The sequence below is a fragment of the Variovorax ureilyticus genome, from assembly GCF_050632185.1.
Lineage (GTDB): Bacteria > Pseudomonadota > Gammaproteobacteria > Burkholderiales > Burkholderiaceae_C > Variovorax > Variovorax ureilyticus_A.
This window is the reverse complement of sequence record NZ_CP192579.1, coordinates 2,313,798-2,540,869: the sequence shown is the minus strand read 5'-3', so window position 1 is coordinate 2,540,869 and position 227,072 is coordinate 2,313,798. Positions and strand designations below refer to the sequence as shown.

Genomic DNA, 227,072 nt, shown 5'->3' with positions numbered 1-227,072 from the left:
CAGCGTGTGAAGCTGGGCCTGCGTTCGGGCGGCCAGAGCGAAGTGCTGGAGGGATTGCAGGCCGGCGATCTGGTGGTGCCGGTATCGACGCCGGGCATCGCCGAGGGCTCGCGCCTGCAGCCGCTCGTGCGGACCGGTTCCGCCTCCTGACGGTTCGTCCGCCATGAAGCTGAAGCGCGGCCTTCCCTTCGAATGGATCATCGCAGCGCGTTTCCTGCGAGAAGGACGCATGCAGACGGCATTGATCATCACCGGCATCGCCATCGGAGTGGCGGTGATCGTCTTCATGTCGGCGCTGCTGGTCGCCTTGCAGGCGAACTTCATTCGCCGGGTGCTGACGGCGCAGGCGCACATCCAGCTGCTGCCGCCAAAAGAGGTCGCGCGCGTGATCGAGCGGGGCGTCGGCGCGGCGGGCGTTCATGACGATGCCATCGTCCAGGCGCCGCTGCAGCGGATCAAGTCGATCGACCAGTGGCAGTCGATCGCGGCGCAGATCCAGGCGATGCCGGGCGTCGTGCTGGTCTCGCCGTCTGCCAGCGGCTCCGCCCTGGTGGTGCGTGGCGACGCGAGCCGGGCGATCACGCTGATCGGCATTGACCCGCAGGTGTACTTCCGCATCGTGACCATTCCCGAGAAGATCGTGCACGGCACGCCCCGCCTGACGAACACCGACATCCTGATCGGCATCGACCTTGCCAGCGACCTCGGCGTCACCGTGGGCGACAAGCTGCGCGTCTCCACCGCCGCCGGCAGCGACAACACGCTCACGGTGACGGGGCTGTTCGACCTCGGCAACAAGGGCGCCAACCAGCGCACCACCTACGTGGCGCTGCGCACCGCGCAGAGCCTGCTGGGCCTCGTCGGCGGTGTCTCGAGCATCGACGTGACCGTGCGGGACGTGTACGCGGCGGAGGACATCGCGCGACACATCACGGCCGGCACCGGGGTGGAGGCGGACAGCTGGATCGCGACCAATGCGCAGTTCTTCACCGCCGTGCAGGCGCAGAAGACCTCCAACACCACGATCCGCTTCTTCGTGGGGCTGTCGGTGGCTTTCGGCATCGCCAGCGTGCTGGTGGTGTCGGTGGTGCAGAAGTCGCGCGAGATCGGCATCCTGCGGGCGATGGGCATCTCGCGCGGGCAGGTGCTGCGGGTGTTCCTGGTGCAGGGGGGCTGCTCGGGCTCATGGGCTCCCTCGGCGGCTCGTGCCTGGCGCTGGTGGCGCTGTGGTTGTGGCAGCGCTATGCACGCAATCCCGATGGCACGCCCTTCTTCCCGATGGAGATCGAGCCGGGCCTGTTCCTCCTCTCGATGCTGCTTGCGACCCTCACCGGCCTGGTGGCGGCCTTTGCGCCCGCGTTGCGAGCGGCGCGCCTTGATCCGGTGGTGGCGATCCGTGGCTGAACCGGTGGTTCGCATGCGTGGTGTGCGCAAGGCCTTTCACGTCGGTCTGCCGATCGAGACCGAGGTGCTGCACGGAATCGACCTGGATCTGGTGCCCGGCGAGTTCTGCGCCGTGATGGGGCCCTCCGGGTCGGGCAAGAGCACGTTGCTGAACATCATCGGCCTGCTGGACCGCCCGACCGCCGGCTCGCTGCGCATCTGCGGAGAGGAAACCGTGGGCCTCGACGACCATGCGATCACCCGTCTGCGCGGGCACAGCATCGGCTTCGTGTTCCAGTATCACAACCTGCTGACGGGCTTCACGGCACTCGAAAACGTGATGATGCCGATGATCGGCAGCGCCGGCTTCATCGAGCGGAGCATGACCGAGCGAGCGGCCGGATTGCTCGACAGCGTGGGCCTGTCGAAGTGGCGCAACAACCTGGCCACCAATCTCAGCGGGGGTCAGCAGCAGCGGGTGGCGGTGGCGCGTGCGCTCGCCATGAACCCGCGTCTGCTGCTGGCTGACGAGCCGACCGGCAACCTGGATACCCAATCCGCCGATGCCGTGTTCTCGCTGCTGCGCGAGGCCAATCGGCAGGAGGGCATGGCGGTCCTGTTCGTCACCCACAACGCGACGCTGGCCGAGCGGTGCGACCGCATCGTGAGGGTCGTCGACGGCCGCCTGGCCAATCCCGCGTGAGGAGCGTGATCAGGACGACGCTGCCGGCGACCAGAGACCGCGGCTCATTCGATCGACAGCGCGGCGCTGGGCAGAGTCACGCGAACGGGCTTGCCTTCGGCCTCCGCTTCGCCCTCGGTCGCCGGCTCGGTCGCGCGCACCAGCAGGACGGGGACCGGCGCCATGCGCAGGATCTGCTCGGCGCTGCTGCCGAGGAACAATCGCTTCGCCCCGCGGCGGCCGTGGGTGCCCAGCACGATCAGCTCGGCCGGCCAGCTCGCGGCCTCCTTCGTCACGAGCTCGGTCACCGAGCCGTCGAGGTTGTCGCGCAGTACCGTGTCCACGGTGATGCCGGCGGCCTCGACCTTCTGCCGGCATTCGCTCAGCAGCTTGGTACCGTTCTCGCGCAGCAGGCCCACCCAGTCGCCGGCATAGCCGGAATAGGCGTCCATCGCGAGCGCGGCGGACAACTCGTCGACCACGTGGATCAGCCGCAGCTTGCCGTTGACGAGCCGCGCCAGATCAATGGCCTGCTCGAGGCCCTGCATCGAGGTGGCGCTGCCGTCGACGGGGACGAGGATCTGCTGGTACATGAGGGCTCCTTATGTTTTGAATCGATCCAGTATTGGCGCGCAGCCTATGGCCGCGATTGACGCAGGTCAAGCGCCGCGAATAGCATTGGCCGACCCAGGGATGGCAGGGCCGTATACGGCATCCGGACGAAACCATGAGCAGCATGACTTCGATGTTGGCGACCTTTTTGGCGGGATGGCTGTTCGCCTTCAGTGCCGGCACCGCAGCCGCTGCAGATGCCGAAGGCCCCGCATCGAGGCCGCCTGCGGCAACTGCCGCCGCCCAGACTGACGAAGCCGCAACGCTGCGCATCCTCCATCGCGACATCCTCACGATGAGGGCCCGCATCGCCGGCATCCCGCCGCAGGCGCGCGTGCGGCGTGCCCGCGAGCGGTTGGAGGCGCTGCCGGACGAGGCGGTCACTCTGCCGCTCAACACCGTGCAGTTCCAGGCCGGCGCTGACCGCGGCGTGCAGTTCCTTCTCGGCGACCTTCCTCTGTTCTCGGTGGTCGAGGGAGACGTCGACCCCGAGGCGAAGCAGGATTTCGACGCACTGGTCGCCCAGACGCGCAACCGGATGGAGGAGGTCTACGCTGCATGGGGCCAGATGCGCAGCAGGCCGCTGTTGCTGCAAGGACTGGCCCGGTCGGCTGGTGCAACCCTGCTCTTCGCTGCGCTGGTCTGGGTCGCCTACCGAGTCATGGCCCGGGTGGTGGGATGGATGGAAGAGAGGCGCGACGTGCTGGCGGCGCGCTTTTCCTATGTCGACTGGCGCGAATTCCTCGCCAGGCTGGCGGTCGTCATGCTGCACGTCCTCCAGTGGGTCGTCCTGCTCGCGCTCACCTATTCGTGGGCGCACTTCGTGCTCGGCAGCTTCGTGGCCACGGCGCCCATCGCGCGCGACCTCGGCGATTGGCTTTTGCGCAAGATCTCCTGGCTGGCCGAGGGTACCCTGGACAGTCTGCCCGGTCTTGCAACGGTCCTGATCGTCCTCGGATTCACGCGCACGGTCGTCGATCTGCTGGGCTACCTGTTCGACGCGCTGCAGAAGGGCCGCCTGCGTCTGCCGCTCTTTCATCCCGAGACCGCCAGCGCGACCCGCCGCATCTTCACGCTCTTTGCCTGGTGCGTCGGCATCGCGGTGGCCTATCCGTTCCTGCCCGGTGCGAGCAGCGACGTGTTCAAGGGACTCTCGGTCCTGTTCGGCCTGATGGTCACGCTCGGGTCCACCGGGCTGGTCACGCAACTCATGAGCGGCCTCGTCGTCGTGTACTCGCGCTCCCTGCACAAGGGCGACTTCGTCGACATCAACGGCGTGCAAGGGGTGGTGACCGAGGTGGCCTCGCTGGCGACCAAGATCGTCAACGTGCGCAATGACGAAATCACGATCCCGAATTCGGTCGTGATCTCCAGTCCCATCCACAACTACTCGAAGCTTTCGGGCACACATGGCACGCTGCTCAGCACCAAGGTCACCATCGGCTACGACGCGCCCTGGCGCCGGTGCATGCGCTGCTGATCGAAGCGGCGCGCAGGACCGCGGGCGTGCGCCCGACGCCGGAGCCCTACGTCTATCAGCGCGCGCTGTCCGACTTCTACGTGGAATACGAGCTGTTCGCCAGCATCGAGAAGCCGTCGGACCGCATCCCGATCCTTTCGGCCCTTCACGAGAGCATCCAGGATGCCTTCAACGAGCACGGTGTCCAGATCATGTCGCCGCACTTCCTGGGTCAGCCGGACCACGCGGTCGTCGTACCGAAGACGCAGTGGTACGCGAGCCCGGCCTCGCCGGGCGCTCAGGCGTCGTCCGTGCGCGGCGGCTAGGGTCGTGCCATCGCCCGTTCGCTTGATCTGCCGCAAGCCGCATGCCGGGCAGGCGATCAAGATGTCCTTGTCTCCGAGGAGTCCCGCATGAACAGCACCCTGGTTGTCTTCTACTCGTACAGCGGTACGTGCCGCCGCGCCGCGCAGTTGCTCGCATCGCACTGCGGATGGCCGCTGGCCGAGATCCGCGATGCGCGTCCGCGCGCGGGATTCATGGGCGACTTGCGCTGCGTGCTCGACTCGATGCTGCGGCGCCGACCCGCGATTCGCTATGAAGGCGCCGCGCCCGCGGACTTCGACGCCGTGGTCATCGTGTCCCCGATCTGGGCCTATCAGATGGCCGGCCCGATGCGGACCTTCCTTGCGGAGAACGCCGGGCGGCTGCGGCGTCTCGCGCAGGTCACGGTCATGAATGCCGCCGGCGCATCGAACGCCGTGGGGGAGGCGACCCGATTGCTCCAGCGCGCACCGGTTCTCACCGCGGAGTTCCTGACGCGCGAGATCCAGGACGGCAGCGGAACGACGCGCCTGCTCGCCTTCGGCGAGGCGCTGGCCTCGGCGTCCGGCACGCAGGCGCCGCCACATCGGGCGCTGACGGAAGCCGATATTTCGCAGCCCATCACGCATTGATGCGGATCGGCCCGCCGAGCGGCTTCAGGGGCCGGGCAGGAGGGGCTCGTCGTCTTCGAGTGGGTCTGCGGCTTCCTGCAGCCGCTGCATCACGACGGCATCGGCCTCGGAGGCATCGGATGTGCGAGCAGCGAGGCGCTCACGCAGGACCGCGACCGGCGCTTCGCAGGCGAGGATCTCGAACCGGACGCCGCATTGGCGTGCCAGTTCATGGGCCGCGTCGCGCTCGCCGCGACGCAGGAAGGCCGCATCGATCACCACGCTGAAGCCCGCGTCGAGGATGGCGCGCGCGAGCGCGAAGAGCCGTTCGTAGGTGCGCGCCGTCGCTTCGCGCGAATAGATGTCGAGCCCGTGCGCGCGCGAGTTTTCGAGCGCACCCAGGCCGAACAGGCGCTTGCGTTCCACGTCGGAGCGCACGCGGATCGCCCCGTGCTGCTCCAGCAGCCCTTGGGACTGGAAGGTCTTGCCGGAGCCGGGCAGGCCGTGCGTGATCACCAGGCGCGGCAACGCCGGATTCGACCATTCGAGCGCCGCGCGGACATAGGCTGCCGCTGCGTCGCAGCGCCCCCGCGCAGATGTGCGGCCTGGGCGCGCACGAGTGCGCGGTAGACGAGCGCATAGCGCAGGACGCCCGCAGCCTCCTGCTCGCCGGTGGCGTCGAGCCATGCGTTGAGGAAGCGCCGAGGCGAAGTCCGGCCGCCCGCGCGCTGCGAAGTCCATCGCCGGAAATGCCGCGTCCTCGGCGATGTCGATCCATCGCAGCGAGGGGTCGAACTCGATGGCGTCGAAGCCGGCGACCGCCCCGTCGAGCTCGACGATGTTGTCCAGGTGAAGGTCGCCGTGGCATTCGCGGACATGGCCGCTGCGGCGTCGGGAGGCCCATTGGGGCGCGAGCTTGCGGGCTCCTGCATCGAGCCAGGCTTGAAGGCCTGTGCTCTCGGCGGCGGAAAGCATCGGGCGTGCGCCCTCGAGTGCAGCCAGGGCGCGGCGCAGCGGGGGCACATGTCCGGCGGTCGCGCGGCGCTTGACGGGCGCTGCAGCGTGCGCAGCCGCCAGCATGGCGGCAAGGCCGTCCACGTCGCGCGCGGACAGCGCACCGGCGGCCAGTCGTTCGCCGAACAGGGCGCCGTCGGCGAAACGCCGCATGCGCACGGCGTAGTCGAGCATCGGACCCGTGCCGTCGATCTCGGGCGCCGACGGCTCCCCCGTGATACGTGCGACGCCCAGGTACAGCGAAGGCGCCGTCCGTCGGTTCAGGCGCACTTCCTCATGGCAGAAGTGCCGCCGCTTGCTCAGCGTGGCGTAGTCCAGGAAAGCCAGGCGCACCGGCTTCTTCACCTTGTAGGCGTAAGCCGGCGTGAGCAGGACCCACGAGATGTGGGTCTCGATCACCCGCGCACCGAGGTGCAGCGCGAGCGCCTGCACCACGGCCGCGGACTTCTCCAACCGGCTGCGCGGGACCGGACCGTTCAGCTCCGAGACTGGCACGTGCACTTGCCGGATGACGATCAGTGCGCCATCAGCACAGGCACGGTCATGTGCGCGAGGATTTCGCGCGTCATCCCGCCCAGAACCAGCTCGCGCACGCGCGAGTGGCCATAGCCGCCCATCACGAGCATGTCGATCTGGAGATCGCACAGCCGCGACAGCAGCGCGTCGGACATCGGCACGTCCCCGACCAGGCGATCGACCGTGGCTGCGATGCCGTGCCGGTCGAGCCATGCGGTGAGATGCAGTTGCAGCATCGGCCCGGGGTCTTCCGCCTCACCCTTCCCGGCGACATGGAGCAGGGTCACCTGGTCGGCACGCGAGAGCACCGGCAACGCCGCATTCAGGGCAACCGCCGATTCGCGCGAGCCGTTCCAGGCCACCAAGACGCGGCGCGGGGCGGCCTTGAACTCTCCGGCGTACGGCACCACCACCGCGGGGCGGCCAAGTCCCAGCATCACCTCGCCGACCAGCCCGCGAGCGGGTGTGTCGGTGGGGATGTCGCCGCCTTCCTGGCCGAGCACCACAAGGTCGCTGGTGCGCCCATGGTCGATCAGCGTGTCCGTGCTCAAGCCGTCGACCTGGCGCAACTCGAAGGAGACGGATCGCCAAGCTTCCATTTGCGTGCGGAATGCCTGCGCGATGCCTTCGGCGCGCTGCTTCAGGTAGGCGGCCGATTCCGCAATGAAATCGCTCGCGCCCGTGTCGATCATGCCGGCCGGAATGGAGCCTTCGTAGAGGCCCGTCGGCAGCAGGCCGACCACGTGGGCGTCGTGCTCGTGCGCCAGTGTCGCGGCGAAACCGATGCGCGCCGCGCAACGGCTGCTGTTGTCGAGGTGAACCAGGATCGTCTTGTAGCTCACGGCTGCCTCCTTCTTCATGAGTACGATGCCGCATCTTCGTGGCGTAGGCACCGGCGGCGTTTGCGCTTCGTCAAGCCCGCGCGTCGGCGTCTTCCCTACATTGACCCGCAGCGAGGGGCTTCATGCCCTGCGCCTCCCATGTGATGTGAAAGGAATACCATGAAATCCGATGTACCGACCCGCAGCGTCCCCTTGGCCGAACTCGACGGCCAGAACCTGCGCAGGCAGCTCGAGGTAATGAAGCAGCGCACGCTGGACGAGCTGTGTCGGCGCACCGAGCCGATGGACACCCTCCCGGAGCGCGTGTCGTACGAACAAGAGGTCCACGACAACGCGGACGATGCGGAGCTGGAGCGCAGCGAGGACCTGCGCTTCGCCGAGATCGACGTCGATCGCAAGCGCTTGAGCGAGATCGAGGAAGCCCTGCGGCGAATGGACGAGGGCAGCTATGGCGTTTGCGTGGCGTGCGGGGATGACATTCCGCGTGAGCGCCTACTTGCCCTTCCTACGGCACTGCGCTGCAGCGCGTGCCAGCTGGCCAGCGAAAAGCATCGCCGCGCCTGAATCGGAGGTGAGCGCGGACGGTGCCCAGCGCACCTGATGCGCCTCGCAAAGCGGCTGCCACGTTGTAGGCTGCCGGCCGGGCCATTACGATCGCCCGGTGAACACAACCACCGCCACGCATCTTGCCGTCCTCGATGACGAGACCGAAATCACGCAGATGCTGGCCGTCTACCTGACCGCCCAGGGCTATCGCGTGAGTGCGCTGCACACGGGCGCGGAGCTGCTGGCGCTGATGGCCCACGACGCGCCGGCCCTGTTGCTGCTCGACCTGGGTTTGCCGGGGGAGGACGGATTTGCAATCGCCCGGACCGTGCGCGAACACTGGCACTGTGGCCTCATCATCGTGACGGGGCGCGGCGACGCGGTGGACAAGGTGGTGGGGCTGGAGGTCGGCGCCGACGACTATGTGACCAAGCCCTTCGATCTGCGCGAGCTGCTGGCGCGCATCAAGGCCGTGCTGCGGCGCGTGGCGCCGGCTCGGCCGCCGGCTGCGCCGGCCGTGGCTTCGCCGCCGGCCCCGACCGGGCAGGTGCTGCGCTTTGCGAACTGGGAACTCGACATGGCCGCGCGACGCCTGCTCGATCCGAACGGCGCCGAGACCGTGCTGACCACCGGGGAGTTCGAGCTGCTCAGCGTGCTCGCAAGCCACCCCAACCGGGTGCTGACGCGCGATTTCCTGCTCGAATCCACGCGCGGGCGCGAGGCGGGCCCGTTCGACCGGACCATCGACGTGCAGATCGGGCGTCTGCGCCGTAAGCTCGAAGCCGATCCAGGCAATCCCCAGATCATCAAGTCGGTGCGCGGGGCAGGCTACATCCTAGTCGCGAAGGTCAACGGCGGCTGACCGATCCGCCGCGGTCCGCTTACTTCCCGGGGGATTGCGGCGCGGCGGGTGACGATCCGGGACGGCGGGCGGTCTCGACGGCCTTCGCCGCAGCGTCGCGCGCGGCCTGCGCCGCCCTGCCGGTCGCTTCGGCGGCGGCCTCGAGCGCTTCGCGCGTGGCCTGGGCCGCCTTCTCGGCCTCTTCCTGGGTCGACTGTGCGGCGATCCTGGCCGTCTCTTCGGCGCGCCGCAACGCCTCCTCCGAGGCCTTTGTCGCCTTCCTGCCTTCTTCCAGCGCCACATTCGCGGCTTCCTTGCCGGCGTCCAGTGCCATGGCCGACGATTCCGAGGCCTTGGCCTCGAAGCGCCTCGCGGCCTCCGCGGCTTTCTTCGCGGCGAGCCGGATCGCTTCCGCCAACGCCTTGGAGATCTTCCCGGCGTTGACCTTGCCTTGCTCGGCGGCGGCATTGGCTGCGTCGGCCGCCTTCTTGGCCGCGCGTTGCGCCTCTTGCGCGGCCTTGCTGGCGGCGTCCTTGGTCTTCTGGGTCGGCGTCGATGCCGGGCTCAGCTGACCTGCAGGGTCCAGGCCCGCGGCGGAAGAGGCGAAGCCGAGGGCGAGGGCAAGAAGAGCGATCAGAATCTTCTTCGGCATGGCTGGCTCCCAAAAGTCGATAGGGCGAGCTTCATGCGGGCAGGGCGCGAGGCGGTTGAGCTATCGCAAGGAATGGCGCTCTCACAACGCGAACGCCGGCGCCGTCTGCGCGCTCAGCGGACCGAGGCCGCGCAGAACGACGCCAGCTCGGCCACGACCTGTGCGGCCGCATGCTGTGCGGCGATCACGCCGCCGTAGGGATCATCGGTGGGGGCGTCGACCCGTGCATCGAATTCGCGGCTCGCGACGACCTTGCGAGTCGCGGTGTCGATCAGCGTCGCACGCAGCGTCAGGCGCACGTGGCTCGGTGTCGTCGAAAAGTCCTGCTGCAGCCGCAGGAGTTCGGTCTCCAGCCGGAACTGGCCGATCGCCAGGGTGGGGGTGCCCAGAACGGCGTGGAACGCGCCCGTGCGTCCGATCGCGCGCACCATCTTCGGGGCGAGCATGTTCGACGGCGTGTCCACCCATTGGTTGTGCGCGAAGTACTCGATCTCGTAGGGCCGCCGCACGTAGGCGATCTGCGCGGTTTCGAAGCCCGGGGCGGCGCGTGGAAGATCGACGATCAATGTCCGCGCGGTCGCGACCGGCCCCGCCGGCGCGGCGGACGCCTCGCTCTCGCCGGAAAGGGCGAACAGCGCTGGCGAAGCGGCGGGCTCCGGCAGGAGCGACTTGGCGCAGCCGCCCAGCAGGGCCGGGAACAACGCGGCGACCAGCGCTGCGCGGGCGGCGTGACGGGATAGAAACATCATGGGCGAGTCCTTTCGCCGGGGCCGGGCTTTCTCGCAGGGGCGCCCACCAGCAGGCTGTTCGGATTGCGTTCGGTCTGTTCGCTCAGGCGCTGCAGCGAAACGGCGAGCTGGTTCATCTCGCTCAGCAGACTCGCCAGCGCGGGCGCAGCGTCGGTACTGATCTGCTGGAAGCCGCCCGCCGCCGCCTCGACGCTGCTGCCGACACGATCGCTCGCAGCGTTGACCTTTTCCGCCATCCTGTCGACCGAGTCGGCGGCAGCCGCGACCCGATCGACCGCGCGAGCGAGATGCTCGCTCGCGCGGGCCGTGTTGTTGGCGGTGCGCGCCGCATCGGCGATGCCGCTCGAGAGCGCGGCCTGTTGCGCCGCCAGCGTGCGGGTCAGGGTCGCGGTGTCCGCGAGCATCTGCTTCAACGCGGCCCGCGTATCGGCGTCGAAAGTGGCGTTCAGGTTCGTGGACATGCGGTCTACGCTGGCGAGCACCGTGGAGAGCACGCTTTCGAGCCGGGTGCTCAGCGAGGGCTTGGAAGGGATATTGGGAATGTCGCCGGCATTGGCACCGCGAAGCGGCGGCGAACCGGCCGTGCCGCCGCTGAGTTCGACATAGGCGATGCCGGTGAGTCCCTGCGTCTTCAGGACCGCCTCGGTGTCCGTCTTGATCGGCGTTCCCTGCTCGATGAGGAAGCGCAGGCGTACCTGGCTCGAATCCGCAGGATCGATCGCGATCTCCTTGACTTTGCCGACGTCGACGCCGAGGTACTTGACCGGCGCATCCACGTTCAGCCCGGCCACGGACTCGCGCATGATCGACTGGTAGGTTCCGTAGTGCTTGGCGCCACTGGCGCCGGCGGCCAGCCACAGCACGCCGACCACCAGCGCGGCGCCGAGCAGGAGCATGAATGCGCCGACCAGTGTGTAATTCACCTTGTCGTCCATGGCGTTTCCTTGTTGCGGCGACTTTGTGCCGCCGATGCGGTGGCCCGCTGCTGGCGAGGGCCTTCGAAGTAGCCGCGCACGATGGGGTGCTCGTGCCGTGACAGTTCCTCCATCGAGCCGCTGGCCAGCACCCGCCCTTCGCCGAGAACCGCAACGCGGTCGCAGACTTGCCACAGCAGATCGAGGTCGTGCGAGATGATCACGATCGTCAGACCGTAGAGCGCGTGCGTGCGCAGGATCAGCTCGCTCACGCCCGCGGCGCTGTCGGGGTCCAGCCCGGAGGTCGGTTCGTCGAGGAACAGCAATTCGGGGTCGAGCGCGATCGCGCGTGCCAGCGATGCGCGCTTGAGCATGCCGCCGCTGAATTCGCCCGGCTGCTTCAGGCCGGCGTCGGGCGGCAGGCCGGTGAGGGACAGCTTCCACTCGGCGATGCGGTCGATCAGCGCGCGATCGAGCCGGCTGTGCTCGCGAAGCGGAAGCCCGATGTTCTCGCGCACGTTGAGCGCGCTGAACAATCCCCCGTGCTGGAACATGACGCCCCATCGCAGGCGCAGCGCGTGCGCCTGTGGCGACGTGAGTGTCGCAACGTCGTGGCCGAACAGATGGATCGATCCCGACGTCGGACGCTGCAGCAGGATCATCTCGCGCATGAGCACCGATTTGCCCGAGCCGCTGCCGCCCGCGATCGCGAGGATCTCGCCGCGGCGGACCTCCAGGTCGAGATCGGTGTGTACCGCGTGGCTGCCGAAGCGGGTGCAGACCTTGCTCATCGCGATCACCGTGTCGGGTGGCGGTGCCATGTGTTCGCAGGCTCTCACAGGTCGAGGATGTTGAACGCGACGGAAAACAAGGCGTCGGCCACGATCACGAGGAAGATCGACTGCACCACGCTCTTGGTCGTCTGCCGGCCCACGCTGTCGGCGCTGCCGCGGGTGCGAAAGCCCTGGAAGCAGCCGATCAGCGCGATCACGACCGCGAACACCAGCGACTTGCCGACGCCCACCAGCAGCGTGGAGCCGTGCATCTCCCGGCCGAAACGATCGATGAATTCAGGAAAGCCGATGTCCAGTTGCACGCGCGCCATCACCATGCCGCCCAGCACGCCGGTCATGTCCGCGAAGACGGTGAGCAGCGGCAGCGAGACGGCAAGCGCCAGCACCTTCGGGAGCACGAGCAGCTCGATCGGATCGATCGCGATGGTCCGCATCGCATCGACTTCCTCGGTCACGACCATCGTGCCGATCTGGGCCGCGTAGGCGGAGCCGGAACGCCCGGCGATGATGATCGCGCTGATCAGCGGCGCGAACTCGCGCAGCATGGCATAGCCGACCAGATCGACCACGAACACGTTGGCGCCGTAGTGCCTCAACTGGTCGGCGCCCTGGTACGCCACGACCACGCCGAGCAGGAACGACGTGAGCCCGATGATCGGGAGTGCATCGAAGCCGTCGATCTGGATGTTGCGCAACGCGGTGCGCCAGCGGATGCGGCGCGGGCGCATCAGCAGCGCCAGCGCGGCGATGGCGGACTGTCCCAGGAAGCGCAGCAGCCCGAGCGCCTCCTGCGCCGCGGCGTCGGCCCGGCGGCCGAGGCGCTCCAGCGCGGACCGTGCAGGCGGCTGCGGCAAGGGCCGATCGGGCTGCTCGCCGACCAGTGTCATCAGCATCTGCATGCGCGGGGACCAGTTGCGCAGCGCCGGCGCCGCGCCGTGTTGGCGCAGCCAGCGCTGAAGCACCCACACGCCCGCGCTGTCGATGGCGTCGAGCGACGCGCCATCCAGGACGACCGTACCCGGGCCGCAGGCGTGCGCGTCAAGCGCTTTCGGGATGTCGCCCAGCCCGCGCACCGTCCAGTTGCCGGCCAGCGACCATCCACCGGTGGCCAGCGGCGACATGCTGGCCTGGGAAGATTCCATCGATGTTTGCATGCCGCGCGATTAAGGCCCGTGCGCTGCGTTCAGGTCAAGTGCTTCGGCGACGGCGTCGTCGACCGTTTCGAGCGGCACGAAGCGCATGGACGCGCGCACCGTCTCGGGCACGTCCGCGAGATCCCTGAGGTTGCGGGCAGGAAGCAGCACGGCCGACAGCCCCGCGCGCTGGGCGGCGAGCACCTTTTCCTTGATCCCGCCGACGGGCAGCACCAGGCCTCGAAGGCTGATTTCCCCGGTCATGGCGACGTCGTGCCGCACCTTCCGGTCGGAGAAGAGCGACGCCAGCGCGATGAACATGGCGACACCGGCGCTGGGGCCGTCCTTGGGCACCGCGCCGGCCGGGATGTGCAGGTGCACGTCGCTCGTGTCGAACACCTCCGGCCGGATGCCCAGCGCCGCAGCGTGGGTCTTGGCCAGCGTGAACGCGGCCTGCGCGCTCTCCTTCATGACATCGCCAAGCTGCCCGGTCAGGCGCAGCTTGCCGGTGCCCTGCATGCGCGCGGCTTCGATGAAGAGGATGTCGCCGCCCACCGGCGTCCATGCCAGACCCGTGGCCACGCCGGTGAGGCTGCTGCGCAGCGCGGCCTCATGCTCGAAGCGCGCAGGGCCGAGCACCGCATCCAGTTCGGCCGCGTCGACCTTGACCGATGGCGCCGAGCCTTCCGCGACCCGCATCGCTGCGTGCCGCATGACGCGGCCGATCTCGCGTTCGAGCTGGCGCACGCCGGCCTCGCGCGTGCGATTCGCGATGATGTCCGCGATGGCCGCCTCGGTCAGGACGCACTGGTCTTCCTTCAGCCCGTTGGCTTCGCGTTGCCGGGGCACGAGGTAGCGCCGCGCGATGTTGAGTTTTTCTTCCTGCGAATAGCCGGGGAGCTCGATCACCTCCATGCGGTCGCGCACGGGCGCGGGCACGTTGTCGATCACGTTCGCGGTGGCGATGAAGACCACCCGGCTCAGGTCGAACGGGATGCCGAGGTAGTTGTCGCGGAAGGTGCCGTTCTGCTCGGGGTCCAGCACCTCCAGCAACGCGGCCGACGGGTCGCCGTGCGCGCTTGCGCTGAGCTTGTCGACTTCATCGAGCATCATCACCGCGTCGCGGGCTCCGGCACGGCGCAGGCCCTGCAGGATATTGCCCGGCAAGGCGCCGATGTAGGTGCGGCGGTGCCCGCGGATCTCCGCTTCGTCGTGCACGCCGCCGAGCGATACGCGCACGAAGGGGCGCTGGATGGCGCGCGCGATGCTCTGTCCCAATGACGTCTTGCCGACCCCGGGCGGACCTACGAAGCAGAGAATCGGCGCACGCCCCGCGGGGTTGAGCTTGCGCACGGCGAGGAACTCGAGCACGCGCTTCTTGACGCTTTCGAGGCCGAAGTGATCGGCCTCCAGCGTCGCGCGCGCCGCGCCAAGATCGATCGGCGCCACGGCCGGGCTCTTCCAGGGCAACTCGACCATCCACTCCAGATAGGTGCGCAGCATGGCGTACTCGCCGCTCGTGTCCTGCATGGAGCGCAGCCGCTGGAGTTCCTTGCGCGCGTGCGTTTCGGCATCGGCCGGCATGCCCGACTCGGCGATGGCTTCGTCGATGCGCTGGAGTTCTTCCGCGTTCGCATCGTCTTCGCCGAGTTCGTGCCGGATGGTTTCCATCTGCTGGCGCAGCAGGAATTTGCGCTGTGTGTCGCTGATCTGTTCCTTGGTGCGCTCTCCGATTTCGCGGGACAGGCGCACGACCTCCAGGCGATGCGAGAGAAGCTTGAGCAGCTTCTCGACCCGCGGCACCGTCGCGACCATTTCCAGCAGTTCCTGCTTCTCGTTCACCTCGACGTCGATCACGCCTGCCACGATGTCCGAGAGCGCCGAAGGGCCGCGCGTGGTCTGCAGCGCCTGCACGAATTCCGAAGGCACGCTGGGAAGCAGCGAAAGCAGTTCGATGGCGCGCTCGCGCAGTTGAAGTTCCAGCGCTTCGGCCTCGGGGGAGGTGTCGGCGTCCTGGTCGATCTCGGCGATCTTCGCCGCCAGGAAAGGATAGCCGTCGCAGGGCTCGACCAGGCGGAAGCGATGGATGCCCTGGCACACGGCATGGTGCTGTCCCTGCTCGGGTTCCACGTGGTGGACGATCGTGGCGAGGGTCCCGATCGCGCGGAGCGAATCGAAGGCGGGCGTTTCCTCCTGCGGGTCCTTCTGCAGGACGACGCCCACCGGAACCTGGTGCTCGAGCGCATGCCTGAGCGCGGCGATCGAAGCATCGCGTCCGACGCTGATCGCGGTCAGCGCATGCGGAAACAGGACGAAGTTCCGCATCGGGATCAACGCCACCACGCCGGGGGGCAGACCGGGCTGGTTGATCGTCATGGCCTACCTCCGGCGGGTGTCCAGCGTGCCGTCAGCCCATGCCACGCGTCTAGGCACGGCCGGCGGCGCGCGCGAGCTGGAGGCGCTCCGCGATCTCGGCCACGCTCAGGGCGGTGAAGTCATTGTTCAACTCGATGCCGATCTTCTCGCTGACCCCCTGGCTCAACTGTTGCCTGAGTTCGCCGAGGAAGGGCTTCGCGGCCAGGAGGGCCAGCGAATCGAATTCGTGGGCGGCAAGCCCCTTGTCCAGGCGGTCCGCCAATGCACGCGCGAAGCGCACATGCTCCTTCCGGCGGATGTCGTCGCGCGCCTCGAACCGATCGTCGTGGTGGTCTCGTTCGCCACCGCCCTGATCGCTCGCAGCGATTTCGCCGGGGTGCACGCGACTCTGCGCATGCGTCAAGGATTCGACCGGCTCCAGTTCGCCATTGCTGGAACCTTGGCGAAAGATGCGTGCGAGCGAGGCGTTGGCCACCACGATCCATTGGTTTTTCATGGATGTCTCCTGTTGCTGATGCTGAAGGTGCTCGCGATCACGCCGCGTTCAGCGGCGGGCGATCAGCACGCCGGCGATCAGGCCGGCGAGCGCCACCGCGGCCATGGCGGGGTAGGGGTTCCGATGCATGGTGCCATCGGCCGTCTGCATCGCCTCGAGCGCCTTGCTCTTCGCGCCGCTGCGCATTTCGTCCAGACGTTCGCTGAAGCCCTGCAATGCATGGCCCCATTTGTCCGTCGCGCGGGTCGTTGCGTCATCCATGGTGTGTGTCCTTCGTACGGTGAGTGGAGCAGGTCATGTTAGGAACCGGAGCCGCCTTCGGATTGACGCATGTCAATTGTTCGAGCGATCCCGTGCCGATGCGCAAGGAGTCGGTCTGGATTGCGATGGATCAACCCGGACCCGACCCGGTGCTCGTACGATCTCTTGTCGCGTGAGGGCAAGGAGCACCTCACGCCATCCAGCCGAGATCCAACGTATTCGGAAAGGTTCGTCATGAAGACCGACGCGCAACTCAAGAAAGACGTGGAGAGCGAACTCGAGTGGGACCCGGCGATCAACGCGGCCCACGTCGGGGTCATGGTGGAGAACGGCGTGGTCACGCTCACCGGGCACCTCGGCACGTATGGCGAAAAGTTCCTCGTGGAACGCGCCGTTCAGCGTGTGCAGGGCGTCAGGGCGCTCGCGCTCGAACTGGATGTCAAGCTTGCGCCAAGTCACCAGCGAAGCGATTCCGAGATCGCGGCCGCCGCGGAAGATGCGCTGACGTGGAGTGCACAGGTGCCTGCAGGCATCACCCTGAAGGTCGAACAGGGGTGGATCACGCTCAAGGGTGACGTGGAGTGGGAGTACCAGCGCAGTGCGGCGGCGCGCGCCGTGCGTTCGCTCAAGGGGGTGGTGGGCGTCAGCAACAGCATCGTGCTGAAGCAGCGTCCGGCGCATTCCAACGTGGTGGCAAAGATTCGCGACGCGCTGGTTCGCCAGGCCGAGCAGGAGGCGGAACACATCGATGTGCTCATCGATGGGTCCGAGGCCACATTGCGTGGCACCGTCCGCTCGTGGGCGGAGCGTTCGGCAGCGCAGGGTGCCGCATGGTCCGCCGTGGGCGTCACGAATGTCGTCAACGAACTGAAGGTCGCGACCTGAGTTCCGGTGGCCGAGTTCGAGGCCATGCCGCTCGTCATGCCACCGCCGATCGATCCCTGCCTGTGGGGGACGATTGCGACGGACGTTGCGATGGTGTCCCGCGCCGATGGGGAGGCCCTGGAGGCACGGCGCTCGCAGCGCCTGCGTCGCCTGCTGGACGTGGCCAGGGAGCGCTCGCCCTATTACCGGCGTGTGCTGCGCAACCGCGATATCGACAGGGTCCGCCTCGAAGACCTGCCGGTCGCGAGGAAGTGCGAGCTGATGAGTCACTTCGACCAGTGGGTCACGGATCCCGGCATCCGGCTCGATGGACTGCGCGGCTTCATCTCGGATGCCAGCCGCATCGCGGAACCCTACCTGGGCCGCTACCTGGCGTGGGAGAGCTCAGGCAGCAGTGGCGAGCCAGGTATCTTTGTCCAGGATGATCTCGCTCTCGCGGTGTTCGACGCACTCGACGCGGTGCGTCGGCCGATGCTTCGGCCCATGCCGCATCTGTTCGATCCCTGGGGGTGGGGCGAGCGGGTCGCGTTTGTCGGCGCGACGAATGGCCATTTCGCGAGCACGGTTTCGATCGAGCGGCTGCGGCGGCTCAATCCCGTACTTTGGCAGCGCTTGCACTGCATATCGTTCATGCAGCCGATCGAGGCCATCGTCAGGGAAATCGATGCGCTGGCGCCGACGGTCATCGCCACGTATCCGAGTGCGGCGGCGCTCCTGGCGCAGGAGCGGCTTGGCGGACGGATGCGCACGGTCCCGCGCGAGGTGTGGACCGGCGGCGAAGATCTCTCGCCCGCAAAGCGTGAGTTCATTCGCCAGGCCTTCGGCTGCCAGTTGATCAACAGCTACGGGGCCTCGGAGTTTCTGTCGCTCGCCTTCGAGTGCGATCAGGGTGCGATGCACCTGAACGCCGATTGGGCGATTCTGGAATCGGTGGATGGCCGGGGCCGCACGGTGCCTGCCGGCGAGGCCGGCGCGACGGTGCTGCTGACGAACCTTGCCAACCATGTGCAGCCGATCATCCGATACGACCTGGGCGATCGCGTCACCCTGCACGCGAACGGGTGCTCGTGCGGGTCCCATCTGCCCGTGATCGAGGTACAGGGTCGCTGCGAGGACACGCTCTGCCTGGGGAGCGAGCGCGCCGGTTCCATCCAGGTGCTCCCGCTCGCGTTGAGCACCGCTATCGAGGAAGGGGCCGGGCTCTTCGATTTCCAGGTGGTTCAGAAGGGGCGGTGCGAACTCCTGCTGTGCACGGGATCGCGGAGTGCCGATGCGGAGCGCGCTCTGCAAAGGGCCCAGCGCGTGCTGGGCGAGTTCCTGCGATCGCAGGGCGCGACCGGCGTGCGGATCGAGTGCCGCGCCGGGCAGCCCGGGCGCGTCGGCCGCAGCGGCAAGGTATCGCGGGTCATAGCCGCTCCCGCGGCGTCGCCCGGCGGGCCATGAGGACTGCCGCGCCGGTTGCGCCGGCACGCCCTAGGCGGGTTCCGTGCCGGGGTGCCGGACCAGCAGCACGGGCACCGGCGCGGCGCGCACGACCAGCTCCGCATCGCTGCCCAGCGTCAGGCGGCTGACGCCCCTGCGTCCATGCGTTCCCATCACGATCAAGTCGCATCCGTTGGCCTTTGTCTCCGCGAGCACGATGGTGGCAACGCGGGCCCCGGTCACCTCGCGCAGGGCGACTTCGGCCTTCACCCCGGACTTGGCCGCGAGCTCCTGCGCGTCGGAGAGCAGCTTCTCCCCATAATCGCGCAGCGTCTGCAGCACGTCGTCATAGGCAGCGACATCCGACAGTTCCGCGAGCATCGGAAAGTCATCGATCACATGGAGGATGTGCAGGCTGGCCTTCTGTTCTGCAGCCAGCCGAATGGCTTCCTGCAGGCCCTGAGCCGCAGTCTTGCTGCCGTCGATGGGAACGAGGATACGGTGGTACATGGCTGAGCTTTCCCTGGCGCTTTGATGGACGATCCGCCCGCCACTGGCCATGGTGGCGAACAAGGAATTCTTGGCGGGTGGTGCGGCGCGCCCCTTGCGTTCCATCAAGTTTCGTGACTTGGGAGCAATGCGATCCCCGATGCCGGCCGTCGGGCTACTGGACGGATCGCGCGCAGGCGACGCATCATCGAATCCCCTCAATCCGGGAATGCCATGCCTACCGAGGCCACCCATGTCGCGCCGCCGGCACAAACGCTTCCTCCACAGCCGATCAGCGTGGCGGTCCTGCTCGAGAAATACGCAAAGGGCGGCGAACACAGCGTCGCCGATGTGCGAGCCCGGGTCGCCCGCGCGCTCGCGCAGGCCGAGAAGCCCTCGAGTCGCGCGCAGTGGGAAGAGCGCTTTGCGCGGGCGCTCGAGGCCGGCTTTCTTCCCGGCGGTCGCATCCAGTCGTCCGCCGGCACCGACTTGTCGACGACGCTCATCAATTGCTTCGTGCAGCCCGTGGGCGATTCGATCGCGGCCGAAGAAGGCGGCCATCCCGGTATCTATGTCGCCTTGACGGAGGCCACGGAGACGATGCGCCTCGGCGGCGGGGTCGGCTACGACTTCTCGCGCATCCGCCCGGCCGGCGCCTGGGTCCGGGGCACCCAGTCCCTCGCGTCGGGTCCGGTGTCGTACATGCGCGTCTTCGATCGCTCGTGCGAAACGGTGGAATCGGCGGGTGCGAGGCGCGGTGCGCAGATGGGTGTGCTCCGGTGCGACCATCCGGACATCGAGACCTTTGTCCATGCCAAGGACGAGGGTGATCTGTCCAACTTCAACATCTCGGTGGGCGTGACCGATGCCTTCATGAGGGCGGTCGAGAACGACGCGCCATTCGAACTCGTGCACCGGGCCGAACCCGGTCCCCGTTACCGTGCCGAGGGCGCGCATCAACGCGAAGACGGCCTCTGGGTCTATCGCACGATCCCGGCGCGCGGGCTCTGGGAGCAGATCATGCGGTCGACCTACGACCATGCCGAGCCGGGCGTGCTCTTCCTGGACCGCATCAACCTCGACAACAATCTTTCCTACTGCGAGGTCATCGCGGCCACGAATCCCTGCGGCGAGCAGCCGCTGCCGCCGTACGGTTGCTGCTGTCTCGGTTCGATCGACCTCACGCGCTTCGTGCGGTCGCCATTCGAAGCGGATGCGCGTTTTGACGAAGAGGGCTTCGCGCGCCTGGCCGCGATCGCCGTGCGCATGCTCGACGACGTGCTGGATGTCTCGGCCTGGCCGCTGGCCAGGCAGCGCGACGAAGCCCGCGACAAGCGACGTATCGGGTTGGGATTCACCGGCCTGGGCGACGCACTGGTGATGCTGAATCTGCGCTACGACACGGCTGCTGCGCGAGATGCGGCCCGTCGCATCGCGCAGGTCATGCGGGACGCGGCCTATGGTGCATCGGTGGACCTTGCGGCCGAGCGCGGCGCCTTCCCGCTCTTCAACGCCGAGCTGTACCTGGGCCGCGGAACCTTCGCCTCACGATTGCCTGCACCGCTCAAGGCGCGCATCGCGGCTGTGGGTATTCGGAATTCGCACCTTCTGTCGATCGCTCCCGCGGGCACGATCAGCATTGCCTTGGCGGACAACGCGAGCAATGGGATCGAGCCCGCGTACGCCTGGACTTACAGGCGCCGCAGGCGGACGCCGGACGGCGGTTTCACGGAGCATCCGGTCGAGGACCACGCCCGGCGTCTCTACCGGCACCTCAAGGGGGAGGGCGTGCCGTTGACACCCGCCTTCGTCACCGCGCTTCAGATCAGCGCCCTGGCGCATGAGGAGATGGTTGCTGCAGTGGCTCCGATGATCGACTCCGGAATCTCCAAGACCGTGAACGTTCCCGTCGACTACCGCTACGAGGACTTTCGGGATCTGTACATGCGCGCATGGAAGTCGGACCTCAAGGGCCTGGCGACCTACCGGCCGAATCCGGTGCTGGGTGCCGTGCTCAGGAACTGCGGCTAGGCGGTGGGCTCATTCACCGTGGGACGCGCCTTCGGGCGCGCGCACCAGGAGGACCGGAACGGGCGAAGTCCGCAGAATGTTTTCGGCGCTGCTGCCGAGAAAGAGGCGCTTCGCCCCGCGGCGTCCATGGGTGCCCAACACGATCAGATCGGCGGGCCAGCTCGAGGCTTCCCTCGTTACGAGCTCATCCACCGGTCCATCGAGGTTGTCGCGCAACACCGTGTCCACGGAAATGTCGGCGGCCTCGACCTTCTGCAGGCATTCCTGCAGCAGCTTGTTGCCGTTCTCGCGCAGCACGCTCAGCCAGTCGCCGGTGTAGCCCGCATAGGCGTCCGTCGCGAGCGCGAAAGACAGCTCGTCGACGACGTGGATCAGGCGAATCCGACCGTTGGTGAGCCGGGCTATGCCGATGGCCTGCTCAAGGCCCTGCATCGACGTCGCGCTGCCGTCAACGGGAACGAGGATCTGCTGATACATGGAAGGCTCCTTGCGATGGTGTCCAGAAACATTCAGTATCCGCGCGCGCGGCGCCGGGCCAGTTGACGCCGCGCAAATCGCGAGCGTTGTCGTATGTCAAGCTTGGCGGCAAGAAGAAGGAGCCACGATGCGTATTCAATTTCTCGGTGGAACCGGCACTGTCACCGGGTCCAAGTACTTGCTGGAGCACGCGGGCCGTCGCCTGCTGGTGGATTGCGGCCTGTTCCAGGGCCTGAAGCAGTTGCGCTTGCGAAACTGGGAGCCGTTGCCGGTCGAGGCCTCCCAGATCGATGCGGTCCTCTTGACGCATGCGCATCTCGATCACAGCGGCTTTGTTCCGCGCCTGATCAACCTGGGCTTCAAAGGCCCCGTCTACACCACGCAGGCCACTCGAGATCTATGCGAGTTGCTGCTGCCCGACTCCGGCTACCTGCAGGAGGAGGAAGCCGACTACGCCAATCGGCACGGTCATTCGCGCCACAAGCCCGCACTGCCCCTGTACACGCAGGATGATGCGCGGGAGGCCCTCAAGCGCTTCGAAGTCCTGGATTTCGGCAAGGTGCATGCCCCCTGGCCGGGTTGGACCTCGGCGACTGCGCCGCGCCGGGCACATCCTGGGCGCTGCGAGCGTTCACGTCGCCTGGGAGGGCGGCAGCATCCTCTTTTCCGGAGATGTCGGCCGGGATGACGATCTGGTGATGCGCCCTCCCGAGCGGCCGGAGCCTGCCGACTACGTGGTCATCGAATCCACCTATGGCGACCGTCTGCACAACAAGGTCGACACCTTGTCGGCGATTGCAGAAGTGATCGACCGGACGGCCGCGCGGGGCGGGATCGTCGTGGTGCCGGCCTTTGCGGTCGGCCGGGCACAGACACTTCTGCACTGCATCCACCTTCTGAAGGCAGCACGCCGGATTCCCGACTTGCCGGTGTATCTCAACAGTCCGATGGCAGCGGATGCGACGCACATCCTGCGGCGTCATTCGGATCAGCATCGCCTGGATGCCAGCCAGTGTGCCGCGCTCAGCCGGGAGGTGAAGTTTGTGAACACGGTCGAGGAGTCGAAACGGCTGAACGCGTTGAAATTTCCTTCGATCATCATCTCGGCAAGCGGGATGGCGACCGGCGGGCGCGTGCTGCACCACTTGAAGGCGTACGCGCCCGATCCAAGGAGCACGATCCTCTTTACCGGCTATCAAGCCGCCGGGACCCGTGGTGCGGCGATGCTGGCCGGGGCCAGGGAAATCAAGATCCATGGCGCCTACGTGCACGTACGTGCCGAGGTGGTCGGGCTGGACATGCTCTCGGCGCATGCCGATCGCAACCAACTGCTGGACTGGCTGGAAGGGCTGCCCGCACCGAAGCGCGTGTTCGTGACGCACGGCGAGCCGGTCGCTGCCGATGCGCTGCGTCTGGCGATCGAAGAGCGGTTCAACTGGCAGGCCGGCGTGCCGGACTATCTGCAGGCGGTGACCCTCTGACGCGACGCAATCCTCGAGCTTCGTGCGATGGCGCTGAATCATTCCGCGCCATCGCACCGGTTCCCGAACGCTATTTCGCAACCTTCGACACGGCCGCGAGCAAGCTCGCCGCAGCAGGGTTGCTGACGTCCCGCTTCACGACGATGTCCGCCGGCGTGACCGGCTTGCCGTAGAAGGCGGTGTTGAGCGACTCGCGAACATCGAGAACCGAACCATCGATCGACAGGCCGGCGAATGCGCCCTTGACAGTCGAGTACGCCACGAAGTCCGCGTCGATCGTCGCGCCGGCGCCCATGCCCTTCTTCCAGATCGCGACCGACGCGTCGCCGCCGAGCTTCACCTTGCTCGTGAGCAGGGAGTCGAGGGCCTTCTGCGAGCGCACCAGGATGACCATCTCCGCAGCCGATGCTCCGGCCTGGAATCCAAAGCTGGCGGAGGCCATCGTGTAGAACGCGGGTCCGACCCAGCCGCCCTTGCCGTCGTTCGCCAGCAGCACCCCGGTTCCGCCCGAGCCGCCCAGGACGAAGCCGGCCTTCAGGACCTGCGGAAAGATCAGTACGCCCTTGGACTGGCGGAGCTCCGCGCCGAGTCCCGTGAAGTCCTTGTTGTGCGAGAAGGCGTTGATCGTTGTGTGCGCCTTCTGGACCAGCGCCTTGGCATCGTCCGCGTCGGACGCATGCGCCGGCATGGTGGCAAAACCGGCGGTGAGGCTCAGCGCCCCGACGGCCAGCATGAGATTTCTGCGTGTGTTCTGCATTCTTCACTCCTAGTGGGAAGCCGCCAGCGGCAGCGCTGTCGTTGCAAATGGGACTGAAGGCCCCGAGGAGAACTTACGCCCCGCATCAAAGCCTCATCTTGATATGAGTCAACCCGGAAAGAGCTGGCTGGCCGTGCACCGCGGCGGAGATGCTCTTGATGCGGATCAAGCACAGCGTGGGCGCGGCGGGTACAAAAGGCAGCCTCAGCCATGCGATCCTGCAGCGAAGAGGAACCCACTTGAATCCACACGTCGAGCCGAAGACCTGGCTTTCCTGCCGACTGGCTTGTGTTTTCATGCTGCTGGCGGCGCTGGCGCTCGGGGGCTGCACTGCGCTCGCACCGGTCAATCCCCGCATCGACCACGTTGACCTGGACAGCGGCTACCGCGTCGGCAACAGGCTGAAGCACACCCACCGCGCCAAGAACGACCCCGACACCCTGTTCCTGCTGACCTTCTCGGGCGGCGGAACGCGCGCGGCGGCCTTTTCCTACGGCGTGCTCGAAGAACTCCGCCGCACGAACGTGACGGTCAACGGCGAGAGCGTGAACCTCCTCGCCGAGGTCGACGCCATCGCGGGCGTCTCGGGCGGCAGCTTCACCGCGCTCGCCTATGCGCTGTACGGCGACAGGCTCTTCACCGAATACGAGCCGCGCTTCCTCAAGCGCGACGTGCAGGGCGCGCTCACGCGGCGCGCGCTGAATCCGCTCAACTGGTTCGCGCTCGGCAGCGGCCTCTACGGCCGCTCCGAACTCGCCGCCGACTATTACGACGAGATCCTGTTCGACGGCGCGACCTTTGACGACCTGATGGGCAAGCCCACGCCCATCACCGCCGTCACCGGGACCGATCTCTCGACCGGCGCGCGCTTTCAGTTTTCGCAGGATCACTTTGACCTGCTTTGTTCCGACGTCGGCAAGGTGCGCCTCGCGCGAGCGGCGGCCACGTCTTCCGCGGTACCAGCGGTGCTTTCCCCGGTCACCTACTACAACTATGGCGGCACCTGCGGCGCCGTCATGCCGCCGTGGGTGAGCGACGTCACGCGGCCCGAGAACCCCTCGCGCCCTGCCGGCCGGGCGCTGCTGCGCTACCGGGACATGGAGAGCATGCAGGACAGCAAGAATCGCCCCTATCTGCACGTGGTCGACGGCGGCGTTTCCGACAACCTCGGCTTGCGCGGACTGCTGGAGGCACTCGAAGAGCTGGAGGCCAGCCGTGCCTACCAGGCGCAGATCGGATTGGGGCAACTGCGCAGGATCGTGGTGATCGTCGTCAACTCGCGCTCTGCGCCGGATACCGACTGGGATCGCAGAGCGCGTGCGCCGTGCATCGTGTCGCAGCTCTTCCAATCCTCGAGCGTGCCCATCGATCATTTCTCCTCCGAGTCGGTCGAGCTGCTGAAGGACATCGCCGAGCGCTGGGCCGACAAGCGTCGGCTCGAAGTGGCCGAGCGCCGGCTCGCGGGCATGTCGCAGGCGCAGGCCGATGCCTCGGTGCCCAGGCTGCGCTTCGATGCCATCGACGTGAGCTTCGAATCCATTGTGGACCCCGAGGAGCGGCGCTACTTCATGAACCTGCCGACCACCTTCGCGCTGCCCGACGAGGCCGTCGACCGTCTGCGCGAATTGGGAGGGCGCCTGCTGCGCGAGGCGCCGGCGTTTCAGGCATTGCAGCAGGGCATGGCTGAAAGCGTCTCATCGTCGAAGCGCAAGGCGGAACCGAAGCCCTAGATCGCCTGGATCGTCCTTTGTCAGTCGAGGTGCACGATGAAATTCAACCGAAGAACATTGAGCACGATCATCACCGTCGTCGCGGGGTTGGTGCTGCTGGCCGCTCTTCCGTCCGCGATCGTCGACACGTTCGAGACCGGACGCATCTACCTGTTCTCCCATCAGTTCCTGGAGGAGCTTCCCCAACGGTTCACCGGCCCGGGGCGGATGCGCTTCATCCTGCAGCCGGCCGTTGCCGTCTTTCTCGGAATCCGCGGTGGCAGGCTCGACGCACAGATGGGGCGTTCACCCTACCTGTACGCGCTCCTGACGGGGGCGGACGACCGCAGGGCTCTCCTGAGAAGCGGCCTGGCCGCGGTGCGCGATCTGGTGTCGATGTCGATCGTCTTCGACGTCGTCGCGCAGTTCCTGATCTACGGTCGGGTCTATCCTGGCGCCGCCGTGGTCCTCGGGCCTGTTCTGATCTGCCTGCCCTATTCGGTGGCGCGCGCGCTCACCCTGCGGGTGATGAGGCTTCTTCGCTAGCGGACGTGCCGCGCCTCGCTTCAGGTTGTCGTACCGCCCCCGAGCCTGTCGCCCATGCGCTGGCGCAGCTTCTCGCGAATGGCTCCGACCAATTCGTCCGTTTCGAGCGGGCCCAGCTTTTCGTAGGCCTTGTCACGCATGATGAAACCCAGCATCAGCATGTCGCGCAGCTTCTTGAACGCTCTCGGGTTCTCGTGGCCGCACACCGAATCGTTGTTCTGAAGCACCGCTTCGATCACGCCCGGGTCCAGCAGCTTCACATCGCAGATCGCGGCCTCGCGCACGATCTCGTGCATGACGTCGTCGATCTGCTGAGTCCATGTCTTCAGGTCATCGAGCTTCTCGTTCATGTGGTCTCCATTCCTTGAATCAGGCGTTCAATTGCATCGCGCTTGCGGCCGAAGCCGCTTGATCAGGATCAATCGCCGACGCCCCGCGCTCCGCAGCCGTCGATTCAGGGCATGTACTTGCCGCCGTTGATCGACAGCGTGATGCCGGTGATGAAGCCGGCGTCCTCCGATGCGAGAAACACCACGGCGCGCGCGATCTCCCCGGGCGTCGCGAGGCGGCCGACGGGCACGGTCTTGAGGATTCCCGCGAGCACTTCCGGCGGCACCGCGCCGACCATCGAGGTGTCCGTGTAGCCCGGTGCGATCACGTTGACCGTGATGTTGCGCGAGGCGCTCTCCAGCGCGAGGGACTTCGTGAAGCCGATCAACCCCGCCTTGGTCGCGGCGTAGTTGCACTGGCCGGCTTGCCCCGAGAGGCCGTTGACGGAGCCCAGGTTGACGATGCGTCCGTAGCGGCGCTCGCGCATGCCTCCGATGACGGCGCGACACATGTTGAAGCAGCCCCCGAGGTTGACGTCGATCACTTCGCGCCATTGCGCGTCCGTCATCTTGTGCAGCATGGCGTCGCGGGTGATGCCGGCGTTGTTGATCAGCACGTCCACCGGGCCGAGCTCGGCTTCCACGCGCGCCACGCCCTCGCGGCATGCGACCGGGTCGGCCACGTTCCATGCGAAGGCGGGAATGCCGGTGCGCTCGGAGAAGCGGCTTGCGGCATCGCCGTGGGAGCCGTAGTTGGCGGCCACGCGATAGCCCGCCTCCTGCAACGCCTGCGCGGTGGCCGCTCCAATGCCGGCCGTCCCGCCGGTGACCAGTGCGATGCGCATGTCAGGCCTCCCTCATGGGGCTACGGAAAGTAACTTGCATGGCTTTTCCTTTCGGCGGTAGGTGTGGGTCAATGGTCGCGCCGCCGGAAGACCCTTCGCTTGACCTGGCGCAAGCCTGGCGCGGGAAAGACGGCCAATGATGCCGCCAGGAGGTCTTCAAGATGTCTGCCAAGAAACTTCTGTTTCGCGAGGAGGCTCGTGACAAGATCCGCCGCGGGGTCGACACCCTGGCCGAGGCTGTCAAGGTGACGCTCGGCCCGAGAGGCCGCACCGTGGTGCTCGACCGCGAGTTCGGTGCGCCCCAGATCGTCAATTCCGGCGTCGTCGTCGCGAAGTCCATCGAGCTCGAGGACCGCTTCGAGAACATGGGCGCCCAGCTGATGCGCGAAGTCGCCGCGCGCACCAGCGAGATGGCCGGCGACGGCACCACGACCGCCACGGTGCTGGCGCACAGGCTGGTGCAGGAAGGACTGAAGTACCTGGCCGCCGGGATGAATCCGATGGAGCTCAAGCATGGCATCGAGCAGGCCATCGAGATCGTCGTTTCCGAGCTCAAGAAGATGGCGCAGCCCTGTGCCACCTCGCAGGAGATCGCGCACGTCGCGGCGATCTCGGCGAACAACGACCGCTCCATCGGCGAGCTCGTCGCGCAGGCGATGGACAAGGTGGGTCGCGATGGCGCGGTGTCGATCGAGGACGGGTCCGGCATCACGAGCCAGCTCGAGACCGTCGAGGGCCTGCAGTTCGATCGCGGTTATCTCTCTGCCTACTTCGTCAACAATCCGGAGCGGCAGACGTGTGTGCTGGAAGACGTCGCGGTGCTGCTGTACGACCAGAAGCTCTCCGGCCTGCAGGAGCTCGTGCCCTTGCTCGAATCGGCTGCGAAGGGCGGGATGCCCTTGCTGGTCGTCGCGGAGGAGGTCGATGCCGATGCCCTGGCGACGCTCGTCGTGAACAGCATTCGCGGCGTGCTCAAGACCTGCGCCGTCAAGGCGCCGGGCTTCGGTGACCGACGCAAGGCGATGCTGGAAGACATCGCTCTGGTCACGGGTGGGCAGGTGGTCTCCGCCGAATTGGGCCTCACGCTCGAGAAGGCCCGGCTGGAGCACCTCGGCCGTGCCCGGCGCGTCGTGGTCGACAAGGAGAGCACGACCATCGTCGGCGGCGCGGGGGATGCATCCGCCATCCGCGACCGCATCGCGATGCTGAAGAAGGAGCGCGAGAAGCTCACCAGCGACTACGACCGCGAGAAGCTGGACGAGCGCATCGCCAAGCTGTCGGGCGGCGTGGCGGTGATCAAAGTCGGCGCCGCGACGGAGACCGAGCTCAAGGAGCGGAAGCTGCGCGTGGAGGACGCCTTGCACGCCACGCGCGCGGCGATCGAGGAGGGCATCGTTCCGGGTGGCGGGGTCGCCTTGCTGCGTGCACGCAAGGCGCTGCGAGGTGTGACGCTGCCGACGCTCGACGAGGACTCGGGCCTGAAGATCGTGGTGCGCGCGCTGGAGGAGCCGATGCGCCTCATTGTTCTCAATGCCGCGCAGGAACCGTCCATCGTTCTGGACCGCGTGGACGCCCATGCGCAGCCGAGCTTCGGCTACAACGCGGCCCGTCGCGAATATGGCGACATGGTTGCGATGGGCGTCATCGATCCGGCCAAGGTGACACGGCTCGCGCTGCAAAACGCCGGCTCCATCGCAAGCCTGATCCTCACTATCGACTGCATGGTGGCCGACGTGCCGAAGAAGGAACTGCCGTCGCCGGCCGGGCCTTCGCCCGAGATGTTCTGAGGCCGTCACGCTGATCGAGGCGGACATATCGCAACCCCTATCCGAGTGAGCACACGCCATGAACATGCAAGACCTCTGCCAGCGGGAGCTGGTATCCATCAATGCCGATGCATCCGTGCAGGACGCGGCGCGCGCGATGCGCGAGAACCACGTCGGGGCGCTTGCCGTCACCGACCCTTATGAACCGGGAAGGGTGATCGGCATGATCACGGACCGCGACATCGTGATCGGTCCCATCGCCGATGGCCACCCGCCGGCCGGGCAGCCGGTGGGGGCGGTGTGCGGGACCGAACTCGCCAGCGTGCCCGCGACGGCCACGGTGCCGGAGGCGCTCGCCGCGATGCGCAAGGCCGGTGTGCGCCGGCTGCTGGTCGGCAACGATGACGGGAGCATCGCCGGGCTGGTGTCCATGGATGACCTGCTCGATGCGATCGCACAGGAGTTCGAGGCGCTCGCAGGGGCTTTGCATTCCGGCATCGCCCGCGAAGCGGCGCGAGGGCAGGGGCCGCAACAGCAGCAACCGCTCTACGTGACCCGTACCGATCATTGAGCTTGGAGGGGGCCTGCTTCGCAGGCGGCCTCCGGCCGGGACGCAGTGGCTCAGTGGATGAGCCCGATCCGGCCAATGCTCTGAGCCAGGGCGATTCGCTGCGTCGGTTTAAGATTGAGCGCCTGCGCGAGATGTCGCCGGTCGATCAATGCGCGGACGACCGTCGCCAGGCCGGCGCCTGCGCAGTAGAGATAGACGTTCTCGGCGATGCACCCCGAGTCCACACCCGCGAGGAAGACTCGGTCCTCGTCTCGCACATCGTGCATGCGTTCGAAGTCGGCCACGTACACCAGGTTCAGGGGCGCCGAGCCCACATAGTCCTGCAACCCGGTGGCTGCTCGCAAGTCCTCGGCTTTCACGAGTTCCAGCCGATGAGCGTGCGCGTCATATCGCCACGTGCCTTCGGGCAGCACGGCGTACACGAGCATTTCCTGCCATCCGCGCGCGGAGGGGGCGGTACGTCCGCCGGTCTCCGGGCGGTTCACGCCGAATGCAGCCCACAGCACGCCAGACACTTCCTCGAGCGACAACGGATCCGGCAAGAAAGTGCGTGTGCTGCAGCGTCTTTGCAGCGCCTCTTCCAGCGTGGCAGGTTGGAGCCGGGGCATCGGCAGCGAGACCACGTCGGAGTCGAGATTGAGGGGCAGGGCTGACATCGGAATCTCCTCGTGAGCGGATACCGGCCGGCCCTGCGGGGCCGGCCCGGGGCGGGCACGTGCAGTTACTGGACGACGATTTTCGAAGCGGTCGCGGGCGCCTTCTTCGGGAGCTCCAGGGTGAGCACGCCATCGGCGTACTTGGCTTGCACCTTGGTGTCGTCCACGTCCTGGCCCAGGCTGAAGGTGCGCGAGATCGAGCCGTAGTAGCGCTCGCTGCGCAGGACCTTGTCGCCGTCGCCCTTGGTTTCCTTCTCGCTCTTGGCCTCGGCGTCGATGCTGACGATGTGGCCGTCGACCTTGATGCTGATGTCTTCCTTCTTCACGCCGGGGATGTCGGCCTTCACGTTGAAGGCCTTCTCGTTCTCGGTCACGTCGATGCGCATCTTCAGCGGGGCCGGTTCGCCCTCGAGGACGGCCGGGGAGAAGAAGCGGCGCAGTGCGGTTTCAAAATCGTTGCCGAACACCGGGTCCAGCAGTCTCAGATTGCTCATGGTGGTTCCTCGGATCGAAAGTGGATGATGAAGCGCGGCGACTATTGCGCACCGCGCTGGATTCAATGTAGGCTGCTGCAGGAGCGCGAGGCTTGATCTGGCTCAATCGCATGCCCGAACCCGGTTTCGACAATGCCGGCATGAAAGGATTCCGCACACCTCTCCTGGCCCTCGCGGGGGCCATATGCTTCTTCTTCTCGACGGCGAGCCTGAGCGAGGCGCCGCCGTCCCCCCAGGACTTGATCGCGCTGTACCGCAGCCGGGTGGATCGCGCGCTCGCCGTGCCCGCCGACGAAGTGGGGCGCTATCGGGGGCTTGCCGAGACCGCCTTGCGGGGCGCGCAAGCGGACTTGTCGAGTGCGCAGTACCTGCTCGTGGTCGATCGCGACCCGAAGGTGCAGGCCGCCCTGCTGTTCTGGCGCTCGGAGTCCGGGGAGTACCGCTTCATCGGCGCATCACCGGTGTCCACGGGGCGTCCCGGTACGTTCGACCACTTCGAGACGCCCGAGGGCGTGTTCGTGCATTCGCCATCCAATCCGGACTTCCGGGCCGAGGGGACCTTCAACAGCAACGGGATTCGCGGCTATGGCCGCAAAGGCATGCGGGTATACGACCTCGGCTGGCAGCGTGTGCCCAAAGGCTGGGGCGATGGCGCGACGATCGACATGCGGCTGCAGATGCACGCGACGGAGCCCGATTCGCTGGAGCATCGCCTTGGCAGCGCGCAGTCCAAGGGCTGCGTTCGCATTCCGGCCACGCTGAATACGCTGCTGGACCACTATGGCGTGCTGGATGCCGAGTACGAGCGGCTTGTGGCCGACGGCCAGGCGTTCTGGGTTCTGAAGGAGGACCGCGAGACGGTGGCGGACCCGGGCCGCTATATCGTCATCGTGGACAGCGGCCTCGCCGCGCGAGCGCCCTGGACCCTCCCGCCGAAAGCGCCGCCCGGCGCCGGGCAGAAGGGCGGTTGAAACTTGATGCACCGCAAACCCGGAAGGGCGCCGCGCAGCGACGATCGGCCGATGGATCATTCCCACGTCTGCCCCGCCGGTCACGGACCGGCCGTCATGGATCTGCCGCTCAAGCAGTGGATTGCACATCTCGCCAACGGCATCTCGCCCGCCTCCCTCGCACAGGCGCAGTCGGACTGGCTGGTGCATCTGATGGTCTCGCCGGCGAAGCAGGCCGAGCTGTCGGCGAGCGCGCTTCGCAAGTCGCTGGCGTGGTGGCTCGCCGTCGTCTCGAGTGCGCACGACGCGGAGGCTGACGCCGCCATGGCCGCGCAGGACAAGCGGTTCGGACGCGAGGATTGGGCGCAGCCCCCTTCGACGCCATGGCCCGCGCGTTCCTGTCGGCGCAGCAATGGTGGGAGGAGGCCACGCATGGGGTGCGGGGTGTCTCGAAGCACCACGAGGACCAGGTCGCCTTCGTCGCGCGCCAGTGGCTGGACATGCTGTCGCCGTCCAACTTCGTCGCGACCAATCCGGAGGTGCTGAAGCAGACGCTGGCGACGGGTGGCGCCAACCTGGCGAGCGGATTCGTCAACTGGGCGCGCGATGCGGCGGCGGTCGCGAGCAACGCCAGGCCCCGCGGTGTGGAGGACTTCCTGCCGGGCAAGGCCGTGGCGCTCACGCCGGGCAAGGTGGTCATGCGCAACGAGCTGGTGGAGCTGATCCAGTACGAGCCCGCGACCGCGACCGTTCTGCGCGAGCCCGTGTTCATCGTTCCGGCCTGGATCATGAAGTTCTACATCCTCGACCTCACGCCGCAGGATTCGCTCGTGAAGTACCTCGTCGAGAACGGCCATACGGTGTTCATCGTGTCGTGGCGCAACCCGGGCAGCGAACAGGTGGGCCTGGGCATGGAAGACTATGTCCGGCGCGGTGTGTTCGACTCGCTCGCGACCATCCGATCGCTGTACCCGAAGACCGGCATCCACGCGACCGGCTATTGCCTCGGCGGAACGCTGCTCGCCATTGCCGCGGCACTGCCGGAATGCCGGGGCGCGCTGCGGACCCTGACGCTGTTCGCGGCGCAGACCGACTTCTCCGAGCCGGGCGAGCTCGGGCTCTTCATGGACGAGAGTCAGGTGGCCTTTCTCGAGGACCTCATGACGGAAAACGGATACCTCGACGGCCGGCGAATGGCGGGGGCTTTCCAGCTCATCAATTCAAAGGACCTGGTGTGGTCCAAGCTGGTGCACGAGTACCTGATGGGCGCCACCACGCCGATGACCGCGCTGCGCGCATGGAACGCCGATGCCACGCGCATGCCCGCGCGCATGCACGCGGAGTATCTGCGGCATCTGTACCTGCGCAACGATCTGGCGGAAGGCCGCTACACCTGCACGTCGCGCGACCCGGTGGACCTGTCGCGAATCAAGGTCCCGATGTTCGCCGTCGCGACCGAAAGAGATCACGTGTCGCCGTGGAAATCGGTCTACCGGATCCATCGGCTCGTCGATTCCGATATCGATTTCGTGCTGACATCGGGTGGCCACAACGTGGGCATCGTGAATCCGCCGGACGGGCCCGCGGCACATGCGGCGGCTTCATATCGCCGGATGCACCATGCGGCGCACGGAGCGCCGGCGGAGCCCGACGACTGGCTCGCCAGTGCGCAGCGATTCCAGGGCTCGTGGTGGCCGGCGTGGACGCATTGGCTTCGCGATCACTCCACCGGAGAAACCGCGGCGAGGGCCGTCCGGAGCGTGGTGATCGACGGGCAGCGAATTCCGGCTCCGGGCTCGTACGTGCGAGAGCCGTAGACGGCGCACGCGCGCCAGGGATCACTCGTTTCCGGTCCGGCCGGAGACTTCCGATACGGACGGGCGACGCACCGCGACATAGACCAGCCGCCGGTCGCGCATGACGAGCAGCGCGACATTGCGGCCGGGGAGGATCTTCGCAACGGCACGCCGGTAGTCCTCGACATGATCCAGCCTTGTCTCGTTCAGAGCGACGATGACGTCGCCCGGCCGCAGGCCTTCGCTGCGCGCGGCACCCGCGGCTTCTCGGACCATCAGGCCGCCGTCGATGCCGAACTGGGCGCGCTGCGTGGCCGGCAGCTCGCCCAGCGTCAGGCCCAGGCCATCGGCCCACTCGTCCACGCCTTCCGGCCGCAAGGCGCTTTCGTGGGTCACGTTTTCCGAGAGAACGACCGGGATCGGAACCGGTCCGCCTTGACGCCAGACGTCCAGAACATGATGACTCCGGGGCGGCTCGGCGGCGATCCGCTGTAGAAGGTCAGTGAAGCGGGCGACCGCCACGCCGTCGAATGCGGTGACGACATCCCCGCGTTTCAGTCCGGCGGCCTCTGCCGGACCGCGGGCCTCCACGCGCACCACGAGGGCGCCTGTGGCGTCGGACCGCCCGAAGGCCTGCGCCAGCGCCGGTGTGACCTCCTGGAACTCGGCACCGATGCGCGCCCGGCGCACATGCCCGCTCGCCTTGAGTTCCGCGGCGACTTTCATCGCGACGTTGATCGGCACCGAGAAGGAAAGCCCCATGTAGCCGCCGCTGCCGCTGTAGATCAGCGAATTGATGGCGACGACCTCGCCGCGGTTGTTGAACAGCGGGCTGCCCGAGCTGCCCGGATTGATGGCCACATCGGTCTGGATGTAGGGCACGCCGGCTGCGCCGATGAATCGATCGACGGCGCTCACCACGCCCGCCGTGACGCTGCCATGGAAGCCGAAGGGTGCGCCGATGGCGGCGACCCAGTCGCCGGGCGAGAGCGTCGAGGAATCACCGACGGGCGCCGGTGTGAGGCCCTTCGCGTCGATCTTCAGCAGGCCGACGTCCGTGGGGCGGTCGATCCCGATGACGCGCGCGGCATGGATGCGTCCGTCATCCAGTCGCACACGGATTTCGTCGACATTGGCGACGACGTGCGCGGAAGTGAGGATCAGGCCGTCGCTGCTCAGGATCACGCCGGAGGCCAGGTCGCGGATCTGGCTGATGCGGGCGCTCGCCGGCAGCGGTCGCGCGAGCTGGTCGGAAAAATCCATCTCGGGCTCGAATTCGAGTTCGACGTCCTCGCTGGCCGCATTCCCGCCTTGACGCCCGATCGCCAGGGTGCTGATGTCGACCACGCTCGTGCGGCGGCTGGCCACGAGCGATGAGAACGCGGGCGCGGGCGGCACGGCGTATTCCGCCGCGGCGGGTGCGTTGGCGAACTGGGCGGTTGGACCTGGGCCCCGGGATGCGCAGGCACAAAGCAGGCAGGTCAGGGCGAGCAACGCGAGGCGGAGGCTGGAGGCGCCCATGCCGACAGAGAAGACTTTCATCGTCTTCCCATCGTCACGGGGAAGCACCCCCGCGGCATTGCGCTGAATCAAGCCGCGCAGGTGTGCGCGCCATCGCCACCCGCGCGCATGACTTGACGCGGCGCAAGGCGACCCATCGAACCGGGGCGCAGACTGGCGCCACGACAACCCCCTGGAAGGAACTGCCGTGCAGACCCCGAAGTCCATCCTGCTCCACCTCGACAGCTCTGCGCGCGCCATGGCGCGGGTTCAGCTTGCGCGAACCTTGGCCGACGCTTTCGAAGCGGACGTGACGGGCCTGCCGTGCACCCTCTCGGCCTTGATGCGCTATCCGTTCGCGTTGTCCGCGGCGCCGGATGCGATCTGCATCATGCAAGAGCTCGACAAGCAACGCCGGGACAAGGCGCTCGCGCTCTTCGTGAAGGCCGCGGCCGGCTCGCCGCGCCTGCATTGGGAAGAGCCGGCGAGCGACGACCCCGGGGCGTTTGCCCGGCGGGCGCTGTATGCCGACTTGCTGGTTCTCGGCCAGCGCAATGAAGAGGACCCCGACGCCGCGGACCTGCCGGCGGACTTCGTGTCCAGCCTGCTCGTCGAATCCGGCAAGCCTGCGTTGATCGTGCCCTACACGGGAACTGTGGCGGCGGTCGGCCAGACCGTCCTCGTCGCCTGGAAGGAAACGCGCGAATCCGCGCGTGCCGTGACGGCCGCGCTGCCGTGGCTCTCGCGTGCGCGCTCCGTGCAGGTGGTCGGTTACGGCGAGGCGGCCGAGGCTTCAATGCGCAGGCTACAGACCTATCTGCGGACGCAAGGCGTCAATGCCTCGGTGCGGGTGGGCGGGGTGGATGACAGCGAGATCGGCGAGCGCTTGTTGTCGCTCGCGGCGGATGTGGGGGCGGACCTTCTGGTGATGGGCTGCTACGGTCACGGCCGCGCGCGCGAATGGGTGCTTGGCGGCGCCACCCGTTCGATTCTCCAATCAATGACCTTGCCGGTCCTGATGGCGCATTGATCCTCCGGTGAAGCCGGCGTGAGGCTAGCGTGCGCCGCCGGAAGTTCCCGTCAGGCGTTTGCAGACGATCTCGGGCCAAAGGGCGCTTCCCTCGGGGCTGTAGCGCCAGATGATCTTCTTGACCTTGGCCTTGCCCTTGAAGACTGCGTCGACGTTGGCGTCCTCCGGAATCACGATCGTCTGCCCGACTTCCGGCAGCGGGCCAAGATAGGGGTGGTGGGAGGTACCGATCTGCAGCTCGAGTGGTGTGGCCGATCCCACATGAATCGTGAGTCGCATGATGGTGCGCCCGCAGGGTTCAGCCGTCGATCGGGACGCCACCGCCGAACCGCGCGGTCCACCGGTCCCAGGCGTCCTGGTAGAGCGCGACAAAGGCCTGCGTCATCTCTCCCATGGCATGGAGCTGCGCCTGCTGGAGTTTTTGCGCCGACTCCTGGAACAGGTGTTGCCACCCCAGAGCGGAAAGAAGAAAGGCGTCCTGAAGACGCGCCTGGGGCGATTCGGAGCTATTCATGAGGGGCCTCTTCGCTGTGGGATGAGCGTCCCATGCTAGGCGCGTCCGCGCGGGGGGCCGTTGATCTGCGTCAATCCAACCGGGCAAGCCCCGTCGGTTGACCGCGATCAAATTCGGCGACCGTGCCGCGTTGACAGGTGCCATGCATCGGCGATCATCCTGAATGCGCCCGGTGCCTTCGCACCAGGAATGGAAAGGGGCCTGCATGGCATCGACTTCATCCAACCAGCGCGGCGCGGCGGCCCGGCCGATGCGTGCTGCAATCTGCGTGCTCGCCGCGATGCTGGCCACGCCGCTGGCCGTGGCGCAGACCGAGGCGGCGTCGCCTGCGGAGCAGCCGCCTGCCGCCGCGTCGCCGAAGCCCTGTTCCACCTGCGGCAAGGTCGAATCCGTACGCGCGATCCAGAGTTCGAAGCCGGCCTCCGGCGTCGGTGCCGTGGCCGGCGGCGTGGTCGGTGGCGTGATCGGCCACCAGATCGGCAGCGGCAGGGGACGGACCGTCGCCACTGTCGCCGGCGCGGCCGGTGGCGCCTACGCGGGCAACAAGGTCGAGAAAAAGAAGAACACGAAGACGGTCTACGAGGTCAGCGTGCGGATGCAGGATGGCTCGATGCGCACGGTTCAGACGACCACCGCGCCACCGGTCGGGCAGGCGGTCACGCTGAAGGGGAACGAACTGCAGGCGGCGGGCAGCAAGAAGAAGTAGCGGCATCCCACCACTGCATCAGTGCTGCCACGCTTTCGAGCACCGACCCATCGTTCGACAGCGTGAAGTCGGCCGACACCGGCGCCGTTCGTGCCAGGCGGTGTTCGATCGCCTGCGCGTCCTCGCGCCCGCGGGCCCGCAGACGCTGTGCCAGCACCGCCGCGCTGGCGGTGATCTGGACCACACGGCAGCGTGGCGCGCTTGCGCGAATCGCCGGCAGCGCTGCGCGCGAGCCGTTGAGCAGGACGGTCCCCGTCGTCAGCGCCTGCAACTCGCGCATTCGCACACCGTAGGCCAGGCCGTTTGCGCGCCAGTGCATCGCGAAGGCGCCGCTGTCGCACGCGGCCTGCCAGTGCGCGTCGGAGAGTGCCTCGTGCGCCTCGCCCCCGGCGAGCGCGGGTCGCGTGATCGCGCGTTGGGCGATGTGCAGACGCTTGCCCAGTTCCATGGCCCGCTGGCGCCATGCAGCCATCACCGTGTCCTTGCCGGCGCCGGAAGGTCCGACGACCACCAGCAGGCGTTCGCTGTGCGGCACCTCGGTCCGCGTGCTGCTCATGCCGCGCTCCCCAACGGCAGTCGTTCGATCAGGCGAAAAGGCTCGCCCGCGCCGGCCTCGTGGAAGATGCAGAGCGCAGTGCAGTGCAACGGCTGCGCCAGGCTGCGCGAAAACCAGGCGCGCGCGTCGTGTTCGAGTTGCCTCGCGGCGTTCGAGCCCCGATCGGCAAAGCGGTCGCTCAGCGTCATGTGAAAGCGCCAGCCGTCGAACACATGCGCATAGCCCCAGCGTGCGAGCAGTGCGAGGCCGGACACGTCCCCCTCGGCGGCCTGCGCTGCGCGCCGCGCCATTTCGCCGGCCGGTTCGGGCGCGCGGAACTCGTCGAGTTCGCCGACGCAGGCGTCGGCCAGCTGCCGCAGCGGATGCGCCGCGGGCAGCGGTTCCACCGGGCGCAACGCGACGAAGTCCTGCAGCCATGCGACGTGGAGCGCGGGCATCTCGAAGACGTGGTGCCGCTTCGCCAGCGCGGCGGCGGCACGCCGCAGGTCGTCGAGCGACCGCCCGGCCGCCAGCCGGACAGGCGCTTTCAAGGTGGCATGGAAGCCGTAGCGCGCAGGCGTCGCGACATGCGGGCGCGGTGTTTCCAGCCCTGCGACGTCCGTCGCCAGCGACGGATCGCGGCCCAGCCAGCCGCATCCGGCGGCCCAGAGGGGATGCGCAGCGTCGGGCGCCCAGTAGATGGCGTAGCGTTCGTTGTCCGGTGTCATGCCTTGGAGCCTTCGTCAGGACGCACGGTCAGTTGCACGGCGTCCGCCGCAAAGAGGGTGACGCCCGACCGGATGGGCGTGCCTTGCGCATCGATATCGATGGAGCTGACCACCAGCACCGGCTGGCTCGCTGATCTCGCCAGTCGATCCGCTTCGAGCGCCGTGGGCAGGCGGGCCGACACGATGCTCTTCGCCCGCGTGTAGTCGCGCACGCCCAGCGCCTGGAGTGCCTGCGTGAGGCTTCCGAGTTCGGCCACCCGCTCGGCAAGCCCTGCGAATCGGGGCAGGGGATAGGCGCCGACGCTCAAGCCGACCGGTCTGCCGCGCACCGAAGCGCGCGTGGTGAGCACGATCACCGGGCTTCTCGCGGGCACGCGCAGGTCCTTCGCCCAGGGCGCTGCCTCTGCTTCCCGGTGCTCGAGGAGCTCGCGTGCCGCACGCTCGCCGGCATCCGCCAGGTTCTCGGTCAGTCGGGTGCGACGTTGCAGGGCGTAGTCCAGGACCAGCTCGCGCACGAAGGTGCCGGCGCCCTGGCGTACCTGCACGAAGCCTTCGCGCACCAGCGCCTGCATCGCCTGGCGCAGGGTGTGCCTGTTGACACCGAAGCGTTCGGCCAGCAGTTGTTCGTTGGGCAGGCGTTGGCCCGGCGCGAAGCGGCCCGCCGCGATGTCGGCGCGCATGGCGTCCGCGATGACTTCCCATCGGCTGCGCAGATCGGCGGTGCCGCCTGCGAGCACCGCATCGGAGGTGTCGGTCGTTGGCGTTGGTTTGGTCATTGCAAATTTCAGTGGCGATTCCTCGAGGTCAACAAACTGTCACGTCGGCCTGTCAAAGTGCGTTCCATCTTGAGTCATCTAGATGACATTGACATGACCTTCCATCACTCCGCACCCACAGCGCCGCCGGCGCGCGCCGCCTGGCTGGCCGTGCTGGCGCATGCGCCTCGCGAGCTGCTCAAGCGCCACGTCGAATCGCTGCCCGTGCTGCATTTCGAAGTATTGCGCGCCCCGGAAATCGGCCTGGCCATGCTGCGCGGGCGCATCGGCAACAAGGGCGACCGGTTCAACGTCGGCGAGGCCACCATCACACGCTGCGTCGTGCGTCACCGCGACGCCGACACGGCCAGCGTCGGCATCGGCTACGTCCTGGGTCGGGACCCCGAGCGCGTCGACTGGATCGCGCGCCTGGACGCGCTCTTGCAGCACCCGCGTTGGCACGATGCGCTGCAGGCCGACGTCATCGCGCCGCTGGCCGCCGAATCCGCCCGGCTGCGCGCCAGCGAGCAACGCGAGACGGCCACCAGCCGCGTGCACTTCTTCAATCTTCAGACGGAGGTCTCGTCGTGAGCCTTGCTCTCTCGGACCTGGGCCTGGCCTGGGAACACCCCGTGCACGGCGCACAGCAGACCTTCCGGGTGCTGCTCGATGCGATGTCGCACCCGGGGCGCGTCTATTCCCTGCCGCCGGCGGCCGTCGCGGGCGTCCAGCCACCGAGGGCGAGCGACGGGCACGCCATGTCGATCGCGGCCGCCGTCAGCCTGCTGACACTGCTCGACGCCGAAAGCAGCGTGCATTTCGCGGGGCCGCAGGATGCATCCGCCCTGGCCGGTTACTTCCGCTTCCACTGCGGCGTGCGGATGGTGCCGCTCGATCAATGCCAGTTCGCCTATGCGCGCGGCAGCGACGCCGATGCCCGGTCGTGCGAGGGCCTGCAGCAAGGCAGCGACGCCGCACCCCAGGACGGCGCCACGCTGGTGCTCGATGTCGACGGCCTCGCGACGCACGCCCAGAAGGGCGAGGTGCAGGTGCTGCGCGCACGAGGCCCCGGGGTGCAGACCCAATCCGTGCTGAGCGTGCGCGGCAGCCTGCCGGCACTCTGGCGCTGGCGCGCACAGCAGGCCGATGCCTTTCCGCGCGGCATCGACCTGCTGCTGTGCTGCGGCGACCAGGTGGCCGCCATTCCACGTTCCACCTTGCTTGCGCTGGAGACACCGCCATGTATGTAGCCGTCAAAGGAGGCGAGCGCGCCATTGCCGCTTCGCGCGCCCTCGTGGCCGCCGCGCGCCGGGGCGACCCGGCGCTGCCCCCGTTGCTCGTGGCGCAGGTGCAATCGCAGATGGGCCTCGCGGTGAGTCGCGTCATGGCCGAGGCCTCGCTCTACGATCCCGAACTGGCCGCCCTGGCGCTGGTTCAGGCGCAGGGCGATGCGGTCGAGGCTGCGTTCCTGCTGCGCGCCTACCGCACCACGCTGCCCCGCGTGGCCTGCACCGAGCCGGTCGATACCGATGCCATGCGTGCGAGACGACGGGTGTCGGCCATCTTCAAGGACCTGCCAGGTGGCCGGGTTCTCGGCCCGAGCTACGACTACACGCAGCGCCTGCTGGACTTTTCGCTGCTGCGGCCATCGAATCCGGACGCTGTCGTGTCGACGCCTTCCGGGCAGGGCGCCGGTTCCGATGTCGGCGACGGCGACGACATCCCCAACGCACTCGATACCCTTGCGGCGCAGGACCTCGTCGAACCCGCGAGCCCGTCGCCCGGCGATCCGGTGCCGCCGGACATCACGCGCGATCCGCCACGCTACCCGCTGCCGCGCGCCGGCCGGCTGCAGATGCTGGCGCGTGCCGACGAAGGCTGGGTGCTGGGCATGGCCTATTCCACCCAGCGCGGCTATGCGCACAGCCATCCCTTCGTCGGTGATGTGCGCTTCGGCGCCGTGACCGTCAGCCTGGTGCCGGACGAACTCGATTTCCCGATCGAGATCGGCGAGGTGGAATTGACCGAGTGCCAGATGGTCAACCAGTTCGCGGGCAGCGACGGCGCACCACCGCAGTTCACGCGCGGCTATGGGCTGGTGTTCGGCCACGGCGAGCGCAAGGCGATGGCGATGTCGCTGGTCGATCGCGCATTGCGCACCGACGAGTTCGACGAACTGGCCGAAGCCCCGGCGCAGGACCAGGAGTTCGTGCTGGCGCAGGGCGACAGCGTCGAAGCCTCGGGTTTCGTGCAGCACCTGAAGCTGCCGCACTACGTGACTTTCGAATCCGAACTGCAATTGATCCGGCAACTGCGCGCCGAGCGCGAAGCACGCCGCGACGGCGCCGACGCCGGGGAGACCCTCTGATGGACATGACAACCGCATCCGATCGCGTCGACGCCGCACAGGCCGACACGCCGGTCGAAGGCTACAACTACGCCTATCTCGACGAGCGGACCAAGCGCATGCTGCGCCGTGCCTTGCTCAAGGCCGTCGCCATTCCGGGCCACCAGGTGCCCTTCGGCTCGCGCGAAATGCCCCTGGCGTATGGATGGGGCACGGGCGGCATCCAGGTGACGGCCGCGGTGATCGGGCAGGGCGATGTGCTCAAGGTGATCGACCAGGGGTCGGACGACACGACCAACGCGGTCAACATCCGCGAGTTCTTCGCGCGGGTGACCAACGTGGAGACCACCACGCAGACCGCGCGCGCCACCATCATCCAGACGCGCCACCGCATTCCCGAGACGCCGCTCGCCGAAGGTCAGATCATGGTCTACCAGGTGCCGCAGCCGGAGCCGCTCTACAAGCTGGAGCCGCGACGCGCCGAGACGCTTTCGCTCCACGCGGTGGAGGAGTACGGGTTGATGAACGTCAAGCTCTATGAAGACATCGCGCAGTGGGGCCACATCGAAACCACGTCGGACTACCCCGTGCGCGTGAACGGCCGCTACATCACGTCCCCGTCGCCGATCCCGGCTTTCGACAACCCGAAGATGGACCAGATGCCCGCGTTGCAGTTGTTCGGCGCCGGACGCGAGAAGCGTCTCTACGCCATCCCGCCCTACACCTCGGTGCAGAGCCTGGACTTCGAGGACCATCCCTTCAGCGTGAAGACCCAGGGCCACGCCTGCGCCCTGTGCGGCTGCACCACGAGCTTCCTCGACGAGATCGCCAGCGAAGACGGCACTGCGCTGTGGACCTGCTCCGACACCGACTGGTGCGAGCAGCAAAGCACCCCCAAGCCGCTTCGCCGGTCCCACGCGATGGGAGCTGAAATGAACACACCGTTGTTGCGAGTCGACTCGCTGAGCTTCCGGTTTCCGAGCGACGGGCTCGGGCGCGACGCCGTGAGTCAGGCCACGCTGGAGCTGTTTCCTGGCGAAGTCCTTGCCGTGGTCGGCGAGTCCGGATCGGGAAAGACCACCCTGCTCAATTGCATGGCGGGCCGGTTGACGCCGCGCGCAGGCAGCGTCCGGTATCGGGATGCGCAGGGCGAATGGGTCGACGTGCATGCCATGTCCGAACGCCAGCGCCGCCTGCTGGCGCGCACCGAGTGGGGCTTCGTCGAGCAACAGGCGACGGCCGGCCTGCGCATGGGCGTCAGCGCGGGCGCCAACATCGGCGAGCGGCTCATGGGCCTGGGGGACCGGCACTACGGGAGGCTGCGAGAGACGGCCGCGAGCTGGATGTCGCGCGTCGAGCTCGACGCCGGGCGCATCGACGAGTCGCCGCGCCACTTTTCCGGCGGCATGCGGCAACGCCTGCAGATCGCCCGCAATCTCGTCACCCGGCCGCGACTCGTGCTGATGGACGAGCCCACCACTGGGCTCGACGTCAGCGTACAGGCCAAGCTGCTCGACCTGATCCGCCTCCTGGTCGCGCGCATGCACGTGTCCGCCGTCGTGGTCACCCACGACCTCGGCGTGGCGCGTCTCCTGGCGCATCGCACGCTCGTGATGCGCGAGGGCCACATCGTCGAGCACGGCCTGACCGACCGTGTGCTCGACGACCCCCGCCATCCCTACACCCAATTGCTCGTTTCCTCCGTCGTGACGCCATGACCCACGAATCCGATCCGGCTGACCTGCCGACACTTCGCGTGCGCGGCGTGCGCAAGCATTTCATCCTTCACCTGCGTGACGGCCGCGCGCTGCCGGTGCTGCACGGCGTCGATCTCGATGCGGCGCCCGGCGAATGCGTGGCACTCGTCGGCGCATCGGGGCAGGGCAAGTCGACGCTCATCAAGTGCCTCTACGGAAACTACGGTGTCGACGCTGGTTCCATCCGGCTGCGCACCGACGGCAGCGAGATCGACATGGCCCGCGCCACGCCGCAGCAGATCATCGGCCTGCGTCAACGCGCCATTGCCTACGTCAGCCAGTTCCTGCGCGCCGTGCCGCGCGTGCCGGCCATCGACGTGGTGGCCGAGCGGCTGCTGCAGGCGCATCCCGTCACCGCCGACCTGGGGCAAGCCGATGCCCGGCAGGCCGCACAGGAAGCAGCCCGCGAGGAAGTGGCAGCGCTCTTCGAACGCCTCAACCTGCCGCCTGCGCTGTGGCAACTGCCGCCCGCCACCTTCTCCGGTGGCGAGCAGCAGCGCGTGAACATTGCGCGCGGGTTCATCCTCCCGTCCGACCTGCTGCTGCTCGATGAGCCGACCGCGTCGCTCGATGCCGCCAATCGCCGCGTGGTGGTGCAGTTGATCCACGAAGCCAAGGCGCGCGGTGCCGCGGTGATCGGCATCTTTCACGACGAAGAAGTCCGCGACGCCGTCGCCACCCGCTGCGTGGCGCTGCCGGCGGCATCCACCGAACCGGAAACGACACGATGACCGAAACCGTGATCCACAACGCCCGCATCGTGCTCGATGACGAGGTCATCTCGGGCCACATCTGCCTCGCCGGAGGGCGCATCGCCGCCATCGGCCACGGTGCCAGCACGCAAGCCGGCGCACTCGACTGGGACGGCGACTGGCTGCTGCCCGGCCTGGTGGAGGTGCATACCGACAACCTCGAGAGGCACGTGATGCCGCGCCCCAAGGTGAGGTTCCCGATGCAGTCCGCGGTGCAGGCGCACGATGCCGAGATGGCTGCGAACGGCATCACCACGGTCCTCGATGCGATCGGTGTCGGCGACCCCTACGGCGACGGTTTCCGTTCGCACGACCAGAGCGAACTGCTGCGCGTGCTCGACACGCTGGACGAAGCCGGCACGCTGCGCGCCGACCACTTCATCCACATCCGTTGCGAACTGCCGGCCGCGAATGCGCGCGAATTGTTCGAACCGTTTTCAGCGCACCGCCGACTGCGCCTGATCTCGCTGATGGACCACACGCCGGGCCAGCGCCAATGGCGCGATCTCGACCACGCCCGTGTCTACTACACAGGAAAGAAGGGCTGGAGCGACGCCAAGTTCGACGAGGAAGTGCGCATTGCGCCCGAACGGCAGGCGCTTTACGCAGAACCCAATCGCCGCTGGTTCGCCGACTACGCGCGTGCGCAGGAGGTCTCCCTCGCGACGCACGACGACACCACCGCCGAGCACGTGGACGAGGCACATCGCCTGGGCGCGTCGATGAGCGAATTTCCGACCACGCTGGAAGCGGCGCGTCGCGCCCGGGCGCTGGGGCTGTCGACTGTCATGGGCGCGCCGAACGTGGTGCGCGGCGGGTCGCATTCGGGCAATGCGTCGGCGATGGACATGGCACGCGCAGGCCTGGTCGATAGCCTGTCGTCGGACTACGTGCCCGCGAGTCTCCTTCAGGCAGCCTGGCGCCTCGCGGAGGAGGGCGCCTGCACGCTGCCGCAGGCCGTGGCCATCGTCAGCAAGGGCCCGGCGCTCGCCAGTGGCCTGCACGATCGCGGCCGGATTGCCCAGGGCCTGCGCGCCGACGTGCTTCGCGTGCGCCCGGTCGGCAGCGCGCCGGCGGTGCGCGAGGTCTGGTCCCGCGGATCGCGCGTCGCTTGAAGGCACCCCTCTCGGCCGATACGACTGTCACGTGCCTGCCTTGGTTCGTCTTTAAAGTCAGCACAGATGAATCAGAGTGACCGCCAATGTTGACGATGTCGGGAGTCAGTTGCCGTTTCGGTGAAAAGATGGCTGTGGCAGATGTGAATCTGACCGTGGAGCCGGGCAGCTTCGTGGGTGTCATCGGGCGTTCGGGCGCGGGCAAGTCCACGCTGCTGCGCATGATCAACCGCTTGCAGGCGACGACTTCGGGCTGCATCAGCTTCGAAGGCCGTGACGTCACCGCACTCAAGGGCAAGGCCCTGCGCGGCTGGCGCTCCGAGTGCGCGATGGTGTTTCAGCAGTTCAATCTCGTGGGCCGCCTGGACGTGCTGACCAACGTGATGATGGGCCGCCTGAATCGGGCGGGCACGATGGCCACCCTGCTGGGTTTGTGGCCGGAGCGTGATCGCGCCGTCGCCTTCTCGGTGCTGGAGCAGTTCGAGATGGGCAATCTCGCCGCGCGCCGAGCCGAGAATCTGTCCGGCGGCCAGCAGCAGCGCGTGGCCATCGCCCGTGCGCTGGTACAGGAACCGCGCATCATCCTCGCCGACGAGCCGACGGCCTCGCTCGACCCGCGCAACGCGGTGGTGGTGATGGAAACGCTGCAACGCATCAACCAGCAGTACGGCATCTCCATCATCTGCAATCTGCATTCGCTCGATCTGGCCCGCACCTATTGCCACCGCCTGGTCGGCATGGCCGCCGGACGCGTCGTGTTCGATGGCACGCCGCAGCAGCTGACCCACGCCGCCGCGAGCGAGCTGTACGGCATCGAAGCCAACGAAGCCGTGAGCGTTCCCCGGCACGAGCCGGCCAGCAAGTCGATGGGCATCCTGCTGCCGCAAGCCGAACCGGCCTGAGTTCTTTCTCTTTTCCTTTCCCTCTTTCCCTTTCCTGTTCATTTGAGGAGCAACATCGTGGTTACACGTCGTACTTTCGTCGCGGGCGCGGCGGCGCTGGCAAGCGCTGCCGGAGCACCTTTCGTGTGGGCGCAGGGCACGCCCAAGGAGCTGACATTCGCGGTGATCCCGGTCGAAAACGCATCGCTGACGACCGACCGCTTCGGGCCGCTCGCCAAGTACCTGTCGGACGCCGTCGGTATCCCGGTCACCTTGCGCATCGCCAACGATTACGCGGCCGTGATCGAAGCCCAGCGCGCCGGCAATGCCCAGATCGCGTTCTACGGCCCGGCCTCGTACGCCCGCGCCGTGATGACTGGCGTCAAGACCGAACCCCTGGTCAACCAACGCCACGAAACCGGCATCAATGGCTACTACTCGGTGCTGTGGGTGCGTGCCGACAGCCCTTACAAGACCGTGCAGGACCTGAAGGGCAAGACCCTGGCGCTGGTGGACCCCAACTCCACGTCCGGCAACAACGCGCCGCGCTACTTCCTGTCGAAGAACGAGGGCATCAACAGCCTCGACGGCTTCTTCGGCAAGGTCTTCTTCGCCGGCGGCCATCAGAACGCGCTGCTGGCATTGGCGCAGGGCACGGCCGATGCGGCAGCCAACGAGTACTTCTCGCCCACCGACAACATGCCGACCCGCCTGGCCGAGAAGGGCCTGCTGAAGGACGCCAACGGCAAGGCGCTGAGCCCCAGCGACTTCCGTGTCGTGTTCAAGTCGGACCTGCTGCCCGAAGGCCCGTTCTCGGTGCTCGAATCGGTGCCGGCGGAGACGCGCCAGAAGATCAAGCAGGCCCTGCTGGATCTGCCGAAGAAGGACAAGAAGGTGTTCGATGGCCTGTCCGGCGGCAAGGACCAGGAGCTGGTGGCGGTTGATGCCAAGGCCTACGAGCCCGTCATCGGCATGCTCCAGTACAACGACGCACAGCGCAAGAAGCAGCAGTAGGACGCGCCGCCTGCGTTGGCCCGGCCGGTGTGCCGGGCCTTTTGCTATCTGCCTCTTTTCAATCACGCACCATGAGTACCTCGTCTCAGGCCGCCGCGGCCGATGACCGCGGCTGGGAACGCGCCTACGCCGTGGAGGTCGCCCGCAGACGCCGCAACATGTGGGTGGGGCTGGCGGTCTTCCTCGTCCTCGCCGCCATCGCCGGCCCGGTGGCGGAAGTCAAGCCGCAGGTTTTCTTTCAGCAGCTCGGCGGCTTCTTGAGCTACCTGCAGCGCATCGCCCCGGACATCTCCGCCGCGCACCCGCTGCAGGATGTGCGCGAGTGGTACTGGGGCCTGGGCCGCTGGCTGGTGTTGCTCGGGGAAACGCTGCTCATTGCCTATCTGGGAACGCTCTTCGGCGCGCTCGGCGGCTTCGTGTTGAGCTTCCTGGCATCGGCCAACCTGACGCCATCGCCCTGGATGCGCTTCGTGGCTCGCCGGCTCGCCGAGTTCTGCCGCACGGTGCCGGACATGGTGTTCGCTCTGCTGTTCGTCGTCGCCTTCGGCATCGGGCCGATGGCCGGTGTGCTCGCGCTGGCCGTGCATACGGCGGGTGCTCTGTGCAAGCTGTTCGCCGAAGTGGTCGAGAACATCGACATGAAGCCCGTGGATGGCATCGTGGCCGCCGGCGGCTCGTGGCGCCAGACGGTGCGCTATGCCGTGCTGCCGCAGGTGGCGCCGAACTTCGCGTCCTATGCGATGCTGCGTTTCGACATCAACGTGCGCGCCGCTTCCATCATGGGTTTCGTTGGCGCGGGCGGCATCGGCGAGCAGCTGATGGTGGCAATCCGCCAGTTCTATTACACCGACGTGAGCGCGATCCTGTTGCTCATCATCGCCACCGTGATGCTGATCGACCTCGCCAGCGAGCGCCTGCGCCACGCGCTGGCCGGCAGCCTGGCGCGCGAGCGAAACACATGAGTTCCGACATGAACGCCAACGTCAATTCCGGACGCGCCATCATCGATGTGGACATGGTGCGCCTGCGGCGCGAGCAGCCGGGACTGTTCCCCGGCTGGCTGGCCGCGCGCAAGCTGTTGGCCTGGAGCGCCGCTGCCGCACTGCTGGCGGTGGTCGCCATGTGGGTGCTGGACTTTTCGTTCGCCCGCATCTTCAGCGGCTTGGGCCGCCTGCTCGATTTCACGCAGATCATGTTCCCGCCGGCCACGGACGGCAAAGCCGTGGTGTTTCTCGAAGCCATGGCCGAGACCCTGGCCATGGCCTTTCTGGGCACCGCCACCGCCGCGCTGATCGCCTTCCCGCTCGGCTTCCTGGCGGCACGCAACGTCATCCCCAATGTGTTTGCGCACTTTGCGGTGCGGCGTTCCATCGATGTGGTGCGCGGCGTCGACATCCTGATCTGGGCACTGCTGTGGGTCAACGTCGTCGGCCTCGGACCGTTTGCCGGTGTGCTCGCCATCGCCTGCTCGGACGTCGGCTCGTTCGGCAAGCTGTTTTCCGAAGCCATCGAGAACATCGACCGCCGCCCGGTGGAGGGTGTGACTTCCGCCGGCGGCAGCGCGCTGCACGTGCAACGCTATGCCGTCCTGCCGCAGGTGCTGCCGGTCATCGGCAGCCAGGTGCTGTACTTCTTCGAGAGCAACACACGCTCCGCAAGCATCCTGGGCATCGTCGGGGCGGGCGGCATCGGCATCTACCTGACCGACAACATCCGTGTGCTCAACCTTTCCGTCGTCACCTTCATCGTCATCCTGATCCTGGCGGCAGTGGTGGTGATCGACTTCGTTTCCGAGAAGCTGCGCCTGGCGCTGATCGGCCGCACCGAGCGGCAGCGGTAGCGGTTGGCGGCGGCGCGGGCTTCAGGCTCGCCGCCGCTCGTTCAAGTTGAACCTTCCGTGGATCGCCGACCAAGCTGCGCAGAGGGGCGCATTCGTTGCGTTGGCGAAATCGTGCTACATAAGCGGACCCGGACGCAGAACTGCCCAGGGGTGCCTTCGCATCTTGCATTCACTCAAGGCGGATGCGGACAAGGGTATTGGATTGCGCCGATCAGCACGATTGGAGGTGATGTCATGAGATTCACGACCTTGTTGCGTGCCGCCACCCGACTCGCATCGGTGACCGCCCTCGCGCTGGTCTGCAGCCCCGCGCTGGCACAGTACGGGAGCGTCGATCGCATCGTCGTGTTCGGCTCGAGCCTGAGCGACACGGGCAATGCCTTCGTCTGGTTGTCCGAGCCTGCCAACCAGGCATGCGGGACGCGGCTGAACGTGCCACCGTACGACGCGCTGGACGACAACCTGACGCCTGACGGCCCGTATGCCAAGGGCGGACACCATGTCACGAACGGCGCGACCTGGATCGAGGACCTGGCCCGCCCGCTGGCCCTTGCCGGCAACGCGCGGCCGGCTTTGCGCCACGGCGGCGGCGAAGCCAGCAACTACGCCGTGTTCGGCGCGCGCGCAGTGCCCGTCCCATGCCGCTTCAGCCTGCCGGAACAGGTCGCCGCGTATCTCGCGGACTTCCCGCAGACCTCGGCGCGAACCCTGGTGGCGCTGGAGATCGGCAGCAACGACGTGCGCGATGCGCTGGTTGCGGCGGCGTTGGGCGGGCAGGACTCGAGGCCGTTGCTGCAGCAGGCGCTCGGGAGCCTGGCCTATCAGGTCGGCCTGCTGCAGGCGTACGGGGCGCGCAAGTTCCTGTTCGTCAACGTGCCCGACATCGGAAAGACGCCGGCCGTGCTCCAGCTCGACAAGCAGTTTCCTGGCCTCGCGGGTCTGGCGACGATACTGTCGCAGGCCTACAACCAGGGGCTGGCCGGCGTCGTCCAGTACACCAACGCGAGCGGAGCGCAGGCACGCGTGCTCGACGTCTACACGTTGCTGAACACGGTCGTCGCCAATCCGGGCACCTATGGCATGACCAACACCACCAGCGCCTGCGTGACACCCGGCGTGCCGCCCTTCCAGTGCAATACGCCGGACAGCTACGTGTTCTGGGACGGCATCCACCCGACGAAAGCGATGCACGCGATCGTCGGACAGCAGGCGATCGGGGTGGTGTCCGCGCCTTGAGCGTTCGCGGCGGGAATGCCGGCGTACTGCGTTCGCCCTGAGCCGCCGCGTTCAGAGTCAGCTGAGAACCGACAACGGGAAGGAAAAAAGGCGCCATCGGCGCCTTTTCCCATCGTGGCCGCGCAGGATGCGCGGCCGTCTCCTGCCCTCAGAAGCTGTCTGCGCGGGCCATCCCCGGGTCGCTCACCGACGGGCGGCCGGTTTCAACGTGGCCGGCCAGGCGGCGGTAGAAACTGGGATCGGCGTCGGTGGTGACGACGAAGTCGTACCAGAAGCCGCTGGAGTCCAGCTTCCACTTGCGGTGCTCACGCTCGCCGCCCTTGACCTTGACGCTCCATACACCCTTGCCGTGCCTGTTGCCCCGGTCATGGTCGTCGCGGTCATGTTCGTCATCGTCCCTGCCATGGCCGTTGCTCTGCACGTGGACGAAGTCATAGACCTTGTTGGACTGCAGCGTGAAGCGGCAGTCGCGGCGGCCTTCATTGACGAGTGTGACCTGCAATTCGCCTTCCCGCGCGGCGTAGGACACGAGGATTTCGGGGATGGCGATGCCGTTGGCGCGCAGCGCGTTCAGGTCGCCCTTGAAGTGGCGGTGGAAGCCGTTCGGGCCCAGCACCCACAGGTCGTACTTGCCGGCGTTCTCCGTGCCCACCGCCCATTCGTCGTCCAGCGCCTTGCCGGCCTCGACCGTGTAGCGCCTGGGGATGCGGTCGAGGTGCAGCTTGTCGTAGACATGGAACACGGCGCCCGCGCGGCCGGTGTTGGTGAATTGCAGCTTGACGGTGCCCCTGGCGGCATCCACCTTCGCATGGGCGTGCAGCTCGTAGGGAATGGCACGCGCGTAGCGCACGCCGGTTTCCTGGAACAGCGGTTGCGGCGTGGCCGGCGCGGTCGGTGCCGGCAGGGTGCGCTGCTGGGCGTCCGAGGTGGCCCAGTTGCTCTGATCGGGCAGCTTGGGGAAGACCGGGTCGTTCGGGCTGGTGAAGTCGAAGGCCGTGGTCAGGTCGCCCGAGACGGCGCGGTGCCACGGGCTGATGGCGTCCACCTTGATGCCGAAACGCTTCTCCAGGAACATGCCCACCGAGGTGTGGTCGAAGAGCTGCGAATTGACCCAGCCGCCCTTGCTCCAGGGCGACACGACGTACATCGGCACGCGCGCACTCAGGCCCCACGGACGGGTCTTGCCGCTGGTGGTGTCCTTGGCGTTCAGCCAGGTCCCCACGGAGGCGTCGAAGTATTCGCCCGCCAGCGGAAGCGTGGCCTTGCCCATCAGGTTGCCGTTGGCGTCATACGACGGCACTGCCGCCGCCGGCAGATGGTCGAAGAAGCCGTCGTTCTCGTCGAAGGTCAGGAAGAAGGCCGTCTGGCTCCAGACTTCGGGGTTGGCCGTCAGCGCGTCCAGCACCGAGGCGATGAAGTTGCCGCCGCCCGTGGGGCTGCCGCCACCACCGGGGTGCTCGGACTGGGCCGCCGTCGGCAGGATCCACGAGACCTGGGGCAGGGTGCCGTTGATCACGTCGGTCTTGAGCTTGCTCAGGAAATCGGGACCGCCGGTCAGGCCGTGCTCATAGATGGGCGAGCCCGGCTGCGCGGTGCGGAAGCTTTCGAAGGCCGGGCAGCCGTGCATGGCGCCGGTCCAGTTGTTGTTCATGTCCTGGTAGATGTGCCAGCTGACGCCGGCCTTCTGCAGAAGATCCGGCAGCGTGTCCCAGTGGAAGGAGGTGTTGACGTACTTGTACGTCGCCTGCGGCTGCGGCAGGCCGGCGACCCACTTGGAGGGATTGGGCCAGCAACGCGAGTTGTTGGGCTCGGAGTCCACGCTCGTGGAGTTGATGCCCTGCTTGCGCAGTTCCGGGTTGAAGTTGGAGCCCGACCAGAACACGATGCGGTTGGGATCGGTGCCGGTGGTGATGGAGCAGTGATACGCATCGCACAGGGTGAAGGCTTCGGCCAGCGCGAACTGGAACGGGATGTCGTTGCGCTCGTAGTAACCCATCGCGTACTGGGTCTTGTAGGGGATCCACTGATCCATCTTGCCCTGGTTCCACGCGCCCTGGCTGTCGCTGTAGGAGTGCGGCGTGCCGGGGCCGAGCAGCGCGTTGCTGATCGAGGAATCGCGGTGGTAGGGCGGGATCTCCTTGGTGCCGTCGGACTGGAACCACACCGATTTGCCGCTGGCCAATGGGAGCGGGAAGCGGTCGCCGAAGCCGCGCACGCCCCGCAGGGTGCCGAAGTAGTGGTCGAAGCTGCGGTTCTCCTGCATCAGGATCACCACGTGCTTGATGTCCTGGATGGTGCCGGTGCGCGTGGCCGCCGGGATGGCCAGTGCCTTGCGGATGCTGGGTGGAAAGACGGTCAGCGCTGCGGCGGCGGTGCCGCTGGCGGCCGCGCCCTTGAGGAATTGGCGACGAGAGTTCATAGGGTAAGGACCTTCCGTGGGTGAGGAACGTGGGTGAGGGGGCGTCGGGGGGGAAGCGGCGACCCGTGTTGCAGGAAGCCTCCCTCCCTGCAGCGCTGGAGCTTAGAAATCGACAGTGACAGGCAGATGAAATACGCTCATTTTGTTTTGTTGTTTCAATGAGCTGTATTCAATAGAATCGGCAACCCCTCTGAATCTTCCCTATGCCATCTCCTTTGCCGACGGGCTCCTGCACGGATACCGAGGAAGCCGCCGCCCTGCTGTCCCGCGCACGCCACCTGCTGCTCGACCTGGACGGCACATTGATCCTTCAGGACGAAACCATCGAAGGCGCGATCGAACTGCTGTCGCGTTTCGATGGTCGCTTCTCGATCGTTTCCAACAACTCCACGCACACCGCTTCGTCGATGGCCTCGCGTCTGCGCCGCATGGGCCTGCGGGTGCCGCCCGAACGCATCGTGCTGGCGGGCGAAGTTGCGGTGCGACGGGTCCGTCAGGAATTCCCGGGCGCCCGGGTGATGGTCATCGGAAGCCCGGCCATTCGCCGCTTCGCGCTTGCACAGGGCGTCAAGCTGGCCGACACGGCGGTGGACGTCGTGCTGCTCGCGTTGGACAAGCGATTCAGCTACCCGCGGCTCAGTGCCATCGTGGAAGCGCTGAGGCAGGGCGCCCGGCTCGTGGTGGCCAACGGCGACCTGACGCACCCCGGGCCCCACGGAACGCGCGTGCCTGAAACCGGCTCACTGCTGGCGTCCGTGCGAGCGGCCAGCGGTACCGAGCCGCTGATGGTGGTCGGCAAGCCGGCGCCCCTGCTGTTCGAGGAAGGGATGCGGCAATTGGACGCGACGCCGGACGATGTGGTGCTGGTCGGCGACAACCCGGCCACGGATGGCGAGGGGGCGGCGCGACTCGGGCTGCCCTGCATCCTGGTCGGCCCGGCGGGTGGGGCCGCGCCCACACTGGTTGCGCTGTTGGACCGGCTCGCGTTCCCAGGCACGTCGATGGGTTTGAGTCGCATGGCGGGCCGCCTTGCGGCGGAGGTTGCGGCCCAGGCCGGCTGAGTCAATAGCGCTTGAGCGACAGCACGTCGAAAGTCTGTCGCAGCGTGTGCACGGCGTTGTCGTAGTCCGATAGCGCCAGGCAGGCAATCAGCACATCGATGATCGCGAGCTGCGCGAGGCGGCTGGTCATCGCCTCGGTGCGGAAATGGGTCTCCCGCGCCATGGTGTACAGGAGCACATCGGCATACGCCTGGATCGGCGACTTGCCCAGGTTGGTGATGCAGATGGTGGAGGCGCCTGCTTCCTTTGCGAGCCGGGTCGCGGTCACGGTCTCGTGGGTGCTGCCGGAGTGGGAGATCGTGAGCACCGTCACGCGCGGCGTGGTCAGCGAAGCGCTGATCGCCTGGATGTGGGAGTCGACCACCACCTTGGCATTGAGGCCGATGCGCAGCATGCGGTAGTGGGCGTCCTCCGCGATCGTGGCCGAGCTGCCGATGCCGTAGATCTCGATTCGCTCCGCGCTGCGCAACAGATGCACGGCACGCTCCAGCGCCTCTGCATCCAGCGCCGCCTGCGTGTCGTGCAGGGTCTGCACATTGCTCTGAAAGATCTTGCGGATGACCGTCGCTGCGCGGTCGCCGGGCTCCAGGTCTTCATGGATGAACTGCACCGGCTGCACGATCTCCTGCGCCAGCGCGATCTTGATCTGCTGGAAGCCGGTCGCGCCGAGGTTCTTGCACAAACCGACGATGCTCCCTTCGCTGGAGCCCGTGCGTTCGGCCACCTCGCTGACCGACATGTGGACCACCTCGCGCGGGTTGTCCATGATGAACTTGGCGATGCGCTGCCCGACCGGACCGAGCGAGGACCACAGCGCCTGGATGCGCGCCATCACCGCGAGCGTGCGGTTTTCAGCGATCGCCGGCGACGGGCTCGCGGAGGTGGAAGGGCTTCGAGCCGGAGATGGAGTGCTGCTGCGCTTCATGGGCCGCGAGCTTAACCGGGGCGCCGGCGCAGCAGTCGCGGCGACGCCCTGGCCGGGACGCGAGTTCGTTCTTCATCTCGCAGGCGGTGCGCGCACCGCGATCGCGTGCTTCTTTGCCAGCTTGCTCAGCGAGGCGCGTTGCATGTCGCACAGACGCGCGGCTTCGCTGATGTTTCCGTTCGTCATGGCCAGGGCTTCTTCGACGAACCGGCGTTCCACATCGCAGACGGCCGACCGCTTGGCTTCGCGCAGCGAGGCAAGGTCTCGCGCCGGCTGCACTTGCGCGGACGCGTTCGCAAGCGCGGGGGCGCTGGCGAGCAGCGCGTCGACGTCGATGCACTCGTCGGTCGAGATGAGATGGGCGCGCAGCAGCGTGTGTTCGAGCTCGCGCACGTTGCCGGGCCAGTCGAAGGATCGCAGCAGTGCCAGCGCGTCGTCGCTGATGTCCTTGGGCTGGCCGGTCGTGGCGCGTGCGGCACTGAGCAGCAGGTGCGGCACCAGCAGGTCCAGATCTTCCGGTCGTTCGCGCAGAGGCGGCAAGTGCACGTGCAGAACGTCCAGTCGGAAGAACAGGTCGGACCTGAACTCGCCGCGTTGCGACAACTCGCGCAGATCGACATTGCTTGCGGCGACGATGCGCACGTCGGCGTGTTGCACATGGTCCTCGCCGAGCGAGCGGAACGACGCATCCTGAAGGAAGCGAAGCAGCGCGACCTGTCCGCGAGGGAGAGGGCCTCGATCTCGTCCAGGAACAGGGTGCCGCCGTCGGCCTTGCGCACGAGCCCGCGCCGGGCGCGGCCCGCGTCGGTGAAGGCGCCTCGGGCATGACCGAACAATTCGCTCTCGACCAGCGAATCGGGCAGGGCGCCGCAGTTCACCGGGATGAACGCCGCGTCTCGCCGAGGACCCATGTAGTGCGTCGCGCGTGCGACCAGTTCCTTCCCGGTTCCGCTCTCGCCGACGATGAGGACCGGCGCCTTGCACACCGCGTATCGAGTCATCAGGTCAATGGCAGCCTTGAAGAGCGGGGAACTGCCGACGATGCTCGAACCGAGCGGCGTGTCATGGTCTGCCGTGCTTCCGTGCATCGAGGGCCTCCTTCCCCTTCCGGGGTCGTTTTCCTTGACGCGCATTCTAGGAAGCGAAGCGCGCACGCACATCTGCCAAACGACGTATCGAGCGGGCAGTCTCTTGCCGGTTTGCCATCGTGTCATTTGCGTACGGGGCGTGTCGCCGGCGACACACCTGCGCGACGAGGGCAATCAAGAGAGGGCGTGGCACGCGACATATGCACGGCACGGCCGTGTCGGAACCGGCTCGGCCCATGCGTCACGCCGTGGGCATTGCGCAATGGAATCAATGACTTAGACGCGCCGCCGCGTTGGCACGATTCACGCACTACGTCACCTGTGAGAACCGATTCGCTGCTGACCCACGACGTCGCGGACACGATCCTGCGCTACGTCACCGCGCATCCGGATGCCTGCGATTCCATCGAGGGCATCTGCGACTGGTGGCTCGCGCGCCAGCGACGTGACGACACGCGCAATGCGGTCGCCGCCGCGCTGCGCAGTCTCGTGGCCGCGGGCCGGATGGAGGCGTCGACCGGTGCGGACGGCCTCACTGTCTATCGCTCGGCGCAACGATGAGCAACGCCGTCACGCCACGCTCACAGGCCCCTGCGTTCCGGATGGAGGGACTGTGGAGCGCTCTCGCCCGTCTCGACCGGATGCTCGAGCGCGCCACGATCGCCGCCGATGCGGCTGTCAGTGCATCCGGCGCGGGCGTGCAGACCGAGCCCTATCGTGGACTCTACGTGACATCGCAGGACGCGCAGCGGCTCCTGCGGCGTGGGGCGGGCGAGCCTTTCCTCGCGGGCGTGGATGCCGCAGGCGATGCGCCCATGCCGGACGGATCGCGCTTTCCGTGGCTGCAGGAGGTGTTCGGGCTCGATGCGATCGAGCTCGACATCGTGCTCATCGCCCTGGCGCCCGAGGTCGACCTGCGCTACGAGCGGCTCTTCGCCTATCTGCACGACGACGTGACGCGCCGGCGGCCCACGGTGGACCTGGCGCTCAACCTGCTGTGCGCCTCACGCGACGCGAAGATCGCCGCGCGTGCCCGCTTCGCGCCGGATGCGCCCCTGGTGCGGCATCGGCTCATGCATCTCGAGGCGGAGAACGCCGGACATGCGCCGCCGTTGCTGGCGCGGACGCTCCAGCTGGAAGAGCCGGTCGTGCGCTTCCTGCTCGGGCAGACCGCGCTGGATGCGCGGCTCCTTTCAGCTGCACGGATCGACATGCAGCCTGAGTCCGTTGAAGGCACGCGCGCCGAGAAGCTGGGACAGACCCTTGCCAGGGCCCTGGCCGCCGGCGAGGAACCGCAGGTGTATCTCCAAGGCGCGGACGACCGCGAGAAGGATGCCGCGGTGGCAAGCCCGGCTGCGAAGCTTCGCCAGCCGCTCATCACCGCGGATCTCGGCAAGGCTGCCGAGACGGTCGGCGGATTCGCGGACACCCTGGCCCTGTTGCTGCGGGAGGCCCGGCTGCTGCCCGGCGTGCTGCACCTGAAGGGTTTCGATGCGCTGTCGCCGCAGGATCGCGCGCTCCTCGCGGATGCCCTGCAGCCGCGCGGGTCGACGCAGGACTTCGGCCGTCTTCTGGTCCTGTCCGGAACAAGGCCGTGCGGGCCGGCCTTTGGCGGCATGGCGACGCTCGAAGTCTCGCCGCCGAGCTTTGCCGAGCGTCGTGCGTCATGGGCGTCGGCGCTTCGCGATCGCCGCCTCGACATCGCCGCACCCAGTGTCGACGAGCTCGCGGCACGCTACAGGCTCAGTGACACGCAGATCGCCGGCGCGGTCGCGCATGCCGAGCGGCAGGCTGCGCTCGACCAGGGCAAGCCCGACGGCGCCCAGTTGGCCAGCGCCGCGCGTCTGCAGGTCGCGCGCGACCCTGGCACCCTGGCGCGCAAGCTCGCGCCCTTGTATGCGTGGAGCGATCTCGTGCTGCCGGAGGATTCGCTCTCCCAGCTGAAGGAAATCTGCCGGCAGGCCCGCCATCGGCACGTGGTCTACGACGACTGGGGCTTCGGGCCGAAGCTCTCTCTCGGCAAGGGGCTGAGCGCGCTCTTCACCGGCCCGCCCGGCACCGGCAAGACGATGGCGGTCGAGGTCATCGCCAACGACCTCGGGCTGGAGCTCTACAAGATCGACCTCTCGCAGGTCGTCAGCAAGTACATCGGCGAAACCGAGAAGAGCATCGATCGCCTGTTCGCTGAAGCCCGCGCCGGCAACGCGATCCTCTTCTTCGACGAATGCGATGCGCTCTTCGGCAAGCGGACCACCGTGCAGGACGCGCACGACCGCTACGCGAACATCGAGGTGGCCTACCTGCTGCAGAAGCTCGACGAGCATGACGGCGTGTGCATCCTCGCCACCAATCTGCGGCAGAACCTCGACGTGGCCTTCACGCGCCGGCTGGGCTTCATCGTCGACTTTCCCTTCCCCGACGAGGAGAGCCGGCGACGACTGTGGCAGGCGATCTGGCCCGCGAAGCTGCCGCGCAGCAAGGACCTGGATCTCGAATTCATGGCGACGCAGTTCAAGTTGCCCGGTGGCGCGGTCAAGAACATCGCCGTTGCGGCAGCCTTCCTCGCGGCCGAGCAAGGCGGCGAAGTGAAGACCGAGCACCTGCTGTGGGCCGCCCGCCGCGAGATCGAGAAGTCCGGGCGTCGTGTCGCGGGCTCGGAATTCGGCGCCTACGCGCCGCGCGTCGAGGCCCTCGGCAACGGAGGGCTTCATGCTCAATGAAGTGACGGAAAGCCTGGAGGCCTTCTTCAAGCAGCCCGGCCTCGCGCCGCCGTTGCGCGATGCGGCGATCCGTTTCGATCGGCCGACCGACCCTTACACGCTCGACCAGACCACGGTCAACCTGTTCCTCTTCGAGGTGCGCGAGAGCCTGGAGCTGCGCAACAACGAAAGCGTCGCGCGCCGCGTGGGCGGGCAGTCCCTCGTCGAGCCGCCGCCCTTTCGCGCCACCTGCCTGTACCTCGTGACCGCCTGGCCCGTGGGCGGCACCGACCTGCCCAAGCAGGAGCATCAGCTGCTGGGCCAGGTGCTCCAGCTGATCGCCGGGTCGCCGCTGCTGCCGCATGCCTTCCTGACGCCGAACCTGCAGTTGCAGGAACCGCCGCTGCCGATGTTGATGCTGCAACCCGACGGCGTGCGCAATCCCGCGGAGTTCTGGGCCGCGATCGGCAATCGCATCAAGGCCTCGGTGCTGTTGTCGGTGACCGTCTCGCTGAAGGCCTTCGATACCGCGACCTATCCGAGCGTGATCACGAGCGAGATCGGCCTCGTGACACAGCCCGGCGGCGCGGCGCTGGATGCGCCCTTCTTCCGGATCGGCGGTGTCGTGGTGGATGCGGCCTCGGTGCCGGTGGCGAGCGCCGGGGTGCGCCTGGTCGAGCGCGGGCGCAGCACGCTCACCGATGCCGAAGGAAGGTTCTCGCTGTCGGCCGTTCCGGCCGGCAATTTCACCTTGCGCGTGACGGCGGGTGCCGTGACGCAAGACCGGGCCATCGTCGTCCCGGCACCCGCGCTCGCGGGCTACGACGTGAAGTTGACCTGAACGGTTTCAACCCCCTACACCGCAAGAAGGAGAGGGCAAGGATGGCAAACTATTTCGCACCCGGCGTCTACGTCGAAGAGGTTCCTCCGCTCGCCCGGCCGATCGCGGGCGTGGGGACCAGCACCGCGGCCTTCATCGGCGAAGCCGACCGGCTCGCGGCCGCGGACGTCGGCAAGCCGAAGAAGTTCACCAACTGGAGCGAGTTCTCGGCTTTCATCAAGGGCGCGGGTGCGACGCCGACGACGCCGATCTACACCACCGCCAATCGCACGCTGGCGCTGGCGGTGTTCGGCTTCTTCGCCAACGGCGGGACGACCTGCTACGTGGTGCCGATCGCTGCCGGCGGCATGGGCAACCTGCAGGCGCCGCTGGACACGCTCAAGCCCATCGACGATATCTCGATCGTCGCCGCGCCGGGCGCGCAGGGCACGGCGACCAAGGTCCAACTCATGGATCACTGCTTCGAACTGCAGGACCGCGTGGCCGTGCTCGACGGCGAGAAGTCCCCCGCATCCGACAGCACGCCCGACGACATCTACGGCGGCCCGATGCCCGGCGGCGGGCCCACGACGCCGGACAAGTTCAGCTTCGGCGCCATCTACTTTCCGTGGCTCAAGGTGTTCAACCCGCTGTACACCGAGGGCGGTGCCGAGCCCGAACTGCTCGATGTGCCGCCCAGCGGGTACGTCGCCGGCATCTGGGCCCGGGTGGATGCGACGCGCGGTGTGTTCAAGGCGCCTGCGAACGAGGGCGTGGTGGGCATCGTCGACCTGGAGCGGCCGATGGACAAGAACAAGCAGATCAGCCTGAACCCGCCGGGCATCAACGTGATCCGGCCCTTCGGCGGGTCGCCGACGGTCTACGGCGCACGCACGCTGGGCGGGGACCGCAACGGCGAGTACCGCTACCTCAACGTGCGCCGCTTCATGAACTTCCTGAAGGAGTCGATCGACCAGGGCACGCAGTTCGTCGTGTTCGAGCCGAACACGCCCGCGTTGTGGCAACGGATCATCCGTTCGGTCAGCGACTTTCTCTACAACCAGTGGCGCGACGGCGCGCTCTTCGGTGCGACGCCCAAGGACGCCTTCTTCGTCAAGTGCGATGCGGAAACCAACCCGGCGAGCACGCGCGAGGCGGGCCAGGTCATCACCGAGATCGGCGTGGCCGTCACCAAGCCGGCCGAGTTCGTCATCTTCCGCATCCAGCAAAACACCGGCGCTTGAGGAGCAACGTCATGGCAAGAAAAGACCCCTACAGGAATTTCCGCTTTCTGGTCGAGATCGACGGCATCGTGCAGGCCGGCTTCTCGGAGTGCAGCGGCTTCGGCTCCAACATCGAGGTGGTGGAATACCGCGAGGGCGGCGAAGCCGCGACGGTGCGCAAGCTGCCGGGAAAGATTTCCTACCCCGACATCACGCTCAAGTGGGGCGTCACCGATTCGCGCGAGCTCTACGACTGGCATCTCGCGGCGGTCAACGGCACCATCGACCGGCGCAACGGTTCGATCATCCTGCAGGACGATTCGGGCCAGGAGAAGGTGCGGTGGAACTTCTTCAGCGCCTGGCCCAGCAAGTACGACGGGCCGGACTTCAATGCCAAGGGCAACGACGTCTCGCTCGACAGCATGACCGTGAGCTGCGAGCGCGTCGAGCGCGCCTGATGCGGAGCCGCTCATGACATCGTTCCAGACCGAATACGAGTTCACGCTGCCGCTGGGCTTCGTCGATGCCGAGGGCGACCTGCACCGCGAAGGCGTGATGCGGCTCGCGACCGCCGCGGACGAGATCCTGCCGCTGAAGGACCCGCGCGTGCAGAGCAACGAGGCCTACCTCACCGTGATCCTGCTGTCGCGCGTGATCGTGCGTCTGGGTTCCCTGGCGCAGGTCACGCCCAAGGTGGTCGAGGGCTTCTACGCAGCCGACCTGGCGTATCTGCAGGAGTTCTACAACCGCATCAACCGAAGCGGCAGGGCGGTGATCGAGGCGGCCTGCCCGAAGTGCGCGCACGAGTTCGCGCTGGAGATGAACAGCCCGGGGGGATCGTAGGCTACCCCCTGTCCGCGCTGTACAGGGAAGTAGCCTTCATCGCCTATCACTTTCACTGGTCGCAAGAGGTCGTGATGTCGCTTGAACACAAGGAGCGGCAGCGGTGGATGGAAGAGATCTCTGCGATCAACGAAAGAGCCAACAGCGAAGCCCTTCAGTAGAGGAGTGGACGACGTGAACAGATGGCAAGCATGGGCACAGCGCCTGCGCACGCGGCACGGCCGCATCGACGCATGGCGCGCGCCGGGTGCGATGGTGCTGCTGCAGCGCGGGGACGGCGCGGGCGCGCAGGCACGGCACGTTCACGTGCGATCGAGCCTCCACCTGCACACGCACCTTGCCGTCTCGCCGCTCGTCACCGTGAGCCTGCGGCCGGCGATGGCACGGCCATTGATCCTGCGCAATGCGGTGCCCGCGGGCACCGCTTCGCGCAAGCCGGAGATGTTCAGCGGGCACGCGCAACGGCATGCCGCGCGACCGGATGAGCATCGCGAGGCTGCCACGCACATGGCGGCTCCGGCCTTCGTTCCCGCGTTCCGGATGATCGGACCCGCACACGCGGCGCCGGCCGGACGCGACCCCATTCGCCTGTCGGTCCGCGGCGGCGAGGATGCGTCGCCCATCGCTGCGCATGCCGGCGAAATGGCGCTGCGCCTGCGGCTCAACGCGCGCCGCGAGGAGATCAGGCCCGCCGTGCAGACAGCAGTGCTGGCCGTGCCGAGGCGAGCCAGCGTGCAGCCGGCGCCGGGCGCCGCCGGGAGCGTCGAAGCCTCGGTGCCGTCGCGCACGCGGCTCGAAGAGCCGAGGCCGCCGCATGCCGCGCCGGCCGTCGACGTCGAGGCGCTCACTGGCCTGGTGATCCAGCAGATCGATCGCCGCCTCGTCGCGTATCGCGAACGCATGGGGAGGGCCTGAACCATGGCACTCGCCAAGGCAAGCATCACGATCGAGCACACCGGGGCGCGCTTCGACGTGATGTTCAACCCCGAGGAGTACGGGCTCAACAAGGACAACAACTACGCGTCGCAGGCCATACCGGGCCTGGGCTCGCCGATCCTTCAGTTCGTGCACGGCAATCTCCGCACGCTGGAGATGGAGCTCTTCTTCGACACCACCGACACCCGCACCGACGTGCGCGCCGAGACGCAGAAGGTGGTGGACCTGCTCAAGATCGATCCCGAACTGCACGCGCCGCCCGTGCTGCGCGTGGCCTGGGGGTCTCTGCAGTTGCGTTGCGTGCTGGCGCGCGCCAACCAGAAGTTCATCAAGTTCCTCGAGGACGGACGGCCCACGCGGGCGCGCGTCACGGTGAGCTTCAGCGAATTCATCGATCCGGAGCGCGAGGCCAAGGAAGTCAGTCGCCAGACCGCGGACTTCAGCAAGGGCTACACCGTGCAGCGCGGCGACACGCTCTCGGCGATCGCCTTCCGCTTCTATGAAGACCCGGCGCTCTGGCGACCCATCGCCGCGGCCAACGACATCGACGATCCGCGCGGCATCGAGCCGGGGCAGGCGCTCAAGGTGCCGGCCTTGCCCTTTACCGATCCGGCCACCGGGGAGGTGACATCCTGATGCGCCTCGCTCCTGAATTCGCGATCAGCATCGACGGCAGCGCCATCCCGGCGGCCCTGCGTGCGTCGATCGTCTCCGTCGCCCACACCGATGGCATGGAAGGCGCCGACCGTGTCGAGCTGAGCATCGCCAACACCTCGCTGCAGTGGCTCGACCATCCGCTGCTGCAGGTCAACAACGAGTTCCGCCTGTCGATGGGCTATGCGCCGGGCCCGCTCGAAGAGGTGTTCGTGGGCGAGATCACGGGCATCGAGCCGTCCTTCCCGTCGAGCGGCATTCCGATGATCCGGCTCACCGCGCAGGACTACCTGCAGCGCCTGCAGATCGGCACCAAGGACCGCGCGTTCCGCATCAAGATCCCATCGGTCGGGAATTTCCCGCTTCCCGATTCCGCGGTGGCTGCGCTGGTGGCCGGCACCAATGCGCTGATCCCCGAACTGGACCCGGTGGGCGGCACCTTGTCGACGCTGATCGGCCTGGCCACCTTCCTGAGCTTTCCGCAGTTCGCGCAGATGGCGGTGCGCAAGCAGAGCGGCGTGGACGACTTCCAGTTCCTCACCGAAGTCGCCAAGGACAACGGCTGGCAGATGTACATCGACCATACGGCTGAGCCGCACGGGCGCGTGCTCAAGTTCCAGTTCCTGATCCAGGACTATGCGCCGAGCCTCACGCTGAAATGGGGCGCCTCGCTGATGGAGTTCACGCCGCGCCTCACGACGGTGGGCGACATCGAGGGCGTGGCCGCGCGCGTGTGGGTCGACAGCATCAAGATGGATTTCGTCATCGCCCTCAACTGGGACTACGACCGCGCGATGTTCAAGCTCTCGATCACGCCCGGGGGCGAGATCGGCGAGCTGCTCGCGCCGGGCAAGGTCACGACGCTGAAGCCGACCAGCTATGCGACCGCGCCGCGCAAGATCCTCACCGAACTGCTGCCCAAGCTCAACAACAGGCTCACGGGCTCGGGCAGCACGGTCGGCGATCCGCGCATCAAGGCAAGCCGCGTGATCAACCTCGAAGGGCTCGGCGACCAGTTCGGCGGGCTCTACCGCATCACGTCGGCCACGCACACCATCGACGGCGGCGGCTACCGCACGAGCTTCCAGGCGCGCAAGGAAGTCTGGTTCGGGTCCATTCCCTTGCCCAAGGGCCGTGGCGGACTGGTGCGGCTGCAGGGCCAGTTCACCGTATGAGCAAAGGCAGCCATCATGGATGACCAACTCTTCGAACGGCTCGACCAGCTCGGCGTCGAATCGCAGCCCGACGGCTTCGCGATCGCGCCCGGCGTGGTCACCAACAATCTCGACGCGGTCGCCGAGGGCCGGGTGCAGGTGCGCATTCCGTCGATCCCGGCGATCGAGCCGTGGTGCCGGCTGCCTTCGCTTGGCGGCGGCTCGGGCCGCGGCTTCGTGTGGGTGCCGCAGATCGACGACGAGGTGCTGGTCGCCTTCGCGCAGAACGATGCGAGCGCGGCCTATGTGCTCGGCGGCTTGTGGAGCACGGCCGACCGTCCGCCGCTCACGGTGCCCACCGACTTCCTCACCAAGCGCGTCATCAAGACCGGCATGGCGGGCGGAGTCGGCCACGAGATCGAGTTCGACGATCTCGCGCAGTCGATCACCATCACCACCAGCACCCTGCAGAAGGTCACCATCGACCCGTTGCAGATCAAGCTGGAGAACACCGCGGGCACGCTCTCCATCGCGCTCGACAACACGACGCAGACCGTCACGGTGCAGGCGGCCGTGAAGATCGAACTCAAGGCGCTGCAGATTTCGCTCGAGGGCACGCAAGTCGACATCAAGGGTGCGATGGTCAACATCCAGTCGTCCGGACCCTGCAGCGTGCTGGGCCTTCCGATCAAGCTCAACTGAGGAAGGAGACGCCATGCCTTTCGCAGCCCGCGTCGGCGACCCCACGGCCCATCCCGGCGTCATCACCGGCCCGGGTGTGCCGACGGTGCTCATCGGCGGCATGCCCGCCGCGGTGATGGGCGACATGCACGCCTGTTCGATGCCGCCGCTCGCGGGCCCGCATCCGCCGACGCCCATCGTCAAGGGCAGCCTGACGGTGCTGATCGGCGGCCGGCCGGCCGCGCGCATGGGCGACATGAGCGGCTGCGGCGCACCGATCGTGATGGGCTGTCCGCTCGTGGAAATCGGAGGCTGACGCGATGGCCCGCATCGATCTCACCTCGTCGTTCCTCGGCAGGGGTGGAGCTTCCCGGTAGGCGTGGATGCCGGGCAGACGGCCACGGCCGCCTACGACGAAGACGTGCGCCAGGCCATCCTCATCATCCTCGGCACCGACCCCGGCGAGCGCGTGATGCGGCCGGACTTCGGCGCGGGCCTGCGCGCCTTCGTCTTCGAGCCGCTCAACCCTTCCACGCTGGAGGCGCTGCGCCAGCGCGTGCTGGAGGCGCTGATCGACTGGGAGCCGCGCATCGACGTAGACAGCGTCGTGGCCACCGCCGATGTGGCGAGCGTGGGCAAGGTGCTGATCGAGATGAGCTACCGGGTGAGAGCGACCAACACGCATGCCAACCTGGTGTATCCCTTCTACCTCGAGGAAGGGTCCGCGCAGTGAACACGAAGCCTTCCGTCGAGCTGGACCGCCGGGACGCGCAGGCGCTGCTCGCGGCCATCCTCGCGCGCCGTGTCGGCTACACGCCCGAATGGCTGGCGGGCGACAAGAGCGCAGGCGCGGGCCTGGCCGCCATCGTCGCGCGCTATCTCGAAGCCGTGGCCCAACGGCTCGAACAGGTGCCGCCCAAGCTCAAGCTCGGCTTCCTGGACATCGCGGGCCTGAGCCTGGTCCCGGCGCAAGCCGCGCGCGCGCCCGTCGTTTTCAGGCTCAACGACCAGTCGGCCGGGGGTCGGCCCCGGCCCGAACGCCCGTGGGCGCCGCGCCGCCGCCCGGCGGCACCGAGCAGGTCCTCTACGAGACCGAGCGCGCCGTGGGGGTCACGGCGGGGAAGATCGTGCAGATCGTGAGCCTCTGGCCGGGTCGCGACGAATACATCGACCACACGGCGGCGTTCCTCGCCGGCGAGCCGGTCGAGCCCTTCGCGGCCCGCCTGCGCCAGCCGACGCCGCATCAGTTGGTCCTGTCGCACCCGGTGCTGCTTGCGCTGTCGGGCAAGGTGCGGCTCTCCGTCGAATTCGAACTGCAGCACGGCGCCACCTCGGGGCTCGACCTCGTCTGGGAGTACTGGGACGGCGCCACCTGGCGCGGCTTCATCGCGACCAGCACCGAATGCAGCTGGGCCGCTGCGGCGGATTTCGACAGCACGGACGGGCTCGTGCAAAGCGGCAGCTTCGTCCTCGAGACCGATTGCGCATCGGCCGCGAAGACGAAGGTCAACGGCATCGACGGCTACTGGCTGCGCGCGCGCCTCACCCAGCCGCTGCCACCCGACCCCGGCCAGTCGCTGCCCGAGGTCGACACCATTCGCCTGTCGAGCACTGTCAACGGCGCGCTGCGTGGGCGCATCGCGGTCGGCAAGGCGGTCGCAGCGCCGGTCGAGGCCGCCCGGGCAGAGCTTCTGTTGGCGTACAACGCCGCGTCACCCACCCCGACCCCGTCGAGCAGCCTCGGCGGGGTGGTGAGCAATGCGGCGGGACGGCCCGTCGAGGGCGCGGTGGTGCGACTGACCGACCCGGCCGACCCGACGCGCGCGGCGTACACCTCTGCACCGACCGGTGCGGACGGCATTTACCAGATTCCCAACGTCAATTTCAGCCGCACCTATCTGTTCGATGCCACCTTCGCCGGCATCACCTTCTCGGCGCCCGACGAATTGCGCCGGCCTCCGCAAGCCGCGTCCTCGGCGCGGCCCCAGGTCGACCTCAGGCTGTCCGTCGAAGGTCTCGCCGCCGACAAGGCCTTCGCTGATGCGACGGCGCTCGATCTCAGCAAGCCCTTCTACCCGCTCGGCCAGCAGCCGCAACCCGGGTCGGCCTTCTACTTCGCCAACGAGGAAGCCTTCGGCAAGCCGCTGGCCAAGGTGCGCATCTACATCGCGCGCACGCTGTCGCCCCAGGACGAGGGCGCCGTGTCGGGTTCCAGCGCGCTCGCGCACCAGGTGGATTGGGAGTACTGGAACAGCCGCATGTGGGCGCCGCTGGCGGTGACGTCGAACTTCGCCGATTCGAAGCTCGACCTCGACCGCACCGAGGTGGTCGACTTCACCGTGCCGATCGACATGGCGCCGGTCAAGGTCAATGAACAGGAGGCGCGCTGGGTGCGCGTGCGCCTGCAGAGCGGCTCCTACGGCTTCAAGCAGACCATCAGCTTCAACACCGACGCGGCGGGCGTCGGGACGACCAACACCTTCACCTACGTGGCCGCGCAGCCGCCGGTGCTTGCGTCCTTCGCCATCGGATACACGTGGCAATACGGCCCCTTCCATGCCGAGCGCGTGCTGGCGTACAACGACTTCGCCTACGTCGATCGGACCGCCGAGGCGATGTGGCCGGGCACCACGTTCGCGCCCTTCGAGCGCGTGCGCGATCTCACGCCGGCGCTGTACCTCGGCTTCGACAAGCAGCCGCCCTCCGACCAGCTCGGCCTCTTCTTCGACGTGGTGGAAGCGCCCGACGCACCGCAGGGGCCTGCGCTGGTGTGGGAGTACTGGGACGGGCTGGAATGGACGCGCACCCCGGCCGAGGACGAGACCGGCTACCTGCGTCGCCCGGGCATCGTGAACGTGCTCGCGCAATCGGATGACACCGAATTCGCACGCTTCGACGCGCCGCACCACTGGCTTCGCGCGCGGCTCAAGGAAGACGGCCCGCCCGGCGAGCCGGTGTTGACCTCGCTGCATCCCAACGCCGTGTGGGCCTCGGAGCGGCATACGCTGCACGACCTGCCGCTGGGCACCAGCAACGGCACGCCGAACCAGCGCTTCGCGCTCACGCAGACGCCGGTGCTCGATGGCGAGCGCATCGAGGTGCGCGAACTCGGCGGTGCGCGCGCGAACGTCGAATGGCGCATCCTCGCCATGGCGCTCTGGAGCGGCGACGGCGGCGTGCTGGCGCAGTTCGAGCAGCTGCTGGCGCGCGAGTCCACCGACACGGAGGTCGCGATCGGGCCGCTGCGGCTGGTGCGCAACCGGCAGAAGCAGGTGACCGAAGCCTGGGTCCGGTGGGAGCGGCGGGAACAGCTCTACTTTTCCGCGCCGGGCGATCGGCACTACGCGCTGGATGCGAGCAGCGGCCGCGTGGACTTCGGCGACGGCGAGAACGGCCGCGTGCCGCCGGCGGGCGCGGCCATCCTGGTGCGCGAGGTGAGCGTGGGCGGTGGTTCCAAGGGCAATGTGGCCGCAGGCGCGATCAAGCAGCTGCTGGGGGTGGTGCCGGGCATCCAGGATGTCTTCAATCCGCGCGCGGCCGAAGGCGGCGCCGACGGCGAGCCGGCGTCGGCGGTGCTCGATCGCGGCCCGCGCACGGTGCGGCATCGCGGCCGTGCGATGGCGCCGGGCGACTACGAGACGCTCGCCGTGCAGGCTTCGCCGGCGGTGAAGATGGTGCATGCCATCCCGGGCCGGAGCCCTTCCGGGCAGATGCTTGCCGGATGGGTCACGGTGCTCATCGTGCCCGGCAGCCTCGATGCGCAGCCCTATCCGTCCTTCGGCCTGCGCGAGCAGGTGCGCAAGTACATCGAAGCGCGCGCGCCGGCCGACCTGGCGGCGTTGCATCGCATCCATGTCACCGGCCCGACCTACCTGCCCGTGGGGGTCGCGGCGAGCATCACGCCGGTCGACCCAAGCCGGGCCGGCGCGGTGGAGCAGAGCGTGCGCGATGCGCTCGAACGCTTCCTGCATCCGGTCTTGGGGGGCCGGACGGAACGGGGTGGCCCCTGGGTCGCGATGTCTACATGTCCGATGTCGCCGCCGAACTCGAACGTGTGCCGGGCGTCGACTACATCGAGTCGCTCGACCTCGTGATCGGCGGCGTCCCGCAGGGCGAGTCGGTGCGCGTCGCGGACGACGAAGTGGTCGCGGCCGGGCCGATCGTGCTGCGCATCGACGAATCGGGAGCCTGAGCATCATGTCGATCGCACTGCCCAATCTCGACGATCGCCGCTGGTCCGATCTGGTGGAGCAGGGCCGCGCGCTGGTGCCGCTCCATGCGCCGGAATGGACGGACCACAACGCATCCGATCCCGGTATCACGCTGATGGAGCTCTTCGCCTGGGTGGCGGAGATGGACATCTACCGGCTCAACCGCCTGACCGACGCGCAGAAGCTGCGCCTGCTCGCGTTGATGGGTGTGCGCCCTGCGCCGCCGCGTCCGGCGACGGTAGCGAGCGCGCTGCGCATCACCGCCGGCGCGAGTCCGGTGTCCCTGCCCGCGGGGAGCGAATTCTCGGGCACACGGCTCGACGGGACGGCCGTGCTGCTGCGCTCGAAGGCCGCGATCGATGTGGTGGCTGCCGGCCTGAGCGCGGTTCAGGGCAAGGATGGGGCGGGTTTCCGCAATCTCACCGCGGCATGGACCCGGCAGGAGAGCATCGCGCTGTTCGGCGATGACCCGGCGCCCGGCGCGGAGCTCTACCTGGGCTTCGATCAGGCGCTGCCCGTGGGTGCCTGGGCGCAGCTCTACTTCTGTATCGATGGTGCGCAGGCGACCTTGGCCGAGCGGGCGCGCATCGTGGCGGATGAGCAGGCCCCGGGGCCGCTCGTGCATCACGGCGCCCGCGTGGTGTGGGAATACCTCGCGGACGTCGGCGCTTCGGGCACGTGGCTCGCGCTGGAGGCCGTGGACGACACGCGCAGCTTCAGCCTCGCCGGTTCGGTGCGACTGCGCCCCGCCCGGGGCATGAAGTCCGCGCCGCTCGGGCGCGTCGCCCGGGCGCTTTGCTGGGTCCGCTGCCGTTTCGACCAGGGTGCATTCGATGACGCACCGCGCGCCAGCCGGGTGATGTCCAACGGGGTGGAACTGGTGCAATCGGTGCCCGTGACGACGTCCTGGCCCATCGCGAAGGGCACCGTGGCCGCGGGCAGCCTGACCCCTGGCCAGTCCACCGGCCTGCGGCTGACCGTGCAGGCGGGGCAGATCGTCGCCCTGTCGGTGGACACCGCGCCCGATGCGCCGAGCTTCGTCGTGCTGGCCTACCGGGCGGCGACCGCGGCGCTGCCGGGCCTGCTCGTCATCGAAGGCTCGCTCGCCGGAACCGGCACCGGCGAGCCCGGCCAGCGCATCACCCTGGGACAGCGGCCGCTGGTCGAATCCAGCCTGCGGCTCTTCAGTGTCGAGAACGACCGCTGCCGCGCGTGGACGCAGGTGGACGACTTCGCTGCATCGACCCGGTTCGACGCGCACTTCCATCTCGATCCGACCCGAGGCGACGTGGTCGCGGGCGACGGCGAGAAGGGCCGGGTGTTTCCGCCCGGCTGCCGGTGTTCGCCTGCTACGAAGCCACGCAGCCGGCTCCCGCGCTGTCGCAACTCGCCGGCCTGGCCAATACGCCGCACAACCGCGCCTTCATCGCCGATGCGAGTGCCATCGGCCGCATCGCTGCCGACGCGCCCGTCGCGATCGAAGCCGCGGCCGATGCCGAGACGCTGACGCATGCCATCGGCCGCGCGATCGCATCACGCGAAGCCCGGCTGCGTGCCGTGACGGCCGAGGACTTCGAAGCCATTGCCAGGGAGACGCCCGGTCTGCGCGTGGCGCGCGCCATCGCCCGGCCGAACCTCTACCCCGCGCTGCAGTGCGTGAGCGCGCCGGGCATGGTCGCGGTGATCGTGCTGCCGACGCTGCCGCTGTCGCGTCCGGTGCCGAGCCCAGGCTTCGCCGAGCGCATCGCCGCGCGCATCGAGGCGAGACGAACCATCGGAACGCGGGTCGTGGTCATCGGCCCGCGTTATCTCGAAGTGGCGGTGCACGCCACGCTCAAGGCCTTCGAGGGCACGGACGCCATGCGGCTGGCCGCGCAAGTGGCGCAGGCGCTCGATGCCTTCTTCGACCCCCTGCGCGGCGGACCCGACGGCACCGGTTGGCCCCTGGGCCGCGATGTCTACCGCGCCGAGGTGATGCAGGTGATCGACCAGACGCCCGGCGTGGACCACGTCCTGTCGCTCGAACTCGTCGCCGAAGGTTGCGCGCCCACTTGCGGCAACGTCTGCCTGCGCCCGAGCTGGCTGGTCGGCGCGGGGCCGCACAACATCGAGGTGGCCTGACCATGTCGACTCCTTATCGCCGCGATCTGGAAAGGCTCCGTTATTGGCAGGGCCAGACCTTGCGCAGCCTCGACGCACGCGACCAGGACCGCTTCGATGCGCTGCGCCGCCAGTTGCACAACCGTGCGCTGCATTCGACCGGCGGCGTGGCCTTCGGGCTTGCCGTCAGGCTGGCGGCCGATGCGCAGACGGTCGAGGTGGCTTGCGGATTGGCCTACGACGCGCGGGGACGCGAGCTGATTCTTCAGCGTGCGCGTCGCATCGCGGTGCCCGCGGTGTCGAGCTGGCTGGTGCTGCGCATGAGAAATGACGGTGCGTCGCGCGCATCCACATGCTGCGTGGTGGTCGACCCCGGATGTTCGCCGGCCGATGCGCATCTGCTGGAGCAGGATGTCGAACTCGCCTGGGCACCGCGCACGTCCTTCGCGCCCGGCAATGGCGTGTTGCTGGCCCTGTTCGGCGACGGAGCGCTCGATGACACCTTCGCGCCGACGCAGGCCCGGCCGATCGCCCGGCCGCGGCTCGCGCGTGGCGAGACCGTCAGGGGCGATACGCCTTGGGAGCCCTGGGTGGTGGAGCGGCCTGACGGGAAGGGCGGCATCCTGAGCCGGGTCGTCGGGGTGCAGACGCACATCGACACCTCCGCGAGCGGCTTCACGCAGATACCCCGCTACGTTGCCAACCTGCAGGCGCAGACCTGGGACCTGGCCAGCGCCGAATTCGCACCGGCCTTCTTTCCGAGCGTGGCCGATCCGGCGGTCGACGGCTTCACCTTCCGGTTGCTGATGACGGAAATCGCGCGGCGTCGCTACAGCGCATGGTTCGGCACGGGAAGGGTCGCGTCGATCGCACGTGGCGTCGGGGACCGGCTGCTGGTCGAAGTAGATCCGCTGGCGACATTCAAGGTGGGCGACGTGGTCGCGCAGTTGCGGCCCAGGGCGGGCGCCGTCGTCCGCATCGACGCGTTCGCCGGGAACAAGCTCACGCTCGCGGCGCCGCTGGCAGTGGAGGCAGGCGTGACGATGCTCGCGGTGGCGAATCTGCCGCGCGTGGCCTCGGTGCTCGAAGTGCTGCCGGAAGACCCGGCAGTGCTGGCGGCCTTCACGGCCGTGCTGCCGGTGAAGAAGGGCGATGTGCTGCAGCGCACCGCCGACAGTGCGTTGGCCGTCGTGGATCGCGTGTCGCAAGGCAAGCTCACGGTCGGAAAGCCCTTCGCCGGCTGGAAGACGACAGACGCGCTGATGGTCGCCCGCATGGCCGGTGCCGCCGATGTGAAGACCGCGTCGGTGTCGCCCGACGGCGCCAGTCTCGTCCTGGAACTGAAGCCCGCGACACACGGCATCGAGCTCGGCATGTCCCTCGTGCTGCTGGATGGGGACAGGCTCCCGCTTCCGCTCGCGCGCACGCCGAAGGTGACCAGCCACAACGGGGCCGTCATTGAAGTGCAACCGGTGCCGGCCGCCGCTGAACTGGCGGGCCTCGCGCGCGTCGCGCCATTGGCCGCCGACATCACGATCCAGGGCCTGCAGCCGAAGAATCGCAGCACCGTGGGGCTGGACACCATCGATCCATTCGATGTGGGCGACTTCGTCGCCGCGTCGGACGATCCGGCGCACATCGCGGTCGTGGAGCAGGTCAACAAGGGCAAGAAGCAGCTGGCGCTGAGCACGGCGCTCGCCGTCGAGGCCGGCTCCGTGATCGTTGGCGTGAACTGGCAGACCGCCACCACGGTCGACGTCTTCGATGCCAAGGTGCCCGACAAGGTGACGGTCGGCCGCGCAGGGGCGGCGCGTCCCGGCGACTTTGTGGCGCTGCGTGCGGCGGGTGATTTCGCGACGCCGGTGCCGGTCGCGAGCGTCGCCGGCAAGACACTCACGCTCGACGGCTCGCTCGTCGGCGCGATGCGGCTCGACACCCTCGCGGTCGGCCGCTTTCCGCGCACCGCGACCGTCGTGTCGCAGGACACGGACCCGGCCCACGTGACCCTTGCCGAGGCCGGTGCTCTGAACGCGGGTGATTGCGTGATGCGCCTGCCCTCGGGTGGCCCCCGGCCGATCAGGGTCCGGTCGTGCAGGTGGTGAGCGTCGGCGGCACGCAGGTCGTGCTGTCCGAATCACCCGGGACGCTCGTGCCCGGCGACAGGCTGGCGATGGTGCACTGGCGCGATCTCGTGGGCGTCAAGACAGCGGCCGACGCGACGCACATCGAGGTCGACGGCGCCGTGGCGTTCCGCGAGGGCGACGTGGTCGGTGTGTTCACGCACCATGCCGACTGCTCCAATCCCGGCTATGTCGAGAAGATCGAAGGCACGCGGCTCACGCTGCTGCCGGGACTGGAGGAGGGCGACGGCATCGTGGATGAGGGCTGGATCGACGGCGGCATCGTCGGCCCCGCCGCGGTGAGCTTTCTCTCTCCCGCGCAGCTGTCGTTTCCGTCGGACTGGCAGCCGCTGGTGCGCATGGAGAAGCTCGAAGGCTTCGATGGCCGCTCGCCCGCGACGGCCTACGGCTTCGACCTGCTCAGCGGCCAGTTCCAGTCGCGCAGCGTGCTGCCGCTCGTCCTGGACGCTGGGGACGCCCGCCTGGGCTTCTTCTTCCAGGGTGCGGACCCCTACCGATTCCGTCCGGAGACGCTCTCGCTGATCACGCGCTTCAACACCGACTTCCCGCGAGCCTTCGCCACCTTCGCGCAGCAGCAGCAACTGGTGGTGCGCTGGATCGGCTGCCAGGAGGAGGAGCTTCCCGCCGCTCGCGAATGTCCGGCGCAGACACCCTATGACGCTTGCGCGTCCGCCGCGCCGACGACTTCCTCGGAGGACTCATGACCCTATCCATCCTCGGTGACACCCGCTTCGTCGAGCGAAGCACCTTCTTCAATGGCCAACGCCTGTTCGCTTCGGACCTGCAGGGCGTGGAGGAATTCAATCGCCAGATGCGGTGGCTGCACAACCAGAGCCTGCACCAGCCGGGCATCGGTGCGGGTTATGCGGTCGGCGGCGCCAAGGGCGACAGAGAGGTGTCGATCCAGCCCGGCTACGCCATCGACGCCAGCGGGCGCGAGATCGTGTTGACGGATGCGATGGTGCTGGCCGTGCCGCCGGTCGCGGGCGACGATTTCGGTGCGCCGGTGTTCTTCGACCTGACTGTGTCGTACCCGGACGAGCGCGCGCTCAGCGTGGCGGAGACGCGCGAAGGCGTCTGCGGCGCACCGACCGGGGCGATCCGCCTGCGCGAGACACCGGTGTTCTGCTGGGTGCGCCTGGGCCCGGCGCCCGACCGATTGCCCAAGGACCCGATCCTGCGCGACGCGGTGCAGGACGGCACCCAACTGCGACTGGCACGCGCGCAAGTGCTCAACTGCAAGCTCGATCAGCCGCTTTCGCTGGCGCAGCGCCGCAACGCCCGGCCCGCCGCACAGCCCTATGTCGCCAGTGGAACCAGCGGGAAGCTCGACTGGACGGTGTCGGGTGGCGGCGCCTCGGGCTTCGGGGTGCAGCTCGTCGCTGTTGTCGACACGACGCAGGCAGCCTTCCGCACCACGCCCCGCTATTCGGCGCAGGTGATGGGCAGCCGTGAATTCACATTCGACGTGAAAGGCAAGAAGGTGATGCGGCTGGTCGACGGCTTCGTGATGCTGCTGGCCGCGGACAAGTCCGGCTTCCGCTTTTCGCTGCTCGTTCCGGACTCGCTGCTGTCGACCTTGCCGCCCTCCGCGGACGACCCCGACCCCACGACCGCGTCCGATTTCGAGACGCAGTTGGCCAAGAAGGCCAGCGAGCTGTGGACCATCGACTGGATCGGCGTCGAAGGATGAATGCCGTGGCCTCGGACACACGCCCCTTCCCGCCACCTGAACGACGACGGCCTCTGGCCGCGCTTTCATTGGCAGGGACTCACGCTCGGCGCGGATGGCGCGTTGCGCCTGCAGGGGCTGCCGGCTTTCGACGGCGCAGCCCCGACGATGCCCGATGCATCGAAGGCGCAGCCGCCTGTCGCGGGCCTTGCGGTCGATGCCGACGGGTCGGTGTACATCAGCGATCCGGCAAACGACGACATCTGCCGACTCGATGGCTGCTTCGGAGGTGTCGAGCCCGCGCCCTGCATCGGCGGCCACGGAACGGGCGACACGCAGTTCGACCAGCCTTCAGGCTTGGCGATCGCGCCACGGCGGCATGCGCTGTATGTGGCGGATGCCGGCAACGGCCGCGTGCAGATCTTCGATCTGGACGCGATGGCGCTGTCGGAACTTCTGGACGGATTCGTCACGCCCGTGTCCTTGGCGCCGGACGAGGAAGGCCGCCTGTACGTGGTCGATACCGGCACGAAGCGCGTCGAGCTGTTCACCACCTCGGCCGACAGGCTGCCCGCGTTTGGCGACATGGTCGCGGCGAGCGGCCATGCGGGCGATCCGTGTGCGGTGGCTTGCGAAGGGAAGCGGGTGTACGTGCTCGATGGTTCGACGCATGCGCTGTGCGTCTTCTCGCAGGACGCCCTGGTCGAGGTCGTGGCCACCGGCATCGCGTCGGCAAGCGTCTTCACCGTGATCGATGGCGCGATCTACCTCGGCGACCCGAGCCGCCGGCGCATTGCCGTGTGGCAACGCGACCAGGCCGGGGCGTACCGGTACGCCGGCGATGCGGCCGACTATGAAGGTCCGGTGGCGGCGCTCGCGCCGGACGGTGCGGGCGGCTTGCTCGTGTCGCCCGGCGGCTGCGTCGCGCCCATCCGCTTGCGGCTCGACGCGAGTCATGCGGCCGAAGGCTGGTTGTGGAGCGACGCCATCGTCTTCGACACGCTCGCGCACGACTGGAATCGTCTGCACGCCGACATCGACCTCCCGGCCGGCACGCATGTGCACTTCTTCGCCTTCACCGGCGCTCGCGCAACGCCGCCACCACCGCCCTCGTCGGACGGCATCTTCGGCGCACCGTGGCGCGCGATCGGCAGCGATGTGACCGACTTCTTCATCGACCTTGTCGGCGGCTCGAAACAGGAAGCGCTCTGGCTCGGGGCGCGTTTCGTCAATGACTTGCGCGACACGCCGGTGCTGTCGCAGGCGCGGGTCGACTTCGACCAGACGAGCTATCTGATGGCGCTGCCCGCGATCTACCGCGAGTCCGGCGGGGGCGGCAATTTCCTGCAACGCTATCTGAGCCTCTTCGAGAGCTTCTTCGACGAATTCGAAGCGAAGGTCGACGGACTGCCGGGCCTTCTCGATCCGGCCGCCGCGCCGCCGGACGCCGTGCGCTGGCTGGCGGGCTTCCTCGCGCTGCCGCTTCCCGAAGTGCAGCCGGAAAAGACGCAGCGCGAGGCCATCGCGAATGCCTTTGCGCGCTATGCCCGGCGCGGAACGGTGGCCGGCCTGCGCGAGACCCTGCGCGAGGAGGCGGGCGTGCGCGCACTGATCGACGAGCCGCTGCAGGCCATGGGCTGGTGGGGCTTGCCCGCGCCGTCCACGTCGTGCAAGCCCGGCGAGGCCGGCACCTGGACGGACGGCGGCGATTCCATCCTCGGCTTCAACACGGTGCTCGCGGACGCCGAGCCGCAGGGCGCGGTGGTGGGCACCACGGCCACGTTCGACCGCTCGCAGCTCATTGCGCAGGACGAATTCGGCACGCCGCTCTTCGAGGCCGCGGCCTATCGCTTTCGCGTGCGGCTCTATCCGGGCGACCTGCTTTGTGCCGGCAAGCTCGACGAGGTGCGGGCCATCGTCGAGCGCGAGAAGCCGGCGCACACGCTCTACGACCTGTGCGTGATCGAGTCCGGCGTGCGCGTGGGCTACCAGGCCGGGCTGGGCATCGACACGCTGCTCGGTGGCGGTCCCGCCGAGCCGGGTCCACTTGGCGATGGCGCCCTGGTACTGGGCGGGCAGCCGCGCGCGCGGCTCGGCATGGACAGCCGCGTGGGCGAAGGCGCACAACTTTGATGGACACCAGGAGAAACCACATGCAAGACGATCCGGTCGAATGCGATGCGCTGAGAAGCTTTTCTCGTCCGCGCTACTTCTACGGGCAACTGCTCGACGTTCGTCATTTCGAGTCCGAGCAGGCCTACTTCAAGCGCAAGCAATGGCTGCGCAACCGGCTGGTCGACGGCTTCGGCGTGGTGTGCGGACTCGACGTGCAGGTGGGCGACGACGAGCACAGCGTCGTCGTGATGCCGGGCCTGGCGCTCGACAGGCAGGGCCGCGAGATCGTCGTGCCGACGCGCAGCAAGCCCGTCGCGATTCCCTCGCGCCCGGCCCCCGATGCGACGCCATCGGGGAACAACGGCGGCAGCAGCTCCAGCAACAACAACGAGGGCCATTGCGACGACGACTGGGTGCAGCTCGTCGTCTGCTACGAAGAATGCAAGACCGACCCCGAGCCCGTGATGTCCGGCGGCTGCGACACCACGACACGCTGCTCGCCCGGCGCGATCCGCGAGGGCTACTCGCTGTCGCTGCGACCGGGCAAGGCACCCGACATCCCGCTCGATTCGGTCATCCAGGGGCTCGTCAAGGGCAACAACATCAACTATCGCGCGCTGGTCGAATGGGTCAGCGCGCCCTGTGACTGCGATGGCGGACCGGGCTGCATCACGCTCGCCAACATTCATCTTCCCGCCACGGACAAGACGCTGGAGCCCTCGGACATCGACATCTCGGTGCGGCCGATCGTCTACGGCCTGGACCTCATCTGGGAACTGGTTCTGGCGCTCAGCCACGATGCCCCGAACCGGCGCACGGGCAAGAACTGAAAGGAAGCAACATGTCCACGATGACTGCAACCAGGACGACGGGCGGCTGCGGATGCGGCGGTGGATGCGGAGGAGGCTGCGGATGCACGTCGTCCTCGTCGACCGGCGGCACCATGGGCCGCACGAGCATCGAGCGGCCGCGCTTCTTTCCGCGCCAGCTCGTCACGCCCGACGACCTCACGCTCGGCCAGGAGTACTTCCGCAACAAGCTGCGTCGCATGAATCGCTACCTGCACGGCTGGGGCGTGGTGTGCGGCGCGAAGGTCGAGGCCAGCACCAAGCCGTGGATGGTGATCGTGCATCCCGGCTACATCCTCGGGCCCTACGGCGACGAGATCGTGATCGAGCAGGACATCTGCTTCGACTTGCGCACGCGCTGCACCTCGTCCGGCGGGGATGCCTGCGACGACATCGTGGTCGACCCGCTGTGCCCCGATCGCACCGTCGATACGAGCCGCACCGGAAACGCGCCGCTCTATGTCGCGCTGCGCTACAAGGAAGTGCCTGCCCGGCCGGTGCGCGTGGCGCCGGTGGGCTGCGGCTGCGACGACACGAGCTGCGAGTTCTCGCGCTGGCAGGACGGCTACGAGATCTGCGTGCTCGACGCCTGCCCCGATTCGCACGCCAACCCGCCGAGCATCGATCAGATCGGCAAGCCCACCACCATCCCCGACTGCCCGCCGTGCCCGACGGACCCCTGGGTGGTGCTCGCGATCGTCACGGTCGATGCGCAGGGCAAGGTGGGCTCGGTCGACAACTGCGGGTGCCGCCGCATGGTGCGCACGCTCGCGCCTTACTGGTGGCAGTGTTCGGATCCGGTGGTGCAGCCGCCCGCGCCGGCTCCCGCACCGGCACCGGCGCCTGCCCCGGTGCCGGGAACGAACAACACGGCCGGTCGTCCTCCCGCATGACGACAGGGCGATTCGGCGGAGCGCGACGTGCGAGTCCAAGCGGCAAGCCCACAACGCGGCCCGTCGGGCTCTGCGCCGGGCGCCCGCACGTCAGCGGTCCGCGAAGCCGTCGGTCCCGCCGACGACGCCTTTGAGCAGGAGGCAGACCGCATTGCCGAAGCCGTCCTGAACGGCAGGCGCTGGCATGGGTCGGCACCGGGAGGATGGTCGGCAGCGGCCAGCGCGCCGGATGGCGAGGGCGAGCCGATCCGCCGCGCACCCAAAGGCGGCCGCGAGGACACGGCGTTGGCCACGCCGGAGCCGGCTGCGCCCATGCAGACGCCCGAGCCCGCAGCCGCCGCCACCAGCGCGGCGCCCGCACTGCTGGTCGCGGACGATGCCCAGGTGACGCGCGGGCAGATGCGCAAGAGCGAATTCATGAGCGCCTTGCGAGCCGGCATTTGCGCCTCCGTCGATGCCGCGCTGGCCGGCACCGGACGCGACTCGCAAGGGTGTCCGTGGATCGACCATTGGCTCGGCTACTACGAGGCGCGCAGCGCCACGGACATCGAGCGGGCACTGCTGCGTTACGCGCCCGAGGCGGCCGGTGCATCGAACGCCTCGCAATACATCCGATTCGTCACCGCGCGCGTGAGCCTGAGCGCGCAGCGATGGGCCAAGACAGGAGAGGTCACCGGGCTGCCCGAGGAGAACCCGGGCGCGAGCCCGGTCGGCGGCCTGCTGGCGGGTGTCGGCGCGATGCTCTTCAAGCCGCGCTCGGGCGGCGCGCATGCCGCCGACCCCGTCTCGGTGCGCGAGGAACTCGGGCACGGCGAGGCACTCGGCAGCGGCCTGCGCGCGCGCATGGAAGACGCTTTCGGGACGAGCTTCGCGGCCGTGCGGCTGCACACGGACGCAACTGCGGCGCGACTGTCGAATCGCCTGAACGCGCGTGCCTTCGCGGTCGGGCCGCACGTGGCCTTCGGCGCGGGCGAGTTCCAGCCGGGGACGCTGACGGGCGATGCGCTCATCGCGCATGAGCTGGCGCATGTGGTGCAGCAGGGGCATGCCCCCGCCGATGCACCGGGGGCGGCTGCCTCGTCGGACGCGCTGGAGCGCGATGCCGACCGCTCGGCCGCGGGCGTGGCGGCAACGCTTTGGGGCGCGGGTTCGCTTTCCGAATGGCGGCGCGAGGCCAGGCCGCGCATGCGGTCGGGGCTCGGCCTCCAGCGATGTGGCAGCAGCCAGAAGCCCGTGGCCGGCCCGCAAGTCAAGGTCAAGAAGACAGCGGCGCAGGAGCGCCAGGATGACATCGCCGGTGCCAGCGAGCGGCTGCGCGACGTCAACAAGTGGGTCTCGCTGCAGCAGAAGGTGCAGAACGTTCGGGACGTCAAGGGCGTGAGCAAGCTCGACGGCGAACAGGCCGCCAACGTGGCGACGGCCATCGAGCTGTTGAACAAGGCGAGCGCGCTCTCCGGGGCGAAGGCCCTGGACGCCTTGCGGCCCAAGTTGAAGGAGGTGCTCGACCAGACCCAGGCCGCCAAGCATCCCAACACCGGATACGGACCGCAGGACGACGCGCTGGCGAGCCAGCACTCGCTGAACACGGCGATCACTGCATCGAACGAGCTCGACGAACTGGTCGTGAAGGCCAGCGAATCCGTCGACGTGAAGGAGATCAAGAAGGACGCCGAAGCCATTGCCGCCGCGCTGGCGGGTGCCCAGGCCAATCCCGGCACGATCGCGGACGCCAAGGACGTCATCGACAAGCATGCCAAGTCGATCGGCAAGCAGATCACGGAGATCCAGTCGCGCGACACCGAGACGCCCAAGGCCATGCAGCACGTGCTCTTCGTGTTGCACAGCTTCCTCGCTCTCAATGCGCCGGCGCGTGGAAAGCCGCCGACGGACGACGAGATGAAGGCGTTCGCGAGCGAAGCGCATGGCAACCTGGATCACGACTTCGGCGTCGTGTTCGGCGAAGGCAAGGTGGTCCATGGCTTCGACGCCTTTCTGCTGTATGCGGACCTGCTCGAGAAGCAACTCGCGGTACGCGCGAAGATGGCGCAGGCCAAGGTCGCTGCCGAGCCCATACCGACACAGGGCAACGCCGAGGACTATTTCAAGTCGCTCAAAGGCAAGAAGAACGACGAAGTGTTCGCTGCCTACACCGACTATGCAAGTGCCTTCTTCTTCCACGGACAGGTGGCGACGCTCGCCGACATGAACGTGGTCGACGTGTCGGAGCTTTACAAGACCCAGCTTTCGATCTTCGGTGTGCGAAGACTGGTCTGTACGGGTTACGCCCTGCTCGGCGCGCACCTGCTGGTGCAGGCCGGCGCTTCGCTCAGGGAGTTCGTGGTGGCCGTGCGCGCGACCGACGAGGACATTGCCGGCGGCAAGATCGATGAAGGCCACGCCTTGGCCCATTTGACCCGGCAGGGAAAGCACTTCTGGGTATCGAACCACTTGATCGTGATGAGCGAGAACGACGGCATCGGACCGGATGCCGTCGCGTGGGAAAAGAAGGACGCGCCGCTGCACAAGCGCAGCGGCCCGACGCTGCAGGCCGCGAATCAGGCCTTGGCGGATGCGCTGGCCGGCGCCGGGCGACGACGTGCCCCGCCGGGCGCGCAGAGGAGGTAGGCATGGCCACGAAGAGAGCCCCCGCGGATTCGAAGGCGGCGAGCCGCTCGACGGTGGCGCACAGCCAGCCGCGGCGCGGCTTCGTCGAGCCCGTGGGCCGCGTCGACGATCCGGCCGAAGTGGAAGCACACCGCATCGCCGATGCCGTGGGGCGCGGCGATTCCCACCGCCTGCCGGCGGAAGGCTGGTCGGTTGCTTCCGGGGCCGGCGTGCCGACGATCAGGCGCGCGCCCAAGGACGAGCCGATCCCTGCAAACGCGCCTGCGCCGCCATCCGCCGCTGCGCGGGACGTGTCGCCGGAAGCGAGGCGGAGCAAGGCGCAGGAGCCGGCGCAGCCTGTCGGCGACCGGCCTTCGCACCTGTTGGCAGAGGACGATGCGGCCGTCGCCCGCGGACAGATGCGCAAGAGCGATTTCCTGGCCCGCCTGCGCGAGACCGTCTGCGCCGCCGTCGACGAGGGGCTGAGCGGCACGGGCCGGGATTCGCAGGGGTGTCCGTGGATCGACCACTGGCTCGGCTACTACGCCGGGCGCAGCGCGTCGCAGATCGAGGTTTCGCTGCGCCGCTATGCCCCGGAGGCGCGCAACGCAGCAAGCGCCGACGCCTACATCGACATCGTCGCCGCAAGAGTGCATCGAAGCGCGGCGACGTTTGCCCGCACCGGCCAGTTGGTCGGCGTTCCGACGGACCTGCCCGCGGATGTCATGCCCGGTGGCGAGATGCTCGATGCCTTCGGCGGCATGTTCTTCAAGGCGCGTCCCGGCGGCCCGCGCGCGGCGGTGCCGCCCGGCTCGATTCACGAGGAGCTGGGCGATGGACGGCAGTTGCCGGCAGATGTGCGCGGCCGCATGGAGCCGGTGTTCGGCACGAGCTTCGCGGATGTGCGCCTGCATGCGGACGAAAAGGGCGCGCAGTTGTCGGAGCAGCTCAACGCGCATGCGTTCACGGTCGGCCGCCATGTCGCCTTCGGTGCAGGGGAATTTCGGCCCGGCACGATCGAGGGCGATGCGCTGATCGCGCACGAACTGGCCCATGTGGTCCAGCAGGGAGGCAGCAGGCCATCGAGCCCGATGACGAAGTCGAACGACGGCGCGGGCAGGCTTGAAGCGGACGCCGATCGCTCGGCTGTCGCGGCGGTCGAGTCGCTCTGGGACCGGACGCGCAGGTCGGCGGGCGATGTGCGCAGGAATGCCGTGCCGCGCATCCAGACCGGACTGCGCCTGAGTCGCTGCGGCAAGAGCGAGAGACAAAAGGAGATCGAGCGCCTGGGCAAGCTCCAGAGCGGCTACATGGAACAAGCGCAAGGCCGAGGAAGCGCGCCTCAAGAAGGAGGCGGAGGATGAAGCGAAGAAGAAGGGCTTGCCGCCGCCGGTCAAGGCGCCGAAGGTGGAGCTGCAGGATGTCGTCAAGAAGGCCGAGGAGGAGCACGGCCTCCCGGCGAGCCCGACCACGGCCTGGGACACCGCCGACCAGCCGGCTTGGAAGAAGCGTGCCGCTGCCGCATGGGCCAGCGTGGTGGCGAGTGTGAAAGGCACCGAGCTCGAGAAAGTGGCAAAGGGCGTGACGTTCAACTTCGATCCGGCGGCGGCGCTCAAGGGCGGCTTCTATGCCTCGCAGAGCGGCAACACGTTGACGGTCGGCATGTCGTGGGTTCAGATCGCCGAACAGGACCCGAAGAACGTATGGGAAAACCTGGCCCACGAGATGGCGGGGCACCTGCAATACGGCACGACCTATTCGAGCGAAATCATGGACGCCGCACTTTCGTCGCTCCCGGCCGACGAACGCAAACGAGTGATCGGCGACTCGCAGAAGTTCTTCGAAGCCTACCAATACCCGGAAACAGAAATCTACGCCTCGCTCTGGCAGCGCCGGTACCGTGTACCGCCAGGCAGCGGCAAGGAACTTCCGTCCGGCGGGATTCATCCGGATGACAACATCGTGAAGAGGCTGAAAGTCATGAAGGACGTACTGCACCCCGATGTCGCGCTGGCCGTCCTCAAGGAACTGAAGCGCCGCGTCGATGCCAACCCCGAGATCCTCCAGCGCGACAAGGACTTCTTCGTGCTGAAGGTCAAGGAAGTCATGGGGATCAGCCTATGACCGCCGAACAGGGCGAGGCGCAACTCGATCGTCTTGCGAGCGATGCCGCGCCGGTCTACGAGGATGCGTTCCGGTGGTTCCGGGCGCAGGGGCCCGCGGCTGCGCCGTTGCTGCTGCGGGGGCTGGACGATCGCGCCCTGGGGCCGACCGGCCGCTGGCGCGTCCTGCTGTTGCTGCGGGAGCTTGCCTTGCCTTCGACGCTGCCGGCGGTGCTGGGCAGCTTTCGCGAGGCCCTGGCCCAGGGTGATCCGGTCGTGCTCCCCGGCGCGATGGAAGCCCTGGCCGCCATCGACGCGGAGGACGCGATCTCCGGGCTGGTCGAGGTGCTGGATGGCGGCAACGCGGATTTCGTGAATCACGCCGCCGTGCTGCTGGGCGATCGGGTTGCCGGGCAGGGCCGTGGCGCGGCGGCTGCGCAGTCGGCGATCGTGGGCCTGCTTGAGAGTCCCTTGGCGGCGTCGCGGGCCAGCGCGGTGCGCGGGCTGCTTCGTGCCGCCACCCCGCTCGCGATCGACGCGCTGCGACGACACCGCGCGATCGAGTCCGATCCCCAGGTGCTCGAATTGCTGAAGGGTCTCCGGTGAACCGCCGACCATCGTCCGGCTGGCCGCGACCGCGCATGCGACTGCTGGGCCGCGAGTGGAGCAGCTTCCAGGTGTGCGGGATGGCGGGCCTCCTGCTGGGCGCCTCGCTGGCGATGTGGCTGGCGGGGCCGACGGGTCTGTCGCGCGCCGTGCTCTGCAGCCTGCTTGGCGTGGCGGCCATCGTGTTCCTCACGCTGGCGATGGCGACCAAGGTGCTCACCGGGAGGGAGTCGCTCGTCTACTACCACCACGAAGTGGCGATCCTTGCGTGCTGCGCCCTGGTCCTTCGTGTTCGCGGGCTGCCGGTGCTGCCGTACCTCGACCTCACGGCACTCGGCCTGGGCGTGTTCCTGGCCTGCGGGCGCCAGGGTTGCCTGATGGTGGGTTGCTGCCATGGCAAGCCGCATGCGTTCGGCGTCGCCTACAGCGAGTCTCATGCCGACGAAGGCTTTCCGCATCGCTATGTCGGCGTCCGCCTGTTTCCGGTGCAGGCCCTCGAATCGCTGCTGGTGCTGGCCATCGTCTGCGGCGGCACGCTGCTCGTGCTGCAAGGCCGGGCGCCCGGGACGGCGCTGTCGTGGTATGTCGCCACCTACTCGACCTTGCGCATCTGGCTGGAGGAACTGCGCGGCGACGCGCTGCGGCCTTACTGGCACAGGCTTTCCGAAGCGCAGTGGACTTCGATGCTCATTCTCTTGGGCGTCGTGGTCGGTGAGTGGACGGGCCGCCTGCCGATGGCGCCAGGGCATCTCGCCATGCTCGCGTTTGCCGTGCTGTCGATGGCGTGGCTCGCTATCGGCAGGTCTTCCGTCCGGTCGCTCGTGCTGGCCGGGCACGCGGGGAGATCGCCGACATCGTGCAGGCGGCGCCTTCATCGGCGCAGTGCATCGATGTCAGGCGCACTTCGTTGGCGATCTGCCTCTCCACGCAGGCGCTGGAAGACTCTCGATCCCTCCTGGTTTCCTTGTCCCGGGCCGACAGGCGGCTCACGGCGGAAGAAGCACGCACGCTCGCGCGGCTGATCGCGCGCCTGGCCTCTGCCGGAACGAACCGCCGTCGGGAGCTGCTGGACAGCCAGCGCGGCGTGTTTCATTTGATCCTGCGCGGCGAGTCGCGCTGAACGGAGGTGTGAATGGATGACCCCCTGGGCGACGGGCTTCGACGGCTCCGTCAAGGCAGAGCCGGGAGCGCAGACCGTCACTTGCCGCCGCGCACGGTCCTGCGTCTGCAGCAAACGCTGGGCAATCGAGAGGTCGTGCGCCTGCTGGCGGTCTCTCCGTCCTCGACACCGCCGGCGTCGTGCGCGCCGACCGAGGTTCCCCGCGTGCCGCTGCGCACGCGCCTGGCGATCGCCTGGGGACGAATGAAGCGCGGCAAGGCCGGGAAGGACTGACGTGGACAGACGATCTGCGGCCCCGGAATGCATCCTGGGCATCGACATCGGCTCGACCACCGTCAAGACCGTGGTCGTCGATGCGGCGACGCGCGCCATCCTCTGGTCCGACTATCACCGCCACGAGACGCGCCAGGCCGCGGCACTCGATGCGCAGTTCTGCGCCATCGAATCGCGCTTCGGCGGCGTACCGCCTGCGTCGATGCGCGCCTTCATCACCGGCTCGGGTGCGCCGCCGCTCGCCCCGCTCATCGGCGCGAAGTTCGTGCAGGAAGTGAACGCGGTGACCCTTGCGGTCGATGCCTTGCATCCGGACGTGGGCAGCGTGATCGAACTGGGCGGGCAGGACGCGAAGATCATCATCTACAAGCCGGCGCCCGAAGGCGCCCATGCCTCCGCCCGGCGCGTGATCGCCTCGATGAACGACAAGTGCGCCTCGGGCACCGGCGCGACCATCGACAAGTGCGTGATGAAAGTGGGGCTGCCGTCCGGGGCACTGGCGAGGCTCGCATGGAATGGGGACAAGCTGCATCCCGTGGCCGCCAAATGCGGCGTGTTCGCCGAGACCGACATCGTGGGCCTGGTGAAGTCGGGCATTCCCGCGCCGGAGGTCATGTGTTCGCTGGCGGATGCGATCGTGGCGCAGAACCTGTCGGTGCTCACACGCGGACATACCCTGCAGCCGCGCGTGCTCCTTCTCGGCGGGCCGAACACGTACCTCCCGTTCCTCCAGGCATGCTGGCGGCAACGCATCGTCGAACTCTGGCGGGCACGCGGCCACCCATGCGTGCGCGACATGCCGCCCGAGGAACTCGTCTTCGTCCCGGACAACGCCGAGCTGTATGCCGCCTATGGCGCGGCGGTCTACGGACTCGGCGAGCGGGCAGAGACGGGGCGCTACCTGGGCAGCGCCGCGCTGCGCGCCTCGCTGGCTGAAGGACGAGGCTCCGGCGGCAGGCACGCCGAGGGCCCCGCGCTGGTGGCGAACGATGAAGAGCGCGACGCCTTCATCGAACGCTTTCGCGTGCCGGTCTTCGTCCCTGCAACGTTCGCGCCAGGCCGCCTGGTCGAGGGCTACGTGGGGATCGATGGCGGGTCGACTTCGTCGAAGGCGGTGCTGCTCGATGCCGAGGGCGAACTGCTTTTCAAGCACTACCAGCTCTCGGAGGGCAATCCGATCGCGGATGCGAAGCGGATCCTGGCGCGGCTGCGCGAATTCGTGGCGGGGCAGGGCGCCTGCCTGCGCGTGCTCGGTCTCGGCGCGACCGGCTATGCGGCGGACATCCTCGAAGAGACGATCGGCGCGGACGCGAACATCGTCGAGACGGTGGCGCACATGATGTCGGCCACGCGCCTCTTCGATGACGTGGACGTGGTGTGCGATGTCGGCGGGCAGGACATCAAGGTGCTTTTCATGGCGCACGGGGACATCCGCAACTTCCGGCTCTCCAACCAGTGCTCGGCGGGCAACGGCATGTTGCTGCAGGCCATGGCCCGCCAGTTCGGCGTCGCGATGGAGGACTACGCCGCGACGGCGTTCAGGGCAAGGCACAGCCCGCAGTTCAACTACGGTTGCGCGGTGTTCCTCGACACCGACCGCGTGACCTTCCAGAAAGAAGGCTACGCGCGCGAAGAGCTGATGGCCGGCCTCGCGCTCGTGCTGCCAAAGAACATCTGGCAGTACGTGGTGCAGATTCCACGGCTCGCGCAGCTCGGCCGGGTCTTCGTGCTCCAGGGCGGAACGCAGAACAACCTTGCCGCGGTCAAGGCGCAGCATGACTACATCGTCCATCGGGTGCCGGGTGCCGTGGTGCGCGTGCACCCGCATTGTGGCGAGGCAGGTGCGATCGGCGCGGCGCTCGAGGCGAGGCGTGTGGTCATGCGCCGTGGCACCAGCCGGTTCGTGGGGCTCGATGCGGCGATCGGCCTCGGCTACACCACGCGCAACGACGAGAGCACCGTTTGCCACTTCTGCGCCAATGCGTGCAAGCGCACGTTCATCGACGCGGCAACGCCGGGCGGCAGGACGAGCCGCTACATCGCCGGCTTCTCCTGCGAGAACGGAACCGTGGAATCGAAAGAGGCGCTCAAGGCGCTGATCACGCAGCGAAACTCGCTGAAGTCGCGGTTCCCGAATCTGGTCGACTACGAGGCCGAACTGGCCTTCAAGTCCTTCCATCAGCCGGAGCCGTTGCCCGAGGCCGGCACGCCGGTCGGGGACGTGCGCGTTCGCAGGGCATGGAAGACTTTCTACCTCGGCGTGACGCGACGGACTTTCGAGCGAGGCTTCGAGCGATCATGCAGCGAGAGCGCGGCATACCGCGCGCGTCTGCGCATCGGCATCCCGCGCGTGCTCAACATGTACTCGACCGCGCCGCTGTTTCGAACCTATTTCGAAGCGCTCGGCGTCGCCAGTCGTGGGGTCGTGTTCTCCGACTTCACGAGCGAGGCCTTGTGGGAGGCGGGCAGCCGCTACGGCTCGATCGACCCGTGCTTTCCATCCAAGGTGGCGCTGGCGCACGTTCACGACCTGTTGCTGGTCAGGCACAGGACCCGCCCGCTCGACTTCATCTTCTTTCCCTGCCTGACCCATCTGCCGAGCTTCGTGCGGGGCATGCCCGACACGACGGCCTGTCCGATCGTCGCCGGTGTGCCCAAGGTCGTTCGTGCCGCATTCACGAAAGAGGGAGACCATTTCGCGCAGGCTGGCGTGGCATATGTCGACCCGGCGATCACCCTGAACGAGCCGCACTACATGAAGAAGCAGATGTTCGAGGCCTGGGGCGACCGGTTGCGCGTGACGCGCGACGAGAGCGATTTCGCGGTGGAGCAGGGGCTCGCGGCGATGCGGGCCTTCGACAGCGAGATGCAACGACGCGGATTGCTGCTGCTGGAGCGCCTCGAAGAGGAGAACAAGGTCGGCATCCTCATGCTGGGACGTCCCTATCACAACGACCCGGGCCTGAACCACGGCGTGCTGGACGAGTTCCAGGCGTTGGGCTATCCGGTGTTGTCGATCCGCTCGATACCGAAGGAGCCGCAATGGCTGGCGCGCTTCTTTACGGACGACGAAGCGCAGCAGAGCGATGCGCTTCGCATCGCCGACGTCTGGCCGGAGGCCTACTCGACCAACAGCGCGGAGAAGGTGTGGGCCGCGAAGTTCGCCGCGCGGCATCCGAACCTGGTCGTGCTCGATCTCTCGAGCTTCAAATGCGGCCACGATGCGCCGACGTACGGGATGATCGACGACATCGTTGGCGCGAGCGCAACGCCCTATGCCGCGTTGCACGACATCGATGCCAACAGGCCGTCCGGCTCGATCAAGATCAGGGTGCGGACCTATGCGCATGCGCTTGCGCGGCATGCGGAGCACCTGGAGGACCTGCGCAAGGCGCGCACGGAGCTTGAGCGGCGGATTGACCAGAAGCGGCGGGAACTGACGGCGGCTCGTCGCGCCGGCGCGAAATCCGCGCGGCCCGATGTCCTCGACCAGGCTTACGCCTCGTACCTCGCCGAAGAAAAGCCGCTGGTGTTCGCGCGGCCCGAACCGGTGCACGACCTCGCCTGCGGCATGTCGCCGTCTTCGAACGTGCATCCGATCACCATCCATCGGTGGCGCCCGAAATCCGCCACCGAGCCGGACCATGCGCGGAGGCTGGCATGACCAGGGCTTCGGATGCGGCGCCCCGCACGGTCGTCTGGCTGCGAGACGAAGCGGCATGCGCCGCCGGGATCGAGGAGGAACTGCGCCGCTTCGAACGCGAAGAGCGTGCCCGTCTGGGTCTTGCCGTGAAGCCGCCGGTGCATTGGCGCGATGCCGCACCGGCGCGCTTCACGCGGGCCCAGCGCGAGCACACCACCTTGCTGTGCGGCGGCCTGACGCAGGCACAGGACTTGTTGATCCAAGGCGCGCTCGCGAGCATCGGCTACCGGGTCCGTGTCCTCGATGTGCCGGACAACGAGGCGTTGCGCTTCGGTCGCGAGTTCGGCAATCGCGGCCAGTGCAATCCGACCTATTTCACCGTGGGCAATCTCGTGAAGCACCTCGTCGCGCTGCGCGACGTGCAGGGTCTGAGCACTCGCGAGATCGTCGAAGGCCATGTGTTTCTCACTGCGGGGGCATGCGGTCCATGCCGCTTCGGAACCTACGCCACCGAATACCGCAAGGCACTGCGCGATGCCGGCTTCGAGGGCTTTCGCGTGCTGCTGTTCCAGCAGCAGGGGGCTCAGGCAGGCCTGCGGCGAAGGGGATGGCCTGGCGCTCGATCGCAGGTTCTTCCTGGCGGTGCTGCGCGCGGTCGTGGCCGGCGACGTGCTGAATGCGATGGGCTATCGCATGCGCCCCTATGAATTGAATACGGGCGCAACCGACAGGGCGCTGGATCGCTGCAAGGCCTTGCTGCACGACGCGCTCGCGCGTCGAAGAAGCATGCTTGCCGCGCTGTGGAAGAGTCGCCGTCTGCTCGCGGCGGTTGCGCTCGACCGTTCGCAAATCAAGCCCATGGTCTCGGTCATCGGCGAGTTCTGGGCCATGACGACCGAGGGCGACGGCAACTACCGACTCCAGCGCTTTCTCGAAGCCGAGGGCGCCGAGGTCGATGTGCAGCCGGTCACCGCCTGGCTGCTCTACAACATCTGGCAGGTGAAGTGGGACACACGGCGCCGCATGACCCTGCCTGCGCATGACGATGCGCGCCATGGCCTGGCCGGAAAGAATCCGGTGCGCAGGATGCTTTCGATGACGGTGGCGGAGTTCGCGTTGCGTGCCGTGTTCGGGCTCTATGCGGCACTGCTGGGGCTTCGGAACGCCCATCTGTCGGACTTCGACGAGATCGCGACGCTCTCGCATCCGTACTACGACAACCATCTCCGCGGCGGTGAAGGCCACATGGAAGTCGGCAAGCTCATCCAGAGCGTGCAGCAGCGCAAGGCGCACATGGTGGTCAGCGTCAAGCCTTTCGGCTGCATGCCGTCCTCGGGCGTGTCGGACGGCGTTCAGTCGCTGGTGACGGAGAAGTATCCGCATGCGATCTTCTGCGCCATCGAGACCACGGGAGACGGCGCCGCCAACGCGTACAGCCGGGTGCTGCGGGACCTGTTCAAAGCGAAGCTCGCCATGAGCCAGGAGCCTCGGCGGCCGGACTCTTCGGACAGGCCGCGATGGCGTCGATGTCAGGATCGCTGATCCCGGTGCGCCGCAAAGACGGCATCACCGGGATATCACCACGCTCAGTTGGTCGGCCCGTTGTACGGGTAGTAGCTGTTGTTAGGGTAGTACCCAGGGTAGTAGTAGGAGTTGCGCTGGTCGACGCTTCTGCCCACCTGGTTGCCGATCAGGCCGCCGACGGCGGCACCGCCAACGGTGGCCGCCGGGTTGTGGCCGATCGCGTGCCCGATGACTGCGCCACCGGCTGCGCCGGCCGCGGTGCCGAGTTGCTCGTTCGGTCCGGCGGCACAACCGGCCAGCGTCATGACAGAGGCGGCGACAGCCGCCGCGATCCAGAGTCGTGTGATCATGGTGTTCTCCTTCAGTGCGAGCTTGATGACGCTCGGGGAGCGCCGCAGTGCGTTGGGAGCGACGATGTCTTTCCTAGGCGTGCTTGATGAGCCGGACGATGATCAGCAGCACGATCGCTCCGACGGTGGCGACGACCAGACTTCCGATGAAGCCGCCGCCGCCGGAGAGGCTCAGCGAGCTGAACAGCAAGCCCCCGAGGAACGCGCCGACCACGCCGACGACCAGGTCGCCGACGATTCCGAAGCCGCCGCCCCTGACGAGCATTCCGGCAAGCCAGCCTGCGAGCAGGCCAATGATGAGAAACCAGAGCAGACCCATACGAATCCCTTCGTGCGGCAATGCCGACAGTTGTGAAGCTTTCCGGATCAGGAGCGCGCTTCAGGGCTCAGGATCACGAGGGGCGCACCACGATCGCATTGCGCACGCCACGCACGCCCTTGACGTCTGCGGCCAGCATCTCGGCGGTCCGCCGCTCTTCAGCGCTGCGTGCGAATCCTGAGAGCATCACGGTGCCATTGAGCGTCTCGACCTTGATCGCGCCGGCATTGACCTGATCGTTCTTGACGAAGCGGCTCTTCACGACCGTGGTGATCGTGGCATCGTCGACATACGCGCCGACGGATTCCTGGCCGCGGCTTACTGCACAACCGGTGCCGGCGAGCAGGGCCGCGACGGTTGCGGCGAGCGTCAAAGTATTGCGAAGTTGCATGATCATCTCCTTGGTTGACTCGGAATCTGGCGCGGCCACGGCCCCGCCACCCAGGCTTGCGCCCTTGCGCTTGGGCTCCAGGTTGCGAGCGTGGCCGCGGCCGCTCTTTTGTTTCCCGCTGCAAGGCTTGGCGTTCTTGCTTCTCGGTATGGACTGGATGCTTTCACTATAGGAACCGGGTGCGATGACCTGCATCGGAGCAGCACCTCCGCGCCTGTAGGACAGCTGCGGATGAGGTTGACGGCATGGCGTCACGATGCCGCGTGCGGCGTCTACGAGATCGGCATTCTTCTTGTCCCCCGGGCGCACTGTCTCGATTCGCACACGGCCCTCTGTCTCGATGCAGCTTCCCGATCCAATATTGCCGTGCCTTCGTGATGCCGCTACGATGAATCCGGGGACCTGGGAGCGCTTCCATTGCAGCTCGGAGCACAAGGCAACGCCTTTCGGCTTGTTCGATGCGAGGGATTGCGCTATCGATTTGATTTAGCCAACTGCAACAGGCATGAACATCCTTCATCTCACCCGCATCGCGCTCGGCGCGTCTCTCGCACTGCTGCTCTCCCCGAGCCACGCGTTTTCCAGCGCCCCGGTGGCCGCCGAAAACGGCATGGTCGTGAGTGCGCAGCATCTGGCAAGCAATGTCGGCGTCGACGTGCTCAAGCGCGGCGGCAACGCAGTCGATGCCGCAGTCGCCGTGGGCTATGCGCTCGCGGTGGTCTATCCCGCGGCCGGCAACCTGGGCGGGGGCGGCTTCATGACCATCCAGTTGGCGGATGGCCGCAAGACGTTCCTCGACTTCCCGCGAGAAGGCCCCGCTCGCGGCAACCGCCGACATGTACCTGGACAAGGACGGGAACGTGATCAAGGGAGCCTCCACCAAGGGGCATCTGGCCGTGGGCGTGCCGGGCAGCGTCTCGGGCATGGAGTACGCGCGTGAGAAGTACGGCACCATGAAGCGCGCGCAGCTGATCTCTCCGTCCGTTCAACTGGCCGAGAAGGGATTCGTGCTTCAGCAGGGTGATGTCGACCTGCTGCGCACCGCGACGAAGGATTTCCAGGAAGACCAGGCTTCGGGCGCCATCTTTCTGAACAAGGGCGAGCCTTACAAGGCGGGCGACCGACTCGTCCAGAGAGACCTCGCGCGCACCTTGCGCGAGATCAGCAACAAGGGCACCGACGGCTTCTACAAGGGCTGGGTGGCCAAGTCGATTGCCGATTCGAGCAAGGCGGGCAAAGGCATCATCACGATGGAAGATCTGGCCCAGTACAAGACGCGCGAACTGGCGCCGGTCGAGTGCGACTACCGGGGCTATCACGTGGTGTCCGCACCGCCGCCGAGTTCGGGCGGCGTGGTCATCTGCGAGATGCTCAACATCCTCGAAGGCTATCCGCTGAAGGATCTGGGCTGGAACTCGGCCCAAGGATCTCATTACATGATCGAAGCCATGCGCCACGCCTACGTCGACCGCAACAGTTATCTCGGCGATCCGGACTTCGTGAAGAACCCGCTCGACCGCCTGCTGGACAAGGGTTACGCCGAGAAGATCCGCGGGGTGATCGATCCGAAGAAGGCCGGAGTCTCCAAGGACATCAAGCCCGGCGTGCCGCCGCATGAAGGCAGCAACACGACGCACTACTCGATCGCGGACAAGTGGGGCAACGCGGTGTCGGTCACCTACACGCTCAACGACTGGTTCGGCGCCAAGGTGACCGCGCCCAGGACGGGCGTGCTGCTCAACGACGAGATGGACGACTTCACCGCGAAGGTGGGCGTGCCCAATCTCTACGGTCTCGTGCAAGGCGAAGCGAACAAGATCGAGCCGGGCAAGCGGCCGTTGTCGTCCATGAGTCCGACCATCGTGACCAAGGACGGCAAGCCTGTGATGGTCGTGGGCACGCCGGGCGGCAGCCGGATCATCACCGCGGTTCTGCAGACCATGATCAATGCGATCGACCACGGCATGAACGTTCAGGAGGCGGTGGATGCGCCGCGCTTCCACCAGCAGTGGCTCCCTGACGTGACCAACGTCGAGACGTTCGCTTTTTCCGCGGACACGCGCAAGATCCTCGTCGACATGGGTCACAACCTCGGTGCGCCGCAGCCTGCCAACCACCTGGCCGCCATCATCGTGGGTGCGCCCTCGCTGGGCGGCAAGCCGGTGGCGAACAATCGCTTCTACGGCGCCAACGATCCGCGCCGCAATACCGGCCTCGCCGCCGGCTATTGAGGCTCTGGGCGAGCGTGCCCGCGGCCTGTCGTTGTGCCTGAGCCTCCTGCGGATGCGTGCGCGCGCCGCAGCAACTGGCGATCGGCCCCGCCTGGCCTGGCGAGACCCAAACTTTTTGCGAGGCCTCAATGCAAGATCACACGCCCTGGATGCCCGGTGACGATGGTGCGGTGCGCAAGCACGCGCCGGCCACTTTGCGCAACCGCGAGCCGATCGCAGAGATGTTGCGGGAGGAATTGCCGGTTGCCGGCAAAGTGCTCGAAGTGGCGAGCGGGTCTGGCGAGCATTGCGCTTTCTTCGCGGAGCTTTTCCCCGGCCATTTCTGGCAGCCGACCGATCCAGACCCAGGTGCGCTCGGCTCGATCGCAAGCTGGTGCGCGGGGCTCGGCAACGTCTTGCCGCCGCTCGCGCTCGATGCCGCGTCGACCCATTGGCCCATCGATACCGCCGATGCAGTGCTGTGCATCAACATGGCGCATATCAGCCCTTGGGAAGCGACACTCGGGTTGGTCGCAGGCGCCGAGCGCCTGTTGGTCAAGGGCGAGCCGTTGATCCTCTATGGCCCGTGGCGGCGCGAGGGCGTGGCGACCGCGCCCTCGAACGAAGCGTTCGATGCGTCGCTCAGGGCGCGCGATTCGCGCTGGGGACTGCGGCGGGTAGAGGATCTCGACACCGCCGCCGACGCGCGCGGTTTCGCACGCACGCGGCTGGTCGAGATGCCGGCGAACAATTTGATGCTGGTCTATCGTCGCTAGCGCAGTATGTCGATCGTCGTTTCGCGGCTGCAGTCAGCTCGCACCGCATATCTTGTTGTTGTTGCGCGAGACTGTCAGTTCCTCGCAAGCAGCCTGCGAATAATTATGAATTCAGTTTTTGGCCATTCCGAAATCTGAACATGGAGACAAGCCTCATGGACCGCTATGCAGAGTTCTATCGCCGTTCCATCGACGCGCCGGAAGCCTTCTGGGCCGAGCAGGCGAAGCTCATCGACTGGAAAACGCCACCCGGGCAGATCCTCGATGCGAGCCAGCCGCCCTTCGTCAAGTGGTTCGCCGGCGGAACGACCAATCTCTGCCACAACGCGGTGGACCGGCATCTCGCGAGCCGTGGCGACCTGCCCGCGCTGATCTTCGTCTCCACCGAGACCGGCGTCGAAAGGACCTATTCCTTCCGCGAGCTTCACGCCGAAGTCCAGCGCACCGCCGCGAGCCTGATGGAACTCGGCGTGGGCAAGGGTGACCGGGTGCTGATCTACATGCCCATGATTCCGGAGGCCGCGTTCGCGATGCTGGCGTGCGCGCGCATCGGCGCGATCCACTGCGTGGTGTTCGGTGGTTTTGCGAGCGGTTCGCTGGCGTCGCGCATCGAGGATGCGACGCCGAAGGTCGTCGTGAGCGCCGACGCCGGTTCGCGCGGAAACAGGGTGCTGGCGTACAAGCCGCTCCTGGACGAGGCGATCCGTCTGTCGGCGCACAAGCCCCAGGCCGTGCTGCTGGTGGACCGGGGCCTCGCGCCCATGGATCTGGTGGCGGGGCGCGACCATCTCGCCGCTGTGCTGCGCGACAGGCACATGGATGCGCAGGTGCCGTGCACCTGGCTGGACGCCACGGACATCAGCTACACCATCTACACGAGCGGCACCACCGGCAAGCCCAAGGGGGTGCAGCGCGACACCGGCGGCTACGCGGTGGCGTTGGCCGCGAGCATGAAGCACATCTTCGACGGCCGCGCGGGCGAAACCTACTTCTCGACCAGCGACATCGGCTGGGTTGTCGGGCACAGCTACATCGTCTACGGCCCGCTGATCGCGGGCATGGCGACCATCATGTACGAGGGACTCCCCACGCAGGGCATCGACCGGGAGCCGGACGGCGGTATCTGGTGGCGCCTCGTCGAGAAGTACAAGGTGACGGTGATGTTCAGTGCGCCGACGGCAGTGCGCGTGCTCAAGAAGCAGGATCCCGCGCTCTTGAAGAAATACGACCTTTCGAGCCTGCGCGCACTGTTCCTGGCCGGGGAGCCGCTCGACGAGCCCACCGCGCGCTGGATCAGCGACGGCCTGGGTGTGCCGATCATTGACAACTACTGGCAGACCGAATCCGGCTGGCCGATCCTCACGGTGGCCAACGGCGTCGAGCGCATGCCGAGCAAGTTCGGCAGTCCGGGCATTCCGATGTACGGGTTCAAGGTCAAGATCCTCCACGAATCGACCGGAGAGGAACTCACCGGCGCCAACGAGAAAGGCGTCGTCGTCATCGAGGGGCCCACGCCGCCGGGCTTCATGCAGACGGTGTGGCGGGACGATGCCCGTTTCGTCAACACCTACTGGAAGAGCATTCCGGGCAAGACGGTCTATTCGACCTTCGACTGGGGCATCCGGGACGAGGACGGCTATTTCTATATCCTGGGGCGCACCGATGACGTGATCAATGTCGCCGGACATCGGCTCGGCACGCGCGAGATCGAGGAAAGCATCTCCGGGCATCCGGGCGTGGCGGAAGTCGCAGTGGTTGGCGTCGCCGATGCACTGAAGGGGCAGGTGGCGCTGGCGTTCGTCGTCTCGAAGGAGGCTGCGGCGGCCACCGATGCCGATCTGGCGTTGCGGCTGGAGGGGGAAATCATGAAGCGGGTTTCCGACGACCTCGGCGCGCTGGCCCGGCCCGCGCGGGTGCGCTTCGTGACGGCGCTGCCCAAGACCCGCAGCGGCAAGCTGCTGCGCCGCGCGATCCAGGCCGTCTGCGAGCACCGCGACCCCGGGGATCTGACGACGATCGACGATCCGAGCACGCTCCAGCAGATCAAGCAGTTGCTCTGACACCACTGCATCCTCAACTGTCGCCAGGGCCGGTCGCCTCGGGTTTTCCCGATCGGTGGCACAATGCGCGATGTACTCCGGCCCTTCCCAGCCACAGTCGCATCCGCCAATCGGTTCAGCCGTGTCGCGGAAGGTTTCCTAACCAGCTCGTGCCTCCCTCAGGGAAGCGAAGGTCAGCGCAATATGAGCGATTCCTCGTCGGCTCCGTCCGTCTACTCCGCCTATCAAGGCAATACGTACCTCTTCGGTGGCAACGCGCCATATGTCGAAGAAATGTACGAGAACTACCTCTCCAATCCCGGTAGCGTCCCCGACAACTGGCGTGCCTACTTCGACGCCCTGCAAAACGTGCCTGCCACCGACGGCAGCCACACCAAGGACGTTCCCCACCTCCCGGTCATCAATGCTTTCGCCGAGCGTGCCAAGGCGGGCACCACCAAGGTGGTCCACGCCAGCGGCGCCGATTCCGAACTCGGCCGCCAGCGCACCGCCGTTCAGCAGCTGATCGCCGCCTACCGCAACGTCGGCGCCCGCTGGGCCGACCTCGATCCGCTCAAGCGCGCCGAGCGTCCCGCCATTCCGGAGCTCGAGCCCTCGTTCTACGGTTTCTCCGACGCCGACATCGAGACGGTGTTCAACACGAGCAACACCTTCTTCGGCAAGGACACGATGTCCCTGCGCGACCTGCTCAACGCGCTGCGCGAAACCTACTGCGGCACCATCGGCGCCGAGTACATGTACATGACCGACCAGGCGCAGAAGCGCTGGTGGCAGCAGAAGCTGGAAAGCGCCCGCACCAACCCCAAGCTCACCGCCGACCAGAAGAAGCGCGTGCTGGACCGCCTCACCGCTGCCGAAGGCCTCGAGCGCTTCCTCCACACCAAGTACGTCGGCCAGAAGCGCTTCTCGCTCGAAGGCGGCGAGAGCTTCATCGTCTCGATGGACGAGCTGATCAACCAGGCCGGCGCCCGTGGCGTGCAGGAAATCGTCATCGGCATGGCCCACCGCGGCCGCCTGAACGTGCTGGTCAACTCGCTGGGCAAGCTGCCCGCGGACCTGTTCGCGGAGTTCGACCACACCGCCCCCGAAGACCTGCCGAGCGGCGACGTGAAGTACCACCAGGGCTTCAGCTCGGACGTCTCGACCCCCGGCGGCCCGGTTCACCTGAGCCTCGCGTTCAACCCCTCGCACCTCGAAATCGTCAACCCGGTGGTCGAAGGATCGGTGCGCGCCCGCATGGACCGCCGCGCCGACCCGCTCGGCAAGCAGGTGCTGCCGGTCATCGTGCACGGCGACGCGGCCTTCGCCGGCCAGGGCGTCGTGATGGAAACGCTGGCGCTGGCCGAAACGCGCGGCTATTCCACCGGCGGCACGGTGCACATCGTCATCAACAACCAGATCGGCTTCACCACCAGCGATCCGCGCGACAGCCGCTCGACGCTCTATTGCAGCGACATCGTCAAGATGATCGAGGCGCCGGTGCTGCACGTGAACGGCGACGATCCCGAAGCCGTGGTGCTCGCCACCCAGCTCGCGCTCGAATTCCGCATGGAATTCCAGAAGGACGTGGTCGTGGACATCGTCTGCTTCCGCAAGCTCGGCCACAACGAGCAGGACACCCCGGCGCTCACGCAGCCGCTGATGTACAAGAAGATCGCCCAGCACCCCGGCACGCGCAAGCTGTATGCCGACAGACTGGCCGCTCAGGGCCTCGGCGACACGCTCGGCGACGACCTGGTCAAGGCGCAGCGCGCGGCCTTCGACGCGGGCAAGAACACCACCGACCCGGTCATCACCAACTTCAAGAGCAAGTACGCGGTCGACTGGGCGCCGTTCCTCAACAAGAAGTGGACCGATGCCGGCGACACCGCGATTCCGCTCGCCGAATGGAAGCGTCTTGCCGAGCGCATCACCAAGTCGCCGGACCATTTCACCGTGCACCCGCTGGTCAAGAAGGTGCTCGACGACCGCGCGGCCATGGGCCGCGGCGAAGTCAACGTTGACTGGGGCATGGGCGAGCACATGGCCTTCGCCTCGCTGGTCGCCAGCGGCTACCCGATCCGCCTGTCGGGCGAAGACTGCGGCCGTGGCACCTTCACGCACCGCCACGCCGTGCTGCACGACCAGAACCGCGAGAAGTTCGATGAAGGCACCTACGTGCCGCTGCAGAACGTGGCCGACAACCAGGCGCCGTTCGTCGTCATCGACTCGATCCTGTCCGAAGAAGCCGTGCTGGCCTTCGAATACGGCTACGCCTCGAACGACCCCAACACGCTCGTGATCTGGGAAGCGCAGTTCGGCGACTTCGCCAACGGCGCTCAGGTCGTGATCGACCAGTTCATCGCCTCGGGCGAAGTGAAGTGGGGCCGCGTCAACGGCATCACGCTGATGCTGCCGCACGGCTACGAGGGGCAGGGTCCGGAGCACAGCTCGGCCCGCCTCGAGCGCTTCATGCAGCTGTCGGCCGACACCAACATGCAGGTCGTGCAGCCGACCACCGCCAGCCAGATCTTCCACCTGCTGCGTCGCCAGATGGTGCGCAACCTGCGCAAGCCGCTGATCATCATGACGCCGAAGTCGCTGCTGCGTAACAAGGACGCGACCTCGCCGCTGTCCGAGTTCACCAAGGGTGGCTTCCAGACGGTCATCCCTGACGTCAAGGACCTCAAGGCCGAGAAGGTCAAGCGTGTCATCGCCTGCTCGGGCAAGGTGTACTACGACCTGGCCAAGAAGCGCGAAGAGAAGGGCTTCGACGACGTGGCGATCATCCGCGTCGAGCAGCTCTATCCGTTCCCGCACAAGGCTTTCGGCGCCGAACTGAAGAAGTACCCCAATCTTGCCGATGTCGTCTGGTGCCAGGACGAACCCCAGAACCAGGGTGCGTGGTTCTTCGTGCAGCACTACATCCACGAGAACATGCAGGAAGGCCAGAAGCTCGGCTACGCCGGCCGCGCCGCGTCGGCGTCGCCGGCCGTGGGCTACTCGCACCTGCACCAGGAACAGCAGAAGGCGCTCGTCGATGCGGCCTTCGCGAAACTCAAGGGCTTCGTGCTGACCAAGTAAGAAGAACTCGAACCATCTCACAAGAAACACGAAGCGGAACCAGAAATGTCCATCGTTGAAGTCAAAGTCCCCCAGTTGTCCGAGTCCGTGGCCGAAGCCACCATGCTGCAGTGGAAGAAGAAGGCCGGTGAAGCGGTCGCCGTCGATGAAATCCTGATCGAGATCGAGACCGACAAGGTCGTGCTCGAAGTGCCGGCGCCCGCCGCCGGCGTGCTGGCAGAGATCGTGGCCGGCGACGGTGCGACCGTCGTGGCCGATCAGCTCATCGCCAAGATCGACACCGAGGGCAAGGCCGGTGCTGCCGCGCCCGCCGCTGCGCCTGCGGCGGCTCCGGCTGCCGCTCCCGCAGCGGCTGCTGCCGCCGCTGGCGGCACGTCGAAGTCCGACGTCGCCATGCCTGCTGCCGCCAAGCTGCTCGCCGACAACAAGCTCGCTACCTCCGACGTGACCGGCACCGGCAAGGACGGCCGCGTCACCAAGGGCGACGTGCTGAGCGCAGTGGCCGGCGGCGCGACCGCCAAGGTCGCCGCGCCCGTCGCGATCCCGACCGGCGCCCCGAAGACCGCGCTGCCGCAGGTCGCTGCACCCGCCACCGCGCCCGACCTGGGCGAGCGTCCGGAACAGCGCGTGCCGATGAGCCGCCTGCGCGCCCGTATTGCCGAGCGTCTGCTGCAATCGCAATCGACCAACGCGATCCTGACCACGTTCAATGAAGTGAACATGGCGCCCGTCATGGAAATGCGCAAGCGCTTCCAGGAGAAGTTCGAGAAGGAACACGGCGTCAAGATCGGTTTCATGAGCTTCTTCGTGAAGGCTGCGGTGCACGCGCTGAAGAAGTACCCGGTGCTCAACGCCTCGGTGGACGGCAATGACATCGTCTACCACGGCTACTTCGACATTGGTATCGCCGTCGGCTCGCCGCGCGGCCCGGTGGTGCCGATCCTGCGCAATGCCGACCAGATGAGCTTCGCCGATATCGAGAAGAAGATCGCCGAATACGGCGCCAAGGCGCGCGACGGCAAGCTGGGCATCGAGGAGATGACTGGCGGCACGTTCTCGATTTCGAACGGCGGCGTGTTCGGCTCGATGCTGTCGACCCCGATCATCAACCCGCCGCAGTCGGCCATCCTCGGCGTGCACGCGACCAAGGACCGCGCTGTCGTCGAAAACGGCCAGATCGTGGTTCGCCCGATGAACTACCTGGCGATGAGCTACGACCACCGGATCATCGACGGCCGCGAAGCCGTGCTGGGCCTGGTCGCGATGAAGGAAGCGCTGGAAGACCCCGCGCGCCTCTTGTTCGACATCTAAGGAGCACCGGATGTCTGACAAGCAATTCGACGTCGTCGTCATTGGCGGCGGCCCCGGCGGCTACATCGCCGCGATCCGCGCGGCGCAGCTCGGCTTCAACGTGGCCTGCATCGACGAGTGGACGAACTCCAAGGGCGGCCCCGCCCTCGGCGGTACCTGCACCAACATCGGCTGCATCCCCTCGAAGGCACTGCTGCAATCGTCCGAGCACTACGAGCACGCGGGCCATGCCTTCGCGGATCACGGCATCAAGGTCGAGGGGCTCGGCATCGACGTCGCCAAGATGCTCGCGCGCAAGGACAACGTCGTGAAGCAGAACAACGACGGCATCGTCTACCTGTTCAAGAAGAACAAGGTCGCGTTCTTCCACGGCCGTGGCTCGTTCGTGAAGGCTTCCGAAGCCGGCTACGAGATCAAGGTCGCTGGCGCCTCTGAAGAGAGCATCACCGGCAAGCACGTCATCGTGGCGACCGGCTCGAACGCGCGTCCGCTGCCGGGCGCCCCGTTCGACGAGGAGAACATCCTCTCGAACGACGGCGCGCTGCGCATCGGCGCGGTGCCGAAGAAGCTCGCGTTGATCGGCTCCGGCGTGATCGGCCTCGAGATGGGCTCGGTGTGGCGCCGCCTCGGTGCCGAAGTGACCGTGCTCGAAGCGTTGCCGACCTTCCTCGGCGCAGTCGACGAGCAGATCGCCAAGGAAGCCAAGAAGGCCTTCGACAAGCAGGGACTGAAGATCCACCTGGGCGTGAACGTCGGCGAAGTCAAGTCGGGCAAGAACGGCGTGAGCGTCGCCTACACCGACGCGAAGGGCGAGGCGCAGAAGCTCGACGTGGACAAGCTGATCGTCTCGATCGGCCGCATCCCCAACACCATCGGACTGAACCCCGAGTCGGTCGGCCTCAAGCTCGACGAGCGCGGCGCGATCGTGGTGGACGACGAGTGCAGGACCAGCCTGCCGAATGTCTGGGCCATCGGCGACGTGGTGCGCGGCCCGATGCTCGCGCACAAGGCGGAAGAAGAGGGCGTTGCCGTGGCCGAGCGCATTGCCGGCCAGCATGGTCACGTCAACTTCAACACGATCCCGTGGGTGATCTACACCTCGCCGGAGATCGCGTGGGTCGGCCAGACCGAGCAGCAGCTCAAGGCCAGCGGCCGTGCGTACAAGGCCGGTACCTTCCCGTTCCTCGCGAACGGCCGTGCCCGGGCACTGGGCGACACGACCGGCATGGTGAAGTTCCTGGCCGATGCGGCCACGGACGAGATCCTCGGCGTGCACATGGTGGGCCCGATGGTCAGCGAGCTGATCTCCGAAGCCGTCGTCGCGATGGAGTTCAAGGCCAGCGCCGAAGACATCGCACGCATCTGCCACGCGCATCCTTCGCTGTCCGAGGCGACGAAGGAAGCGGCGCTTGCCGTCGACAAGCGCACGCTGAATTTCTAACCACCCCCGTTGCTTGCTCACTTCGTGTAGCCGCCTCCCCCTCCAGGGGGCGACACCTTCGGCCCGGCAAGGCCGGTTCCGAGGTGTCTCCCGTGCGGGCTTCGCCTTGCTCGCCGCGAGCGGCCGCCGTCACTTTCAATGCCTGCATCGATATGTCCGTAAAGGCCGCCTACGAGGCCGAGCTGGCGGCGCGGGGGTTCAAGAGCGACCCTGCGCAGCTGCGTGCCGTGGAAGCGCTCGATCGCTGCGCCCGCGAGTGGGCCGAGTACAAGGCGCAGCGTTCCAACGCCTTCAAGAAGCTGATCAACCGGCCGGAGATCCCGCGTGGGGTCTACATGTACGGTGGTGTCGGCCGCGGCAAGAGCTTCCTGATGGACTGCTTTTACAACGCGGTCCCGCTGCGGCGCAAGACGCGGCTGCACTTCCACGAATTCATGCGCGAGGTGCATCGCGAACTGGCCGAGCTGCAAGGCACGGTCAATCCGCTGGATGAACTCGGGCGTCGGATCGCCAAGCGGTACAAGCTCATCTGCTTCGACGAGTTCCATGTCGCGGACATCACGGACGCGATGATCCTGCATCGCGTCCTGGCGGCGCTCTTCGCGAACGACGTCGGCTTCGTCACCACGTCCAACTTCAAGCCCGACGATCTGTATCCGGGCGGGCTGCATCGCGATCGCATCCTTCCGGCGATCCGGTTGCTCAACGAGAAGCTGGAGGTCGTCAATGTCGACAATGGCACGGACTATCGCCGCCGCACGCTGGAACAGGTCCGGCTCTACCTCACACCGAATGGTGCCGAGGCCGACAGGGAGATGCGCGAGGCCTTCGAGCGGCTGGCGGAGTCCGCGGACGAAAATCCCGTGCTGCACATCGAGGCGCGCGAGATTCACGCGTGCCGCAAGGCCGGGGGTGTGGTCTGGTTCGATTTCAAGACGCTGTGCGGCGGTCCGCGTTCGCAAAACGACTATCTCGAGATAGCGACCCAGTTTCACACGGTCCTGCTCTCGGATGTGCCCCACATGCCGGTGCGAATGGCGTCGGAAGCCCGGCGCTTCACCTGGCTGGTGGACGTGTTCTACGACCGGCGTGTGAAGTTGATCATGTCGGCCGAAGTGCCGCCCGAACAGTTGTATACCGAAGGGCCTCTGGCCCACGAATTTCCGAGAACCGTTTCGAGGCTCAACGAGATGCAATCGGCCGAATTCCTGGCTCTGGAACGCCGTATCGTCGATACCCGCTTGACATGAAAGCCACGCTTGCTGCCGTCCTGATCGGGCTGTCTGCCCTGCCTCTCTGGGCGCAGACGACGGCCACAACCGCCGGTGCGGACTTCGATGCCGAGCGCGCCCGCCTCGGGGACGAACAGAAGGCGATCGACGCGCGTTACCTGACCGAGCAGCAGGCCTGCTACAAGAAGTTCGCGGTCGAGGACTGTCTCCGGGACAGCCGTCGCCGACGGCGCACCGCGACCGACGACATCAAGCGTCAGCAGGCGGCCATCAACGATTTCGAGCGCAAGCGCCGGGGTGCTGCCGAGCTCGACAAGCTCGAGCAGCAGAACTCGTCGCAGAAGGCGCAGGATGCCGATGCCCAGCGCGAGCAGTCGCTGAAGTCGCAGCAGGACCGCGAGCAGCGTGCGGCCGATCATGCCGCGAGCCGTGCCGGGGCCGCCGCCCAGGAGGCGGAGAACCGCCGGCAGTTCGAGAAGAGGCAGCACGAGCATGCCGAAGAGCAAGCCGACGTCGCCAAACGAAAGGCCCAGGCACCGGTGGCGCATGCCGAATACGAAGAGAAGCAGCGCAAGGCCGCGGAGCATCGCGCCGAGCTGGAACGTAGGAATGCGCAGAGGGACAAGCCGCGATCGGCACCGCTGTCGGAGCCTGGCGCCGCAGCTCCTGCGCCTGCGGCGCCCAAGAGCCCCTGACGCCCCTGACGCCCTTGACGTTCTTGCCGATCCTCAATCGGCGGGCGGAAGCTCCTCGAGCTTCAGCACGGCAATCGAAATGTTGTCGCCGGTGCCGCGCGCGCGCCGGCGCGCTTCGGCAACCAGCAACTCGACGGCCGAGCGCGGCGGCTGGTCGGCCAGGAGAGAGCCCATTTCTTCCGGCGTGAAGTAGTGCCAAAGCCCGTCGCTGCAGGCCATGAGCACATCGCCGGGTTGCAGGCTCGGGATCAGGTGGACATCCACCGGCGGCGGGGTCGATTTCATGCCCAGACAGCCCAGCAGGATGTTGCTCTGCGGGTGGAGGCTCGCTTCCTCTTCGTCGATCTCGCCGCGATCCACCAGGACCTGGACATATGAATGGTCCTTGGTGCGCTTCACGAGGCGGCCTCGATGGAAGTGGTAGATGCGCGAATCGCCGGCATGCACCCACGCGCAGTCGCCTTCGGGATTCAGCAGGAAGGCGGCCAGCGTGCTGTGGGGTTCCTGTTCGCTGGAGACGGCCGTGAGCTTGATGACCGTGTGCGCGTCCTCGAGCATCTGCCGGAGCACGCCGACCGGTTCGTCCCGACCCGGCTTGTAGCGCGCGAATAGCTGGCGTGCCGTCAGGAGGACCTGATCGGACGCCTTGCGCCCGCCGCTGCGTCCACCCATGCCGTCGGCGACGACGCCGAGCACGCAGCCCGGTACCCGGGGGTGGGAGAGGACCATGACCTGGTCCTGCTGATAGGGTCGATCGCCCTGGTGGAGGCCGGTGGCGGCAACGAGTCGAAAGCTTCGTGTCATGCAGGCGCAGGGGCGCCAGTGGCGCGGTCTCTCATGGATTTTTGTTGCAGCGAAACGAAGACGTATTATCGAGCGAACACAGGCAGGGGAAGCCCCCGCTGCCTGTGCCGTTCGTGAATTGCGCCCGTTGGACTCCAATCTTCATTCCCTTTCCCGTCAGCTCATCGAGCTGCGGATCGAGCACGCCGACCTCGATGCCTCGATCGATCGCCTGGCGGACGCCGTCTCGCGCGACGAACTTCTGCTGCGCCGCCTGAAAAAGAGGCGCCTCGCGTTGCGAGACGAGATTGCGCGCCTCGAACGCCTGCTCGATCCCCAAGAGCCCGCCTGATGTCGCTCGAGCAGGAAGTGCGCGAGGCGTTTGCGCAGGATGGGGTGCTTTCGCAGGCGGCGGAGCAGTTTCGCGAGCGCGAGGGGCAGACGCAGATGGCGCTTGCCGTTGCCCGCACCATCGCCCAGGGCGGTGTGCTCGTCGTCGAGGCCGGGACCGGCGTGGGGAAGACCTTCTCCTATCTCGTGCCGGCACTGCTGAGTGGTGAGCGCGTTCTGCTGTCCACCGCGACGAAGACGCTGCAGGACCAGCTCTTCGGCCGTGATCTGCCGCGGCTCGTGGCTGCCCTTGGCTTGCCGGTGCGCACCGCCTTGCTCAAGGGGCGGTCCAGCTATCTGTGCCTGCACCGGCTCGACCTCGCGCGCCATGACGCTTCGCCGGAACGCGCCTCGTTGCGCACGCTGGCGAAGATCGAGCAATGGTCCAAGGCCACGCGCACCGGCGACCTCGCTGAACTGCCGGGCCTCGACGAGCGCTCGCCGTTGATCCCGCTGGTGACTTCCACGCGGGAGAACTGCCTGGGCGCCCAGTGCCCGCAGTTCAAGCCCTGTCATGTCAATCTCGCCCGGCGCGAGGCGATGGCGGCGGACGTGGTGGTCATCAACCACCATCTGTTCTTCGCCGATCTCGCCGTGCGCGAATCGGGCATGGCGGAATTGCTGCCGACGGTGCGGGTCGTGGTGTTCGACGAAGCGCACCAGTTGAACGAAACCGGCGTCCAGTTCCTCGGCGTCCAGCTCGGCAGCGGACAGGCGCTGGACTTCGCACGCGACTTGCTCGCGGCCGGACTTCAGCACGCGCGGGGACTGGTCGACTGGCAACAACTGGCGGCCGGAATCGAACACGCGGCACGGGAACTTCGGCTGTCGGTCGGCAAACAGTACCCCGGCAGCAAGCTGCGCTGGTCGGGCGGATCGCCGGACGGGGTTTCGGTGCAGGCGTGGCAAGGTGCGCTGGAAGCGTTGGGGCAGGCCTTCGCCGAAGCGGCGCGCGGCCTCGATACGGTGAGCGAACTGACGCCGGATTTCGTCCGGCTCCACGAGCGGGCATTGCAGCTTTCCGAACGCGCGTCCCGGTTCGCCGAAGCCTGTCCCTCCGGATCGGTGCGCTGGGTGGACGTGGGCTCGCACCTGCGACTGGTCGAATCGCCGCTCGACATTGCAGAGGCAGTGCGCGCGCGCGTTCTCAAGTCGGATGCGGCCGAGGCCGACGATGACGGCCGTGCATGGGTGTTCACCTCGGCCACGCTGGGCGACGATCCGCAGCTCAAGTGGTTCACCGAACCCTGCGGACTCGACGACGCCGAAGTGCTGCGTGTCCGGAGTCCCTTCGACTATGCGCGCCAGGCCGCGCTTTACGTGCCGCGCCGATTCCCCAAGCCCAGCGATCCCGCGCACGGGCACCAGGTGGCGCAGCTCGCCGCCCATGGCGCTCGCCGCCTCGGCGGCCGCACGCTGGTGTTGACGACGACCCTGCGCGCTTTGCGCACGGTGGGCGACGCGATCCGGCAGGACTTCGAGACGCTGGAGCCGGCGGAGCGACCCGAGGTGCTGGTGCAGGGCGAACTGCCCAAACGCATGCTGATGGATCGCTTCCGCGAAGGTGCGGCGCAAGGGCGTTCCGGCTGCGTGCTGGTCGCATCGGCGTCCTTCTGGGAAGGCTTCGATGCGCCCGGCGATGCCTTGCAGCTGGTGGTGATCGACAAGCTGCCGTTTCCGCCGCCCAATGACCCGCTGGTGGAGGCGCGCTCCCAGCGCCTCGAGTCGCAAGGCCGGAGCGCGTTCAGCGACTACTCGCTGCCCGAGGCGGCTGTGGCGCTCAAGCAGGGCGCCGGCCGGCTGATCCGGCGCGAAACCGACACGGGCGTGCTCGTGATCTGCGACACCCGGCTTGTCGCGATGGGTTACGGCCGCCGCTTGCTCGCCGCGCTGCCGCCGATGCGGCGCATCGAGGACGAGGCTGGCTTCGAGGATGCGCTGGCGGCGCTCAAGAACGGCGTGGGATAAGCGAAGCCGGCGCGGCCCGGCTCAGGGCACTCTCGGAACCGGCTTTGCCGGGCCGATGAGTGCGCCCCCTTGAGGGGAGCGCCGAAGGCGCATGGGGGTGCTACCAGAGTTTCCACCAGGGATCGTCCTTGGCGCGGAAGCCGCGGGACAGGTATTCGCTCTTCGGATAGTTCTGGGTCAGCACGCGCTTGGCATCGTCGCGCAGCTCAGTCATGCCCAGCTTGTCGTACGACATGACCATGATGTAGAGCGCTTCTTCGAGTGCCGGCACTTCGCGGTAGTCCGCGAGCGCGATTTGCGCGCGGTTGACGGCCGCCAGGTACGCGCCGCGCTCGTAGTAGTAGCGCGCCACGTGCACTTCATACTGGGCCAGCGAGTTGACGATGTAGTTCATGCGCTGCCGGGCGTCCGGCGTATAGCGCGATTCGGGGAAGCGGGTCACGAGCTCCTTGAAGGACTCGAAAGACTCCTTCGCGGCTTTCTGATCGCGCTCCGAAAGGTCCTGGCGCGTCATGAACGCGAAAAGACCGAGATCGTCGTTGAAGTTGATCACGCCCTTGAGATAGAGCGCGTAATCGAACGCCGGGCTCGCCGGATGCAGCTTCATGAAGCGATCGAGCGTGGCGATGGCGCCGGGCTTGTCGCCCGCCTTGAACTGGGCATAAGCCTTGTCGAGCTGGGCCTGCTGGGCCAGCGGCGTGCCGGCAGCGCGGCCTTCGAGCTTCTCGTACAGCGGGACGGCCTTGTCGTAGGAGCCGGAGTCGGCTTCGTCCTTGGCTTCGGAGTAGATGCGGTTGGGGCTCCAGTTCGCGGTCCTGTCGACCTCGGTCGACGAGCAGCCGGCCACCAGCCATGCCGCCGCACAAAGGGCCAGCCAGCCAGGGACAACCGATAATTTGGCGCGAAACATCAAGTAAGGCTTTCGTGAAACAGGTGCCTTCAATTATATCGGCCGGGTCCTCGGGCGCCCCCTGGACGCGGCGGAGCACGACGAGGCGGGCGAGCTCTCCGATGCCAGCGAAATCCGCACTTTCCTGATCGGCGAAACCCAGCACGCGCAGCGCCTGGACCGGGCGCTTGCCGCGCTCGTGCCGGAGTTCTCCCGCAGCTATCTCCAGCAACTCATCGATGCCGGCATGGTGGAGCTCCAGGGCAGGGTGGTCAGCAAGCCCTCTGCGACGGTGCATGCCGGCGAATCGGGGCGCATCGAGCTTCGTCCGACGCCGCAAAGCCAGGCTTTCCGGCCGGAGACGATGCCCATCGAGGTGCTGCACGAGGACGAGCATCTGCGCGTCATCGACAAGCCGGCCGGACTCGTGGTGCACCCCGCGCCGGGCAATTGGAGCGGCACTCTGCTCAACGGATTGCTGGCGCTCGATCCGCGCGCGGCGCTGCTGCCGCGCGCCGGCATCGTTCATCGGCTCGACCGCGACACGAGCGGGCTGATGGTGGTGGCCCGCAGCCGCGCGGCGATGGATGCGCTGGTGGCGCTGATCGCGGCGCGCGAGGTCAAGCGGCAGTACATCGCGATGGCGCACCGGGCCCGGCAGGGCGCCGAAACGAGGCATGTGGACAGCCCGATCGGCCGAGATCCTCGCAATCGCCTGCGCATGGCGGTCGTCGACCTGGACCGTCACCCTGGGAAGCCGGCGCGGACCTTGATAGAGATGCTCGACAGCAACGATCTCGGCTGTGCGGTGCGTTGCACGCTGGAGACGGGGCGCACCCACCAGATTCGTGTGCACATGGCTTCGATCGGTCATCCGCTGGTGGGCGACGCCCTGTACGGCGGGGCCGAGGCGGCCGGGCTGGCACGGCAGGCGCTGCACGCTTTCAGGCTCGGGTTCGTGCATCCAGTGACCGGCCGGAGCATGGAGTTCCAGTCGCCGCCGCCGGCCGATCTCGTGCAAGGCATGGCACATTGGGGGCTGGATTACAATCGCGCCTGACGGTCCCGAGGGGCCGCGCCGGCGACCTGATGTCGGCTTCGCGTTGCGTATGCCGCGTGCCCGCAGCGCCTTCTTCCATCCATCTGAACAAGCGTCCTTGTGGCGCCTTTTCCCGGATAACGCGAACCATGAATACGGCGGATGCCAAGCGCATTCTCGAAACCGCCTTGATCTGTTCGACACAGCCGTTGCCGGTGCGCGAACTGCGCGTGCTGTTCGACGACGAACTGGGTGCGGACACCATCAAGTCGCTGTTGCACGAGTTGCAGGAAGACTGGTCGCAGCGCGGCCTCGAGCTCGTGAGCGTCGGGAGCGGCTGGCGTTTCCAGAGCCGCCCCGAGATGCGCGATCACCTCGATCGCATGCACCCCGAGAAGCCGCCGCGCTACACGCGCGCCGCGCTCGAAACGCTGGCGATCATTGCGTACCGCCAGCCGGTCACTCGCGGTGACATGGAGGACATCCGGGGCGTCACCATCAATTCGCAGATCCTCAAGCAACTCGAGGACCGCAACTGGATCGAAGTCATCGGTCACCGCGAGACGGTCGGACGCCCCGCGCTCTACGCGACCACCCGGCAGTTTCTGGACGACCTCGGTCTCGCCTCGCTCGATCAGTTGCCGGTGATCGAATCGCCGGCGCAGCAGGGAGCGCTGATCGATGCGCTGGACCGGGCGGCAGACGCAGAGCAATCGGCGTTGCCGATCGACGAACCGGCCGACGAGGCCCAGGCGGTGACCGCCGAGGGCGATTCCGCCGCCGCGCTTTTCATGGCCGACCCGCAGGATGTCCCGCCGGCCGAGCCCTTATTCACCCCTGTAGAAGCAGACGCCGCGCCCGAAGAGGCCGACACCACCGCTGTCACTTCCGGAACCCGATCATGAGCTCCAACGATCCGCAAGCCGCGGCGACGCTGCCGACCGAGCCTGCTTCAGAAGAACGCGGGGACCTCGCGCAGCCGCCTTCCTCCGAAACCGGCGCCGCCGTCCCGACGGCGGAAGGCGCCGCAGAGGCGCCCCGCAAGCGTCGTCCGCGCCGTCGGAAGCCTGCTGGCGATGCCGAAGCCACGCTGCAGTCCGTTGAATCGGTCGAGGCGGCCGATGCGGGGGAATCCGACGCTTCCGTCGTTGACGCACGCCAGGTGCCCGCACCGGAAGAGGCACCGGCGGTCGAAGCGCCAATCCCCACGGAAGCCGACGACAAAGACGAAGTCGAAGATGAAGAGGAGGAGCCGGACGAGGACGAAGACGATCTCGACCGCGCCCGCCGTGCCGCGGAGCGCGAGCAGCGGAACGCGCCGCCGCCCGAGCCGATCCGGTTTGCCGACGTCATTTCGGGCCAGTTCGACGCCGACGAGGAAAGCCCGGAGGTGCCGCCGCTCAAGCGCGTGCTGCTGCCGGAGGCCGATTCGCCCAAGCTGCACAAGGTTCTTGCCCAGGCCGGCCTGGGTTCGCGGCTGGAGATGGAGCAACTCATCCTCCAGGGCCGGATTTCGGTCAACAACGAGCCGGCCCACATTGGCCAGCGCATCCAGTGGGGCGACCAGGTCAAGATCAACGGCAAGCCGATCCGCTTCCGGATCGCGCCGCCGCCGGCCCGCGTCATTGCTTATCACAAGCCCGTCGGCGAAGTCGTCACGCATGACGATCCGCAGAACCGGCCCACCGTCTTCCGGAAGCTTCCGCGACTTCAGCAGGGCAAGTGGCAGTCGGTGGGGCGGCTGGACCTGAATACCGAAGGGCTGCTGCTCTTCACGAGTTCGGGCGAGCTGGCCAACCGGCTCATGCATCCGCGTTTCGGACTGGAGCGCGAGTATGCCGTCCGGGTGCTTGGCGCGCTCAGCAACGAGGAAAAGCAGCGCCTGCTCGAAGGGGTCCGCCTCGACGACGGCATGGCGCAGTTCGGGACGATCGAGGACGGCGGCGGCGAAGGCTCCAACTGCTGGTATCGCGTCACCATTTCCGAGGGTCGCAATCGCGAGGTGCGGCGCCTGTTCGAGTCGGTCGGCCATGCCGTGAGCCGCCTCATCCGCATCCGCTACGGTGCGATGGTGCTCCCGCGCGGGCTCAAGCGCGGGGCGTGGATGGAGCTCGACGAGCGCGACATCCGCGCGCTGTTCCAGGCGGCCGGCGCGTCGCCTGTCGAGCGTGCCGCGCGCTCAGGCGGAGGCGGCAAGGCCCAGGAGGGCGGCGGGCGAAACGGCCGCGGCCGGAAACGGCGCGGCAACCGCAACGGCAATGGCGATGGCTCGCAGGGAGAACGCGAGACGCCCATCCCGAATCCGTTGACGCACGGTCCGGCGGCGCGGGCCGAGCGCGGCGGGCAGGGCGCGTCCCAAGGCCGCCGCGGCCGAGGCGGCCAGGGGCAGCAGGGTCGCAACCGGCAGGGCGAGGATCGCCAGCCGGGCGGCGCCAATCAGCCCGATCCGATGAAGACCTCGCTGGGCTACATCGGCGCCGACAGCTTCTCGCGGCAGCGCAAGGAACAACGCCAGGGGGACGCCGTGGCGGTCCTTCCGGCGGCAACTTCGGCGGGCAGGGCGGCGGCGGCCGTCGCCGCGGCCGCTGATATCCGGTACGCACGGCAATGTTTCGCCCGCCCTCTTGCGGGTTGACCCTGTCGCGCCGGTTAAAATCAAAAGCTTTGTCAAGGGTCGCAGCCCCGCGTTGCGGCACTGATGGAACCTATTCATATCCAAGCACTCAGGAAAGCACTTCAATGGCTATCGAACGTACCCTCTCCATCATCAAGCCCGACGCAGTCGCCAAGAACGTCATCGGCAAGATCGTCTCCCGTTTCGAGGCCGCCGGCCTGAAGATCGTGGCCGCCAAGCTGGTCCAGCTGTCGCGCGCCGAGGCGGAGCAGTTCTACGCCGTCCACAAGGAGCGCCCCTTCTTCAAGGACCTCGTCGAGTTCATGATCTCGGGTCCGGTCTTCGTGCAAGTGCTCGAAGGCGAAGACGCCATCGCCAAGAACCGCGACCTGATGGGTGCCACCGACCCGAAGAAGGCCGCCGCCGGCACCATTCGCGCCGACTTCGCCGACAGCATCGACGCCAATGCGGTGCACGGCTCCGATGCGCCCGAGACCGCCCGGGCCGAAGTCGCCTTCTTCTTCGCCGGCCTCAACGTCTACGCGCGCTGAGGACCAGACTCCCGACGCAATGACCACGGCCAACCTGCTCGACTTCGATCTCGAGGGCTTGGCCGCGTTTTGCGAACGGCTGGGCGAAAAGCGTTTCCGCGCAACGCAGCTCTTCCGCTGGATTCATCAGCGGGGTGCCAGCGATTTCGCGCAGATGACCGATCTCGCGAAGACGCTTCGCGAGAAGCTCGCCACCACGGCGCGTGTCGAAGGACTGCCGGTGGTGACCCAGCACGAATCCGCCGACGGCACCATCAAGTGGCTGTTCGATGTCGGCGACGGCAACGCGGTCGAGGCCGTGTTCATTCCCGAGGACGACCGCGGTACCTTGTGCGTCTCCTCGCAGGCCGGCTGCGCGGTCGGGTGCCGCTTCTGCTCCACCGGCCACCAAGGCTTCAGCCGTAACCTCACCACGGGTGAAATCGTCGCGCAGCTGTGGTTCGCCGAGCACTTCCTGCGCAAGCACCTGCAGCGCGACGAGCGGATCATCTCGAACGTCGTGATGATGGGCATGGGCGAGCCGTTGCAGAACTACGCGGCGCTGGTGCCGGCGCTGCGCACCATGCTCGACGACAACGCCTATGGGCTGTCGCGCCGCCGGCTGACGGTTTCGACGTCCGGCGTCGTTCCCATGATGGACCGGTTGGGCGAGGACTGCCCGGTCGCGCTGGCGGTGTCGCTCCACGCGCCCAACGATGCGCTGCGCAATGACCTGGTGCCGCTGAACCGCAAATACCCGATCGCCGAGCTGCTCGCGGCCTGCAAGCGTTACCTCGAGCACGCGCCGCGCGACTTCATCACCTTCGAATACTGCATGCTCGACGGCGTGAACGATCAGCCGGAGCATGCGCGCCAACTGGTGGAACTGGTGCGTTCGCAGGGCGTTTCCTGCAAGTTCAATCTGATCCCGTTCAATCCGTTCCCGGCTTCCGGGCTGGTGAGATCGCCTCAGTCGCGGGTGCTTGCCTTCGCCAAGGTGTTGAGCGAGGCGGGGATCGTGACGACCGTGCGAAAGACGCGCGGCGACGACATCGATGCCGCGTGCGGCCAGCTGGCCGGCGACGTCAAGGATCGCACGCATGCGGCCGAGCGCATGGCGCAGCGGCGAACCGTTGTTTTGCATCCGGCCCTTGTGAGGGCTGCCAAATCCACTGCCCAGGAGCAATGATCCGATGAGAAAGGCTTTCCCCCTCGTGCATGACACAGTGATGCGCGCGCTTTTCGCGGTTGCGGCGGCGTTCCTGCTGGCGTCTTGCGCGACCAAGGACGGTGGTGTGTCGAGCACCTCGGGGGCACCAATGCCTCTGCCATCATGACCGAGTCGGATGAAACCAATGCCCGCAAACGCGCCAAGCTGCGCGTGGAGCTGGCCATCGGCTATTTCCAGCAGGGGCAGACCACCGTCGCGCTGGACGAGATCAAGCAGGCACTGGCGGCCGACCCGACGTTCCCCGATGCCTACATCCTGCGCGGTGTCGTCTACATGCGTCTCGATGATCCCGCCGGCGCTGAGGACAGCTTCCGCCGTGCGCTCGCCCTGAATCCGCGCGAGCCCAATGCGCTGCACAACTACGGATGGCTGCTCTGCCAGCAGAATCGCTTTGCCGATGCGCAGCAGCAGTTCAACGCGGCGCTGTCTGTTCCCAGCTATCCCGACCGCGCCAAGACGCTCATGACGCAAGGCATCTGCCAGCTCAAGGCGGGGCAGCGCGCGGAGGCGGAACGCAGCCTGACGCAGGCCTACGAGATCGACGCCGGCAATCCGGTGATCGGCTACAACCTCGCTTCGATGCTTGCGCAGCGCGAGGAGTGGTCGCGCGCCCAGTTCTACATCCGCCGCATCAACAACAGCCCGTCCGCCAGCGCCGAGACGCTCTGGCTCGGCATCAAGATCGAACGCCAACTCAACAATCGTGAGGCCGTTTCGCAACTGGGCGCCCAGTTGCAGCGTCGCTTCCCCAGTCGCGGGAGGCGCTGGCTTTCGAGCGCGGAAACTTCAATGATTGAGCGGGCAAGTGAGTTCGGGGCATCGGCTGCGGTGCCCCTGGTCGGTGGCGACAGTACGAACATGACCGCCGGCGGCATGCTGCGCGAAGCGAGGGAGGCGCATGGGCTGCACCTCGACGTGGTGGCGGCGGCGCTCAAGGTGTCTCCGCAGAAGCTCGCGGCATTGGAGGCCGACGACATCGCCTCCTTGCCAGACCCGGTCTTCGCCCGTGCGCTGGCGGCGAGCGTCTGCCGGGCCCTCCGGATCGATCCGGCGCCCGTGCTCGCCAAGCTGCCCGGGGCCCAGCGTCCCGGTTTGGCGGAAGCCGACCGCACCATCAGCAAGAGCCTGCGTTCGGCGTCGCCGCGTTCGGGCGGTGCGGGCGCCTTGCCGTCCCGGCCGCTGGTGATCGTCGTCGTCCTGCTGCTGATCGGCGCCGCGGTGCTGTTCTGGCTGCCGCAGTCGCTCTTCGATCGGGTGAGCGATTCGGTCTCTCGCCTGATGCAGCGCAGTGCATCCAGCGAGCAGGCGTCAGCTTCATCGAAGCCGGAAGGTTCGGCTCCAGGGGCCGTGACCGAGGCAGCCTCGCCTGCGCCGCTGGCCGAGCCAGCACCGCCGCCGCCCGCGGAGGCACCCCCGTCGAGCCGGCGCCGGCAACTGCCGCTCCAGCGGCGCCCAGCAGCGACCTGATCGTCTTCGTCGCACGCGACGACACCTGGATCTCCGTCGCCGAGCCCGGCGGCAAGCAGTTGCTGCATCGCACCGTCAAGGCCGGCGAGACCGTCGGATTGACCGGCACGCTTCCGTTGTCGGTGGTCGTCGGCCGCGCCGCGGGTGTCCAGGTGCAGGTTCGCGGCAAGCCCTTCGACCTCGCACCGCTCGCGCGCTCCGGAGGCGTGGCGCGGTTCGAAGTCAAACCTTGAGCGAGACATCATGACCGATAGCTCCAGCAATCTTGGCTGCCTGCCGATCGAAGCCGCCGCACCGAAGGCGCGGCGCTCGCGGCAGGCCAGCGTGACGTGGGGGCCGCGGACCGTCACGATCGGCGGCGATGCGCCGGTGCGGGTGCAGTCGATGACGAACACCGACACCGTCGATGCGATCGGCACCGCGATCCAGGTCAAGGAGCTCGCGCTCGCCGGATCGGAGCTGGTCCGCATCACGGTCAACACGCCGGAAGCGGCGGCGCAAGTGCCATACATCCGCGAGCAGCTCGATCGCATGGGCGTCGACGTTCCGCTGGTTGGAGATTTTCACTACAACGGCCACCGGTTGCTCACTGAATTTCCGGCCTGCGCCGAGGCGTTGAGCAAGTACCGCATCAACCCCGGCAATGTGGGCAAGGGCGACAAGCGCGACCGCCAGTTCGGCCAGATGATCGATGCGGCGATGCGGTGGAACAAGCCGGTTCGCATCGGCGTGAACTGGGGCAGTCTGGACCAGGAACTGCTGGCGAGCCTCATGGACACCAACAGCCGGCGTGCGGAACCCTGGGACGCCAAGCAGGTGATGTACGAGGCGCTGATCACCTCCGCCATCGAATCCGCCCGCCTTGCCGAGTCGATGGGCATGGACGGCAACCAGATCATCCTGAGCTGCAAGGTCAGCGGCGTGCAGGATCTGATTTCGGTGTATCGCGAGCTCGCGAAGCGCTGCGACTACGCCCTGCACCTCGGCCTGACCGAAGCCGGCATGGGCACCAAGGGCACGGTGGCTTCGGCGACCGCACTCTCGATCCTGTTGCAGGAGGGCATCGGCGACACGATCCGCGTGTCGCTCACGCCGCAGCCGGGTGAATCGCGCACGCAGGAAGTCGTGATTGCCAACGAGATCCTGCAGGCGCTCGGTCTGCGCGTGTTCGTGCCCAGCGTGACCGCATGCCCCGGATGCGGCCGCACCACCAGCACGACCTTCCAGGAGCTTGCCAAGCAGATCGACGACTATCTGCGGATGCAGATGCCGCTCTGGCGCACCCGATACCCGGGCGTCGAGACGATGAAGGTCGCCGTGATGGGTTGCATCGTCAACGGCCCGGGCGAAAGCAAGCACGCCGACATCGGCATCAGTCTTCCCGGCACCGGCGAAGCGCCTGCGGCGCCGGTCTTCATCGACGGCGAAAAGGCGCTCACGCTGCGCGGCGACGACATCGCGCGCGAGTTCCACAAGCTGGTCGAGAACTACGTTGAAAAACGCTTTGGCGGCGAGCATGCCGCACAAGCTGTCTGAGCACTGCAATCCATGGCTGAAAAACTCAATGCCGTCAAAGGCATGAACGACATATTGCCGCCCGAGTCGGCGCGCTGGGAATGGCTCGAAGCCACCGTGCGCGAATTGATGGCGCGCTTTGCCTATCGCAACGTCCGAACGCCGATCCTCGAGCACACGGCGTTGTTCGTGCGCGGCATCGGCGAGGTGACCGACATCGTCGAGAAGGAGATGTATTCCTTCCACGACCGCTCGGACAAGTACGGCGACAACGACCATCTGACGCTCAGGCCGGAGAACACGGCGGGCCTCGTGCGCGCGGTGGTCGAGCACAACATGCTCTACGACGGCGGCAAGCGCCTCTGGTACATCGGTCCGATGTTCCGGCGCGAGAAGCCGCAGCGGGGGCGTTTCCGCCAGTTCCACCAGATCGGCGCCGAGGCGCTGGGCTTTGCCGGCCCCGACGTCGATGCGGAACTGATCCTGCTGGCCAATGCGCTCTGGAAGGCGATCGGCCTGACGGACGTGCGCCTCGAGTTGAACAGCCTCGGGCAGCCGGCCGAGCGCGCGCAGCACCGCGCCCAGCTGATCGCCCATTTCGAAGGTCACGCCGACAAACTCGACGAAGACGCGAAACGCCGTCTGCACAGCAATCCGCTGCGGATTCTCGACACCAAGAATCCCGCGATGAAGGACATCGTGGAGTCGGCGCCCAAGCTGATCGACTTCCTGGGTGCTGAATCGCTCGCGCACTTCGACGGGCTCAAGGCCATCCTCGACGCGAACGGCATTGCCTACACGATCAATCCTCGCCTGGTCCGCGGGCTCGACTATTACAACCTCAGCGTGTTCGAGTTCGTGACGGACCGCCTGGGCTCGCAAGGAACGGTCTGCGCCGGCGGCCGCTACGACGATCTGGTCGCGCAGATCGGCGGCAAGCCCGCCCCGGCCGTGGGCTGGGCGATCGGCGTCGAGCGGATCCTCGAGCTGATGAAAGAGCAGGGCGCCGCCATCCCGGTCCCGGTGCCCGATGTCTACGCCGTCGTGCCCGACGCAGCTGCGATGCCCGTCGCTCTGCGCACCCTGCAGCAACTGCGCGAAGCTGGCGTGCGTGCGCAGATGCATGCGGCCACGGTCGATGGTCTCGGAAGTTTCAAGTCCCAGTTCAAGAAGGCCGACGCCAGCGGCGCGAACTACGCCCTGATCTTCGGGACGGACGAACTCTCTCGCGGAGAGGTCATGGTGAAGGCGCTGCGCGACGGCACCGGCGCACAGACGGCCCGCCCGCTCGCCGACGCGACCGCATGGGCCGCCACCCTACAATCCTCGGCTCCCACGGAAACGCCGGGCCGCTCCCAAGTTTCCGTGTCCCCCTCGGGGGGCGGACTCGGCGAGCCGAGTCCCGGGGGTCTTTCAACCAATTGACAGCGCATGGCCACCCATCTCGATCTCGAAGAACAGGAACAGCTCGACCAGCTCAAGCATTTCTGGAACACCTACGGCACCCTGATCACTTGGGCCGTGCTTCTCGTGGCCGGCGCCTTCGTGGCGTGGAACGGTTGGCAGTACTTCCAACGCAACAAGGCGGCGCAGGCGTCCGCGCTGTATGACGAAGTCGAGCGCAGCGCGCAGGCCGGCGACACCGCCCGCCTCGAACGCGCGCTGGCCGACATGAAGGCCAAGTTCGCCGGCACGGCCTATGCGCAGCAGGCGGGCCTGCTGGCCGCCAGGACGCTCTACGACAAGGGCAATGCGGAAGCGTCCCGCGGCGCGCTCGCTTGGGTGGCCGAGAACGCGGTCGACCCCGGCTACAAGGTGGTCGCGAAGCTGCGGCTCGCCGGCGAATTGTTGGATGCCAAGTCCTACGACGAAGCGCTCAAGCAGCTTTCCGGCGAGGTCCCCAAGGAATTCGAGGCGCTGGTGGCCGACCGCAAGGGTGACATCTACCTTGCGCAGGGCAAGCGCGAAGAGGCCAAGGCCGAATACCAGAAGGCGTGGTCCGCCTTCGACACGCACACCGACTATCGCCGTCTCGTGGAGATCAAGCTCAACGCCGTCGGCGTCGATCCGAAGAGCCTGGCGTCGCAGACCGGTGTCGCATCCCCTGCCAAGAACACACCATGAATTTCAAGCGTTATCTGCCCTCGGCGCGCGTTTTGCGCACAGGGTCCGCCGTGGTCCTGATCGCTGCGCTGGCGGCCTGCTCCGGGACGCCGCGTCCGAAGCCGGTCGAACTGCCTGCCAACGTGGCCGTCATGGGCGTGCGGCAGGCCTGGACTGTGCGCATTCCGGCGGTCAACTTCCCATTGGCGACCAACGTCGCCGGCGACAACGTCGCGCTGGCTTCGAGCGACGGCACCGTCGTGGTGATCGATGCGCGCGCGGGCCAGGAGGTCTGGCGCGCGAATGCGGGCGCACCGCTGGTCGCGGGCGTCGGCAGCGACGGCGCGCTGGTGGCCGTCATCACCACCAACAACGAACTGGTGGCGCTGCAGGGTGGCAAGGTGCTCTGGAAGCAGCGCCTGAGCGCCCAGGCCTTCACGCCGCCGCTGGTGGCGGGGCGCCGCGTCTTCGTTCAGACTGCCGATCGCACCACCAGCGCGTGGGACGGCCAGTCCGGCCGCCGCTTGTGGGCGCAGCAGCGCAATGCCGAGAACCTGGTGCTCAAGAAGCCCGGCGTGCTCCTTGCCGTGGGCGACACCCTGCTGGTCGGCGTCGGTGGCCGGCTGGTCGGCGTCAACCCGGCCAACGGCACGAGCCGGTGGGAAGCCCCCATCGCCGCGCCGCGCGGCACGAACGACGTCGAGCGGCTGGTCGACCTGACCGGCACCGTGAGCCGCGTGGGCGACAGCGTCTGCGCAAGGGCTTATTCCGCCACCGTCGGCTGCGTCGATGCTGCTCGCGGTGCGCTCGTGTGGAGCAAACCGGCGTCGGGCGCGGATGGCGTCGGCGGCGACGATCGCTTTGTCTACGGCACCGAGGACAACGGTTCCGTGGTGGCTTGGCGCCGCGCGGATGGCGAGCGCGCATGGCAGCAGGCCGATTTGCTCAAGTACCACATCCTCACCGCGCCGCTCGCCGTGGGCCGTTCGCTGATCATCGGCGACGCAACCGGCCAGGTGCATTTCCTTTCGCGTGACGATGGTGCCCCGCTGAATCGCATCACGCCGGACGGATCGCCCATCGCGGCAACGCCGGTGGTTTCCGGCAATACGGTCGTGGTCGTCACCCGCAACGGCGGCGTGTTCGGCTTGCGGCCGGAGTAATCCGATGAAAGGGCGCCTTCAATGAAGCCGGTCATCGCACTGGTCGGGCGTCCGAACGTCGGCAAGTCGACGTTGTTCAATCGCCTGACGCAAACGCGCGACGCCATCGTCGCGGACTTCGCGGGGCTCACCCGCGACCGCCACTACGGCAACGGCCGCCTGGGCAAGCACGAGTTCATCGTCATCGACACCGGTGGCTTCGAGCCTGATGCCGGCAGTGGCATCTTCAAGGAGATGGCCAAGCAGACGCGGCAGGCAGTGGCCGAGGCCGATGTCGTCATCTTCGTGGTCGATGCGCGCGAAGGACTGTCGGCGCAGGACCATGACATCGCCAACGAACTGCGGCGCCTCGGCAAGCCGTGCCTGCTCGTCGCCAACAAGGCCGAGGGGATGCACGACAGCGCGAAGCTCGTGGACTTCTACGAACTCGGGTTCGGCGAGGTGCATGGAATTTCGGCGGCACACGGGCAGGGCATCCGCGGCCTGGTCGAGCTTGCGCTCGAACCGCTCAATCTCCCCGAAGACGACGAGGACGAGGAAGAGGAAGCCAACAAGCCGGTCAAGCTGGCGGTTGCCGGCCGTCCGAACGTCGGCAAGTCGACGCTGATCAACACCTGGCTCGGCGAGGAACGCCTGGTCGCCTTCGACATGCCCGGCACGACCCGCGATGCGATCATGGTGCCCTTCGAGCGCAACGGGCAGCGCTTCGAGCTCATCGATACGGCCGGTCTGCGTCGCAAGGGCCGGGTGTTCGAGGCGATCGAGAAGTTCTCGGTGGTCAAGACGCTGCAGGCGATCGAGTCGGCCAACGTGGTCCTGCTGCTGCTCGATGCGACGCAGGGTGTCACCGACCAGGACGCCCATATCGCGGGCTACATCCTCGAAAGCGGCCGCGCCGTGGTGATCGCGGTCAACAAGTGGGACGCGGTGGACAGCTACCAGCGAGAACAGGTGCAGCGCCAGATCGAGATCCGTTTGCCGTTCCTCAAGTTCGCGGCACTGCACTTCATCTCGGCGGCCAAGCGGCAGGGGCTGGGCCCGCTCTGGCAATCGATCGTGCAGGCGCACAAATCCGCGACGCGCAAGATGTCGACGCCGGTGCTCACGCGGCTGTTGCAGGAAGCCGTGCAGTTCCAGGCGCCCAAGAAGTCGGGGATGTTCCGGCCGAAGATGCGCTATGCGCACCAGGGCGGCATGAACCCGCCGGTCATCGTGATCCACGGCAACTCGCTGGAGCACGTGACGGACGCTTACAAGCGCTTTCTCGAAGCGCGTTTTCGCAAGGAGTTCGATCTCATCGGCACACCCTTGCGGATCGAACTCAAGACCTCGCACAATCCATACGCGGACAAGGACGCCTGAGCGGCCGCGCTTCCGTCGAGAGACGCCTTTTTTCGAAGGCTTTTGGGGCTTTCTTGCTGCGGCGCGGAATCGCTGTGTTAAGGTGACCGGCTCAACAACAACTCTTGAACACGGAGAATATCGTGAGCAATAAAGGGCAACTTCTACAAGACCCATTTCTGAACACCCTGCGCCGAGAGCACGTGCCGGTTTCGATCTACCTGGTCAACGGCATCAAACTGCAAGGTCAGATCGAGTCTTTCGACCAGTACGTCGTGTTGCTTCGCAATACGGTGACCCAGATGGTCTACAAGCATGCCATCTCCACCATCGTGCCCGGGCGGGCCGTCAACTTCTCGGTCACCGAGAGCGACGACGCAGCAGCCTGAGCAGGCACGGAGCGCGGTGGACCACCCACCGCGCTTTTTCCATTTGATTCCGATTGTCTGAGCCAATCCCCCGGAAAGATGGCGCCGTCGTTCTTGTCGGCGTGGACTTTGGGCTGCCCCATTTCGACAGCGAACTCGAGGAACTGGGCCTGCTCGCGCAAACTGCCGGGCTCGAGCCCGTTGCACGCCTTGTCTGCAAGCGCAAGGCGCCCGATGCCGCACTGTTCGTGGGCAGCGGCAAGGCAGAGGAAATCCGCGAGCTCGCCGAGCTGTACCGCGCCAGCGAAGTCATCTTCGACCAGGCGCTGAGCCCCGCGCAACAGCGCAATCTCGAGCGACAGCTCGGCGTGGCGGTCTATGACCGCACTTTTCTCATCTTGGAGATCTTCGCCCAGCGTGCGCGCTCTCACGAGGGCAAGCTGCAGGTCGAGCTGGCGAGGCTGCAGTACCTGAGCACGCGGCTCGTGCGTCGTTGGTCCCACCTCGAGCGCCAGCGCGGCGGCATCGGCACGCGCGGCGGTCCCGGCGAAACGCAGATCGAACTCGACCGCCGCATGATCGGTGAGGCGATCAAGCGCACGCGCGAGCGCCTCGCCAAGGTCCAGCGCCAGCGCGGCACCCAGCGCCGGCAGCGCGAGCGGCGCGACACCTTCAACATCTCGCTGGTCGGCTACACGAACGCCGGGAAGTCATCGCTGTTCAACGCATTGGTCAAGGCTCGTGCCTACGCAGCCGACCAGTTGTTCGCCACGCTCGACACGACCACGCGCCACCTCTATCTGGGCGATGCGAGCCGCAAGGTCTCGCTGTCCGACACGGTCGGCTTCATCCGGGAGTTGCCGCACGGGCTGATCGATGCCTTCAAGGCCACCTTGCAGGAGGCGGTCGATGCCGACCTGCTGCTCCACGTGGTCGATGCCTCCAATCCGCATTTCCCCGAACAGATGGCCGAAGTGCAGGCCGTGCTCAAGGACATCGGCGCGGACGCCGTGCCGCAACTGCTGGTGTTCAACAAGCTCGATGCCATCGAGGCGAACCGGCGACCGCTCCAGTTGAGCGACGAGATCAATGTCGACGGTGTGCAGGTGCCCCGGATCTTCCTCAGTGCCCGAACGGGCGAAGGGCTGCCGGCATTGCGCGCCGAGCTGGCGCTGCGCGCCCGTCCGGAGCCCGATGAGGGCATGACCCCAGGGGCCGGCGCCGAATTGCACGATGCCGCCAGTTGAATTGGGCACAATCAGCTTCACTGACTCAAGAACACCAACCGAATGAATGCAAAGCCAGTGTGGAGAAGGTTTCACGGCATGTTCAATCTGAACGACGGCCGGTGGGGCCGTGGTGACGATTCCGACGGCGACCGTCCCAGCGCCAACCGGCCGGACGGCGAGCCTCCGGCGCCGCCGCCTTCTGGCAACAACCATCGCCCGCGCGGGCAGGGGCCCAATCAGGGGCCGCCGGACCTCGACGAGCTCTGGCGCGACTTCAACCGCAAGCTCGGCGGCCTCTTCGGCGGCCGTGGCGGTGGTGACCGCCCAAGCGGCGGCAACGGCGGCGGCCTCAAGCCCGACATGAAGAACGCGGGCTTCGGGATCGGCCTGGTGGCGGCGGTGGCTGTGCTGATCTGGCTCGGGACCGGCTTCTTCATCGTCAACGAAGGCCAGCAGGCGGTCATCACGCAGTTCGGCCGCTACAAGGCGACGGTCGGCGCCGGCTTCAACTGGCGTCTGCCTTATCCGATCCAGCGCCACGAGGTGGTGGTGGTTACGCAGATTCGTTCCGCGGACGTCGGGCGCGACACCATCGTTCGCTCCACCGGCCTGCGCGAATCGGCCATGCTGACCGAGGACGAGAACATCGTCGAGATCAAGTTCGCGGTCCAGTATCGACTGAACGACGCGCGCGCTTTCCTTTACGAAAGCAAGGCGCCCGCAGATGCGGTGGTGCAGGTCGCCGAAACCGCGGTGCGCGAAGTGGTCGGCAAGATGCGCATGGACGCGGCATTGGCGGACGAGCGCGACCAGATCGCCCCGCGCGTGCGCAACCTGATGCAGACCATCCTCGACCGCTACAAGGTCGGCGTCGAGATCGTCGGGATCAACCTTCAGCAGGGCGGTGTGCGTCCGCCCGAACAGGTGCAGGCAGCGTTCGACGACGTCTTGAAGGCCGGCCAGGAGCGCGAGCGCACCAAGAACGAGGCGCAGGCCTATGCCAACGACGTCGTGCCGCGCGCCACCGGCACCGGCTCTCGCCTGAAGGAGGAGTCGGAAGCCTACAAGGCGCGGATCATCGCCCAGGCGCAGGGCGATGCGCAGCGCTTCAGCTCGGTGCTGGCCGAATACCAGAAGGCCCCGCAGGTCACGCGCGACCGTATGTACACCGACGCGATGCAGCAGATCTACAGCAGCACCACCAAGGTGATGGTCGATTCGAAGCAGAACTCGAACCTGCTCTATCTTCCGCTCGACAAGCTGATGCAGATGTCCGCCCAGAACAACGCTGCCACCCCGTCCGATGCCGCGAGCCCCAACGTGGCTGGGACCGCGCCGCCGCAGTCGTCCGTCATTCCGGTCGCGCCGGCCGATTCCCGGGCGCGCGATGGCCGCTCACGTGACCGCGACGCGCGCTGAGGACTGACCCCATGAACAGAATCGGATTCATCGTTTCCTCGATCCTCGTCGTGCTCGCGCTGGCCAGCTCGACGCTTTTCGTGGTCGACCAGCGCCAGTTCGGCGTGGTCTACGCCCTGGGCCAGATCAAGGAAGTCATCACCGAACCGGGCTTGAACTTCAAGCTTCCGCCGCCGTTCCAGAACGTGTCGTACATCGACAAGCGTCTTCTGACGCTGTCGAGCCTCGATCCCGAACCGATGCTGACGGCCGAAAAGCAGCGCGTCGTGATCGACTGGTACGTGCGCTGGCGCATCACCAATCCCTCGGAATACATCCGCAACGTCGGCCTCGACGAGAACGCCGGTGCCGTGCAGCTCAATCGTGTGGTGCGTAACGCCTTCCAGGAAAACATCAACAAGCGCACCGTGCGCGACCTGATCTCTGTGCGCCGCGAGCAGCTGATGTCGGACGTCCAGCGCGAGGTGCTGGAAGTGGTGAAGGGCGCGAAGCCCTGGGGTGTCGACATCATCGATGTGCGGATCACCCGCGTCGACTACGTCGAGGCCATCACCGAATCCGTCTACCGCCGCATGGAGGCCGAGCGCAAGCGCGTGGCCAACGAACTGCGGTCGACCGGCGTGGCCGAAGGCGAGAAGATCCGCGCCGACGCCGACCGCCAGCGAGAGGTGATCGTCGCCAACGCCTACCGCGATGCGCAGAAGATCAAGGGCGAGGGCGATGCCCGCGCCGCGAACCTGTACGCCGAAGCCTTCGGACGCGATCCGCAGTTCGCGCTGTTCTACAGAAGCCTCGATGCCTACAAGCAGAGCTTCAACAAGAAGAGCGACGTGATGATCCTGGATCCGTCGTCCGATTTCTTCCGCTCGATGCAGAGCTCCGGCTCCACTTCGAACGCGCCGCGGCGCTGAACGCGGACCGGGGTGGCGTCGGGCTGAAGTCGGTCATGGACTCCGATACCTTCTGGAATGCCATCGCGCTGGTGCTGGTGATCGAAGGGCTGCTGCCGTTCTTCTCGCCCGGCGGATGGCGAAAGGGCTTCGGCCAGCTGATGCAGTTGCGGGACGGGCAGCTCCGGTTCTTCGGCCTTTGCAGCATTCTTCTGGGGCTGTTCCTGCTCTGGCTATTGGCCTGACGCGGTGCCGGTAGAATTCCGGTTTAACCACGCCGCCGATCCCCATGTCCGCCTGGGTCCTTCCGGATCACATTGCCGATGTGCTGCCTTCCGAGGCGCGCCACATCGAAGAACTTCGACGCCAATTGCTCGATACCGCCCGTGCCTTCGGCTACGAGCTGGTCATGCCGCCGCTGCTGGAGCATCTCGAATCCCTCCTTTCGGGTACCGGCGAGGCGCTCGATCTCCAGACCTTCAAGCTGGTGGACCAGCTTTCCGGCCGGAGCATGGGCCTGCGGGCCGATACCACGCCGCAGGTCGCCCGCATCGATGCTCATCTGCTCAACCGGGCCGGCGTCACGCGGCTTTGCTACTGCGGCCCCGTTCTCCACACCCGGCCTGACCGCCCGCATGCGACGCGCGAGCCGCTGCAGTTCGGCGCCGAGATCTACGGCCATGCCGGACTCGAAGCCGACACCGAGATCCTTCGCCTCGCGCTCGACTGTCTGAATGCAGCCGGAGTCACCGGCCGTGCGCAGGCGCCGGTGGTCGTGGACATGGCCGACGCGCGCATCGTGCGCGCGCTGTTCGCCGGCGTGCCTGTCGATGCCGCGGTGATCGGCCGGGTGCACGCCGCGCTGGCCGCCAAGGACGCCAGCGGCCTTCGCGAACTCACCGCTGGATTTCCGGCGCAGTCGCGCGAAGGCCTGCGTGCGCTCGTCCAGCTGTACGGCGACGTCGCCGTGCTCGACGAAGCGGCCAAGGTGCTGCCCGACATTGCCGGCGTGCGGGCGGCGCTGTCCGACCTGCGTCAGCTTGCCGGCCGGATCGACGGCGCGAAGGTCAGCTTCGATCTGGCCGATCTCCGTGGCTACGCCTACTACAGCGGCATGCGCTTCGGCATCTACACGACCGGCGCCAGCGACGCGCTGGTGCGTGGCGGGCGCTACGACGAAGTCGGCGCCGTGTTCGGCCGGAACCGCCCTGCGGTCGGCTTCAGCCTCGACGTGCGCGAGCTGGTGGGCGTGCTGCCCGCCCAGCCGCTGCGTTCCGCCATCCGCGCGCCATGGAGCGACGCGGAGGCCTTGAACAAGACCATCGCCGCCCTGCGCGGCAAGGGCGAGACCGTCGTGTGCGTGCTGCCCGGCCACGACAGCGAAATCGACGAATTCCATTGCGACCGAGAGCTCGTCGAGCACGGCGGCCAATGGCGCGTGCAAGCCATCTGAATCCTCTGAAGCGAAACATCATGAGCGTAACCACCGGAAGAAACGTGGTCGTCGTCGGCACCCAATGGGGCGACGAGGGCAAGGGCAAGTTGGTCGACTGGCTGACGGAGAGCGCGCAGGGCGTCGTGCGATTCCAGGGCGGCCACAACGCGGGCCATACGCTGGTCATCAACGGCGTGAAGACGGCCCTGCACCTGATCCCGAGCGGCATCATGCGTCCTGGCGTCAAGTGCTACATCGGCAACGGCGTGGTGCTCTCGGCAGCCAAGCTGTTCGAGGAGATCGAGGGTCTCGAGAAGGCCGGCGTCGAGGTGCGCTCGCGCCTTCGCATCAGCGAGGCCTGTCCGCTGATCCTGCCTTTCCATGCGGCACTCGACATCGCGCGCGAGGCGTACCGCGAAAAGGGCGGTATCGAGAAGATCGGCACCACCGGCCGCGGCATCGGCCCGGCCTATGAAGACAAGATCGCGCGCCGCGCGCTCAGGGTGCAGGACCTGAAGCATCCCGAGCGCTTCGCGAGCAAGCTCAAGATCCTGCTCGAGCTGCACAACCACGTGCTGACGCAGGTGCTGGGCGCGGCGCCGATCGGGTTCGACGACGTCTACGACGAGGCCATGCGCCACGCCGAACTTCTGAAGCCCATGATGGCCGACGTGTCGCGCGAGCTCAACGACGCGCATCGCGACGGCGCCAATCTGCTGTTCGAAGGCGCGCAGGGCACGCTGCTCGACGTCGACCATGGCACGTACCCGTACGTCACTTCGAGCAACTGCGTGGCGGGCAATGCCGCCGCCGGTTCCGGCGTCGGGCCGGGCCTGCTGCACTACATCCTCGGCATCACCAAGGCCTACTGCACGCGCGTGGGCGGCGGTCCGTTCCCGACCGAGCTCGACTGGGAAAAGCCCGGCACGGTCGGCTACCACCTGAGCACGGTGGGCGCCGAGAAGGGCGTGACCACCGGCCGCAGCCGCCGCTGCGGCTGGTTCGATGCGGCGCTACTCAAGCGCTCGGCCCAGGTCAACGGGTTGAGCGGCCTGTGCATCACGAAGCTCGACGTGCTCGACGGCCTGGAGGAACTCAAGCTGTGCACGGGCTACATGCTCGACGGCGAATACACCGACATCCTGCCGATGGGCGCGGACGAGATCGAGCGCTGCACGCCGGTCTACGAGACCCTCGAAGGCTGGAGCGAGAGCACGGTCGGCGTCACGCAATACGAGAAGCTGCCGGTCAATGCGCGGCTCTATCTGCAACGCATCGAACAGGTCACTGGCGTGCCGATCCACATGGTCTCCACGAGCCCAGATCGCGACCACACGATCATGATGCGCCATCCCTATCTCGCAGACTGACCCACCGCAGGAGACGACCCTTCATGTTGACCGAAGACGGCAAGCACCTCTACGTAAGCTACGACGAGTACCACAACCTGATCGAGAAGCTCGCGATCAAGGTGTACCAATCGGGCTGGCAGTTCGACACCATCCTGTGCCCGGCGCGCGGCGGCATGCGGCCGGGCGACGTTCTCTCGCGCATCTTCAACAAGCCCTTGGCGATCATGTCGACCAGCTCTTACCGGGCGGACGCCGGCACGGTGCAGGGGCACCTGGACATCGCGCGCTACATCACCACGCCCAAGGGCGAGATCGCGGGCAAGGTGCTGCTGGTCGACGACCTCGCGGATTCGGGTCACACGCTGCACGCGGTGGTCGAGATGCTCAAGAGCAGCTACAAGCCGATCACCGAGCTGCGCAGCGCGGTGCTCTGGACCAAGGCGCTGTCGACCTTCACGCCCGACTATTCGGTCGAGTTCCTGCCGACGAATCCGTGGATCCACCAGCCCTTCGAGGGCTACGACTCCCTGGGCGCCGAGAAGCTGATGGGAAAGTGGTCGGTGTAACAACAGCTCGCCCCCAGCCTCGCCCACTTCGTGTGGCTCGGACACCCCCTGCTGGGGGCGCCGCCCTGCGGCCCGGCAAAGCCGGTTCCGCGGCGGCCCGCGAAGGGGCTCGCTGCGCTCGGCCGATGTGGCGTATGGGTGGGCCTCGGCAAGCAGTGGGCTACATTCCAGCATGCCCACGAAGCCCATCACCGACCTGATCCACCATCCCTATGTGCCCCCGGCGAAGTTCGGCTCGCCCCAGGTGGGCGTGTACAAGGCATCGACCGTATTCTTCGCCGATGTGGCTGCAATGCGCGCGCGGGACTGGAAGACCAAGGCGGGGTACACCTACGGCCTTCACGGCACGCCGACCACCTTCACGCTCGAAGAGCGGCTCGCCACGCTCGAAGGCGGCACCGGATGCCTGCTGGTCCCCAGCGGCCTTGCCGCCATCTCGCTGGTCTCCTTCGCGCTGCTGAAGACCGGCGACGAGGTCCTGATCCCCGATAACGCCTACGGGCCGAACAAGGCGCTGGCGAGCGGCGAACTCGCCAATTTCGGCATCACCCACCGGCTGTACGACGCGATGAATCCGGCGGATCTCGCGGCCAAGATCTCCGATCGAACCAAGCTGGTCTGGGTCGAGGCGGCGGGCTCGGTCACGATGGAGTTTCCGGACCTGCCCGCGTTGGCCAAGATCTGCCGCGACCGCGGCGTCATCGTCGCGCTCGACAACACCTGGGGCGCAGGGTTGGCCTTCGCGCCGTTCGACTTCAACGGCAGCGGGCAGGGCGTCGACATCTCGATCCATGCGCTCACCAAGTACCCGAGCGGCGGCGGCGACGTGCTGATGGGCAGCGTGACCACGCGCGACGAGCGCCTGCATCGCGCGATCAAGCTCACCCACATGCGCATGGGCTACGGGGTCGGCGTGGGCGACGTGGAGACGGTGCTGCGTTCCCTCCCCAGCATTGCCCTGCGCTACGCGGCGCACGATCGCAGCGCGCGCGAGCTGGCCCTGTGGCTTCAGGACCGCGCCGAGATCGCGCAGGTGCTCCATCCCGCGCTCGAAAGCTCGCCGGGACATTCCAACTGGCTGCGCCTCTGCGGCACCGCCGACCTGGCCGCCGGACTCTTCTCGGTCGTCCTCGATGCGCGCTATAGCACCGAGCAGGTCGACCGCTTTTGCGACAGCCTGTCGCTTTTCAAGCTCGGATACTCGTGGGGCGGTCCGATCAGCCTGGTGGTGCCCTACGACATCGGCCTCATGCGCGACCCGAGCGTCGCACCCTGGCCGCATAAGGGCACGCTGGTGCGCTTGTCGATCGGTCTGGAGGACGTGGACGATCTGCGCGCCGATCTCGAGCAGGCGCTCGGGGCACTCTGAAGGCGGAGCGATATCGCGTACAGTGTGCGTCGAAGTGCAGTTACCGTGACTGCCTGCCTTTGAAGGAGCAGCCTGTGGCAACACCCAACTACGGCTATGAGAAGCGACAGAGAGAACTAGCCAAGAAGAAGAAGAAGGAAGACAAGGCCCGGGAAAAGGCACAACGCAAGCTCACGCCCAGCAGCGATGGGCTCGCGCCGGGCGATCCGGAAACCGACGTGGCTTCGCTCGAACGCGACCCGCCGACCATTCCCAGCCTGCCCACGAAGAACGGTTGAGTCGGCCCGTTTCAATCGGAAATAAAGCCGCTGCGCCGTGAGGCCGCAGCGGCTTTATTTTTGGGGGTCACTTGGGCAGCATCTTCCGCAGCGGCGGCCAGACGTTGTCGAGCATGCGTGGCTGCGCGGCCGCGGTGGGGTGGATGCGATCGGCCTGGAAAAGCATCGCTGCGTCGGGGCTGTCCGCCACGCCCTTCAGCAAGAACGGTACCACCGACGCCTTTGCCGTGCCCGCCACCTTGGGAAAGATCGCCTCGAAGCGCCGCGTGTAGTCGCTGCCGTAGTTGGGCGGCACCTGGAGGCCGACGATCAGCACCTGGGCGCCCGTGGCCTGCGCGGCCTTGGTCATCTGGAGCAGGTTGTCCTCGGTGCTCGTGAGCGACAGGCCGCGCAGCGCGTCGTTGGCGCCTAGCTCGAGCACCACATGCGTCGGCTGGTGCTGGGCGAGCAGCCCGGGCAGCCGCGAACGCCCGCCAGCGGAGGTGTCGCCGCTGATGCTCGCGTTGACCACCGTGGCCGGTATCTTCTGTTCCGCGAGGCGCTTCTCGAGCAGGGGCACCCAACCATCGCCGCGCCGGAGCCCGTATTCGGCGGACAGCGAGTCGCCAAGCACCAGGATCACTGGCGGCTTACCCGTGGCGGCCAGGCCGGAAATGGAAAACCCTGCCGCCGCGCCGCTCAAGATAAAGTGACGTCGATTCACTACGCGAAACCTTTCAATGTCCTCAATCCAACCGGGTGACTCTTCCGAAGCCATCGTTGCCGTCGAGCATGTCTTCAAGTCGGTCACCGACTCCACCGGAACGCTGGACATTCTGCGTGACATCGACTTCTCGCTGGGCGCCAAGGAGACTGTCGCCATCGTCGGGGCATCGGGGTCGGGAAAAAGCACGCTGCTGTCGATCGTCGCGGGCCTGGACACACCCACCCGCGGCACCGTGAAGCTCGCCGGGGAGGACCTGTTCGCCATCGACGAAGACGAACGTGCGGCTCTGCGCGCGCAGAAGGTCGGCTTCGTGTTCCAGAGTTTCCAGCTGCTCGGCAACCTGAGCGCGCTCGAAAACGTGATGCTGCCACTCGAACTGGCCGATCGCAAGGACGCGCGCAAGGCGGCGACCGAAATGCTCGAGCGTGTCGGGCTCGGCCAGCGCCTTGGCCATTACCCGAAGGTGCTGTCGGGCGGCGAGCAGCAGCGCGTGGCGCTCGCGCGGGCCTTCGTGGTGCAGCCGGCGCTGCTGTTGGCGGACGAGCCGACCGGCAGCCTCGACTTCGCGACCGGCGAGCAGGTGATGGAGCTGATGTTCGATCTCAACCGCGAGCTCGGCACCACGCTCGTCCTGGTCACGCACGACCGCGCCATCGCGGCGCGCTGCGACCGTCGCATCACCATCGAAGCCGGCCGCGTCGCGGCCGAGGAGCGCAGCAGCGCCTGAACGATGAGTCTGGCGCAGGCGACGCCAGGAATCCCGCGGAACCGGCTCCGCCGGGCCGCTGGGGTTGCCCCTAAAGGGGGTGGAGAGCGACACAAAGTGCGCGAGCCTGGGGGTAAGCCAAGTGCTCCCGCGGAACCGGCTCCGCCGGGCCGCCGGGATTGCCCCCTCCCGCCGAAGGCGAGAGAGGGGAGCCGCGAAGCGGCATGGGGGTGTTTGTGATAATCCCCCGGATGTCTTCCCCCAAAGTGATCTTCGGCTTCCACGCCGTGGGCGTGCGCATCAAGACCACGCCGAAATCCGTGATCGAGGTGCTCTTCGATGCCAGCCGGCGCGATGCGCGCATGCGGCAATTCATCGCACGCGCGCAGGAGGCCGGGGTCCGGCTGATCGAGGCCGATGGTGCGCGTCTGTCGAAGCTCGCGGGCAGCCACGGCCACCAGGGCGTGGCCGCCCGGGTCGAGCCGATCCCGCAGACCCATTCGCTTGACGAACTGCTCGAGGGGCTCGAAGCCGCGGGCACCATGCCCCTGCTACTGGTGCTCGACGGCGTGACCGATCCGCACAACCTCGGCGCCTGCCTGCGCGTGGCGGACGGCGCCGGTGCCCACGCGGTCATCGCGCCCAAGGACCACGCAGCCGGCATCAACGCCACCGTCGCCAAGGTGGCGAGTGGCGCGGCCGAGACGATGCCGTACTTCATGGTCACCAACCTCGCGCGCACGCTCAACGAGCTGAAGGAACGCAATATCTGGTGCGTCGGCACCAGCGACGATGCACCGGGCACGCTCTACCAGTGCGACCTCAAGCGCCCTCTGGCGCTGGTGCTGGGCGCCGAGGGCGAGGGCATGCGCCAGCTCACGCGCAAGACCTGCGACGAACTGGTGAGCATCCCGATGGCGGGGGCGGTCGAGAGCCTCAACGTCTCGGTCGCGAGCGGCGTGTGCCTCTACGAGGCCATGCGCCAGAGGATCGGCTGAGGCGCGACCGGCAATGCGGCCCGCATTGACCTTCAACCCGAACCCTTCGGCGCCGCGGCTGCGGCTGCCCGCCGGCGCATGCGATGCGCATGTCCATGTGTTCGGACCGGCTGCGCGCTTTCCCTTCGCGGAAGACCGCAGCTTCACGCCGGCCGATGCACCCAAGGAGACGCTGTTCGCGCTGCACCGCCATCTCGGCATCGGGCGATGCGTGATCGTGCAATCGCTTTGCCACGGCTTCGACAATCGTGTCGTGGAAGACGCCATCGCGGCCGGGGGCGGCTGCTACCTCGGCGTCGCGCTGCTCCCGCTGGACGTCCCCGACGAAGAGCTGCAGCGGCTGGCCCGCGTGGGCTTCCGGGGTGTTCGCTTCAACTTCGCGCGGCATTCCGGCGCGGCGTTCGATGTGGAAGGCGTCGTTGCGTTCAGCCGGCGCCTCGAACCCCTCGGCATGCACCTGCAGGTGCACTTTGAGCGAGGGCTGATCCACGAGCTGGTACAGCCTCTGGCCGGCAGCGCGGTGCCGGTCGTGATCGACCACATGGCACGCGTCGATGCCGCGGTGGGGGCGGAGCACCCCGACTTCGTGGCGCTCGGCAGGGCAATGAAAAACCCGTTGTTCCGCGTCAAGGTCAGCGGCATCGATCGCATTTCCCGCACTGCCGGCTATGCCGAGGGCGTGGCGCTTGCTCAACGGCTGGTGTGCGAATTCCCGGATCGTTGCCTGTGGGGCACCGACTGGCCGCATCCATTGCATGACCACGTGCCGGATGACGGTGTCTTGGTCGATGCGCTGGAGCAGATCGCGCCCGATGCCGAATTGCGGGAGCGCTTGCTGGTGCATAACCCCGGCGCCTTCTATCGCTTCGGCGAGCCATGAAAAAAGACCGGTTGTCGTGCAACCGGTCCTTTTGTTTGGCGGCTCAGGCGGAGTCAGCCGATACCGCCACCTTCCCTCGTCGGACGCTTACCACTGGTAGGTCGCGCCGGCGCCGACGGTGCTGCCTGCTGCGCTCATGCCCACGCCTGCCTTGATCGTGACGCGATCATTGAGGCGAGCGCTGGCGGCGACGGCCATGGCCGCGTAGTTCTTGAAGCTGCCGACGCCCACGCCCATGGCGAACTTCTTGCCCGGATCCACATTGGGGATCATCGTCAGGGCGGTGGCCGCTGCGACGCCGCTGTAGGAGTTGCGCGCCACGTCGCCAACTTGCTGCTGGACCTGGTTCACGCGCTGGTCGGTATAGGCCTTCGCGTTGTCAGCCACGCTGTCGAGCTGGCCCTTGTTGACGGCGTCGTGGGTCATGACGCCGTCTGCCACGTTGGCGATCGCACGCTCGTTGCCTGCCGACCCGACAGAGACCGTGTTCTCGCGGTCGCTGACCGAACCTGCACCCAGGGCGACGCTGTTGCTGGCCGAGGCCGTTGCACCGGCGCCGAGAGCCACGGCGTTGTCGCCGATGGCCGAAGCCGCGCGGCTTTCATCGCCGCTGGTCGCCAAGTGCGAGTTCGCCTGAATCGTGGTCTTCTCGATCACGTTCTGCTTGGCGTCGCCGACGGCGCCGATCTGGCCCGAGAGGCTGGTGAGGGCGTCACCGATGTTGGTGTACGCCGTGTTGTTCACGATGTAGCTCGGTGCGACCACGTTGCCGTTGGCATCGATGCTGGCGCCGCCGCCCATGGCGGAAGTGACACCACGCAGCTGACCGACGTTCACCGCATCCGTGTCCGCCATGCCCTGGGCAACGTTGGACAGCAGAACCGGCGGGGCGCCTGCGTTGCCGAAGGTGACCTTGCCGCGGTTGGAGCCGGCGTCATAGGTGACCGCGTCGAGCGTATTGCCGGAACCATCGACCAGGCCAGCCTTCTTGAGCTGGCTCACGTTGACTGCATCGCTGTCGTCCGTGCCGGCCGCCACGTTCTTGATCTGGGTGCCGTTCGCACCGCCGAGGGTGATCGAACCCTTGTTCGAACCCGCGTCGTAAGTGACCGCATCCAGTGTCTTGCCGTTGGCGTCGATCAGGCCCGTTGCCTTGAGTTGCGACACGTTCACCGCGTCGGTGTTCGCGACGCCGGCCGTGACGTTCTTCAGCGTGCGGGTGTTGCCGTCCTTGTCGGCGAAGTCCACCGCCACGCCGTCGGTGGCCTTGCCCACTGTCAGGTTGGCACCAGCGCCAGCCTGCTGCACCAGGCCGACTGAACCGTTGTTCAGGTTGGTGGTCAGGTTGTCGATGGCGTCCGTGTTCTGCGTGACACGGCCGTCGAGGTTGGTGAGTGCGCCACCGACGTTGTTGAAGGGCTTGCCGCCGACCGTGTAGCTCGGTGCGGAGATGGTGCCATCGGCCTTCACCGATGCGTTGCCGCCCAGCGCGTCGGCCACCTTCTGGGAAGCGCCATACAGCTGACCGCCGTTGATCGCGTCCTTGCTGTCTGCGTAGACCGCGCCGTCGGCGACGTTGCCGAGCTTGACCGGAGCCGAGGCACCGGCGCCACCCAGCGTCACGCTGGAGTGCGTGGCGTCGTCGTACTTGACCGCGTCGGCCGTGGCGTTGGCTGCGGCATCGGCCGCTGCCTTGTTCACCTGACCCACGGTGGCCGCATCGGTGCTGGCCGAACCGTCACGCAGGTTGGAGATCGCCTTGTTCCCGGCGTCGATGCCGCTGGTGGTCATGCTCGGACCGCCGACGATGGCCACGCCGTTGGTGTCCATCTTCGTGTTGCCGGCCGTCACCGAGGTGAAGGCGGCGTTGTCGGCCATCTGCAGTTGCAGCACGCCGTTGGCGTCGACCTGGGTCCTCAGGTTGCCGCCCGAGAAAGAGCCCGTGGTGCCAGCGCCCGTGATCGTCACCGTCTCGCCTAGCTTCTTGGCGACCGTACCGGTGTTGCCTGCGAACGTGATCGGGTTGTTGCCCATGGCGGTGACGGCGTCCGTGTTCTGCGTGACACGGCCGTCGAGGTTGGTGAGTGCGCCACCGACGTTGCCGAAGGGTTTGCCGCCGACCGTGTAGCTCGGTGCCGTGATGGCACCGGTGGTTGCGTTGTAGGCCGCGCCGCCGCCCAGGGCTGCCGCCGTGGCGTTGCCCATTGCGTTGGATTTCGCGGCTTCCGATTGCAGCTGGCTGACGTTGACGGCGTCCGTGGCCGCAGCACCAGCGGCGACGTTCGTCACGCGGCGTTCCTTGCCGGCCGATCCGACCGAGACTTCGCCGTTGGCGGTCGATGCGGTGCCCGACAGCGCGGCCGAGCCGGAGTTGTAGCCGTTGGCAGCCAAGTTGGACGTCGTGGTCGAACCTGCGCCAAGCGCCACCGAGTTGGCGACCGAGGCATTCGCGTTGTTGCCTAGTGAGACCGTGTTGTCACCTGCGGCTTTGCTCCAGACGCCGATGGCCAGTGAACTGGAGCCGGAAGCCAGTGCGTTGTAGCCGAACGCCGAGCTATCGTTACCGGTTGCCATCGTGCCGGAACCCACGGCCGTTGCATGGTGGGCCGCAGCGCTATAGGCGCCGAGCGCGACGCCGAAGAAACCGCTCGTCACCGCGGTGTCGCCAAATGCCGTGCCGCCCTGCGTCGCGTAGGCGGCGTTGCCGACCGCAGTGTCGTAGATTCCCTTGACCGGGTTTTGCAGGGGGTTGTTCCATCCACTCGCGGGGGTGGCCACGCTGCCTGCCGTTGCACCTCCGGCGGTATAGTTTTGTGCGTTGGCAAGCCCAGCCAGTCCGAGCGTGCCGGCCATGACCATCGCAAACCCGCCCGCGCTGGCAACCAAACGCGACTTGCTGCGCTTGCCGCGGGCCTTGGTGTTTTCTGCTCCTGCGACCCAGGCGCCCAGTGCTTCGTTCCAGATGCTGCGATACGACTTGTTCATTGTGTTCCTCTCAGTTTGGTGAATGACCCTCACTGGCGGCTGTGAAGGCGGGGTCTCGGGACGGGGGCCGCACTGTCTGACGACGGGTCTGGCAGAAACATCACTCGAGAGTGCTGCCATGTACCAAGAAAGACCTAGTTGTCCGATGCATTCAACTGTAGAGAGCGGGTCGCAGGGGGGATATGAGAATCGTCTGGATGTGTCCTGGCGAAATGGCTGTGAGCCTCATCGCGCGTGCCATTCGTGCGGTCTTTCACACAGGGGGCGCCCCGTCAGGTTCGATGCACATTCATGGTGCATACAAGGCAAACCGCCCGGCACCTCGCGGTACCGGGCGGTTCAACAACGAGGAACGCGAGCCGGGATCCTGGTGCTACACGAGCGCGAAGAAACGCATCACCACCTGCGCCGGGTGCCGCACGCCGACGCCGACGAACATGCGGTCGTTGATCCACCCCAGCGCCTTCGACGACGTCTCGAAGCGTGGATTGCAGCGGAAGTAGACCTGCGCCGGATCGACCGGCTCGCCGCGCAGCAGCTTCGCCATCACATCGGCGGGCGCCGCGCGCACGGCGTGGTTCTGCACGTAGATCAGGTCGCCGGCATCGGTCTCCAGCCCGTAGCGCGCATCGAGCTCGGAGAGCGTGTCGCTCACGATGAGCTGGAAGTCGGTGCCGCCCGGCAGCACCCGTGCGGTCCAGCCGTTGCCGCGGGCGCGGCCGCCGGTGATCGGCACCAGCCGGCGCATGCCGCGCGGGCTCTGGCCGAGCACCTGCGGTTTCCCGACCTCGACTTCGAGGTCGGCGAAATAGTCGAGGGAGGGCGGGGCGAGCGGGTCGGTGCTGCTCATGCCTTCATTCCTCCGCGCTGGCCTTGTCGAGCATCGTGACGGTGTCGGCGTCGAGCTTGAGCTGTGCTGCGGCGACCAGTTCGTCGAGCTGTTCGATCGAGGTGGCGCTGGCGATCGGCGCGGTGACGGAGGGCCGTGCGATCTGCCGGGCCAGCGCGATCTGCCCCGGCTTCGCGCCGGTCGCCTTGGCCGCCTGGTCGAGCGCATCGAGGATGCGCAGCCCGCGCGGGTTGAGGTACTTCTTCGTCGTGCTTGCACCGCGCGCGCTCTTGGCCGCGTCGGCCTCGGTGCGGTACTTGCCGGTGAGGAAGCCCGCCGCCAGTGCGTAGAAGTTGATCACGCCGACGCCGCGCGCCGGGCACAGCGGCTCCAGTTCCTTCTCGAACACCGCGCGGTCGTAGAGGTTGTAGAGGGGCTGAAGGCTTTCGTAGCGCGGCAGGCCCGCCTTCTCGGCAACGTCGAGCGCCTCGGCCAGTCGCGGCGCCGTGAAGTTCGAGGCGCCGATCGCGCGCACCTTGCCGGCCTTGATCAGCTCCGCGAAGGCGGCGGCGGTGTCCGCAAGCGACGTGTCCGGGTCGTCGTCGTGCGACTGGTAGAGATCGATGTGGTCGCACTGCAGCCGGCGCAGCGACGCTTCCACCGCCTCGCGGATGTAGGCCGGCGACAGTCCCTGCTTGCCTTCGCCCATCGGTTTGCCGAGCTTGGTGGCGAGCACCACGCGGTTGCGCTTGCCGGTCTGCCTGAGCCATTTGCCGATGAGGGTCTCGGACTCGCCGCCGCTGTGGCCCGGCACCCAGCGCGAATACACGTCGGCGGTGTCCACGAAGTTGAAGCCCGCGTCCACCCATGCATCGAGCAGGCGGAAGGACATGGCTTCATCCGCCGTCCAGCCGAAGACGTTGCCGCCGAACGCGAGCGGGGAAACCTGGAGGTCGGAGCGGCCGAGGGTGCGCAGTTGCATGGATCGATTCCTTGATGAAGGTTCAGACAAAGCCCACGGCGCCGAGCAAAGCCCCGGCGCCCAGAAGCCAGAGGAGATGAATGCGGGTGCGCCACACGATAAAGGCGGTGACGCCGGTCAGCATCCACAGATGCCAGGCGGGCGCGTTGCCCGAATGGTTACCCGATGCCAGGACCCATCCGGTCGCGATGAGCAGGCCCACCACCACGGGCGCCATGCCCTGCTTGAAGGCGCGCACGCCGCGCCGGGTGCGATTGCGGTGGCCCCAGCGCGTCGCGAAGTAGGTGAGGGTGGTGCTCGGCAGCATGATGCCGACCATCGTCACTGCGAGTCCGAGCAGGCCCGTCAGCCAGGCCTGCGGGCCGGCGCCGATGCCGCCGCCGGCGTTCAGCCCCACGTTCCATCCCATGAGCGCGACGAAGAGCACGTTCGGCCCCGGCGCCGCCTGTGCGATCGCCACTGACGAACTGAACTGCGCATCCGTGAGCCAGCCGTGCTGCGCGACCAGGTAGCGGTGCATGTCGGGCACCGTGGTGATCGCGCCGCTGATCGACAGCAGCGAGAGCAGCATGTACTGTGTGAAAAGCGCGAGCCAGTCGTGCCAGTGCATCGTGATGCTCATGCGTCGAGCCTCCACCACGTCCACACACAGGCGACGCCGCCCACGATGATCAGGACCCAGCCCAGCGGCACGCGTGCGAGGGCGATGGCCGAGAACACCAGCGCCACGATGCCCAGGCACGTCGCGAAGCCCAGCGGATGCTTTCGCAGCGCCGGGATCAGCTTGATGCCGGTCGCCGCGATCAGCCCGCCGGCCACGGCACCCATGCCGCGCAGCCCGCCTGCCACCTGGGGATTGCCGGCGTAGTGGGCGTAGAGCACCGCGAGCACGAGGATCACGCCCAGTGGCACCGTCAGCATGCCCGCCAGCGCCGCGATCGCGCCGCGAAGGCCGAAGTGGCGGTCGCCGATCATGAGCGCGAGGTTGATCACGTTCGGCCCCGGCAGCACCTGCGCGACCGCCCAGTCTTCGAGGAATTCGTCCGGGGTGAGCCAGCGCTTCTTCTCGACCATCTCGCGCTGCACGACGGCCAGCACGCCGCCGAAACCTTGCAGGGCCAGCCAGGTGAAGGAAAAGAAGAGATCGCGAACGGACTGGGGGCGCGGCCGGTCGCTCGCCGGTTCCGCCGAATGGAGGGCCTGATGCATCGCGGGCGATTATGCGCGGCGCCTTCGCGGCGCGCTGGCCGCCCAAAGGCTGCGACACTGCGCGCATGAAAGCCTTACGCGCGCTGTTCGACCTCTGCAGGCAGTCCTTCGAATCGTGGCGGGCGGACTACGCCCCGAGCATGGGGGCGGCGCTGGCCTACTACACGGTGTTCTCGCTTGCGCCGCTGATCCTGATCGTGATCTCGGTGGTGGGGCTGGTGTTCGGCCGCGACGAGGCACGGGGCGAGATCATGGAGCAGATCTCCGGCCTCATGGGGGCCGACGGCGCGCGCGCTGTGCAGGTGATGCTGGAGCACCTGAACCGGCCTGCGCAGGGCATCGTCGCGACGGTGGCCGGCATCGGGCTGCTGATCGTCGGCGCAACCACCGTGTTCGGCGAGCTGCAGGATGCCTTCGACCGCATCTGGCGTGCGCCCGCGCGCGACGACACGAACGGCTTGCTGAATCTGGTGCGCACGAGGCTGCTGTCGTTCAGCATGATCATGGGCATCGGCTTCCTGCTGATGGTTTCGCTCATCGTCAACGCCGCCCTCGCCGCGCTCGGCGAATGGTGGGCGCCGTACTTCGGCGGCTGGGCGCATCTGGCGCAGAACGTGAATTCCGCTTTCGGCTTCGCGATCGTGACCGTGGGCTTCGCGATGATCTTCAAGGTCATGCCGCGCGTGAGCGTGCAATGGCGCGACGTGTGGATCGGCGCGGCGGTCACGGCGGTGCTGTTCACCATCGGCAAGTACCTGATCGGCCTCTATATCGGGAAGACCGGCGTGGCATCGGGCTATGGCGCGGCAGGGTCGCTGGTGGTAGTGCTGGTGTGGGTGTACTACTCGGCGCAGATCTTCCTGCTCGGCGTGGAGTTCACCTGGATCTATGCGCACGAGTACGGTTCGCTCAAGGGGCGTCCGCGCCCGGGCGCCCTGCGGTCGCCCACGCGCGCCGACGGCGCCGACAGCGCCGATGGAGCGGGCGAGCCTCCCGGTCAGCCTGAGAAACCGCCGCCGTCGAGGTAGGCCTGCTCCTCGGGCGTCGCGCGCCGCCCGAGCATCGTGTTGCGATGCGGAAAGCGGCCGAAGCGCGCGATGAGGTCGCGGTGCAGCACCGCGAAGCGCTGCGTGTTGGCGTCGAGCTCGGCATTGAGCGCGACCGAGCGCTCCTGGTCCGCCAGCGACTCCGAGTGCATGAAGGGCAGGTAGAAGAATGGCCGCAACTGCAGATCGACCTGCCGGTCATGCCCGGCATCGATCGCGGCGCGCGCGATCGCCAGCGCCTTGCCATCGGTCGCGAACATGTGGCCGCTGCCGCGCCACGCATTGCGCGGGAACTGGTCAAGCAGAACCAGCAGTGCGAGCGCGCCTTCGGCATCGGCGGCCCACCCATCGAGCGCGCCGGTTGCGGCGGCATGGTGCGCGGCTTCGAAGCGGGACTTGAATTCGGCGTCGAAGGCCTCGTTCTTGTCGAACCAGCGGCCGGGGCCTGCTTCGTGCCAGAAGCGGACGACGTCCTGGGCGGTGGGGAGCTTGCTCATGGAGCACGAATCATGCCATTGCGGCATCGAATTCGGGTCGATGGCCGACAGCGCGCGCCCCGGATGCTCCCTATGCTGGCCGCTCGTCAACCCAGGAGATCGCACATGACAAGACGCTATGGCTTCCCCCTTCGCATGCTCGTGGTGACCGGCATCGCGGCCGCTGCGCTCGGGGGTGCGGGATGATGTCCCGATCCAACACGGTGGCCTTCAGCGGCACCATGAACGCGGCCAGCGAAGTGCCTCCCAACATGACGCGCGGCAGCGGCATGGCCGAGGCGACGCTGAACAAGGAGACGAATGTCCTCAAGTACAAGATCACGTACGACGGCCTGAGCGGCCCGGCCACCGCAGCCCACTTCCACGGCCCGGCCGCGGCCGGCGCGAATGCGCCCGTGGTACTGCCCTTCGGCAACGCTTCGAGTCCGATCGAGGGCACGGCGACGCTCACGCCCGCGCAGGCGGCCGACCTGATGGCCGGACGGTGGTACGCCAACGTCCACACCGCCGCGAATCCGGGCGGCGAGATTCGCGGGCAGATGCTGCCGAAGATGTAGTGCCGCGGGAGGAGGGCGGCCGCTCTGGTGTCCAATGGCGCCATGGCCACGAAGAAAAGACCCTCTTCCTCCGAATCCACCTCCGCTGCCGCCCGACTGGGTTCCAGCTTCGACTTCCCCGGTGTCAGGAAGGCACTCGTCTTTCAGGGCGGCGGCGCGCTCGGCGCCTACCAGGCCGGGGTCTACGCGGGCGTCTTCGAGCGGCAGAAGTCGCTCGACTGGGTCGCCGGCGTGTCGATCGGAGCGATCAACGCCGCCCTGATCGCCGGCAATGCGCCCGAGATGCGGGTGCAGCGGCTGCGCGAATTCTGGAACCTGGTCTCCTCCGGCCCGGCCCAGCGCGTGCCCGCGTGGTGGGGTATCGACCGGTCCTCGTTCAACCAGTGGAGCGCGACCTCGGCCGCGATGTTCGGCGTGCCGGGCTTTTTCGAGCCGCGCTGCTCGCCCTCGCTGCTGCTCGGCGGCGCTGCGCCGGTGCTCAGCTACTACGACACCGCACCGCTCAAGTCGACGCTGGAGCGACTCGTGGATTTCGACCGCATCAACCACGACGACGTGCGCTTCAGCGTCGGCGCGGTCAACGTGCGCACCGGCAACTCGATCTACTTCGACAACCGCTCGCAGCGCATCGGCCCGGAGCACATCATGGCCAGCGGCGCGCTGCCGCCGGGCTTCGCGCCGGTGCACATCGACGGCGAGGACTACTGGGACGGCGGCATCGTCTCGAACACGCCGTTGCAGTACGTACTTGACGCGCATCCGCGCAGCGAGCCGCTGATGGTGCTGCAGGTCGACCTGTTCAGCGCGCGCGGCATCATGCCGCGCACGCTCTCCGAGACCATCGAGCGGCAAAAGGACATCACCTATTCGAGTCGCACCCGGATGAACACCGACGCGCTGGCCTCGAACATGAACCTGCAGCAGGCGCTCGCGGACCTGCTCGCCAAGCTGCCGCCGGGGCTGCGCGACGACCCCAGCGTGACCTCGGTGTGCGCCGCGCTCTCGCACAAGCCGATCGAGATCGTGCACCTGATCTACCGCGACAAGCCCTACGAGCTCGAATCCAAGGACTACGAGTTCTCGCGCGCCTCGGTCGACGAGCACTGGGACGCCGGCCTGCGCGACATCTGCAACACGCTCGATCATCCGGAGTGGCTGGTCAGCGCATCGCAGACCAATGGCGTCACCACCTTCGACCTGACCGAGCCGAACGCGCGGCGCCTGCGGCATCCGATGAATCTGCCGCACATCCCTGCTGCCGAATGAGAAGCGGACGTGCGCCGTGGAACTGAGGCAGTTGCGCTACTTCATCAAGATCTGCGAACTGCGCAGCATGGGGCGGGCTGCGCTTGAACTCGGGCTCGCAACCTCCGCGCTGAGCCAGCAGATCAGCCGGCTGGAAGGCGAACTGTCGACGCGCCTGCTGAACCGCGCCTCGACCGGCGTCACGCCGACCGACGCGGGCACTGGCCTTTCTGCAGCAGGCCCACCTCACGCTGCGTCACGCCGACGAGGCGGTGCGCGCGGCCCAGCAGGCGAGGCTGTCGGGCCACGTGAGCATCGGGCTGCCACCCACCACGGCATCCGTCCTCGGGGTGCCGCTGATGCGGGCGATGGCAGAGCGGTATCCGGACGTGAGGTTGCATCTGGTCGAGGCGCTCTCGGGTCATCTGGCGGCGATGCTCAACGCCCGCCAGCTCGATCTGGCCGTGCAGTTTCAGACCGACACCGCGCGGCGCTGGAGCGTGCTGCCGCTGCTCGACGAGAAGTTGTTCGTCATCGGCCGGATCGATCTGCCGGGCCTGCCGGGCGGGCGGCAGGTGCGGCTCGCGCGACTGGGCGCGCTGCCGCTGATCATGCCCAGCGCCTCGCACGGCCTGCGCTCGACGCTTGCCGCCGCCTTCGCGCGCGCGCGGGTGGTGCCGCGCGTGGTTGCGGAGATCGATGGCCTCGGGCTGCTGATGGACGCGGTGCGCGCCGGACATGGCGCCACCATCCAGCCGGGCGCGGCGACCGCGCGCGGGACCGATGAAGGGCTGGTGCAGATCCGCATCGCGGACGCGCAGGTGGGTCGCCGCAACGTGCTCGCGAGCCTGTCGGATGACGAACTCTCACCCGCCGCGCTGGCTACCCGCGTGGTGATGGTCGACGTGGCGAGAGCCCTGGTGCGCGAAGGCCGCTGGGCCGGCGCGACCCTTCACGAAAACTGAAGACCCCTTGCCCGGGGCGTTCTTTCGCCAGGCGCCACGCGTGCCTAGAGTCGTGCTCCTCACGAGGAGACAACTGAATGATCGATGTCCTGGTCGTCGGCGGCGGCAACGCGGCGCTGTGCGCGGCGTTGATGGCACGCGAGGCCGGCGCCAGCGTCCTGCTGGTCGAGGCCTCGCCGCGCGAATGGCGCGGCGGCAATTCCCAGCACACCCGCAACCTGCGCTGCATGCACGATGCGCCGCAGGACGTGCTGGTCGACGCCTACCCTGAGGAAGAGTACTGGCAGGACCTGCTCAAGGTGACCGGCGGACTGACCGACGAGCGCCTCGCCCGCATCGCGATCCGCGCGTCGTCCTGCTGCCGCGACTGGATGCGCAGCCATGGCGTGCACTTCCAGCCGCCGCTGTCGGGCGCGCTGCATGTGGCGCGCACCAACGCCTTCTTCATGGGCGGCGGCAAGGCGCTGGTCAACGCCTATTACCGCAGCGCCGTGAAGCTGGGCGTGCAGGTCCGCTATGACACGCCGGTCGTCTCGGTCGAGCTCGACGGCGACCGCTTCGTCGCCGCGCTCACGGCAGGCGGCGAGCGGATCGAGGCGCGCAGCTGCGTGCTCGCCGCAGGCGGCTTCGAATCCAACCGCGAATGGCTCAGCGAGGCCTGGGGCGTCAATGATCGCGGCGAGCGCCCGGCCGAGAACTTCCTGATCCGCGGCACCCGCTTCAACGAGGGCGTGCTGCTCAAGGCCATGATCGACGCCGGCGCGGATTCGATCGGCGACCCGACGCAGGCGCACATGGTTGCGATCGACGCCCGCGCGCCGCTGTACGACGGTGGCATCTGCACCCGCATCGATTGCGTCTCGCTCGGTGTGGTGGTCAACCGCGAGGCCAAGCGCTTCTACGACGAGGGCGAGGACTTCTGGCCCAAGCGCTATGCGATCTGGGGCCGGCTCGTGGCGCAGCAGCCGGGGCAGATCGGCTATTCAATCATCGACCGCAAGGCGATCGGGCGCTTCATGCCGCCGGTATTTCCGGGCACCGTGGCGGACAGCCTGCCCGAGCTCGCGCGCCAGCTCGGCCTGCCGGAAGCGGATTTCGCCCGGACCATCACCGCCTACAACGCGGCTTGCCGCGTCGGCACCTGCTGATCACACCGCGCTCGACGATTGCCGCACCGAGGGCCTCACGCCCGCCAAGACGCACTGGGCACGCCCGATCGACACGCCGCCGTTCTACGGCTATCCATTGCGGCCCGGCGTGACCTTCACCTACCTCGGCCTGCGGGTGAACGACGAATCCGCCGTGCACTTCGGCGGCCGTCCGAGTCCGAACCTTTTCGTCGCGGGCGAGATGATGGCGGGCAACGTCCTGGGCAAGGGCTACACCGCGGGTGTCGGCATGGCCATCGGCACGGCTTTCGGCCGCATCGCGGGCACGCAGGCTGCCAAGGCCGCGACGGCTGTCAAGGAGGAGGCTCGACATGCGATCGCTTGATGCCCTGGCGCGCGAAGCCGCAACGCTCGCGGCCGGCGGACGCACCGTCATCCCGATCCTGAGCGAACGCGAGGCCGAGGTCGGCCGCCAGATGCAGATCTGCAATGCCTGCCGCTACTGCGAAGGCTTCTGCGCGGTCTTCCCGGCGATGACGCGGCGGCTGGAGTTCGGCCGCGCGGACATCCACTACCTTGCCAACCTCTGCCACAACTGCGGCGCCTGCCTGCACGCCTGCCAGTACGCGCCGCCCCACGAGTTCGCGGTGAACGTACCGCGCGCGATGGCCGAGGTGCGCGGGCAGACCTACGCCGACTACGCCTGGCCGCCGGCGTTGGGCCAGCTGTACCAGCGTAACGGCCTGACGCTGTCGCTTGCGCTGGCGGCGGGGCTTGCGCTGTTCCTGATGCTGGCGGTGGCGTTCAAGGGCACGCTGTGGGGCGTGCCACTGCAAGGCAACTTCTACAACCTGTTTCCGCACAACCTGCTGGTCAGCCTGTTCGGACCGGTGTTCGTGTTCGTCGTGTTCGCGCTCGGCATGGGCGTTGCGCGCTTCTGGCGCGAATTGAAGCCTGCGACCAGCGGCGCGCCGTTGAACGTGCCGGCGGCGGCCGAAGCCGCCGATGCGGTGCTGCGGCTGAAGTACCTCGACGGCGGCCACGGCCAGGGTTGCCATGACGAGGACGATGCCTACACGCTGCGTCGCCGTCGCTTCCATCACCTCACTTTCTACGGCTTTGTGCTGTGCTTTGCGGCCACCTGCGTGGCGACGCTCTATCACTACGTGTTGGGATGGCACGCGCCTTACCAGCTGCCAAGCCTGCCCAAGCTGCTCGGCGTGGCGGGCGGCGTGAGCCTGTTGGTCGGTACCGCGGGACTCTGGCGGCTCAACCGCCGCCGCCATCCGCTGCAGGCCGACGCTGCGCAGAAGCCGATGGACCTGGGCTTCATCGCCTTGCTGTTCCTCACCAGCGCGAGCGGCCTCGGGCTGTGGCTCGGGCGCGATACGCCGGCGCTCGCACTGCTGCTGTGCCTGCACCTCGGTGCGGTGATGGCGCTCTTCGCCACGCTGCCCTACGGCAAGTTCGCGCACGGCATCTTCCGCACCGCCGCGCTGCTGCGCCACGCGGTCGAGAAGCGGCTGCCGAATCCGATCGGCCTTGGCGCCGACTGACGATCTTCAACAAGTACCAACGAGACACGATGAACAAACGACGACTGAATCCCGCTTTCGCGCTTCTTGCCAGCGCGATGCTGCTGGCTGCCCCGGTGCGGGCGGAAGACTTTCCTCCGGCCAAGCCGGTCACGATGGTGGTCGGTTTCGCACCTGGCGGGGCGGCCGATGCGGCGGCCCGGCTGATCGCGAAAAAGCTCGGCGAGAACATCGGGCAGACCGTGATCGTCGACAACAAGGCCGGCGCGGGCGGCAACATCGCCCACCAGCACGTGGCGGGCGGGCCGGCCGACGGGACCATGCTGCTGTTCGGCTCGGTCGGACCGCTGACCATCGCGCCACATGTGATGAAGGTGCGCTACGACCCCTTCAAGGATCTCGCGCCCGTCTCTGGGGGCGTGAACTTTCCGAACGTGCTGGTGGTGCACAAGGCGCTCGGCGTGAAGACGCTGGCCGAGTTTGTCGCACTGGCGAAGAAGAAGCCCGGCGGCGTGGACTTCGCGTCGACGGGCGCCGGCTCCGCCTCGCACCTGGCCGGGGAGCTCTTCAACCAGCGCGCGGGCATCGACATGGTCCACGTGCCTTACAAAGGCGGAGCGCCGGCCATGCAGGACCTGATCGGCGAACGCGTGGCTTCCTACTTCTCGGCACCGCCGACGGCGATGCCGCAGGTCGAGGCCGGCCGGCTGATTCCGCTCGCCACCACCGGGCTGACGCGGCCGGCCTACATGCCGGACATCCCGACCGTGGCCGAATCGGGCTACCCGGGCTTCGAGGCACTCAACTGGTACGCCTTCGTCGCGCCCGGCAAGACGCCAGCGCCGATCCTCGACCGCTGGAACGTGGAGATCGTGAAGGTGCTCAACGATCCCGGCGTCAAGGACGCGTTGAACAAGCACGGCCTGACACCGCAACCGACAACCCGCGCCGAACTCACTGCCTTCATGCGCAAGGAAGACGCGAAGTGGGGCAGCATCGTGCGCGATCGCAAGATCACCGCCGATTGAAGCTCAGAGCCTCAGTTCCCAGGTCTCGCCGACGAGCTGCCGGCCGAAGCCCTCGTAGGGCTCGGACTTCACGAGCCTGAACCCGCGCGCCGTGTAGATGGCGCGAGCCGCGGTGAGGCAGCTGTTGGTCCACAGGACCATCTTCCTGTAGCCCTTGCTGCGCGCGAAGGCGATGCACTCGTCCGTGAGCCGACCGCCGAGGCCGAGGCCGCGCGCCTGCGGCGTCAGGATCAGCATGCGCAGCTGCGCGGTGGTCGCCGACTTGCGCACGACGAAGATCGCGCCGACGCGCTCGCCGTTCAGCTCGGCAATCCAGCAGCGCTCCCAGCCGGGCTGGAACTTGCGCAGGAACTGGCCGGCGATGTCGGCCACCAGCGCCTCGAACTCGCTGTTCCAGCCGTATTCGCGCGCATAGATCTCGCCGTGCTGCTGCACCACCCAGCCGATGTCGCCGGGGGCGGGGTCGCGCAGGAGGGCGGTCTGGGCCTTCGCCGGCGGCGCGGCGCCCGGTTCCAGCAACTGCTGCAGCGTTCCCATGGCGCCGACCAGCTGCGCGCGCTGCGCCGTCGATAGCGGCGAGAGCAGGGCGGCTGCTTCCTCGCGCGACTTCTGTTGCAGCGGCGCGAAGGCGGCATGGCCGGCCTCGGTCAGTCTCAGCAGACTTTGCCGCGCGTCGCGCGGGCTCGCCTCGCGCACCAGCCAGCCCTGCGCCTCGAAGCGGCGGAGGATGCGGCTGAGATAGCCCGCATCCAGCTGCAGGTCCTTGCCGATTTCGCTGGCGACCGGCGATTCGCGGTGCGCGAGTTCGTAGAGCACGCGGACGTCGGTGAGCGACATGTCGCTGCCCAGGTAGGGGTCGAGCACGCCGATGCGGCGCGTGTAGAAGCGGTTGAACTGGCGGACGGCCTTGACGGCCGATACGTCCGCAGTGTCGGGAAGGGGCGTGGTGACGGCGTCCATGATTGCCATTGTCAATCGATTGGTTGACTAAAGCAAGTAATTGAAGATCCGGGCCGGGCATGCGGGAATCGCCTTTAGGGCGACAGTTCCAATGGAAAACCCTAAAATCGAGGGTTGCCCACGAGGCCCCTCCGGCCGACCCCATCCCCGATGAACGCCCCCGTCGACGTCTCCTTTTTCGCGCGCGCCGCCAAGCCGCTGACCAGCTACCGCAAATACTGGGCAGCCCGTTTCGGCACGGCCAAGTTCCTGCCGACGTCGCGCGCCGAGATGGAAGCCCTCGGCTGGGACAGCTGCGACATCGTCGTCGTCACCGGCGACGCCTACGTCGACCATCCGAGCTTCGGCATGGCGGTGATCGGCCGCATGCTCGAGGCGCAGGGCTTCCGCGTGGGCATCATCGCGCAGCCCGACTGGCAGAGCGCCGATCCGTTCAAGGTGCTGGGCAAGCCGAACCTGTTCTTCGGCGTGACCGCCGGCAACATGGATTCGATGATCAACCGCTACACCGCCGACCGGAAGATCCGCAGCGACGATGCCTACACGCCGGGAGACATCGCCGGCAAGCGGCCGGATCGCGCGGCCATCGTCTACTCGCAGCGCTGCAAGGAAGCCTGGAGCGACGTGCCGATCGTGCTCGGTGGCATCGAAGGGTCGCTGCGCCGCATTGCGCATTACGACTACTGGCAGGACAAGGTGCGCCGCTCCATCGTGGTCGATTCGAAGTGCGACCTGCTGCTGTATGGCAATGCCGAGCGCGCGATCGTCGAGATCGCGCATCGCCTCGCGGCGCGCGAGCCGGTGCACCAGATCACCGATGTGCGCGGCACCGCCTTCGTGCGGCGCGAGACGCCCGAAGGCTGGTTCGAGATCGACTCCACCACGGTGGACGAACCGGGCCGGGTCGAAGCGCACATCAATCCCTACCTGATGGTCTCCGAGCAGGCCAAGGCCAATGGCGCGAGCTGCGCGCGCGAGGAAGAAGCGCAAGCCGTTGCAGAAGCGGCGGAGGCAGCCGGCTCGGCGAGCATCGCAAACGCGGCGATCAAGCCGATCCAGTTCGTGGCCAACCCTGCGCTGCAGGGCAAAGGCAAGGTCAAGGTGCCGCCGCGCGACCGCTCGGTGATTCGCCTGCCTTCGTTCGAGCAGGTGCGCGCCGATGCCGTGCTCTACGCGCATGCCAACCGCGTGCTCCACCTCGAAACCAATCCCGGCAACGCCCGCGCGCTGGTGCAGGCGCATGGCGAAGGCACCACCGCGCGCGACGTGTGGATCAACCCGCCGCCGATCCCGCTGACCACGGCCGAGATGGACCACGTGTTCGACCTGCCATACGCGCGCAGCCCGCATCCCAGCTACGCCGATGCGCAGGGAAGCCACGACGGCGCGACCAAGATTCCGGCGTGGGAGATGATCCGCTTCAGCGTGAACATCATGCGCGGCTGCTTCGGCGGCTGCACCTTCTGCTCGATCACCGAGCACGAAGGCCGCATCATCCAGAGCCGTTCCGAAGACTCGATCATCAAGGAGGTCGAGGCCATCCGCGACAGCGTCAAGGGCTTCACCGGCACCATCTCCGACCTCGGCGGGCCGACCGCCAACATGTACCGCATCGGCTGCAAGTCGCCCGAGATCGAGGCCGCCTGCCGCAAGCCGAGCTGCGTGTATCCGGGCATCTGCCAGAACCTCAACACCAACCATGATCCGCTGATCAAGATCTACCGCCGGGCGCGCGCGCTCAAGGGCATCAAGAAGATCCTGATCGGCTCGGGCCTGCGCTACGACCTCGCGGTGCAGTCGCCCGAGTACGTCAAGGAACTGGTGCAGCACCACGTCGGCGGCTATCTCAAGATCGCGCCCGAGCACACCGAGCAGGGCCCGCTCAGCAAGATGATGAAGCCCGGCATCGGCAGCTACGACAAGTTCAAGCAGATGTTCGAGAAGTACTCGGCCGAGGCGGGCAAGAAGCAGTACCTGATCCCGTACTTCATCGCGGCGCATCCCGGCACCAGCGACGAGGACATGATGAATCTCGCGCTCTGGCTCAAGCGGAACGGCTTCCGCGCCGACCAGGTGCAGACCTTCTATCCCTCGCCGATGGCCACCGCGACCGCGATGTACCACACCAACAAGAACCCGCTGCGCAAGATCACCCGCGATAGCGAGACGGTGGACATCGTGCGCGGCGACAAGCGCCGCCGGCTGCACAAGGCCTTCCTGCGCTACCACGACGCCAACAATTGGCCGCTCTTGCGCGAGGCGCTCAAGGCCATGGGGCGCGCCGATCTCATCGGCAACGGCAAGCATCACCTGATCCCGACCTGGCAGCCGCTGACCGATGGCAGCTACGAGAGCGCGCGCCGCAAGAACTCGACGCCGGTCGCGCTCAAGACGGTGACACCCGTCAAGGGACGCATCCTCACGCAGCACACCGGATTGCCGCCGCGCGAGACCGGGGCCGCGCGCGCGAAGCCGGCGCCTGCCGGGCCGATCCGCAAAGGCCGATAGATACCGGTACCGGCGGACGGACCGCGACACCCGCCTCGTTGTATGGTGTCGTGCATGAACACATCGCTGGCCGCGCTTCTCGTCCGTTTCGGTGTCTGGTTCGTTTTCGGCGTTGCGGCGCTCGGCCCGCTCGCCGCAGAGGCGAAGCTCGAGGCAGGATCCGCGCAGGCGATGCGCGACCTCGAGCGCAAGCATGCCGAGCAGTTCGCCAACGGCGCGCTGCACCGGCCGGTGGTCATCGATTCGGCGGAGACCGATGGCGGCCTGCAGGGCGACATCTATGCGATCGTCGACCACCCCGTCGATGACGTGCGCCGCGCACTCGAGCGCTCGGCGCAGTGGTGCGACATGATGGTCCTGCACATCAACAACCGGCGCTGCCGCGCGACGCGTTCGCCGGACGGCGAGAAGCTCACGCTGAGCGTGGTGCCGCGCTACGACAAGCCGATCGAGCAGGCCTTCGAGCTCACCTTTGTCCACCGTGTCGTCCATTCCACGCGCGACTACCTGCAGGTGGAGCTCTACGCCGAGGAAGGCCCGATGGGCACCAGCCAGTACCGCGTGATGCTCGAAGCGATCCCGCTCGGCGAGCGCCAGGCTTTCCTGCATTTCGCCTACGCGTACGACCACAACATGGTCGCGCGCCTCGCCACGATGGCGTACCTCGCCACCTTCGGCAGCAGCAAGGTCGGCTTCACGGTGGTGGGCAAGACTGCCGACGGCCAGCCCGACTACATCCGTGGATTGCGCGGCCTGATGGAGCGCAATGCGATGCGCTACTTCCTCACGCTCGACGCGTACCTCGACGGTTTCGCCGCGCCGCCGCCGGAGCGCGCCGACAAGCGCCTCCATACCTGGTTCCGGTCGGTCGAGCAGTACCCGACCCAGCTGCACGAGATCGACCTCGCGACCTACCTCGCGGTCAAGCGCGAAGACCGTCAGCGCGACGCGGCGTCGCGCTGAGTCTCAGCGCAGCACCAGCACCGGCGTGTGCGAGTGCGTCAGCACGTGCAGGGTCTCGCTGCCCATCAAGAGGCGCTTGATGCCGCGCCGGCCGTGCGAGGCCATCACGATCAGGTCGCAGTGATGCACGCGGGCGGCTTCGATGATCGCCTCGGAGATGAGCTCCCCCTGCATCACGATGGAGCGCGTGCTTTTCACGCCGCGGCCGTCCGCTTTCTCCTTGACGGCATCGACCACGCGCTGCGCCTCGGCGTCGGCCTGCTCGCGCAGGCGCGAAACCTCCGTCTGGCTCAGCAGCAGCGAGCCTTCGAAGTAGCTGGCGGGGTAGTGCTGCACCACCTTCACGACCATGAGTTCCGCCTGCGTCAGGAGTGCCAGATCGATGGCGCTGTTGACCGCCAGATCGGACAGCTCGGAGCCGTCGGTGGCGACGAGGATGCGTTCATACATGGCGTTGCTCCCCGGGCGGGAGACGCCCGCCCGCACGGGGAGCGTAGTACGGGCGGGCTGGCGCGGCAAGGCGCCGGCAGGCATCTAGACGGGCCTGCCTAGCGCCGCGAATTCACTGGCTGGCCCAGTGCGTGCCGAACGGGTTCGACGCGCCGATGGACGGGAAGTCCACGAAGGCCTGGCTGCAATCGAGCACCTTGTCGACGTCCACCTTCAGGCTGGCCTCGCCGTTGACCACGATGCGGTTGGCGGTCGAGGCCTGGATCGGCAGGTTCACGTTGGCGAGCGTCAGGTTCGCGTCGGACGAGATCAGCGAGATCTGCGCCGGATCGTCCGCGGCCACGTCGGTCATCGACATGACCAGCGGGTAGGCCGGCAGGTAGCCCGTCGGATAGGCCGCGGTCGGCGTGAAGTAGCCGCCCGTGTTTGCCGCGAAGCCCTGCAGCTTGACCTTGGACTCGCCGAGGATGCGCACGTTGGCGAGCGTGATGTCATGGAAGTTCGGCACTTTCGGAATGCCCCCCGACAGCGCCTTGGTGCTGTAGTAGGGCGTGAACAGCAACGCGTTCTGCGCGTTCTTGATGCAGATGTTGCGGTAGTTGATGTTGCTCACCTCGCCGCCGCGTGCGTAGTCGGACTTGACGCGCAGGCCTTCTTCGGAGTTGAGGAACGAGTTGTCGTAGACCTCGACGTTGGTCACGCCCGCGTTCGTCTCGCTGCCGACCGAGATGCCGTGGCCCCAGTAGATGTGGTTGTGCGCGATCACGATGCCGTAGGCCCGGTCGCGGCGCTTGCCGCGGTTGCCGTCGATCCCGAAGCCGACCGCGTTGGGATTGTTGCTGCCCTTGAGCGCCATGTCGTCATCGCCTGTGCTCACGTAGTTGTAGGCAAAGACGAAGTTCTTCAGGTAGCCGTCGAAGGACATCTTGGTGGGCGAGGTCGTCGTGCTGCCGGTCGTGAGCGCGTTGGACTTGGCGCTCCCCGCGGAGCCCGGATCGAAGGCGTCGGTGTTCTTCACGTTGTCGGCGTTGAAGGTCTCGCCCGTGTAGAGCGGATTGCCGTTGCCCGCCGGGTTGGCGAAAGCTGCGAGCGTCGGCGTCTGCACCTTGACGTTCCACACCGTGAGGCCATCGACGCCGCTGGGCACCACATGGAAGTTGGCGCTGTTGTTCAGCGTGATCTTGTAGAGCGTCAGGTTCTTCGCGTAGTTGAACACCATCATCCGGAAGTTCGACTGCGAGCCCGAGCCGGTCGTGCCGTTCTGCACCATGTTGCCCAGGTAGGCGAGGTCCCACCAGGTCATGTTGCGCACCGATGACTTGGAGTCGACGAAGGTGCCGCCGTTGTCGCAGGCGGTGCCGTCCGGCGCCTGCGTGCTGGTCGCATAGGCGGCGTAGGTGTTCGAGCAGCTCAGGTCCACCTTCATGAGCGGGTAGAGCGCATTGGTGGTGACGATCTCCGCATAGGCGCGGCTGTCGATGCTGCCTTCGCCGACCACGGCCGAGTTGACGAGGTAGTCGCCATTGATCAGCGCCTTGCAATTGCCCGAGCTGCCGGCCTGCGTCGCGCTCACCGCCGTATTGCCGCAGTACTTGCCCGTCCCGTTCAGGTAGGCCATCACGTCGCGCGTGGCGTAGAGCGTGGCGCCCTTGTCGATCCACAGCGTCACGCCCGAGGGCAGCGTGAGCGGACCCGAGATGAAGCCGTTGCCGGGGCCGCTGCTGCTGACCACCAGGCGCACCGCGAACTTGCTCGCCTTGTACTGCGGCTTGGCCAGCTCTTCGCCGCTGACGCCTGCGATGTTGATGTTGGGCAGGGCTGCGGCCTTCTGATCGGCGGTGGCCGAGGCGTCCGCCGCCAGGATGGCTGCGCCGACTTCCGCGTTGACCGCCGCCCCGCAGGCGTCGAGCGCCGCCTGGATGCGCGCCTGGTCCGGGTTGGCGGTGGTGGTGCTGACGGCCTTGCCGACGCCGGCGATCGAAGGGTCCGCTTCGGGCGGCAGCGCGCCGTCCGGGCGTCGAACGAGGTTGTTGCTGGCTTCGAGCGTCGCGCAGACCTGGGCATCGCTCGGCAGCGTGGGCTCGGGCGGAAGCGCCGGATCGAAGGTGGTGGTGCCGACCTGGAAGGCGTTCTTCCGGGCAGCCGATGAATCGGAGGACGTCGCCGGCGCGGTGACCGGCGCCTGCGTGCCGGACGACCCCGAAGTGGCCAGCAGCGCCGCGCTGCCGCCGCTGCTCCCGCCGCCGCAGGCCGAGAGCGAGGCGACCGCGACCAGTGTCGCGACAAGGGCCGCGAGCGGCAGGAGCCGGCGGGCAGGATGGGGAGAGCGGGTCGACGTCGTCATCGGAGGTGGGGGCGGGAGGTCTTGTCTCATGTGCGTGTGTTTTGCGAGTTAGTCAACGGTTGTCGTACAACTGTCGGGATTTCATCAGAGCGAATTTCGCCTGTCAATGGGACGTTGCTTTGGAGAAAAACCGCGCATGCGAGCGATCTTGATGGGCCGGCTCGATGCCCTCGCAGGTTTTTTGTTGTAGGACATCCTATGATTAAGGGCGTGATTTCGAGACATGGAGACGCCCGTCCAGGTGCTCTGGCCAAAAAGCCTAGACCGTTATTTAAGGTTTCCTGAGGGGTTCGTTAAGCAATTCTTAGCGGCGGGCGAGGGGCCCGATTCCTAGACTTTCTTCCCAGCAGGAGAGCGCACGGTGCGCCCGCCGCTGAACAGGAAAAGAAGGACTCCCATGAACATCGATCCGCGCGAAATGCGCCAAGTCGCGGCGGCCTCCGCCCCCCGTGTCGACATGTATGCCGGCATCCACAAGGCCCTGCGTGCGCTGATGGCCGACACCCTGATGGCCGTGGGGCGCATGGACCACGACGATGCGCTCGAGCTCGCACAGACCACCCAGCGCGTGCTGGAACTGCTTGATTTCTGCCGCTCGCACCTGCAGCACGAAAACGACTTCCTGCACGCCGCGATGGAGTCACGCGCCGCCGGCTCCAGCAGCCGGATCGCGCACGAGCATGAAGAGCACGCCGAGGCGATCGAGGCGCTGGCCAACCAGACGACCGCGCTGCTGCAGTGCGACGCCGCTTCGCGGGCCGAACGCTCGCTGGCGCTGTACCGCGCGCTGTCGGTCTTCATCGCGCACAACTTCGAGCACATGTACGTGGAGGAAACCGCGCACAACGCGGTGCTCTGGGCACGCTTCACCGATGCGGAACTGATGGAAATCCACGGCGCCCTGGTCGCCTCGATTCCGCCCCGGGAAATGATGTTCGTGGTGCGCTGGATGGTGCCCTTCATGAACCCGGCCGAACGCGCCGAGATGCTCGGCGACATGCGCGCCCACGCGCCCGCGCCCGCCTTCGCGGCGGCGCTCGACGTGGTGCGACCGCACCTCACCGAGCGCGAATGGGCCAAGCTTGCAGCGAGCCTGAACCTGCCGGCGGCGTCGTGAGTGGAGAGAGGGCCGACCGCCCGCCCGCTCAGCCCGCGATCTCGGTGAGGGCGACGGGCCGTTCCACCCGCAGCCTGAAGCGGCCGCGGCCGGTCTTCTCGATCCGCAGATGCGGGCTGTTTTCGGCGAGCCGCCGTTGCAGCAGCACCAGCCGCGCCTCGAGGTTGTCCGCCGAGGTCGGGCAGACGGATCGACGGGTCGAGCCGCAGCTCCCGGTTGGTGAACTCGGTGCGGCCCTGCTGCGAATACTCGCGCAGCAGCTTGCCCAGGATCGCGCCGGCAACGCCCTTGATCAGGTAGCTATCGGCGACGAACACGCTGTTGTTCGCGAGATAGTGGCGCACCGGCAGCGGCGCACCGCTGGCCGATGGCACGGCGGGTGGCGCGGGTTCTTCGGCGGCGGGCTCGTCGACCGTGCGCAGCAGTTCGAGCGCAGCGCCGAGATGGCTCGCGATAGCGACCAGCGCATCCTCGTCCTCGAAGCTGAATTGCATGTCCAGCGGGCTTTCGATGAACAGCGCGCCGAGCAGCCGCCCGCCCGACACGATCGGCACCGCGAGCTGGCTGTGCGGCTCGGCCAGGCCCGGGAACGGGATCTCGGTATCGAGCGCGATGCCCGGCTCGCTTGCCTGCAGGCTGCTGCGCACCGCGTGGCTGTAGCTTGCCGCGTTCGTGACGTGGCTGATGCGCACCGGCGTGCGCTCGCGCGCGGCGACGCCGATCACGCCGTGGCCCATCTCGATCTCCGAGCCGATGCCGGAGGTGGCATAGCCGCAGCTCGCCACCGTGTAGAGGCGCTGCGTCGCCGCGTCCAGCATGAGCACCATCGCGTGCTGCACGCCGAGGTGGTCGTTGAGCGCCGCGAGCACCGTCTGCAACAGCTCGTCGGTCGCGCCGCACGCGGCCATGCGCTCGGCGGCCCGGCGCACACCGGCCAGCAGGCCGGGCTTGGGATGCGAGACGGGAGCGAGCCGTTCGCCCTCGACGCTCTCGACGGCCTCGACCTCGTAGACGTCGGCGCCCAGCAGACGGAACACGCCCGCCATCCCCGAATGCGAGGCGATGCCCGCCAGTTGCGCTTTCATGCGCTCGAACAGCGCGCCGCCGGACTCGGTCCGCAAGTAGCGAAGCCGCAGCCGGTAGAAGGCTGCGATGACCGGGTCCATCAGCAGCACGCTCGCGTAGGGGTTGGCGAGGATGTTCGCGCGGGTCTTGTTGAAGAACTGGTACGACAGCCCGACATGCCGGTCGTCCACATAGTGCACCTGCGAGATGTAGGCCACGTTGGGCGTGCCGTCCTGGGCGCAGGTTGCCATGATGGCCGGGATCGCGCCTTCGAAGCAGGCCCGGATGTCGTTCAGTGATGGCGCGCAGGTGCTCATCGCGATCGCCGCTTCATGCGGCAGGGAGGGCGCTGCCGGCCTTGGGGCCCGGGGTCTGGTCGAAGGCTTCGGCGGGCGTGAAGCTGATCGCCACCAGATCGTCGAGGCGGAAAGCCAGCATCGCGCGGACGAAAGGCGCCTCGACGCCGACCGCGCCGACCTCGTCTTCCATCGACGCCGGTAGCGGCGCAGCATGGGCAGGTCGTCCTCGTGCGCCGGGCGAAGCTCGGCTTCGGTGGCCTTGACTTGCACCGTGCGATGGCTCAGCGGCTGGCTGAAGACCACGGCGATGCGGCCCGTGGCCGCGATGTCCTGCAAGAGCTGGCGCGACTGGCTGCGCGAGACGAAGACGGTGATTCGCGTGCCGTCCGCCGAGATCCGCGCGCCGACCGCGCGCATCAGGCTCGTCCGCAGCGCCGCGTCGCGCGAGGCCACGATGGCCGACACGCCCTTGTCGATCAACGCGATGTGCTCGGGACTCAGCAGCGGAGGAGGTGGGGTGCGGTTGGGCATGGATGGGCCGGGAAAGAGACTGGATTTTGATTCAAAAGTCCTCTTTCCCGACAGCGCCTGCGCCGTCGGCGTCAGGTGCGCCAGCGTGCGCGGCGCTTCGTCGCCGGGGGCGGCTTGAGCGCGGGCGGGTCGAGCGCCAGCCGCAGCGAGGCTTCCAACACCAGCGCGCGCTCGGTCGGCGCCATGCGCGGCCCGTCCTTCAGGAGTAGCGGGTCACCGAAGATCCTGCGCAAATGCCGCAGCGCGGTGTCGATCGCGTCTCGCGACCGGCCCAGCCGGGTCGCCGTTCGCGCGAGGCTGCGCTCGTCCATCAGCGTGCTGAAGACGCGCAGCAGTTCGACGTCGGCAGTGGCGTTGGGGCGTGGCATGGCGTTCATCGCACAGCCTTGGTGCCGCGATGCACCGGCGCCGATCGCCGATGGCCTCGCGGGCAGGGCCGGCCGTGCTCCAGCCATGGCGCAAGCGATTGGCGTGCCATGGTCTCGCGGGCATCGGATTTGCTGGGCCATCGCATGAACACCTTCCACCACCCCACGCGCCGCAGTGCGCTCCAGTTTCTGGCGGCTGGCGCCGCCTTGTTCGCACTGCCGGTGTTCGCGCAATGGCCGGACAAGCCGATCAAGATCGTCGTCACCTTCCCCCGGGCGGCGCGAGCGACATCCTCGCGCGCATCATGGCCGAGCAGCTTGGCAAGAAGCTCGGGCAGCCGGTGGTGGTCGACAACAAGCCCGGCGCGGGCGGCACCATCGGCGCTCTGCAGGTGGCCAGCGCGCCAGCGGACGGCTACACCTTCGTGCTCTCCAATACCACGCCGCTCGCGCTCGGCCCGTTCCTGCTCGACAAGCAGCCCTACGACCCGGTCACCGCCTTCACGCACGTCGCGTCTCTCGGCTCCGCGCCGCTGGTGATCATGGCGAGCAAGCCTTCGGGCATCACGAGCTTCGCCGACATCGAAGCGCGCGCCCGCAAGGACGGACGCCTCGATTTCGGCTCGGGCGGCCCGGGCTCGATCGGCCACGTCCACGGCGAACTCATCCGGAAGATCACCGGCGCCAACCTCGTGCACGTGCCTTACCGCGGCGGCGCACCGATGACGACGGACCTGATCGCCAACGTGATTCCGGTCGGCATCGACGTGATCACCGCCTACGTGCCGTACTTCAAGGGCGGGCAGCTCGTGCCGCTGGCGGTGACGGGCGCCGCGCGCTCGCCGCTGATGCCCGATGTGCCCACCATCGTCGAGCTGGGCCAGCCCAAGCTCGTGCTGGAGAACTTCTTCGGACTCAGCGGGCCGGCCGAGCTGCCGCCCGAGATGGTCGAGAAGCTCAACACCGCGTGCAACGAGGTGCTGGCGATGCCGGATGTGCAGAAGAAGCTGATCGAACTCGGCATCGTCGCCAAGCCTGAGAGCGCTGCGCGCTTCGAAGCGATCGTGAAGGAGCAGGTCGGCATCCTCGCGCCCACCGTCAAGAGCGCCGGCATCAAGCTCTGATCCAGGCTCGCCCCCGGGCTCCGCGCACTTCGTGTCGCTTGCACGGGCCGCTGCGCGGGAACATGATTCCCCCTTCGCCGAACCTGGGGGGTCCCATGCCACTCCATTTCACCCACGATCGTGTGCGCCGGGCGCTGCTCGCAGCGGGCGGCGGCTGGGCTCTGCTGGCGGCGCTCGCGCCGCGTAGCGCGGCAGCGCAGACGACGTCCGGCACGCGCATCGGCATCATCGGGGCGGGCCGCATCGGCGGCACCATCGGCGGACTGTGGGTGAAGGCCGGTCATCCGGTGATGCTGTCGTCGCGCCATCCCGAAGAACTCAAGGACCTTGTCGCGACCCTCGGCCCGCTCGCCAAGGCAGGCATGGTGGCCGAGGCGATCGCGTTCGGCGACGCGCTGTTCATCGCGGTGCCCTACGGGGCGCTGCCGCAGATCGGCAAGGACTACGGCGATGCGCTCAAGGGCAAGATCCTGCTCGACGCCTGCAATGCCGTGGCCGCGCGCGATGGTGGCGAGGTGGCTGGAGAAGTCGAGCAGGAAGGCATCGGCGTGGTGTCGCAGAAGTACCTGGGCGGCGCACGGCTGGTGCGTGCGTTCAACACCATGTCGTACATGATCTTCGCGCGCGAGGCCAACCGGCCGCCTCCGAGGCTGGCGATCCCGATCGCCGGTGACGACCCCGAAGCAGTGAAGGTCGCGGCGGCGCTGGTCACCGACGCCGGCTTCGATCCGGTGGTGGTCGGCAAACTGGCCGATGCGCGCAAGTTCCAGCGCGGCGGGCCGGGCTACGGCCAGTCGGTGAGCGCGGCCGAACTCAGGCAGAAGCTGTCGCTCGCGCCATGAGCCGTCCGGGCGAATCCCGAAGCGCTGCCGCGCGCAGGGTAGTCCAGTGACGCCCGACGAGCGCTGGCTGCGGCGGGTGGTTCCGGCCACGCCGCAGGAACTCGCGGCCGCGCTGTGGTCCTTCGGCTATTTCTTCGCGCTGCTCGCGGGCTATTACGTGCTGCGGCCGCTGCGCGACCAGATGGGCATCGCGGGCGGCACGCGGGCGTTGCCATGGCTCTTCACCGCGACCTTCGTGACGCTGCTGGCGGCGCAGCCGCTCTACGGTGCGCTGGTCGCAAGGCTGCCGCGTGCGCGCTTCATCCCCGTCGTCTATCACTTCTTCGTGGTCAATCTCGCGGTGTTCTGGGTGCTGCTCGCGCTGGGCATTGCACCGGTATTCGTTGCGCGTGTGTTCTTCGTGTGGGTCAGCGTGTTCAACCTCTTCGCGGTGGCGGTGTTCTGGTCCTTCATGGCGGACCTCTTCACGAGCGAGCAGGCCAAGCGGCTCTTCGGCTTCATCGGCGCGGGCGGGACCGCGGGCGCACTGCTCGGGCCGGCGATCACCATCGTGCTGGCGGTGCCGCTCGGGCCGCACAACCTGCTGATCGCGGCGATCGTGTTCCTGGAGATCGCGGTGTTCTGTGCGCATCGTCTCGAAAGAAGCGTCGGTGTGCGGCAGGACGGGCCGCGCGAGCCGGCGCGCGTGGGCGGGAGCGCGTTCGCGGGCATCTCGGGGCTGTTCCGTTCGCCGTACCTGCTGGGTGTGGGGGCGTGGGTCAGCCTGCTGTCGTTTGGCGCGACGATGCTGTACTTCATGCAGGCGAACGTGGTGTCCGCGACGATCAAGGGCGCAGGCGAGCAGACGCGCATCTTCGCGAGCATCGACCTCGCGGTCGGGCTGCTCACGCTCGCGACGCAGGTCTTCGCCACCGGCCGCTTCCTGCAGCGATTCGGAACGGGCATCGCGGCGGGCGCGCTGCCGGCGGTCTACATCGTCGGCTTTCTTGCGATCGCGTGGTCGCCGGGCCTGGCGGTGGTGCTCGTGTTCCAGGTGGTCCAGCGCTGGATGAACTTCGCGATCGCGAATCCCGCGCGGCAGGTGTTCTTCACGGTCGTCGACCGCGAGGACAAGTACAAGGCCAAGAACCTGATCGACGTGGTGGCCTACCGCGGGTCCGATGCGCTCTATGGCTGGGTCTACGACGCGCTGCATGCCGCGGGGCTCAAGATCGGCGCGATCGCCTTGTGCGCGCTGCCGGTCGCGATCGCGTGGCTGGTGCTTTCGGGCGCGCTGGGGCGCACGCACGAGCGCCGCGCATCGCAATCCGCCGGCGACGCGCCGGCTCGACTGGGAGAGGCGTCATGGCATCGATGACCCGGCGGCACTTTTCCGCACTGGCGGCCACGGCGCTCTGGCCGTTTTCCGGCTGGGGGCAGGCCAAGGAGGCCGCGCTCCTCACGCGCGCCATTCCGTCGAGCGGCGAGCGCATCCCGGCCGTGGGCCTGGGCACGGCCATTGTGTTCAACAACGACGACGCGAAGATCCGCGAGACCGCGACGCAGATCCTGCGCACGCTGCTCGACAACGGCGGCAGGCTCGTGGACACCGCCTCGACCTATGGTGACGCCGAACTGGTGCTGGGCCACGCGATGCCTGCCGCGGCGTCGCGCGACAGGTTCTTTGTGGCGACCAAGCTCGAGTCGCCCGATCCCGCCGAACTCGAGCGTTCGCTGACCCGGCTCGCGACGCGCCGCATCGACCTGCTGCAGCTTCACAACGTGCGCGACCCGGCGCAGTCGCTGGCGCAATTCAGGACCTGGAAGACACAGGGCGTGTGCCGCTACCTCGGTATCACCTCCACCTCCGAGCGTGCCTATGGCGCGGTCGAGGCGGTGCTGCGGCGCGAGAAGCCGGATTTCGTGCAGATCGACTACTCGCTCGACAACCGTGAGGTGGAGGAGCGCATCCTGCCGCTGGCGGCCGAGGTCCATGCCGGCGTGTTGACGGCGCTGCCTTTCGGCCGCAACCGGTTGTTCCGCGCCGTGCGCGGCAAGTCGCTGCCCGACTGGTCGGCGGACTTCGCCGAGAGCTGGGCGCAGTTCTTCCTGAAGTACCTGCTGGGCGACGAGCGGGTGACGGCCGTGATTCCGGGCACCTCCGATCCGGCGCACATGGCGGACAACCTCGGCGCGATGCGCGGCCGGTTGCCCGATGCGGCCGAGCGCAGGCGGATGGTGGAGTTTGTGCGGAGCCTCTGACGACTCAGCCGGCCAGCGTGAGCAGTGGAACGTCGCGTTCGCGCGCCATGACGTCCAGTTCGGCGCGGGTGCGGGTGGCGATCCAGCACGCGATCGCTTCATGCGTTTCGGCCGAAGCCATGTCCTTCGACGTCGCGCCCGCCGCGTCGCACAAGCGGGCGGCGAAATGCGGCTCCAGCGCCGCCACGGCCACGCGCCCATCGGCGCACGGATACACGCGATAACCCGCATGCGCACCGCCCACGGCACCGCTCGGCGTGGTGAGTCCCCAGGTGCGCGGCAGCGCGAGCCAGTCGGCGGCGGTATTGAGCGCGACTTCGAGACAGATCCCGGAAGCGGGCGACGAGGCCTTGTGCAGCACGGCCTTCAACACGGCTTCGTTCGCGAGCAGCGCACCGCCCATGTCGGCGTAGAGCGTGGGCGGTAGCTCGGTGCCGGTGACGAGGCCGCTTTCTGCGAGGTAGGTGAGATCGTGTCCGGGTTCTTCCGCGCGGTCGCCCGGTGCGCCGACGATCGCGACCTGCGAGAGCTTCGGGTGGCGTGCATGCAGCCTGTCCCAGTCCAGACCCAGCTTCGAGAGCGCCGAGGGCCGGAACGAAGTCAGCAGCACGTCGGTCGCATCGAGCAGGCGATGCAGATGCTGCTGGCCCGCCTCGGTCTTGAGGTCGGCGACTTCGATGCGCACGCCTTCATGCAGCGCTGCGTAGGCGGCACGGTTGTAGTGCCCCATCGGATCACCCGACGGCGGTTCGAGCTTGGTGCAGGTCGCGCCCATGGCGCGGCAGCGCATCAGCGCGGCGGGGCCGGGCAGGTTGAGCGCGAGGCTCAGCACGCTGACGCCGGCCAGCGGTGCGAAGGCTTCGGAGGCGGAAGAGGGTACGGACATGGATCGATCCCGGTTGAAAAACCGCCCGGAAGCTTACCGGGTTGCGGGCGCCGATCTACGATGCGCGCTGCACAGTCCGTTCAACCCGACGAACCCAAGGAGACCCGCATGTACCAATCCGATCTGATGGCCGGCCAGCGCATTCTCGTGACCGGCGGCGGCACCGGCCTCGGCCGCGCGATGGCCGAGCGCTTCCTGGGCCTGGGCGCCGACGTCGCGATCTGCGGCCGCCGCCAGAGCGTGGTCGAGCAAACCGCGAGCGAATGGCGCGCGCAGTTTCCGGGGCGGCGCGTCGACACCTTCGGCGTGGACATCCGCAACGCGCAGGCGGTGGAGGAAATGGTGGAAGGCCTCTGGCAATCCGGCGGATTGACGGGACTGATCAACAACGCGGCCGGCAACTTCGTCTCGCCGACCGAGGCGCTGTCTCCGCGCGCCTTCGACGCGATCGCGAACATCGTCTTCCACGGCACGTTCTACGTCACGCAGGCGGTGGGCAAGCGCTGGATCGCCGAGGCGAAGGCGGGCCAGTGGAAGCAGGGCGACCCGTACCGTAGCGTGATGAGCATCATCGTGACCTGGGTCGACAACGGCGGCCCCTACGTCGTGCCCTCGGCGATGAGCAAGGCCGGCATCGAGGTGATGACCAAGTCGCTGGCCACGGAGTGGGCGCGCTATGGCATCCGCCTGAATGCGGTCGGGCCGGGTGAGATCCCGACCGAGGGCATGAGCAAGCGCCTGAATCCGGGCGAGGCACCCGGCGCACGCAGCAAGGCGCTCAATCCGATGGCGCGCACCGGCGAGATGAGCGAGCTGCAGAACCTCGCGACCTTCCTGATGGCGCGCGGCCAGTGCGACTGGCTCAACGGCCAGAGCATCATGATGGACGGTGGCGGCGCGCTGGCCACCGGCGGCAACTTCTATGAGCTGCGCCGGTGGAGCGATGCCGACTGGCTCGCCGCGCGCGAGCGCATCGAGGCGCAGAACCAGAAGGACAAGGCGCAGCGCTGAACGGGCCCCGGTCGTCGTTGCCGAAGAAGGGCGGTTTACGCCCGGGCGATTCTCAAAAGCCGTGCCGCGAAGCCCTGGTTGATCATCAGCCCGAGCAGCACCGCTGCCGTCCCGATCCATTGCGCGGGGCTCGGTCGTTCGCCGAAGCACAGGGCTGCCGCCGCCGGGCCGACGACCGGCACCAGCAGCGAGAAGGGCACCACGCGGCCCGCCGGATGACGCTGCAGCAGCCGTGTCCACAAGGTGTAGGCCAGCAAGGTCGCGAGCCAGGCGAGATACAGCACTGCAAGCAACGCGCCGAGGTCGAGATTCGCGAGCTGGCGCATCACCGTCGCCGGGCCTTCCTCGGCCACCGCGAAGATCGCGAAGGGCACGATCGGCACGAGGCTGCTCCAGACGATGAAACCGAAGGGGTCGTACGCAGGCACCGTGCGCGTCGCGAACCGCACCACGATGTTCGAAATCGCCCACATGAACGCGGCTGAGAGCGTGAGCAGGAAGCCGATGAGTGTCATCTGCCCCGGTCCCTCGCCGTGCGCGGCGGCAATCAGCACGAGGCCCGCGAGCGCGACTGCGATGCCGATCCACTGCCTGGGCTGCGCGCGTTCGCCCAGCAGCGGCGCGGCGAGCAGCAGCGTGAAGAAGGCCTGCGTCTGCATCACGACCGAGGCCATGCCCGCGGTCATGCCGAGCTTCAGGCCGAGGAAGAGAAAGCCGAACTGGCCGAGTCCCTGCGCGAGTCCATAGGCCAGCAGGTAGCGCCACGGCAGCGCGGGCATGCGCACGAAGAACAGCAAGGGCAGCGATGCGGCGGCAAAGCGCAGCGCGCCGAGCAGCATCGGGCTCAGGTCACGCAGCCCGAGCTTCATCACGACGAAGTTCAGGCCCCAGATCACCACAACGGCCAGGGCACGGCCCAGATCTGCCCGGCTGAGGTGCGTCGGCGTGCTCACGCGCTCGCCTGCGCCGGCTGCTGCTCGCGCGCTTCGCGTGCCGCCTTGAAGGCGAGGAAGGCTTCGAGGCTCGTCTTGCGCGGCACATAGCCGAACTCGTCCTTCAGCCGCCTGTTCGACAGCACCGGCCGGTAGCGAAGGAAGTCGAGCTGCTCGGGCCCATAGCGGGTCAGGCCCAGTTGCGAGCCGATCGTGAGCGCGATCTTCAGCAGCGACGCAGGCAGCACCCGCATCGGCTTGTGCAGGATCGAGGCAATCTGCGGCAGCGTCAGCGCGCCATCGCCCGCGACGTTGAAGCATCCGTCGCGGCCGCTGGTGATCGCGTGGACCACGCAGCCGGTCACATCCTCGTCCCAGATGAAGACAAACGGGCTGTCGCTGCCGCGGATCGCGAGGATGCGTGGCTTCTCGAACAGCGCCGTGATCTGGTTGTGCACGTTTTCGCCGAGGATGGTGCCGATGCGCAGCACCGTCTGGCGCAGCGCCGGATGCGAGACGCGGTAGGCCGCGAGCATCTCCTCCACGAGCCGCTTGTGGTGCGAATAGGCGAAGGCCTGATTGCCGCGCAGCGCGTCGCCCTCGTCGATCCAGGCCGGGTTGTCGGCGTGGTAGCCATAGGCGGCGCCGCTGGACGACACCACGATGTGGCCGACGCCGTTGGCGATGCAGGCTTCGAGCACGTTGCGCGTGCCCAGCACGTCGACCGAGTATTCGAACTGCCGCGTGCTGCCGCGCCCGGGCGTCACGATCGAGGCGAGGTGCACCACGGTGTCGATCGCGTGCTCGCCGAGGGTGGCGCCGATCTCCGGCGTGCGCACGTCCTGGGCGACGTAGACCACACCGGGCAGGTGCCGTTCGGCCGGTACTTCGCGCACGTCGAGCGCGACCACATGCTGGATGTCGGGCAGGCGGGCGAGCGCGGCGACCACCGTGCGGCCGAGGAAACCGTCGGCGCCGGTGACGAGGACGCGGCGTGCCGCGAGGATTGGGGAAGTTTCCATGAGATCAATGATCGGTATCTACGGTGCACAAAACCCGCGCGGCCGAGGCCAGGGCGCCTGCGGAACCGGCTCTGCCGGGCCGCTAGGTGCGCCCCCTCGAGGGGAGCGCCGAAGGCGCATGGGGGTGTCTGCCCTTCTCGCCCACCGGGCGGCGAGCCCGAGGCCCGCGATGATGTCCCAGAAGCCCCACACGCCGGCGACCACCGCCATGCCGCCGAGACCGCCGAAGAAGCTGAAGATCAACACCAGCCCGAGGCCCGAGTTGCGTATGCCGACCTCGAAGCTGACCGCGCGCCGGTCGTACTCGGCGAGTCCGGTCGCGGTGGCGCAGGCGTAGCCCGTCGCGAAGGCGAGCGCGTCGTGCAGCGCAACGGCAAGCAGCACGAGCCCGACGTAGTCGAGGAAGTAACGCCAGTTGCCCGCGACTGCCGCGAGGATGAATCCGATCAGGCAGAGGAAGCTCATGATGCGCACCGGCTTGTTGACGCGATCGGTGAGCCTGGGCAGGTAGTGCGCGAAGGCGAGGCCGATCACGAAGGGAGCGCCGATGATCGCCACGATGTGCATCACCATTTCGCCCGGGTCGAGCGCGATGGTCTTCAGGAGTGGCGCCGCCGTCGGATGGATACCGCCCCAGAACGCGAAGTTCAGCGGCATCACGAAGATGGCGATCAGGTTCGACAGGGCGGTCATCGACACCGAGAGCGCCACGTTGCCGCCCGCGCGATGCGTGAGGATGTTCGACACATTGCCCGGCGGACAGCAGGCGACCAGGATCATGCCGAGCGCGATGCTCGGCGCCGGTTGCAGCAGCAGCGTCAGCACGAAGGTCACGGCCGGCAGCACGATGAACTGCGCCGCGACGCCGACCGCCATCGCGACTGGCATGCGCATCACGCGCCTGAAATCGTCGATGCGCGCGTCCAGGGCGATGCCGAACATCAGGAAGCCGAGCACTGCGTTGAGCAGCACCAGCGATGCCGGGTTGAAGTTCAGGCGCACCTCGTCGACTGGAAGCATGGACTATTCCTCGGGGTCGTTGTTGTCGGGGCGTGCTTCAGGCGAGCGCAGCGGAGGCCTCGCGCACCGCGCGGCGATAGCTGTCCTTGTGCACGTAGTAGGCCATGCGCTCCAGCTTCAGGTACCTGTAGCCGCCCGACAGATCGGGTGTCGGACCGACCTTGGCTTCCCTGAGTGCGGCAGCCTGCGGGCGGCCCTCGGACTGTGCCTTGAAATAGCGCGCGACCAGTTCGGCCTGCTCGTAGCGCCCCTGCCAGCCGATTCCGCTCGCCTCGATCATGCCGAGCACCGCGAGGTTGTCGAAGCCCGGCGCGAAGATGTTCAGATAAAGCTGCGGTGCCATGCCCTGCCAGTTGAGCCATGTGCGGTCGATGAACGGGTAGTGCAGCTTGTAGCCGGTCGCGCAGAGGATCAGGTCGTAGTCGCGCGCGCTGCCGTCCTTGAAATGCACCGTGTCGCCGTCGAGCCGCTCGATGTCGCCGCGCACCGCGATGTCGCCATGGCCGATGTGGTGCAGCACCAGCGAATTCACCACGGGGTGCGATTCGTACATGCGGTAGTCCGGCTTCGGGAAGCCGAAGCGCACCGGGTCGCCGGTGAACCACTGCAGCACCTTGGCGTCGAGCCGCTGCTTGATCCACGCCGGCAGCGGACGCTTGCCCCCCAGCGTGTCGGCTGGCTTGCCGAAGATGTACTTGGGCACGAAGTAGTAGCCCCGCCGCACCGAGATGTCGACGCTCTTGGCGTAGTGCACCGCATCGACCGCGATGTCGCAGCCGCTGTTGCCCGCGCCGACCACCAGCACGCGCTTGTTCCGGAAGAGGCTCGCGTGCTTGTACGCGGCGGTGTGCAGCAACTGGCCGTTGAAGTGGCCTTCGAAGCGCGGCATGCTCGGTTCCGACAAGGTGCCGTTGGCGATGATCACGCCCTTGTACTCGGCGGTCTCGACGCGGCCGTCGCCGGCATCCACGCTCACGCGCCAGAGCGTCGACGCGCTTTCCGTCACCGGCTCGACGCGGATCACGCGCACGCCGAAGCGGAAGTGGCGCCGCAAGTCGAAGTGGTCCGCGAAGTCGCTGAAGTAGCGGCGCAGTTCGGCGTGGCTCGGGTAGTCGGCCACGCTGTCGGCCATCGGGAATTCCGAGAACTCCGTGGTGCGCTTCGACGAGATCAGGTGCGCCGACTGGTAGACCGTGCTGCGCGGGTTGTCGATGTTCCACAGGCCGCCCACGTCGTCGTAGGCCTCGAAGCCCTGGAACGGGATGCCGAGCTTTTGCAGGTTGCGCGCGCCGGCGAGCCCCGAAGGGCCGGCGCCGATCAGGGCGATTTGCTGGTGGGTGGGCACAAGGGCGGACACAGGTTGACTCACGTGAAAGAAGCGGAGGGTGGGAGGCGCGCGCTCAGCGCGCGCGAGGTTCGGGGTCGGATGTCGCGGTTTCCGGCGAGGCCGCCGGCAGGCCCGGAATGGCTGTCGCACCCGGCTCGCCGGCGCGCGGCTTGCGCGGCTGGCGCAGCAGCAGGGCGTCGTGCCATGCATCGGGAAGCAGATCGAGCGCGCAGGCGAGCCAGCCCAGGCGGCGCGGCAGCACGAGTTCTTCGGCGCCGCGCGAGATCGCACGCAGGATCGCGGCTGCCGCATCTTCCGGCGCCATCAGTCCGGGCATGGCGAAGCGGTTGCCGGCGGTGAGCGCGGTGCGCAGATAGCCGGGATTGACCGTGCACACACAGAGGCCGCTCGGACGCAGTTCGGCGCGCAGGCTCTGCAGATAGCGGATCAGGCCGCCCTTGCTCGCGCAGTACGCGCCATTGCCCGGGAGGCCGCGCCGGCCCGCGAGGCTCGCGATGCCGACCAGCGTGCCATGTCCGCGCGCCCGCATCGGCCCGACGAAAGGCTGGAAGGTGGTGGCGACGCCGAGCAGGTTGATCTCGACGATCCGGCGGAACACCGCGAGGTCGGAGGCATCGGCCGTGTCGTAGCCACCCGCGACGCCCGCGTTGGCGATCACGGCATCGGGCACGCCGAAGCGGCCGATCCAGTCCCGCGCCATCGCCTGAATCGCGGCGCTGTCGGACACGTCCGGCGTGTAGACGGCGCAACGGCCGGGCGCCGTCGCCGCCAGCGCCTCGAGCGCCCCGGCATTCAGCCCGACCAGCGCCACCTTGGCGCCGCGCGCCAGCGCCTCCCGGGCCAGGGCGCTGCCCAAGCCGCCGCACGCGCCGGTGATCACGAGGTTGTCGGGAGAAAAAGTCATCAGAACGTTCGTTTAATCCTTGCAGCTTAGCGAAATTGCTTCAGAATCTCGAAAAATTTCTACTTTTCGTCTCGAAATACGAGATTTCCTATGGATTACCCCGATCACGCCGCTGCTGATGAGGCTGACTTGGCCGCCACGCCCGGCCTTCGTCTGCTCCAGTTGCTCGAAGTTGTCGCGGCCGAAGGCGAGCCGCAAAGCCTCAGCGACGTGGTCCGCCTGACCGGCCATCCCAAGCCTTCGGTGCACCGGATGCTCCAGCAGCTCGAACATGGCGGCCTGCTCGCGCGCGGCAGCGATGGCCGCCGCTACGCGATCACTTCGCGCCTGATGCGCTTCGCCGAAACCGTGCTGCGCGGCAGTACCGCGACCGGCGTGCGGCACACGGTTCTGCGCCAGCTCGTGGCGGAGGTCGGCGAGACCTGCAATCTCACCGCGCTGTCGGGCACGGAGGTGATCTATCTCGATCGCGTCGAGACCGCCTTTCCGCTGCGGCTCGAACTGCGGCCCGGCTCGCGCGTGCCGCTGCATTGCTCGGCCAGCGGCAAGCTGTTCCTGGCCTATCTGCCGCGCGCACAGCGCGACCGGCTGCTCGACGGCCTGACCTACGAGCGCCACACGGCGCACACGTTGCAGTCGCGAGAGGCGCTGGAGGCCGAGCTCGATCGCATCCGCCAGAAGGGCCATTCTGTCGATGCGGAGGAGTTCATCGACGGCCTCGTCTGCGTGGCCGTTCCGGTGCGCGACGACCCGCAGGGGCCGGTGCGCTGCGCGGTGGCCCTGCAGGCGCCCGCGGTCCGCATGCCGCTGACCGGTGCGCTGCAGCAGCTCGACAAGCTGCGCACCGCCGCGCAGGCGATCGCCCGCGCGATGCACTGAGTGTGCTCGGGCACGGGCGTCGCGGTCGTGGCCTGCGCCTTCGCGATGAAGGTCAGCCTGTCGATTCGGGGACGATGTCCGCGCCGCGCTCCGCGAGCAGCGCCCGCAGAAAGGACCGATGGCAGCGCGCCTCGTCTTCGCAATAGCAGCCGATCGAGAACGAGCTCTGGTGCGACAGCGCGGCGAGCAGGTCGAGGCTGCGGCTCGCATCGGGCTCGGCCATCTCGCTCTTGAACCTGCGTCCGAAGGCGTTCCATTCCGATGCGACGCCCGAGGCTTGCGCGGCCTGCGCCATCTTCATCGTTTCGGCCGACGGCGCGAGGTTGGGGTACCACACGTCGTACCAGTTCTGCGATGCGAACTCGCTCTTGGGCACGCCGCGCGGCGGGCGGCGCACGGTGCCGATGCGCAGGCCTTCGCCGGGTGCGCGGTCGCTGCCGAGTCGAACGATCCGGATGGGCATTTGTCTTTCCTCCTTCGCAGTGTGTTGTCTGGGTGACACCGGGATCATCGCCGACCGCTGATACTCGCGCGAGACCAGGAGACACCGCATGAACGACCGTATCGAATCGATCCGCCACGCCGACGGCGTGGTCGAGCTGCACCTGAACCGCGCCGACAAGATGAACGCGCTCGACCCCGCGATGTTCGACGCGCTCATCGATGCCGGCAGCCGCCTGCGCGAGGACGCCAGCGTGCGCGCCGTCGTGCTGGGCGGTCGGGGCAAGGCCTTCTGCGCGGGGCTGGACATGCAATCGTTCCAGCGCATGCAGAGCGACGCCGCGAACATCGTGGGCGACGCTTCGAGCGGCAGGGACCTGACCGATCGCACGCACGGCATCTCCAACGCGGCGCAGTACGTGGCGATGGTCTGGCGTGAAGTGCCGGTGCCGGTGATCGCCGCCGTGCACGGCGTGGCTTTCGGCGGCGGGCTGCAGGTGGCGCTCGGCGCGGATCTGCGGCTGGTCGCGGCCGACACGAAGATGTCCGTCATGGAAATTAAGTGGGGACTGGTGCCCGACATGGGCGGGATGGTGCTCATGCGCGAGCTGGCGCGCAACGACGTGGTGCGCGAGCTCACCTACACCGGTCGCATCTTTTCGGGCGCTGAAGCCGTGGCGCTCGGCCTTGCGACGCGGGTGGCGGCCGATCCGCTGGCCGAGGCGCTCGCGATGGCGCACGAGATCGCGCAGAAGAGCCCCGATGCGATCCGCGCCGGCAAGCGGCTGCTGAACGCGGCGATGGGGCACAGCGCCACCGAACTGCTGTTGGCCGAATCGGTCGAGCAGAAGGCACTGATCGGCAGCCCCAATCAGGCCGAGGCGGTGCGCGCAAACATCGAACGCCGCCCGCCGCACTTCAGCGACCCGCGGCGCTGAGGCGCCTCAGGCGCCCCTGAAGCGCAGCCATTCCTCGACAGGGGCGCGGTCGCTCACGAGGCCGTTCACCGGATGGTCCGGGTCGCGATGGCCGATCGCCATGCCGCAGAGCAGCATGCGCTCCGGCGGCAGCTCGATGGCCTTGCCGATCGTCACCGGGTAGATCGCCCAGCATTCCTGCGCGCAGCTGTCGAGCCCTTCGGCGCGCAAGAGCAGCATCACGGTCTGCAGGTACATGCCGAGGTCGGACCACTGCGGCGGTCCCATCGACCGGTCGATCGAGCAGAACAGCGCCATCGGCGCACCGAAGAAATCGAAGTTGTTCGCGAACCAGCGGCGGCGCGCGGCCTTGTCCTCGCGCGGGATGCCCAGGCGCGCGTACATCGCCTCGCCGACCTGGAAGCGCCGGTCGCGCCAGGGCGAGCGCAGGTGGGGCGGGTAGATTGCGTACTCGGCGGGCTCGGGTTCGCGGCCCTCCATGAGGTTGCTGCGCATCTGCGCGCGCAGCCCCGCAAGGGCGTCGCCGGTCACCACGTCGATGTGCCAGGGCTGGAGATTGCCCCCGGAAGGTGCGCGCGCGGCCAGGGTCAAGACCTGGCGGATGGTCTGCGGATCGACCGGCGTCGGCAGGAATGCGCGGATGGAGTGGCGGCTGGCTACGGCTTCCTGGATATGCATGGGTGGCGGGGTGGATGTCAATGGCTCGATTTAAGCAGTTTGCCGCCCGGCAGGCCGCATACTCGCGGCGTGCCAATGCATCTTCTCCACCGTCTGGCAGCTCAGCAGCTGCCCATTGCCGTCACGGGCGGCGAACAGGTTGACGCCGTCCGCGTGCTGAACCTTGCCGGCCACATCAAGGCATCGATCCCGAAGCCGGTGCGCACGCTCGACGGCTTCGAGCAACCCGCGGCCATCGTTTCCGAGATCACCTCGCTCGGGCGCAGCATGCTCAAGCGCTTTCCGCTGAAGTAGGCGGTAGCCCGCAGCGCCCCGCGAAGGGGCGTGTTTTCCCCTATGTGGGGCGTACATATCGGCTGCAAATGTCCTATTGACGGGACAAAAGAACGGAGCAACCATCGGAGCCCATGTCACAGATGCCGCTGCCGAAATACCACCAGATTTATCTGTTGTTGTGCGAGCAGTTGGCCGAAGGCCGCTTCGAGGACGGGCTGCCGGGTGAATTCGCGTTGATGGAAGAGTTCGGCGTCGCCCGCGTCACCGTGCGGCGCGCGCTCGAGAAGATGGCGGCCGAGGGCCTCATCGCGCGCGAGCCGGGCCGGGGAACGCGGCCCATCGGCAGGCCCCCGGCCTCCATCGAGCAGGGCGGACACGGCGTGCAGCGCGCCAATCTCGGCGGCCTGCTCGAGAACCTCGTCAGCATGGGCTTGCGCACCTCGGTCAAGGTGATCGACGTGCAGACCGTCACCGCGTCGGCCAGCGTCGCCGCCGCGCTGCAGTTGAAGCCCGGCGACGCGGTCCAGAAGGCCGTGCGCGTGCGTTCCACGCGCGAAGGGCCGCTGTCGCACATCACCACCTACGTGCCCGCGGAGGTTGCGCGCCGCTTCGGCCGCCGCGAACTGGCGCGCAAGCCGATCCTCGTGCTGCTCGAAGAGGCGGGCGTGCAGGTCGGGCGGGCGCACCAGACGATCACGGCCGGGCTCGCCGACGCGGCGCTGGCGCAGCACCTCGACGTCTCGGTCGGCTCGGCACTGCTGGCCGTGCGTCGGCTGGTCTACGACATCGACGAAAGGCCCGTGCAGTGGCTGCACGGCCTGTACCGGCCCGACCGCTACACCTACGAGATGCAGTTGTCCCGCGTGGGCGGCATCGATGCCAAGGTGTGGGTCAGCAAGGAGCTTTCGGCGCAGTTCACCTGAGTCGAGCGATTCAACCAATCCATCCCAGCCAGTTTCATCACGATCCACCACGAGGAGTCCCCATGGAAAACCGCCGTCGCTTCCTGTCGCAGACCGCCGCCCTCGGCACGTCGCTCGCCTTTCCGCTGATCGGGGGCGCGCAGCCCAAGCCGGTGCGGGTGGGCGTGCTGCATCCCGTGACCGGGGCGCTGGCCTATTCGGGGCAGCAATGCCGGCTCGGCGCGCAGATGGCGATCGATGACATCAACCAGGCCGGCGGCATCAAGTCGCTGGGCGGCGCGAAGATCGAGGCACTGCTCGGTGATGCGCAGTCGCAGCCGCAGGCCGGCGCGGCCGAGGTCGAGAAGATGAACGAGGCAGGCGTCTCGGCCGTCGTCGGCGCATTCGCCTCGGCGATCTGCCCGGCCACAACGCAGGCGGCGGCCAAGTACAACCTGCCGCATGTGGTCGATGTCGGCGTGGCCGACCAGATCGTCGAGCGCGGCCTGAAGAACACCTTCCGCTTCGGCCCCGGCTACAAGAAGTCCACCGAGGTCGCGATGGCCAACCTGCTGGTGCTCAACAAGGCGGCGGGCAGCCCGGCGAAGACCGTGATGATCATCCACGAGGAGTCGCTCTTCGGCACCGGCACCGCGCAGCTGCTGTCGCGCGAACTGCCGGGGTACGGCTTCGAGGTCAAGGAAGTGGTGAAGCACGCGAACCCCACGCGCGACTTCAACAACATCGTGCTGCGCATGAAGTCCGTCAATCCGGACATCGTGATCCCGGCCAACTACTACAACGAGTACGCGCTGCTGGTGCGCACCATGCAGCAGCAGAAGGTGCAGCCGAAGGCGATCTTCTCGGTGCTCGGCGGCGCGGCCTCGAGCTACAAGTTCGTCAAGGAGTTTCCGGATGCGGCCAACGGCATCATCGACTGCAACCACTGGTTCAACCCGAAGGACAAGCGCTCGCAGGAACTGCGCAAGCGGGTCGAGGCCAAGGGCCAGTTCTTCAGCTACGAGGTCTTCATGACCTACACCGCGATGATGCTGCTGGCCGATGCGCTGGAGCGCGCCAAGTCGAGCGAGCGCGCCGCGATCATCGATGCGCTGGAGAAGAGCACCTTCTCGAATCACATCATGCCGTACGGTCCGACGAAGTTCGTCAATGGCCAGAACGAAGGCGCGCAGCCGCTGATGACGCAGGTCGTAAAGAACGACATCAAGGTCATCATCCCGCGCGACTACCGCGAGGTGGAGCCGATGTTCCCCTTGCGCGCAGCCTGAGGCCGGAAGCAGGATGTTCGATTTCGGCATTCTCTTCCCGTCGGTCCTGAACGGGCTGACGACCGGCGCCGTCTATGCACTGATCGCGCTGGGGCTCACGCTGATCTACGGCGTCCTGCACATCATCAACTTCGCGCACGGCGCCTGCCTGATGCTGGCGCTGTACGCGGTGTACTTCCTCAAGGAACGGCTGGGCATCGATCCGTACCTGGCGCTGCCGATCGTGGTGCCCGGCATGTTCGCGCTCGGCTACGGCCTGCAGCGCATCGTCATCAACCGCGCGGGACATGGCAAGGACGAGAACATCCTGCTGGCGACGCTCGGCATCGCGATCGTGATGGAGAACCTCGCGCTGCTGTTCTTCAAGTCCGACACGCGCAACATCGACACCGCCTATTCGCTCGCCACCGTCGCGATCGGGCCCGCCATGATCGCGGTGCCCAAGCTGGTCGCCTTCGCGGGCGCGCTGGTGGTGTCGGCGGTGCTCTTCTGGATCATGGGCCGCACCGACCTCGGCCGCGCGATCCGCGCGGTCGCCAGGGAGAAGGAGGGCGCGAAGCTCATGGGCATCGACGTGGACCATGTCTATGCGATGAGCTTCGGCATCGGGCTCGCGTGCCTCGGTGCGGCGGCGTGCTTCCTGCTGCCGGCCTACTACGTGAATCCGCAGGTGGGCGGCGGCTTCGTGCTCGTGGCGTTCACCATCGTGGTGCTCGGCGGCATGGGCAGCTTCGTGGGGGCGCTGGTCGGCGGCTTCCTCGTGGGGGTGGTCGAGTCGCTCGGCGGGCTCTATCTGGGCGAATCGCTGGGGCAGATCGGCATCTTCGCGATCTTCATCGGCGTGGTGCTGTTCCGGCCCGAGGGCATGTTCGGAGCGCGGGCATGAGCGTGGGTTCCAACGTATCGAGCGCCGGGCTGCGGCACCTCGGCGGCATTGCGATCTTCGCGGTCGTGGTGGCCTGCCTGCCGCTCGTGACCTCATCGGGCGTTGCGCTCAACTTCGCGATGATGGCGCTCTACGCCACGCTGATCGCGCAGGCCTGGAACATCCTCGGCGGCTTCGGCGGACAGTTCTCCTTCGGTCACGCGCTCTTCTTCGGCACCGGCGCTTACATCCAGGCGATCGGGCAGCTCCAGGGCGGCATCAATGCGTGGCTGGCGCTGCCGATGGCCGTCGCGGGCAGCGCGCTCGTCGGGCTCTTCGTCGGCGCGCTGACCTTCCGCTACGGGCTCAAGGGCTCGTACTTCGCGCTGGTCACGCTGGCTTTCGCGGAGGTGTTCCGGATCGTCGCGCTGTCGGTGAATTTCACCGGCGGCGGTGTGGGCCTGATGGTGCCGCTGCGCGAGTCGGCGGGCAATCTCCAGTTCGCTTCGCGCGCCGGTTATCTGTGGGTGGTGCTGGCGTTCGTCACGGCGGCCCTGCTGGTCACCTGGTGGCTGCGCAACGGTCGCTTCGGTGCGTACCTGCAGGCGGTGCGCGACAACGAAGATGCGGCGCGCGCGGTCGGCGTCGATCCGTTCCGCGTCAAGCTCGTGGCGATCGCCATCTCGGGCGCCTTCATGGGCTCGGCGGGTGCGTTCTATGTGCAGGTGTTCCAGTACATCGATCCGGGCATCGCCTACGGTTCGACCACCTCGGTGGAAGCCCTGGTCGCAGCCATCGTCGGCGGCGTGGGCACGCTGTGGGGGCCGGTGCTCGGCGCCGCCGCGCTGCATGTGCTGTCGGATTTCACGCGCAACCTGTTCGGCGAGTTGCCGGGCATCAACATGGTGATCTACGGCGTGGTGCTGGTCTTGATCGTGATCTTCCTGCCGCGGGGCATCGCGGGTGTGGGGCTGTCGGTGCGGCAGCTCTGGATGGGGAAGGGGGGCGCCATGACTGAGCCTCTTCTGGCGCTCGATGGCATCTCGCGCTCCTTCGGGGGGTTGAGGGCCGTGCAGAACGTGAGCCTCTCGGTGCGCGAAGGCAGTCTGAGCGCGCTGATCGGGCCGAACGGCGCGGGCAAGACCACGCTGTTCGCGCTGATGTCGGGCTTCCTCAAGCCGGACACCGGCACCGTGCGTTTTGCCGGGCAGGACATCACCGGGCGCGAGCCGCATCGCAATGCGCTGCTGGGCATGACGCGCACCTTCCAGATCGTGAAGCCGTTCGCCGCGCAGACGGTGCGCGAGAACATCGCGGTCGGCGCGCATCTGCATGTGCGTGGCCGCGCCGAGGCTTTGCGGCGCGCGGAAGACGTCGCGGCGCGCGTGGGCCTTGCGCCGCAGCTTGACAAGCCGGCGTCCGACCTCACGGTGGCCGGACGCAAGCGCCTCGAACTCGCGCGGGCACTCGCGACCCAGCCGCGGCTGCTGCTGCTCGACGAAGTGCTGGCCGGACTCAACCCGCAGGAGATCGCCGAGATGATGCCGGTGGTGCGCGGTATCGCCGATGGCGGCGTGACCGTGCTGATGATCGAACACGTGATGCAGGCCGTGATGAATCTCGCCGAACATGTCTGGGTGCTGGCGCAGGGCCAGTTGATCGCCGAGGGAAGCCCGGCAGAGGTCACCTCGAACGACAAGGTGGTCGAGGCCTATCTGGGCCACGGCACCGCCGCGCGTCTGCGCAAGGCGGCGGCGAATGCACCGCAGGAGGCCACGGCATGACGACCTTGCTCGACATCCAGGGCCTGCGCGGCGGCTATGGCCGCGTCGAAGTGCTGCGCGGCGTGGACCTGCGCGTGAATGCGGGCGAGATGGTCGCGCTGCTCGGCAGCAACGGCGCGGGCAAGTCGACGCTGAACAAGATGATCTGCGGCCTGTGCCCCGCCTGGAGCGGCACCGTGCGCTTCGATGGCCAGGACCTGAGCGGCGCGCACTACCGCGAGGTGGTGAAGGCCGGGCTCATCCAGGTGCCCGAAGGGCGCAAGGTCTTCCCGAATCTCAGCGTGCTGGAGAACCTCGAGCTCGGTTCCTTCACGCGGGCGCGCGAACGGCGTGCAAGCAACCTCGACAAGGTGTTCGGCATCTTCCCGCGGCTGAAGGAGCGGATGGGCCAGCCGGCCGGCACCATGAGCGGCGGCGAGCAGCAGATGCTCGCCATCGGCCGAGGCCTGATGGCGGAGCCGGTGCTGCTGATCCTCGACGAGCCTTCGCTGGGCCTGTCGCCGCTGCTCGTCGAAGAGATGTTTTCGCTCATCCGCCAGCTTCGCGAGGACGGCCTCGCGGTGCTGCTGGTCGAGCAGAACGTCGGCCAGTCGCTCGAGATCGCCGATCGGGCCTATGTGCTCGAAAACGGAAGCGTCCGCTTCTCGGGGCTGCCGCAGGAACTGCTGGGCAGCGACGAACTTCGCCGCGCGTACCTGGGCCTCTGACGGTCCCTTGCATTGCCTGCATCGCGCGAGCCATTCATCGAACAGGAGACGAACGTGAGACGTCGAGACATTCTCGTTTCATCCGCCGCGCTGGCGCTGGCCGCCGGCGCCAATGCCCAGATCGGCGGCGTGCCGGTGCGCATCCTCGTGGGTGCGCCCGCGGGAGGCTCCACCGACACGCTGGCGCGCACGCTGGGCGCCAGCATGGGCCCCGCGCTCGGCAGGACGGTGATCGTGGAGAACCGCCCCGGCGCGGGCGGCAACATCGCGGCCGAACTCGTCGCCAAGGCGCCGCCGGACGGCAACACGCTGCTGATGAGCTTCACCAGCCACGCGATCAACGCGACGCTGTATCCCTCGCTGCCCTTCGATCCGGTCAAGGACTTCACCCCGCTCACGCTGGTGGCGACTTCGCCGTCGGTCCTCGTCGCGCATCCCTCGGTGCCGGCCAGCAACGTGAAGGAGCTCATCGCGCTCGCGAAGGCCAAACCCGGCCGGCTCAACTTCGCGATCGGCGCGGTCGGCTCGTCGCTGCACATGGCGGGCGAGGCCTTCAAGATGCAGTCGGGCGCCGATATCGTGAACATTCCATACAAGGGCACCGCGCCTGCGGTGCAGGACGTACTCGCCGGCCAGGTGCAGCTGATGTTCGCAGCCGTGGGCAATGTGCAGGCCCACATCCAGGCCGGCAAGCTCAAGGCGCTGGGCGTGACCACGGCCAGGCGGCTGCCGCAGTTCCCCGACGTGATGGCGATCGCCGAGGTGCTGCCGGGCTACGAATCCAGTGCATGGTTCGGGCTTTTCGGGCCCGGGCGCATGGCGCCCGACGTGGCACGCAAGATCAGCGACGCGGCGCGTCAGGCGATCGCCACGCCCGAGATGCAGAAACGTCTCGAAACCGAAGGCGCGATCCCGGTCGGCAGCGCGCCCGAACAGTTCGCGCCCTTCGTGCAGAGCGAGATCGAGCGCTGGGCCAAGGTCGTGAAATTCTCCGGGGCCAAGCCGGAATGAACGCCATGGCCTCCCCCAGACGCTGGCGCAGAAGCTCATCGCGCGCGCGAGCGGCCGCGACCACGTGGCTGTCGGCGAGATCGTCACCTGTGCGGTCGATCTGGCAATGTTCCACGACTCCTCCGGCCCGCGCCGGTTGCAGCCGATGCTCGAGGAAATCGGCGCGCAGATCTGGGACCAATCGCGCGTGGTCCTCGTGATGGACCACTACGTGCCCGAGCGCGACGACGATTCGCGCCGCATCGTGCGCATCGCGCGCGACTGGGCACGCGACCAGCAATTGCCGCATGTCTACGACAGCCAGGGCATCTGCCACGTGGTGGTGCCGCAGCACGGGCACATCCGTCCGGGCATGTTGTGCGTGGGCGGCGATTCGCATTCCCCGACCGGCGGTGCGTTCGGCGCCTACATGTTCGGTGTGGGCAGCACCGAGATGCTCGGCGTCGTGGTCACCGGCGAGATCTGGCTGCGCGTGCCCGAGACCATCCAGATGTGGTGGGATGGTGCATTGCCGACCGGCGTGACCGCCAAGGACATGATGCTTCACATGATCGGCCGCTTCGGCATGAACGGCGGTCGCTACCAGGCAGTGGAGTTCTGCGGCCCGGCGGTGACCGCGCTGTCGATGCAGGAACGCATGACGCTTTCCAACATGAGCGCGGAGCTTGGCGCGCAGGCCGGCTTGATCGCACCCGATGCGACCACGGCCGCCTATCTCGCCGGGGCCGGTGTGCCGCACGTCGACACCGGCCCGTGGTTCACCGATGACGAGGCGGATTTCACGCGCCACCGCTTCAACGCGAGCACGCTGGAGCCGCACATCGCCGCGCCGCACAGCCCGGCCAACTCGCATGGCGTGAGCCGCTTTGCCGGCATGCCGATCGACATCGCCTACATCGGCGCGTGCACCGGCGCGAAGCTGGACGATCTCCGTGCGGCCGCCCGGGTGCTGCGTGGTCGCAAGGTCGCTAAGGGGGTGCGATTGATGGTGGCGCCCGCCAGCGTGCGCGATCAGAAGCTCGCGCAGGAGGAGGGGTGCTGCAGGCATTGACCGATGCCGGCGCGGAGCTGTTCCCGACCGCATGCGGCGCGTGCTCCGGCTATGGCGATCCGATGGGCGACGACGTGACCGTCATCTCCACCACCGCGCGCAACTTCAAGGGCCGCATGGGTTCGCCGACCGCGCAGGTGTATCTGGGTTCGCCTTACACCGTTGCCGCTGCGGCCCTGCGCGGCAGCGTCGTCGATCCGCGGGAGGTTACCCAATGAGCTTGCCCGGCAAGCACCGCGTCTGGCGCCTCGGCGCCGACATCGACACCGACGCGCTCGCGCCCGGCCACGCGATGAAGCACGGCATCGACACCATCGCCGGGCACTGCCTGGAAGCCATCCGCCCGGATTTCGCGCGCGACGTGCGGCCGGGTGACGTGATCGTGGCCGGGCCGAACTTCGGCATCGGCTCTTCGCGCGAGCAGGCGGCGGCCGTGCTCGTGAAGCTCGGCGTCGCGGCCGTGATCGCACCGTCCTACAGCGGCCTGTACTTCCGCAATGCGTTCAACCTCGGCCTGCTGCTGCTGACCTGCCCGCAGGCCGTGGTGCTGCGCGAAGGCGATGTCGTCGAGATCGACGCCGTGGCGCCCGCGGTGGTCACGCCCGACGGCACGCGCCTCGAGTGCGAGCCGGTGCCTTCGTTCCTCATGGACATGGTCCGCGCCGGCGGACTGTTGAACCAGCTACGCCAGCACGCTGGCAAGAAAGAAAACAATGTCTGATCCTTCCCACGCCCCAGCGATCGACCCCGTCACGCTCGCCGTGCTTCGCGGCCGGCTCGAACAGGTGGCGGACGAGATGGACGCGACGCTCTACCGCAGCGCGTTCAACCCCATCATTGCCGAGGCGCACGACGCCTGCCACGGCCTCTACGACGCCACCACCGGTGACACGCTGGTGCAGGGAAAGTCGGGTCTGCCGGTATTCGTCGGCGCAATGGCCTTCGCGGTGCGCGCGACCGCGAAAGCAGCCGAATCGCGCGGCGGCATGCAGGACGGCGACATCTGGATCAGCAACGACGCCTACGACGGCGGCACGCACGCCAACGACTTCAAGCTGGTGCGCCCTTTCTTCCGCAACGGCAAGCTCTACTGCCACATGGCATCGGCCGCGCACTGGCACGACGTGGGCGGCGCGGTGCCCGGCAACTACAACCCGGCCGCCACCGAGTGCTGGCAGGAGGCGGTGCAGATTCCGCCGGTGCGCATCGTGCAGGGCGGCGTGCTCGACCGCGACGTGCTCGCGATCCTGCAGGCCAACACGCGCCTGCCCGACAGCCTCTGGGGCGACCTCAACGGCCAGCTCGCCGCGCTGGAGCTCGGTGCGAAGCGGCTCGACGGCCTGCTCGACGAGTATGGCGACGACCTCGTGCTGCAGGCGCTCGGCGAACTGCGCAGCCGTGCGCTGCGGCTGATGCGTTCGCACATCGCATCGCTGCCGGACGGGCGCTACAGCTTCGAGGACGTGCTCGACAACGACGGCATCAGCCCCGAGCCGCTGACCATCGCGCTGGACATGACGGTTTCCGGCGACCGGCTGCTGCTCGACTTCTCGCGCACCTCGCCGCAATGCGCGGGGCCGGTGAACATCTCGCGCGCGACCGCGATCGCGGCCTGCTACGTGGCGCTGAAGCACCTCTTCCTCGACGTGCCGGCGAACGCCGGCGTGCTCGATGCGGTGGACTTCGTGCTGCCGGATCGCCTCGTCATCAGCGCCGAGCGGCCACGGCCGGTGGGCGGCTACACCGAGACCATCCTGCGCATGATCGACGTGATCTTCAGCGCCGCCGCCAAAGCCGATCCGAAGCGCGCGGTGGCACAGGCCTACGGCACGATCAATGCGCTTTCGATCGCGGGCCTGCGCAGCGACGCGGGCCGCGAAGGCCAGCGCTGGGTCATGTTCAGCTTCTTCGGGGGCGGGCATGGCGCGCATGCGGGCGGCGACGGGCTGTCGCACGGCAATGCGCCGATCTCGACCGCCACGATTCCTCCCCTGGAGATCCTCGAAGCGGCCTATCCGGTGCGCTTCACCGAATGGTCGCTGCGGCCGGATTCGGGCGGCGAAGGCCAGCATCGCGGCGGACTCGGCGCGATCTATGAAATCGAACTGCTGGAGAAGGACGCCGAGGTGTTCGTCTTCGGCGAACGCGGTACCTCGCCACCCAAGGGGATCGCGGGCGGCGGCCCGGGTGCGCTCAACGTCTTCCGCTACGAGAACGGCGGCGCCTGGCACGTGCCGCCGATGGTCTCGAAGATGCGCGGCATCCGTCTCGTGCGCGGCGAGCGCGTGCGCCTCGAAACCCCTGGTGGCGGCGGCTGGGGCAGCGCCGCGGAGCGGCAGCCCGAACAGCGAGAGCGCGACCGGGCAATGGGCTACGTGACAACCGGCGCCGATGCCGGCAGGAAAGCATCCGAATGACTTCGAAACAACCCTCTCTCGTCGTCGGCGTGGACGTCGGCGGCACCTTCACCGACCTCTTTGTCCTGGATGAGGCAAGCGGCACGGCGCGCATCGTCAAGGTGCCCTCGACGCGCGGCGAGGAAGCGCGCGGCTTCATGAACGGCGTGGCGCGCGTGGCCGATTCGGCCGCCGCGATCGCGACCATCGTGCACGGCACCACTGTCGGCACCAACGCATTGCTCGAACGCAAGGTGGCGCGCACCGGCATCATCACCACGCGCGGCTTCCGCGACGTGCTGGAGATGCGCCGTCGCGATCGTCCGCAGACCTGGGGCCTGCGCGGCAGCTTCACGCCGGTGGTGCCGCGCGATCTGCGGCGCGAAGTCGACGAGCGTGTGCTGGCCGACGGCACGCTGCACACGCCGGTCGACCTCGACCAGGTGCGCGCCGAGGCGCGCGCGCTGCTCGAAGCGGGCTGCGAGGCGGTGTGCGTGTTCTTCATCAATACCTATGCCAATCCCGAAAACGAACGGCTCGCGGTGGCGGCGGTGCGCGAGATCTGGCCCAACGCCCATGTGACTTCGGCCTGCGAGGTGCTGCCCGAGATCCGCGAGTTCGAGCGCTGCTCGACCGCGACGCTCAATGCCTCGCTGCAACCGGTGGTCGGTGGCTATCTGTCGCGGCTCGAGTCCGATCTGCGCGCACAGGGTTTCGGTGGCGAATTGCTGGTGGTGCAGAGCAACGGCGGCGTGATGTCGCGCCAGACGGCGAGCGATCTGCCGGTGCGCACCGCGCTCTCCGGCCCCGCCGCGGGCGTGATCGCCTGTGCGGCCATCGCGCGCGCGGCGGGCTTCCCGAACGCGATCACCGGCGACATGGGCGGCACGTCCTTCGACGTGTCGCTGGTCGCCCAGGGTGAAGCGGCGCTTGCGGCCCAGACCGCGATCGAGTTCGGCATGGTGATCCGTTCGCCGATGATCCAGATCGAGACGATCGGTGCCGGCGGTGGCTCGATCGCGTCGGTGGATGCGAGCGGCATGCTCCAGGTCGGCCCCGAATCGGCCGGCAGCGTTCCCGGCCCGGCTTGCTATGGGCGGGGCAACATGCGCCCGACCGTGACCGATGCCAACGTGCTGCTGGGACGCATCGCCGCGGACCGGCCGCTCGGCGGTGGGCTGCTGGCCGCGCTCGATGCGGAGAAGTCGCGGCAGGCCATCGAAGAGCACGTCGCGCGGCCGCTCGGGCTCGACGTGCATGCGGCGGCGGAGGCGATCCTCACCGTGGCGAATGCGCGCATGGCGGGCGCGATCCGGCTGGTGTCGATCGAGCGCGGGCACGATCCGCGCCGGTTTGCCTACATGCCCTTCGGCGGCGGCGGTGCGCTGCATGTGTGCGCGATGATGCGCGAGGTCGGTGTGGGCACGGGCATCGTGCCGCGTTACCCGGGCGTCACGTCGGCGCTGGGTTGCGTGATTGCGGACATGCGGCATGACGCGGTGCAGACCATCAACAGGCCACTCACCGAGGTCGACGTGGCCGATCTGCAGCGGCGCATCGACGAACTGGCCGCGGCGTGCCAGCGCCGCCTCGATTCGGCGGGCGTGCGCTTCGAGGCGGTGCGCGAGGTGATCGCGCTCGACATGCTCTATGCGGGGCAGACCCACACCTTGCCGGTCGAACTGTCGGATGCGCGCGGCAAGCCGTTGACGGTCGATTCGATCCGTGCGGCTTTCGAAGCGGCCTACGCCGGGGCTTTCGGGCGCGTGCTCGACGGCATCCCGATCCGCGTGATGAACCTGCGCTATGCGCGCATCGGGGTGCGGCCCAAGTTCGACCTCGCTGTGCTTGCGCCCGAGGGTGCAGGCAGTGTGGAGCCACTCGGCACGCAGCGCGTGTTCCATGAGGGCAAGTGGCACGACGCGGTGCGCTATGCGCGACTCGAATTGCCCGTTGGAACCCGCATCGACGGACCGGCGATCCTCGAGCAGCCTGACACCACCGTGTGGCTCGAGCCCGGCTTCCACGCCGAGGTCGACGCCCACGGCAATCTTCTGGTGAGGCCATCATGAGCGCAGGCGCACCCATCGTCGGCGCGAAGACCGCGCTGGTCATCATCGATCTGCAGAACGATTTCCTCGACCCGAAAGGCGCCTACGCGCGCGGCGGCGACAGCAATCCGCCCGCGCTGCTCCTCCCCGCACGTGTGGCGGAGGTGGCGCGCGCGCTCAAGGCGAAGGGCGGCATGGTGGTCGCGAGCCAGTTCACGCTGTGGCCCGATGCCTCGGGCGAGCCGATGGTGTCGCCGCACCTCAAGGCACTGCGGCCGTATCTCCAGAAGGGCGATTTCGCGCCCGGAAGCTGGGGGCAGGCGAACGTCGATGCGCTCGCGGGGCTGGTCGACGTCTCGGTCTGCAAGGTCGCGTATTCGGCTTTCTTCAACACGCAACTGGACTGGGTTCTGCGCCGTGCCGGCATCGATTCGGTCGCGGTCTGCGGCATCGTGACCAACGGCGGCGTGGCCAGCACGGTGCGCGATGCGCACATGCGCGACTACCACACGCTGGTACTGGCGGATGGCTGCGCAGCCTTCGGCGAAGAGCGGCACCAGACGTCGCTGGCCGACATGCGCAACGTGGCAGAGGTCACGGACTGCGCGGCTTTCATCCGGTCGCTGACGTGATGGCGGCAGACCCATCTCCGCGCCGCATCCGGCGTGCGCCATCCATCGAGGCCGACGCGCATGTGCCGGTGGCGATCGTCGGCGGCGGTGCCTGCGGGCTCACTGCCGCGCTGATGCTCAGCGATGCCGGCGTCGACTGCGTGGTGCTCGAACGCGACGCGGTGCCGAGCGGATCGACGGCGCTTTCTTCGGGCTTCGTTCCTGCACCCGGTACGCGCGCGCAGCGCGAGCATGGCGTGACCGACGACAGCCCCGCGCGCTTTGCAGCCGACATCCAGGCGAAGGCGCATGGGCGCGCGGCGCAGGTGCTGGTCGATGCGTATTCGAGGGCGGTCGGCCCGGCGCTGGATGTGCTTGAGGCGCGGCATGGTCTCGACTGGATACTGCTCGACGGCTTCCTCTATCCGGGCCACAGCGTGCATCGCATGCACGCCTTGCCGCAGAAGACCGGCGCTGCGCTGATGGCGCGGCTGCAGTCCGCGGCCGAGGCGGCCGGCGTGCCGGTGCTCACGCAGGCGGTGGTCGACACGCTGGTGGTGGATGCAGAGGACCGTGTGATCGGCATCGAGTACGGCCGGCCGGACGGCCGTCGCGAGTCGCTCGCCTGCGACGCGCTGCTGCTGGCCTGCAACGGCTTCGGCGGCAATGCGCCGATGGTGCGCGATCTGCTGCCCGAGATGGCCGAGGCCACCTTCGGCGGCCACGTCGGCAACGACGGCAGCGCGATCCTCTGGGGTGAGGCGCTCGGTGCCCGGCTGCGCGATCTCGGCGGCTACCAGGGCCACGGCTCGTGGGTGACGCCGCAAGGCACGCTGATGTCGTGGGCGGTGATCATGGAAGGCGGCGTGCAGATCAACCGCGAAGGCCGGCGCTTTCACGACGAGACGCAGGGCTACTCCGAAGCCGCGGTGCATGTGCTCGCGCAGCCCGGTGGCATTGCGTGGAATGTGTTCGATGCGCCGCTGCTCGAACTCGCGCGCGGCTTTCCCGATTTCTGCGATGCGCAGGCGGCCGGTGCCTTGCGGCGCTGCGAGACGGTGGCCGATCTGGCGGCCTGCATCGGCTGCGACGAGGTGGTGCTGGCGCGCACGCTGTCCGGATTGCGCGTGAAGCAGCCCCAGCCCGATGGCCGCGTGTTCTCGCGGGGCCTCGAAGCGCCGTACTTCGCGGTGAAGGTGACCGGCGCGCTGTTCCACACCCAGGGCGGCCTCGACACCACGGGCGACATGCGCGTGCTGCGCGCGGACGGCACGCCGTTCGTCAACCTGCTCGCCGCGGGCGGCGCGGCCGGCGGCGTTTCGGGCGATGCGGTGTGGGGCTACCTTTCCGGCAACGGCTTGCTCAGCGCCGTCGCCGGTGGGTACATCGCCGCGAAGACGGCTGCGGCGCTCGTCTCTTCAGGGGGCATTCGACATGACAGACAACACATTCAAGGCGCGTCTCGCGTCGACCGACATCGTGCTCGCCCCGGGGGTCTACGACGCGCTCAGTGCGCTCGTCGCCGAGCAGGCGGGCTTCGAGGCGCTCTATCTTTCGGGCGCATCGATCGCCTACACGCGGCTCGGGCGGTCGGATATCGGCCTCACCACCTTCACCGAAGTCGCCGACACCCTCGCGCGCATCACCGAGCGGGTGCGCCTGCCGGTGATCGTCGATGCCGACACCGGCTTCGGCAATGCGCTCAACACCCAGCGCACCGTGCGCGGCTTCGAGCGTGCAGGAGCGGCGATGGTGCAGATCGAAGACCAGACCTTTCCGAAGCGCTGCGGCCATCTCGACGGCAAGGCAGTGGTGCCTGTTCGGGAGATGGTCGGCAAGCTCAAGGCCGCACTGGACGCGCGCGCATCGAGCGACACGCTGATCCTCGCGCGCACCGATGCGCTCGCGGTCGAAGGGCTCGATGCGGCGCTCGATCGCGCCGAAGCGTATCTCGAATGCGGCGTGGATGCGCTCTTCATCGAGGCGCTGCGTTCGCCCGGGCAGATGGATACGGCGTGCCGGCGCTTCGCGCACCGCATTCCGCTCCTGGCCAACATGGTCGAAGGCGGCAAGACGCCGATCCAGGACGCGGATGCCTTGCAGGCACATGGCTTTCGCATCGCGATCTTCCCGGGCGGCACCGCGCGGGCGGTGGTGCACACGCTGCAGGGCTATTACGCGAGCCTGCATGCAAATCGCACCACGCAGCCGTGGCGCTCGCAGATGCTGGACTTCGATGCCCTCAACGAGGTCATCGGCACGCCGGAGCTGATGCGCACGGGCGCACGCTACGAATAGCCGCACGCCCAACCCAGAAACCCCGCGGAACCAGCTCTGCCGGTCCGCCGGGGTTGCCCCCGGAGAGGGGGTGGAGAGCGACACGAAGTGCGCGAGCCTGGGGGTGAGCTCAGTCACGCGCAGCGTGCGTACACCAGTGCGAGATAGTCAGCGTGCTTGCGCAGCGCCTCGAGTTGCTGAAGCGTCGTGCCGGACACGCGGTCGTCGGGGTCGAACTTCAGGCTGCCGTCCGAAAGCAGGACGAAATGCGTGGTGCCGCGTGGCAGGCCAGGGCGGCTTCCCACATTGACATAACCGCAGCCGGCACCCGTGGAGCGGTTGTACTTGACGCCCGAGAAGGTCGCGAATCCATCGGGGAGCTGCCTTCGCACACTGGTTTCGACCTTCCAGACCGGAAAGTAGAACCACCAGGCGGCCAGGCAGCCGATGAAAAGCGCGATCCCGACCAAGGCCGATACGAGCACTCTCATGTTTCGCTCCTTTCTCCCAGGAGTGAAACATTTTAGTAAGAACTAAAACTTTGGTTTAATTTTTTGGCGCCATATTTCGATCGGCTGGTGCGCGACGTTCAGCGGACGGTCGACATCACCGTGGCGCGGCACCGGCGCTGCTCGCTCGGCGCCAGCAGCACGCAGTTGTCGAGGGCGCGCTGCTGCATATCGCTCAGGCGGGGGCGCGAGGCGGCAGGCGGGGCGTAGTAGCCCGAAGCGTAGCCTGGCGCGTAAGCGGGCGGCGCCGGGCGGTAATAGGCGGGCGGGGGCGGCGCCGGGTAGTACACCGGGGGAGGCGGCTCGTAGTACACCGGAGGCGCGGGCTGGTAGTAGACCGGCGGTGGTGCCACGTAGGCGGGTGCGGGTTCGTAATAGACGGGACCGCCGACGCCCACGGACACACTCACTTCCGCATGGGCCACGGCGACCGAGAGGGCGGCTGCTGCGATCGCAGCCGAAAGCGCCAGTCTGGCAGGCACAGAGCCATTGAAGCTCACTGAAATTCTCCGAAGTTGGAACGACACGTCCATCGATTCTGAACGCCGTGGACAGGAAGGTGGTGGACACGCCCAACAATCTGTGACGCCTGCAGTGCACCTGACGAGATTTTGCCCGCCTTCACCGACCCCAAAAAACAGCCCGCACGAGGCGGGCTGTTTTCCTGCTCAGAAGAACGGGCGAGGCTCAGGGCACGTTCGCCGTGTTCATCTGGTAGGGCTTGCCGGGCAGCGCCATCGCGCCGCCGTACTCGGCCGCGGCGCCGTTGATCGCGTTGATCGGGCAGCCGTTGGGCGCCGGGCACGCACCGCCGTCGGCGACGAAGATCACCGAACCGTAGCGGTAGTTGCGTACCGCCTTGCCGGCGTAGTCGAGCGCGCTCATCACGTAGCCCTGGTTCGCGAAGTTGTCCGCGTCCTCGACCGCGATCAGGTCCTTCATCTCGCTGTGCTGGATCGTGCGCACGATGCTGCCGCTGTTGCCGTTCGAGGCGAAGCGCACCCAGTTGATCTTGTTGTCGCCGCGGGAGGCAACGATGACCTGCTGGCTGCTCGGCTCGAAGCCGGTGTTGTCCGGCTCGCCCTTGGAGGTCGCAAGCGACGTCGGGTTGCGGCCGATGCCGGTCACGGTGCCCACTTCGGCGATGTTGCTCGCCGGCGGGTTGGCCACCATGTTCGAGCCGCCACCCGGTGCGAAGCCGTCGAGGCTGTAGATGTGCAGCGTGCCGTCCTGCGTTGCGATCCAGGCGCGCGGGGTGGAGCCGAAGATCGTGGTCTTCACCGCGGTCGGACGCGCGCCCAGCGACACCGTCTTGAGCACCGTGGGCTTCTGCGAGGCCTGCACGTCGAAGGTGAACGGCCACTGGCTGGCCGACTGGCCGAAGTTGGTCGTCTGGCTCACGTTCGAGCTGAAGTACATGCCGTTGAAGTAGCTGAACAGCGGCTTCAGGTCGATGAACGCGGCCTTCTGCTCCGACTTGGAGATCACCACCGCCACGCCGCCCTTGGCGTAGCTGTAGTAGTTGGCGCCCCCGCTCGCGAAGCTCTGCCAGTTGTTCGTCAGCGGCGAATTGTCCAATCCGATGAACTGGCCGACCTTCGAGCCGGTCTGGTAGAGCGTCTTGAACTGGTCCATGCCGGTCGTGACGGCGATCTCGGTCGGTGCGTTGATACCGGGCAGGTCGATGTAGCCGAGGATTTTCATGAACGCGATGTCGCCCATGTTCGCCAGACCCGGGTAGACGCCCATCCACTCCTGCCACCAGTTGTACCAGGCGGCGGTCTTCGTCGTGACCCCGGTAGAGTCGTTGGGGCTGCATCCGTCGCACAGGCCGGCCAGCGCGATGACCGCCACCTGGCCCTTGAGCGCCTGCGTGTCCCAGACCGTGACCAGCGCGAATTCGCTGTTGTTGGTCATGGCGATGGCGGTCGGCACCTTGTTGGCCGGCAACTGCACCGTGGCCGTGTTACGCGCGGTGTTGCTGCCGAACGTGCCGATGACGCCGTTCTGGAACGCGACCAAGCCCTCGGCGCAGAATCCGGGACGGCCGGTGCAGCGGCCCACGGCGGTTGGATTGCCGCTCACGATGCCCTGGGCGCGGTAGCTCATCACGTTCACGCTGTCGATGCCGCCGCCGGTGACGGCAGCGCGCGTCCAGCTCAGTTGCGGCAACTGCGCGAACACGTTGTACATGTAGTTCGAGACCTGCATGTCCGAGACGCCCACGCGCTGCGTCGGGTCGTCCGCCACGAAGGAGATCGAGGCCTGATTCGACGAATACGAGCCTGGGCTGGAGCTGGGCGGCCCGCCGACCGACCACCAGAACGGGTAGTTCGGTGCCGGGGAGGCCAACTGGGTGTCCGTGCGCTTGTACAGCGTCGGGCCCGTGTTGGCCGTGCCGTAGGAGATGGCGTCCGGGCCGTAGCGGTAGGCGATGCCGGAGTCCTGGCTCAACTGGGCGGCCATGGCCGTGTATTGCGCCGGGATGATGTTCAGGCTGCTGTCCACGATGTCACCGGAAACTGGAGCCGGCGCGGGGGCCGGAGCCGGTGCGGGGGCTGGAGCCGGTGCGGGGGCTGGAGCCGGTGCGGGGGCTGGAGCCGGTGCGGGGGCTGGAGCCGGTGCGGGGGCTGGAGCCGGTGCGGGGGCTGGAGCCGGTGCGGGGGCTGGAGCCGGTGCGGGGGCTGGAGCCGGTGCGGGGGCTGGAGCCGGTGCGGGGGCTGGAGCCGGTGCGGGGGCTGGAGCCGGTGCGGGGGCTGGAGCCGGTGCGGGGGCTGGAGCCGGTGCGGGGGCTGGAGCCGGTGCAGGGGCCGGAGCCGGTGCGGGGGCCGGAGCCGGAGCCGGAGCCGGTGCGGGGGCCGGAGCCGGGGCCGGGGCCGGGGCCGGTGTCCGCCAGCGCCATTTCTCCAAATCCGTCTGATCCTTGGTTGCGTTCGTTCCGCTCGCAGCCGAACCCGATGTGCCGCTATCTGCGACCACCGTGCCGCTTCCATCCACAGTGGATGCGGCTACCGTTCCGGTGCCCGCGCTGGTAGCGGCGAGCGCGCCGACACCACCACTGCTGCCTCCTCCCCCACATCCTGCTAGCGTTCCTGCTGCAATAAGCAGCAAAAGAGAACTTTTCTCTATAGCTTTCACAAAAAAGACCCCACGATTAAGACGAATCCCGGTTTGTACGTCGGACCCTTCTTGCGCCGCAAGCTTTCTTTCATTTCCTTTCCCAATGTTTTTCCTATGCTTGGGAGGCGGTTACAACAGTAGTTCTCAGTGACGACTTTCCCGTTAACTTCCTTCTTAGTTGCAAAATCTGCGTGTAACCGTAGGCAACCCCTTCCATCATCCGGGATGTGAAAAATTGATGAATTTTGGCCAAGTTGTCGTCTGGCCAGGAATTGCCCTTCGAAGAATTTGTATCCGCACGCCGCTGCTTTTTCGAATTGCGAATTGGGAGCTGTGAATTGCGATGATCGCGGCGTCGTGCATCCTGGGGCGCGGCGGCATGCACCGATCGCGCAGCCTCCGTCGCGAGCCTCGACGGTCAAGGTCGTGGCTTCCATCGGCAACGCGCTGGAAGCCGGATCGTCTGCTGGTTAACCCTGGCTTGAAAAAAGACAGTTGCTCGAAGTTTGGTCAACTGATCTGTTTCGAAATCAGGCGAACGGCCAACCTCTCGAATGGGCGGCCGGCTGGGTCAAGGAGCGTGCGTGGTGGCACGGAGTGTGCAAGTTTCGGGCATTGCTTCAGGAGACTTCCCATGGATCATCGCCAACAACCCGTCAGCGCCGCCGCGGCCGCGCACCCGGTTCTGGACGCTGACATCGCCATCCTCGATCTCTCGCTGCGCACGACCAACGTGCTGCGGTTGAACAAGCTTCACACGGTCCGTGATCTCACGCGGCTTCCGGCGCGGAAGCTCTTCGTGCTGTCGAGGCTGGGTCGGAATTCGCTGCGCGAGATCGTCGAAAGCGTCAACCGCAAAGGCTTGCGTCTCGCGGATTGAGGCTTCAGCGGCCCTGGCTGAGCCGTCGAAGTCCCTGCTCCGTGAGGAAGTTGCTTCCCTCGCGGTCGGAGGTCACCAGCCCGTTCGACCGGAGGCGTTCGGAGACCCTGATCGCTTCCGTCGGCAACTTCTGGGTGTGCGCTTCGAAGAGCGCCTGTAAGGTGTTCCACTGCTCGTCATTGAGCCGAATCTTCTTGGCCACGGCATCCCCACTTTCCTGCTGGTGAGTCTGAAACAACTTGTGCCTGCTGGCCTCCTCAAAACGGTTCTTGCATTTCGACGAGGTTCGGGTTAGGGAAAACGATGAAGCAGACCACTTGCGCGTCGTCAAGGCCGCGACGCGGCGCGGGGCGTCTTGCTGGTAAAACGGTCGGCGACCATGTCCATTTCCACGAATCCCCCGACGGTGGCGCCGGTGCGTCCCGTGCGCACTGCGGCCACCCTGATCGTCCTGCGCGACGGCCCCGCCGGCATGGAAGTGCTGATGCTGCGCCGTGCCGAGAAGGAGGCCGACCAGAACAGCGGTGCCGCCGTATTCCCTGGCGGCACGGTGGACCCGAACGACCGCGCGCTGCATGGGCTTTGCGCGGGCGTGGACGACCTTGCAGCAAGCACGCGGCTCGCGATGCCCGCGAACGGTCTGGACTACTACGCCGCCGCGGTCCGCGAATGCTTCGAGGAAGCCGGACTGCTCTTCGCGACCGGAGCCGACGGTCGGCTCATCACGCTCGACGGTCTCCCGCCGGCGGAAGTCGCGGCGCTCCGGGCGACGGTGGAGGCGGGCGGCGATGCGATGCTGCGCCTGTGCGAACGCCAGGGCTGGCGGCTGGCGGTGGACCGGCTCGCGTACTTCAGCCACTGGCTGACGCCGCCAGGGATGCCGCGGCGTTTCGACACGCGCTTCTTCGTGGCCTTGGCGCCGCCGGCGCAAAGTGCACATCCCGACGGGCGTGAGACGGTCGAACACCTCTGGCTTCGGCCCGCCGACGCGCTGGCCCCGGCGCTTGGCCTGCGGCTGATGAACGTCCAGCGGCGCATCCTCGAGCAGCTCGCGACCTTCGGGAGTGCGCTGGATTGCGTGGCGCACGCGCGGGGTCTTCGCGAAGTCCGGCTGGTGATGCCGCGGCTGGCCGAAGGCCCGGGCGGCCGCCGACCGGTGAATCCCGGCGAGCCGGCCTACGAGGAGATTTCGCTGATCGATCCCGACGGGCAGTGCCACGGGCGCTACGAGCTCACGCCGGGCCCGGCGATGCGTCTGTCATCGCGGGTGGTGCGCGTGACCGGCCGCAGCGGCGATCGGCTCGTCAACAGCTATTTCGTCGGCGGCGGAGGAGGCGAGTGGGCGCTGATCGATGCCTGCCCCGGCGACGAGGCACATGCCGCGATGCTGCTTGCATCCGCGCCCGGCCCGGTGCGGTGGACGCTGGCGCTGCGCGGGCCGGTTCCGCTGCCCGGCGACCGGCTGGCCGTTGGGGGATGCACCCTGCGCGCGCTGCGCACGGCGGATGGGCCGGATTCGGCGCCCTGTCTGCTTCTGGAAGAGGAGAAGCTGCTCTTTTTGCGCGAAGCGGATCAGCTCTCGGCGCTGCCGGCCGAAGGGGTCGAATGGCTGGCGCCGGCCAGCGGTTTCCTCAGGCGTGCCTGAGCCTCGGTCTGCTCGCGCGCGATGCCCGATCGTTCGTCGAGGTCGCGGGCCAGGACGCCGCATTCGAGTTGCGAGATGTCGGGATCGCCTTGCCGAATGCGGACATCCAGCAGGCATCTGCGGAGCAGGGCCATGGTCGGTGAAGAGAAAAGGCCTCCTTTCGGAGACAGGTTCGGCGATTCTCGATTTGCCGGACCTGCCGAGTTTTTTCGCCGCGAGAACGGGTCGTCCACGAAAGCGAAACAATGGCGAAGCGGCCGTGACGCTCAGCCGACGACCTTCGCGATCAGCGCCACGTCGGCCACGCCGTTGGCCGGCAGGCCGCGCTGGGTCTGGTAGTCCTTGACGCCACGGAATGACGCCTGGCCGAACACCCCGTCGGCCTTGATGTCGGCGCCAAGGTCGGAAAGCCCCAGTTGCAGCAGCCGGACATCGAGCCCGCGCGCGAGCGGCGTCTGTACCGCGAGCACGCGCGAACCCGGCGGTGGTCCGTCGTAGCAGCCCGGTGGCGTCGCCGCGAGCGTGGCCGTCGAGATTTCCTGCCCGCGAACCACCAGCGGCAGTTCGAGCCCCCAGAAGCCCTGGTCGATCAGCCGCTGGAAGGCGTCCATGCGATACACGGTCGCGCGGATGTCGGCACGCTTGTGCGTGGCCATCCAGTTGCGCCGTGCCGAGACGTAGGCCTTGATCCACGCCTGCTCGCCCGCGCTGCCGACCTGCCCGACGGCGGCGATCGTCCGGTCGCGGATCAGCGCCCACGAGCCATGCACCGTGCTGTCGTAGACCACCGCGACCCCGAGCGGCGAGACGATGCCGAGCTTGCCCGCGGAGGCCAGCGCGGGCTGCCAGTAGGTGTCGTCGAAGAAGGCGTCCTGCGTCTCGCGCATCACCGGATCGTCGGCGCAGGCGCGCAGCACGTTCTGGAGCTTGCCGTCGTCGTCCAGCGTGAGGTCGCGCTGCTGGAAGCGCGGCAGCGATTTCGAAAGCCGCGGGCCGAAGCGTGCGCCGAGGTTCGCGCAATAGCGCTGCAGCAGGGTCGCGAGGTTCCCGGACCCCAGCGTGGCCTGCGAGCGGCCGTAGGTGAGATGACCCGTGTCGCCGGGGATCAGCGTCACCTCGCTGTAGTCGCCCAGCGCGGAGCCGGTTTCGAAAACGTTCACGATCGCCTGCGCGCTCTTGACCTGGGTCGAGGTGAGCGGTGCGCCCACGGCTGGGGCAGTGGCCATTGCGTTCCTCCTGCAACCGTATCGGCGGCGATTGCAGCAGAAAGGCATGGGGCCTGCCATCCGCCATTCAGCGGATGGCCGTTCGTTCAGGGCGCGCGATGCGCTTCGAAGCTGTACAGGCGCGGGCGATGCCGCTACGCTCGCGCGGATTCGCCAGCATGGCCGGAGGAGATCGCAACGTGATCATGTACCCCTTGCCCGGTTCCCGCGCCTACCAGGAGCGGCTCTATCCCGATCCCGCGTTGCTCGACCCGGCAACCCGCGCGAAGCTGAAGCTCGACTCGCACGAGGATGTCATCGCGCACTTCACCGCGAGCTCACTGGCCGAAGACGGCATCCAGATCGAGCCTGGATCGCTCACCGTGACCAAGGGGGCGGGCGCGACCGGCTACATGGTCGGATTTCGCGCATTGCCCGCCTTCGCGCAGCAGGCCGAGCACTTCGCTGCCATGCACGTCGCGATGCTCGATGCGCAGCATGCGGGCCTCGCCCTCGACGGCTGCGATGCCTGCCGCGAAACGCCCGCGTGGAACCCGATGGCCGGCTTTCCGGTGAACCGCAGCGACGGTCCTTCGGAATGGCTGCCGTGCCTGCCATTGGGCATGCCCATCGCAAACCATCAGGCGGTCACGTTGATGCATTACCCGCCGATCGTGGCCTACCGCACCGCGGACTATCTCAACAACATGACCCTGCGGCGCTGGGCGCAGATCCTGCAATGCGCGGGCATCGATTCGCCGCAGCGCTATCACGCCATCGTCGACGTGAACCCGATCGCGGCGCCGGGCTCGGGCGAGAGCGAATACCCCAACGACTACTTCCCGATCAGCCTCACCTCGATGTTCTTCGACAACGATGCGCGCGGCCTGACCTACCTGCGCGCGATGCTGGAGCTGATGCTCGATCCGCCATCCAACGCCGGCAATCCGCTGACCTTGCCGCTGCTGGTGTGCGGATCGCCGCTGTACGACCCGCAGGCGCCCGGCTGGTTTCGCACGCGCTACAAGGAGCATCTGCCCAAGGACGCCAATGGATCGCCGACGGTCAACGTGCTGCAGGCAGGCTTCATCCACGTATTGCCCGGCAGTGCGAAGAAGACGCCGTACCTGATCGCGAACCACATGATCGCCGCCGGCGTGACCGGCCGCTGCACCGGCGACCCGGGCCAGATCCCCGACATCCGCAAGTACGAGGCGCAGGACCTCGCGGCCGCGAGCTTCCTGGGCCTGTGCGCCGAGGCGGCGAAACGCGGCGAGGAGGTCGACCCCGGGGAGGCGATTCGCGCGGCCTGCGAGCGGTGGTTCGGCCCCGGCCAGGGCGACGGCAGCGGGGCGCCGAATCCGGCCAGCGAGAACGACCGGCTCACCATCTGTGCGCTGGCGCAGATGGACCTGTGCTTCAACCCGAAGACGATCTCGCCGACCTACACCTACGAAGAGGCCCTGGCGCGTTGCCGGAGCAAGGGCGGTGCGGATTTCTCGCCCTGTTTCGGCTGCGCCTGAGCGCCTTGGGGCGCGACCTTCTACTTGTGGAGCAGGCGCTCGAACCCTTCCCATTCCTTGGCGGGTTCGCGCATGTAGCGGGCGCAGCGCTCGATGAAGATGCGCGGAACGGGATCGTGCGGGTCCGCGGCGCTGGCCTTTTCGAACAGGTCGAGCGCGGATTCGAACTCACCCTCGAAGTACAGCGCCATCGCCGAATCGAGACACTCGCGCGTCGACAGCTTGGCATCGCGCCGCTCGGGCGCCTCGGCATCGATGACCTCGTAGACGTCCACGGCGATGTTCTTGCCCTTCACCGCCACGCGATCGACGCGCCGCAATGCGAAGGCATCGGGCGCGCGCAGCGCGTGGTAGGTCGCCTCGCCGATCAGGAAGCGAGCGTGGTAGACCTTGGTGAGTTGCTCGATGCGCGAAGCGAGGTTGACCGGGTCGCCGATCACCGTGCACTGAATGCGGTCGTCGCCACCCACCGTGCCCAGCAGCAGCGGTCCGGTGTTGACGCCGATGCCCGCTGCCAGCGTCGGCTGGCCCCGGGCGATGGCGCGTTCGTTGAAGGCTTCGAGCGCCCGTGACATCGCGATGCCGGTGCGCACGGCGGCGTCGGGCTCGGTGTCGAAGAGCACCTTGATCTCATCGCCGGCGAAGGAGTCGATGAAGCCGCCGCCCTGTGTGATCTGGACCTCCATGCTGCCGAAGTAGCGGTTGAGCAGGTCGATGGTGCTGCGCGGGTCGAGCCGCTCGGACAGCGGCGTGAAGTCGCGCAGATCGGCGAAGAGCACGCTCAGGGTCTTGGCGACGCTTTCGCCGAGGTTCACGCGTGCGATGTCGCGGCGATCCAGGCTTTCGAGGAACTGGCTGGGCACGAAGCGGCGCTGTGCCTCGATCAGGCGCTGCTGCTGCTGGTAGAGCCGCGCGTTCTCGATGGAGATGGACACCTGGGCCGCAAGCAGCTCGATCACCTCGATGCGCTCGTCGGTGAAGACGCCGGCCGTGAGGCTGTTCTCCATGTAGATCGCGCCTTCGCATCGTCCGCGCTGCCGCAGTGGAATGCACAGCACCGACTGGGGCTGGCGTGCCTGCAGATAGGCATCGCGGGCGAAGCGGCCGGCGCGCGCCGCATCGTGCAGGACGATCGGGCTTTCGCTGTGCAGCACGTGGTAGACGATGGAGATCGGCAGCGCGAGCGCGCCTTCGTTGCCGTCGAAAGGAATGGCGCGTGACGGCACCGTCGCTTCCTGACCCGCTTCGCAAAGCCCTTCGATCATGAGTTGCTCGTCTTCGCGCACCACGAAGCAGCCGCGTTGCGCACCGGCGTTCTCCAGCATGATCCGCATCGTCGCGGTCCAGAGCTGGTCCAGCGCGATTTCGCTGGCGATGGCCTGCGAGGCCTTCATCACCGATGCGAGGTCGAGCGAGGCGGAGTCGAGATGAGCGGCCTCGGATTTCGATGCATCGCCGCGCGGCCGCATCGCCGGTGACAACTGCGCGAGCGCCGGGAACTCCTCCTCCATGTGCGCGACCTTGCGCCGCGCACCCCAGCCTTCGTAGAGATTGCGCGCTGCGCGCAGATAGCCCTCGGCGGCCCTGCGACGGCCCGAGGCGAGCAGGTGACGGCCCGCGAGTTCGTTGGCCATCGCCTCGTCGCGGCGGAAGCCGGATTCGTGCGCGGCGGCCATCGCCATTTCATAGGCTTCCAAAGCGGCTTCGACGCGACCGTCGAGGCGCGCGAGCTCCGCCTGCATCAGCCGTTGCAGGTGCAGGAAGTTCGCCGCGCAGTGGCTCGCCCAGCGCGTCATCCGGCGAAGATCGGCGCGCATCCGCGCCCGGGTGGCCGCCTGTTCGTCGGCCGGCATGCCCGGCAGGCATGCCGCCAGCGTGAGGAACGCAACGATGTAGAAGCGCGCGAGCTGCGGCAGCGACATCGCGGAGGCGATGAGCTTGTCCTGTTCGCGCACATGGGCGAGCGCCTGCTGGTGCTCGCCGTAGAACCAGAAGATCTCGGCCTTGTAGATGTGATAGTTGGCCACGCCCGTCATGAAGCGGCGCTGCCGCATGCCTTCGAGGCAGCGCGCTTCATCGAAGCTCGCGTCGTTCATGGAGCACAGGCCGTCGGTCTGGCCGAGGAAGTTGCGCTGCATCTGCAGGAACAGCGTCCCCGAATCGAGCGAGTCCTGGTATTCGCAGTCGCGCACGATGGTGAGGAAGTCCGCGTGCTCCTGCGCGGCGGCCTCGAGATCGAGCTTCGGGTCCCAGATGATGCAGTCCTGCGCGCTGTAGGCCAGGTAGAGCAGGTCGCCCGACTGGTAGCCGGCCTCGATGCCGCGCCGAAACCATGGCGTCATCGTCGACCAGTGGTTGCTCCAGTGGTGCACGAACATCGCGTAGACATAGATCACGCGCGACTTCAGCGCGATGTCGTCGCTGCGGTCGTTCATCGCTACCGCGAGCTGGCCGTACTCGTAGCCGAGCGGTGCATCGTCCAGCGCGCCGCACAGCAGCATGCCGTAGGCCGCATAGGCGAACGCCGATTCGGGGCTGTTGCCGTGACGCAGCGAGATGTTCACCGCGCGCAGCACGAGGAACGGAAAGAGGTTGCCGCTGCCCGAGAGAAAGGCCGCGGGGAAGATCTCCATCAGGAGCCGGATCGCGACCTGTTGCGCCGGGTCGGACATCGGCGGCGCGTCGATGAGATCGGCGATCCGGCGCCCGCCGAGGTTGCGCCGCACCGCTGCGATCTCGCGCCCGATCGCCGCGCGGTCCGGGTCGTCGGTGATCCGCATGCCGAGCAGCGCGAGGCCCGTGGTCGCGGCGCGGATCGACTCGGCCATCTTGCCGATGGTGGCGTACTGGCGCGTTCGCATCGAGAGGATCTCGGCCTTTTCCAGGTTCGATCGCGCATGCGCGAGCATCTGCTCGATCCACGATTCCGCCTCGCCGTAGTTCGCCGTGAGGTAGGCGCATTGCTGATACTCGGTCGCGAGCGCCATCTTCAGTTCGATATCGCTCGTCCATGCATCCTCCGGCAGCAGCGCGAGCCCGTGGCCCAGATAGCCGAGTGCCGACTCGTAGGCCGAGGAGCGCAGCGCGCGAACGCCGGCTTCGAGGTTCATGCGCGCGAGGGCCTTGCGCTCGGCCGGCGCGCCGATGAGCCGGTGGCATTCGTTGAGGTGGCCGACGATCTCGATCAGCCGTTGCTCGCGTTCTCCGGCTGTTGCGTGGCGCTGGATCAGCCGGCCGATCGAGAGGTGCACGCTCTCCTTGCGGTCGGCGTCGATCAGCGCGTAGGCTGCCTGCTGCACGCGGTCGTGCTGGAAGCGGTAGCTCGGGTTCAGCCCCGCGAACGCCGCCTCGCCGCCGCTGTCGATCAGCTTGTAGTCCTCGTTGAGCGGCACCACGAGATGCCGCTGCATGGCAGGCAGCAGATCCGCGGCGGTCCGCGCCATCGGATGCTCGTGGATGATCGACAGCGTGCGCAGGTCGAAGGTGTCGCCGATGCAGGACGCGAGCTCCAGCACGCGCTGCGTCGCGGCGGGCAGCTTGCGCAGGTTGGCGAGCACGAAGTCGACCACGTCGCTGCCCAGCCCGCTGCTGCGCACCGCGTCCATGTCCCAGCGCCAGCGACCCGATTCCGGCGCGAAGGCGATGGCGCGCGCCTGTTCGAGCGCGCGGAGCATCGCGGTCAGGAAGAAGGGATTGCCCTGCGCGCGTTCGTGCAGCAACTCTGCCAGCGGGCGGCACGCGGCGACGTCGGCGTGCAGCGTATCGGCCACCAGTTGCTCGACGGCGGGAAGCGCGAGGGGCCGGAGCGCCAGTTCGTGAATTGCGCGGGTCTCCTGGATTTCGTTGAGGGCCAGCCGCAGCGGATGGCCGACATCGACCTCGTTGCTCCGGTACGCGCCGATCAGCAGCAGATGCCGCAGATCGCGCGCGGTCGCGAGCCAGCGCAGCAAGTTGAGCGTCGATGCGTCGCTGAACTGCAGGTCGTCGAGGAACACCACCAGCGGCTGCTCGCTCGCGAGTGCGCGCACGAAGTTCAGGAAGGCGATCTGCAGCCGGTTCTGCTGCTCGTTCGGCGGCAACGCGGGCACCGGCGGCTGGGGGCCCATGATCTCTTCGAGTTCGGGGATCAGTTCGATCAGCAGCCGGCCGTTGGGCGCCACCGCCGCCACCAGCCTCTCACCCAGCGCCCTGCGACGTTCGAGCGGCTCGGCCATCAATTGCCGCGCGAGGCTTCGAAAGGCGAGCGCCACCGCGGAGTAGGGCGTGCTGCGCTGGAACTGGTCGAACTTGCCCTGGATGAGATAGCCATCGCGGCGCACCAGCGGCTTGGCGATCTCGTTGACCAATGCGGACTTTCCCACGCCGGAGGGGCCCGAGACCATGCAGAACTCGGTGCCGCCCGCGGCCACGCGCTCGAACAGCGCGAGCAGCGCGGCCTGCTCGGCTTCGCGTCCGTAGAGGCGCTGCGGGATGTTGAACTTGCGCGAGACATCGCGATGGCCGAGCGGGAAGGGCGAAATGCTGCCCGTCTGCGCCAGCTCGCGCTGGCAGCGGCCGAGGTCTTCGATCAGGCCGTAGCTGCTCTGGTAGCGGTCCTCGGCGTTTTTCGCCATCAGCTTGAGGACGATCGCCGACACCGGTTGCGGGATCGCCGGCCTCAGGTCGCTGGGCGAGGGCGGCGCCTTGCCGATGTGGCTGTGCACCCATTCGAGCACCGTTCGCGCATGGAAGGGCAACTCGCCGGTCAAGAGCTCGAACAGCGTGATGCCCAGCGAATAGAAGTCCGAGCGGTAGTCCAGCAGCCGGTTCATCCGCCCCGTCTGCTCCGGCGACATGTAGCGCAGCGCGCCTTCGAACCGGCGCGAGAGGGCGTCGTTCTGGCGCTCCAGCGAGAGCTCCGACGCAATGCTGAAGTCGATCAGCCGCACGCCCTCGGCCGCGTCGACGAGGATGCTGTGGGGCTCGATGTTCTTGTGCACCACGTCGAGCTCGTGCACGCGCGCGAGCGCCTCGGCCAGCGCGATCGCGATGCGGAAGAGGCTTTCGAGCGGCAGGCCGCGCTCGCCCTGGGCGGCGGCTTCTTCCGCGAGCGAATGGCCGAAGGGTTCCAGCACCAGCGCCACGTTGCCGTTGCCCCACGTTTCGAGCGCATGCACGCGCACCACCGATTCGATCGACTGCAGCCGCTTGAGCAGGCTGTACTCGTGGCGCAGCTCGGCCACCTCCTGCCTGCCGGGGTACTCGGCATCGAGCGCCTTGATGACGACCGGATGCCCGTCCGCGATGCGCACCGCGCGGTAGATCGAGCGGCGCTGGGACTGATGGATGCGCTCGCCGATCCGGTAGCCGGGAATCGTGACCACCGCGCTCCGATCCGGCGACCTAGGCGCCGAACACCGGCGTGCGCGCTCGGCGTAGGCCTCGGCTGCGGTGTCGCGCAGCGGCGTGCCGTGCCCGCACAGTGCATGGCGGTAGGGCATCGCGCCGAGTCGCGCGTAGTCGCCGACCTTGGGTTGGTTGACTTGCATGAACAATGGGCCGAAGTTGCCCGGCTGGAAGAAGCCCATGCCGCGCATCATCTCGCGCGACTCGTCGGAGAAGTATTCGTTGGGCTCGACCCAGTTCTGCAGCGCGTCGCAGGCCACGAGGATGCCGCCCGCGCGGTCGATGCGCAGCACGCACTCGGGCATGCGCGTGGTCTCGAAGGCGAAGACGCTGCAACCCTTGAAGGGCACCTCCGAATCGGGCGCCAGCACCTTGTCGGGCACCAGCCCGTAGGCGTGCTGCGTGCCCGGCGGCGCCCAGAAGATCGCGCCGTAGCGCTGCTTGTAGAAGGCGTTGTCGCGGTCGTGCAGCGAGCCGATCTGCACCACATGGGCGATGCGGCCGAGCGATTCGAGCTTCTCGAGGCCTGCTTCATCGAGCCGTATCGGATTCACGAGCGTCAGGTCGCCGTCGTCGCGCACCACCGTCATGTTCCGGCTGAAGTGCCAGGGGGCGTCCATCAGCACGGTCTTCATCGTGCCTGTCACGAAAAAGACATCGGGAAAGACCTCCTCGATCTCGCCGTGGGGCAGGGCAGGCGGCAATTCGTCCAGCGCGTCCATCGGATGGGCTCCTTTGATTGGTAGCCGTGAGCGTACTTCGGTGCCTGCGGCGCGGCAAGGCAATTCATTCGTAGACGAAGCGCCCCGCATAGGCGTACTCGTGCATGTACGCATACAGGTATTCATCGAGGTAGCGTCGCTGCGCCGGCGTGAACCGGCCGTGGCGCACGTCGTCGAGGGTTTCGCTCCCGTCGGACTGGTCGAGCCGCTTGAGGTGGAAGAGGGTCATGTCGCGCCCGCCGAAGAAGCGCTGGAGATAGCGGTGGTACTCGCGCGCCGCGCTCATGTCGAAGACGCAGCCCGCGAGCGCGGTGTACTGCGGCCGGCGTGCGAGCTCTTCGGCGTCGAAGACGGGGTAGTTGCCCGGCGGGGGAACGAAGGGCGGCGGCTCGGGATTCGTCTGCACCGGATGGCGGCGCAACGCATCGACGTAGGTCGCGTCGAGTCCCGCATGCGCCGCGCCCTGTACCAGGATGTTGAGGTAGCGCTGCGTGGGCAGGCAGCCGTCGTTCAGGAACGCGGGCAGGCCGGCGTAGGCGACGGCCCGCTGGGGGCCCTCGTCGGTATCGACCGTGACTTCGATGCGGTCGTAGCCGTGGCCGTAGGCTTCGGCGGCGTCGAGCAGCGCCATGTGCGCATCCTCGCAGAGATGGAGCACGCCGCGCACCACGTCGGACGGATCGCCTGAGCGCTCGATGTTGCCGACGCCGCCTTCGTGGCGGAAGAAGTGCTGCACGTTGAAGCGCAGCCGCCAGCCATGCAGCGCGGCACGGCGCGACCGGTGCGGCTCCACGCCTTTGGCGCGCAGCGATGTCATGTCCATGTTCGATCCGTAGCCGAAGTACCAGAACACGAGGCTCCTCCTGTACAGCCGGTGGTCGGCCCCATTAGTATTCGCCGCAGGGGAGTTGGGGCGACCGGGCCGCCGCGGCTGCGGGATTGTCCGTGAAGGCGGCATCCGTCTTCAATCAGGAGTTGCGACAAATGGGCCACAACGCACCCGCGAGCCAGGACTTCGTGATCAGCCGCACGCCCGCCCGGGGCGCTTCCATGGGCAGCCCGGGCTATGGCCTATGGCGCTTCGACCCCGATGCCGACGAGTTGCTGGAGCCGATGCCGCTCGCGGCGAATGCCGCATTCGATCCCACCCACTCGCTGGTGCCCATCGGCCGCTACCTGCTCGAATGGGGGCCGCTCATGCTTCAGCCCTATCAGCCGTGCTTTCCGTACCGGCTGTTCGAGTTCGACCCGCAAAGCGCCGATCCGCTGAACGCCGCGGCCTTGCAGAACGGCCTCTGGACCAAGGCGAAGTTCTGGCAGTACCGCCCCGACTTCGGTAATCCGCAGGGCGCGCACGAAGGCTACGACTCGGGCGACGAGCTGCTCCTGCTGCCGCTCGGCGGCTTCATGCTCAACGTGATCCCGACCGAAGGGCGCGGCACCTTCCAGCTGTGGAACTTCGACCCCAGCCCGCTCAAGCCGGGCGCGGCCGATCCCTTGCCCGTGCCCTACACGCCGCAGGGGTCGTTCGACAGCATCCAGTTCGGCCACGAGCTGATCCCACTGGGCAACTACGTGCTCGACCGCGTGCCCGAGACCGGCGAATACTGGGTCTGGAGCTTCGATCCTCAGAGCGTGATGCCGCTCGGACAGCCCGCGATCCAGCGCGGCCGGTGGAGCGACATCGACGCGGGCCACAGCCTCGCGGTGATCGGCGATCTGGTGCTCGACTGGACGCCTGCCGACGGTGCCTACCGGCTCTGGCGATTCGATCCGGCGAGCGCCAATCCGCTGACCGGTCCGCTGCGGCAAGGCACGCTGCCGGAGGGCCTGCGCAGCGGCATCGAGCTGACGGGCATCCAGTCGCTGCGCGCCATCGATCCGGCGCGCGCCGAGATGCCGGGCACCATCGACTTCATGCGCTCGAAGGTCAAGCATGTGGTCTACCTGATGCTCGAGAACCGGTCCTTCGACCACGTCTGCGGCTGGCTCTACGGCAAGGGCGAGACCGGCATCCACTTCGTCGGCGACGACCGGCCCTTCGACGGCGCCGACGAGGCCATGTTCAACCTCGACCCCGGCATGCTCGACAAGGAAGGCAAGCCCACGCCGGTGTTCGTCGAGAAGTACAAGGATGGGCAACTGAGCGAGGACTGGGACCTCGACTTCCTGCCGGAGGACCCCTACCACGACAAGTCCGACGTGCTGCGCCAGCTCTTCTTCTCGAACCGCGACGGCTACGCGCAGCGCGCGGCGCCGGACATGGGCGGCTTCGTGTGGAACAACGGCGTGCACGAGGTGATGTGGACCTACATGCCCGAGCAGTTGCCGGTGCTCAACGGGCTCGCGAAGGGCTTCGGCATTTCGGATGCGTGGTTCAGCGCGATGCCGGGCGCGACCGATCCGAACCGCGCGATGTCCTTCACCGGCTCGGCGCTCGGGCAGCTCAACAACTTCCAGAACGGCACGCAGTACACCTACTGGCCGCTGTCGCCGCACCGCCAGTCGATGTGGAAGGTGCTGTGGAGCAACGGCTTCACCGACTGGAAGATCTACAACTCGGTCGAGTGGATGAACTTCGTCCACACCTACCACCTGTACCTGCAGGGGCAGATCCCGTCGGTCGACGCGGCGATCTCGCAAAACCAGAGCAGCTTCATCGAAGGCATCCAGAAGTTCAAGGAGGATGCGCGCGCCGGAAGGCTGCCGGCCTTCAGCATGCTGGAGCCCGCGTGGATCGCGACCTCGGGCACCTCGTCCTACCACCCGGGCGCGGACCTGGTGCCGGGCGAGGTGGCGCTCAACGAGATCTACGAGGCTCTGCGCGCGGGGCCGGCGTGGAACGAGACGCTGTTCGTCATCACCTTCGACGAGCACGGCGGCATCTTCGATCACGTGAAGCCGCCGTATGCGGCGAACCCGTGGCCCAACGACGTCAACGACGGCTTCCGCTACGACATCATGGGCGTGCGGGTCCCGACCATCGTCGTGTCGCCGTGGATCCGGGAGAAGACGGTGTTCCGCTCGCCCACGGACGTGGCCTATGACGGCACCTCGTTCGCGGCGACGCTGCTGCGCTGGTTCGGCATTCCCGAATCGCGCTGGTGCATGGGCGATCGCATCCAGCAGGCGCCGAGTATCGAAGGCGTGCTCCAGTGCACCAGTCCGCGCACGGATTCGCCGACGCTCACGCCGCCCTATGACAAGACCTTCCCGCGCGAGGGCAAGTCGGGCCGCAAGGAGCGTCTGCACGACCTGCACCGCCTGATGGCGCCGCGCGCGGTGACGGCGCTGGCGGCAGGCAAGCTGAGCGCGGCCGAGATCAACCGGATCTCGGAGCAGATGCTGGCCGATGCGACCGATCTGAAGTCGCTGCACGCGATGATCGATGCGCTCGCGAAGCGGCTCGCCTGACTACAGCAGGTCTTCGTCCACCATCGCGGCGAGCATCTGCAGGCGCAGCCTGCGGGCGGTGGTAGCGTTTGGCTCATTGCGCAGCACGACTTCTTCGCTGCCACGCTGCGAAACCCATTCGATGCCCTGCCGGCCCGGCGCACTGCGCACCTGGTAGCTGCGCGGCAGGCGGTCGTTGTGGAGCAGGCCTACCACCTGTGACGCCAGGGTGGGGCTGTCGACGATCAGGCTCATCTCGGTGTTGGAGTGGGCCGAGCGGCGGTCCATGTTCATCGAGCCGATCGAGAGCCATCGGCGGTCCACCACCGTGAGCTTCGCGTGCAGGCGGCCGAGCGAACCGTGCGGGCCATCCGCATGCGCTTCGCGCGCGTCGTCGCCGGGCATGAGCTCGTAGAGCGCGACGCGGCGCTCCAGGAGCGCCTGCCGGTAGCGGGCATAGCCGAAGTGCGCGAGCGGTTCGTCCGTCGTGGCCAGCGAGTTGGTCATGATCGACACATGCACCTGGTTGTCAGCCGCCTGCTGGAGCACGTCCATGGTGCGCCGTCCCGGAACGAGGTAGGGCGAGGCAATGAGCACCTCGGAGTGCGCCGATTGCATCAGGTCGAGATTGCCGTTCATCACCACGCCGTCGGCGAGCGATTCGTGGTCTGCATCGGCCTTGCGCGGCGAATCCGCGACGACGCGTACCGCGGCCATCTGCAACTGGATGCGGCCGGCGGCGATCTGCGGGCCGATGCCGGGTTGGTCCAGCGAATCGCGCGAAGCCACCGGCGTGTCGGGCACGGCTGCCGACGCGATGACTTTGTCGAAATGCCGCCGCGCCGCGTCGGTCGGCAGGGCGGTCGCGAGGCTTTCGATCGGATAGGCGTGCGGGCTGTTCCAGTAGGCATCGAAGACGGCCGCCATCTCGGCCACCACCGGGCCGGCGGAAAGCAGGTCCATGTCGATGAAGTTCGCGGGCTCGCTGCGGCCGAAGTACGCGTCGGCGATGTTCCGGCCGCCGCTGATCGCGAAGACGCTGTCCGCGACGAAGAGCTTGTTGTGCATGCGCCGGTTGATGCGCGAGAACTCGTTCATCGAGAAGAGGACACGCGCGCCGACGCCTCCGTCGCGCACTGCGAGCGGATTGAACATCCGCACCTCGATGCCGGGATGCGCCGCGAAGCCCGCGAGCAGTGCGTCCTGGCCGGCGGCGTGCAGGTCGTCCACCAGCACGCGCACCCGCACGCCGCGATCGGCCGCAGCGCGCAGTTCGCGCAGGAATTGCCGGCCCGTGGCGTCGTCCGCGATCTGGTAGTACTGCGCGTCGATCGACTTCTCTGCCGCGCGCGCGAGCGCGATCCGGGCCTCGAAGGCCTGGTCGCCGGCCGGCAGCAGGCGCAGGCCCGAGAGGTGCGGGGCTTGCGCATCGATCGACGCCGCTGCCACCGCGGCGAGTTGCGTGTCGGCGACGTCGGTGGCCGCCCGTGACACGGGCCTGTCCACATCCGACGGCAGGCTCGCGCAGCCCGCGAGCACGACGAACGTCAGCAGCAGCGCGAGGATGGGAAAGACCCGGTTCGACATGTTGCGAATCTAGGTCCTGGGCCGCCGCCCGGCCATGAAGCAGTTCCCAGGCCGAAAGTGACATTGATCACATCGGCGGCCGGGTTTGATAATCCGTCGCAGGGCTGCCGCATCCCACGTCGCGCAGCCCGGAGCATCCGATGACTTCCGCTAGCGACCGCCTGCCGCAGTCCCTGCTCGACGCCATTGCGCCGCATGGCGTGACCCGCACTTTTCCCGCGCACGCGATCCTCATCAATGAGGGGGACACCACCGATTCGCTCTATATCGTCCTCAGTGGCCGCGTGAAGGTCTACGCGAGCTCCGAGGACGGTCGCGAAGTCGTGTTGACGGAGTACGGTCCCGGTGAATATTTCGGCGAACTGGCCATCGACGGCGACAAGCGTTCGGCGTCGATCAAGGCGCTCGGCCCGTGCACCTGCCGCGTGGTGCAGGGCACTGAACTGAGGCAGTTTCTGGTGGAGCAGCCGGACTTCGCGGTGCATCTCACGCGCAAGCTGATCCGCATGGTGCGGCGTCTCACCGACCAGGTGCGCAGCATGGCGCTGCAGGATGTCTACGGCCGCATGGTGCGCGTGCTGACGGAGCTGTCGGACCCCGTGGGCGAGGAGCGCCTGATGCGCAACAAGCTCACGCAGCAAGACATCGCGGACCGCGTCGGCGCATCGCGCGAGATGGTCAACCGCATCATGAAAGAGCTCTCGGCCGGCGGCTACATCGGTCAGCGCGACGGCCGGATGGTGATTCTGAGGAAGCTGCCTTCGGCCTGGTAGCCTCTGGCCGCCGTGGCTAGGCCCGTGCCGCTTCGGCGCCGAGTTCGGCGCGCTTGTCGTGCCCGACCACCAGCACGAGGGCGATCGCCACCACCGACAGCGCCGCGAGGAACAGCACCGCGTAGAAGTCATTGCCCATCCGGTCCTTCAGCACGCCGAAGATCGTGGGGCCGATGTAGCCGCCCAGGTTGCCGATCGAGTTGATCCAGGCGATGCCCGCGGCCGCCGCGACGCCGCTCAGCATTGCGGTTGGCACCGTCCAGAACACCGGCAGCGCCGAGAAGATGCCCGCGGCGGCCAGCGTGACCGCCGCCATCTTCGGCACCGGCGAACTGATCTGCGCCGCCGCCACCAGCCCCACGAAGATGCAGGCCAGCGGAATCAGCAGAAAGAGCTTGCGCTCGCGCTGCGCGTCGGACCAGCGCGACCAGAGCACCATCGCGATCGAGCCGACCAGATACGGAAATGCGTTGATGAAGCCGATCTCGACATTGCCCAGGCCGCCGAAGCCCTTGATGATCTGCGGCAGGAAGAAGCTGAGCCCGTACAGCGGCACCGTGATGCCCATGTAGACGATGCCCAGCGAGATCACCTTCCAGTTGAGCAGGGCCTGCTTCCACGAGATGCTGTGGATCGACTCGCGATGCACCCGCTCGGCATCGAGCCTCTTCTGAAGCCAGCCAGCCTCTTCGGCCGAGAGCCACTTCGCATCCTTCGGGCGGTCCGGCAGGTAGAACAGAACGACGAAGGTCAGGACGATCGCCGGTATCGCTTCGAGGAGGAAGAGCCACTGCCAGCCGTGCATGCCCCAGAGGCCGTCCATGTTGAGGATGTAGCCGGAAATGGGGGAGCCGATGACGGTCGAGATCGGGACCGCGAACATGAACCAGCCCACGATGCGCGCCCGGTACGCTGCCGGAAACCAGAGCGTCAGGTAGAAGATCACGCCGGGAAAGAAGCCGGCTTCCGCGATGCCCAGCAGGAAGCGCACGACGTTGAAGCTCGTCGCGCCGCCGACCCAGGCCTGTGCCATCGAGAGCACACCCCAGCTGAGCATGATGCGTGCGATCCACCGCCGCGCGCCGAAGCGCTCGAGTGCGAGGTTGCTCGGCACCTCGAACAGGAAGTAGGCGATGAAGAAGATGCCCGCCGCATTGCCGAACACGGTGGCGCTGAAGCCCAGGTCTTTCGACATCGACGCGCCGGCGAAGCCGAGGTTCACACGGTCGAGATAGGCGATGAAATAGCTGATCATCAAGAGCGGCAGCAGCCGCCAGCTGATCTTCGAAATGGTGCGTTGCTCGATGGCTTCCATGTTGTTGTCTCTCTCTTTCTGTGTCGCCAACGCGGCGGGAGCCAGGGTTTATACATCGGCGCTGCCGGCTGCCGAGGAGGGACACAATCGGCGATCACCTCAACAGTCAACTTGTCTCCAGCGTGCAATTCAAGCTTCATCACCTGACGCCCCGCATGGCCGGGCTGGCACTGGCCTCGATGGTCTTCTCCGGGGCTGCACACGCTGCGGATGACAACGATGGCGGGCCGCCGATCACCCCCTATCGGCCTTCGGTCTCCAGCCCGGCGCAGTTGCCTGCACCGGGCCAGCTCGAGCTCGAACTCGGCGGCCAGCACAGGAGCGACAGCCAGTCGCTGCGCAACAGTGCGCCCTATCTGCTGAAGCTGGCCTTCGACGACAAATGGGGCCTGCTCGTCGGCGGTGAAGCTCATGTCTGGCAAAGCGGCGACATCGGCCGGTCGCAAGGCGTCGGCGACACCGTCCTGACCTTGAAGCGGGCGTGGGTCGTGGACGATGCAACGGCGTTCGGCATGGAGTTCGACGTCAAGCTGCCGACTGCCAACGACGTGATCGGCAGCGGCAAGACCGACTACACGATCAACACCATCGTCAGCCGCGACTTCGGCCCGGTGCACATGGACGCCAATCTCAATGCGACGCAGTTGGGTCAGGCCGATCCCGGCAGCTCGCGCACGCAGATCGGCGCATCGACTGCGTTCTCCACTTCGCTGTCAGGACCTTGGGGGCTGACCGGGAGGTCTCGGGCACCCACCGCAATGGCGCCGACAACGCTGTGCAGCTTCTCGCGGCGCTCACCTTCAGCCCAACCCGGCGACTGACCTTCGACGTCGGCATCGCGCGCTCGTTCAGGCCCCGGCCCGCCGCGACGTCGCTGTTCACCGGCGTCGTGCTGCCCCTCGCCCGGCTTTGGTGAGAGTGCAGGGCGCCGCAGCATCTACGGATGCTCGTGCGTGTGATGTGCATCCGGCACATGCGGATGCGAATGCCGCTGGGGCTCGTGGTGATGCGGGTGGCTGTGCGGACCTGCGGGCATCGGGTCGTGCGAGTGCGTGTGATGCCCGTCGTCATGCGAGTGCGCATGTTCGTGTTCGAGTTCGTCGTGCTCGTGTTCGTGGCCATGCGACTCCGCCAGGTGCAGCACGACGCCCGCGAGCATCAGCGCGCCACCGATGGCCATGCCGGTGCTGAGCGACCGGTCGCCCAGTGCGATGGCGCCAAGGGCCCCGATGAAGGGCGCGAACGCGAAGACCGAGCCGGTACGCGCAGCCCCGAAGGCGCGCTGCGCGAGCAGATAGAGCCGCAGGCTCAGGCCGTAGCCGCTCGCGCCGATTGCCAGCAGCCCGAGCGTGGCGCCCCAGCCCGGCACCGGCTCGCCGGACACTATCGCCAGCGTGGTGGTGATCGTCGCGCCGAGGACGGATTTGCCGAACACCACTTGCCCCGGATCGCGTTCTGCCAGAGGGCGCGACAGCGTGTTGTCGACGCCCCAGGCGGCGGTGGCGCCGAGCACCGCGAGCAGGCCGAGCCCTTGCATTCCGCCGGTCTGCCCTCGATCGAGCACCAGCGCGATGCCGCCGGCGAGCAGCAAAAGCATGGCCGTCCACACGCGGCGGTCCATCACCTCGCGGTACAGGAGGCGGGCGAGCACCGCGGTGAACAGCGCCTCGAGCGCCAGCATGAGCGAGGCACTGGTGCCGCTCGTGTGCTGCAGACCCCAGGCGAGCGCAACCGGCCCGATGCCGGCACCGAACAGCGCCATGAGTGCAAGACGGCCGAGATCGCTGCGTCGCACGGCCGCCTCGCGTTCGACGGGCTGGCGCAGCAACGCGCCGATGATGGCCGCGCCGGCATAGAGCAGCGCCGCCGTCGAGAACGGCCCGAGCCCGGCGCCGAAGCGCTGGACGAACGGCGTGCTGACGCCGAAGAGCGTCGCGGCCAGGAGCGCGAGGAGGCCTCCTCGGACGGCGGGCAAGGTGTTCATTCGGGCGATGTTCGGGCGTTGGACGCGCCGATCGGCAGTTTCCCTGAAAGCGTCAGGGTCGAATTCATGTCATAGAGTCTACAACGATGTAGGATAATCTACATGAATATAACGGGCCTGTCGTGGCTATTGCTGATCGTCTCCCTCCCGACATCGAGCGCGACGGCGCGCATGCGCGTCTGGCGAGGACTCAAGGGACTCGGCTGTGCGGCCTTGCGCGACGGCGCGCATCTGCTTCCCGCGCGACCTGAGCATGAACAGGCGCTGCAGGCGCTCGGCGACGAGTGCCTGCGCGAAGGCGGAAGCGCCTGGCTGATGTCCGTGCAGCCTCGCTCCGCCGAGGACGCGATGGCCTACCGCCAGCTGTTCGATCGCAGCGGCGACTACGCGGAACTGCGCAAGGCCTGGAAGGAGGCGAATGGCGGTCTCCCGACCATGAGCCCCCCGGAGCTCGTCCGCCTGCAGCGCAAGTTCCAGCGCGAATTCGACGCCGCCCGGGCCATCGACTTCTTCCCGGGCGATGCGAGCGCGGAGGCGGAAGCGGCGTGGACCGACTTCAACAGGCGTATCGGGGCGCTGCTCTCGCCCGACGAGCCGCACGAGACGCCGGGCCGGATTCCCCGCCTCGAGATGGCCGACTACCAGGGCCGTGTGTGGGCCACGCGCCGCCGCTTGTGGGTCGATCGCGTCGCGAGCGCATGGCTCATCCGCCGCTTCATTGACCGCGACGCTCGATTTCAGTGGCTTGCCAGGCCTTCGGACTGCCCGAAGCGTGCACTCGGCTTCGACTTCGACGGCGCCACGTTCACGCATGTGGGCGATCGGGTCACCTTCGAGACGCTGCTGGCCAGCTTCGGGCTGGAGCTCGATCCGGCGTTGGTGCGTCTCGGAGCCATGATCCACGCACTGGATGTGGGCGGCGATCCGGTGCTCGAAGCGAAGGGCTTTGAAGCGGTGATGGCCGGCGCACGCGAACGCCTGCCCGACGACGACGCGCTCCTGGCCGAGATGGGCACGGTGCTGGATTCGATCTACGCGCACTTCCGGCGCGAAGCTCAGCGAAACAACGAGAAATCGCAGACACGATGACCGAGATGAATGAGATCAAGCCTTCGCAGCCCGGCTACTCGCTGTGGCAGATCGTGCGCTACATGCTCGCCCTGGGCACCTGGGGGTTCGGCGGGCCCGTGGCGCTGGTCGGCTACATGTACCGCGATCTCGTGGAGCGGCGGCGCTGGATCTCGGAAGGCGAGTACAAGGAAGGCATGGCCTTGGCACAGCTGATGCCCGGACCACTTGCCGCGCAGTTGGCGATCTACCTTGGCTATGTGCACTACCGCTTGCTTGGCGCGACGCTGGCCGGCCTGGCGTTCGTACTGCCGTCGTTCGTGATGGTCGTCGCCATCGGCGCGGTCTACGAGGCCTATGGCGGGATCGCGTGGATGCAGGCCGTGTTCTATGGCGTCGGCGCGGCCGTGATCGGGATCATCGCCATGAGCGCCTACAAGCTCACGACGAAGAACATCGGCAAGGACAAGCTGCTGTGGGCGATCTTTCTGGTGAGCGCGGCAGTCACGGTGATCACCCAGTCCGAGATCGTGTGGATCTTCCTGGGCGCCGGTGTCCTGGTCTGGCTGTGGCGCGCACCGCCGAAGTTTCTCTCCGGCGGTTCCGTGAACAGCGTGGCCGCACCTGTCGCAGCGTTCTTCGCGATCGACATGCTCGACTGGCACAAGCTCGGGCAGATCGGGGCGTTCTTCGCCTATGCCGGCAGCTTCGTGTTCGGAAGCGGCCTGGCGATCGTGCCGTTCCTCTATGGCGGCGTCGTCCAGGAGCACCACTGGCTGACCGACCGCCAGTTCGTCGATGCCGTGGCGGTCGCGATGATCACGCCGGGGCCGGTCGTCATCACGACGGGATTCATCGGCTTCCTGGTTTCCGGCTTCTGGGGCGCGGTGGTCGCGGCGGCGGGCACCTTCATCCCGTGCTACCTCTTCACCATCCTGCCGGCGCCGTACTTCAAGAAGCACGGCAAACGCCCCGGCATCGTGGCCTTCGTCGACGGTGTGACCGCCGCGGCCATCGGGGCGATCTCCGGAGCGGCGATCGTCATCGGTCAGCGGTCGATCACCGATCTCCCCACGGCCGCCCTCGCACTGATCACCGTCGGTGTCCTGTGGCGCTTCAAGAAGGTACCGGAGCCGGTCGTGGTGCTTGTGGCCGCGATGGCCGGGCTGGTGCTCTATCCGCTGGCGGTCCATTCGTGAGCTGAACACCATGGTGGTCTCACGCCCGATGTCCGTGGCCTTGCTCTATCCAGGCGATCGCGCGGCGCGCGACCGCGGCGATCCCGCCGAGAGCCGTTTCGCAGCGCTGTTCGCCGCCTTCGCGGCTGCCGGCGTGGCAGCGGAGCCGGCCGTCTACCACGACGACTTTGCCGATGAGGTGGCCGCGCAGCTGCGGCGCGTCGATGCCGTGCTCGTCTGGTGCAACCCGATCGAGGGCGGCCGGCGGCGCGATCGGCTCGACGCTGTCTTGCGTGAGGTGGCGCAGGCTGGTGTTGTCGTCAGCACCCATCCGGACACGATCCTGCGCTTGGGCACGAAGGACGTCCTGGTCGAGGTGCGCGACTTGCCGTTCGGCAGCGATGCGGTCCGGGTGGAGAGTCTGGCGCAGCTTGCCGCCGGGTTGCCCGATCGCCTGCGCGCGGGGGCGCGGGTGCTCAAGCAGTACCGGGGGCACAGCGGCATCGGGGTGTGGCGGGTGGAGCGCATCGAAGGCTCGCCGCTCTATCGCGTGCAGCACGCGCAGCGCGGCAGCGAGGAGGAGCGCGTCGACCTGCCGGCATTGCTCCAGCGCATGGCGTCGTACTTCGAGCCGGTCAACGGCGGCCACATGATCGACCAGGCCCGGCAACCGCGCCTCATCGACGGCATGGTGCGCGCCTATCTCGTCGAGGACCGCGTGACCGGCTTCGGCCACCAGGCCATCAATGCCCTCTACCCGGCGCGGCCGGGAGAGGCGGCGCCGGCGCCCGGGTCCAGGCTCTACCACGACGCGGATCTGTCGCAATTCCAGGGGCTCAGGCGGCTGCTCGAAACGCAATGGATCGAGCAGCTGAGAGAGCGCGTCGGATTGACCCACGCCCAATTGCCGCTGCTGTGGGACTGCGACTTCATGTTCGGCGAGCCGACGGCCGGGCAGGCCGAACGCTTCGTGCTCTGCGAGGTCAACGTCAGCAGCGTGTCGCCGTTCCCGCCGTCGTGCATCGAACCGCTTGTCCGTGCCGTGATGGCGCGCATTGCGTTGCGCGCTGCCTGAGCGCGTCGCGAGAAAATGTGCGGGATGCAGAGAAGAACCAACGCCTCATTGCTTCGCCGGTCGCGGCGCGCAGTTTCCGTGCTGGCGATCGCGACCCTTGCGGGTTGCGCCACCCATCAGCCGCCCGTCGCACCTGCGACGCCCGCCCAGCCGTCGCCGCTGCCGGCTCGACGACAGGCGTCACCGGAGCAGGGATTCGCCCAGTGGGTCAAGGACTTCCGCGCCGAGATGCGCGCGGCCGGCGTCGGCGAGGCCGCGCTGCGCGATGCCTTCGACAACGTGCAGTACCTGCCGCACGTCATCGAGCTGGACCGCGCGCAGCCCGAATTCGTCCGGCCCGTCTGGGACTACCTGGACACCGCCGTTTCCGCGCAGCGGGTCGCGACCGGCCAGGAGAAGCTCGCGCAGATCCGCGCGGCTGCCGATGCGGCATCGGCGCGCTACGGTGTGCTGGCGAGCATCGTCGTGGCGATCTGGGGCATCGAGAGCAACTACGGCGGCAACTACGGCAATACGCCGGCCATCGACGCGCTGGCGACGCTCGCCTACGAAGGTCGCCGTCGCGACTGGGCGCGCGGCGAACTGCGCGCGGCGCTCAGGATCATCGAGAACGGCGATATCGACCACGCGCGCATGATCGGTTCGTGGGCCGGTGCGATGGGGCAGACGCAGTTCCTGCCGTCGAACTTCCTGCGCTATGCGGTCGACGCCGATGGCGATGGCAAGCGCGACATCTGGGGCAGCATGCCCGACGTGATGGCTTCCACCGCGAACTTCCTCGCGAGCTCGGGATGGCAGCGCGGCCAGCCCTGGGGGCGGAGGTGCAGTTGCCTTCGAACTTCGACTACAGCCGCGCCGATTCGAGCGTGCGGCAACCGAGCGGCCAGTGGGCCGCCGCAGGCGTGCGCAGCATGGACGGCCAGCCCCTGCCCGAGTTCGCCGATGGCGCGATCCTGCTACCGGCCGGTGCGCGCGGGCCGGCCTTTCTTGTCGGCCCCAACTACCGGGCCATCCTGCGCTACAACAACTCGGACAGCTATGCGCTCGCGGTGGGCCTTCTGTCGCAGCGCCTCGAAGGTGGCCCGGGCGTGCAGGCGCAGTGGCCGCGCGACCTGACGCCGCTCACGCGCAGCCAACTGCGCGAGTTGCAGACCGCACTGAACCAGCAGGGCTTTTCGAGCGGTGAGCCCGACGGGCTTCTCGGTCCCGCGACCCGCGCCGCGGTGCGCCGCTACCAGCGCAGTGCGGGCGTCGTCGCCGACGGCTTTCCGACGCTGGAGCTGCTCCAGCGCCTGCAGGCGCCCTGAACGGGTCAGCGGAACAGCTCGTTGAGTTCCGCGCCCGAGGCCGCGTCTGCGAAGCCGTCGAAGCGGCCTTCGGCCAGCGTGCGGGTAGCGCGCATGAAGCCGCCCCATGCCGCGCGCGCGAGTGCGCCGCCGACGCTCACGCGCCGTACGCCCATGGCCTCGATGTCCGCGAGTGTGAACTCGCTCGTCGCGCCGACCAGCAGGTTGACCGGTTTCGGCGCGACCGCGGCGACCACCGCCGCGATCTGCTCGCGCGTGCGGATGCCCGGCGCGTAGAGGCAATCGGCGCCCGCATCGGCGTAGGCCTTGAGCCGCCGGATCGCGTCGTCGAGATCGGGCCGGCCGGCGAAGAAGTTCTCCGCGCGGCCGATCAGCAGCGTGTCGCCGCCTTCCTGGTCGATCGCGCCGCGTGCCGCGCGCATCCGCGCCACCGCGACGTCGAGCTCGAAGAGCGGTGCGCCCGGATCGCCGGTGGAGTCTTCGATCGACAGGCCCGCGATGCCGGTGTCGATCGCCATGCGCACGCTTTGCGCCACGCCTTGCGGATCGCGCGCGAAGCCGTTCTCGAAGTCCGCGTTCAACGGCAGATCGGTCGCGGCGACCATCTGGCGCAGATGGGCGAGCACCGCCTCGCGCGTCACCGCCCCGTCTCGGCGGCCCTGCGACCACGCGTGGCCCGAACTGGTCGTCGCGAGCGCCTTGAAGCCCTGGCTCAGCAGGAAGCGCGCGCTGCCCACGTCCCACGGATTGGGGATGATGAAGCAACCCTGTTCATGAAGGGCGCGGAAGGCCGCGCGCTTTTGTGCAACGGCCAGTGTCATGAAGCCCCCGAGGTGCGACGCGTGGCCGCGGCTTCGTCGTCGATGGCCTTCTGCACGGCCTTGTAGAAGACCTCCCGCGCCTCGGCGTCGGTGCGGTTGCTGGCGCCTCCGGCCCAGTCGCTGTTGGAGGCGATCACCAGCTTGCGCTTCGGGTCGATGAAGATGCCCTGCCCGAAGATGCCGCGCGCCGCGAAGCTGCCGTCGTCGTAGGTCCACCACTGGAAGCCATAGCCGCGGCCCGGCCGGCCGATGTCGGCCTGCCGCGTCGTCGCCTGCGCGAACCAGTCGTCCGGCACGAGGGGCTGGCCGCCCACTTTCGCCCCATTGAGAACGAACTGCCCGAAGCGCGCGAAATCGCGCGTGGCGGCCTGGATGCAGCAGCCGCTGATTTCCTGGCCGGTGCGGCTCAGGATCCAGGTGGCCTGCTGTTCCATGCCGGCCGGGATCCAGATCTTCTCGGAGAGGTAGCTGGCGAGCGGCTTGCCGATCGCGCGGCTCAGCAGAATGCCCACCAGGTTGGTTTCGCCGGTGCTGTAGTTCCAGCGCGTGCCGGGCGGCGCGGCCCGGGGCAACTTGCGCAGGTAGCTCACCAGCGCATCGACGCCTTCCTCGGGCTGGTGGTTGTTGAAGCGCGCGACATCCGAGTTGGGGTCCGCGTAGTCCTCGTTCCAGCGCACGCCGGAAGTCATGGTCAGCAACTGCCGGATGCTGACGTCGTCATAGGCCGAACCCTTCATCTCCTTGATGTAGTCGCTGACCTTGTCGTCCAGGCTGCGGATGTGGCCGTCGCGCAGGGCGGCGCCGAGCAGCGTGGACGTCATGGATTTCGCGACGGAGAAGCTGGTCCAGCGCCCGTCACGGTCGAAGCCGAGCCCGTAGCGTTCCAGCCGCAGCTTGCCGTCGTGGAGGATCACGATCGCGGCGCTGCGCTGCTGCGCCATGTAGGCGTCGAGATCGAGCGGAAGCGCCAGTGGCGGGCCCGGCGGCAAAGGCGAAGGCGCGCTGCCGGCGGGCACGACGTGCGCCTTCGCGAGGAACGGAATCCGGTCGAGCGCGCGGAACGCCGCATCGCGCTGCGGCTGGCTCCAGAACAGCACGTCGCGGTTGGTCGGGAGCGTGGCGAGCAGGCCGCGCGTTTCCTTGTCCAGGGTGAACCAACCCGCCGCACCGGCCACGACGGCACCGGCGAGTGTCCCGAGAACGACCTTGCCAAGCTTCATGCTGCCAATCCTTCGTTGATGACGTGCAGCGCATTGGACACGAATCGGGCCGATGCGCCATCCGCATCGGCCCGATGCGTGCTTCAGAAAGCCGCGGGGCCGGGCGCGTACAGCACGCCGCGCGGCGCGCGGCACAGGCCCCAGAGGCGCAGGCCGGAAAGCTGGGCCACCTGCACGCCGGTCGAGGTCGGCGCCGAGATGGTCGCCAGTGCCGCGATGCCGAGCCGCGCGCACTTGCGCACCAGCTCGTGGCTGGCGCGGCTCGACAGGACGACGAAACCAGGCTCGCTCAACCGGCCCGCGCGTGCAAGCCTGCCGAGCAGCTTGTCGAGCGCGTTGTGGCGACCGACGTCTTCGAGCACGTCGGTCAGTTCGCCGCCCAGTGTCGACCAGGCGGCGGCGTGGATCGCGCCGGCCTCGGCGTTGAGCACCTGCCGCGCGGGCAGTGCAGCGAAGGCGCGGAGCACCGTCTCCAGATCGACGCGCTCGATCCACGCACGCCGCGCGACGGGGCAGGGCGCGAGGTCGAGCGCCGCGAAGCTCTCGGCGCCGCAGATGCCGCAGCCCGTACGGCCGGCCATGCTGCGCCGGCGGCCCTTGAGGCGCTCGAAGCAGCGGGGCGAGATGTCGAGCTGCACTTCGATGCCGTCGAGGCCCTCGGGCAATCCGGCATCCGCCGCGTCGACCATGCGCACCTCGATGTCGCGGCAATCACGGACGTGTTCGATGATTCCTTCGCTGAGCGCAAAGCCCAGCGCGAACGGCTCCAGGTCGGCCGGCGTCGCCATCATCACGGCGTGCGAGACGCCGTTGAAGACCAGCGCCACCGGCACTTCGGCGGCCAGCGTGTCGTCGCAGCTGCGGCCCGCGGCGGGCGCGTCTGCTTCGCCGACCACACGCACCGAATGCCGCGACAACGGCCGCGCGAGCTGCGTCAGCGGCGCGTCCTCGATCAACGGGCTCAAGCCGCCACCTCTTCGGCGGCTGCCGCTGGCTCCGGCGCGGTTCGGTGCGGGGTGAGGATCACCGGGATCGACTTGGACGCCGGCGTACCTGCGTTGCGTGCAACCGCGTCGAGCGGCACCAGCGGATTGGTCTCCGGGTAGTAGGCTGCGAGATTGCCGCGCGGAATGTCGTAGGCGACGAGCCGGAAGCGGTCCGCGCGACGTTCCTCGCCGTCGTCCCAGACGGTGCGCAGATCGACCCAGTCGCCGTCCTTGAAACCCAGCGCGCGGATGTCGTCCTCGTGGATGAACACCACGCGGCGCTGGCCGAACACGCCGCGATAGCGGTCGTCGAGCCCGTAGATGGTGGTGTTGTACTGGTCGTGCGAGCGCGTGGTGAGCAGCGTGAAGACGATCGCATCGCGCACCCGCGCGCGGGCGAGGTGCGAGGGCGTGTCCTGCGGCACCGCATGCGTGGCGAAGCTCGCCTTGCGCGACGGCGTCTCCCAGACGCGCTCGCTGGCTGCGTTGCGCAGGCGGAAGCCGCCGGGCGCGGCCACGCGGCGGTTGAAGTCCCTGAAGTCGTCGAAGACGGCCTCGATGCGGTCGCGGATTCGGCCGTAGTCCTCGATGAGCCAGAGCCATGGCGTCCTGCTGTGCTGGCCGATGGTCGCGGCCGCGAGTCGCGCGACGATGGCGGGCTCCGACAGCAGGTGCGCCGAGGCCGGTGGATTGATGCCGCTCGAGATGTGCACCATGCCCATCGAGTCCTCCACCGTCACGCCCTGCGCGCCGCCGGCCTGCATGTCGACCTCGGTGCGGCCGAGGCAGGGGAGAATCAGCGCCTCGCGGCCGTGCACCACGTGGCTGCGGTTGAGCTTGGTGGTCACATGCACCGTGAGGTCGCACTTCTGCAGCGCCTTCCAGGTGGTCGGCGTCTCGGGCGTCGCCGCCGCGAAGTTGCCGCCCAGTGCGAAGAAGACCTTGCCCCTGCCGGCCAGCATCGCGCGGATGGATTCGACCGTGTCGAAACCGTCGTCCCGGGGCGGCTCGAAGCCGAACACATCGCGCAGGCGGTCGAGCAATGCGGCAGGCGGCTTTTCCCAGATGCCCATGGTGCGGTCGCCCTGCACGTTGCTGTGGCCGCGCACCGGACAGGGGCCCGCGCCTTCGCGGCCGATGTTGCCGCGCATCAGGAGCAGGTCGACCAGCATCTGGATCGTCGCGACCGCGTGCACATGCTGCGTGATGCCCATGCCCCAGCAGACGATCGCGCGCTTCGCGTGGCGGTACACATCGGCCGCGGCGCGGATCTGCGCTTCGGCGAGGCCCGATTCGCGCTCCAGCAGCGGCCACGATTCGGCGCGCAGGTCCGCGGCCAGCGCGTCGAAGCCGGTGGTGTGCTCGGCGATGAAGGCATGGTCGAGCACCGTTTCGCCCGCGTCTTCGCGCTCCAGGAGGTGCTTCATCATTCCCTTGGCCACCGCGAAGTCGCCGCCCACGCGCAGCTGGAAGTAGTGCGTGCTGATGGGCGTGGAGCTCATGGTCGCCATCTCGAGCTTGTCCTGCGGATCGGCGAAGCGTTCGAGCCCGCGCTCGCGCAGCGGATTGAAGCTCACGATCTTCGCCCCGCGCCGGTGGGCCGCGCGCAGCTCGCCGAGCATGCGCGGATGGTTGGTGCCGGGGTTCTGGCCGAAGATGAAGATCGCGTCGGCGCGCTCGAAATCGTCGAGCGTGACCGTGCCCTTGCCCACGCCGATCTGCGGGCGCATGCCGCTGCCGCTGGGCTCGTGGCACATGTTCGAACAGTCGGGGAAATTGTTGGTGCCGTACTCGCGAACGAAGAGCTGGTAGAGGAAGGCAGCCTCGTTGCTGGCCCGGCCGGAGGTATAGAAGATCGCCTGGTTCGGATCGGGCAGCGCGTTGAGATGTCTCGCGATCAACGCGAAGGCGTCGTCCCATTCGATGGGGCGGTATTTGTCGCTGCGAGGGTCATAGACCATCGGGTGCGTCAGGCGGCCCTGGTCCTCGAGCCAGAAGTCGCTCTGCTTGGCGAGCTCGGTCACGGTGTACCGATCGAACAGATCCGGGCCCGCGCGGCGCGCGGTGGCTTCGGCGGCGACAGCCTTCACGCCGTTCTCGCAGAACTCGAAGCTGGAGGCATGGTTGCGGTCCGGCCATGCGCAGCCGGGGCAATCGAAGCCGTCGGGCTGGTTGGCCGAGAGCATCGTCCGCGCGCCCTTGATCGGGATGTCCTGTTTCAGCAGCGTCTGGGTCACGCTGCGCAACGCGCCCCAGCCGCCGGCCGGTCCTTTGTAGAAGGCAATTCGCTGTTCCTGCATCCGGCGAGTTTTCAAAAACTGCCGGTTGAGCGTCAAATTGAATCGCGACATGCTGCGATTCAATTCGGAAATGATCACGGACGCGAAGCTGGACGGTGTCGAGACGCTCACCGAGGTCAACATCGTCGACCTCCTGGATTCGGTCGGCCTGTTGCGTCTTCGTGGCTCGCCTCTGCGCCACCTGCTGCGGCCTGCGGCTCGCCGCTTTGCCTTGACGGCGCACGAGTTCGATAGGCGCGTCGGCAAAGAAGGTCTTGCCCATGGCAGTGCGTGGTTGATGAGCCGCATGACGGCAGGCCTTGTCACGTCAGGTCTGGAGCATGTTCCGGCCCACGGCCCTCTGGTCGTTCTCGCCAACCACCCTGGTATGACGGATACGGTCGCGCTCTTCACCAGTCTCGCGTCGCGGTCGGACCTTCGGGTGATTGCCTCGGATCGCCCCTTTCTTCGTGCCTTGCCCCACGTGGCGCGTCAGCTCCTTCTTCTGCCTGAAGACACGGCGGGGCATGTGGCAGTCATACGGGCTGCCGCACGGCATTTGCAGGAAGGAGGCGCTCTGTTGACCTTCCCGGCGGGAGACATCGAGCCTGATCCCGCCACGTTGGGGCCGCGGCGGGCAATTGCGTCATTGCAGAACTGGTCCAGCAGTTTTGCCTTGTTCGCGCGGTTCGTACCTCGAGTGCGATTTGTGCCTGCACTCGTGAGCAATGTCATTTCGCCGGACGCGCAGAGGCATCCGCTCACCCGCTTGCGTCGTACGGCGCGCAACAGAGAGAAACTTGCTGCTGCGATGCAGGTTGCGCTTCCTCGCTATCACGGACTTGTCGCGAGAGTCGCGTTCGGACACGTGCCAGACGCAGGACCGGAGAGGGCGCAGGAGCTCAGTGCATCCATTGCTGCGCAAATGCGCCGTCTGATCCTTGCGGAATCGTCGGCACGCTGACCGAGCGGCGTTGATTCCCAGAGGTGCGTCAGTCTTCCGTTCGCGGTGCGTTCGTTGTTTTAATGAATATTTGTTCGTCAAAAAGTCAAAAGGCGCTAGGATCGCACCGTGAAACCCAAGGATGACGAAAAGCTCCGTGCCATCGCCGAAGCGACGTTTTCGCTGGTCGAACAGACCGGCCTGAGCGGCCTGACGATGGCGGCCATCGCGCGCGAGGCGGGCTTGGCCACGGGCACGCTGTACGTCTACTTCAAGTCGAAGGAAGAGTTGATGGTCGCGCTCTACGAGCAGGCCAAGACGACCACCGCCGCCAGCCTCATGAACGGCGATGACCCGAAGGCGCCGTTTCGCAGCCGCTTTCGGCGCATGTGGATGAACTGGCTCGAACACCGCCTGACGCACTATGCGCAGGTCGTCTTTCTGGAGCAGTACTACAACTCGCCCTGGTTCAGCGAAGAGAGCCGCAATCTCTCCGCCCGGCTGATCAAGGATTGGGTCGATCTGATCGAGTCGGCCAAGGCGCAGCAGATCCTGAAGGACGTGCCCACGGTGCTGTTGATCAACAGCTTCGGCGGCTCGGTGCGCGAGACCGCCAACCTGCTTCGCTCCGGCGCGCTGGCCCGCACGGACGAGAACCTGGCGATGGCCTTCGGGCTTTGCTGGGACGGCATCAAGGCCTGAGGCGCTTGACCTGACCCCAGGACAGGCCTATTGTTTTGCCGAACCAATATTCATCAAAAAGAGAGTCCCACCATGACCATCTTGAACATCAACGGCAAGGACCGTCAGGTCGACGCCGATCCCTCCACCCCCATCCTCTGGGCCCTGCGCGACACGCTGGGCATGACCGGCACCAAGTTCGGCTGCGGCGCGGCGCTGTGCGGTGCCTGCACCGTGCACCTCAACGGCCGGGCGATCCGCTCGTGCGTGACGCCGATCTCCGCCGCGGCGGGCCAGAAGATCACCACCATCGAAGCGGTCGCCGATGGCGGCGACAAGGTCGGCAAGGCCGTCCGCGACGCCTGGGTCAAGCATGACGTGGCGCAGTGCGGCTACTGCCAGAGCGGGCAGATCATGTCGGCCACCGCCTTCCTGAAGACCGTCACGCCCGGCAAGCTGCCCAGCGAAGCCGAGATCGATTCGGCCATGGCCGGAAACATCTGCCGCTGCGGCACCTACGCGCGCATCCGCGCCGCCGTCGCCGACGCCGCCAGGGCCCTGGCTTGAAGAAAAGGGAGATCACCATGAACTTCGATCAAGCCACGTTCGAACTGCCCGCCAACCTTCGCGCGTTGATGAGGCGCCATGAGGACACCGCCGAACCCGGCGGCCTGCCGCGTCGCAGCTTCCTGAAGCTCACGGCGGTGAGCGGCTTCGCGCTCGGCGTCTTCCCGATGGCGGCGCTCGCGCAGGACACGGGCGCCGCGGCCCCCAAGCCGGCGGGCCTGAAGCCGCTGCAGCAGCCGGCGGCCTTCGTGCGCATCGACCGCGACGGCACGACCACCATCACCATCAACCGGCTCGACTTCGGGCAGGGCGTGCAGACCGGATTGCCGATGATCCTGGCTGAAGAGCTCGACGCCGACTGGTCCAAGGTCCGAAGCGTTCACGGCACCAACGACCCGGCTTATGTCGATCCCGCCTTTGGCATGCACATCACGGGCGGCTCGGGTTCGATCAAGAATTCGTACACGCAGTACCGCGAACTCGGCGCCCGCACCCGCGCCATGCTGGTCAGCGCGGCGGCGGCGCAATGGAAGGTCGATGCCGCGACGCTGCAGACGCGCAATGGCGCCGTCATCGGCCCCGGCGGCAAGCAGCTCGGCTACGGCGAGCTGGCCGAAGCGGCGATGAAGCTCCCGGTGCCCGAGACCGTCAAGCTCAAGTACCCGAAGGACTTCCGCCTGATCGGCAAGCCCACCGGCCGGCTCGACGCGCAGGCCAAGTCCAGCGGGCACCAGAGCTACGGCATCGACATGCGCCTGCCCGGCATGCTGACCGCTGTCGTGTCGCATCCGCCGGTATTCGGCGCAAAGCTCAAGTCGATGGACGACAGCGCCGCGAAGGCGATCAAGGGCGTGAAGGCCGTGCTGCGCGTGCCGCTGGACCGCGGCGCCGAAGGCGTGGCCGTGGTCGCCGACGGCTATTGGCCCGCCAAGCAGGGCCGCGATGCGCTCAAGCTCGAATGGGACACCGGCGGCGTCGAGAAGGTCGACAGCGAGAAGCAGCTCGCGCAATACCGCGAACTCGCGACGAAGCCGGGAAATCGCAAATACGACGCCGATGTCTCGAAGCTTGCCGGAGCCCCGCACAAGATCGAGGCCGAATTCCTCTTCCCCTACCTCGCTCACGCGCCGATGGAGCCGCTCAACTGCACCGTCAGCCTCGCCGGCGGCAAGGCCGAGGTGTGGACCGGCACGCAGATGCCGGGCATCGACGGCATGGCCGCGGCGAAGGTGCTGGGCGTGCCGCCGGAGAACGTCAAGGTCCACGTGCAGATGGCGGGCGGCGGCTTCGGCCGTCGCGGCCTCCTGACCAGCGACTTCGTGGCCGAGGCCTGTGGCGTCGTCAAGGCCGCGCAGGCCGCGGGCATTGCCGCACCGATCCGCACGCTGTGGAGCCGCGAGGACGACATCAAGGGCGGCTACTACCGCCCGATGCATCTTCACACCGCGAAGATCGGCTTCGACGCGCAAGGCAAGGTCATCGGTTGGGATCACGTCATCGTGGGCCAGTCGCTGCTGATGGGCAGCATGTTCGAGCCGATGATGGTCAAGGACGGCATCGATGGCACCGCCGTCGAAGGCATGAAGGAGCCCTACGACGTGCCGATGCGGCTCACGGTGCATCACCCCAAGCTCAACGTGCCGGTGCTCTGGTGGCGCAGCGTGGGCTCGACCCACACCGCGTTCGTCATGGAAACGCTGATCGACGAGGTCGCCCGCACCATTGGACAGGACCCGGTCGCGTATCGCATGAAGCTCATCGGCGACCAGCACCCGCGCCACAAGGCGGCGCTGCAGCTCGCGGTGGACCAATCCGGTTACGGCAAGAAGAAGCTCGAAGCGGGCCGGGCCTGGGGCGTGGCGGTGCACGAATCTTTCAATTCGGTGGTGGCCTATGTCGTCGAAGCGTCAGTGAAGGATGGCACGCCGGTCCTGCACACCGTGACGGCGGGCGTGCACTGCAATCTCGCGGTCAACCCGAAAAGCGTGGAAGCGCAAGTGCAGGGTGGCGCGGTGATGGGCCTGTCGATGTGCCTGCCCGGTGCGGCGATCACGCTGAAGGATGGCATGGTGCAGCAGAGCAACTTCGGCGATTTCGTCGTGCCACGAATCACCGACATGCCGCAGATTGCCGTCCACGTGGTGCCTAGCGCCGACGCGCCCACCGGAATGGGCGAGCCGGGGCTGCCGCCGCTGGCGCCGGCATTTGCGAATGCGGTCGCGGCGATCACGGGGAAGCCGGTGCGGGAGCTGCCTTTCAGGCTGGCTTGAGAGATCGACGTGGGCCCGGCGACACGAAAATTCCGGCATCTCGTGTCGCCGTTTGCGACTTTCCGGCATCTCCTTTAGGAGAAGCCTGCAGAGCCATGTCCTCTGTGGTCATCACCCTTGAGTTCGCAAACTCCGCGGCCTGCTGCTGCAGCTGTTGGCCGAGCGAATCCGGCGCGACGCATGGCGGGCCAGTCCCGCCCTTTTGCGTGCTGGAGACTGAATCACAGCCTCCATTGCCGAGGCACAGAAGATTAAGTCCGAATGGATCGCGGCAATGCACTTTCAGGCGCGCGCCTTCTTTGCGGTTTTCAGTGCCCAGGCGCCATCACCGAGCAAGAACAGCGCAACCAAGCCGACTACCCAGAACGCAGGATATTCCCAGCCGCCGCCCTTGTTGGTGAAGAGCCAGCCATTGGCGCCGTGCACAAGGACAATCGTGCCGAGCATCTCGAGTGCTAGAGGCAACGCGACTATGGGCGCATAGATGCCGAGAATCAGAGCAAAACCGCCGAGTAGCTCCAACGCGATCACGGCATACGCCAGGATCGCCGGAAGCCCCAGGGAGGCGAAATAGCCGACAAATCCCGGAACGGAAAAGACAAACAGCTTCAGGCCTACATGGGCCAAGAACATGGCTCCAAGGCTCAAACGCAGCAGGAGCGCGGCATAGGGGGCGGTAGATGTATTGATCATGAGCAAAGCCAGTCCAGTGTGGTTGAATCTAAAAAAGGTTGGCAGAGGCGAAGCCTACGGACAGACGAAATTCGCTGCGTCATGGCATTGGGTTGCTCCAGTCAATGTTCTGTGTCCCGGCAATGCGGTGCGCTGCGCTGGATCCAAAGAGCTGCCGAGGGCCGAGATGGTGAGGGGAAGAGCCGCCTTCCGGCCTCTCCATCCAGTTACTTAATATAGTTAGCTCGTTTGGGTGTAATCTCGGTACTTTTCCCTAGGAAGACCAGACCGAATTAGCAAACGAAGCTTATTAACACGCAAGCAAATGGTGATTG

The 227,072-nt window shown here is 67.5% G+C and carries 202 protein-coding genes and 15 pseudogenes (1 of these 217 only partly in view); 148 read left to right on the top strand and 69 right to left on the bottom strand.

The window, feature by feature from the left end:
- Positions 1 to 150 carry the end of an efflux RND transporter periplasmic adaptor subunit gene (locus ACQ858_RS12525; protein ID WP_431273067.1) on the top strand. It extends 1,185 nt beyond the left edge of the window, so 150 of the gene's 1,335 nt are visible here — the last part of the coding sequence; its start codon lies beyond the left edge, outside the window; it ends in the stop codon at positions 148 to 150.
- A 13-nt stretch (positions 151 to 163) separates the two neighbouring features.
- Positions 164 to 2,086, top strand: coding sequence for an ATP-binding cassette domain-containing protein (locus tag ACQ858_RS12520; RefSeq protein ID WP_431273066.1), 1,923 nt, complete (start codon positions 164 to 166; stop codon positions 2,084 to 2,086).
- Positions 2,087 to 2,130: 44 nt separating this feature from the next.
- On the opposite strand, the gene ACQ858_RS12515 is transcribed toward ACQ858_RS12520, so the two are convergent.
- A complete protein-coding gene (locus ACQ858_RS12515) occupies positions 2,131 to 2,658 on the bottom strand; it encodes a universal stress protein (RefSeq protein ID WP_431273065.1) in 528 nt (175 codons plus the stop codon).
- A gap of 134 nt (positions 2,659 to 2,792) precedes the next feature.
- Here ACQ858_RS12515 and ACQ858_RS12510 point away from each other — a divergent pair, with 134 nt between their 5' ends.
- From ACQ858_RS12510 to ACQ858_RS12500, 3 genes are all read left to right on the top strand, one after another.
- Positions 2,793 to 4,157, top strand: coding sequence for a mechanosensitive ion channel family protein (locus tag ACQ858_RS12510; RefSeq protein WP_431273064.1), 1,365 nt, complete (start codon positions 2,793 to 2,795; stop codon positions 4,155 to 4,157).
- Positions 4,142 to 4,462, top strand: coding sequence for a hypothetical protein (locus ACQ858_RS12505; protein WP_431273063.1), 321 nt, complete (start codon positions 4,142 to 4,144; stop codon positions 4,460 to 4,462). Before ACQ858_RS12510 ends, ACQ858_RS12505 begins: the two co-directional genes overlap by 16 nt.
- 87 nt (positions 4,463 to 4,549) lie before the next feature.
- The gene (locus tag ACQ858_RS12500; protein WP_431273062.1) at positions 4,550 to 5,092 is read left to right on the top strand and encodes a flavodoxin; all 543 of its coding nucleotides are present in this window, start codon (positions 4,550 to 4,552) and stop codon (positions 5,090 to 5,092) included.
- A gap of 24 nt (positions 5,093 to 5,116) precedes the next feature.
- Here the strand turns inward: ACQ858_RS12500 and ACQ858_RS12495 are convergent, their stop codons facing one another.
- Together ACQ858_RS12495 and ACQ858_RS12490 are read right to left on the bottom strand one after the other, a co-directional pair.
- A complete protein-coding gene (locus ACQ858_RS12495) occupies positions 5,117 to 6,580 on the bottom strand; it encodes an AAA family ATPase (protein WP_431273061.1) in 1,464 nt (487 codons plus the stop codon).
- Between the two features lie 20 nt (positions 6,581 to 6,600).
- On the bottom strand, positions 6,601 to 7,443 hold the full coding sequence (locus ACQ858_RS12490; protein ID WP_431273060.1) for a universal stress protein: 843 nt from the start codon (positions 7,441 to 7,443) through the stop codon (positions 6,601 to 6,603).
- 192 nt (positions 7,444 to 7,635) lie between these two features.
- Here ACQ858_RS12490 and ACQ858_RS12485 point away from each other — a divergent pair, with 192 nt between their 5' ends.
- Positions 7,636 to 8,007, top strand: a complete 372-nt coding sequence (locus ACQ858_RS12485; protein ID WP_431273059.1) for a TraR/DksA family transcriptional regulator — start codon at positions 7,636 to 7,638, stop codon at positions 8,005 to 8,007.
- Positions 8,008 to 8,104: 97 nt separating this feature from the next.
- Positions 8,105 to 8,851, top strand: coding sequence for a winged helix-turn-helix domain-containing protein (locus ACQ858_RS12480; protein ID WP_431273058.1), 747 nt, complete (start codon positions 8,105 to 8,107; stop codon positions 8,849 to 8,851).
- Between the two features lie 19 nt (positions 8,852 to 8,870).
- On the opposite strand, the gene ACQ858_RS12475 is transcribed toward ACQ858_RS12480, so the two are convergent.
- The 8 genes from ACQ858_RS12475 to ACQ858_RS12440 all read right to left on the bottom strand — a co-directional run bounded on the left by ACQ858_RS12475 (position 8,871) and on the right by ACQ858_RS12440 (position 16,205).
- Complete coding sequence (locus ACQ858_RS12475; protein WP_431273057.1) at positions 8,871 to 9,482, bottom strand: hypothetical protein; 612 nt, start codon at positions 9,480 to 9,482, stop codon at positions 8,871 to 8,873.
- A 113-nt stretch (positions 9,483 to 9,595) separates the two neighbouring features.
- The gene (locus ACQ858_RS12470; protein WP_431273056.1) at positions 9,596 to 10,231 is read right to left on the bottom strand and encodes an ABC-type transport auxiliary lipoprotein family protein; all 636 of its coding nucleotides are present in this window, start codon (positions 10,229 to 10,231) and stop codon (positions 9,596 to 9,598) included.
- Positions 10,228 to 11,166, bottom strand: a complete 939-nt coding sequence (locus tag ACQ858_RS12465; protein ID WP_431273055.1) for an MlaD family protein — start codon at positions 11,164 to 11,166, stop codon at positions 10,228 to 10,230. Before ACQ858_RS12465 ends, ACQ858_RS12470 begins: the two co-directional genes overlap by 4 nt.
- A complete protein-coding gene (locus ACQ858_RS12460; RefSeq protein ID WP_431273054.1) occupies positions 11,151 to 11,966 on the bottom strand; it encodes an ABC transporter ATP-binding protein in 816 nt (271 codons plus the stop codon). The genes ACQ858_RS12465 and ACQ858_RS12460 overlap by 16 nt, the downstream gene beginning before the upstream one ends.
- A gap of 14 nt (positions 11,967 to 11,980) precedes the next feature.
- Positions 11,981 to 13,081, bottom strand: coding sequence for an ABC transporter permease (locus ACQ858_RS12455; RefSeq protein WP_431273053.1), 1,101 nt, complete (start codon positions 13,079 to 13,081; stop codon positions 11,981 to 11,983).
- 21 nt (positions 13,082 to 13,102) lie between these two features.
- Positions 13,103 to 15,448: an endopeptidase La gene (gene lon / locus ACQ858_RS12450; RefSeq protein WP_431273052.1), complete on the bottom strand. Its 2,346-nt coding sequence runs from the start codon at positions 15,446 to 15,448 to the stop codon at positions 13,103 to 13,105.
- A 49-nt stretch (positions 15,449 to 15,497) separates the two neighbouring features.
- On the bottom strand, positions 15,498 to 15,944 hold the full coding sequence (locus ACQ858_RS12445; RefSeq protein ID WP_431273051.1) for a host attachment protein: 447 nt from the start codon (positions 15,942 to 15,944) through the stop codon (positions 15,498 to 15,500).
- A 48-nt stretch (positions 15,945 to 15,992) separates the two neighbouring features.
- Positions 15,993 to 16,205 (bottom strand): hypothetical protein, encoded by a 213-nt coding sequence (locus ACQ858_RS12440; RefSeq protein WP_431273050.1) that lies wholly within the window; start codon positions 16,203 to 16,205, stop codon positions 15,993 to 15,995.
- Positions 16,206 to 16,439: 234 nt separating this feature from the next.
- Here ACQ858_RS12440 and ACQ858_RS12435 point away from each other — a divergent pair, with 234 nt between their 5' ends.
- Both ACQ858_RS12435 and ACQ858_RS12430 read left to right on the top strand, forming a co-directional pair.
- Positions 16,440 to 17,090: a BON domain-containing protein gene (locus ACQ858_RS12435; RefSeq protein ID WP_431273049.1), complete on the top strand. Its 651-nt coding sequence runs from the start codon at positions 16,440 to 16,442 to the stop codon at positions 17,088 to 17,090.
- Between the two features lie 6 nt (positions 17,091 to 17,096).
- Positions 17,097 to 18,533, top strand: coding sequence for a phenylacetate--CoA ligase family protein (locus tag ACQ858_RS12430; protein WP_431273048.1), 1,437 nt, complete (start codon positions 17,097 to 17,099; stop codon positions 18,531 to 18,533).
- Between the two features lie 30 nt (positions 18,534 to 18,563).
- On the opposite strand, the gene ACQ858_RS12425 is transcribed toward ACQ858_RS12430, so the two are convergent.
- Positions 18,564 to 19,127 (bottom strand): universal stress protein, encoded by a 564-nt coding sequence (locus ACQ858_RS12425; protein WP_431273047.1) that lies wholly within the window; start codon positions 19,125 to 19,127, stop codon positions 18,564 to 18,566.
- Between the two features lie 108 nt (positions 19,128 to 19,235).
- Between ACQ858_RS12425 and ACQ858_RS12420 the strand changes: the two are divergent.
- A pseudogene (locus ACQ858_RS12420) lies at positions 19,236 to 21,017 on the top strand (adenosylcobalamin-dependent ribonucleoside-diphosphate reductase); the annotation flags it as partial.
- A gap of 24 nt (positions 21,018 to 21,041) precedes the next feature.
- Here the strand turns inward: ACQ858_RS12420 and ACQ858_RS12415 are convergent.
- Positions 21,042 to 21,509 carry a universal stress protein gene (locus tag ACQ858_RS12415; RefSeq protein WP_431273046.1) on the bottom strand — a complete coding sequence of 156 codons (468 nt, stop codon included), beginning with the start codon at positions 21,507 to 21,509 and terminating at the stop codon, positions 21,042 to 21,044.
- Positions 21,510 to 21,636: 127 nt separating this feature from the next.
- Here ACQ858_RS12415 and ACQ858_RS12410 point away from each other — a divergent pair.
- Positions 21,637 to 22,990, top strand: a pseudogene (locus ACQ858_RS12410) (MBL fold metallo-hydrolase RNA specificity domain-containing protein).
- 70 nt (positions 22,991 to 23,060) lie between these two features.
- Here the strand turns inward: ACQ858_RS12410 and ACQ858_RS12405 are convergent.
- Entirely contained in the window at positions 23,061 to 23,747 is a 687-nt protein-coding gene (locus tag ACQ858_RS12405) for a lipid-binding SYLF domain-containing protein (protein ID WP_431273045.1), read from the bottom strand.
- Positions 23,748 to 23,986: 239 nt separating this feature from the next.
- On the opposite strand from ACQ858_RS12405, the gene ACQ858_RS12400 reads away from it, so the two are divergent.
- Positions 23,987 to 25,477: a patatin-like phospholipase family protein gene (locus tag ACQ858_RS12400; protein ID WP_431273044.1), complete on the top strand. Its 1,491-nt coding sequence runs from the start codon at positions 23,987 to 23,989 to the stop codon at positions 25,475 to 25,477.
- 36 nt (positions 25,478 to 25,513) lie between these two features.
- Positions 25,514 to 26,002 (top strand): hypothetical protein, encoded by a 489-nt coding sequence (locus ACQ858_RS12395; RefSeq protein WP_431273043.1) that lies wholly within the window; start codon positions 25,514 to 25,516, stop codon positions 26,000 to 26,002.
- A 20-nt stretch (positions 26,003 to 26,022) separates the two neighbouring features.
- Here ACQ858_RS12395 and ACQ858_RS12390 read toward each other — a convergent pair whose 3' ends face one another.
- Together ACQ858_RS12390 and phbB are read right to left on the bottom strand one after the other, a co-directional pair.
- On the bottom strand, positions 26,023 to 26,352 hold the full coding sequence (locus ACQ858_RS12390) for a hypothetical protein (RefSeq protein WP_431273042.1): 330 nt from the start codon (positions 26,350 to 26,352) through the stop codon (positions 26,023 to 26,025).
- Positions 26,353 to 26,456: 104 nt separating this feature from the next.
- Complete coding sequence (phbB, locus tag ACQ858_RS12385) at positions 26,457 to 27,176, bottom strand: acetoacetyl-CoA reductase (RefSeq protein WP_431273041.1); 720 nt, start codon at positions 27,174 to 27,176, stop codon at positions 26,457 to 26,459.
- A gap of 161 nt (positions 27,177 to 27,337) precedes the next feature.
- Between phbB and groL the strand changes: the two genes are divergently transcribed.
- Both groL and ACQ858_RS12375 read left to right on the top strand, forming a co-directional pair.
- Positions 27,338 to 28,963 (top strand): chaperonin GroEL, encoded by a 1,626-nt coding sequence (gene groL, locus ACQ858_RS12380; RefSeq protein ID WP_431273040.1) that lies wholly within the window; start codon positions 27,338 to 27,340, stop codon positions 28,961 to 28,963.
- Between the two features lie 58 nt (positions 28,964 to 29,021).
- Positions 29,022 to 29,513, top strand: a complete 492-nt coding sequence (locus ACQ858_RS12375; RefSeq protein WP_431273039.1) for a CBS domain-containing protein — start codon at positions 29,022 to 29,024, stop codon at positions 29,511 to 29,513.
- 50 nt (positions 29,514 to 29,563) lie between these two features.
- Here ACQ858_RS12375 and ACQ858_RS12370 read toward each other — a convergent pair whose 3' ends face one another.
- Positions 29,564 to 30,169: a nitroreductase family protein gene (locus ACQ858_RS12370; protein WP_431273038.1), complete on the bottom strand. Its 606-nt coding sequence runs from the start codon at positions 30,167 to 30,169 to the stop codon at positions 29,564 to 29,566.
- 65 nt (positions 30,170 to 30,234) lie between these two features.
- Positions 30,235 to 30,663, bottom strand: coding sequence for an Hsp20/alpha crystallin family protein (locus ACQ858_RS12365; RefSeq protein WP_431273037.1), 429 nt, complete (start codon positions 30,661 to 30,663; stop codon positions 30,235 to 30,237).
- A 92-nt stretch (positions 30,664 to 30,755) separates the two neighbouring features.
- On the opposite strand from ACQ858_RS12365, the gene ACQ858_RS12360 reads away from it, so the two are divergent.
- The 3 genes and pseudogenes from ACQ858_RS12360 (at position 30,756) to ACQ858_RS12350 (ending at position 33,430) form a co-directional block, all read left to right on the top strand.
- Positions 30,756 to 31,634, top strand: a complete 879-nt coding sequence (locus tag ACQ858_RS12360; protein WP_431273036.1) for a L,D-transpeptidase — start codon at positions 30,756 to 30,758, stop codon at positions 31,632 to 31,634.
- Positions 31,635 to 31,640: 6 nt separating this feature from the next.
- A pseudogene (locus ACQ858_RS12355) lies at positions 31,641 to 31,787 on the top strand (hypothetical protein); the annotation flags it as partial.
- A 209-nt stretch (positions 31,788 to 31,996) separates the two neighbouring features.
- Entirely contained in the window at positions 31,997 to 33,430 is a 1,434-nt protein-coding gene (locus ACQ858_RS12350; protein ID WP_431273035.1) for a PHA/PHB synthase family protein, read from the top strand.
- 21 nt (positions 33,431 to 33,451) lie between these two features.
- Here the strand turns inward: ACQ858_RS12350 and ACQ858_RS12345 are convergent, their stop codons facing one another.
- Positions 33,452 to 34,951: a trypsin-like peptidase domain-containing protein gene (locus ACQ858_RS12345; RefSeq protein WP_431273034.1), complete on the bottom strand. Its 1,500-nt coding sequence runs from the start codon at positions 34,949 to 34,951 to the stop codon at positions 33,452 to 33,454.
- Between the two features lie 244 nt (positions 34,952 to 35,195).
- On the opposite strand from ACQ858_RS12345, the gene ACQ858_RS12340 reads away from it, so the two are divergent.
- On the top strand, positions 35,196 to 35,939 hold the full coding sequence (locus ACQ858_RS12340) for a universal stress protein (RefSeq protein ID WP_431273033.1): 744 nt from the start codon (positions 35,196 to 35,198) through the stop codon (positions 35,937 to 35,939).
- 24 nt (positions 35,940 to 35,963) lie between these two features.
- Here the strand turns inward: ACQ858_RS12340 and ACQ858_RS12335 are convergent, their stop codons facing one another.
- Together ACQ858_RS12335 and ACQ858_RS12330 are read right to left on the bottom strand one after the other, a co-directional pair.
- Positions 35,964 to 36,218: a hypothetical protein gene (locus ACQ858_RS12335; RefSeq protein ID WP_431273032.1), complete on the bottom strand. Its 255-nt coding sequence runs from the start codon at positions 36,216 to 36,218 to the stop codon at positions 35,964 to 35,966.
- A 19-nt stretch (positions 36,219 to 36,237) separates the two neighbouring features.
- Positions 36,238 to 36,453, bottom strand: coding sequence for a hypothetical protein (locus ACQ858_RS12330; protein WP_431273031.1), 216 nt, complete (start codon positions 36,451 to 36,453; stop codon positions 36,238 to 36,240).
- Positions 36,454 to 36,658: 205 nt separating this feature from the next.
- Between ACQ858_RS12330 and ACQ858_RS12325 the strand changes: the two genes are divergently transcribed.
- Positions 36,659 to 37,159, top strand: a complete 501-nt coding sequence (locus ACQ858_RS12325; RefSeq protein ID WP_431273030.1) for a glycine zipper 2TM domain-containing protein — start codon at positions 36,659 to 36,661, stop codon at positions 37,157 to 37,159.
- Here ACQ858_RS12325 and phnN read toward each other — a convergent pair.
- Genes phnN through phnF form a run of 3 tightly spaced genes read right to left on the bottom strand, consistent with a single transcriptional unit; the run spans position 37,110 to position 39,198 of the window.
- Positions 37,110 to 37,715: a phosphonate metabolism protein/1,5-bisphosphokinase (PRPP-forming) PhnN gene (phnN, locus tag ACQ858_RS12320; protein WP_431273029.1), complete on the bottom strand. Its 606-nt coding sequence runs from the start codon at positions 37,713 to 37,715 to the stop codon at positions 37,110 to 37,112. The two genes, ACQ858_RS12325 and phnN, sit on opposite strands and share 50 nt — an antisense overlap.
- Positions 37,712 to 38,422 carry a DUF1045 domain-containing protein gene (locus ACQ858_RS12315; protein WP_431273028.1) on the bottom strand — a complete coding sequence of 237 codons (711 nt, stop codon included), beginning with the start codon at positions 38,420 to 38,422 and terminating at the stop codon, positions 37,712 to 37,714. Before ACQ858_RS12315 ends, phnN begins: the two co-directional genes overlap by 4 nt.
- A complete protein-coding gene (phnF, locus tag ACQ858_RS12310; RefSeq protein ID WP_431273027.1) occupies positions 38,419 to 39,198 on the bottom strand; it encodes a phosphonate metabolism transcriptional regulator PhnF in 780 nt (259 codons plus the stop codon). The genes ACQ858_RS12315 and phnF overlap by 4 nt, the downstream gene beginning before the upstream one ends.
- Positions 39,199 to 39,291: 93 nt before the next feature.
- On the opposite strand from phnF, the gene phnG reads away from it, so the two are divergent.
- The 12 genes and pseudogenes from phnG to ACQ858_RS12250 all read left to right on the top strand — a co-directional run bounded on the left by phnG (position 39,292) and on the right by ACQ858_RS12250 (position 50,119).
- On the top strand, positions 39,292 to 39,768 hold the full coding sequence (gene phnG, locus ACQ858_RS12305) for a phosphonate C-P lyase system protein PhnG (RefSeq protein ID WP_431273026.1): 477 nt from the start codon (positions 39,292 to 39,294) through the stop codon (positions 39,766 to 39,768).
- Complete coding sequence (phnH, locus tag ACQ858_RS12300; protein ID WP_431273025.1) at positions 39,765 to 40,427, top strand: phosphonate C-P lyase system protein PhnH; 663 nt, start codon at positions 39,765 to 39,767, stop codon at positions 40,425 to 40,427. Before phnG ends, phnH begins: the two co-directional genes overlap by 4 nt.
- Complete coding sequence (locus ACQ858_RS12295; protein ID WP_431273024.1) at positions 40,418 to 41,545, top strand: carbon-phosphorus lyase complex subunit PhnI; 1,128 nt, start codon at positions 40,418 to 40,420, stop codon at positions 41,543 to 41,545. Before phnH ends, ACQ858_RS12295 begins: the two co-directional genes overlap by 10 nt.
- 5 nt (positions 41,546 to 41,550) lie before the next feature.
- Positions 41,551 to 42,411: pseudogene (locus ACQ858_RS12290) on the top strand (alpha-D-ribose 1-methylphosphonate 5-phosphate C-P-lyase PhnJ); the annotation flags it as partial.
- Positions 42,412 to 42,444: 33 nt separating this feature from the next.
- Entirely contained in the window at positions 42,445 to 43,242 is a 798-nt protein-coding gene (gene phnK, locus ACQ858_RS12285) for a phosphonate C-P lyase system protein PhnK (protein ID WP_431276847.1), read from the top strand.
- Positions 43,239 to 44,012 carry a phosphonate C-P lyase system protein PhnL gene (gene phnL, locus ACQ858_RS12280; RefSeq protein WP_431273023.1) on the top strand — a complete coding sequence of 258 codons (774 nt, stop codon included), beginning with the start codon at positions 43,239 to 43,241 and terminating at the stop codon, positions 44,010 to 44,012. The genes phnK and phnL overlap by 4 nt, the downstream gene beginning before the upstream one ends.
- Positions 44,009 to 45,148: an alpha-D-ribose 1-methylphosphonate 5-triphosphate diphosphatase gene (locus tag ACQ858_RS12275; RefSeq protein WP_431273022.1), complete on the top strand. Its 1,140-nt coding sequence runs from the start codon at positions 44,009 to 44,011 to the stop codon at positions 45,146 to 45,148. The genes phnL and ACQ858_RS12275 overlap by 4 nt, the downstream gene beginning before the upstream one ends.
- 143 nt (positions 45,149 to 45,291) lie before the next feature.
- Positions 45,292 to 46,050, top strand: coding sequence for a phosphonate ABC transporter ATP-binding protein (gene phnC / locus ACQ858_RS12270; protein WP_431273021.1), 759 nt, complete (start codon positions 45,292 to 45,294; stop codon positions 46,048 to 46,050).
- Between the two features lie 57 nt (positions 46,051 to 46,107).
- On the top strand, positions 46,108 to 47,043 hold the full coding sequence (phnD, locus tag ACQ858_RS12265) for a phosphonate ABC transporter substrate-binding protein (protein WP_431273020.1): 936 nt from the start codon (positions 46,108 to 46,110) through the stop codon (positions 47,041 to 47,043).
- 71 nt (positions 47,044 to 47,114) lie between these two features.
- Entirely contained in the window at positions 47,115 to 48,005 is an 891-nt protein-coding gene (phnE, locus tag ACQ858_RS12260; protein ID WP_431273019.1) for a phosphonate ABC transporter, permease protein PhnE, read from the top strand.
- Positions 48,006 to 48,013: 8 nt separating this feature from the next.
- Positions 48,014 to 48,883: a phosphonate ABC transporter, permease protein PhnE gene (phnE, locus tag ACQ858_RS12255; RefSeq protein WP_431273018.1), complete on the top strand. Its 870-nt coding sequence runs from the start codon at positions 48,014 to 48,016 to the stop codon at positions 48,881 to 48,883.
- A 234-nt stretch (positions 48,884 to 49,117) separates the two neighbouring features.
- The gene (locus ACQ858_RS12250; RefSeq protein ID WP_431273017.1) at positions 49,118 to 50,119 is read left to right on the top strand and encodes an SGNH/GDSL hydrolase family protein; all 1,002 of its coding nucleotides are present in this window, start codon (positions 49,118 to 49,120) and stop codon (positions 50,117 to 50,119) included.
- 148 nt (positions 50,120 to 50,267) lie between these two features.
- On the opposite strand, the gene ACQ858_RS12245 is transcribed toward ACQ858_RS12250, so the two are convergent.
- Entirely contained in the window at positions 50,268 to 52,538 is a 2,271-nt protein-coding gene (locus ACQ858_RS12245) for a phosphocholine-specific phospholipase C (RefSeq protein ID WP_431273016.1), read from the bottom strand.
- A gap of 203 nt (positions 52,539 to 52,741) precedes the next feature.
- Between ACQ858_RS12245 and ACQ858_RS12240 the strand changes: the two genes are divergently transcribed.
- The gene (locus ACQ858_RS12240; protein ID WP_431273015.1) at positions 52,742 to 53,599 is read left to right on the top strand and encodes an HAD-IIA family hydrolase; all 858 of its coding nucleotides are present in this window, start codon (positions 52,742 to 52,744) and stop codon (positions 53,597 to 53,599) included.
- Between the two features lies 1 nt (position 53,600).
- Here the strand turns inward: ACQ858_RS12240 and ACQ858_RS12235 are convergent, their stop codons facing one another.
- The 3 genes and pseudogenes from ACQ858_RS12235 to ACQ858_RS12225 all read right to left on the bottom strand — a co-directional run.
- A complete protein-coding gene (locus ACQ858_RS12235) occupies positions 53,601 to 54,524 on the bottom strand; it encodes a MurR/RpiR family transcriptional regulator (RefSeq protein ID WP_431273014.1) in 924 nt (307 codons plus the stop codon).
- A gap of 72 nt (positions 54,525 to 54,596) precedes the next feature.
- Positions 54,597 to 55,181 carry a sigma 54-interacting transcriptional regulator gene (locus ACQ858_RS12230; RefSeq protein WP_431273013.1) on the bottom strand — a complete coding sequence of 195 codons (585 nt, stop codon included), beginning with the start codon at positions 55,179 to 55,181 and terminating at the stop codon, positions 54,597 to 54,599.
- Between the two features lie 53 nt (positions 55,182 to 55,234).
- Positions 55,235 to 55,525: pseudogene (locus ACQ858_RS12225) on the bottom strand (sigma 54-interacting transcriptional regulator); the annotation flags it as partial.
- 408 nt (positions 55,526 to 55,933) lie between these two features.
- Here ACQ858_RS12225 and ACQ858_RS12220 point away from each other — a divergent pair.
- From ACQ858_RS12220 to ACQ858_RS12060, 33 genes are all read left to right on the top strand, one after another.
- Positions 55,934 to 56,173: a hypothetical protein gene (locus ACQ858_RS12220; protein ID WP_431273012.1), complete on the top strand. Its 240-nt coding sequence runs from the start codon at positions 55,934 to 55,936 to the stop codon at positions 56,171 to 56,173.
- Entirely contained in the window at positions 56,170 to 58,332 is a 2,163-nt protein-coding gene (locus ACQ858_RS12215) for an ATP-binding protein (RefSeq protein WP_431273011.1), read from the top strand. Before ACQ858_RS12220 ends, ACQ858_RS12215 begins: the two co-directional genes overlap by 4 nt.
- Positions 58,322 to 59,152, top strand: a complete 831-nt coding sequence (locus ACQ858_RS12210; RefSeq protein WP_431273010.1) for a Pvc16 family protein — start codon at positions 58,322 to 58,324, stop codon at positions 59,150 to 59,152. Before ACQ858_RS12215 ends, ACQ858_RS12210 begins: the two co-directional genes overlap by 11 nt.
- Before the next feature lie 41 nt (positions 59,153 to 59,193).
- On the top strand, positions 59,194 to 60,375 hold the full coding sequence (locus ACQ858_RS12205; RefSeq protein WP_431273009.1) for a phage tail sheath family protein: 1,182 nt from the start codon (positions 59,194 to 59,196) through the stop codon (positions 60,373 to 60,375).
- Positions 60,376 to 60,386: 11 nt separating this feature from the next.
- Positions 60,387 to 60,812 (top strand): phage tail protein, encoded by a 426-nt coding sequence (locus tag ACQ858_RS12200; protein WP_431273008.1) that lies wholly within the window; start codon positions 60,387 to 60,389, stop codon positions 60,810 to 60,812.
- A 13-nt stretch (positions 60,813 to 60,825) separates the two neighbouring features.
- On the top strand, positions 60,826 to 61,197 hold the full coding sequence (locus ACQ858_RS12195) for a phage tail assembly protein (protein WP_431273007.1): 372 nt from the start codon (positions 60,826 to 60,828) through the stop codon (positions 61,195 to 61,197).
- A gap of 74 nt (positions 61,198 to 61,271) precedes the next feature.
- On the top strand, positions 61,272 to 61,358 hold the full coding sequence (locus ACQ858_RS12190; RefSeq protein ID WP_431276846.1) for a DUF6760 family protein: 87 nt from the start codon (positions 61,272 to 61,274) through the stop codon (positions 61,356 to 61,358).
- Positions 61,359 to 61,371: 13 nt separating this feature from the next.
- Positions 61,372 to 62,112, top strand: coding sequence for a hypothetical protein (locus ACQ858_RS12185; protein WP_431273006.1), 741 nt, complete (start codon positions 61,372 to 61,374; stop codon positions 62,110 to 62,112).
- Positions 62,113 to 62,115: 3 nt separating this feature from the next.
- Positions 62,116 to 62,769: a LysM peptidoglycan-binding domain-containing protein gene (locus ACQ858_RS12180; protein ID WP_431273005.1), complete on the top strand. Its 654-nt coding sequence runs from the start codon at positions 62,116 to 62,118 to the stop codon at positions 62,767 to 62,769.
- The gene (locus tag ACQ858_RS12175) at positions 62,769 to 63,962 is read left to right on the top strand and encodes a phage late control D family protein (RefSeq protein ID WP_431273004.1); all 1,194 of its coding nucleotides are present in this window, start codon (positions 62,769 to 62,771) and stop codon (positions 63,960 to 63,962) included. Before ACQ858_RS12180 ends, ACQ858_RS12175 begins: the two co-directional genes overlap by 1 nt.
- Positions 63,963 to 63,977: 15 nt before the next feature.
- Entirely contained in the window at positions 63,978 to 64,643 is a 666-nt protein-coding gene (locus ACQ858_RS12170; protein WP_431273003.1) for a phage baseplate assembly protein V, read from the top strand.
- Positions 64,644 to 64,656: 13 nt separating this feature from the next.
- The gene (locus ACQ858_RS12165) at positions 64,657 to 64,938 is read left to right on the top strand and encodes a PAAR domain-containing protein (RefSeq protein WP_431273002.1); all 282 of its coding nucleotides are present in this window, start codon (positions 64,657 to 64,659) and stop codon (positions 64,936 to 64,938) included.
- A 63-nt stretch (positions 64,939 to 65,001) separates the two neighbouring features.
- Entirely contained in the window at positions 65,002 to 65,355 is a 354-nt protein-coding gene (locus ACQ858_RS12160) for a GPW/gp25 family protein (protein WP_431273001.1), read from the top strand.
- Positions 65,352 to 65,762: a hypothetical protein gene (locus tag ACQ858_RS12155; RefSeq protein WP_431273000.1), complete on the top strand. Its 411-nt coding sequence runs from the start codon at positions 65,352 to 65,354 to the stop codon at positions 65,760 to 65,762. The genes ACQ858_RS12160 and ACQ858_RS12155 overlap by 4 nt, the downstream gene beginning before the upstream one ends.
- Positions 65,666 to 68,716 carry a baseplate J/gp47 family protein gene (locus ACQ858_RS12150; RefSeq protein WP_431272999.1) on the top strand — a complete coding sequence of 1,017 codons (3,051 nt, stop codon included), beginning with the start codon at positions 65,666 to 65,668 and terminating at the stop codon, positions 68,714 to 68,716. The genes ACQ858_RS12155 and ACQ858_RS12150 overlap by 97 nt, the downstream gene beginning before the upstream one ends.
- A complete protein-coding gene (locus ACQ858_RS12145; RefSeq protein WP_431272998.1) occupies positions 68,647 to 68,814 on the top strand; it encodes a hypothetical protein in 168 nt (55 codons plus the stop codon). Before ACQ858_RS12150 ends, ACQ858_RS12145 begins: the two co-directional genes overlap by 70 nt.
- Positions 68,815 to 68,819: 5 nt before the next feature.
- A complete protein-coding gene (locus tag ACQ858_RS12140) occupies positions 68,820 to 70,340 on the top strand; it encodes a putative baseplate assembly protein (RefSeq protein WP_431272997.1) in 1,521 nt (506 codons plus the stop codon).
- Positions 70,229 to 70,954 (top strand): baseplate J/gp47 family protein, encoded by a 726-nt coding sequence (locus tag ACQ858_RS12135; RefSeq protein ID WP_431276845.1) that lies wholly within the window; start codon positions 70,229 to 70,231, stop codon positions 70,952 to 70,954. Before ACQ858_RS12140 ends, ACQ858_RS12135 begins: the two co-directional genes overlap by 112 nt.
- Before the next feature lie 2 nt (positions 70,955 to 70,956).
- On the top strand, positions 70,957 to 73,035 hold the full coding sequence (locus tag ACQ858_RS12130; protein WP_431272996.1) for a hypothetical protein: 2,079 nt from the start codon (positions 70,957 to 70,959) through the stop codon (positions 73,033 to 73,035).
- Positions 73,023 to 73,778: a hypothetical protein gene (locus tag ACQ858_RS12125; protein ID WP_431272995.1), complete on the top strand. Its 756-nt coding sequence runs from the start codon at positions 73,023 to 73,025 to the stop codon at positions 73,776 to 73,778. The genes ACQ858_RS12130 and ACQ858_RS12125 overlap by 13 nt, the downstream gene beginning before the upstream one ends.
- Positions 73,775 to 74,767, top strand: a complete 993-nt coding sequence (locus ACQ858_RS12120) for a hypothetical protein (protein ID WP_431272994.1) — start codon at positions 73,775 to 73,777, stop codon at positions 74,765 to 74,767. Before ACQ858_RS12125 ends, ACQ858_RS12120 begins: the two co-directional genes overlap by 4 nt.
- Complete coding sequence (locus ACQ858_RS12115) at positions 74,768 to 76,879, top strand: phage tail protein (protein WP_431272993.1); 2,112 nt, start codon at positions 74,768 to 74,770, stop codon at positions 76,877 to 76,879.
- Between the two features lie 20 nt (positions 76,880 to 76,899).
- Positions 76,900 to 77,691, top strand: coding sequence for a hypothetical protein (locus ACQ858_RS12110; RefSeq protein WP_431272992.1), 792 nt, complete (start codon positions 76,900 to 76,902; stop codon positions 77,689 to 77,691).
- Positions 77,692 to 77,702: 11 nt separating this feature from the next.
- The gene (locus ACQ858_RS12105) at positions 77,703 to 78,602 is read left to right on the top strand and encodes a hypothetical protein (RefSeq protein ID WP_431272991.1); all 900 of its coding nucleotides are present in this window, start codon (positions 77,703 to 77,705) and stop codon (positions 78,600 to 78,602) included.
- Between the two features lie 285 nt (positions 78,603 to 78,887).
- The gene (locus tag ACQ858_RS12100; RefSeq protein ID WP_431272990.1) at positions 78,888 to 81,227 is read left to right on the top strand and encodes a DUF4157 domain-containing protein; all 2,340 of its coding nucleotides are present in this window, start codon (positions 78,888 to 78,890) and stop codon (positions 81,225 to 81,227) included.
- A 2-nt stretch (positions 81,228 to 81,229) separates the two neighbouring features.
- Positions 81,230 to 82,570, top strand: coding sequence for a DUF4157 domain-containing protein (locus ACQ858_RS12095; protein ID WP_431272989.1), 1,341 nt, complete (start codon positions 81,230 to 81,232; stop codon positions 82,568 to 82,570).
- 16 nt (positions 82,571 to 82,586) lie between these two features.
- Positions 82,587 to 83,330: a hypothetical protein gene (locus ACQ858_RS12090; RefSeq protein WP_431272988.1), complete on the top strand. Its 744-nt coding sequence runs from the start codon at positions 82,587 to 82,589 to the stop codon at positions 83,328 to 83,330.
- Positions 83,327 to 83,914: a hypothetical protein gene (locus tag ACQ858_RS12085; RefSeq protein WP_431272987.1), complete on the top strand. Its 588-nt coding sequence runs from the start codon at positions 83,327 to 83,329 to the stop codon at positions 83,912 to 83,914. Before ACQ858_RS12090 ends, ACQ858_RS12085 begins: the two co-directional genes overlap by 4 nt.
- Before the next feature lie 35 nt (positions 83,915 to 83,949).
- On the top strand, positions 83,950 to 84,936 hold the full coding sequence (locus ACQ858_RS12080; protein WP_431272986.1) for a prolipoprotein diacylglyceryl transferase family protein: 987 nt from the start codon (positions 83,950 to 83,952) through the stop codon (positions 84,934 to 84,936).
- A gap of 110 nt (positions 84,937 to 85,046) precedes the next feature.
- On the top strand, positions 85,047 to 85,307 hold the full coding sequence (locus ACQ858_RS12075) for a hypothetical protein (RefSeq protein WP_431272985.1): 261 nt from the start codon (positions 85,047 to 85,049) through the stop codon (positions 85,305 to 85,307).
- 1 nt (position 85,308) lies between these two features.
- Positions 85,309 to 88,971, top strand: a complete 3,663-nt coding sequence (locus tag ACQ858_RS12070) for a BadF/BadG/BcrA/BcrD ATPase family protein (protein WP_431272984.1) — start codon at positions 85,309 to 85,311, stop codon at positions 88,969 to 88,971.
- Positions 88,968 to 89,657, top strand: coding sequence for a hypothetical protein (locus tag ACQ858_RS12065; protein WP_431272983.1), 690 nt, complete (start codon positions 88,968 to 88,970; stop codon positions 89,655 to 89,657). The genes ACQ858_RS12070 and ACQ858_RS12065 overlap by 4 nt, the downstream gene beginning before the upstream one ends.
- Entirely contained in the window at positions 89,593 to 90,492 is a 900-nt protein-coding gene (locus tag ACQ858_RS12060; protein ID WP_431272982.1) for a hypothetical protein, read from the top strand. Before ACQ858_RS12065 ends, ACQ858_RS12060 begins: the two co-directional genes overlap by 65 nt.
- A gap of 44 nt (positions 90,493 to 90,536) precedes the next feature.
- On the opposite strand, the gene ACQ858_RS12055 is transcribed toward ACQ858_RS12060, so the two are convergent.
- The 3 genes from ACQ858_RS12055 to ACQ858_RS12045 form a co-directional block, all read right to left on the bottom strand.
- Positions 90,537 to 90,824 carry a glycine zipper 2TM domain-containing protein gene (locus tag ACQ858_RS12055; protein WP_431272981.1) on the bottom strand — a complete coding sequence of 96 codons (288 nt, stop codon included), beginning with the start codon at positions 90,822 to 90,824 and terminating at the stop codon, positions 90,537 to 90,539.
- Between the two features lie 73 nt (positions 90,825 to 90,897).
- The gene (locus ACQ858_RS12050) at positions 90,898 to 91,143 is read right to left on the bottom strand and encodes a GlsB/YeaQ/YmgE family stress response membrane protein (RefSeq protein WP_431272980.1); all 246 of its coding nucleotides are present in this window, start codon (positions 91,141 to 91,143) and stop codon (positions 90,898 to 90,900) included.
- Positions 91,144 to 91,216: 73 nt separating this feature from the next.
- The gene (locus tag ACQ858_RS12045) at positions 91,217 to 91,534 is read right to left on the bottom strand and encodes a BON domain-containing protein (protein ID WP_431276844.1); all 318 of its coding nucleotides are present in this window, start codon (positions 91,532 to 91,534) and stop codon (positions 91,217 to 91,219) included.
- A 505-nt stretch (positions 91,535 to 92,039) separates the two neighbouring features.
- On the opposite strand from ACQ858_RS12045, the pseudogene ggt reads away from it, so the two are divergent.
- From ggt to ACQ858_RS12005, 8 genes and pseudogenes are all read left to right on the top strand, one after another.
- A pseudogene (gene ggt / locus ACQ858_RS12040) lies at positions 92,040 to 93,765 on the top strand (gamma-glutamyltransferase).
- Positions 93,766 to 93,914: 149 nt separating this feature from the next.
- Positions 93,915 to 94,520: a DUF938 domain-containing protein gene (locus ACQ858_RS12035; protein WP_431276843.1), complete on the top strand. Its 606-nt coding sequence runs from the start codon at positions 93,915 to 93,917 to the stop codon at positions 94,518 to 94,520.
- A 155-nt stretch (positions 94,521 to 94,675) separates the two neighbouring features.
- Positions 94,676 to 96,580, top strand: coding sequence for a propionate--CoA ligase (locus ACQ858_RS12030; RefSeq protein WP_431276842.1), 1,905 nt, complete (start codon positions 94,676 to 94,678; stop codon positions 96,578 to 96,580).
- Positions 96,581 to 96,763: 183 nt separating this feature from the next.
- Positions 96,764 to 99,643, top strand: coding sequence for a 2-oxoglutarate dehydrogenase E1 component (locus tag ACQ858_RS12025; RefSeq protein WP_431272979.1), 2,880 nt, complete (start codon positions 96,764 to 96,766; stop codon positions 99,641 to 99,643).
- A gap of 45 nt (positions 99,644 to 99,688) precedes the next feature.
- Entirely contained in the window at positions 99,689 to 100,954 is a 1,266-nt protein-coding gene (gene odhB, locus ACQ858_RS12020) for a 2-oxoglutarate dehydrogenase complex dihydrolipoyllysine-residue succinyltransferase (protein ID WP_431272978.1), read from the top strand.
- A gap of 10 nt (positions 100,955 to 100,964) precedes the next feature.
- Complete coding sequence (gene lpdA, locus ACQ858_RS12015; protein WP_431272977.1) at positions 100,965 to 102,395, top strand: dihydrolipoyl dehydrogenase; 1,431 nt, start codon at positions 100,965 to 100,967, stop codon at positions 102,393 to 102,395.
- A 152-nt stretch (positions 102,396 to 102,547) separates the two neighbouring features.
- On the top strand, positions 102,548 to 103,645 hold the full coding sequence (zapE, locus tag ACQ858_RS12010) for a cell division protein ZapE (protein WP_431272976.1): 1,098 nt from the start codon (positions 102,548 to 102,550) through the stop codon (positions 103,643 to 103,645).
- Positions 103,642 to 104,322 carry a hypothetical protein gene (locus ACQ858_RS12005; protein ID WP_431272975.1) on the top strand — a complete coding sequence of 227 codons (681 nt, stop codon included), beginning with the start codon at positions 103,642 to 103,644 and terminating at the stop codon, positions 104,320 to 104,322. Before zapE ends, ACQ858_RS12005 begins: the two co-directional genes overlap by 4 nt.
- A 33-nt stretch (positions 104,323 to 104,355) precedes the next feature.
- Here ACQ858_RS12005 and ACQ858_RS12000 read toward each other — a convergent pair whose 3' ends face one another.
- A complete protein-coding gene (locus tag ACQ858_RS12000) occupies positions 104,356 to 105,126 on the bottom strand; it encodes a PP2C family protein-serine/threonine phosphatase (protein WP_431272974.1) in 771 nt (256 codons plus the stop codon).
- Between the two features lie 127 nt (positions 105,127 to 105,253).
- On the opposite strand from ACQ858_RS12000, the gene ACQ858_RS11995 reads away from it, so the two are divergent.
- Positions 105,254 to 105,457 carry a DUF465 domain-containing protein gene (locus ACQ858_RS11995; RefSeq protein ID WP_088957422.1) on the top strand — a complete coding sequence of 68 codons (204 nt, stop codon included), beginning with the start codon at positions 105,254 to 105,256 and terminating at the stop codon, positions 105,455 to 105,457.
- Entirely contained in the window at positions 105,457 to 107,463 is a 2,007-nt protein-coding gene (locus tag ACQ858_RS11990; protein ID WP_431272973.1) for an ATP-dependent DNA helicase, read from the top strand. The genes ACQ858_RS11995 and ACQ858_RS11990 overlap by 1 nt, the downstream gene beginning before the upstream one ends.
- 100 nt (positions 107,464 to 107,563) lie before the next feature.
- Here ACQ858_RS11990 and ACQ858_RS11985 read toward each other — a convergent pair whose 3' ends face one another.
- Entirely contained in the window at positions 107,564 to 108,373 is an 810-nt protein-coding gene (locus tag ACQ858_RS11985) for an outer membrane protein assembly factor BamD (protein ID WP_431272972.1), read from the bottom strand.
- A gap of 61 nt (positions 108,374 to 108,434) precedes the next feature.
- Between ACQ858_RS11985 and ACQ858_RS11980 the strand changes: the two genes are divergently transcribed.
- The 22 genes and pseudogenes from ACQ858_RS11980 to ACQ858_RS11875 all read left to right on the top strand — a co-directional run bounded on the left by ACQ858_RS11980 (position 108,435) and on the right by ACQ858_RS11875 (position 130,261).
- Entirely contained in the window at positions 108,435 to 109,412 is a 978-nt protein-coding gene (locus ACQ858_RS11980) for an RluA family pseudouridine synthase (protein WP_431276841.1), read from the top strand.
- 128 nt (positions 109,413 to 109,540) lie between these two features.
- Positions 109,541 to 110,296 carry an SMC-Scp complex subunit ScpB gene (scpB, locus tag ACQ858_RS11975; protein ID WP_431272971.1) on the top strand — a complete coding sequence of 252 codons (756 nt, stop codon included), beginning with the start codon at positions 109,541 to 109,543 and terminating at the stop codon, positions 110,294 to 110,296.
- A pseudogene (locus ACQ858_RS11970) lies at positions 110,293 to 111,980 on the top strand (pseudouridine synthase). Before scpB ends, ACQ858_RS11970 begins: the two are co-directional and overlap by 4 nt.
- A gap of 150 nt (positions 111,981 to 112,130) precedes the next feature.
- Positions 112,131 to 112,556, top strand: a complete 426-nt coding sequence (ndk, locus tag ACQ858_RS11965; protein ID WP_431272970.1) for a nucleoside-diphosphate kinase — start codon at positions 112,131 to 112,133, stop codon at positions 112,554 to 112,556.
- A gap of 19 nt (positions 112,557 to 112,575) precedes the next feature.
- Complete coding sequence (gene rlmN, locus ACQ858_RS11960) at positions 112,576 to 113,724, top strand: 23S rRNA (adenine(2503)-C(2))-methyltransferase RlmN (RefSeq protein WP_431272969.1); 1,149 nt, start codon at positions 112,576 to 112,578, stop codon at positions 113,722 to 113,724.
- 144 nt (positions 113,725 to 113,868) lie between these two features.
- Entirely contained in the window at positions 113,869 to 115,233 is a 1,365-nt protein-coding gene (gene pilW, locus ACQ858_RS11955; RefSeq protein ID WP_431272968.1) for a type IV pilus biogenesis/stability protein PilW, read from the top strand.
- Between the two features lie 59 nt (positions 115,234 to 115,292).
- Entirely contained in the window at positions 115,293 to 115,466 is a 174-nt protein-coding gene (locus ACQ858_RS11950) for a DUF4115 domain-containing protein (RefSeq protein ID WP_431272967.1), read from the top strand.
- Between the two features lie 10 nt (positions 115,467 to 115,476).
- Positions 115,477 to 116,769 (top strand): flavodoxin-dependent (E)-4-hydroxy-3-methylbut-2-enyl-diphosphate synthase, encoded by a 1,293-nt coding sequence (ispG, locus tag ACQ858_RS11945; protein ID WP_431272966.1) that lies wholly within the window; start codon positions 115,477 to 115,479, stop codon positions 116,767 to 116,769.
- Positions 116,770 to 116,781: 12 nt separating this feature from the next.
- Entirely contained in the window at positions 116,782 to 118,173 is a 1,392-nt protein-coding gene (hisS, locus tag ACQ858_RS11940) for a histidine--tRNA ligase (protein ID WP_431272965.1), read from the top strand.
- A gap of 6 nt (positions 118,174 to 118,179) precedes the next feature.
- Positions 118,180 to 118,872 (top strand): YfgM family protein, encoded by a 693-nt coding sequence (locus ACQ858_RS11935; RefSeq protein ID WP_431272964.1) that lies wholly within the window; start codon positions 118,180 to 118,182, stop codon positions 118,870 to 118,872.
- The gene (bamB, locus tag ACQ858_RS11930) at positions 118,869 to 120,014 is read left to right on the top strand and encodes an outer membrane protein assembly factor BamB (RefSeq protein WP_431272963.1); all 1,146 of its coding nucleotides are present in this window, start codon (positions 118,869 to 118,871) and stop codon (positions 120,012 to 120,014) included. The genes ACQ858_RS11935 and bamB overlap by 4 nt, the downstream gene beginning before the upstream one ends.
- A 21-nt stretch (positions 120,015 to 120,035) precedes the next feature.
- Positions 120,036 to 121,376: a ribosome biogenesis GTPase Der gene (gene der, locus ACQ858_RS11925; protein WP_431272962.1), complete on the top strand. Its 1,341-nt coding sequence runs from the start codon at positions 120,036 to 120,038 to the stop codon at positions 121,374 to 121,376.
- A 122-nt stretch (positions 121,377 to 121,498) separates the two neighbouring features.
- Positions 121,499 to 121,744 carry an RNA chaperone Hfq gene (gene hfq / locus ACQ858_RS11920; RefSeq protein ID WP_093161960.1) on the top strand — a complete coding sequence of 82 codons (246 nt, stop codon included), beginning with the start codon at positions 121,499 to 121,501 and terminating at the stop codon, positions 121,742 to 121,744.
- A 53-nt stretch (positions 121,745 to 121,797) separates the two neighbouring features.
- Positions 121,798 to 122,970, top strand: a complete 1,173-nt coding sequence (gene hflX / locus ACQ858_RS11915) for a GTPase HflX (RefSeq protein WP_431272961.1) — start codon at positions 121,798 to 121,800, stop codon at positions 122,968 to 122,970.
- Between the two features lie 78 nt (positions 122,971 to 123,048).
- A complete protein-coding gene (gene hflK / locus ACQ858_RS11910; protein ID WP_431272960.1) occupies positions 123,049 to 124,371 on the top strand; it encodes an FtsH protease activity modulator HflK in 1,323 nt (440 codons plus the stop codon).
- Between the two features lie 11 nt (positions 124,372 to 124,382).
- Complete coding sequence (gene hflC / locus ACQ858_RS11905) at positions 124,383 to 125,282, top strand: protease modulator HflC (RefSeq protein WP_431272959.1); 900 nt, start codon at positions 124,383 to 124,385, stop codon at positions 125,280 to 125,282.
- A 35-nt stretch (positions 125,283 to 125,317) separates the two neighbouring features.
- A complete protein-coding gene (locus ACQ858_RS11900) occupies positions 125,318 to 125,506 on the top strand; it encodes a DUF2065 domain-containing protein (RefSeq protein ID WP_431272958.1) in 189 nt (62 codons plus the stop codon).
- A gap of 44 nt (positions 125,507 to 125,550) precedes the next feature.
- Positions 125,551 to 126,714 (top strand): ATP phosphoribosyltransferase regulatory subunit, encoded by a 1,164-nt coding sequence (locus ACQ858_RS11895; RefSeq protein ID WP_431272957.1) that lies wholly within the window; start codon positions 125,551 to 125,553, stop codon positions 126,712 to 126,714.
- Between the two features lie 20 nt (positions 126,715 to 126,734).
- On the top strand, positions 126,735 to 128,066 hold the full coding sequence (locus ACQ858_RS11890; protein WP_431272956.1) for an adenylosuccinate synthase: 1,332 nt from the start codon (positions 126,735 to 126,737) through the stop codon (positions 128,064 to 128,066).
- Positions 128,067 to 128,089: 23 nt separating this feature from the next.
- Positions 128,090 to 128,614, top strand: a complete 525-nt coding sequence (locus ACQ858_RS11885) for a phosphoribosyltransferase (RefSeq protein WP_431272955.1) — start codon at positions 128,090 to 128,092, stop codon at positions 128,612 to 128,614.
- 172 nt (positions 128,615 to 128,786) lie between these two features.
- The gene (locus ACQ858_RS11880) at positions 128,787 to 129,983 is read left to right on the top strand and encodes a PLP-dependent transferase (RefSeq protein WP_431272954.1); all 1,197 of its coding nucleotides are present in this window, start codon (positions 128,787 to 128,789) and stop codon (positions 129,981 to 129,983) included.
- A 74-nt stretch (positions 129,984 to 130,057) separates the two neighbouring features.
- Positions 130,058 to 130,261 (top strand): hypothetical protein, encoded by a 204-nt coding sequence (locus ACQ858_RS11875; protein WP_431272953.1) that lies wholly within the window; start codon positions 130,058 to 130,060, stop codon positions 130,259 to 130,261.
- Between the two features lie 67 nt (positions 130,262 to 130,328).
- Here the strand turns inward: ACQ858_RS11875 and ACQ858_RS11870 are convergent, their stop codons facing one another.
- A complete protein-coding gene (locus ACQ858_RS11870; protein WP_431272952.1) occupies positions 130,329 to 130,883 on the bottom strand; it encodes an arylesterase in 555 nt (184 codons plus the stop codon).
- A gap of 97 nt (positions 130,884 to 130,980) precedes the next feature.
- Between ACQ858_RS11870 and ACQ858_RS11865 the strand changes: the two genes are divergently transcribed.
- The 3 genes from ACQ858_RS11865 (at position 130,981) to ACQ858_RS11855 (ending at position 133,551) form a co-directional block, all read left to right on the top strand.
- Positions 130,981 to 131,694, top strand: coding sequence for an ABC transporter ATP-binding protein (locus ACQ858_RS11865; protein ID WP_431272951.1), 714 nt, complete (start codon positions 130,981 to 130,983; stop codon positions 131,692 to 131,694).
- Positions 131,695 to 131,924: 230 nt separating this feature from the next.
- On the top strand, positions 131,925 to 132,671 hold the full coding sequence (rlmB, locus tag ACQ858_RS11860) for a 23S rRNA (guanosine(2251)-2'-O)-methyltransferase RlmB (protein ID WP_431272950.1): 747 nt from the start codon (positions 131,925 to 131,927) through the stop codon (positions 132,669 to 132,671).
- A 13-nt stretch (positions 132,672 to 132,684) separates the two neighbouring features.
- Positions 132,685 to 133,551, top strand: coding sequence for an amidohydrolase family protein (locus ACQ858_RS11855; protein WP_431272949.1), 867 nt, complete (start codon positions 132,685 to 132,687; stop codon positions 133,549 to 133,551).
- An 87-nt stretch (positions 133,552 to 133,638) separates the two neighbouring features.
- On the opposite strand, the gene ACQ858_RS11850 is transcribed toward ACQ858_RS11855, so the two are convergent.
- From ACQ858_RS11850 to ACQ858_RS11830, 5 genes are all read right to left on the bottom strand, one after another.
- A complete protein-coding gene (locus ACQ858_RS11850; protein ID WP_431272948.1) occupies positions 133,639 to 136,536 on the bottom strand; it encodes a YadA-like family protein in 2,898 nt (965 codons plus the stop codon).
- Positions 136,537 to 136,909: 373 nt separating this feature from the next.
- Entirely contained in the window at positions 136,910 to 137,386 is a 477-nt protein-coding gene (locus ACQ858_RS11845) for a DUF3237 domain-containing protein (RefSeq protein WP_431272947.1), read from the bottom strand.
- Positions 137,387 to 137,390: 4 nt separating this feature from the next.
- Positions 137,391 to 138,347, bottom strand: coding sequence for an aldo/keto reductase (locus ACQ858_RS11840; RefSeq protein ID WP_431272946.1), 957 nt, complete (start codon positions 138,345 to 138,347; stop codon positions 137,391 to 137,393).
- Positions 138,348 to 138,369: 22 nt separating this feature from the next.
- Positions 138,370 to 138,969 (bottom strand): chromate transporter, encoded by a 600-nt coding sequence (locus ACQ858_RS11835; protein ID WP_431272945.1) that lies wholly within the window; start codon positions 138,967 to 138,969, stop codon positions 138,370 to 138,372.
- Positions 138,966 to 139,556 (bottom strand): chromate transporter, encoded by a 591-nt coding sequence (locus ACQ858_RS11830; protein WP_431272944.1) that lies wholly within the window; start codon positions 139,554 to 139,556, stop codon positions 138,966 to 138,968. The genes ACQ858_RS11835 and ACQ858_RS11830 overlap by 4 nt, the downstream gene beginning before the upstream one ends.
- A 65-nt stretch (positions 139,557 to 139,621) precedes the next feature.
- Between ACQ858_RS11830 and ACQ858_RS11825 the strand changes: the two genes are divergently transcribed.
- Complete coding sequence (locus tag ACQ858_RS11825; RefSeq protein ID WP_431272943.1) at positions 139,622 to 140,584, top strand: YihY/virulence factor BrkB family protein; 963 nt, start codon at positions 139,622 to 139,624, stop codon at positions 140,582 to 140,584.
- On the opposite strand, the gene ACQ858_RS11820 is transcribed toward ACQ858_RS11825, so the two are convergent.
- Positions 140,554 to 141,099, bottom strand: coding sequence for a DUF924 family protein (locus tag ACQ858_RS11820; protein WP_431272942.1), 546 nt, complete (start codon positions 141,097 to 141,099; stop codon positions 140,554 to 140,556). The two genes, ACQ858_RS11825 and ACQ858_RS11820, sit on opposite strands and share 31 nt — an antisense overlap.
- A gap of 105 nt (positions 141,100 to 141,204) precedes the next feature.
- Here ACQ858_RS11820 and ACQ858_RS11815 point away from each other — a divergent pair.
- The 6 genes and pseudogenes from ACQ858_RS11815 (at position 141,205) to ACQ858_RS11790 (ending at position 147,538) form a co-directional block, all read left to right on the top strand.
- Positions 141,205 to 141,656 (top strand): annotated as a pseudogene (locus ACQ858_RS11815) (CHRD domain-containing protein).
- A gap of 42 nt (positions 141,657 to 141,698) precedes the next feature.
- Complete coding sequence (locus ACQ858_RS11810) at positions 141,699 to 142,922, top strand: patatin-like phospholipase family protein (RefSeq protein ID WP_431272941.1); 1,224 nt, start codon at positions 141,699 to 141,701, stop codon at positions 142,920 to 142,922.
- A 16-nt stretch (positions 142,923 to 142,938) separates the two neighbouring features.
- A pseudogene (locus tag ACQ858_RS11805) lies at positions 142,939 to 143,866 on the top strand (LysR substrate-binding domain-containing protein).
- 77 nt (positions 143,867 to 143,943) lie between these two features.
- A pseudogene (gene tcuA, locus ACQ858_RS11800) lies at positions 143,944 to 145,360 on the top strand (FAD-dependent tricarballylate dehydrogenase TcuA).
- Complete coding sequence (tcuB, locus tag ACQ858_RS11795; RefSeq protein WP_431272940.1) at positions 145,347 to 146,531, top strand: tricarballylate utilization 4Fe-4S protein TcuB; 1,185 nt, start codon at positions 145,347 to 145,349, stop codon at positions 146,529 to 146,531. The pseudogene tcuA and the gene tcuB overlap by 14 nt, the downstream one beginning before the upstream one ends.
- Positions 146,532 to 146,560: 29 nt before the next feature.
- Positions 146,561 to 147,538 carry a Bug family tripartite tricarboxylate transporter substrate binding protein gene (locus tag ACQ858_RS11790; protein ID WP_431272939.1) on the top strand — a complete coding sequence of 326 codons (978 nt, stop codon included), beginning with the start codon at positions 146,561 to 146,563 and terminating at the stop codon, positions 147,536 to 147,538.
- Positions 147,539 to 147,541: 3 nt separating this feature from the next.
- Here ACQ858_RS11790 and ACQ858_RS11785 read toward each other — a convergent pair whose 3' ends face one another.
- Entirely contained in the window at positions 147,542 to 148,498 is a 957-nt protein-coding gene (locus tag ACQ858_RS11785) for a bifunctional helix-turn-helix transcriptional regulator/GNAT family N-acetyltransferase (protein WP_431272938.1), read from the bottom strand.
- 150 nt (positions 148,499 to 148,648) lie between these two features.
- Here ACQ858_RS11785 and ACQ858_RS11780 point away from each other — a divergent pair, with 150 nt between their 5' ends.
- Positions 148,649 to 151,006, top strand: coding sequence for a YgiQ family radical SAM protein (locus ACQ858_RS11780; protein WP_431272937.1), 2,358 nt, complete (start codon positions 148,649 to 148,651; stop codon positions 151,004 to 151,006).
- 54 nt (positions 151,007 to 151,060) lie between these two features.
- Positions 151,061 to 151,969 (top strand): hypothetical protein, encoded by a 909-nt coding sequence (locus ACQ858_RS11775; RefSeq protein WP_431272936.1) that lies wholly within the window; start codon positions 151,061 to 151,063, stop codon positions 151,967 to 151,969.
- 3 nt (positions 151,970 to 151,972) lie between these two features.
- Here the strand turns inward: ACQ858_RS11775 and ACQ858_RS11770 are convergent, their stop codons facing one another.
- Positions 151,973 to 152,419 (bottom strand): universal stress protein, encoded by a 447-nt coding sequence (locus ACQ858_RS11770; RefSeq protein ID WP_431272935.1) that lies wholly within the window; start codon positions 152,417 to 152,419, stop codon positions 151,973 to 151,975.
- Positions 152,420 to 152,531: 112 nt separating this feature from the next.
- A complete protein-coding gene (locus tag ACQ858_RS11765) occupies positions 152,532 to 154,763 on the bottom strand; it encodes a glycoside hydrolase family 28 protein (RefSeq protein WP_431272934.1) in 2,232 nt (743 codons plus the stop codon).
- Positions 154,764 to 155,160: 397 nt separating this feature from the next.
- Between ACQ858_RS11765 and ACQ858_RS11760 the strand changes: the two genes are divergently transcribed.
- A complete protein-coding gene (locus ACQ858_RS11760) occupies positions 155,161 to 155,880 on the top strand; it encodes a hemerythrin domain-containing protein (protein ID WP_431276840.1) in 720 nt (239 codons plus the stop codon).
- A gap of 485 nt (positions 155,881 to 156,365) precedes the next feature.
- On the opposite strand, the pseudogene ACQ858_RS11755 reads toward ACQ858_RS11760, so the two are convergent.
- Together ACQ858_RS11755 and ACQ858_RS11750 are read right to left on the bottom strand one after the other, a co-directional pair.
- A pseudogene (locus ACQ858_RS11755) lies at positions 156,366 to 157,196 on the bottom strand (GAF domain-containing protein); the annotation flags it as partial.
- A 650-nt stretch (positions 157,197 to 157,846) separates the two neighbouring features.
- On the bottom strand, positions 157,847 to 158,152 hold the full coding sequence (locus ACQ858_RS11750; protein WP_431272933.1) for a helix-turn-helix domain-containing protein: 306 nt from the start codon (positions 158,150 to 158,152) through the stop codon (positions 157,847 to 157,849).
- Between the two features lie 224 nt (positions 158,153 to 158,376).
- On the opposite strand from ACQ858_RS11750, the gene ACQ858_RS11745 reads away from it, so the two are divergent.
- The 4 genes from ACQ858_RS11745 (at position 158,377) to ACQ858_RS11730 (ending at position 162,350) form a co-directional block, all read left to right on the top strand.
- Positions 158,377 to 159,267, top strand: coding sequence for a Bug family tripartite tricarboxylate transporter substrate binding protein (locus ACQ858_RS11745; protein WP_431272932.1), 891 nt, complete (start codon positions 158,377 to 158,379; stop codon positions 159,265 to 159,267).
- A gap of 95 nt (positions 159,268 to 159,362) precedes the next feature.
- On the top strand, positions 159,363 to 160,109 hold the full coding sequence (locus ACQ858_RS11740) for an NADPH-dependent F420 reductase (protein ID WP_431272931.1): 747 nt from the start codon (positions 159,363 to 159,365) through the stop codon (positions 160,107 to 160,109).
- 46 nt (positions 160,110 to 160,155) lie between these two features.
- Entirely contained in the window at positions 160,156 to 161,466 is a 1,311-nt protein-coding gene (locus tag ACQ858_RS11735; RefSeq protein ID WP_431272930.1) for an NTP/NDP exchange transporter, read from the top strand.
- A complete protein-coding gene (locus tag ACQ858_RS11730) occupies positions 161,454 to 162,350 on the top strand; it encodes an aldo/keto reductase (RefSeq protein ID WP_431272929.1) in 897 nt (298 codons plus the stop codon). Before ACQ858_RS11735 ends, ACQ858_RS11730 begins: the two co-directional genes overlap by 13 nt.
- Positions 162,351 to 162,354: 4 nt before the next feature.
- Here the strand turns inward: ACQ858_RS11730 and ACQ858_RS11725 are convergent, their stop codons facing one another.
- Positions 162,355 to 163,236, bottom strand: a complete 882-nt coding sequence (locus ACQ858_RS11725) for a CoA transferase (protein WP_431272928.1) — start codon at positions 163,234 to 163,236, stop codon at positions 162,355 to 162,357.
- A 108-nt stretch (positions 163,237 to 163,344) separates the two neighbouring features.
- Between ACQ858_RS11725 and ACQ858_RS11720 the strand changes: the two genes are divergently transcribed.
- A complete protein-coding gene (locus ACQ858_RS11720; protein ID WP_431272927.1) occupies positions 163,345 to 164,247 on the top strand; it encodes an SDR family NAD(P)-dependent oxidoreductase in 903 nt (300 codons plus the stop codon).
- Positions 164,248 to 164,282: 35 nt separating this feature from the next.
- Here ACQ858_RS11720 and ACQ858_RS11715 read toward each other — a convergent pair whose 3' ends face one another.
- Genes ACQ858_RS11715 through ACQ858_RS11695 form a run of 5 tightly spaced genes read right to left on the bottom strand, consistent with a single transcriptional unit; the run spans position 164,283 to position 169,473 of the window.
- A complete protein-coding gene (locus ACQ858_RS11715) occupies positions 164,283 to 165,200 on the bottom strand; it encodes an EamA family transporter (RefSeq protein ID WP_431272926.1) in 918 nt (305 codons plus the stop codon).
- Positions 165,197 to 166,201 (bottom strand): SDR family oxidoreductase, encoded by a 1,005-nt coding sequence (locus tag ACQ858_RS11710; RefSeq protein ID WP_431272925.1) that lies wholly within the window; start codon positions 166,199 to 166,201, stop codon positions 165,197 to 165,199. Before ACQ858_RS11710 ends, ACQ858_RS11715 begins: the two co-directional genes overlap by 4 nt.
- An 18-nt stretch (positions 166,202 to 166,219) precedes the next feature.
- Positions 166,220 to 167,221, bottom strand: a complete 1,002-nt coding sequence (locus tag ACQ858_RS11705) for a bile acid:sodium symporter family protein (protein WP_431272924.1) — start codon at positions 167,219 to 167,221, stop codon at positions 166,220 to 166,222.
- Between the two features lie 37 nt (positions 167,222 to 167,258).
- Positions 167,259 to 168,578, bottom strand: coding sequence for a flavin-containing monooxygenase (locus ACQ858_RS11700; protein WP_431272923.1), 1,320 nt, complete (start codon positions 168,576 to 168,578; stop codon positions 167,259 to 167,261).
- A 43-nt stretch (positions 168,579 to 168,621) separates the two neighbouring features.
- Positions 168,622 to 169,473 (bottom strand): SDR family oxidoreductase, encoded by an 852-nt coding sequence (locus ACQ858_RS11695; protein WP_431272922.1) that lies wholly within the window; start codon positions 169,471 to 169,473, stop codon positions 168,622 to 168,624.
- Between the two features lie 129 nt (positions 169,474 to 169,602).
- Here ACQ858_RS11695 and ACQ858_RS11690 point away from each other — a divergent pair, with 129 nt between their 5' ends.
- Positions 169,603 to 170,352: an IclR family transcriptional regulator gene (locus ACQ858_RS11690; RefSeq protein ID WP_431272921.1), complete on the top strand. Its 750-nt coding sequence runs from the start codon at positions 169,603 to 169,605 to the stop codon at positions 170,350 to 170,352.
- A 52-nt stretch (positions 170,353 to 170,404) separates the two neighbouring features.
- Here the strand turns inward: ACQ858_RS11690 and ACQ858_RS11685 are convergent, their stop codons facing one another.
- Positions 170,405 to 170,815 (bottom strand): DUF488 domain-containing protein, encoded by a 411-nt coding sequence (locus tag ACQ858_RS11685; RefSeq protein WP_431272920.1) that lies wholly within the window; start codon positions 170,813 to 170,815, stop codon positions 170,405 to 170,407.
- Between the two features lie 88 nt (positions 170,816 to 170,903).
- Between ACQ858_RS11685 and ACQ858_RS11680 the strand changes: the two genes are divergently transcribed.
- Positions 170,904 to 171,731, top strand: coding sequence for a crotonase/enoyl-CoA hydratase family protein (locus tag ACQ858_RS11680; protein ID WP_431272919.1), 828 nt, complete (start codon positions 170,904 to 170,906; stop codon positions 171,729 to 171,731).
- Positions 171,732 to 171,737: 6 nt separating this feature from the next.
- Here the strand turns inward: ACQ858_RS11680 and ACQ858_RS11675 are convergent, their stop codons facing one another.
- Positions 171,738 to 172,409, bottom strand: coding sequence for a nitroreductase (locus ACQ858_RS11675; RefSeq protein ID WP_431272918.1), 672 nt, complete (start codon positions 172,407 to 172,409; stop codon positions 171,738 to 171,740).
- Positions 172,410 to 172,484: 75 nt separating this feature from the next.
- On the opposite strand from ACQ858_RS11675, the gene ACQ858_RS11670 reads away from it, so the two are divergent.
- From ACQ858_RS11670 to ACQ858_RS11600, 15 genes and pseudogenes are all read left to right on the top strand, one after another.
- Complete coding sequence (locus ACQ858_RS11670) at positions 172,485 to 172,703, top strand: hypothetical protein (RefSeq protein WP_431272917.1); 219 nt, start codon at positions 172,485 to 172,487, stop codon at positions 172,701 to 172,703.
- Between the two features lie 113 nt (positions 172,704 to 172,816).
- Entirely contained in the window at positions 172,817 to 173,608 is a 792-nt protein-coding gene (locus ACQ858_RS11665) for a GntR family transcriptional regulator (protein ID WP_431272916.1), read from the top strand.
- A 62-nt stretch (positions 173,609 to 173,670) separates the two neighbouring features.
- Positions 173,671 to 174,876 carry an ABC transporter substrate-binding protein gene (locus ACQ858_RS11660; protein WP_431272915.1) on the top strand — a complete coding sequence of 402 codons (1,206 nt, stop codon included), beginning with the start codon at positions 173,671 to 173,673 and terminating at the stop codon, positions 174,874 to 174,876.
- Between the two features lie 13 nt (positions 174,877 to 174,889).
- Complete coding sequence (locus ACQ858_RS11655; RefSeq protein WP_431272914.1) at positions 174,890 to 175,762, top strand: branched-chain amino acid ABC transporter permease; 873 nt, start codon at positions 174,890 to 174,892, stop codon at positions 175,760 to 175,762.
- A pseudogene (locus tag ACQ858_RS11650) lies at positions 175,759 to 176,748 on the top strand (branched-chain amino acid ABC transporter permease); the annotation flags it as partial. The gene ACQ858_RS11655 and the pseudogene ACQ858_RS11650, both read left to right, overlap by 4 nt.
- 3 nt (positions 176,749 to 176,751) lie before the next feature.
- Positions 176,752 to 177,525, top strand: a complete 774-nt coding sequence (locus tag ACQ858_RS11645) for an ABC transporter ATP-binding protein (RefSeq protein ID WP_431276839.1) — start codon at positions 176,752 to 176,754, stop codon at positions 177,523 to 177,525.
- Complete coding sequence (locus ACQ858_RS11640; RefSeq protein ID WP_431276754.1) at positions 177,522 to 178,232, top strand: ABC transporter ATP-binding protein; 711 nt, start codon at positions 177,522 to 177,524, stop codon at positions 178,230 to 178,232. Before ACQ858_RS11645 ends, ACQ858_RS11640 begins: the two co-directional genes overlap by 4 nt.
- 54 nt (positions 178,233 to 178,286) lie before the next feature.
- Positions 178,287 to 179,243 (top strand): tripartite tricarboxylate transporter substrate binding protein, encoded by a 957-nt coding sequence (locus ACQ858_RS11635; RefSeq protein ID WP_431276753.1) that lies wholly within the window; start codon positions 178,287 to 178,289, stop codon positions 179,241 to 179,243.
- 22 nt (positions 179,244 to 179,265) lie between these two features.
- Positions 179,266 to 180,512: pseudogene (locus tag ACQ858_RS11630) on the top strand (3-isopropylmalate dehydratase large subunit).
- A complete protein-coding gene (locus ACQ858_RS11625) occupies positions 180,509 to 181,015 on the top strand; it encodes a 3-isopropylmalate dehydratase (RefSeq protein ID WP_431276752.1) in 507 nt (168 codons plus the stop codon). Before ACQ858_RS11630 ends, ACQ858_RS11625 begins: the two are co-directional and overlap by 4 nt.
- On the top strand, positions 181,008 to 182,711 hold the full coding sequence (locus ACQ858_RS11620; RefSeq protein ID WP_431276751.1) for a hydantoinase B/oxoprolinase family protein: 1,704 nt from the start codon (positions 181,008 to 181,010) through the stop codon (positions 182,709 to 182,711). Before ACQ858_RS11625 ends, ACQ858_RS11620 begins: the two co-directional genes overlap by 8 nt.
- Positions 182,708 to 184,762 carry a hydantoinase/oxoprolinase family protein gene (locus ACQ858_RS11615; RefSeq protein WP_431276750.1) on the top strand — a complete coding sequence of 685 codons (2,055 nt, stop codon included), beginning with the start codon at positions 182,708 to 182,710 and terminating at the stop codon, positions 184,760 to 184,762. Before ACQ858_RS11620 ends, ACQ858_RS11615 begins: the two co-directional genes overlap by 4 nt.
- Positions 184,759 to 185,373: a cysteine hydrolase family protein gene (locus ACQ858_RS11610; RefSeq protein WP_431276749.1), complete on the top strand. Its 615-nt coding sequence runs from the start codon at positions 184,759 to 184,761 to the stop codon at positions 185,371 to 185,373. The genes ACQ858_RS11615 and ACQ858_RS11610 overlap by 4 nt, the downstream gene beginning before the upstream one ends.
- Positions 185,373 to 186,773 (top strand): annotated as a pseudogene (locus ACQ858_RS11605) (FAD-dependent oxidoreductase); the annotation flags it as partial. The gene ACQ858_RS11610 and the pseudogene ACQ858_RS11605, both read left to right, overlap by 1 nt.
- Positions 186,774 to 186,786: 13 nt before the next feature.
- The gene (locus ACQ858_RS11600) at positions 186,787 to 187,650 is read left to right on the top strand and encodes an isocitrate lyase/PEP mutase family protein (protein ID WP_431276748.1); all 864 of its coding nucleotides are present in this window, start codon (positions 186,787 to 186,789) and stop codon (positions 187,648 to 187,650) included.
- Between the two features lie 113 nt (positions 187,651 to 187,763).
- On the opposite strand, the gene ACQ858_RS11595 is transcribed toward ACQ858_RS11600, so the two are convergent.
- The 3 genes from ACQ858_RS11595 to ACQ858_RS11585 all read right to left on the bottom strand — a co-directional run bounded on the left by ACQ858_RS11595 (position 187,764) and on the right by ACQ858_RS11585 (position 190,646).
- Positions 187,764 to 188,120 (bottom strand): hypothetical protein, encoded by a 357-nt coding sequence (locus ACQ858_RS11595; RefSeq protein WP_431276747.1) that lies wholly within the window; start codon positions 188,118 to 188,120, stop codon positions 187,764 to 187,766.
- A gap of 98 nt (positions 188,121 to 188,218) precedes the next feature.
- Positions 188,219 to 188,620, bottom strand: a complete 402-nt coding sequence (locus tag ACQ858_RS11590; protein ID WP_431276746.1) for a hypothetical protein — start codon at positions 188,618 to 188,620, stop codon at positions 188,219 to 188,221.
- A 205-nt stretch (positions 188,621 to 188,825) separates the two neighbouring features.
- The gene (locus ACQ858_RS11585) at positions 188,826 to 190,646 is read right to left on the bottom strand and encodes a hypothetical protein (RefSeq protein WP_431276745.1); all 1,821 of its coding nucleotides are present in this window, start codon (positions 190,644 to 190,646) and stop codon (positions 188,826 to 188,828) included.
- 1,246 nt (positions 190,647 to 191,892) lie between these two features.
- On the opposite strand from ACQ858_RS11585, the gene ACQ858_RS11580 reads away from it, so the two are divergent.
- Positions 191,893 to 192,138, top strand: coding sequence for a DNA-directed RNA polymerase subunit alpha C-terminal domain-containing protein (locus ACQ858_RS11580; RefSeq protein WP_431276744.1), 246 nt, complete (start codon positions 191,893 to 191,895; stop codon positions 192,136 to 192,138).
- A 4-nt stretch (positions 192,139 to 192,142) separates the two neighbouring features.
- Here the strand turns inward: ACQ858_RS11580 and ACQ858_RS11575 are convergent, their stop codons facing one another.
- Positions 192,143 to 192,340, bottom strand: a complete 198-nt coding sequence (locus ACQ858_RS11575) for a hypothetical protein (protein ID WP_431276743.1) — start codon at positions 192,338 to 192,340, stop codon at positions 192,143 to 192,145.
- Positions 192,341 to 192,517: 177 nt separating this feature from the next.
- On the opposite strand from ACQ858_RS11575, the gene ACQ858_RS11570 reads away from it, so the two are divergent.
- On the top strand, positions 192,518 to 193,783 hold the full coding sequence (locus ACQ858_RS11570) for an NUDIX hydrolase (RefSeq protein ID WP_431276742.1): 1,266 nt from the start codon (positions 192,518 to 192,520) through the stop codon (positions 193,781 to 193,783).
- Here the strand turns inward: ACQ858_RS11570 and ACQ858_RS11565 are convergent.
- Together ACQ858_RS11565 and ACQ858_RS11560 are read right to left on the bottom strand one after the other, a co-directional pair.
- Positions 193,711 to 194,016: a hypothetical protein gene (locus ACQ858_RS11565; RefSeq protein ID WP_431276741.1), complete on the bottom strand. Its 306-nt coding sequence runs from the start codon at positions 194,014 to 194,016 to the stop codon at positions 193,711 to 193,713. The genes ACQ858_RS11570 and ACQ858_RS11565 overlap by 73 nt on opposite strands.
- 33 nt (positions 194,017 to 194,049) lie before the next feature.
- On the bottom strand, positions 194,050 to 195,009 hold the full coding sequence (locus tag ACQ858_RS11560; protein WP_431276740.1) for a chitosanase: 960 nt from the start codon (positions 195,007 to 195,009) through the stop codon (positions 194,050 to 194,052).
- Positions 195,010 to 195,167: 158 nt separating this feature from the next.
- Between ACQ858_RS11560 and ACQ858_RS11555 the strand changes: the two genes are divergently transcribed.
- On the top strand, positions 195,168 to 196,511 hold the full coding sequence (locus tag ACQ858_RS11555; RefSeq protein WP_431276739.1) for a hypothetical protein: 1,344 nt from the start codon (positions 195,168 to 195,170) through the stop codon (positions 196,509 to 196,511).
- 20 nt (positions 196,512 to 196,531) lie between these two features.
- On the opposite strand, the gene ACQ858_RS11550 is transcribed toward ACQ858_RS11555, so the two are convergent.
- Together ACQ858_RS11550 and ACQ858_RS11545 are read right to left on the bottom strand one after the other, a co-directional pair.
- The gene (locus ACQ858_RS11550; RefSeq protein ID WP_431276738.1) at positions 196,532 to 202,618 is read right to left on the bottom strand and encodes an AAA family ATPase; all 6,087 of its coding nucleotides are present in this window, start codon (positions 202,616 to 202,618) and stop codon (positions 196,532 to 196,534) included.
- 64 nt (positions 202,619 to 202,682) lie between these two features.
- Positions 202,683 to 203,471 (bottom strand): gamma-glutamylcyclotransferase family protein, encoded by a 789-nt coding sequence (locus tag ACQ858_RS11545; RefSeq protein ID WP_431276737.1) that lies wholly within the window; start codon positions 203,469 to 203,471, stop codon positions 202,683 to 202,685.
- Between the two features lie 131 nt (positions 203,472 to 203,602).
- On the opposite strand from ACQ858_RS11545, the gene ACQ858_RS11540 reads away from it, so the two are divergent.
- The gene (locus ACQ858_RS11540; protein WP_431276736.1) at positions 203,603 to 206,032 is read left to right on the top strand and encodes an alkaline phosphatase family protein; all 2,430 of its coding nucleotides are present in this window, start codon (positions 203,603 to 203,605) and stop codon (positions 206,030 to 206,032) included.
- Here ACQ858_RS11540 and ACQ858_RS11535 read toward each other — a convergent pair whose 3' ends face one another.
- The gene (locus ACQ858_RS11535; protein ID WP_431276735.1) at positions 206,033 to 207,598 is read right to left on the bottom strand and encodes a phospholipase D-like domain-containing protein; all 1,566 of its coding nucleotides are present in this window, start codon (positions 207,596 to 207,598) and stop codon (positions 206,033 to 206,035) included. It abuts the gene before it with no gap.
- Positions 207,599 to 207,738: 140 nt separating this feature from the next.
- On the opposite strand from ACQ858_RS11535, the gene ACQ858_RS11530 reads away from it, so the two are divergent.
- Positions 207,739 to 208,371 carry a Crp/Fnr family transcriptional regulator gene (locus ACQ858_RS11530; protein ID WP_431276734.1) on the top strand — a complete coding sequence of 211 codons (633 nt, stop codon included), beginning with the start codon at positions 207,739 to 207,741 and terminating at the stop codon, positions 208,369 to 208,371.
- Positions 208,372 to 208,387: 16 nt separating this feature from the next.
- Here the strand turns inward: ACQ858_RS11530 and ACQ858_RS11525 are convergent, their stop codons facing one another.
- Positions 208,388 to 209,686, bottom strand: coding sequence for an MFS transporter (locus ACQ858_RS11525; protein ID WP_431276733.1), 1,299 nt, complete (start codon positions 209,684 to 209,686; stop codon positions 208,388 to 208,390).
- 122 nt (positions 209,687 to 209,808) lie between these two features.
- Between ACQ858_RS11525 and ACQ858_RS11520 the strand changes: the two genes are divergently transcribed.
- On the top strand, positions 209,809 to 210,507 hold the full coding sequence (locus tag ACQ858_RS11520) for a transporter (RefSeq protein WP_431276732.1): 699 nt from the start codon (positions 209,809 to 209,811) through the stop codon (positions 210,505 to 210,507).
- 116 nt (positions 210,508 to 210,623) lie between these two features.
- Here the strand turns inward: ACQ858_RS11520 and ACQ858_RS11515 are convergent, their stop codons facing one another.
- On the bottom strand, positions 210,624 to 211,670 hold the full coding sequence (locus ACQ858_RS11515; RefSeq protein ID WP_431276731.1) for a DMT family transporter: 1,047 nt from the start codon (positions 211,668 to 211,670) through the stop codon (positions 210,624 to 210,626).
- A 102-nt stretch (positions 211,671 to 211,772) separates the two neighbouring features.
- Between ACQ858_RS11515 and ACQ858_RS11510 the strand changes: the two genes are divergently transcribed.
- The 5 genes and pseudogenes from ACQ858_RS11510 (at position 211,773) to ACQ858_RS11490 (ending at position 216,298) form a co-directional block, all read left to right on the top strand.
- On the top strand, positions 211,773 to 212,759 hold the full coding sequence (locus ACQ858_RS11510; protein ID WP_431276730.1) for a chromate resistance protein ChrB domain-containing protein: 987 nt from the start codon (positions 211,773 to 211,775) through the stop codon (positions 212,757 to 212,759).
- On the top strand, positions 212,756 to 213,937 hold the full coding sequence (locus tag ACQ858_RS11505; protein ID WP_431276729.1) for a chromate transporter: 1,182 nt from the start codon (positions 212,756 to 212,758) through the stop codon (positions 213,935 to 213,937). Before ACQ858_RS11510 ends, ACQ858_RS11505 begins: the two co-directional genes overlap by 4 nt.
- Before the next feature lie 10 nt (positions 213,938 to 213,947).
- On the top strand, positions 213,948 to 214,991 hold the full coding sequence (locus tag ACQ858_RS11500; RefSeq protein ID WP_431276728.1) for a Cj0069 family protein: 1,044 nt from the start codon (positions 213,948 to 213,950) through the stop codon (positions 214,989 to 214,991).
- Positions 214,992 to 215,006: 15 nt separating this feature from the next.
- Positions 215,007 to 215,998: pseudogene (locus ACQ858_RS11495) on the top strand (lytic murein transglycosylase); the annotation flags it as partial.
- An 81-nt stretch (positions 215,999 to 216,079) separates the two neighbouring features.
- Positions 216,080 to 216,298, top strand: a complete 219-nt coding sequence (locus tag ACQ858_RS11490) for a peptidoglycan-binding domain-containing protein (RefSeq protein WP_431276838.1) — start codon at positions 216,080 to 216,082, stop codon at positions 216,296 to 216,298.
- A gap of 5 nt (positions 216,299 to 216,303) precedes the next feature.
- Here the strand turns inward: ACQ858_RS11490 and ACQ858_RS11485 are convergent, their stop codons facing one another.
- The 4 genes from ACQ858_RS11485 to ACQ858_RS11470 all read right to left on the bottom strand — a co-directional run bounded on the left by ACQ858_RS11485 (position 216,304) and on the right by ACQ858_RS11470 (position 221,625).
- Positions 216,304 to 217,119: an isocitrate lyase/PEP mutase family protein gene (locus ACQ858_RS11485; RefSeq protein WP_431276727.1), complete on the bottom strand. Its 816-nt coding sequence runs from the start codon at positions 217,117 to 217,119 to the stop codon at positions 216,304 to 216,306.
- Positions 217,116 to 218,339 carry a serine hydrolase domain-containing protein gene (locus tag ACQ858_RS11480; protein WP_431276726.1) on the bottom strand — a complete coding sequence of 408 codons (1,224 nt, stop codon included), beginning with the start codon at positions 218,337 to 218,339 and terminating at the stop codon, positions 217,116 to 217,118. The genes ACQ858_RS11485 and ACQ858_RS11480 overlap by 4 nt, the downstream gene beginning before the upstream one ends.
- Positions 218,340 to 218,422: 83 nt before the next feature.
- Entirely contained in the window at positions 218,423 to 219,241 is an 819-nt protein-coding gene (gene fdhD / locus ACQ858_RS11475) for a formate dehydrogenase accessory sulfurtransferase FdhD (RefSeq protein WP_431276837.1), read from the bottom strand.
- Between the two features lie 59 nt (positions 219,242 to 219,300).
- Positions 219,301 to 221,625, bottom strand: a complete 2,325-nt coding sequence (locus ACQ858_RS11470) for an FdhF/YdeP family oxidoreductase (RefSeq protein WP_431276725.1) — start codon at positions 221,623 to 221,625, stop codon at positions 219,301 to 219,303.
- A gap of 25 nt (positions 221,626 to 221,650) precedes the next feature.
- Between ACQ858_RS11470 and ACQ858_RS11465 the strand changes: the two genes are divergently transcribed.
- The 4 genes from ACQ858_RS11465 to ACQ858_RS11450 all read left to right on the top strand — a co-directional run bounded on the left by ACQ858_RS11465 (position 221,651) and on the right by ACQ858_RS11450 (position 226,065).
- Positions 221,651 to 222,568, top strand: coding sequence for a 1-acyl-sn-glycerol-3-phosphate acyltransferase (locus ACQ858_RS11465; protein WP_431276724.1), 918 nt, complete (start codon positions 221,651 to 221,653; stop codon positions 222,566 to 222,568).
- A gap of 108 nt (positions 222,569 to 222,676) precedes the next feature.
- A complete protein-coding gene (locus ACQ858_RS11460; RefSeq protein WP_431276723.1) occupies positions 222,677 to 223,249 on the top strand; it encodes a TetR/AcrR family transcriptional regulator in 573 nt (190 codons plus the stop codon).
- A gap of 72 nt (positions 223,250 to 223,321) precedes the next feature.
- On the top strand, positions 223,322 to 223,795 hold the full coding sequence (locus ACQ858_RS11455) for a (2Fe-2S)-binding protein (protein WP_431276722.1): 474 nt from the start codon (positions 223,322 to 223,324) through the stop codon (positions 223,793 to 223,795).
- 17 nt (positions 223,796 to 223,812) lie between these two features.
- A complete protein-coding gene (locus tag ACQ858_RS11450; protein WP_431276721.1) occupies positions 223,813 to 226,065 on the top strand; it encodes a molybdopterin cofactor-binding domain-containing protein in 2,253 nt (750 codons plus the stop codon).
- A 282-nt stretch (positions 226,066 to 226,347) separates the two neighbouring features.
- Here the strand turns inward: ACQ858_RS11450 and ACQ858_RS11445 are convergent, their stop codons facing one another.
- Positions 226,348 to 226,758 carry a DoxX family protein gene (locus tag ACQ858_RS11445; RefSeq protein WP_431276720.1) on the bottom strand — a complete coding sequence of 137 codons (411 nt, stop codon included), beginning with the start codon at positions 226,756 to 226,758 and terminating at the stop codon, positions 226,348 to 226,350.
- Positions 226,759 to 227,072: the final 314 nt, after the last annotated feature.

Excerpts from the sequence above, each read along its gene's own strand:
- ACQ858_RS12520 (WP_431273066.1), top strand. The coding sequence starts at position 164 with ATGAAGCTGAAGCGCGGCCTTCCCTTCGAATGGATCATCGCAGCGCGT.
- ACQ858_RS12515 (WP_431273065.1), bottom strand. The coding sequence starts at position 2,658 with ATGTACCAGCAGATCCTCGTCCCCGTCGACGGCAGCGCCACCTCGATG.
- ACQ858_RS12510 (WP_431273064.1), top strand. The coding sequence starts at position 2,793 with ATGAGCAGCATGACTTCGATGTTGGCGACCTTTTTGGCGGGATGGCTG.
- ACQ858_RS12500 (WP_431273062.1), top strand. The coding sequence starts at position 4,550 with ATGAACAGCACCCTGGTTGTCTTCTACTCGTACAGCGGTACGTGCCGC.
- ACQ858_RS12475 (WP_431273057.1), bottom strand. The coding sequence starts at position 9,482 with ATGCCGAAGAAGATTCTGATCGCTCTTCTTGCCCTCGCCCTCGGCTTC.
- ACQ858_RS12470 (WP_431273056.1), bottom strand. The coding sequence starts at position 10,231 with ATGATGTTTCTATCCCGTCACGCCGCCCGCGCAGCGCTGGTCGCCGCG.
- ACQ858_RS12465 (WP_431273055.1), bottom strand. The coding sequence starts at position 11,166 with ATGGACGACAAGGTGAATTACACACTGGTCGGCGCATTCATGCTCCTG.
- ACQ858_RS12460 (WP_431273054.1), bottom strand. The coding sequence starts at position 11,966 with ATGGCACCGCCACCCGACACGGTGATCGCGATGAGCAAGGTCTGCACC.
- ACQ858_RS12455 (WP_431273053.1), bottom strand. The coding sequence starts at position 13,081 with ATGGAATCTTCCCAGGCCAGCATGTCGCCGCTGGCCACCGGTGGATGG.
- lon (WP_431273052.1), bottom strand. The coding sequence starts at position 15,448 with ATGACGATCAACCAGCCCGGTCTGCCCCCCGGCGTGGTGGCGTTGATC.
- ACQ858_RS12445 (WP_431273051.1), bottom strand. The coding sequence starts at position 15,944 with ATGAAAAACCAATGGATCGTGGTGGCCAACGCCTCGCTCGCACGCATC.
- ACQ858_RS12440 (WP_431273050.1), bottom strand. The coding sequence starts at position 16,205 with ATGGATGACGCAACGACCCGCGCGACGGACAAATGGGGCCATGCATTG.
- ACQ858_RS12435 (WP_431273049.1), top strand. The coding sequence starts at position 16,440 with ATGAAGACCGACGCGCAACTCAAGAAAGACGTGGAGAGCGAACTCGAG.
- ACQ858_RS12425 (WP_431273047.1), bottom strand. The coding sequence starts at position 19,127 with ATGGAACGCAAGGGGCGCGCCGCACCACCCGCCAAGAATTCCTTGTTC.
- ACQ858_RS12415 (WP_431273046.1), bottom strand. The coding sequence starts at position 21,509 with ATGTATCAGCAGATCCTCGTTCCCGTTGACGGCAGCGCGACGTCGATG.
- ACQ858_RS12405 (WP_431273045.1), bottom strand. The coding sequence starts at position 23,747 with ATGCAGAACACACGCAGAAATCTCATGCTGGCCGTCGGGGCGCTGAGC.
- ACQ858_RS12395 (WP_431273043.1), top strand. The coding sequence starts at position 25,514 with ATGAAATTCAACCGAAGAACATTGAGCACGATCATCACCGTCGTCGCG.
- ACQ858_RS12390 (WP_431273042.1), bottom strand. The coding sequence starts at position 26,352 with ATGAACGAGAAGCTCGATGACCTGAAGACATGGACTCAGCAGATCGAC.
- phbB (WP_431273041.1), bottom strand. The coding sequence starts at position 27,176 with ATGCGCATCGCACTGGTCACCGGCGGGACGGCCGGCATTGGAGCGGCC.
- groL (WP_431273040.1), top strand. The coding sequence starts at position 27,338 with ATGTCTGCCAAGAAACTTCTGTTTCGCGAGGAGGCTCGTGACAAGATC.
- ACQ858_RS12375 (WP_431273039.1), top strand. The coding sequence starts at position 29,022 with ATGAACATGCAAGACCTCTGCCAGCGGGAGCTGGTATCCATCAATGCC.
- ACQ858_RS12370 (WP_431273038.1), bottom strand. The coding sequence starts at position 30,169 with ATGTCAGCCCTGCCCCTCAATCTCGACTCCGACGTGGTCTCGCTGCCG.
- ACQ858_RS12365 (WP_431273037.1), bottom strand. The coding sequence starts at position 30,663 with ATGAGCAATCTGAGACTGCTGGACCCGGTGTTCGGCAACGATTTTGAA.
- ACQ858_RS12350 (WP_431273035.1), top strand. The coding sequence starts at position 31,997 with ATGGCCCGCGCGTTCCTGTCGGCGCAGCAATGGTGGGAGGAGGCCACG.
- ACQ858_RS12345 (WP_431273034.1), bottom strand. The coding sequence starts at position 34,951 with ATGAAAGTCTTCTCTGTCGGCATGGGCGCCTCCAGCCTCCGCCTCGCG.
- ACQ858_RS12335 (WP_431273032.1), bottom strand. The coding sequence starts at position 36,218 with ATGCGACTCACGATTCATGTGGGATCGGCCACACCACTCGAGCTGCAG.
- ACQ858_RS12330 (WP_431273031.1), bottom strand. The coding sequence starts at position 36,453 with ATGAATAGCTCCGAATCGCCCCAGGCGCGTCTTCAGGACGCCTTTCTT.
- ACQ858_RS12325 (WP_431273030.1), top strand. The coding sequence starts at position 36,659 with ATGGCATCGACTTCATCCAACCAGCGCGGCGCGGCGGCCCGGCCGATG.
- phnN (WP_431273029.1), bottom strand. The coding sequence starts at position 37,715 with ATGAGCAGCACGCGGACCGAGGTGCCGCACAGCGAACGCCTGCTGGTG.
- ACQ858_RS12315 (WP_431273028.1), bottom strand. The coding sequence starts at position 38,422 with ATGACACCGGACAACGAACGCTACGCCATCTACTGGGCGCCCGACGCT.
- phnF (WP_431273027.1), bottom strand. The coding sequence starts at position 39,198 with ATGACCAAACCAACGCCAACGACCGACACCTCCGATGCGGTGCTCGCA.
- phnG (WP_431273026.1), top strand. The coding sequence starts at position 39,292 with ATGACCTTCCATCACTCCGCACCCACAGCGCCGCCGGCGCGCGCCGCC.
- ACQ858_RS12295 (WP_431273024.1), top strand. The coding sequence starts at position 40,418 with ATGTATGTAGCCGTCAAAGGAGGCGAGCGCGCCATTGCCGCTTCGCGC.
- phnK (WP_431276847.1), top strand. The coding sequence starts at position 42,445 with ATGGGAGCTGAAATGAACACACCGTTGTTGCGAGTCGACTCGCTGAGC.
- phnL (WP_431273023.1), top strand. The coding sequence starts at position 43,239 with ATGACCCACGAATCCGATCCGGCTGACCTGCCGACACTTCGCGTGCGC.
- ACQ858_RS12275 (WP_431273022.1), top strand. The coding sequence starts at position 44,009 with ATGACCGAAACCGTGATCCACAACGCCCGCATCGTGCTCGATGACGAG.
- phnE (WP_431273019.1), top strand. The coding sequence starts at position 47,115 with ATGAGTACCTCGTCTCAGGCCGCCGCGGCCGATGACCGCGGCTGGGAA.
- phnE (WP_431273018.1), top strand. The coding sequence starts at position 48,014 with ATGAACGCCAACGTCAATTCCGGACGCGCCATCATCGATGTGGACATG.
- ACQ858_RS12250 (WP_431273017.1), top strand. The coding sequence starts at position 49,118 with ATGAGATTCACGACCTTGTTGCGTGCCGCCACCCGACTCGCATCGGTG.
- ACQ858_RS12245 (WP_431273016.1), bottom strand. The coding sequence starts at position 52,538 with ATGAACTCTCGTCGCCAATTCCTCAAGGGCGCGGCCGCCAGCGGCACC.
- ACQ858_RS12240 (WP_431273015.1), top strand. The coding sequence starts at position 52,742 with ATGCCATCTCCTTTGCCGACGGGCTCCTGCACGGATACCGAGGAAGCC.
- ACQ858_RS12235 (WP_431273014.1), bottom strand. The coding sequence starts at position 54,524 with ATGAAGCGCAGCAGCACTCCATCTCCGGCTCGAAGCCCTTCCACCTCC.
- ACQ858_RS12215 (WP_431273011.1), top strand. The coding sequence starts at position 56,170 with ATGAGCAACGCCGTCACGCCACGCTCACAGGCCCCTGCGTTCCGGATG.
- ACQ858_RS12210 (WP_431273010.1), top strand. The coding sequence starts at position 58,322 with ATGCTCAATGAAGTGACGGAAAGCCTGGAGGCCTTCTTCAAGCAGCCC.
- ACQ858_RS12205 (WP_431273009.1), top strand. The coding sequence starts at position 59,194 with ATGGCAAACTATTTCGCACCCGGCGTCTACGTCGAAGAGGTTCCTCCG.
- ACQ858_RS12200 (WP_431273008.1), top strand. The coding sequence starts at position 60,387 with ATGGCAAGAAAAGACCCCTACAGGAATTTCCGCTTTCTGGTCGAGATC.
- ACQ858_RS12195 (WP_431273007.1), top strand. The coding sequence starts at position 60,826 with ATGACATCGTTCCAGACCGAATACGAGTTCACGCTGCCGCTGGGCTTC.
- ACQ858_RS12190 (WP_431276846.1), top strand. The coding sequence starts at position 61,272 with ATGTCGCTTGAACACAAGGAGCGGCAGCGGTGGATGGAAGAGATCTCT.
- ACQ858_RS12180 (WP_431273005.1), top strand. The coding sequence starts at position 62,116 with ATGGCACTCGCCAAGGCAAGCATCACGATCGAGCACACCGGGGCGCGC.
- ACQ858_RS12175 (WP_431273004.1), top strand. The coding sequence starts at position 62,769 with ATGCGCCTCGCTCCTGAATTCGCGATCAGCATCGACGGCAGCGCCATC.
- ACQ858_RS12170 (WP_431273003.1), top strand. The coding sequence starts at position 63,978 with ATGGATGACCAACTCTTCGAACGGCTCGACCAGCTCGGCGTCGAATCG.
- ACQ858_RS12165 (WP_431273002.1), top strand. The coding sequence starts at position 64,657 with ATGCCTTTCGCAGCCCGCGTCGGCGACCCCACGGCCCATCCCGGCGTC.
- ACQ858_RS12145 (WP_431272998.1), top strand. The coding sequence starts at position 68,647 with ATGTCCGATGTCGCCGCCGAACTCGAACGTGTGCCGGGCGTCGACTAC.
- ACQ858_RS12140 (WP_431272997.1), top strand. The coding sequence starts at position 68,820 with ATGTCGATCGCACTGCCCAATCTCGACGATCGCCGCTGGTCCGATCTG.
- ACQ858_RS12130 (WP_431272996.1), top strand. The coding sequence starts at position 70,957 with ATGTCGACTCCTTATCGCCGCGATCTGGAAAGGCTCCGTTATTGGCAG.
- ACQ858_RS12120 (WP_431272994.1), top strand. The coding sequence starts at position 73,775 with ATGACCCTATCCATCCTCGGTGACACCCGCTTCGTCGAGCGAAGCACC.
- ACQ858_RS12115 (WP_431272993.1), top strand. The coding sequence starts at position 74,768 with ATGCCGTGGCCTCGGACACACGCCCCTTCCCGCCACCTGAACGACGAC.
- ACQ858_RS12110 (WP_431272992.1), top strand. The coding sequence starts at position 76,900 with ATGCAAGACGATCCGGTCGAATGCGATGCGCTGAGAAGCTTTTCTCGT.
- ACQ858_RS12105 (WP_431272991.1), top strand. The coding sequence starts at position 77,703 with ATGTCCACGATGACTGCAACCAGGACGACGGGCGGCTGCGGATGCGGC.
- ACQ858_RS12095 (WP_431272989.1), top strand. The coding sequence starts at position 81,230 with ATGGCCACGAAGAGAGCCCCCGCGGATTCGAAGGCGGCGAGCCGCTCG.
- ACQ858_RS12085 (WP_431272987.1), top strand. The coding sequence starts at position 83,327 with ATGACCGCCGAACAGGGCGAGGCGCAACTCGATCGTCTTGCGAGCGAT.
- ACQ858_RS12080 (WP_431272986.1), top strand. The coding sequence starts at position 83,950 with ATGCGACTGCTGGGCCGCGAGTGGAGCAGCTTCCAGGTGTGCGGGATG.
- ACQ858_RS12075 (WP_431272985.1), top strand. The coding sequence starts at position 85,047 with ATGGATGACCCCCTGGGCGACGGGCTTCGACGGCTCCGTCAAGGCAGA.
- ACQ858_RS12065 (WP_431272983.1), top strand. The coding sequence starts at position 88,968 with ATGACCAGGGCTTCGGATGCGGCGCCCCGCACGGTCGTCTGGCTGCGA.
- ACQ858_RS12055 (WP_431272981.1), bottom strand. The coding sequence starts at position 90,824 with ATGATCACACGACTCTGGATCGCGGCGGCTGTCGCCGCCTCTGTCATG.
- ACQ858_RS12050 (WP_431272980.1), bottom strand. The coding sequence starts at position 91,143 with ATGGGTCTGCTCTGGTTTCTCATCATTGGCCTGCTCGCAGGCTGGCTT.
- ACQ858_RS12045 (WP_431276844.1), bottom strand. The coding sequence starts at position 91,534 with ATGCAACTTCGCAATACTTTGACGCTCGCCGCAACCGTCGCGGCCCTG.
- ACQ858_RS12035 (WP_431276843.1), top strand. The coding sequence starts at position 93,915 with ATGCCCGGTGACGATGGTGCGGTGCGCAAGCACGCGCCGGCCACTTTG.
- ACQ858_RS12030 (WP_431276842.1), top strand. The coding sequence starts at position 94,676 with ATGGACCGCTATGCAGAGTTCTATCGCCGTTCCATCGACGCGCCGGAA.
- ACQ858_RS12025 (WP_431272979.1), top strand. The coding sequence starts at position 96,764 with ATGAGCGATTCCTCGTCGGCTCCGTCCGTCTACTCCGCCTATCAAGGC.
- odhB (WP_431272978.1), top strand. The coding sequence starts at position 99,689 with ATGTCCATCGTTGAAGTCAAAGTCCCCCAGTTGTCCGAGTCCGTGGCC.
- lpdA (WP_431272977.1), top strand. The coding sequence starts at position 100,965 with ATGTCTGACAAGCAATTCGACGTCGTCGTCATTGGCGGCGGCCCCGGC.
- zapE (WP_431272976.1), top strand. The coding sequence starts at position 102,548 with ATGTCCGTAAAGGCCGCCTACGAGGCCGAGCTGGCGGCGCGGGGGTTC.
- ACQ858_RS12005 (WP_431272975.1), top strand. The coding sequence starts at position 103,642 with ATGAAAGCCACGCTTGCTGCCGTCCTGATCGGGCTGTCTGCCCTGCCT.
- ACQ858_RS12000 (WP_431272974.1), bottom strand. The coding sequence starts at position 105,126 with ATGACACGAAGCTTTCGACTCGTTGCCGCCACCGGCCTCCACCAGGGC.
- ACQ858_RS11990 (WP_431272973.1), top strand. The coding sequence starts at position 105,457 with ATGTCGCTCGAGCAGGAAGTGCGCGAGGCGTTTGCGCAGGATGGGGTG.
- ACQ858_RS11985 (WP_431272972.1), bottom strand. The coding sequence starts at position 108,373 with ATGTTTCGCGCCAAATTATCGGTTGTCCCTGGCTGGCTGGCCCTTTGT.
- scpB (WP_431272971.1), top strand. The coding sequence starts at position 109,541 with ATGAATACGGCGGATGCCAAGCGCATTCTCGAAACCGCCTTGATCTGT.
- ndk (WP_431272970.1), top strand. The coding sequence starts at position 112,131 with ATGGCTATCGAACGTACCCTCTCCATCATCAAGCCCGACGCAGTCGCC.
- rlmN (WP_431272969.1), top strand. The coding sequence starts at position 112,576 with ATGACCACGGCCAACCTGCTCGACTTCGATCTCGAGGGCTTGGCCGCG.
- pilW (WP_431272968.1), top strand. The coding sequence starts at position 113,869 with ATGACCGAGTCGGATGAAACCAATGCCCGCAAACGCGCCAAGCTGCGC.
- ispG (WP_431272966.1), top strand. The coding sequence starts at position 115,477 with ATGACCGATAGCTCCAGCAATCTTGGCTGCCTGCCGATCGAAGCCGCC.
- hisS (WP_431272965.1), top strand. The coding sequence starts at position 116,782 with ATGGCTGAAAAACTCAATGCCGTCAAAGGCATGAACGACATATTGCCG.
- ACQ858_RS11935 (WP_431272964.1), top strand. The coding sequence starts at position 118,180 with ATGGCCACCCATCTCGATCTCGAAGAACAGGAACAGCTCGACCAGCTC.
- bamB (WP_431272963.1), top strand. The coding sequence starts at position 118,869 with ATGAATTTCAAGCGTTATCTGCCCTCGGCGCGCGTTTTGCGCACAGGG.
- der (WP_431272962.1), top strand. The coding sequence starts at position 120,036 with ATGAAGCCGGTCATCGCACTGGTCGGGCGTCCGAACGTCGGCAAGTCG.
- hflK (WP_431272960.1), top strand. The coding sequence starts at position 123,049 with ATGTTCAATCTGAACGACGGCCGGTGGGGCCGTGGTGACGATTCCGAC.
- hflC (WP_431272959.1), top strand. The coding sequence starts at position 124,383 with ATGAACAGAATCGGATTCATCGTTTCCTCGATCCTCGTCGTGCTCGCG.
- ACQ858_RS11900 (WP_431272958.1), top strand. The coding sequence starts at position 125,318 with ATGGACTCCGATACCTTCTGGAATGCCATCGCGCTGGTGCTGGTGATC.
- ACQ858_RS11895 (WP_431272957.1), top strand. The coding sequence starts at position 125,551 with ATGTCCGCCTGGGTCCTTCCGGATCACATTGCCGATGTGCTGCCTTCC.
- ACQ858_RS11890 (WP_431272956.1), top strand. The coding sequence starts at position 126,735 with ATGAGCGTAACCACCGGAAGAAACGTGGTCGTCGTCGGCACCCAATGG.
- ACQ858_RS11885 (WP_431272955.1), top strand. The coding sequence starts at position 128,090 with ATGTTGACCGAAGACGGCAAGCACCTCTACGTAAGCTACGACGAGTAC.
- ACQ858_RS11880 (WP_431272954.1), top strand. The coding sequence starts at position 128,787 with ATGCCCACGAAGCCCATCACCGACCTGATCCACCATCCCTATGTGCCC.
- ACQ858_RS11865 (WP_431272951.1), top strand. The coding sequence starts at position 130,981 with ATGTCCTCAATCCAACCGGGTGACTCTTCCGAAGCCATCGTTGCCGTC.
- rlmB (WP_431272950.1), top strand. The coding sequence starts at position 131,925 with ATGTCTTCCCCCAAAGTGATCTTCGGCTTCCACGCCGTGGGCGTGCGC.
- ACQ858_RS11855 (WP_431272949.1), top strand. The coding sequence starts at position 132,685 with ATGCGGCCCGCATTGACCTTCAACCCGAACCCTTCGGCGCCGCGGCTG.
- ACQ858_RS11850 (WP_431272948.1), bottom strand. The coding sequence starts at position 136,536 with ATGAACAAGTCGTATCGCAGCATCTGGAACGAAGCACTGGGCGCCTGG.
- ACQ858_RS11845 (WP_431272947.1), bottom strand. The coding sequence starts at position 137,386 with ATGAGCAGCACCGACCCGCTCGCCCCGCCCTCCCTCGACTATTTCGCC.
- ACQ858_RS11840 (WP_431272946.1), bottom strand. The coding sequence starts at position 138,347 with ATGCAACTGCGCACCCTCGGCCGCTCCGACCTCCAGGTTTCCCCGCTC.
- ACQ858_RS11835 (WP_431272945.1), bottom strand. The coding sequence starts at position 138,969 with ATGAGCATCACGATGCACTGGCACGACTGGCTCGCGCTTTTCACACAG.
- ACQ858_RS11830 (WP_431272944.1), bottom strand. The coding sequence starts at position 139,556 with ATGCATCAGGCCCTCCATTCGGCGGAACCGGCGAGCGACCGGCCGCGC.
- ACQ858_RS11825 (WP_431272943.1), top strand. The coding sequence starts at position 139,622 with ATGAAAGCCTTACGCGCGCTGTTCGACCTCTGCAGGCAGTCCTTCGAA.
- ACQ858_RS11820 (WP_431272942.1), bottom strand. The coding sequence starts at position 141,099 with ATGAGCAAGCTCCCCACCGCCCAGGACGTCGTCCGCTTCTGGCACGAA.
- ACQ858_RS11810 (WP_431272941.1), top strand. The coding sequence starts at position 141,699 with ATGGCCACGAAGAAAAGACCCTCTTCCTCCGAATCCACCTCCGCTGCC.
- tcuB (WP_431272940.1), top strand. The coding sequence starts at position 145,347 with ATGCGATCGCTTGATGCCCTGGCGCGCGAAGCCGCAACGCTCGCGGCC.
- ACQ858_RS11790 (WP_431272939.1), top strand. The coding sequence starts at position 146,561 with ATGAACAAACGACGACTGAATCCCGCTTTCGCGCTTCTTGCCAGCGCG.
- ACQ858_RS11785 (WP_431272938.1), bottom strand. The coding sequence starts at position 148,498 with ATGGACGCCGTCACCACGCCCCTTCCCGACACTGCGGACGTATCGGCC.
- ACQ858_RS11780 (WP_431272937.1), top strand. The coding sequence starts at position 148,649 with ATGAACGCCCCCGTCGACGTCTCCTTTTTCGCGCGCGCCGCCAAGCCG.
- ACQ858_RS11775 (WP_431272936.1), top strand. The coding sequence starts at position 151,061 with ATGAACACATCGCTGGCCGCGCTTCTCGTCCGTTTCGGTGTCTGGTTC.
- ACQ858_RS11770 (WP_431272935.1), bottom strand. The coding sequence starts at position 152,419 with ATGTATGAACGCATCCTCGTCGCCACCGACGGCTCCGAGCTGTCCGAT.
- ACQ858_RS11765 (WP_431272934.1), bottom strand. The coding sequence starts at position 154,763 with ATGACGACGTCGACCCGCTCTCCCCATCCTGCCCGCCGGCTCCTGCCG.
- ACQ858_RS11760 (WP_431276840.1), top strand. The coding sequence starts at position 155,161 with ATGAACATCGATCCGCGCGAAATGCGCCAAGTCGCGGCGGCCTCCGCC.
- ACQ858_RS11750 (WP_431272933.1), bottom strand. The coding sequence starts at position 158,152 with ATGAACGCCATGCCACGCCCCAACGCCACTGCCGACGTCGAACTGCTG.
- ACQ858_RS11745 (WP_431272932.1), top strand. The coding sequence starts at position 158,377 with ATGGCCGGACAAGCCGATCAAGATCGTCGTCACCTTCCCCCGGGCGGC.
- ACQ858_RS11740 (WP_431272931.1), top strand. The coding sequence starts at position 159,363 with ATGCCACTCCATTTCACCCACGATCGTGTGCGCCGGGCGCTGCTCGCA.
- ACQ858_RS11730 (WP_431272929.1), top strand. The coding sequence starts at position 161,454 with ATGGCATCGATGACCCGGCGGCACTTTTCCGCACTGGCGGCCACGGCG.
- ACQ858_RS11725 (WP_431272928.1), bottom strand. The coding sequence starts at position 163,236 with ATGTCCGTACCCTCTTCCGCCTCCGAAGCCTTCGCACCGCTGGCCGGC.
- ACQ858_RS11720 (WP_431272927.1), top strand. The coding sequence starts at position 163,345 with ATGTACCAATCCGATCTGATGGCCGGCCAGCGCATTCTCGTGACCGGC.
- ACQ858_RS11710 (WP_431272925.1), bottom strand. The coding sequence starts at position 166,201 with ATGGAAACTTCCCCAATCCTCGCGGCACGCCGCGTCCTCGTCACCGGC.
- ACQ858_RS11705 (WP_431272924.1), bottom strand. The coding sequence starts at position 167,221 with ATGCTTCCAGTCGACGAGGTGCGCCTGAACTTCAACCCGGCATCGCTG.
- ACQ858_RS11695 (WP_431272922.1), bottom strand. The coding sequence starts at position 169,473 with ATGACTTTTTCTCCCGACAACCTCGTGATCACCGGCGCGTGCGGCGGC.
- ACQ858_RS11685 (WP_431272920.1), bottom strand. The coding sequence starts at position 170,815 with ATGCCCATCCGGATCGTTCGACTCGGCAGCGACCGCGCACCCGGCGAA.
- ACQ858_RS11680 (WP_431272919.1), top strand. The coding sequence starts at position 170,904 with ATGAACGACCGTATCGAATCGATCCGCCACGCCGACGGCGTGGTCGAG.
- ACQ858_RS11675 (WP_431272918.1), bottom strand. The coding sequence starts at position 172,409 with ATGCATATCCAGGAAGCCGTAGCCAGCCGCCACTCCATCCGCGCATTC.
- ACQ858_RS11670 (WP_431272917.1), top strand. The coding sequence starts at position 172,485 with ATGCATCTTCTCCACCGTCTGGCAGCTCAGCAGCTGCCCATTGCCGTC.
- ACQ858_RS11665 (WP_431272916.1), top strand. The coding sequence starts at position 172,817 with ATGTCACAGATGCCGCTGCCGAAATACCACCAGATTTATCTGTTGTTG.
- ACQ858_RS11660 (WP_431272915.1), top strand. The coding sequence starts at position 173,671 with ATGGAAAACCGCCGTCGCTTCCTGTCGCAGACCGCCGCCCTCGGCACG.
- ACQ858_RS11655 (WP_431272914.1), top strand. The coding sequence starts at position 174,890 with ATGTTCGATTTCGGCATTCTCTTCCCGTCGGTCCTGAACGGGCTGACG.
- ACQ858_RS11645 (WP_431276839.1), top strand. The coding sequence starts at position 176,752 with ATGACTGAGCCTCTTCTGGCGCTCGATGGCATCTCGCGCTCCTTCGGG.
- ACQ858_RS11640 (WP_431276754.1), top strand. The coding sequence starts at position 177,522 with ATGACGACCTTGCTCGACATCCAGGGCCTGCGCGGCGGCTATGGCCGC.
- ACQ858_RS11625 (WP_431276752.1), top strand. The coding sequence starts at position 180,509 with ATGAGCTTGCCCGGCAAGCACCGCGTCTGGCGCCTCGGCGCCGACATC.
- ACQ858_RS11620 (WP_431276751.1), top strand. The coding sequence starts at position 181,008 with ATGTCTGATCCTTCCCACGCCCCAGCGATCGACCCCGTCACGCTCGCC.
- ACQ858_RS11615 (WP_431276750.1), top strand. The coding sequence starts at position 182,708 with ATGACTTCGAAACAACCCTCTCTCGTCGTCGGCGTGGACGTCGGCGGC.
- ACQ858_RS11610 (WP_431276749.1), top strand. The coding sequence starts at position 184,759 with ATGAGCGCAGGCGCACCCATCGTCGGCGCGAAGACCGCGCTGGTCATC.
- ACQ858_RS11600 (WP_431276748.1), top strand. The coding sequence starts at position 186,787 with ATGACAGACAACACATTCAAGGCGCGTCTCGCGTCGACCGACATCGTG.
- ACQ858_RS11595 (WP_431276747.1), bottom strand. The coding sequence starts at position 188,120 with ATGAGAGTGCTCGTATCGGCCTTGGTCGGGATCGCGCTTTTCATCGGC.
- ACQ858_RS11580 (WP_431276744.1), top strand. The coding sequence starts at position 191,893 with ATGGATCATCGCCAACAACCCGTCAGCGCCGCCGCGGCCGCGCACCCG.
- ACQ858_RS11570 (WP_431276742.1), top strand. The coding sequence starts at position 192,518 with ATGTCCATTTCCACGAATCCCCCGACGGTGGCGCCGGTGCGTCCCGTG.
- ACQ858_RS11560 (WP_431276740.1), bottom strand. The coding sequence starts at position 195,009 with ATGGCCACTGCCCCAGCCGTGGGCGCACCGCTCACCTCGACCCAGGTC.
- ACQ858_RS11555 (WP_431276739.1), top strand. The coding sequence starts at position 195,168 with ATGGCCGGAGGAGATCGCAACGTGATCATGTACCCCTTGCCCGGTTCC.
- ACQ858_RS11550 (WP_431276738.1), bottom strand. The coding sequence starts at position 202,618 with ATGGACGCGCTGGACGAATTGCCGCCTGCCCTGCCCCACGGCGAGATC.
- ACQ858_RS11540 (WP_431276736.1), top strand. The coding sequence starts at position 203,603 with ATGGGCCACAACGCACCCGCGAGCCAGGACTTCGTGATCAGCCGCACG.
- ACQ858_RS11535 (WP_431276735.1), bottom strand. The coding sequence starts at position 207,598 with ATGTCGAACCGGGTCTTTCCCATCCTCGCGCTGCTGCTGACGTTCGTC.
- ACQ858_RS11530 (WP_431276734.1), top strand. The coding sequence starts at position 207,739 with ATGACTTCCGCTAGCGACCGCCTGCCGCAGTCCCTGCTCGACGCCATT.
- ACQ858_RS11525 (WP_431276733.1), bottom strand. The coding sequence starts at position 209,686 with ATGGAAGCCATCGAGCAACGCACCATTTCGAAGATCAGCTGGCGGCTG.
- ACQ858_RS11515 (WP_431276731.1), bottom strand. The coding sequence starts at position 211,670 with ATGAACACCTTGCCCGCCGTCCGAGGAGGCCTCCTCGCGCTCCTGGCC.
- ACQ858_RS11510 (WP_431276730.1), top strand. The coding sequence starts at position 211,773 with ATGAATATAACGGGCCTGTCGTGGCTATTGCTGATCGTCTCCCTCCCG.
- ACQ858_RS11505 (WP_431276729.1), top strand. The coding sequence starts at position 212,756 with ATGACCGAGATGAATGAGATCAAGCCTTCGCAGCCCGGCTACTCGCTG.
- ACQ858_RS11500 (WP_431276728.1), top strand. The coding sequence starts at position 213,948 with ATGGTGGTCTCACGCCCGATGTCCGTGGCCTTGCTCTATCCAGGCGAT.
- ACQ858_RS11485 (WP_431276727.1), bottom strand. The coding sequence starts at position 217,119 with ATGACACTGGCCGTTGCACAAAAGCGCGCGGCCTTCCGCGCCCTTCAT.
- ACQ858_RS11480 (WP_431276726.1), bottom strand. The coding sequence starts at position 218,339 with ATGAAGCTTGGCAAGGTCGTTCTCGGGACACTCGCCGGTGCCGTCGTG.
- ACQ858_RS11470 (WP_431276725.1), bottom strand. The coding sequence starts at position 221,625 with ATGCAGGAACAGCGAATTGCCTTCTACAAAGGACCGGCCGGCGGCTGG.
- ACQ858_RS11455 (WP_431276722.1), top strand. The coding sequence starts at position 223,322 with ATGACCATCTTGAACATCAACGGCAAGGACCGTCAGGTCGACGCCGAT.
- ACQ858_RS11450 (WP_431276721.1), top strand. The coding sequence starts at position 223,813 with ATGAACTTCGATCAAGCCACGTTCGAACTGCCCGCCAACCTTCGCGCG.
- ACQ858_RS11445 (WP_431276720.1), bottom strand. The coding sequence starts at position 226,758 with ATGATCAATACATCTACCGCCCCCTATGCCGCGCTCCTGCTGCGTTTG.